Origin of the sequence: Streptomyces sp. NPDC021115, from assembly GCF_044333065.1 — a bacterium.
In the GTDB taxonomy this organism is placed as follows: domain Bacteria; phylum Actinomycetota; class Actinomycetes; order Streptomycetales; family Streptomycetaceae; genus Streptomyces.
The window spans coordinates 968,931-1,147,638 of sequence record NZ_JBIRQF010000001.1 but is presented as its reverse complement, the minus strand read 5'-3'; the positions used below and the strand labels follow the sequence as shown (position 1 = coordinate 1,147,638).

At 71.6% G+C, this 178,708-nt stretch carries 170 protein-coding genes, 2 tRNA genes and 5 pseudogenes; 96 read left to right on the top strand and 81 right to left on the bottom strand.

What is annotated here, in order from left to right:
• From ACH4TL_RS05345 to ACH4TL_RS05335, 3 genes and pseudogenes are all read left to right on the top strand, one after another.
• Nucleotides 1-77: pseudogene (locus ACH4TL_RS05345) on the top strand (MerR family transcriptional regulator); the annotation flags it as partial.
• A gap of 35 nt (nucleotides 78-112) precedes the next feature.
• A pseudogene (locus tag ACH4TL_RS05340) lies at nucleotides 113-577 on the top strand (tetratricopeptide repeat protein); the annotation flags it as partial.
• 39 nt (nucleotides 578-616) lie between these two features.
• Complete coding sequence (locus tag ACH4TL_RS05335; protein WP_398425161.1) at nucleotides 617-985, top strand: hypothetical protein; 369 nt, start codon at nucleotides 617-619, stop codon at nucleotides 983-985.
• Here ACH4TL_RS05335 and ACH4TL_RS05330 read toward each other — a convergent pair.
• The gene (locus ACH4TL_RS05330; protein WP_398311836.1) at nucleotides 973-1,233 is read right to left on the bottom strand and encodes a hypothetical protein; all 261 of its coding nucleotides are present in this window, start codon (nucleotides 1,231-1,233) and stop codon (nucleotides 973-975) included. The two genes, ACH4TL_RS05335 and ACH4TL_RS05330, sit on opposite strands and share 13 nt — an antisense overlap.
• Nucleotides 1,234-1,334: 101 nt before the next feature.
• On the opposite strand from ACH4TL_RS05330, the gene ACH4TL_RS05325 reads away from it, so the two are divergent.
• Nucleotides 1,335-2,096 (top strand): class I SAM-dependent methyltransferase, encoded by a 762-nt coding sequence (locus tag ACH4TL_RS05325; protein ID WP_398311839.1) that lies wholly within the window; start codon nucleotides 1,335-1,337, stop codon nucleotides 2,094-2,096.
• 218 nt (nucleotides 2,097-2,314) lie between these two features.
• Here the strand turns inward: ACH4TL_RS05325 and ACH4TL_RS05320 are convergent, their stop codons facing one another.
• A complete protein-coding gene (locus ACH4TL_RS05320) occupies nucleotides 2,315-2,662 on the bottom strand; it encodes a MerR family transcriptional regulator (RefSeq protein ID WP_398311842.1) in 348 nt (115 codons plus the stop codon).
• Nucleotides 2,663-3,573: 911 nt separating this feature from the next.
• On the opposite strand from ACH4TL_RS05320, the gene ACH4TL_RS05315 reads away from it, so the two are divergent.
• The 5 genes from ACH4TL_RS05315 (at nucleotide 3,574) to ACH4TL_RS05295 (ending at nucleotide 7,751) form a co-directional block, all read left to right on the top strand.
• Entirely contained in the window at nucleotides 3,574-3,777 is a 204-nt protein-coding gene (locus ACH4TL_RS05315; RefSeq protein WP_055557837.1) for a cold-shock protein, read from the top strand.
• Nucleotides 3,778-4,020: 243 nt separating this feature from the next.
• Nucleotides 4,021-5,472: a DEAD/DEAH box helicase gene (locus ACH4TL_RS05310; RefSeq protein ID WP_398311846.1), complete on the top strand. Its 1,452-nt coding sequence runs from the start codon at nucleotides 4,021-4,023 to the stop codon at nucleotides 5,470-5,472.
• A 127-nt stretch (nucleotides 5,473-5,599) separates the two neighbouring features.
• Nucleotides 5,600-5,983: a CBS domain-containing protein gene (locus tag ACH4TL_RS05305; RefSeq protein WP_398311849.1), complete on the top strand. Its 384-nt coding sequence runs from the start codon at nucleotides 5,600-5,602 to the stop codon at nucleotides 5,981-5,983.
• 6 nt (nucleotides 5,984-5,989) lie between these two features.
• Nucleotides 5,990-6,298 (top strand): SCO5918 family protein, encoded by a 309-nt coding sequence (locus tag ACH4TL_RS05300; protein ID WP_361485296.1) that lies wholly within the window; start codon nucleotides 5,990-5,992, stop codon nucleotides 6,296-6,298.
• A 328-nt stretch (nucleotides 6,299-6,626) separates the two neighbouring features.
• Nucleotides 6,627-7,751, top strand: a complete 1,125-nt coding sequence (locus tag ACH4TL_RS05295; protein WP_398311858.1) for an ADP-ribosylglycohydrolase family protein — start codon at nucleotides 6,627-6,629, stop codon at nucleotides 7,749-7,751.
• On the opposite strand, the gene ACH4TL_RS05290 is transcribed toward ACH4TL_RS05295, so the two are convergent.
• From ACH4TL_RS05290 to ACH4TL_RS05280, 3 genes are all read right to left on the bottom strand, one after another.
• On the bottom strand, nucleotides 7,729-9,057 hold the full coding sequence (locus ACH4TL_RS05290; RefSeq protein WP_398311861.1) for a glycosyltransferase 87 family protein: 1,329 nt from the start codon (nucleotides 9,055-9,057) through the stop codon (nucleotides 7,729-7,731). The two genes, ACH4TL_RS05295 and ACH4TL_RS05290, sit on opposite strands and share 23 nt — an antisense overlap.
• Before the next feature lie 188 nt (nucleotides 9,058-9,245).
• Entirely contained in the window at nucleotides 9,246-10,817 is a 1,572-nt protein-coding gene (locus tag ACH4TL_RS05285) for a sodium:solute symporter family protein (protein WP_398311864.1), read from the bottom strand.
• A gap of 315 nt (nucleotides 10,818-11,132) precedes the next feature.
• Nucleotides 11,133-11,912 (bottom strand): SDR family oxidoreductase, encoded by a 780-nt coding sequence (locus ACH4TL_RS05280; RefSeq protein WP_398311867.1) that lies wholly within the window; start codon nucleotides 11,910-11,912, stop codon nucleotides 11,133-11,135.
• A 136-nt stretch (nucleotides 11,913-12,048) separates the two neighbouring features.
• On the opposite strand from ACH4TL_RS05280, the gene ACH4TL_RS05275 reads away from it, so the two are divergent.
• Nucleotides 12,049-12,927 (top strand): hypothetical protein, encoded by an 879-nt coding sequence (locus tag ACH4TL_RS05275; protein ID WP_398311870.1) that lies wholly within the window; start codon nucleotides 12,049-12,051, stop codon nucleotides 12,925-12,927.
• 146 nt (nucleotides 12,928-13,073) lie between these two features.
• Here the strand turns inward: ACH4TL_RS05275 and ACH4TL_RS05270 are convergent, their stop codons facing one another.
• The 3 genes from ACH4TL_RS05270 to ACH4TL_RS05260 all read right to left on the bottom strand — a co-directional run bounded on the left by ACH4TL_RS05270 (nucleotide 13,074) and on the right by ACH4TL_RS05260 (nucleotide 15,557).
• A complete protein-coding gene (locus ACH4TL_RS05270; protein ID WP_009715701.1) occupies nucleotides 13,074-13,283 on the bottom strand; it encodes a DUF397 domain-containing protein in 210 nt (69 codons plus the stop codon).
• A gap of 178 nt (nucleotides 13,284-13,461) precedes the next feature.
• On the bottom strand, nucleotides 13,462-14,334 hold the full coding sequence (locus tag ACH4TL_RS05265) for a helix-turn-helix domain-containing protein (protein WP_398311873.1): 873 nt from the start codon (nucleotides 14,332-14,334) through the stop codon (nucleotides 13,462-13,464).
• Between the two features lie 476 nt (nucleotides 14,335-14,810).
• Nucleotides 14,811-15,557: a GPP34 family phosphoprotein gene (locus ACH4TL_RS05260; protein ID WP_398311875.1), complete on the bottom strand. Its 747-nt coding sequence runs from the start codon at nucleotides 15,555-15,557 to the stop codon at nucleotides 14,811-14,813.
• Nucleotides 15,558-15,813: 256 nt separating this feature from the next.
• Here ACH4TL_RS05260 and ACH4TL_RS05255 point away from each other — a divergent pair, with 256 nt between their 5' ends.
• Nucleotides 15,814-18,666 (top strand): D-alanyl-D-alanine carboxypeptidase, encoded by a 2,853-nt coding sequence (locus ACH4TL_RS05255; RefSeq protein WP_398311878.1) that lies wholly within the window; start codon nucleotides 15,814-15,816, stop codon nucleotides 18,664-18,666.
• Between the two features lie 206 nt (nucleotides 18,667-18,872).
• Complete coding sequence (locus ACH4TL_RS05250) at nucleotides 18,873-20,789, top strand: MFS transporter (RefSeq protein ID WP_398311881.1); 1,917 nt, start codon at nucleotides 18,873-18,875, stop codon at nucleotides 20,787-20,789.
• A gap of 11 nt (nucleotides 20,790-20,800) precedes the next feature.
• Here the strand turns inward: ACH4TL_RS05250 and ACH4TL_RS05245 are convergent, their stop codons facing one another.
• Genes ACH4TL_RS05245 through ACH4TL_RS05225 form a run of 5 tightly spaced genes read right to left on the bottom strand, consistent with a single transcriptional unit; the run spans nucleotide 20,801 to nucleotide 28,585 of the window.
• Nucleotides 20,801-22,066 carry an ABC transporter substrate-binding protein gene (locus tag ACH4TL_RS05245; protein WP_398311884.1) on the bottom strand — a complete coding sequence of 422 codons (1,266 nt, stop codon included), beginning with the start codon at nucleotides 22,064-22,066 and terminating at the stop codon, nucleotides 20,801-20,803.
• A gap of 35 nt (nucleotides 22,067-22,101) precedes the next feature.
• The gene (locus ACH4TL_RS05240) at nucleotides 22,102-23,034 is read right to left on the bottom strand and encodes a hypothetical protein (RefSeq protein ID WP_398311887.1); all 933 of its coding nucleotides are present in this window, start codon (nucleotides 23,032-23,034) and stop codon (nucleotides 22,102-22,104) included.
• Nucleotides 23,031-24,533 (bottom strand): VWA domain-containing protein, encoded by a 1,503-nt coding sequence (locus tag ACH4TL_RS05235; protein WP_398311890.1) that lies wholly within the window; start codon nucleotides 24,531-24,533, stop codon nucleotides 23,031-23,033. Before ACH4TL_RS05235 ends, ACH4TL_RS05240 begins: the two co-directional genes overlap by 4 nt.
• A 39-nt stretch (nucleotides 24,534-24,572) precedes the next feature.
• Nucleotides 24,573-26,939, bottom strand: a complete 2,367-nt coding sequence (locus ACH4TL_RS05230) for a tetratricopeptide repeat protein (protein WP_398311893.1) — start codon at nucleotides 26,937-26,939, stop codon at nucleotides 24,573-24,575.
• Nucleotides 26,936-28,585, bottom strand: a complete 1,650-nt coding sequence (locus ACH4TL_RS05225; RefSeq protein WP_398311897.1) for a trypsin-like peptidase domain-containing protein — start codon at nucleotides 28,583-28,585, stop codon at nucleotides 26,936-26,938. The genes ACH4TL_RS05230 and ACH4TL_RS05225 overlap by 4 nt, the downstream gene beginning before the upstream one ends.
• A 607-nt stretch (nucleotides 28,586-29,192) precedes the next feature.
• Here ACH4TL_RS05225 and ACH4TL_RS05220 point away from each other — a divergent pair.
• Together ACH4TL_RS05220 and ACH4TL_RS05215 are read left to right on the top strand one after the other, a co-directional pair.
• Nucleotides 29,193-29,945: an IPT/TIG domain-containing protein gene (locus ACH4TL_RS05220; protein ID WP_398311899.1), complete on the top strand. Its 753-nt coding sequence runs from the start codon at nucleotides 29,193-29,195 to the stop codon at nucleotides 29,943-29,945.
• Nucleotides 29,946-30,020: 75 nt separating this feature from the next.
• Nucleotides 30,021-31,322: an IPT/TIG domain-containing protein gene (locus tag ACH4TL_RS05215; RefSeq protein WP_398425148.1), complete on the top strand. Its 1,302-nt coding sequence runs from the start codon at nucleotides 30,021-30,023 to the stop codon at nucleotides 31,320-31,322.
• Between the two features lie 11 nt (nucleotides 31,323-31,333).
• On the opposite strand, the pseudogene ACH4TL_RS05210 reads toward ACH4TL_RS05215, so the two are convergent.
• A pseudogene (locus ACH4TL_RS05210) lies at nucleotides 31,334-33,157 on the bottom strand (GTP-binding protein); the annotation flags it as partial.
• A gap of 124 nt (nucleotides 33,158-33,281) precedes the next feature.
• Here ACH4TL_RS05210 and ACH4TL_RS05205 point away from each other — a divergent pair.
• The gene (locus ACH4TL_RS05205) at nucleotides 33,282-33,425 is read left to right on the top strand and encodes a hypothetical protein (RefSeq protein ID WP_398311902.1); all 144 of its coding nucleotides are present in this window, start codon (nucleotides 33,282-33,284) and stop codon (nucleotides 33,423-33,425) included.
• Between the two features lie 27 nt (nucleotides 33,426-33,452).
• On the opposite strand, the gene ACH4TL_RS05200 is transcribed toward ACH4TL_RS05205, so the two are convergent.
• On the bottom strand, nucleotides 33,453-34,052 hold the full coding sequence (locus ACH4TL_RS05200; protein WP_398311905.1) for a TetR family transcriptional regulator: 600 nt from the start codon (nucleotides 34,050-34,052) through the stop codon (nucleotides 33,453-33,455).
• Between the two features lie 123 nt (nucleotides 34,053-34,175).
• Here ACH4TL_RS05200 and ACH4TL_RS05195 point away from each other — a divergent pair, with 123 nt between their 5' ends.
• The 3 genes from ACH4TL_RS05195 (at nucleotide 34,176) to ACH4TL_RS05185 (ending at nucleotide 36,635) form a co-directional block, all read left to right on the top strand.
• Nucleotides 34,176-35,006, top strand: coding sequence for an SDR family oxidoreductase (locus tag ACH4TL_RS05195; RefSeq protein WP_398311908.1), 831 nt, complete (start codon nucleotides 34,176-34,178; stop codon nucleotides 35,004-35,006).
• Between the two features lie 218 nt (nucleotides 35,007-35,224).
• Nucleotides 35,225-35,491: a hypothetical protein gene (locus ACH4TL_RS05190; protein ID WP_398311911.1), complete on the top strand. Its 267-nt coding sequence runs from the start codon at nucleotides 35,225-35,227 to the stop codon at nucleotides 35,489-35,491.
• 100 nt (nucleotides 35,492-35,591) lie between these two features.
• Entirely contained in the window at nucleotides 35,592-36,635 is a 1,044-nt protein-coding gene (locus ACH4TL_RS05185; RefSeq protein WP_398311914.1) for a Ku protein, read from the top strand.
• A gap of 46 nt (nucleotides 36,636-36,681) precedes the next feature.
• Here the strand turns inward: ACH4TL_RS05185 and ACH4TL_RS05180 are convergent, their stop codons facing one another.
• Both ACH4TL_RS05180 and ACH4TL_RS05175 read right to left on the bottom strand, forming a co-directional pair.
• Nucleotides 36,682-37,305 carry a TetR/AcrR family transcriptional regulator gene (locus ACH4TL_RS05180; RefSeq protein ID WP_398311917.1) on the bottom strand — a complete coding sequence of 208 codons (624 nt, stop codon included), beginning with the start codon at nucleotides 37,303-37,305 and terminating at the stop codon, nucleotides 36,682-36,684.
• Nucleotides 37,306-37,414: 109 nt separating this feature from the next.
• Nucleotides 37,415-38,293 (bottom strand): helix-turn-helix transcriptional regulator, encoded by an 879-nt coding sequence (locus tag ACH4TL_RS05175; RefSeq protein WP_398311920.1) that lies wholly within the window; start codon nucleotides 38,291-38,293, stop codon nucleotides 37,415-37,417.
• 88 nt (nucleotides 38,294-38,381) lie between these two features.
• Here ACH4TL_RS05175 and ACH4TL_RS05170 point away from each other — a divergent pair, with 88 nt between their 5' ends.
• Entirely contained in the window at nucleotides 38,382-39,833 is a 1,452-nt protein-coding gene (locus ACH4TL_RS05170) for an MFS transporter (protein WP_398311923.1), read from the top strand.
• 373 nt (nucleotides 39,834-40,206) lie between these two features.
• On the opposite strand, the pseudogene ACH4TL_RS05165 reads toward ACH4TL_RS05170, so the two are convergent.
• Nucleotides 40,207-40,308 (bottom strand): annotated as a pseudogene (locus ACH4TL_RS05165) (Ku protein); the annotation flags it as partial.
• A gap of 54 nt (nucleotides 40,309-40,362) precedes the next feature.
• Here ACH4TL_RS05165 and ligD point away from each other — a divergent pair.
• On the top strand, nucleotides 40,363-41,259 hold the full coding sequence (gene ligD / locus ACH4TL_RS05160) for a non-homologous end-joining DNA ligase (RefSeq protein ID WP_398311926.1): 897 nt from the start codon (nucleotides 40,363-40,365) through the stop codon (nucleotides 41,257-41,259).
• Complete coding sequence (locus ACH4TL_RS05155; RefSeq protein WP_398311929.1) at nucleotides 41,256-42,179, top strand: ATP-dependent DNA ligase; 924 nt, start codon at nucleotides 41,256-41,258, stop codon at nucleotides 42,177-42,179. The genes ligD and ACH4TL_RS05155 overlap by 4 nt, the downstream gene beginning before the upstream one ends.
• A 228-nt stretch (nucleotides 42,180-42,407) precedes the next feature.
• Here ACH4TL_RS05155 and ACH4TL_RS05150 read toward each other — a convergent pair whose 3' ends face one another.
• Nucleotides 42,408-43,316, bottom strand: coding sequence for a 1-aminocyclopropane-1-carboxylate deaminase/D-cysteine desulfhydrase (locus ACH4TL_RS05150; protein ID WP_398313660.1), 909 nt, complete (start codon nucleotides 43,314-43,316; stop codon nucleotides 42,408-42,410).
• 72 nt (nucleotides 43,317-43,388) lie between these two features.
• Nucleotides 43,389-44,129: an SDR family oxidoreductase gene (locus ACH4TL_RS05145; RefSeq protein WP_398311932.1), complete on the bottom strand. Its 741-nt coding sequence runs from the start codon at nucleotides 44,127-44,129 to the stop codon at nucleotides 43,389-43,391.
• Between the two features lie 96 nt (nucleotides 44,130-44,225).
• On the opposite strand from ACH4TL_RS05145, the gene ACH4TL_RS05140 reads away from it, so the two are divergent.
• Complete coding sequence (locus tag ACH4TL_RS05140; RefSeq protein ID WP_398311935.1) at nucleotides 44,226-44,792, top strand: TetR/AcrR family transcriptional regulator; 567 nt, start codon at nucleotides 44,226-44,228, stop codon at nucleotides 44,790-44,792.
• Nucleotides 44,793-44,866: 74 nt separating this feature from the next.
• On the opposite strand, the gene ACH4TL_RS05135 is transcribed toward ACH4TL_RS05140, so the two are convergent.
• The 6 genes from ACH4TL_RS05135 to ACH4TL_RS05110 all read right to left on the bottom strand — a co-directional run bounded on the left by ACH4TL_RS05135 (nucleotide 44,867) and on the right by ACH4TL_RS05110 (nucleotide 49,790).
• Nucleotides 44,867-45,340: a thioesterase family protein gene (locus ACH4TL_RS05135; protein WP_398311938.1), complete on the bottom strand. Its 474-nt coding sequence runs from the start codon at nucleotides 45,338-45,340 to the stop codon at nucleotides 44,867-44,869.
• Nucleotides 45,337-46,314, bottom strand: coding sequence for a 3-hydroxyacyl-CoA dehydrogenase NAD-binding domain-containing protein (locus ACH4TL_RS05130; protein WP_398311941.1), 978 nt, complete (start codon nucleotides 46,312-46,314; stop codon nucleotides 45,337-45,339). The genes ACH4TL_RS05135 and ACH4TL_RS05130 overlap by 4 nt, the downstream gene beginning before the upstream one ends.
• Nucleotides 46,315-46,364: 50 nt before the next feature.
• Nucleotides 46,365-47,258, bottom strand: a complete 894-nt coding sequence (locus ACH4TL_RS05125; protein WP_398311944.1) for a 3-keto-5-aminohexanoate cleavage protein — start codon at nucleotides 47,256-47,258, stop codon at nucleotides 46,365-46,367.
• Between the two features lie 33 nt (nucleotides 47,259-47,291).
• Complete coding sequence (locus tag ACH4TL_RS05120; RefSeq protein ID WP_398311947.1) at nucleotides 47,292-48,185, bottom strand: TetR family transcriptional regulator C-terminal domain-containing protein; 894 nt, start codon at nucleotides 48,183-48,185, stop codon at nucleotides 47,292-47,294.
• Between the two features lie 129 nt (nucleotides 48,186-48,314).
• Nucleotides 48,315-49,160 carry a class I SAM-dependent methyltransferase gene (locus ACH4TL_RS05115; protein ID WP_398311950.1) on the bottom strand — a complete coding sequence of 282 codons (846 nt, stop codon included), beginning with the start codon at nucleotides 49,158-49,160 and terminating at the stop codon, nucleotides 48,315-48,317.
• Nucleotides 49,161-49,190: 30 nt separating this feature from the next.
• Nucleotides 49,191-49,790 (bottom strand): SUKH-4 family immunity protein, encoded by a 600-nt coding sequence (locus ACH4TL_RS05110; protein ID WP_398311953.1) that lies wholly within the window; start codon nucleotides 49,788-49,790, stop codon nucleotides 49,191-49,193.
• A 169-nt stretch (nucleotides 49,791-49,959) separates the two neighbouring features.
• Between ACH4TL_RS05110 and ACH4TL_RS05105 the strand changes: the two genes are divergently transcribed.
• Nucleotides 49,960-51,495 (top strand): protein kinase, encoded by a 1,536-nt coding sequence (locus tag ACH4TL_RS05105; protein ID WP_398311956.1) that lies wholly within the window; start codon nucleotides 49,960-49,962, stop codon nucleotides 51,493-51,495.
• 5 nt (nucleotides 51,496-51,500) lie between these two features.
• On the opposite strand, the gene ACH4TL_RS05100 is transcribed toward ACH4TL_RS05105, so the two are convergent.
• The gene (locus tag ACH4TL_RS05100) at nucleotides 51,501-53,666 is read right to left on the bottom strand and encodes an ATP-binding protein (RefSeq protein ID WP_398311959.1); all 2,166 of its coding nucleotides are present in this window, start codon (nucleotides 53,664-53,666) and stop codon (nucleotides 51,501-51,503) included.
• A gap of 287 nt (nucleotides 53,667-53,953) precedes the next feature.
• Between ACH4TL_RS05100 and ACH4TL_RS05095 the strand changes: the two genes are divergently transcribed.
• From ACH4TL_RS05095 to ACH4TL_RS05085, 3 genes are read left to right on the top strand one after another with little or no spacing between them, the layout of a single operon-like run.
• Nucleotides 53,954-54,616 (top strand): response regulator transcription factor, encoded by a 663-nt coding sequence (locus ACH4TL_RS05095; RefSeq protein ID WP_398311962.1) that lies wholly within the window; start codon nucleotides 53,954-53,956, stop codon nucleotides 54,614-54,616.
• Nucleotides 54,613-55,266 (top strand): DUF4255 domain-containing protein, encoded by a 654-nt coding sequence (locus tag ACH4TL_RS05090; protein WP_398311965.1) that lies wholly within the window; start codon nucleotides 54,613-54,615, stop codon nucleotides 55,264-55,266. Before ACH4TL_RS05095 ends, ACH4TL_RS05090 begins: the two co-directional genes overlap by 4 nt.
• A complete protein-coding gene (locus ACH4TL_RS05085) occupies nucleotides 55,263-57,290 on the top strand; it encodes an ATP-binding protein (RefSeq protein WP_398311969.1) in 2,028 nt (675 codons plus the stop codon). Before ACH4TL_RS05090 ends, ACH4TL_RS05085 begins: the two co-directional genes overlap by 4 nt.
• A 12-nt stretch (nucleotides 57,291-57,302) precedes the next feature.
• Here ACH4TL_RS05085 and ACH4TL_RS05080 read toward each other — a convergent pair whose 3' ends face one another.
• Entirely contained in the window at nucleotides 57,303-58,730 is a 1,428-nt protein-coding gene (locus ACH4TL_RS05080) for an RICIN domain-containing protein (protein ID WP_398311972.1), read from the bottom strand.
• Between the two features lie 222 nt (nucleotides 58,731-58,952).
• Here ACH4TL_RS05080 and ACH4TL_RS05075 point away from each other — a divergent pair, with 222 nt between their 5' ends.
• The 6 genes from ACH4TL_RS05075 (at nucleotide 58,953) to ACH4TL_RS05050 (ending at nucleotide 65,904) form a co-directional block, all read left to right on the top strand.
• A complete protein-coding gene (locus ACH4TL_RS05075) occupies nucleotides 58,953-61,118 on the top strand; it encodes a DUF4157 domain-containing protein (protein WP_398311975.1) in 2,166 nt (721 codons plus the stop codon).
• Between the two features lie 186 nt (nucleotides 61,119-61,304).
• On the top strand, nucleotides 61,305-62,912 hold the full coding sequence (locus ACH4TL_RS05070; protein ID WP_398311978.1) for a phage tail sheath family protein: 1,608 nt from the start codon (nucleotides 61,305-61,307) through the stop codon (nucleotides 62,910-62,912).
• Nucleotides 62,913-62,979: 67 nt separating this feature from the next.
• Nucleotides 62,980-63,423: a phage tail protein gene (locus ACH4TL_RS05065; protein WP_398311981.1), complete on the top strand. Its 444-nt coding sequence runs from the start codon at nucleotides 62,980-62,982 to the stop codon at nucleotides 63,421-63,423.
• Nucleotides 63,423-63,890: a hypothetical protein gene (locus ACH4TL_RS05060; RefSeq protein ID WP_398311984.1), complete on the top strand. Its 468-nt coding sequence runs from the start codon at nucleotides 63,423-63,425 to the stop codon at nucleotides 63,888-63,890. The genes ACH4TL_RS05065 and ACH4TL_RS05060 overlap by 1 nt, the downstream gene beginning before the upstream one ends.
• Complete coding sequence (locus ACH4TL_RS05055; protein ID WP_398311987.1) at nucleotides 63,887-64,060, top strand: DUF6760 family protein; 174 nt, start codon at nucleotides 63,887-63,889, stop codon at nucleotides 64,058-64,060. Before ACH4TL_RS05060 ends, ACH4TL_RS05055 begins: the two co-directional genes overlap by 4 nt.
• Before the next feature lie 173 nt (nucleotides 64,061-64,233).
• Nucleotides 64,234-65,904 (top strand): IS200/IS605 family accessory protein TnpB-related protein, encoded by a 1,671-nt coding sequence (locus ACH4TL_RS05050; RefSeq protein WP_398311990.1) that lies wholly within the window; start codon nucleotides 64,234-64,236, stop codon nucleotides 65,902-65,904.
• A gap of 2,189 nt (nucleotides 65,905-68,093) precedes the next feature.
• On the opposite strand, the gene ACH4TL_RS05045 is transcribed toward ACH4TL_RS05050, so the two are convergent.
• Nucleotides 68,094-68,477: a hypothetical protein gene (locus ACH4TL_RS05045; RefSeq protein ID WP_398311993.1), complete on the bottom strand. Its 384-nt coding sequence runs from the start codon at nucleotides 68,475-68,477 to the stop codon at nucleotides 68,094-68,096.
• On the opposite strand from ACH4TL_RS05045, the gene ACH4TL_RS05040 reads away from it, so the two are divergent.
• The 8 genes from ACH4TL_RS05040 to ACH4TL_RS05005 are packed head-to-tail and all read left to right on the top strand — an operon-like array spanning nucleotide 68,470 to nucleotide 77,121.
• Nucleotides 68,470-69,345: a hypothetical protein gene (locus ACH4TL_RS05040; RefSeq protein ID WP_398311996.1), complete on the top strand. Its 876-nt coding sequence runs from the start codon at nucleotides 68,470-68,472 to the stop codon at nucleotides 69,343-69,345. The two genes, ACH4TL_RS05045 and ACH4TL_RS05040, sit on opposite strands and share 8 nt — an antisense overlap.
• Before the next feature lie 48 nt (nucleotides 69,346-69,393).
• Nucleotides 69,394-69,831, top strand: coding sequence for a phage tail protein (locus ACH4TL_RS05035; RefSeq protein ID WP_398311999.1), 438 nt, complete (start codon nucleotides 69,394-69,396; stop codon nucleotides 69,829-69,831).
• Nucleotides 69,832-70,596 (top strand): peptidase M23, encoded by a 765-nt coding sequence (locus ACH4TL_RS05030; protein ID WP_398312002.1) that lies wholly within the window; start codon nucleotides 69,832-69,834, stop codon nucleotides 70,594-70,596.
• Nucleotides 70,596-72,503, top strand: a complete 1,908-nt coding sequence (locus ACH4TL_RS05025; RefSeq protein WP_398312005.1) for a VgrG-related protein — start codon at nucleotides 70,596-70,598, stop codon at nucleotides 72,501-72,503. Before ACH4TL_RS05030 ends, ACH4TL_RS05025 begins: the two co-directional genes overlap by 1 nt.
• Entirely contained in the window at nucleotides 72,503-72,970 is a 468-nt protein-coding gene (locus ACH4TL_RS05020) for a GPW/gp25 family protein (protein ID WP_398312007.1), read from the top strand. The genes ACH4TL_RS05025 and ACH4TL_RS05020 overlap by 1 nt, the downstream gene beginning before the upstream one ends.
• Entirely contained in the window at nucleotides 72,970-74,937 is a 1,968-nt protein-coding gene (locus ACH4TL_RS05015; RefSeq protein ID WP_398312010.1) for a putative baseplate assembly protein, read from the top strand. The genes ACH4TL_RS05020 and ACH4TL_RS05015 overlap by 1 nt, the downstream gene beginning before the upstream one ends.
• A gap of 22 nt (nucleotides 74,938-74,959) precedes the next feature.
• Nucleotides 74,960-75,532: a phage tail protein gene (locus ACH4TL_RS05010; RefSeq protein WP_398312013.1), complete on the top strand. Its 573-nt coding sequence runs from the start codon at nucleotides 74,960-74,962 to the stop codon at nucleotides 75,530-75,532.
• Nucleotides 75,529-77,121, top strand: a complete 1,593-nt coding sequence (locus ACH4TL_RS05005; RefSeq protein ID WP_398312016.1) for an NADase-type glycan-binding domain-containing protein — start codon at nucleotides 75,529-75,531, stop codon at nucleotides 77,119-77,121. The genes ACH4TL_RS05010 and ACH4TL_RS05005 overlap by 4 nt, the downstream gene beginning before the upstream one ends.
• Here the strand turns inward: ACH4TL_RS05005 and ACH4TL_RS05000 are convergent.
• The 3 genes from ACH4TL_RS05000 to ACH4TL_RS04990 are packed head-to-tail and all read right to left on the bottom strand — an operon-like array spanning nucleotide 77,116 to nucleotide 79,153.
• A complete protein-coding gene (locus ACH4TL_RS05000) occupies nucleotides 77,116-77,805 on the bottom strand; it encodes a histone-like nucleoid-structuring protein Lsr2 (protein ID WP_398312019.1) in 690 nt (229 codons plus the stop codon). The genes ACH4TL_RS05005 and ACH4TL_RS05000 overlap by 6 nt on opposite strands.
• Nucleotides 77,806-77,812: 7 nt before the next feature.
• Nucleotides 77,813-78,577 (bottom strand): hypothetical protein, encoded by a 765-nt coding sequence (locus ACH4TL_RS04995; RefSeq protein WP_398312022.1) that lies wholly within the window; start codon nucleotides 78,575-78,577, stop codon nucleotides 77,813-77,815.
• A 57-nt stretch (nucleotides 78,578-78,634) separates the two neighbouring features.
• Nucleotides 78,635-79,153 (bottom strand): proline dehydrogenase, encoded by a 519-nt coding sequence (locus ACH4TL_RS04990; protein WP_398312025.1) that lies wholly within the window; start codon nucleotides 79,151-79,153, stop codon nucleotides 78,635-78,637.
• Nucleotides 79,154-79,231: 78 nt separating this feature from the next.
• On the opposite strand from ACH4TL_RS04990, the pseudogene ACH4TL_RS04985 reads away from it, so the two are divergent.
• Nucleotides 79,232-79,522 (top strand): annotated as a pseudogene (locus ACH4TL_RS04985) (SDR family oxidoreductase); the annotation flags it as partial.
• Between the two features lie 5 nt (nucleotides 79,523-79,527).
• Here ACH4TL_RS04985 and ACH4TL_RS04980 read toward each other — a convergent pair.
• Nucleotides 79,528-80,700: an epoxide hydrolase gene (locus ACH4TL_RS04980; RefSeq protein ID WP_398312028.1), complete on the bottom strand. Its 1,173-nt coding sequence runs from the start codon at nucleotides 80,698-80,700 to the stop codon at nucleotides 79,528-79,530.
• A gap of 82 nt (nucleotides 80,701-80,782) precedes the next feature.
• On the opposite strand from ACH4TL_RS04980, the gene ACH4TL_RS04975 reads away from it, so the two are divergent.
• The gene (locus ACH4TL_RS04975) at nucleotides 80,783-81,358 is read left to right on the top strand and encodes a CGNR zinc finger domain-containing protein (RefSeq protein WP_398312031.1); all 576 of its coding nucleotides are present in this window, start codon (nucleotides 80,783-80,785) and stop codon (nucleotides 81,356-81,358) included.
• A 15-nt stretch (nucleotides 81,359-81,373) separates the two neighbouring features.
• Here ACH4TL_RS04975 and ACH4TL_RS04970 read toward each other — a convergent pair whose 3' ends face one another.
• Nucleotides 81,374-81,949, bottom strand: a complete 576-nt coding sequence (locus ACH4TL_RS04970) for a TetR/AcrR family transcriptional regulator (protein WP_398312034.1) — start codon at nucleotides 81,947-81,949, stop codon at nucleotides 81,374-81,376.
• A gap of 70 nt (nucleotides 81,950-82,019) precedes the next feature.
• On the opposite strand from ACH4TL_RS04970, the gene ACH4TL_RS04965 reads away from it, so the two are divergent.
• On the top strand, nucleotides 82,020-82,913 hold the full coding sequence (locus ACH4TL_RS04965; RefSeq protein ID WP_398312037.1) for an NADP-dependent oxidoreductase: 894 nt from the start codon (nucleotides 82,020-82,022) through the stop codon (nucleotides 82,911-82,913).
• A 35-nt stretch (nucleotides 82,914-82,948) separates the two neighbouring features.
• Here the strand turns inward: ACH4TL_RS04965 and ACH4TL_RS04960 are convergent, their stop codons facing one another.
• The 5 genes from ACH4TL_RS04960 to ACH4TL_RS04940 all read right to left on the bottom strand — a co-directional run bounded on the left by ACH4TL_RS04960 (nucleotide 82,949) and on the right by ACH4TL_RS04940 (nucleotide 85,684).
• Nucleotides 82,949-83,134: a hypothetical protein gene (locus ACH4TL_RS04960; protein ID WP_398312040.1), complete on the bottom strand. Its 186-nt coding sequence runs from the start codon at nucleotides 83,132-83,134 to the stop codon at nucleotides 82,949-82,951.
• 93 nt (nucleotides 83,135-83,227) lie between these two features.
• Complete coding sequence (locus ACH4TL_RS04955; protein ID WP_398312043.1) at nucleotides 83,228-83,503, bottom strand: CopG family transcriptional regulator; 276 nt, start codon at nucleotides 83,501-83,503, stop codon at nucleotides 83,228-83,230.
• A 58-nt stretch (nucleotides 83,504-83,561) separates the two neighbouring features.
• A complete protein-coding gene (locus ACH4TL_RS04950; protein ID WP_398312046.1) occupies nucleotides 83,562-84,410 on the bottom strand; it encodes a hypothetical protein in 849 nt (282 codons plus the stop codon).
• A 268-nt stretch (nucleotides 84,411-84,678) separates the two neighbouring features.
• The gene (locus ACH4TL_RS04945) at nucleotides 84,679-84,807 is read right to left on the bottom strand and encodes a DUF397 domain-containing protein (protein WP_398425159.1); all 129 of its coding nucleotides are present in this window, start codon (nucleotides 84,805-84,807) and stop codon (nucleotides 84,679-84,681) included.
• Entirely contained in the window at nucleotides 84,770-85,684 is a 915-nt protein-coding gene (locus tag ACH4TL_RS04940) for a helix-turn-helix domain-containing protein (RefSeq protein WP_398313662.1), read from the bottom strand. The genes ACH4TL_RS04945 and ACH4TL_RS04940 overlap by 38 nt, the downstream gene beginning before the upstream one ends.
• Before the next feature lie 167 nt (nucleotides 85,685-85,851).
• On the opposite strand from ACH4TL_RS04940, the gene ACH4TL_RS04935 reads away from it, so the two are divergent.
• The gene (locus tag ACH4TL_RS04935; protein WP_398312052.1) at nucleotides 85,852-86,370 is read left to right on the top strand and encodes an ATP-binding protein; all 519 of its coding nucleotides are present in this window, start codon (nucleotides 85,852-85,854) and stop codon (nucleotides 86,368-86,370) included.
• Nucleotides 86,371-86,404: 34 nt separating this feature from the next.
• Complete coding sequence (locus ACH4TL_RS04930; RefSeq protein ID WP_398313664.1) at nucleotides 86,405-86,701, top strand: GYD domain-containing protein; 297 nt, start codon at nucleotides 86,405-86,407, stop codon at nucleotides 86,699-86,701.
• A 58-nt stretch (nucleotides 86,702-86,759) separates the two neighbouring features.
• Here the strand turns inward: ACH4TL_RS04930 and ACH4TL_RS04925 are convergent, their stop codons facing one another.
• Nucleotides 86,760-87,134, bottom strand: coding sequence for a hypothetical protein (locus ACH4TL_RS04925; RefSeq protein WP_398312055.1), 375 nt, complete (start codon nucleotides 87,132-87,134; stop codon nucleotides 86,760-86,762).
• Between the two features lie 285 nt (nucleotides 87,135-87,419).
• Here ACH4TL_RS04925 and ACH4TL_RS04920 point away from each other — a divergent pair, with 285 nt between their 5' ends.
• The 5 genes from ACH4TL_RS04920 to ACH4TL_RS04900 all read left to right on the top strand — a co-directional run bounded on the left by ACH4TL_RS04920 (nucleotide 87,420) and on the right by ACH4TL_RS04900 (nucleotide 91,892).
• Nucleotides 87,420-87,764, top strand: coding sequence for a hypothetical protein (locus ACH4TL_RS04920; RefSeq protein WP_398312058.1), 345 nt, complete (start codon nucleotides 87,420-87,422; stop codon nucleotides 87,762-87,764).
• A 58-nt stretch (nucleotides 87,765-87,822) separates the two neighbouring features.
• Nucleotides 87,823-88,161, top strand: coding sequence for a hypothetical protein (locus tag ACH4TL_RS04915; protein ID WP_398312061.1), 339 nt, complete (start codon nucleotides 87,823-87,825; stop codon nucleotides 88,159-88,161).
• 204 nt (nucleotides 88,162-88,365) lie between these two features.
• Entirely contained in the window at nucleotides 88,366-89,736 is a 1,371-nt protein-coding gene (gene dctA / locus ACH4TL_RS04910) for a C4-dicarboxylate transporter DctA (RefSeq protein WP_398312064.1), read from the top strand.
• Between the two features lie 37 nt (nucleotides 89,737-89,773).
• Entirely contained in the window at nucleotides 89,774-90,685 is a 912-nt protein-coding gene (locus tag ACH4TL_RS04905; protein ID WP_398312067.1) for a LysR family transcriptional regulator, read from the top strand.
• A gap of 112 nt (nucleotides 90,686-90,797) precedes the next feature.
• The gene (locus ACH4TL_RS04900; protein ID WP_398312070.1) at nucleotides 90,798-91,892 is read left to right on the top strand and encodes a tartrate dehydrogenase; all 1,095 of its coding nucleotides are present in this window, start codon (nucleotides 90,798-90,800) and stop codon (nucleotides 91,890-91,892) included.
• An 8-nt stretch (nucleotides 91,893-91,900) separates the two neighbouring features.
• Here the strand turns inward: ACH4TL_RS04900 and ACH4TL_RS04895 are convergent, their stop codons facing one another.
• The 3 genes from ACH4TL_RS04895 to ACH4TL_RS04885 form a co-directional block, all read right to left on the bottom strand.
• Nucleotides 91,901-92,560, bottom strand: a complete 660-nt coding sequence (locus ACH4TL_RS04895; protein WP_398312073.1) for a polysaccharide deacetylase family protein — start codon at nucleotides 92,558-92,560, stop codon at nucleotides 91,901-91,903.
• Nucleotides 92,561-92,585: 25 nt separating this feature from the next.
• Complete coding sequence (locus tag ACH4TL_RS04890) at nucleotides 92,586-93,203, bottom strand: glycoside hydrolase family 11 protein (RefSeq protein WP_398313666.1); 618 nt, start codon at nucleotides 93,201-93,203, stop codon at nucleotides 92,586-92,588.
• Nucleotides 93,204-93,390: 187 nt separating this feature from the next.
• Nucleotides 93,391-94,245, bottom strand: coding sequence for an oxidoreductase (locus ACH4TL_RS04885; RefSeq protein WP_398312076.1), 855 nt, complete (start codon nucleotides 94,243-94,245; stop codon nucleotides 93,391-93,393).
• A 75-nt stretch (nucleotides 94,246-94,320) separates the two neighbouring features.
• Here ACH4TL_RS04885 and ACH4TL_RS04880 point away from each other — a divergent pair, with 75 nt between their 5' ends.
• Together ACH4TL_RS04880 and ACH4TL_RS04875 are read left to right on the top strand one after the other, a co-directional pair.
• A complete protein-coding gene (locus tag ACH4TL_RS04880) occupies nucleotides 94,321-94,977 on the top strand; it encodes a DNA-binding response regulator (protein WP_398312079.1) in 657 nt (218 codons plus the stop codon).
• Nucleotides 94,978-95,021: 44 nt separating this feature from the next.
• Nucleotides 95,022-95,798, top strand: a complete 777-nt coding sequence (locus ACH4TL_RS04875) for an aminotransferase class IV family protein (RefSeq protein ID WP_398312082.1) — start codon at nucleotides 95,022-95,024, stop codon at nucleotides 95,796-95,798.
• Here ACH4TL_RS04875 and ACH4TL_RS04870 read toward each other — a convergent pair.
• The gene (locus ACH4TL_RS04870) at nucleotides 95,768-96,439 is read right to left on the bottom strand and encodes a TIGR03086 family metal-binding protein (protein ID WP_398312085.1); all 672 of its coding nucleotides are present in this window, start codon (nucleotides 96,437-96,439) and stop codon (nucleotides 95,768-95,770) included. The genes ACH4TL_RS04875 and ACH4TL_RS04870 overlap by 31 nt on opposite strands.
• 144 nt (nucleotides 96,440-96,583) lie before the next feature.
• Here ACH4TL_RS04870 and ACH4TL_RS04865 point away from each other — a divergent pair, with 144 nt between their 5' ends.
• On the top strand, nucleotides 96,584-97,165 hold the full coding sequence (locus tag ACH4TL_RS04865) for a DJ-1/PfpI family protein (protein WP_398312088.1): 582 nt from the start codon (nucleotides 96,584-96,586) through the stop codon (nucleotides 97,163-97,165).
• Here ACH4TL_RS04865 and ACH4TL_RS04860 read toward each other — a convergent pair whose 3' ends face one another.
• Genes ACH4TL_RS04860 through ACH4TL_RS04850 form a run of 3 tightly spaced genes read right to left on the bottom strand, consistent with a single transcriptional unit; the run spans nucleotide 97,166 to nucleotide 100,006 of the window.
• Entirely contained in the window at nucleotides 97,166-97,942 is a 777-nt protein-coding gene (locus ACH4TL_RS04860; protein WP_398312091.1) for an ABC transporter ATP-binding protein, read from the bottom strand.
• A 4-nt stretch (nucleotides 97,943-97,946) separates the two neighbouring features.
• Nucleotides 97,947-98,912, bottom strand: coding sequence for a FecCD family ABC transporter permease (locus tag ACH4TL_RS04855; protein WP_398312094.1), 966 nt, complete (start codon nucleotides 98,910-98,912; stop codon nucleotides 97,947-97,949).
• 56 nt (nucleotides 98,913-98,968) lie between these two features.
• On the bottom strand, nucleotides 98,969-100,006 hold the full coding sequence (locus tag ACH4TL_RS04850; RefSeq protein ID WP_398312097.1) for an ABC transporter substrate-binding protein: 1,038 nt from the start codon (nucleotides 100,004-100,006) through the stop codon (nucleotides 98,969-98,971).
• Between the two features lie 572 nt (nucleotides 100,007-100,578).
• Between ACH4TL_RS04850 and ACH4TL_RS04845 the strand changes: the two genes are divergently transcribed.
• Together ACH4TL_RS04845 and ACH4TL_RS04840 are read left to right on the top strand one after the other, a co-directional pair.
• Nucleotides 100,579-103,164, top strand: coding sequence for an SdrD B-like domain-containing protein (locus tag ACH4TL_RS04845; protein ID WP_398312100.1), 2,586 nt, complete (start codon nucleotides 100,579-100,581; stop codon nucleotides 103,162-103,164).
• A 184-nt stretch (nucleotides 103,165-103,348) separates the two neighbouring features.
• Nucleotides 103,349-104,029: a hypothetical protein gene (locus ACH4TL_RS04840; protein WP_398313668.1), complete on the top strand. Its 681-nt coding sequence runs from the start codon at nucleotides 103,349-103,351 to the stop codon at nucleotides 104,027-104,029.
• 7 nt (nucleotides 104,030-104,036) lie between these two features.
• Here the strand turns inward: ACH4TL_RS04840 and ACH4TL_RS04835 are convergent, their stop codons facing one another.
• The gene (locus ACH4TL_RS04835) at nucleotides 104,037-105,380 is read right to left on the bottom strand and encodes a nitrous oxide reductase family maturation protein NosD (RefSeq protein ID WP_398312103.1); all 1,344 of its coding nucleotides are present in this window, start codon (nucleotides 105,378-105,380) and stop codon (nucleotides 104,037-104,039) included.
• A gap of 89 nt (nucleotides 105,381-105,469) precedes the next feature.
• Here ACH4TL_RS04835 and ACH4TL_RS04830 point away from each other — a divergent pair, with 89 nt between their 5' ends.
• The 3 genes from ACH4TL_RS04830 to ACH4TL_RS04820 all read left to right on the top strand — a co-directional run bounded on the left by ACH4TL_RS04830 (nucleotide 105,470) and on the right by ACH4TL_RS04820 (nucleotide 108,160).
• The gene (locus ACH4TL_RS04830) at nucleotides 105,470-106,648 is read left to right on the top strand and encodes a Dyp-type peroxidase (protein ID WP_398312105.1); all 1,179 of its coding nucleotides are present in this window, start codon (nucleotides 105,470-105,472) and stop codon (nucleotides 106,646-106,648) included.
• Between the two features lie 268 nt (nucleotides 106,649-106,916).
• On the top strand, nucleotides 106,917-107,771 hold the full coding sequence (locus ACH4TL_RS04825) for a right-handed parallel beta-helix repeat-containing protein (protein ID WP_398312108.1): 855 nt from the start codon (nucleotides 106,917-106,919) through the stop codon (nucleotides 107,769-107,771).
• Entirely contained in the window at nucleotides 107,768-108,160 is a 393-nt protein-coding gene (locus ACH4TL_RS04820; protein WP_398312111.1) for a hypothetical protein, read from the top strand. Before ACH4TL_RS04825 ends, ACH4TL_RS04820 begins: the two co-directional genes overlap by 4 nt.
• Before the next feature lie 39 nt (nucleotides 108,161-108,199).
• Here ACH4TL_RS04820 and ACH4TL_RS04815 read toward each other — a convergent pair whose 3' ends face one another.
• Nucleotides 108,200-108,958 (bottom strand): S1 family peptidase, encoded by a 759-nt coding sequence (locus ACH4TL_RS04815; protein ID WP_398312114.1) that lies wholly within the window; start codon nucleotides 108,956-108,958, stop codon nucleotides 108,200-108,202.
• Nucleotides 108,959-109,182: 224 nt separating this feature from the next.
• Between ACH4TL_RS04815 and ACH4TL_RS04810 the strand changes: the two genes are divergently transcribed.
• Nucleotides 109,183-109,827, top strand: a complete 645-nt coding sequence (locus ACH4TL_RS04810) for a response regulator (protein WP_398312117.1) — start codon at nucleotides 109,183-109,185, stop codon at nucleotides 109,825-109,827.
• Here the strand turns inward: ACH4TL_RS04810 and ACH4TL_RS04805 are convergent.
• Both ACH4TL_RS04805 and ACH4TL_RS04800 read right to left on the bottom strand, forming a co-directional pair.
• On the bottom strand, nucleotides 109,820-111,142 hold the full coding sequence (locus ACH4TL_RS04805) for a sensor histidine kinase (RefSeq protein WP_398312120.1): 1,323 nt from the start codon (nucleotides 111,140-111,142) through the stop codon (nucleotides 109,820-109,822). The two genes, ACH4TL_RS04810 and ACH4TL_RS04805, sit on opposite strands and share 8 nt — an antisense overlap.
• 105 nt (nucleotides 111,143-111,247) lie before the next feature.
• Nucleotides 111,248-112,042, bottom strand: a complete 795-nt coding sequence (locus tag ACH4TL_RS04800) for a hypothetical protein (RefSeq protein ID WP_398312123.1) — start codon at nucleotides 112,040-112,042, stop codon at nucleotides 111,248-111,250.
• 45 nt (nucleotides 112,043-112,087) lie between these two features.
• Between ACH4TL_RS04800 and ACH4TL_RS04795 the strand changes: the two genes are divergently transcribed.
• Entirely contained in the window at nucleotides 112,088-112,255 is a 168-nt protein-coding gene (locus tag ACH4TL_RS04795; protein ID WP_398312126.1) for a hypothetical protein, read from the top strand.
• An 844-nt stretch (nucleotides 112,256-113,099) separates the two neighbouring features.
• Here ACH4TL_RS04795 and ACH4TL_RS04790 read toward each other — a convergent pair.
• Together ACH4TL_RS04790 and ACH4TL_RS04785 are read right to left on the bottom strand one after the other, a co-directional pair.
• Nucleotides 113,100-113,435, bottom strand: coding sequence for a deoxyxylulose-5-phosphate synthase (locus ACH4TL_RS04790; RefSeq protein WP_398312129.1), 336 nt, complete (start codon nucleotides 113,433-113,435; stop codon nucleotides 113,100-113,102).
• A gap of 510 nt (nucleotides 113,436-113,945) precedes the next feature.
• Nucleotides 113,946-114,018: transfer RNA gene (locus ACH4TL_RS04785), tRNA-Arg, on the bottom strand.
• A gap of 398 nt (nucleotides 114,019-114,416) precedes the next feature.
• Here ACH4TL_RS04785 and ACH4TL_RS04780 point away from each other — a divergent pair.
• A complete protein-coding gene (locus ACH4TL_RS04780) occupies nucleotides 114,417-115,619 on the top strand; it encodes an exo-alpha-sialidase (RefSeq protein ID WP_398312132.1) in 1,203 nt (400 codons plus the stop codon).
• A 57-nt stretch (nucleotides 115,620-115,676) separates the two neighbouring features.
• Here the strand turns inward: ACH4TL_RS04780 and ACH4TL_RS04775 are convergent, their stop codons facing one another.
• The 11 genes from ACH4TL_RS04775 to ACH4TL_RS04725 form a co-directional block, all read right to left on the bottom strand.
• Nucleotides 115,677-117,467, bottom strand: coding sequence for an IucA/IucC family protein (locus ACH4TL_RS04775; protein ID WP_398312135.1), 1,791 nt, complete (start codon nucleotides 117,465-117,467; stop codon nucleotides 115,677-115,679).
• Nucleotides 117,464-118,036 (bottom strand): GNAT family N-acetyltransferase, encoded by a 573-nt coding sequence (locus ACH4TL_RS04770; protein ID WP_398312138.1) that lies wholly within the window; start codon nucleotides 118,034-118,036, stop codon nucleotides 117,464-117,466. Before ACH4TL_RS04770 ends, ACH4TL_RS04775 begins: the two co-directional genes overlap by 4 nt.
• The gene (locus ACH4TL_RS04765; protein WP_398312141.1) at nucleotides 118,033-119,337 is read right to left on the bottom strand and encodes a lysine N(6)-hydroxylase/L-ornithine N(5)-oxygenase family protein; all 1,305 of its coding nucleotides are present in this window, start codon (nucleotides 119,335-119,337) and stop codon (nucleotides 118,033-118,035) included. The genes ACH4TL_RS04770 and ACH4TL_RS04765 overlap by 4 nt, the downstream gene beginning before the upstream one ends.
• A gap of 82 nt (nucleotides 119,338-119,419) precedes the next feature.
• On the bottom strand, nucleotides 119,420-120,991 hold the full coding sequence (locus ACH4TL_RS04760; protein WP_398312144.1) for a pyridoxal phosphate-dependent decarboxylase family protein: 1,572 nt from the start codon (nucleotides 120,989-120,991) through the stop codon (nucleotides 119,420-119,422).
• Between the two features lie 197 nt (nucleotides 120,992-121,188).
• A complete protein-coding gene (locus tag ACH4TL_RS04755; RefSeq protein ID WP_398312147.1) occupies nucleotides 121,189-122,076 on the bottom strand; it encodes a siderophore-interacting protein in 888 nt (295 codons plus the stop codon).
• Nucleotides 122,077-122,168: 92 nt separating this feature from the next.
• Nucleotides 122,169-123,194, bottom strand: coding sequence for an ABC transporter substrate-binding protein (locus ACH4TL_RS04750; protein WP_398312150.1), 1,026 nt, complete (start codon nucleotides 123,192-123,194; stop codon nucleotides 122,169-122,171).
• Between the two features lie 174 nt (nucleotides 123,195-123,368).
• Nucleotides 123,369-124,388, bottom strand: a complete 1,020-nt coding sequence (locus ACH4TL_RS04745; RefSeq protein WP_398312153.1) for a PDR/VanB family oxidoreductase — start codon at nucleotides 124,386-124,388, stop codon at nucleotides 123,369-123,371.
• A complete protein-coding gene (locus tag ACH4TL_RS04740) occupies nucleotides 124,385-124,576 on the bottom strand; it encodes a hypothetical protein (protein WP_398312156.1) in 192 nt (63 codons plus the stop codon). The genes ACH4TL_RS04745 and ACH4TL_RS04740 overlap by 4 nt, the downstream gene beginning before the upstream one ends.
• Nucleotides 124,573-125,652 (bottom strand): Rieske 2Fe-2S domain-containing protein, encoded by a 1,080-nt coding sequence (locus ACH4TL_RS04735; protein ID WP_398312158.1) that lies wholly within the window; start codon nucleotides 125,650-125,652, stop codon nucleotides 124,573-124,575. The genes ACH4TL_RS04740 and ACH4TL_RS04735 overlap by 4 nt, the downstream gene beginning before the upstream one ends.
• 80 nt (nucleotides 125,653-125,732) lie before the next feature.
• Nucleotides 125,733-126,011 (bottom strand): DUF4190 domain-containing protein, encoded by a 279-nt coding sequence (locus ACH4TL_RS04730; RefSeq protein ID WP_398312161.1) that lies wholly within the window; start codon nucleotides 126,009-126,011, stop codon nucleotides 125,733-125,735.
• Between the two features lie 3 nt (nucleotides 126,012-126,014).
• Nucleotides 126,015-126,185 carry a hypothetical protein gene (locus ACH4TL_RS04725; RefSeq protein WP_398313739.1) on the bottom strand — a complete coding sequence of 57 codons (171 nt, stop codon included), beginning with the start codon at nucleotides 126,183-126,185 and terminating at the stop codon, nucleotides 126,015-126,017.
• 125 nt (nucleotides 126,186-126,310) lie between these two features.
• Between ACH4TL_RS04725 and ACH4TL_RS04720 the strand changes: the two genes are divergently transcribed.
• A complete protein-coding gene (locus tag ACH4TL_RS04720; protein ID WP_398312164.1) occupies nucleotides 126,311-126,937 on the top strand; it encodes a TetR family transcriptional regulator in 627 nt (208 codons plus the stop codon).
• On the opposite strand, the gene ACH4TL_RS04715 is transcribed toward ACH4TL_RS04720, so the two are convergent.
• Nucleotides 126,903-128,228, bottom strand: coding sequence for a M6 family metalloprotease domain-containing protein (locus ACH4TL_RS04715; protein WP_398312167.1), 1,326 nt, complete (start codon nucleotides 128,226-128,228; stop codon nucleotides 126,903-126,905). The genes ACH4TL_RS04720 and ACH4TL_RS04715 overlap by 35 nt on opposite strands.
• A 249-nt stretch (nucleotides 128,229-128,477) precedes the next feature.
• Here ACH4TL_RS04715 and ACH4TL_RS04710 point away from each other — a divergent pair, with 249 nt between their 5' ends.
• Together ACH4TL_RS04710 and ACH4TL_RS04705 are read left to right on the top strand one after the other, a co-directional pair.
• Nucleotides 128,478-129,143, top strand: coding sequence for a TetR/AcrR family transcriptional regulator (locus tag ACH4TL_RS04710; protein WP_398312170.1), 666 nt, complete (start codon nucleotides 128,478-128,480; stop codon nucleotides 129,141-129,143).
• A gap of 195 nt (nucleotides 129,144-129,338) precedes the next feature.
• Nucleotides 129,339-130,865, top strand: a complete 1,527-nt coding sequence (locus tag ACH4TL_RS04705; RefSeq protein WP_398312173.1) for an MFS transporter — start codon at nucleotides 129,339-129,341, stop codon at nucleotides 130,863-130,865.
• A gap of 91 nt (nucleotides 130,866-130,956) precedes the next feature.
• On the opposite strand, the gene ACH4TL_RS04700 is transcribed toward ACH4TL_RS04705, so the two are convergent.
• Nucleotides 130,957-131,460 (bottom strand): MarR family winged helix-turn-helix transcriptional regulator, encoded by a 504-nt coding sequence (locus ACH4TL_RS04700; RefSeq protein WP_398312176.1) that lies wholly within the window; start codon nucleotides 131,458-131,460, stop codon nucleotides 130,957-130,959.
• A gap of 132 nt (nucleotides 131,461-131,592) precedes the next feature.
• Here ACH4TL_RS04700 and ACH4TL_RS04695 point away from each other — a divergent pair, with 132 nt between their 5' ends.
• The gene (locus tag ACH4TL_RS04695; RefSeq protein WP_398313670.1) at nucleotides 131,593-132,354 is read left to right on the top strand and encodes a dioxygenase; all 762 of its coding nucleotides are present in this window, start codon (nucleotides 131,593-131,595) and stop codon (nucleotides 132,352-132,354) included.
• Nucleotides 132,355-132,388: 34 nt separating this feature from the next.
• Here the strand turns inward: ACH4TL_RS04695 and ACH4TL_RS04690 are convergent, their stop codons facing one another.
• Nucleotides 132,389-132,799 (bottom strand): hypothetical protein, encoded by a 411-nt coding sequence (locus ACH4TL_RS04690; RefSeq protein ID WP_398312179.1) that lies wholly within the window; start codon nucleotides 132,797-132,799, stop codon nucleotides 132,389-132,391.
• Between the two features lie 356 nt (nucleotides 132,800-133,155).
• Here ACH4TL_RS04690 and ACH4TL_RS04685 point away from each other — a divergent pair, with 356 nt between their 5' ends.
• On the top strand, nucleotides 133,156-134,157 hold the full coding sequence (locus tag ACH4TL_RS04685) for an RNA polymerase sigma factor RpoD/SigA (RefSeq protein ID WP_398312182.1): 1,002 nt from the start codon (nucleotides 133,156-133,158) through the stop codon (nucleotides 134,155-134,157).
• A gap of 130 nt (nucleotides 134,158-134,287) precedes the next feature.
• Here the strand turns inward: ACH4TL_RS04685 and ACH4TL_RS04680 are convergent, their stop codons facing one another.
• Nucleotides 134,288-135,025: an SDR family NAD(P)-dependent oxidoreductase gene (locus ACH4TL_RS04680; RefSeq protein WP_398312185.1), complete on the bottom strand. Its 738-nt coding sequence runs from the start codon at nucleotides 135,023-135,025 to the stop codon at nucleotides 134,288-134,290.
• Between the two features lie 238 nt (nucleotides 135,026-135,263).
• On the opposite strand from ACH4TL_RS04680, the gene ACH4TL_RS04675 reads away from it, so the two are divergent.
• The 3 genes from ACH4TL_RS04675 to ACH4TL_RS04665 all read left to right on the top strand — a co-directional run bounded on the left by ACH4TL_RS04675 (nucleotide 135,264) and on the right by ACH4TL_RS04665 (nucleotide 139,157).
• Nucleotides 135,264-136,025: a DeoR/GlpR family DNA-binding transcription regulator gene (locus ACH4TL_RS04675; RefSeq protein ID WP_398312189.1), complete on the top strand. Its 762-nt coding sequence runs from the start codon at nucleotides 135,264-135,266 to the stop codon at nucleotides 136,023-136,025.
• A complete protein-coding gene (gene pfkB / locus ACH4TL_RS04670) occupies nucleotides 136,022-136,966 on the top strand; it encodes a 1-phosphofructokinase (protein ID WP_398312192.1) in 945 nt (314 codons plus the stop codon). Before ACH4TL_RS04675 ends, pfkB begins: the two co-directional genes overlap by 4 nt.
• A gap of 85 nt (nucleotides 136,967-137,051) precedes the next feature.
• The gene (locus ACH4TL_RS04665; protein WP_398312195.1) at nucleotides 137,052-139,157 is read left to right on the top strand and encodes a fructose-specific PTS transporter subunit EIIC; all 2,106 of its coding nucleotides are present in this window, start codon (nucleotides 137,052-137,054) and stop codon (nucleotides 139,155-139,157) included.
• 7 nt (nucleotides 139,158-139,164) lie between these two features.
• On the opposite strand, the gene ACH4TL_RS04660 is transcribed toward ACH4TL_RS04665, so the two are convergent.
• On the bottom strand, nucleotides 139,165-140,085 hold the full coding sequence (locus ACH4TL_RS04660; RefSeq protein WP_398312198.1) for an FAD-dependent oxidoreductase: 921 nt from the start codon (nucleotides 140,083-140,085) through the stop codon (nucleotides 139,165-139,167).
• Nucleotides 140,086-140,162: 77 nt separating this feature from the next.
• Entirely contained in the window at nucleotides 140,163-141,317 is a 1,155-nt protein-coding gene (locus tag ACH4TL_RS04655) for a P1 family peptidase (RefSeq protein ID WP_398312201.1), read from the bottom strand.
• Nucleotides 141,318-141,519: 202 nt separating this feature from the next.
• Between ACH4TL_RS04655 and ACH4TL_RS04650 the strand changes: the two genes are divergently transcribed.
• Both ACH4TL_RS04650 and ACH4TL_RS04645 read left to right on the top strand, forming a co-directional pair.
• Nucleotides 141,520-142,062 (top strand): AMP-binding protein, encoded by a 543-nt coding sequence (locus ACH4TL_RS04650; protein ID WP_398312204.1) that lies wholly within the window; start codon nucleotides 141,520-141,522, stop codon nucleotides 142,060-142,062.
• A gap of 3 nt (nucleotides 142,063-142,065) precedes the next feature.
• Nucleotides 142,066-142,254 (top strand): hypothetical protein, encoded by a 189-nt coding sequence (locus ACH4TL_RS04645; protein WP_398312207.1) that lies wholly within the window; start codon nucleotides 142,066-142,068, stop codon nucleotides 142,252-142,254.
• Nucleotides 142,255-142,312: 58 nt separating this feature from the next.
• Here the strand turns inward: ACH4TL_RS04645 and mscL are convergent, their stop codons facing one another.
• The 5 genes from mscL to ACH4TL_RS04620 form a co-directional block, all read right to left on the bottom strand.
• Nucleotides 142,313-142,759: a large conductance mechanosensitive channel protein MscL gene (gene mscL / locus ACH4TL_RS04640; protein ID WP_398313672.1), complete on the bottom strand. Its 447-nt coding sequence runs from the start codon at nucleotides 142,757-142,759 to the stop codon at nucleotides 142,313-142,315.
• A gap of 132 nt (nucleotides 142,760-142,891) precedes the next feature.
• A complete protein-coding gene (locus ACH4TL_RS04635) occupies nucleotides 142,892-143,608 on the bottom strand; it encodes an RcpC/CpaB family pilus assembly protein (RefSeq protein WP_398312210.1) in 717 nt (238 codons plus the stop codon).
• A 151-nt stretch (nucleotides 143,609-143,759) separates the two neighbouring features.
• Entirely contained in the window at nucleotides 143,760-144,608 is an 849-nt protein-coding gene (locus tag ACH4TL_RS04630) for an S-methyl-5'-thioadenosine phosphorylase (RefSeq protein WP_398312213.1), read from the bottom strand.
• 97 nt (nucleotides 144,609-144,705) lie between these two features.
• Nucleotides 144,706-145,086, bottom strand: coding sequence for an FmdB family zinc ribbon protein (locus ACH4TL_RS04625; protein ID WP_398312216.1), 381 nt, complete (start codon nucleotides 145,084-145,086; stop codon nucleotides 144,706-144,708).
• Between the two features lie 110 nt (nucleotides 145,087-145,196).
• On the bottom strand, nucleotides 145,197-146,705 hold the full coding sequence (locus ACH4TL_RS04620) for a potassium/proton antiporter (protein WP_398312219.1): 1,509 nt from the start codon (nucleotides 146,703-146,705) through the stop codon (nucleotides 145,197-145,199).
• A 268-nt stretch (nucleotides 146,706-146,973) separates the two neighbouring features.
• Here ACH4TL_RS04620 and ACH4TL_RS04615 point away from each other — a divergent pair, with 268 nt between their 5' ends.
• The gene (locus ACH4TL_RS04615; RefSeq protein WP_398312222.1) at nucleotides 146,974-149,748 is read left to right on the top strand and encodes a penicillin acylase family protein; all 2,775 of its coding nucleotides are present in this window, start codon (nucleotides 146,974-146,976) and stop codon (nucleotides 149,746-149,748) included.
• A gap of 204 nt (nucleotides 149,749-149,952) precedes the next feature.
• Here ACH4TL_RS04615 and ACH4TL_RS04610 read toward each other — a convergent pair whose 3' ends face one another.
• Nucleotides 149,953-150,552 carry a 5-formyltetrahydrofolate cyclo-ligase gene (locus ACH4TL_RS04610; RefSeq protein WP_398312225.1) on the bottom strand — a complete coding sequence of 200 codons (600 nt, stop codon included), beginning with the start codon at nucleotides 150,550-150,552 and terminating at the stop codon, nucleotides 149,953-149,955.
• Between the two features lie 73 nt (nucleotides 150,553-150,625).
• Between ACH4TL_RS04610 and galU the strand changes: the two genes are divergently transcribed.
• From galU to ACH4TL_RS04560, 10 genes are all read left to right on the top strand, one after another.
• Nucleotides 150,626-151,528, top strand: a complete 903-nt coding sequence (gene galU / locus ACH4TL_RS04605) for a UTP--glucose-1-phosphate uridylyltransferase GalU (RefSeq protein ID WP_361487364.1) — start codon at nucleotides 150,626-150,628, stop codon at nucleotides 151,526-151,528.
• Between the two features lie 4 nt (nucleotides 151,529-151,532).
• Nucleotides 151,533-152,867: a gephyrin-like molybdotransferase Glp gene (glp, locus tag ACH4TL_RS04600; RefSeq protein WP_398312229.1), complete on the top strand. Its 1,335-nt coding sequence runs from the start codon at nucleotides 151,533-151,535 to the stop codon at nucleotides 152,865-152,867.
• A 62-nt stretch (nucleotides 152,868-152,929) separates the two neighbouring features.
• Nucleotides 152,930-153,412 (top strand): cyclic pyranopterin monophosphate synthase MoaC, encoded by a 483-nt coding sequence (moaC, locus tag ACH4TL_RS04595; protein ID WP_398312232.1) that lies wholly within the window; start codon nucleotides 152,930-152,932, stop codon nucleotides 153,410-153,412.
• Nucleotides 153,409-153,981, top strand: coding sequence for a molybdenum cofactor biosynthesis protein B (locus tag ACH4TL_RS04590; RefSeq protein ID WP_398312235.1), 573 nt, complete (start codon nucleotides 153,409-153,411; stop codon nucleotides 153,979-153,981). The genes moaC and ACH4TL_RS04590 overlap by 4 nt, the downstream gene beginning before the upstream one ends.
• Nucleotides 153,978-154,601 (top strand): GNAT family N-acetyltransferase, encoded by a 624-nt coding sequence (locus tag ACH4TL_RS04585; protein WP_398313674.1) that lies wholly within the window; start codon nucleotides 153,978-153,980, stop codon nucleotides 154,599-154,601. The genes ACH4TL_RS04590 and ACH4TL_RS04585 overlap by 4 nt, the downstream gene beginning before the upstream one ends.
• A 109-nt stretch (nucleotides 154,602-154,710) precedes the next feature.
• Nucleotides 154,711-155,919 carry a gephyrin-like molybdotransferase receptor GlpR gene (glpR, locus tag ACH4TL_RS04580; protein ID WP_398312238.1) on the top strand — a complete coding sequence of 403 codons (1,209 nt, stop codon included), beginning with the start codon at nucleotides 154,711-154,713 and terminating at the stop codon, nucleotides 155,917-155,919.
• Between the two features lie 75 nt (nucleotides 155,920-155,994).
• Nucleotides 155,995-156,068, top strand: a tRNA-Ala gene (locus tag ACH4TL_RS04575).
• 67 nt (nucleotides 156,069-156,135) lie between these two features.
• Entirely contained in the window at nucleotides 156,136-156,795 is a 660-nt protein-coding gene (locus tag ACH4TL_RS04570) for a LysE family translocator (RefSeq protein ID WP_398312241.1), read from the top strand.
• A 209-nt stretch (nucleotides 156,796-157,004) separates the two neighbouring features.
• Entirely contained in the window at nucleotides 157,005-158,168 is a 1,164-nt protein-coding gene (locus tag ACH4TL_RS04565; protein ID WP_398312244.1) for a trypsin-like serine peptidase, read from the top strand.
• Nucleotides 158,169-158,227: 59 nt separating this feature from the next.
• Nucleotides 158,228-158,608, top strand: a complete 381-nt coding sequence (locus ACH4TL_RS04560) for a hypothetical protein (RefSeq protein WP_398312247.1) — start codon at nucleotides 158,228-158,230, stop codon at nucleotides 158,606-158,608.
• Here the strand turns inward: ACH4TL_RS04560 and ACH4TL_RS04555 are convergent.
• Entirely contained in the window at nucleotides 158,575-159,102 is a 528-nt protein-coding gene (locus tag ACH4TL_RS04555) for a GNAT family N-acetyltransferase (protein WP_398312250.1), read from the bottom strand. The two genes, ACH4TL_RS04560 and ACH4TL_RS04555, sit on opposite strands and share 34 nt — an antisense overlap.
• 64 nt (nucleotides 159,103-159,166) lie before the next feature.
• Between ACH4TL_RS04555 and ACH4TL_RS04550 the strand changes: the two genes are divergently transcribed.
• Nucleotides 159,167-159,970 (top strand): exodeoxyribonuclease III, encoded by an 804-nt coding sequence (locus tag ACH4TL_RS04550; RefSeq protein ID WP_398312253.1) that lies wholly within the window; start codon nucleotides 159,167-159,169, stop codon nucleotides 159,968-159,970.
• Here the strand turns inward: ACH4TL_RS04550 and ACH4TL_RS04545 are convergent.
• Nucleotides 159,964-160,749, bottom strand: a complete 786-nt coding sequence (locus tag ACH4TL_RS04545; RefSeq protein ID WP_398312256.1) for a MerR family transcriptional regulator — start codon at nucleotides 160,747-160,749, stop codon at nucleotides 159,964-159,966. The two genes, ACH4TL_RS04550 and ACH4TL_RS04545, sit on opposite strands and share 7 nt — an antisense overlap.
• Before the next feature lie 153 nt (nucleotides 160,750-160,902).
• On the opposite strand from ACH4TL_RS04545, the gene ACH4TL_RS04540 reads away from it, so the two are divergent.
• The 4 genes from ACH4TL_RS04540 to ACH4TL_RS04525 all read left to right on the top strand — a co-directional run bounded on the left by ACH4TL_RS04540 (nucleotide 160,903) and on the right by ACH4TL_RS04525 (nucleotide 164,666).
• Nucleotides 160,903-162,426: a flavin-containing monooxygenase gene (locus ACH4TL_RS04540; protein ID WP_398312259.1), complete on the top strand. Its 1,524-nt coding sequence runs from the start codon at nucleotides 160,903-160,905 to the stop codon at nucleotides 162,424-162,426.
• On the top strand, nucleotides 162,423-163,388 hold the full coding sequence (locus ACH4TL_RS04535) for an alpha/beta fold hydrolase (RefSeq protein ID WP_398312262.1): 966 nt from the start codon (nucleotides 162,423-162,425) through the stop codon (nucleotides 163,386-163,388). The genes ACH4TL_RS04540 and ACH4TL_RS04535 overlap by 4 nt, the downstream gene beginning before the upstream one ends.
• Nucleotides 163,385-164,290 carry an SDR family oxidoreductase gene (locus ACH4TL_RS04530; RefSeq protein ID WP_398312265.1) on the top strand — a complete coding sequence of 302 codons (906 nt, stop codon included), beginning with the start codon at nucleotides 163,385-163,387 and terminating at the stop codon, nucleotides 164,288-164,290. Before ACH4TL_RS04535 ends, ACH4TL_RS04530 begins: the two co-directional genes overlap by 4 nt.
• A 121-nt stretch (nucleotides 164,291-164,411) precedes the next feature.
• Entirely contained in the window at nucleotides 164,412-164,666 is a 255-nt protein-coding gene (locus ACH4TL_RS04525) for a hypothetical protein (RefSeq protein WP_398312268.1), read from the top strand.
• Nucleotides 164,667-164,782: 116 nt separating this feature from the next.
• On the opposite strand, the gene ACH4TL_RS04520 is transcribed toward ACH4TL_RS04525, so the two are convergent.
• Nucleotides 164,783-168,163, bottom strand: coding sequence for a S41 family peptidase (locus tag ACH4TL_RS04520; protein ID WP_398312271.1), 3,381 nt, complete (start codon nucleotides 168,161-168,163; stop codon nucleotides 164,783-164,785).
• 196 nt (nucleotides 168,164-168,359) lie between these two features.
• Between ACH4TL_RS04520 and ACH4TL_RS04515 the strand changes: the two genes are divergently transcribed.
• The 8 genes from ACH4TL_RS04515 to ACH4TL_RS04480 all read left to right on the top strand — a co-directional run bounded on the left by ACH4TL_RS04515 (nucleotide 168,360) and on the right by ACH4TL_RS04480 (nucleotide 176,766).
• Nucleotides 168,360-168,929, top strand: coding sequence for a TetR/AcrR family transcriptional regulator (locus ACH4TL_RS04515; protein WP_398313676.1), 570 nt, complete (start codon nucleotides 168,360-168,362; stop codon nucleotides 168,927-168,929).
• Between the two features lie 132 nt (nucleotides 168,930-169,061).
• The gene (locus ACH4TL_RS04510; protein ID WP_398312274.1) at nucleotides 169,062-171,320 is read left to right on the top strand and encodes an MMPL family transporter; all 2,259 of its coding nucleotides are present in this window, start codon (nucleotides 169,062-169,064) and stop codon (nucleotides 171,318-171,320) included.
• A 168-nt stretch (nucleotides 171,321-171,488) separates the two neighbouring features.
• Nucleotides 171,489-172,604: an energy-coupling factor ABC transporter permease gene (locus tag ACH4TL_RS04505; RefSeq protein ID WP_398312278.1), complete on the top strand. Its 1,116-nt coding sequence runs from the start codon at nucleotides 171,489-171,491 to the stop codon at nucleotides 172,602-172,604.
• A 4-nt stretch (nucleotides 172,605-172,608) separates the two neighbouring features.
• On the top strand, nucleotides 172,609-173,373 hold the full coding sequence (gene cbiQ, locus ACH4TL_RS04500; RefSeq protein ID WP_398312281.1) for a cobalt ECF transporter T component CbiQ: 765 nt from the start codon (nucleotides 172,609-172,611) through the stop codon (nucleotides 173,371-173,373).
• On the top strand, nucleotides 173,370-174,128 hold the full coding sequence (locus ACH4TL_RS04495) for an energy-coupling factor ABC transporter ATP-binding protein (protein WP_398312284.1): 759 nt from the start codon (nucleotides 173,370-173,372) through the stop codon (nucleotides 174,126-174,128). The genes cbiQ and ACH4TL_RS04495 overlap by 4 nt, the downstream gene beginning before the upstream one ends.
• A gap of 84 nt (nucleotides 174,129-174,212) precedes the next feature.
• Entirely contained in the window at nucleotides 174,213-175,421 is a 1,209-nt protein-coding gene (locus ACH4TL_RS04490; protein WP_398313678.1) for a serine hydrolase domain-containing protein, read from the top strand.
• 235 nt (nucleotides 175,422-175,656) lie between these two features.
• Nucleotides 175,657-175,914 carry a hypothetical protein gene (locus tag ACH4TL_RS04485; protein ID WP_398312286.1) on the top strand — a complete coding sequence of 86 codons (258 nt, stop codon included), beginning with the start codon at nucleotides 175,657-175,659 and terminating at the stop codon, nucleotides 175,912-175,914.
• Nucleotides 175,915-175,983: 69 nt separating this feature from the next.
• Nucleotides 175,984-176,766 (top strand): SDR family NAD(P)-dependent oxidoreductase, encoded by a 783-nt coding sequence (locus ACH4TL_RS04480; protein WP_398312289.1) that lies wholly within the window; start codon nucleotides 175,984-175,986, stop codon nucleotides 176,764-176,766.
• A gap of 4 nt (nucleotides 176,767-176,770) precedes the next feature.
• On the opposite strand, the gene ACH4TL_RS04475 is transcribed toward ACH4TL_RS04480, so the two are convergent.
• Both ACH4TL_RS04475 and ACH4TL_RS04470 read right to left on the bottom strand, forming a co-directional pair.
• The gene (locus ACH4TL_RS04475) at nucleotides 176,771-177,634 is read right to left on the bottom strand and encodes an EamA family transporter (protein ID WP_398312292.1); all 864 of its coding nucleotides are present in this window, start codon (nucleotides 177,632-177,634) and stop codon (nucleotides 176,771-176,773) included.
• Nucleotides 177,631-178,140: a YbaK/EbsC family protein gene (locus ACH4TL_RS04470; protein WP_398312295.1), complete on the bottom strand. Its 510-nt coding sequence runs from the start codon at nucleotides 178,138-178,140 to the stop codon at nucleotides 177,631-177,633. The genes ACH4TL_RS04475 and ACH4TL_RS04470 overlap by 4 nt, the downstream gene beginning before the upstream one ends.
• Nucleotides 178,141-178,241: 101 nt before the next feature.
• Here ACH4TL_RS04470 and ACH4TL_RS04465 point away from each other — a divergent pair, with 101 nt between their 5' ends.
• On the top strand, nucleotides 178,242-178,613 hold the full coding sequence (locus ACH4TL_RS04465; protein WP_398312298.1) for a hypothetical protein: 372 nt from the start codon (nucleotides 178,242-178,244) through the stop codon (nucleotides 178,611-178,613).
• The last annotated feature ends 95 nt before the right edge of the window (nucleotides 178,614-178,708 follow it).

The window sequence follows — 178,708 nt, the reverse complement described above, 5'->3', positions numbered from 1 at the left end:
TGCTGACCAGCCGGATCGAGCAGCTCCAGAAGATGGCCGCCGCCGTCGAACACGCCATGGAGGCACGGAAGATGGGGGGGACGAGGAGGCGCTCGCCGACTTCGAACGGGCCATCGAACTCGTTGCCCATTACGCATGGTTCGGTCTGGTTCAGGCCCTCCGCAGCCTGAAGCGCAGGGAGGAGGCGATTACTGCGATCGACCGTCACCTTGCGACTCAGCTGGACGATCAGGAAGCGCTCGCCGAGCGTGGTGAGGTATACCGGATGATGGGCTGTTTCGAGGAAGCGCTGGAAGACTTCGGCCGTGCCATCGGGATCAATCCTTCGTATGTGTTCGCGCTGGTCCAGCGGGGGCGGACCTATGAGCACATCGGCCGACACGCTGAAGCGCTGGCGGATTTCGACGTTGCTGTCGCCGCCGCTCCCGACGATGCCTGGGTTCTGGCGCACCGAGGCGACCTGCGTCTGCGCCTGGATGTTGACGCGGCTGCTCTCGACGACTTGGACCAGGCTGTCCGGCTCGACCCCGACGATCTGTTCACGTTGGAGGTCAGGGCCAGGTGCCACCGGCGGGCGGGCCGGTACGCCACGGCAGCCGAGGACATCGAACGGGCGATGGCTGCCGACCCCGACGACCTCGACATCGCCTTCGAACACGCCATGCTGGTGAGCCGAACCACCGGTCTCCCCGAGGCGCGGGAGCGGTGGACCACCTTCGAAGAGCTGCTGGCCGAGCATGGCGATGAGCGGGACCCGCAGACCCGGGCGGCCGGATCGATCATCAGCCGAGCCGCCCTCGGTGACTGGGCCGGGGCCGGGCGGTTTCTCGCGGAGTTACCCGCGGCCCGGCCGTACTGGGAGGTCGTGGACCACGTCGTACGTGCTCTGGACGACCTCGCTGAAGCCCCGGGCGCCGACCGCGACCGGGTCGCGGCCCTTCGCACGCCCCTCGCCGACCTGCGGGCGGCGCTTCACATGTCGTAGCCGGACATCTTGTCCGCGTCCTCATTGAGCTGCTTGAGGTCCACGTTGCTGAGGAACGGCAGCACGGCGCCGCAGTCCAGGCAGGCGCGGGCGAAGTCGACGTCGAACGCCGGGCGGAGCTTGTAGAGGCGCGGGCGGGGGAACTTGAGGCGCAGGCGGTCGTTCTGGCCCTCGAGCGTCCGGAGTTGTCCGACCGGGCTCAGCCGGTTCGATCCGCATACGCCGCAGCGCAATTCCCCGATTCCCATGAGGGGACGCTACCCCGGCCGGGCCCCCTGCCGCGAGCGTCCGCGGGCTGTGAGACTGGGCGGTCCATCGAGGCTCCCCGGGGGCGGAGAGGCGGCGCGCCGTGTTCGATCGCAGGGTTCTGACCGAGCGGGAGTACCGGGACGACCGCCACCTCGCCGCGCGGCAGGCGCTGTACGCGCATCAGGAGCCGCGGCACGATCTGCCGGGCATCGCGGTGGCCCAACTGGGCGGTGTACGCGGGCCGGTGGTGGACGTGGGGTGCGGGAACGGGGTGTACGGGGCGCGGGTGCGGGCGGAACGGCCGGAGTTGGGGGTGCTGTCGCTGGATCTGTCGCCGGGGATGCTGGCCGGGGCCGTGGGGCGGGCGGCGGTGGCGGACGCGCAGGCGCTGCCGCTGGCGGACGGGAGCTGTGGGGCGGTGCTGGCGATGCACATGCTGTACCACGTGCCGGACATCCCGCGGGCGATCCGGGAGCTGCGGCGGGTGCTGGCGCCCGGCGGTGTGGCGCTGGTGTCGACGAACGGCGGCCGGGACAAGGCGGAGATCGCGGAGGTGTGGCGGCGCGCGGCGGGGGAGGAGCGGCCGTCGTTCAGCGGGCGGTTCACGCTGGAGGAGGCGCCCGCGCTGCTGGGGGCGGCCTTCACCGAGGTGCGGGTCATCGAGCTGACGGGGACGATCACGGTCCGGGAGCCGGGGCCCGTCATGGCGCACATGGGGTCGTATGAGACCTGGGCGGGCGGCAGGGGCGGTGACGCGGGGGAGGTGTTGCGGCGCGCGGAGCGGCTGGTGCGGGACGAGATCGACACCAAGGGCGCGTTCGCGGTGACGAGTCGTTGCGGGATCTTCGTCTGCTCGGGGTGATGCGCCGCCCGCCGAGCCGCGCAGCACCCGCACCGCGCCGTCCTCCTCGACGCCGGGGGTGACCTCCTCGCCCTTGGCACCGATGGCCGCGTCCGACCTGCCGCCGCCGTTGAAGTCGTCGTGCGGGGAGGCGCTGGCTACGGCCGAGAGACGGGGCCAGGGACGGGCCGCCCGCGCCCGGCTCGCGGCCCCGCGTGCGCCCCTCGCCGAACTGGGCGTCAGGAAGCGTCGGGCTGGTTCGCATCGGCTGCGGGCTCCCGCAGCTCTGCGTTGAGCCGCTGGGCCTCTTCCAGCTGGTCTTCGAGGATGACGATGCGGCAGGCGGCGTCGATCGGAGTGCCCTGGTCGACGAGTTCGCGAACGCGTGCCGCGATGCGCAGCTGGTAGCGGGAGTAGCGGCGATGGCCCCCCTCGGAGCGCAGGGGGACGATGAGGCGGGCCTCGCCGACGGCCCGCAGGAAGGCGGGTGTGGCGCCGATCATCTCCGCTGCGCGGCCCATGGTGTACGCGGGGTAATCGTCGTCATCGAATTTGTCGGTGGCTCGCTCTCGGGGCTTCGAATTCATTGCACCTCTCTGTGGGACGCGTCGAGGGGCCCTGGTGCCATTTGGCACCAGGGCCCCGAGGGTTCAACACCATCTACCGGCGCTGTGCACCGGCCTTCTGTTTCCGCTGCCTGCCCTGGGGGCGAGGCGCGGGGATCGCGGCTGCGTGACCGGGGACCACCTTCCAATCCGGGGCCTGCGGTACCCGAGCGGACCAGGTCCGTGCCCGGGCGATCCTGATGGCGTCTCCTCCTCTCCTTTTCTCTCGCTGCTCTTGCTGGAACTGCTGTCGTGCGTCATGCGTGGTGGCCCTGGGGCCACCCGGCCCGGCAGCCAGTGGCGGGACCTTCCTGCACTTCCCGGCCGCGCCACTCCGCTGTCGTGCGGTGTTCTGCTCGCGGCAGTTCGTCTCTGCCGCGCCTGACTGACGTCGTTGGCTACGCGAGAAACACTAGCTACAAGAGCGCCGCATGTCTACTGCGGCCGGTGCAGATTTACCTCTACTGCCGCAACAGGCCCAGGGGCCCGACCCCATGGGCCGGGGCGGTGGAGGTGAGGGTGCGGTGGCGGGGCCTCGGTCGTCACCGCCGCTGTCCACCGTGCGGCCGTCTTCCCGGCGGCCCGTCGGCCCTCGGCGGCGTTCTCCCCGCCGATGCCCAATATGTAATGCCGCGACTGCAGAAACAGCCTCTGAATTGGTGGGGAGTTTTTGCCTTGCCGAGCTTGACTGTCAATTATCGTGCAGGACCCGGCGTGCCGTGCTACCGTCGTTGTCAGTTGCAGTTGTGGTTCCCAGACTTCAAGTGTCCTCGCCGTCGTACACGGCGGGAATGCTTTTGTATTTCCGGTGCATTTCCGGAGGGGTGATCATCGCGGCGACGCGGGGTCCGCAAAGTGTGGGCTCCGGGCACTGCGCCCGAAGGAGATATAGCATGACTACTGGCACCGTGAAGTGGTTCAACTCGGAAAAGGGCTTCGGCTTCATCGAGCAGGACGGCGGCGGCCCCGACGTCTTCGCCCACTACTCGAACATCGCCGCCCAGGGCTTCCGTGAGCTGCAGGAGGGCCAGAAGGTGAACTTCGACCTCACGCAGGGCCAGAAGGGCCCGCAGGCCGAGAACATCGTTCCCGCCTGACGCTGACGCGTACAGCGACGCTGGGGCCCGCACCTTGGGTGCGGGCCCCACTCGTTTTCCCCGACGATCCGGCATCTCGAGCGTCCGACTTGCCGGTGTATGTCGATCATCTTTCGAAGCGATGGGCGCACCTCTTCCGCCCCGCTTCGTTTCGTTTACCTATTCGGTTCGTTCTTGCGATTCTTTTCTGCGCGGCTCACTGCTGCCGAGAATTCCTCGACGTGCCGCATCGAGGAAGGCCGCATGAAACGCACTGCCCGAACGAACAATCGTTCCGTCCGCCCCCGCTCCGGTGGGAACGGCCGTCGTCCCGCCGCGCCGCAGGGAGAGTTCGCCCTGCCCGTCACGCGCACCCCCGCTCTGCCTCCGGCCGAGACCTTCGCCGAACTGGACATGCCGCCCGCGCTGCTGGCGGCCCTGACCGCGGAAGGCATGGCCGTGCCGTTCCCGATCCAGGGCGCCACGCTGCCGAACTCCCTCGCGGGCCGCGACGTCCTGGGCCGTGGACGTACCGGCTCGGGCAAGACCCTCGCCTTCGGCCTGGCCCTGCTGGCCCGTACCGCCGGACGGCGCGCCGAGCCCCGCCGGCCCCTGGGGCTGGTCCTGGTTCCCACCCGGGAGCTGGCCCAGCAGGTCACTGACGCGCTCGCCCCCTACGCCCGGTCGCTGAAGCTGCGGCTGGCCACCGTCGTCGGCGGTATGGCGATCGGCCGGCAGATCAGCGCTCTGCGCGGCGGAGCCGAAGTCGTCGTCGCGACCCCCGGGCGGCTGAAGGACCTCATCGACCGTGGTGACTGCCATCTGGACCAGGTCGGCGTCACCGTGCTGGACGAGGCGGACCAGATGGCCGACATGGGCTTCATGCCTCAGGTCACCGCGCTGCTGAACCAGGTCCGGCCCGAAGGGCAGCGGATGCTCTTCTCGGCCACTCTGGACCGCAACGTCGACCTTCTGGTCCGGCGCTACCTGGCCGACCCGGTGGTCCACTCCGTCGATCCCTCGGCGGGCGCCGTCACCACGATGGAACACCACCTGCTGCACGTCGACAGCGCCGACAAGCACGCCACCACCACGGAGATCGCCGCCCGCGACGGCCGGGTGATCATGTTCCTCGACACCAAGCACGCGGTGGACAGGCTCACCCAGCACCTGCTGAACAGCGGCGTCCGCGCCGCCGCCCTGCACGGCGGCAAGTCCCAGCCCCAGCGCACCCGCACGCTCGCCCAGTTCAAGACCGGCGACGTGACGGTACTGGTGGCCACCAACGTCGCGGCCCGCGGCATTCACGTGGACAACCTCGACCTCGTCGTCAACGTGGACCCGCCCAGCGACCACAAGGACTACCTGCACCGCGGTGGCCGCACCGCCCGGGCCGGCGAGTCCGGCAGGGTCGTCACCCTCGTCCTGCCGGGCCAGCGCCGCGACATGGCCCGGCTCATGAGCACGGCCGGCATCACCCCGCACAGCACCAAGGTCCGCTCCGGCGAAGCGGAACTGAGCCGCATCACCGGCGCCCAGGCCCCCTCCGGCATCCCCGTCACCATCGCCACGCCGGTCGTCGAACGCGCCAAGCGCGGCGGCTCGTCCTCGCGGGGACGGCGTAGCCGACCGGCCCGGGCCCGCCGCGCCGCCGGATCGACCCGGACGGGGTCGGGGGCCTCGCCGCGGCGGTCCACCCTCGGCTCGGCCGCGTAAGCCCCGGACCGGACGCTGACGCTCGGTTACGGCTCGTCGGACCACCACAGCACGGAGGCTCTCCTTGACGATGGTTCACCCGCACCCCCGCCCGACGAGCTGTTCCCCCAGGACAGCCGATGACGCCATGAGCCCGCCCGGGCCGCAGGCCGGAGACGACATGTTCGTCGACGTGGCCCTGTCGGTCCTGGCGGGCGCCCGCGCCGACCATCTCCTCGTCCGTGACGAGGACGGCCGGTGTGCCGGACTGGTGGCCCGTGCCCAGCTGAGCGCCCACCGCGGCGCCTCCTGGTACACCGAGGAAACCCGGTTGCGGGACATCCCGCACGACCGGGGGCCCTTCACCTCGCCCGTGACGGCTGTGGGTGAAGCGGAACGCAGGATGCGCGAGCGCGCGCTGCGGGCTTCACCGGTGGTCGACGAGGACGGTTACGCCCTGGGAGTCCTCGCCCTCGCCCCGCTGATCTCTCCGGCCGGTCATCCGATTTCGGCCTCTCTTCGACCCTGTTGAGGCATTATGCGCTGTGTTATCGCCCGCTTCCCCTTCGATCTGATCAAGAGTGAGGTCGAGCAAGCGATGGCAGGTATCAAACCCGAAACCGTCACGGGAGACTCCGTGCTCATCGGCCGCCGTCAATACCCCGTCAAGCAAGTGGGCGCGGTCATCACCCGTCAGGACCGCCGTGACTTCACCGCCGACGAGGTCACCCGAGCACTGACCCGTCTCGGTTTCACCTGCCGTTCCCTTCCCGTATCCACACCCGACGCGGGCCATACGCCACTTGAGGCCGCGTCCGCGCTGCTCGGCTCCCCGGAACCTGCCTGACCGGGATCGACGCGCCCGCACGGATGAGGGCCCCGACCGCACGGCGGTCGGGGCCCTCATCCGTGCGGGCGGCGCGTCCCATTCCGCCGTCTCGGGAATGCCGGGCTTCCCCGTAAGATCTGCCGCGCGATGGGAACGCCGCTGCGCGTTGTGCGCTGTCCGTTATCCGGTGCGTCATTTCGGAATGAGGAGGTCCGTCGCACTATCCGTGATGACGCCTTCACCATTCGCTGCCCCATTGACGGCACCCGGATTCGATCAAAGAGTGTCCATTACAGTTCAAAGACACTCCAGGGCCATACACATATCGAAGAAGAGGGGAAAGGTCGTGACCGCAACCGTCAGCGCAGCGACCGGCGTATGGGGCCGCGCCGAACAGCAGGACTTCCGCAGCCGGGTACGGGGCTGTCTGCTCGGCGGGGCGATCGGGGACGCCCTGGGGGCGGCCGTGGAGTTCTCCTCGCTGGCCGACATCCGGGCGGACCACGGCACGCAGGGCGTGACGGACTTCGTGCCCGCGTACGGGCGGCGCGGCGCGGTCACCGACGACACCCAGATGACGCTGTTCACCGTGGACGGCCTGATACGTGCCCAGGTGCGCCGCGACACCGGCGCCTGGCATCCGCCCACCGACATCCACGCCGCGCACCGCCGCTGGTACGCCACCCAGCGCGACTGGGGCCCCGACGAGCGCCGCGAGAGCGACGGGTGGCTGGCCAGGGAGGAGTGGCTGTACGCGCAGCGCGCGCCCGGGCGGGCGTGCCTGACGGGGCTCGGGGACGCGACCATGGGCACCCTGGAGGCGCCCAAGAACCCGGACTCCAAGGGCTGCGGTGCCGTGATGCGCTCCGCGCCGTTCGGGCTGCTGGTGGGCTGGGAGCCGCAGCTGGTGTTCCAGCTGGCCATCGAGTGCGCGGCGCAGACCCACGGCCACCCCACGGGCTATCTGGCGGCCGGCGCGTTCGCCCTCATCGTGCACGGGCTGGCGCGCGGGGAGGCGCTGGACGGCGCCGTCCAGCGCACCCTGGCCCATCTGGCGGGCCGCCCCGGCCACGAGGAGACCACGGACGCGCTGCGGCGGGCGCTGGGCGCCGTACGCCAGGGGCTGCCGACGCCCGAGCGCGTCGAATCCCTCGGCGAGGGCTGGACCGGCGAGGAGGCGCTGGCCATGGGGCTGTACTGCGCCCTGGTCGCCGAGGACGTGCGGCACGGTCTGCTGCTGGCCGTCAACCACGGCGGGGACAGCGACTCCACGGCGGCGATCTGCGGCAATCTGCTGGGCGTGCTGCACGGCGAGACGGCACTGCCGCCCGCGTGGCTCGCCGAGGTGGAGGGGCGCGGCACGATCCTGGAACTGGCGGACGACTTCGCGATGGAGATGACCCAGGGCCCCGCCCTGCACGGCCCCGAGAACTCGGCCCCCGCCTGGCTCAGCCGCTACCCGCGCGCGTGAGCGTCCGCGATACGGTCCGCGATTCGGGACGATCCGGCGCCGCGGGCCGAGCCGGGGCATCGCGCAGGGCGCGCCAGGTGACATAGGCCGCCGTCGCCAGGAAGGCGGTGCCGATGATCGGGTAGACGGCCGTCATCAGCATCTGGGGCGGGGTCTGGTGCAGCTCGACGCGCTGTTTCACGCTGTGCGGGGCGTACCAGATCATGAAGGAGCAGAAGAGCAGCCAGGTGAGCGCCGTCCATCCCGCCCAGGCCCGGGAGGCGCGGCGGACCGTCTCGACGGCGAGCAGCAGCACCATCGGGACCGCCCACACCCAGTGGTGGGACCAGGAGACCGGGCTGATCATGAGGGCGGTGACGGCGCAGCTGAGGGTGGCCCACGCGCGGGCGTGCGGCAGGGCGCGTTCGTCGGCGAGCTGGGCGGCGACGGCGGTGGCCAGGCCGACGCAGCCGATCAGCGCGGCGGCGGCTAGCCACCACGGGCCGGGGTCGGGGGTGTGCAGGAGGCGGGCGAGGGCGCCGCGCAGATTCTGGTTGCCGGAGCCCTCGACGTCGCCGGGCCGGTCGGTGGCGAACAGCACCTGGGTCCAGAAGCGGTGCGAGTCGTACGGCAGGGCCAGCGCCGCCAGGCAGACCGTCCAGGCGAAGGCGGCCGTGGCGACGCCCGCCCGCCGCAGATGGTCGCTCCCGAAACCGTGACCGGACCGCAGGCGCCGGATGGCGCCGATCAGCCCGGCGGCCGCGAGGAAGGCGATGAAGAGCCCGGGGGTGAGCTTGATCCCGGTCGCGATGCCGGTGCCGACCCCGGCCCACTGGTGGCCGCCCCGGCGGGTCAGGTCCCACAGCACCAGCACCGCGACAGCCAGGTTGATCTGGCCGTAGCGCAGGGTCGTCCACACCGGTTCGCACCACACCGCGACCCCGGCCAGGGCCAGCACGGCGGCGGCGCGCGGCGCCCGGCGCGGGCGGCCGACGAGCCGCAGCGACAGATGGGCCAGGGCGACCATCAGGACCAGGTTGACGGCGGTGCCGAAGGTGCGCAGGACGCCCGTGCCCATGACGGTCAGCGGGGTGAACAGCATGGCCGCGAACGGCGGATAGGTATTGGGCAGATGGTGCGCGGTCGCCCGCATGTCGTACAGGTCAGCCGCGTTGCGTACGGTCCAGCCCTCGGCCTGGTAGACCAGCAGATCGGCCATGGACACCTGGGCGGCGCGCTGGGCGATCCAGAAGCCTGTGAAGGACACCAGGCAGAACACCGCCGCGCACAGCGTGGGACGCCGGGTGATCATCTGTGTCGCGGTCACGGGGGTCGCTCCAGAGGTGCATGAGGGCGGCAAACGGCACAGGCGGCCGACGATAGTACGTTCCGGATGATGGCCCGTGGAGGGGTGCGGGTTGCCTGTGCGTGCCGTAAAACCGCACGTCAGGGCCCCGGCCACCGAAGGAGCGAGGGTGACCGGGGCCCGTGAGCGCTGCGCGGGGGCGGCGGGCGTCAGTCGGACGCGCCCGCCACTGTCTTGCGCCCGGTCGCGTCCGACGCCGGAACCGACCGCGCGGCACCCGCCGAACCCGGCCCGTCGTCATCCGAGTTGAGCGAGGCGAGGATGGCGTCGCGCTCCGGGGTGTCCTCCGGCTTCACATAGCCGATGACGATGAAGAGCACGAGCGAGACCGCGAGCGGGACGGCGACCTGGTACTCCAGGTTGACGCCGCCCTCGACCGCGTCGTTGATCGGGTAGTTGACCAGGTAGAAGGCGATCAGGCCGAGCGCCCAGCTGGTGAGCGCCGCCGTGGGCCCGGACTTGCGGAAGGCCCGCAGCATGCCGAGCATCAGCGGGATCGCGATCGGACCCATCAGACCGGCGACCCATTTGATGACGACGGTGATGATGTCACCGAAGAAGTCCGAGTTCACCTGGGTGGCGATGCCCATGGACAGGGCGAGGAAGAGCAGTGTGGTGTAGCGGGCGGCGAGCAGCCCGGTGCGGGTGCTCCACTGCCGTACGGACTTGAAGATCGCGGGCATGATGTCGCGGGTCACCACGGCGGCGATCGCGTTGGCGTCCGAGGAGCACATCGCCATGGTGTGCGAGAAGAAGCCGACGATGACGAGGCCCAGCAGACCGTGCGGCAGCAGGTGTTCGGCCATCTCGGCGTACGAGTCGGCGGGCTTGTCCGTCTTGATGATCAGCGGCGCGACCCACATCGGGAAGAACAGCACCAGCGGCCAGACGAACCACAGAACGGCCGACAGCCGGGCCGAGCGCTTGGCGGAGTGGGCGCTGTCGGTGGCCATGTAGCGCTGCGCCTGGTTCCACATGCCGCCGTTGTACTCGAACGTCTTGATGAAGAGGTAGGAGAGCAGGAAGATCAGCGTGTACGGGCCGACGGTCGGCTCGGCGTGGCTGTCGGGCAGGTCGTCCCAGACGGTCCAGAAGGTGCTGAAGCCGTCCAGCTCGTTGAGCACGGCGATCAGCATCGCGATGCCCGCCACGAACTGGATGACGAACTGGCCGAGTTCGGTGAGCGCGTCGGCCCACAGCCCGCCGACGGTGCAGTAGACGGCGGTGACCGCGCCGGTGATCAGGATGCCCTGGTTGAGCGAGACGCCGGTGAAGATGGAGAGCAGGGTGGCGATGGCGGCCCACTTGGCGCCCACGTCGACGATCTTCAGTAACACCCCGGACCAGGCCAGCGCCTGCTGGGTGGGCAGGTTGTAACGGTTCTTCAGGTATTCGAGGGGTGAGGCGACCCCGAGCTTGCTGCGCACCCGGTTGAGCCGCGGCGCGAAGAGGCTCGCGCCGATCGCGATGCCGATGGCGATGGGGAAGGACCAGGTGACATAAGAGGTGATGCCGTATTGGTAGGCGATGGCCGCGTAACCCGTGAACATCACCGCGCTGTAGCCGGACATGTGGTGCGAGATGCCCGACAGCCACCAGGGCATCTTGCCGCCGGCGGTGAAGAAGTCGCTGACGTTGTCCACACGCTTGTGGGACCAGACGCCGATGCCGACCATGACGCCGAAATAGCCGATGAGCACAGCCCAGTCGAGACTGTTCATGTCCCCTCCCAGGGGTCCGCCTTGTGAACGGGAGCGCACTTCGCCGCGACGTTCCTCTTGGGCGGTTCCCCCGAGCGGGAGCGGGGTACTTCCGGGATTGAACCGCTTGTCCGGGTGGTCGGTCAAGGGTTCGACAGGTCACGAGTGTGAACACAAATCAGAGAGAAGAACGGTTTTACGATTTCTTGACCTGACGGGCCGTTGTCGTGCACGCGTCCCCGAATCCACGATGAGCGGGCACTTCGTCAGACGCACGCCCGCGCATCGATGGGTCGGTACGGGAGCGGGATCCCGAAAGGCCGGACAGGAGTCGCGCTACCGCATCAGTTCACCGGCGTTCACCAGCAGCGACTGCCCGGTGATCGCCCGGGCCCGGTCGGAGGCCAGGAACACCACGGCCTCCGCCACATCGCCGTCCGTCGCCAGGTCGGGCAGCGCCATCCGGTCCGCGAGCCGCTGCTCGATCTCGGTCTCGGGTACGCCTTCCGAATGCGCGGCGAACTGGACGTACGCCCGCACCGGCGGCCCCCACATCCAGCCGGGCTGCACGGTGTTGACCCGGATCCGGTGCGGGCCCAGCTCGCGCGCCAGCGAGTACATCGCCGAGGTGAGCGCCCCCTTGGATGCCGCGTACGCGGCCTGCCGCACCTCGCTGGGCGCGGCGACCGACGACTGCGTACCGATGAGCACCACCGCGCCGCCGTTCCGCTTGAGCGCGGGGAGGCAGGCCCGGGTCATCCGCAGCGTCCCGAACAGGTTGACGTCCACCACGCGCCCCCAGGACGCGAAGTCGGCGTCCTCCAGGCCGCCGAAGTGGCTGTCCAGGGCGGCCACGTTGACGACGGCGTCGATCCGGCCGAAGCGGTCCAGGGCGAGCGCGGCCAGCGCCTCGCACTGGACCGCTTCGGCGATGTCGGTGGCCCGGTGGGCGGTACGCGCCCCGTCCGGGTCGAGCTGCTTCGCGGTCTCGGCCAGCCGCTCCCCGGTGCGCGCCCCGAGGACCACCTGGGCGCCCTCGCGCAGGCAGGCGGCGGCGATGCGCTGGCCCAGGCCGGGGCCGACACCGGAGACGATGACCGTTCTGCCGCTCAGCATGGGGCCTCCTCGGGGCTGACGAGGCGTCAGGCTAGGCGTACGGCACGGATAAGGCCAGACCCGGTTCGCGCCGGATCCGAGGGGGCGCGATTGTGCCGCACCCCCTCCACAGCTGACGTTGCGTCAGCTACACCTGATGGGCATGACGAGCGACGCGAGCGAGGGCACACGCGGCGAGCGGGAGGACACACTCGCCGAGGCGTACGGGGAACTGGCCTCCGTCGGCCCCTGCGGAGTACGCCCGGGGCATGCCCTGATCACGATGGTCGAGCCGCATCCGGGCCATGAGTACGCGTACAACCGCTGGTACGAGGACGACCACTTCATCGCGGGCGCGATGGCCATGCCGTGGATCTACGCCGGGCGCCGCTGGGTCGCCACCCGCGACCTCCAGCGCCTGCGCTACCCGGAGAAGTCGGCGGTCGCCCAGCCGGTCACCGCGGGCTGCTACCTCACCGTCTACTGGCTCACCGAGGACCGCTACACCGAGCACATGCGGTGGACGGTCGGCATCAACAAGCGGCTCAACCGGGACGGCCGGGTGTTCCAGGAGCGTACCCACGTCCTGACGGCCTTCCACGACCACGAGGCGACCGTCTACCGGGACGGGGCGGCCGGGCCGCGCGACCACCACGCCCTCGACCACCCCTACGCCGGGCTGGTCCTGGAGGTCGTCGAGGCCGAAAGCCCCGAGCGCCGCGACGAGCTGCTCGACTGGCTGCGGACCCGCCATCTGCCGCGCTGCCTGGCCGGTTCGCCCGCCGCGATGGTGACCGTCTTCCGGCCGACTCCGCTGCCGTCGGACCGGATGGCGTACGTCAAGCAGGTGGAGGGCGTGGACACCAGGCTGACCCTGCTGTGGTTCCTCCAGCGCGATCCGCGCGAATGCTGGGAGGAATATCTGAGAGGGCTCGACGCGGATGTCGAGCGGTCCGGACTGGGCCGGGTGGAATTCGTCGCGCCGTTCATTCCGACGATTCCCGGTACGGACCAATATGTCGCGGAGCTTCGATGAGGGCTTTGCCGAGAGCCACGGAAGCGGGAATGCGACGAGCCCTCTCGGCAGGGACGGCGGCCGGTCGAGAGGGCTCGGTGGCGATGGTGCGAAACTGCGGTTCTTCGGGTCCGGACCGCGCTGCCGCGGCCGGTCGAACAGCAGGATCAGCCGAGGTCGAAGGCTCCGCCGTGGACGTCGGCGACGAAGGCCGACCAGGAGGCGGGGGCGAAGCTGAGCGTCGGTCCCTGCGGGTCCTTGGAGTCGCGCACGGCGATCTCATCGACGACCGGGGAGGCGACCTCAACGCAAGCGCCGTTTCCTGCGGAGTACGAGGATTTCACCCACGTGCTCGTCTTTCCCTGCTGAATGGACACAATTGCTCCGATGCGTTTTGTTGACGAGATGCGCCCCCGTTTGGAGGCGAAGCCGACGTTACTCGTCAACATCGTCATGAAAGGTGGCCATTCACTCGACCGGGTGGCATATTCCATCGGCCTCTTCCGCGGCGGGGTGCGGAGGTGTACGCTCCGCGCTCGCTCCCGGCCCGCGTCGTCAGCCCTCCCCGTGCCGACGCGCGTGCTCCTGTGCCACCTCGGTGATGAACTGGCGGCTCTGGTCCACGTTCAGCGCCTGGGCCCGCAGATGCTCGTACATCATGCTGTAGCTCTGCACGTCGGTGAGCTTCTCCAGATAGAGGTCGCTCGTCACGCCCTCCAGGTAGACGACGCTCGTATCCGACTCGTCGGAGAACTCCAGGATGGTGAACTGCCCGCTCATCCCCGGGTGCGAGCCCATGCCGAACGGCAGCGCCTGCACCGTCACATGCGGCTCGTGGCTCATGCGGACCAGATACTCCAGCTGATCGCTCATGATCTTGTGGTCGCCGACCACACGCCGCATCGCGGCCTCGTCCACCACGGCCCACAGCCGCAGTGGGGACAGCGGATCGGTGATCCGCTCCTGCCGCCGCAGCCGCACCTGCACCCGCTGGGCGATCTGGTCCGCGGCGACCTCGGGCAGCGCACCGGTGATGACGGCCTGGGCGTACTCCGGGGTCTGCAACAGCCCCGGCATCACCTGGGGTTCGTAGACCCGCAGGGACGCGGCGTCCGTCTCGAAGCCGATGTAGACGCTGTACGGGACGTCGCCGAAGGCGTTCCACCAGCCCTGCTGGCGCGACTCCTTCGCCATTTGCATCAGGGAATCGACCAGGGCCTTGTCCTCGACCTTGTACGTACGGCAGAGGTCGCGCACATCGCGCTGGCTGATGCTGCGACGCCCGTTCTCCAGTCGGCTGATCTTCGACTGGGAGACCATCAGCTCCTCCGCCACCTCCTCCGCCGTCATGCCCTTCTCCTGGCGGAGCCTGCGCAGTTCCTGGCCCAACCGGCGTCGCCGGACAGTGGGGCCGACGTTCGATGTCACGGGACGTGCACCTCCGGCTTCGTACTGCTGATACATGCTGTTCAGCAGCCTGCCACTACCGGACCCGGCCGCGCTGGGAAATGGCCCGACAAAGACCGTACAAAGGGCGACCGAACGCGTGCGCGGTGCGGAGCGCGTGCGGCATGCGCGGGGCCGCACGCGGGCGCGGGGCGGCGGGACGGCCGGTCGTCCGGAACGGCCGTCCCACCACCCCGCGCTTCAGCGGCTCCCGGACCGGGTCGGTGGGGACTGCGGTGCGGTCGGTGGTGCTGTATCGGTTCTGCGGACTCTGGTGAGCCCGGTTGGTGCCCTGGAGAAGTGCCCTGCGGTGCTCTGTGGCGCCCTGCCGCGCGCCCTTGGTGCCCTGTGGCGCGCTGGTGGTGCGCTGTGGTGCTTCGGGGGCTCTCCGGGTGCCGGAGCCGCTCACGGATGCTGTGCGGCGTCCTGAGGCGCCCTGGGGGCCTCCTGGTGATGGGTCAGTGCGCTCCGACGCGGGTCATGCTCCCGCGGCGGGACGGCTGCGCCGGAACCCCGGCCGCGGGCTCCGCGGCGCGCGCTCCCGGCTGTCGGCCCGGGGCCGGTGCGCGCCGTGGCTGCGCCGCGACACCGTTCTGCACGTCCATCACGGCGTGCGCCACCAGACCGCCCATCGGGTCGTGCCTGATCAGATCCCGGAGCCTGGAGCGCGAGGAGCGCCCCTCGTTCCCGGGATACAAGTGCTTGCCGAGCCCGACCGCATGGGCCAGGGCGGCGAGCGCGGCGGTCCGCGGGTCCGGCGGTACGCCGGTACGGATCGCACTGTCCAGCCGGGCCCTGATCTCCCGGCTGATCGCCGTGTCCGTCGCCTGGTAGCGAGTCGTCGGCAGTACCCCGCACATCTGGCCCGCCACGGCATGCACCATGCCGCACCGCTCCAGGTGCGTGAGATACGTCTGGCGCAGCCCCAGTCGGGGCCCGCCGATCCAGTGGACGGCCCGAACCGGGCTGCCGCGTCGGCGCAGCAGCTCCAGTGCGGAGTCCAGGGTTGGATCTCCGGTCGGCCGTGGCAGCACCACGGCGATACGATCCCCGTCAGGGGCTATCCGTCCGGCCAGGGCCAGCTCTACTAGCTGTGCCCCGGCAAGACCGAGGTCGAGCGACTGCGGCTGCGCCGTGGTACCCGTGGTCGGGTCCAGGGCCAGCAGCAGAAGCTCCTCCGGAATTGTTCTGCGGCTCCTGCCCATCCATGCCTCCCCGCGTGGATGAATGACAGGGTGACCCCTGCCACATTGGTCTGTCGAGAGTGCCTGGTGGATTTGGGCGGGAACCGGTAGGTATGTCTTTCTCGTCTAGCGGGTGAGCGATCACCCTGAGGCGCTCTCCGGTGGTGGCGTTGCGCGACTCCACGCCGGGCACACAGGACACTGGTTGATGGTTGGAATGCGGGACGCGGCGCCAGGAGGCGCCCGGCGTCCCGTGTGACGTATCGAGGAGGCATCGGTGGCGGGCGAGTCCCCCGGCAAGTCGGATCAGCAGAAGTCGTCGGGGGAGACGGCTAGGGGAGCGCGCGATCCGCGGCTCACGGCCTTCCGTGAGGGGGAGGCCGAGGTCGACGGCGGGCGCTCGGCGGTCGCCGTCGCGGAGGACGCGGCGGACGGTACGGCGTCGGCGGAAGCGGAAGCGGAGCGTCCGGAAGCTGCTGGCGACGGCGATGCGCTTGATGTTCGCGAAAGCGAAGGCAGTGAATCGGCCGAAGCGGAAGCGGAGTCGGAGGACGCGGAGGGCGCGGAGGCCACGTCCTCCGGGCTCCCGGTCCGCCCGGGCGCGGCGTCCTCGTCGAACGCGGAGGACAAGTCCGGCGAATCCGGCGAATCCGGCAAGACGGAGAAGCCGGAGGGAAGCGACGCCCGCCTGCGGGAGGCCGTCGCGGCCTGGGTCTCGTCCGACGATTCGGACGCCGACGGTGCGGCGGGTGACGCGAAGTCCGCGTCCGGCGGCGAGGGTTCGGGGGCGGATCGCCCGGCGGAGGCCGCGGCTGACGCCGAGGGCGATGAGGGCGATGAGGACGAGGGCGCCTCGTCGGATTCGCCGGTCGACCAGAAGACCGCGGTGTTCCGCACGGCGAAGGCGGAGCCCGACGCCGAGGGTGATGAGGACGCCAAGGGCGGCGCCGAGCGGACGGCTGAGGCCACGTCGGACGCCGACGGTGACGGACAGGCGGCTTCGGGTGCCCAGGGTGACGACGACGCCGCGAAGGCCGAGTCCGGCCTGAAGGAGGACGCGGGCACGTCCGGTGCCAAGGGGACGGCCGAGGCCGCGTCGGACGCTGACGGTGACGCGGGTGACGCGAAGGCTGCGTCCGGCGACCGGCAGGCGGCTTCGGACGCTCAGGGTGACGACGACGCCGACTCCGGCGCGAAGGGTGACTCCGGCGCGTCCGGCGGCGGTGCGGCGACGTCTCGTTCGGCCAAGGCGGCGGCTGACGCCGAGGGCGATGAGGACCGTAAGGGCGCCGATGCCGACGCCGACTCCGGTGCCAAGGGCGAGGACGGCGAGGGCGCCTCGTCGAAGGCGCCGATCGACCGGAAGACCGCGGAGTTCCGTACGGCGAAGGCGGCCGACGACGACGCCGACGGGGGCGACAAGCGCGCGTCCGGTGAGCGGCGGCCGACGTGGGCCGGGGGCGATGACGACGACAAGTCGTCCGGCTCGGGCGTCGACCAGAAGACGGCCGTCTTCCGCGCGCCCAAGGTCGAGGACAAGGCCGAGGACAAGAAGGACGACGAGGGCGGCAAGGCCCTCGACCGGCCCACCGCCGCGTTCGGCGTGCTTCCCGAGAAGAAGAAGCGCTCCGAGGGCGAGAACGAGCGCACCAGCAAGTTCGTACCGCTGCGCTCCACCGACGACCCCGCCCCCGCCCCCGCCAAGGCGAAGCCGGAAGCGAAGGCCAAGGCGGAGGCGAAGGCACCGGCGAAGCCGGACACCGCACCGGCGAAGCCGGCCGACGTGCCGGAGACCGAGCGGACCAAGCAGCAGCCGCTGCCGCCGCAGACGCCGGACGGCAAGCAGCCCGCGCCGCTCGATCTGCTGGCGCAGCTGACGAACAAGCCGCCCAAGCCGGAGACGCCGGTACGGACGGCGGTGCGGCGGGTCAAGATCTGGACGCCGCTGGTGCTGCTGCTCGTCGTGATCCTGGGCGTCGCCCAGGCGGTGCGGCCGCTGCCGGACCCGGAGCTGAAGCTGACGGCCGACGCGTCGTACGCGTTCAAGGGCGACAAGCTGGCCATGCCGTGGTCCGGCGAGGGCCAGTCCGCGGCGGAGGTCGAGGGCGTGGGCAGCCTGGGCACGTCGGGTGAGCAGAAGCCGGTGCCGATCGCGAGTGTCACCAAGGTGATGACGGCCTACGTGGTGCTCAAGGAGCATCCGTTGAAGGCCGGTGCGGAGGGCCCGCGCATCAAGATCGACCCGACGGCCGCCAAGGAGTCGGAGTCCGCCGACGAGTCGCGGGCGTCGGTCAAGGCGGGGCAGAGCTTCACCCAGCACCAGCTGCTCCAGCTGCTGCTGATCAACTCCAGCAACAACATCGCCCGGCTGCTGGCCCGCTGGGACGCGGGGTCGCTGGACGCGTTCATCAAGAAGATGAACGACGCGGCCAAGAGCCTCGGGATGAAGAACACGACCTACACCGACCCCAGTGGACTCAAGGAGTCCACCAAGTCGACCGCGGCCGACCAGCTCAAGCTGGCGAAGGCGGCGATGCAGTCGGACGCGTTCCGGGAGGTCGTGGCGACGCCCAACACCGACATCCCCGGCCTCGACGGCAAGATCTACAACAACAACAATCTGCTGGTGAAGCCCGGTGTGATCGGCATCAAGACCGGTTCGTCGACTCCGGCGGGCGGTGCGCTGATGTGGGCCGCGGTGCGGACGATCGAGGGCAAGAAGCAGCGGATCCTCGGGGTCGTGCTCGAACAGCGCGCGCCCACCACGCTGGACGCCAGCCTCCAGCTGGCCCAGACGGAGAGCTACAAGCTGATCTCCACCGTGCAGGACGCGCTGACCTCGGCGACCGTCGTCAAGAAGGGCGATGTCGTGGGCCAGGTGGACGACGGCCTCGGCGGGACGACGCCGGTCGTCGCGACCAAGGACCTGAAGGCGGTCGGCTGGGCGGGGCTGAACGTCGACATCAAGATCGGTGACGGCGGCAAAACCATTCCGCACACGGCGAAGGCGGGCACCGTCGTCGGCGAGGTGACCGTGGGCAGCGGGCCCGGTCAGGTCAAGGCGCCGGTGGCGCTGGAAAACGACTTGTCCGAGCCGTCCTTCGGGGCGAAGCTGACCCGTATCTCCTGACCGGGCGGGACCGGACGAGACCGGACGGGGACACCGGCGCGCCGAGCCGCGCCGGTGTCCGCGACCGCTGACGAAACGCCTCGCGTGCTAGCGTCGAACGATGTCCCCGACCCTGACTCGCCCAGACCAAGGTGAACCGTGGGGAACCGGTACAGGGTTGACGCGATGAACAGGGGCAGACCTCGGGGGAGACGGGGAGAGCCACAGTGACCACCGTGGATCCGACACGGGCCGGTAAGAACGGCAACTCGGAGGACAGCACCGCGGCGAGCACCGCGGCGCGAATACGACTGCCCGCGCAGCGCCCGCCCACCGAGCCGGACGACTTGGCGGCGGAGGCGACTCCCGGGGGTGAAGCCCGGACGGGGGTGGTCCACCGCGCTGTGGCCGCGCTGCGCCGTCCGGTGCCCGCCGCGCTGGCCTCGGCCGCGGTGCTGCACCTGCTGTGGGTGGCGCTGCTCGCGAACAGCGGCGGCGATCTGGCCGCGCAGGACGCCTGGGCGGAGTTCGCGCTCCAGCACCCGGACTCGGCGTACAACCTGGCCTGGTACGGCGGGATGCACCCGGTGTCGTACAGCGTCATCTCGCCGTATCTGATGGCGGTCCTCGGCGTGCGGTCGACCATGGTGGTCGCCGGGACGCTGTCCGCGGGGCTGCTCGCCCTGCTGCTGGTCCGCAGCCGTTCGGTGGCGCGGCCGATGTGGCCCACCCTGTACGGCGCGTTCGCGCTGGTGTGCAACGCGATCTCGGGCCGGGTGACCTTCGGGCTCGGCGCGATGTTCGGCCTGGCCGCGGTCGCGGTGATCTTCGCGTGGCCGGTGCGCTGGCGGTCCCGGCACTGGCACCACAGGACCGGGCGGTTCCTGCTGGCCGCCCTGCTGTCCGGGGTGTCGACCATGGCCAGCCCGGTGGCGGGCCTGTTCGTGGGGATAGTGGCCGCCGCGCTGTGGCTGACCAAGCGGCGCCCGGCCGCGTACGCGCTCGGCGTCACCCCGACGCTGGTGGTCGCGCTGTCCGCGTGGCTGTTCCCGTTCTCCGGTGAGCAGCCGATGTCCTTCGGCTCGGCGGTGCTGCCGCTCATCGCCGGGCTCACGGCCTGGCTGCTGTCCCCGGCCGACTGGCGCACGGTGCGGGTCGGCGCGGCGCTGTACTCGCTCGGCGTGGTGCTCACCTGGCTGATCCCGTCCCAGATCGGCACCAACATCGCCCGGCTCGGCATGATCTTCGGCGGTGTGGTGGTGATCGCCGCGCTGACCCAGCCCCGTATCCGGCCCGCCCGCACCGAGTGGCGGACCACGCGGACCGGACAGCGGTGGACCGCGCTGGTGCTGTCGCTCGCGACGATCACGATCTGGCAGCTGGTCAAGACCGCCGACGACGTCATCCACACCACCCCCTCCGCGTCCTGGGCCCGGGAGCTGGCGCCGCTGGTCGACCGGCTGAAGCGGGTGGACGCCGACCGGGGACGGGTCGAGGTGGTGCCGGTGCGCAGCCACCGCGAGTCCTCCGCGCTCGCCCCGTACGTCAACCTGGCGCGCGGCTGGAACCGGCAGCGGGACCTGGACCGGAACCCGATCTTCTACGGCGAGAACACCCTCACCCCCACGACCTACCACGAGTGGCTCAAGCGCTGGGCGGTGCACTTCGTGGTGCTGCCCGCCGACAACCCGGACAAGGGGGCCGAGAAGGAGTCCCGGCTGTTGACGGGCACCAAGCTGCCGTATCTGCGGCAGGTGTGGTCGGACGACAACTGGAAGCTGTACGAGGTCAAGGACCCGACGCAGCTCGCCGACCCGCCGGCCACCGTGGAGCGGGCGGGTGCCGACCAGCTGGTGCTGAAGGTACGCAAGCGCGGACCGGTCCTGATCCGCATCCCGTACTCGCCGTGGCTGGGCCTGGTCGACTCCAAGGGGCGCAGCGTCCACGCGCCGAAGGCCGACCGGCAGGACGAGCTGCCGGTCAACCGGCAGGGCTGTCTGACCAACGAGGTCGAGGCCGCCGTGGAGGGGCAGCCGGAGGACGAGTGGACCGTGCTGCACGCCCCGCGGCCCGGCATCTACCGGATAGCGGGCAAGTACCAGCTGCCGCGCGGCACGCCCTGCCCGGAGGAGATGGCGCCGTAGGGCGCCGGGGATCAGCCGCAGACGGTCGACAGCCAGGGCTGTCCGCTCTCCCGGTGCAGATCGGTGCGGACTTTCTCCAGGCTGGCCAGCAGCGTGTCCGGGTCCTTGCGGACCTGGCTGAGGTAGGCGAGGGCGGCGCGCTGGAAGGCCAGTCGCATCCGGGTCGGCATGGCGTCGGATCCGTCCAGGCACAGTGATCCCGAGTCCTTCAGCGCGCCGGCGATCCGCCGGGCCACGCCGTCGTACTTCCCCAAGGCCGAGGGGACCTGGCTGTTCGCGAAGAACGGCGGGGTGCCGCCGCGCGGGGTGTTCCGCACCCAGGCCGTCTGGTTCTTCGCCGAGGTGAGGTACGCCAGGAGCTGCCGCGACTGCGGGGTCTCGCGGAACATCGCGGCGAAGTCCGCCGACACCTCCCGGGCGGTGGTGCGCCGCTCGGCGCCGGGGATCAGCCCGGTGGAGAACGCGAAGGCGGCGCGGGTGCGGTCCTTCGCCGCGTAGCCGCCGCGGATGAACGAACCCTGGTGCTCCAGCGCGCACGGCGGGCGCGCGGCGAACAGCTTCCGGCCCGCGTCCCGGAAGTCGGTGAGCAGCGCGGTGCGCGCCGCGCCCTTCCCGAACAGCGCGCCCCAGGTCCGCCACGCCCGCTCGATCCGGGGGTCCGTCCAGGCCAGGCCGCCGGTCGCCCACGCCTCGTAGACGGCCTTGCCCTGCTGCTGGAGGAGGATGTCCTCGATCCAGTCGGTGCCCGGCCAGCCGGAGGTCGCGTCGCCGCCCATTCCGGCGCACCACTGGCCGCCCCGGGCCGCGAGGGCGCGCAGTTCGCGCGGGGCGTGGCGGTCCGCGTCGTACCAGACGATGCTCTTCAGGTCGGCCTTGACCGCGATGCCGTAGACCGCGCCGTCCCCTCGCGGCGCGGGCTTCCACAGCGTGCCGTCGTAGGCGGCGAGGGTGCTCTTGGGGAGCACCTTCTCCAGCGGTACCAGGGTGTCCGCGTAGGTGGCCAGTTCGCCGGGGCTGGGCAGGACGGCGATGTCGGGCCGGGTGCCCGCCTTCACCTCCGAGGACAGCACCTCGCGCAGCGCCGTGGTGCCCTGGTAGTCGACGCGGATGCGGGTCTTGGCTGTGAACGACCGGAGCAGCTTGCGGAAGGCCGTGCCCTCGTGTCCTGTCCAGGTGGCCAGCACGCTGACGCTGCCGTGCGAACGCTGCCCGCCGGTGTCGCCCGTGCCGACCGCTGACAGCGCCACCAGCCACAGCCCGAGGACCGCCGCGGTCACGTTGAAGGAGCCTCTGCGGGTGCTCCTGCGGGCGCTCATCGCGGCTGGAACCGGTACTCGTCGATGCGCGGCTGGAGCCCGATGAGGACGAGCGCCGCGAGGGCCGCGCCGCCCAGCGGGATCCAGCCGACGGCCCCGGCCCGCCAGTGGGTGCCTCCCATGGTCGTCGCCACGTCCTCGGCGGTCGCGCCGCCGCGGGAGCCGATGTCCGTCCGGTGCAGTGCGCGCCCCGCCGAGGCCAGCCGCTCCTGGGTCTGGTACGCGAAGGCGGCCAGCGGCACCACCGCGATCAGCAGCGCGGTCGCCGCGATCAGCCAGGGGTTGACCAGCCGGCGGAAACGGTGCCGCAGATACCGCTGGGTGAGGACGAGCAGCACCGCGAGGGTGAGGAACAGCGCGGGCACCAGCACCCACCAGGCGAATGTCAGCAGCCAGCCGAACGAGGTCTGCGCCCGCAGCACCTTCTGTTGCCCCTGCTGCACGATGCCCAGCCGGGCCAGGATGCCGTCGTCGTCCCGGGTGAGCATGGCCGTGGCGTAGCTCAGATAGGCGTCGCGCAGATCGTCGTTGTCGCGGTTCACATACGCCTGCTCGACGAGGTCGCTGTACGAGGAGACCAGCCCGGTGATGGTGAGCAGCGACTGACGGGCCTCCTTGCCGCCGGTGGTGCTCTTGACGGCCTGGGCGAGGTTCTGGCTGGCCGTGGAGAGTTCGTTGCGGTAGTCCTCGCCGAGCCCCTCGACGTCGGTGGTGGGGCCGGTGAGACTGGGCTTCGCCCGGGCGTCGGCGGCGTGGAGGGCGTCGATCGCGGCGGCCACCTGGAGGATCGCGGGGGTCGAGCGCTCGCTGACCGCCGTGGTGTTGCGGCTGACGCCGTAGTACGCGGCGAACAGCGCGGTCACCGCCACCGCCGTGACGAGGAGCAGCGCGGTCAGCCGCCGGACGAGGAAGGCCCGGGTGCCGCTCATGACGCCGCCTCCGGGCGCAGCGGGGTGTCGCACTTCTGGCAGTACGCGGCGGTGGCGGGCGCGGTGCGACGGCAGGACGGGTTCGGGCAGATCCGGTCCGGGCCGGCGGGGGCGGTGCCGGGGACGCCGGTGAAGCGGACGCTCTCCTCGGTCACGATCATCGCCGAGTTGAGGTCCAGCGGCCGGATGGGCTCCCGGACGCGCACGTCGCCGGTGGCGGCGTCGACGATGCGGACCAGCCCGCGCAGCCGTTCCAGCATCTTGGCGCTGCCCAGCCCGTGCGCGAGCCGGACGGCCTGCCCCCACTGCCGCCTGGCCTCCTCGCGGTCGCCCGCCTCGTACGCGTCGCAGCCCGCGGTGATGGCGTGGCCGAGGTCGGAGTCGGCCCCGTAGTGCGCCAGCCGGGGATCGACGCGGGAGGACAGCAGCACGTCGTCGGTCCACTGGACGAGCACGGATTCGGCGGGCGGCGGGGTGGGCAGCGGAAGGCCGGTGGCACCGTGCGGTGCGGGGTCGCCGTCCATCGTGAGGTCGACGGCGGCCAGTTCGACGTCCTCGCCGGTCGGATCGCCGTCCGGGTCGGCGAGGACGCACACGTGGAACTCGCGGGACTCGTCGCCCCAGGCGCCGGTGCGGCACTCCCAGGTGCGGGCGTCGGGCCGGGTGCCCTCGTCGGTGAGGTCGGCCCGGGTGGGGTGCACCTGCTTGACGAAGCCGATCCGGCCGCCCGCCCGGGTACGGACCCGGATGCGCACCCCGGCCAGCGCCTTCGCCATGGAGGCGCGCGTCATCTCCGCGAACTCGGCCGCCAGCGCCGAGTCGTCCAGCACCGCGTCCGCGCGGCCGTGCAGCCTGCGCACGATCCGCTTCAGCTCGGTGGCGTCCCAGCCGTCGCCGATGCCGCGCGCGTCGCAGGTGAAGTGCGGGGCGCAGGCGTCCAGCACCTTGTCCAGATATCCGGCCGCGTCGTGCTCGTTGCGGCCGTCGGTGAGCAGCAGGGTGTGCCGGATCGCGGCAGGGCGGCTGAGGTGGAGCCGCCGGGCCAGATCCAGCCAGGCGCCGATGGCCGTGCCGCCGATGGCGGGCAGCCGGGCCGCGACGCGGGCGGCGGCGGCCCGGGTGTCGGGGCCCGCGACGGCCATGCCGCCCGCGAAGGGGTAGACGACCTGGGCCTGTTCGGTGCCCTCGATGATCGCGAAGTGGGTGCCGTCGCGCAGGACCTCCACGGCGGTCGCGGTCGCCCGCCGGGCCGCCGCGATCTTCGTCGGGGGCCAGCTCATCGACCCGGAGCAGTCGATGACGATGACCTCGGAGGCGGCGGTACGGGCCGCGGCCGGGCCCAGCCCCTTCGCCTCGACGCTGACGATGGCGTGCATCTCGGCGCGGCCCGCGGCGGCCGGGAGGTACTTGTTCTGGTGCACGCGCAGGGTGAGCGCGGGGCCGTCGCCCCCTTCCCCGTAGCTGTCCCGTCCTGGATCGTCCTGGCTGTCCTGGCTCATGTGATCCCTCTGCCTCCCCCTGTCCCGCTGTCGGATCTGTCAGACGCCCGTCATCGGCCGGATCGCGTTGGCGCGGTCGACCAGCACCCCCAGCGCCTCCGGGCTGTCCGCCTGCCGGGCCAGCCGTCGCAGCACCGCTTCGAGCCGCGACCGCACCGACAGCTCGTCGTCCTCCTCGCCGAACAGCAGCCCGGGGTCCGCCGGATCGCCCGCCGCCTTCCGGCGCAGCGTCCAGTCCAGCGCGGCCTCCAGCACCTCCGCGGTGAGCCGGTCCCTGGCCTGCCCCTGGCCGCGCCCGTCGTCCAGATACAGCCGCGGCAGCCGGGTCAGCACCTCCACCAGGTCCTCACCTGTGGGCAGGGCCCGCTCGCCCAGCCGTCCGGCCAGCACACGTACGGTCGCGATCCGGGCGGCGTCGTAGTGGCGCGAGACCTTCGGCACCCGGTCCAGGACGGCGATCGCCCCGCCCCGGTCCCCGGCGGCCAGCCGCAGCCGGGCCAGGCCGAAGGCGGCGCTGCCCTGGGAGCGGTTGCGCTCCCAGACCGCCTCGTAGAACCGCTTGGCGGCCTCGTGGTCGCCCAGGTGCTCGGCGCAGTAGCCGAGCGCCAGCTTGGGCGCGTACTCGCCGGGCAGCGCGCCGTACACCTCGTCGAACGCGCGCCGCGCCTCGGCCACCGCGCCGCCCGCGAGCCGCAGCAGGGCGCGGTGCCAGGCGGCCCGCCAGTCGTACGGGGCATCGGCGCCGATGATCTCCTCGGCGGCCGTCAGCTCGGCGTCCGCCCGGTCCAGCGCCCCCAGGTCCAGATAGGCGCGGCAAGTACGGAAGCGGATCTCGGCCGACGGATACGGGAACGCGCCCAGCTGCTCGATCAGCCGCCGCGGGCTGCTGTCGGTCGGGGTGTTGAGCAGGGCGGCGCCCGGGTCCGCCGCGTCCGGGAACGGCACCGGCAGCCCCGGCGGCACCTGCTCCGGGGACGGCAGCCCGTGCGCGAGGGCCCGGCGCGGATCGCCCTCCAGCCAGTGTTCGAGCCCCGGGATCCGGCCGAGCCCCGCGTCCAGCAGCGCGGCGGTGGGGGCGAACAGGGTGGACGGCTCGGGCTGCTCCTCGCGCAGCCGCAGCGCGTGGATCTCCCGCAGCACGCCCCACAGCTGCTCCGACATCTCGCCCGCCGACCCGAACCGGCGCCGCGGATCGCGGGCGGTGGCGCGGGCCAGCACCCGCCGGTACGACTCGGCGCCGAGGCCGGGTGGCGCCTGGTCGGGCCGGGTGGCCTTGTCGGACAGCGACCGCAGGGTCGCGCCCACGCCGTACAGGTCGTGGCGCTCGGTGAGCGGGCCGCCGCGCAGCGACTCGGGGGAGGCGAACCCCTCGGTGATGACGGGCGGATCGCCGCCCTGCCGCCCGAGGCGGCGGACCGCGCCCAGGTCGATCACCTTGACCCGGCTCTCGTAGTGCATCACGTTGCTCGGCTTGAGGTCGCAGTACAGCAGCCGCTCGCTGTGCAGATAGCCGACCGCGCGCAGCACCAGGCAGCCGTAGGCCAGGATGTGCTCGTACAGCCGGGGCCCGTCGTACGGCGGTGTCGCGTCCGCGACGCGGTCCCGTATCTGGGCGAGCGTCATGCCACCGACGAACTCCATCACGATGTACCCGGTGAGCCGGTCGCTTCCGGGCTCCGTCTGGGTGACGTAGTTGATGATGCGGACGATGCCGGGGTGGTCGAGCATCGTCAGATAGCGGCGCTCCTCGACCGCCGCCCGCAGCGCCGCCTCGTCCTCGTTGTTGATCAGACCCTTGATGGCGACGGGCTGCCGGTCGAGCTGGGTGTCCTCGGCGAGATAGACCCAGCCGAGGCCGCCGTACGCGACACAGCCGATCACCCGGTACTGATCGCCCAGCAGATCCCCGGGGCGCAGCCGCGGGGTGAAGTCGAACGGATGGCGGCAGCGGGGGCAGAACCCCGCCGACAGCGCGGGCTCCCCGTTGTAGGGCGCGCCCACGGTCTCCTCGCACCCCGGCCGCCCGCAGATCTGGCCGCGGGACGGGGGACGCGGGTCGTCGAGCACGAGGTCGGTGAGGGAGGGCAGTTCGACCCACGGCAGATCCAGCAGTCCACCCCCGGCGGGCCCCAGGCTGAACTTCCGCGCCGCGTCCCGCCGCCGCGCCCGATCAGTGGCCGTGGTCCCCCCGGACCGCAGACTCCCGTCCCCGGGGCGCGATCCCGCGCGGCTGCCGCTGCCGGTGCGGGGTTCCGTGCCGGTGGCGGGCCCCGTGTCCGGCGCCGCCGGGGCGGGCGTGGGGTGGGGGCGGCGGCCGCATTCCGGGCAGAAGCCCCGGGAGTTGATCCGGGCGCCGCCCCCGCCGGGGCAGTCCGGGCGGGCGCACACCGCCCCCGGTGTCGTCATGGCGTGTCCCCCTCCGGCGGTGCGTGCACGGCCTGGACGAAGCGGTCGACGGCCAGCCGCGCGGCCGCCACGTCGCACGGCACGGCGGACAGCTCGCGGTGGGCGGCGCGCTGGAGCGGGAACAGCTCCCGGCGCTCCGACGCGGCCTTCGCCCCGAGCAGCGCCGCGTACGCGTTCAGCAGCCCCTTCAGCTCCTCGACCTCGTCGCGCTGGGCGTCGGCCGTGCGCAGCGCCGCCTCGGCCCGCTCCCGTACCGCCCGTACCGCCTGCTCGAACGCGGCCAGCTTGGCGACGATGTGGTGGGTGCGCAGCTCGGGGTCGCCGCGCAGCCGGGTCAGGTTGATGCGCAGCGCCGGGGCCTCCGCCGGGTCCGACGCGGCGCGTGCCCCCGACGCGGCCGCCTCCCGCTCCAGCCCGGTGGCCTCAGCGACCCGGTCGGCCAGCTCGTCGAGCCAGGCGTCGATCCGCTCAGGGGCGGGGCGGAACAGCCGCTCGGCCAGCCGGAGTCCGGGGGCGTGCGGGTCGCGGAAGACCAGCATCAGCCGGGCGCCCCGGTCGGCGAGGAGCGCCATGAAGCGGATCAGCGCCTCCGGTTCGCTCGCCCGGTCGAGACCGACGGCCACGACGGTCAGCGGCACGGCGTCGGCCCGGATGCGGCTGAGCGGGGAGGCGTCACCTGGCGGGCGCGGATCGAGCCGGTCGGCGACCCGGCGGGCGACCTCCGTGTCGGTGCGGCCGGTGACGTCGATGGCCAGGTCCACGCTGCCCAGCGGCGGCACGGTGCCGCGCGGCGCGGAGGACACCGCCTCGTCGTCGCCGCCTCCGGACAGCTCGCGGTCGGCGAGGGTCACGGCGCGGCTGAGCGCCTCGTAGCGGCCGCTGTCGTCGTGCGCGATGACGACCGTCTCCACGTCAGCGACGCCCGGGCGCCGCCCGGCCAGGGACTCGCGGCGCAGCCATAACGCGAGCCGCTGCGCGAACGGGATGTCCAGCACGTCCCGGCCGCCGCCGGTCAGCCGGGAGACGAGCCGTGCGTCGACCACGCGGTCGCCGCCCACGAAGCGGTGGACGAGCGGGAGATGGCGCAGGATCGTCTCGACGTGGATCATGTGCGACCGCAGCCGCCGCTGGTCGCGGGGGATGTCGGCGGCGTCGTCGTAGCGGTTGACGATCATGCCGATGACCTGGCCGGTCTTCACGTCCTCCACCCCGGCGCCGCTGCATCCGCGGCGCACCACGTCGCCGGGGGAGTCCGGGATCAGCTCCAGCCACTCGGCGCGCGGGCCGACGGCGCCCGCGATCTTCGCGTAGAACCAGGTGCCGTGGTCGTTGTGGCGCGGGAAGCCCAGGTTCCGCACCTGCCCCAGCGGCTCGGGCGACAGCCGGTACAGGGGCGCGGCGTGCTCGGCGGGCTGCGGGCGGTCCAGCGTCAGCAGCGCGATGTCGCCGCATCCGTCGGCGCGCCGGGGCACCCAGCAGCCCGCGGCGACCCGCGCGGTCACTGGCGCGGCGTCGGGCAGCTGCACCAGGTCGACGAGGACCCGCGAGGCGGGGACCGGGCGCCCGTCGTCCGGGATGACATGGGCGCACGTCAGCACCGTGTCACCGCCCAGCAGGATTCCGGCGCCCAGGACCTCACCGGTCATGCCGCGAACGCGTACCCGCCAACACCCCCCGGCGGGCGACCCCTTGACGGGAATGCCCATGTCCGCCCCCATGCGGCAAGAGGATACGCCCGCGGGGTGCGGAAGTGACCCCTTCGTCCGATGGGTCACGGGAAAGGGTGAGTGGGTCCCGAAAGCCCCGCCCATGCGCTCCCGTGCGGGTATCGGAGGCCAGGCCGCGCGCTCCCGCGCGGGTATTTCGGGACCACGTCGCGCGCTCCCGCGCGGCGACCGTGGGCCCGGCGCGAGGCCCGCGACGACCTGCGGAGGCCGCACGCCCGCCATACGAGTGATGCGGCGTCACACTTCTTGTGGACGGAACTCTTCCGATGGATTACTGAAAATGTGCGGTATGGCCTCCGCCGGTGTCCCCGGCGAAACGGCCCCCGCATCCTCGCCGGTCCCGGGCGCCAGGCGTACCGCGCGAGGGGGCCGGGCGGGCGTCCCCAAAGACCCGTCCGACGCACACCGCATTCTCCTGCGGGCGCGGCGGGTCCGACCCGCCCGGCCCGTCCTTCCTTCCATTCCCTGAGCCTTCCCGGGCCTCGTGCTTCCCGACCGGGCTCACCTCCAGCAGGGAGACAACGCCATGCCCATCTCTCCGAACCAGGGGTCGACCGGCGGCGGCACCGTGGTCACCATCACCGGTACGAACCTCGCCAACGCCTCCGCCGTGCACTTCGGCAGCAAGCTGGCCACCATCACCGCCAACACGCCCACGTCGGTCACTGTGACCTCGCCCTCCGGCAGTGGCACGGTGCCCGTGACCGTGACCACGCCGGGCGGGACCAGCAACCCGCTGAGCTTCTATTACGTTGGCGCGCCCTTCAAGTCGGCCCTGAGCGCCACCTCCGGGCCGCTCGCGGGCGGCAACACGATCACCATCAGCGGCACCGGGCTGTCGACGGCGAGCGCCGTGAACTTCGGCGCCAACGCCGCGACCCCCACGGTCACCTCGGACAGCAGCATCAGCGTCACCGTGCCCGCGGGCGCCGCGGCCGGGTCCGTCGGGGTCACCGTCACCACCGCGGGCGGCAGCAACAACGGCCTGTCCTACACCTATGTGGACGTGCCCACCGTCACCGGCTTCGCCCCCGCCTCCGGCCCGGCCTCCGGCGGCACCGCGGTGACCATCACCGGCACCAACCTCGACACCACCCAGTCGGTCACCTTCGGCGGTATCGCGGCGCCGTTCAGCGTCATCAGCTCCACCAGCGTGTCCGCGGTCACGCCGCCCACGGCGGACGGACAGCCCGGCCCCGCCAACGTCACCGTCACCAACAGCGCGGGCAGCGCGACCGCCGCTACCCCGTTCCAGTACCTCGCGTCACCCGGAATCTGATCACTCCTGGGACGTTCCGCCGGAAGGAGCAGCACGTTGAGCACCCCTCATGCCGCAGGTCCCCAAACGGGTTCCGTGGCAACCGCCGCGTCCGCGGTCACGGCGGCGTCCCCTCCGGTGATCAGCTCCGTCAGTCCCGCCTCCGGAGCACCCGGAGGCGGGACCGTCGTGACCATCACCGGCAGCAACTTCAACCAGGCGACGGCGGTCCGCTTCGGCACCACCCTCGCCCCGGGCTTCACCGTCGTCTCCGCCAACCAGATCACCGCCACCTCCCCGGCGGGATCCGGCACCGTGCTGGTGACGGTGACCACCCCAGGCGGCACCAGCAACGGGGTGTCCTTCGGCTACGCGGCCGCCCCCGCCCCGGTGCTGACCGCGCTCTCCCCGACCCAGGGCCCGGCCGCCGGTGGCACTGCGGTCACGCTCACCGGCACCGGCTTCACCGGCGCCACCTCGGTGCGCTTCGGTTCGGTGAACGCCACGTCGTTCACGGTCGTGTCGGCGACGCAGATCACGGCGGTGGCGCCGCCGGGGAGCGCGGGTTCGGCGCAGGTGACGGTGACCGGCCCGGGGGGTACGAGCAACGGCATCACCTATACGTACGTGGCCACCCCCGCGCCGGTGCTGACCGGGGTCTCACCCGGCCAGGGCCCGGTGAGCGGCGGCAACACGGTGACGCTGACCGGCAGCGGCCTCACGGGCGTCACCTCGGTGCTCTTCGGCTCGGTGCCCGCGGTGTCGTTCACGGTGGTGTCGGCGACCCAGATCACGGCCGTCGCACCTCCCGAGGGTGCAGGGCCGGTGCAGATCACGGTGATCGGCCCGGGCGGCACCAGCAACGGTGTCACGTACTTCTACGTCGGCATCCCCACCCTCACCTCGATCGTCCCCGGCCAGGGCCCGCTCTCCGGCGGTACGGCCGTCACCCTCACGGGGACCAACCTGCTCGGCGCGACGGTGGTCAGGTTCGGCGGCGTCAACGCCACGTCCTTCACGGTGGTGTCGGCGACGCAGATCAACGCCGTGGCCCCGGCGGGCAGCGCGGGGACGGTCCAGGTCACGGTGGACACGCCGGGCGGCACCAGCAACGGCGTCCCGTACACCTACGTCGTCGTCCCCGTCCTCACCAGCGCGGCCCCCGCCCAGGGCCCGCTGGCGGGCGGCACCACGGTCACCCTGTTCGGCACCGGCCTGACCACGACGAACGCGGTCCATTTCGGCTCCGTGCTCGCCGCGTTCACGGTCGTGTCGGACACCTGGGTGACGGCGACCGCCCCGGCTGGGTCGGCCGGGGCGGTCAACGTCACCGTCACGACGGACGGCGGTACGAGCAACGCCGTGACGTACACCCGCGTGGGCGGGCCCGGCATTTAGGCGCCGGGTCGTCAGCCGGTGGCGCCGCCGGGGAGCGGCCGGTCGCCCGACGGGTGGCACAGCCACACCCCCTCGCCGTGCGACAGCCCCCGCAGCTCCTGCTCGAATCCGTGCACCGACCGCACCGGAATCTCCCCCGTGAGCAGCCATCCCGACGCACCGCCCGCGCTCTCCGCGAGGTCCGCCCCGACCGCGGCGAGCCGGGCGGTGACGGCTGTCAGCACATCGGGCGGGATCTCCAGCTCGAAGGCGTGGTACGGCTCGTACACCCGCCACCCCGCCCGCTCCAGAGCCTGCCCCAGCACCTCCGGGGTGACGGTACGGAAGTCGGCGGCGGTGCTGATCGGGGCGGCGAACCCCGAACGGATCAGGGTGACCCGGCAGTCCGTGACCGCCCGCCCGCGCGGGCCCCGGCACAGCGTGTCGTGCACGGTTTGCTCGATCGCGGTGTGGAACGCCCGTGGCAGGGCGCCCAGTTCGGTCTCGTAGCCGAAGCCCACCCCGGACCCGGTCGCGGCGGGCTCGACGCGCAGCCCGACCGTCGCCCACGGGCCCGTATGGCCGCGCCGGGCCATCTCGTAGCACGCCTCGCCGACCCCCACCGGCCGCTCCACCAGGACCGGGCGGCTCGGCTCGAAGGCGGCCTCGACGCCGTAGTCCCGGGCGAGCGTCGCCGCGATGATCTGCTTCTGGACCTCGCCGTACAGCAGCACCGAGGTGGCGCCGCCGGGCATGGCCCGGGCGTGGATCAGCGGATCCTGGTCGGCAAGCGCGAGCAGCGCGGTGTGCAGCCGGGCGGCGGCCGCGGGGCCGGGTTCGCGGGCGCGGACGAGGGTGTGGAGGGTGGGCGCGGCGAAGTGCGGCTCGCCGTCGCCGCCGTCGTACGCACCGAGCCGGTCGCCGACGCGGACCTCGGGGAGCCCCTTGATCCGCGCGATGTTCCCCGCGGTCAGCACCCGCGCCCCGGACCGGCCCACGACCTCCAGCGCGGTGATCTGCCCGCTGTGCGGGGCGCCCGGCCGGTGCAGGGTGAGCTGCTGCCGTACGGTCAGCTCGCCGGAGAACAGGCGCAGATACGCGGTCTTCGCGGCCGAGCCCGCCGTCCGCTCGATGGCGAAGACGGTGCCCCGGAGTTCACCGTCGCCGTGCGGGGTCGGCGGGACGAGCCGTTCGACGCCGTCGACCAGGGCCGCGACCCCCTCCCCGCTCAGCGCGGAACCGAAGTACACCGGGTGCGCCCGCCCGTCCGCCGTCGCCGCGGCCAGCGCCGCGCGCACCTCGGCGGCGGAGGGGAGCGGGCCGTCCACGAGACGGGCGAGCAGCGCGTCGTCGGTCTCCGCCAGCGCCTCGGCGGCCTCGGTGCGCACGCCGGTGTCGTCCAGCGACCGCGGCCGGGCGCGCGCGGCCCGCGTGCCCAGGTCCGTCACGTCCGTCAGGCACACCAGGTGCGGGGCCAGCAGCCGGCGGATGTCCGCGAGCAACTCCGGGTGCCGGGCGCCCGCCCGGTCGATCTTGTTGACGAAGAGCAGCACGGGCAGCCGCAGCCGCCGCAGCGTCTTCATCAGCACCCGGGTCGCCGCCTGGACGCCCTCGACGGCGGACAGCACGAGTACGGCCCCGTCCAGCACGCCGAGCGCCCGCTCGACCTCGGCGATGAAGTCGGAGTGGCCGGGGGTGTCGATCAGGTTGACCTGGGTGTCCCCGACGGCGAAGGAGGCGACGGCCGACCGCACGGTGATGCCGCGCTCCCGCTCGATGGCGCCCGTGTCGGTCTGGGTGTCCCCGGAGTCGACGCTGCCGAGGCGGTCGATGACGCCCGCGTCGAACAGCAGCCGCCCAACTCATGGCGAGCAGTGACCAAGGGCGCCAGGGAGAATCGCCTGTGCTCGCACGGGTGAGGAGGCCAATGGCAGGTGATGGACCCTATTCGGCCAGGTCAGCGGCAGTACGGGCGGCCTCGTGCCGCGTTGGTCGCCCCAGACGGCGGGCGGCGGCGACCTGTACACCGCGCGCCGGGACACGGCGCTGGACGGCAAGCGGCTGAGCGTTCCGTTCGCGGCGCAGTCGGTGCAGACGTTCCAGATCGACGGGGTCGCGGAGTAGCTACGTCGCTTTGTGGCTACGTCGCTTTCAGGTCGCCAGGTGGCGGACGATCCTGCGCAGCTGCTCCGCGTAGTGCTCGCGGAACTCCGGTGACTCCGGGTCGGCGTCGAAGAACCGGCGCACGGCGTGCGGCAGCGCGATCGGCGCCGTGACCAGGCTGACGTACAGCAGCATCGCCATCGCGGGGTCGATGTCCTCCGCGATCTCGCCCGCCGCCTGGCGGCGCCGCAGATCGGACAGGTCCTCCGGCTCCTCCTCCGGCGCGGCGTCGTCAAGGCCGCACCAGGCGTTGAACCGGGTCGCCCGAGGATCGGCGAACGCCTCCCGCAGATAGCGCCCGACCAGCTCGTCCAGGGGGATCGCGGGGTCGTTGAAGGTCTCCTCGCGCTTCAGCCACTCGCGGCCCAGCTCCCGGTACAGGCCCTCCTTGCCGCCGAAGTGGTACGCGATCAGCTGCTTGTTGACGCCCGCCCGGTCCGCGATGTCCTGCACCCGGGCGCCCGCGAACCCCTTCTCCGCGAACACGTCCCGGGCGGCCTCCAGCAGCAGCCGCCGGGAGCGCTCCGGGCACAGCTTGCGCTCCTCGGGCGCGGGGGCGCGGCGGGGCCTCTTCGGCGTCCCCTCCATGTCCTTCAACTCCTTGTGCTCGACCGGACAACATTAGCTCCATCTATATGTTTGACAAGTTCATCCGATTGGATGAACGCTGTCTCCGAAGAGCTTTGGACAGTCGGACAGACAGGGAGTTGCATGATGTTCGTGGTAACCGGAGCCACCGGAAACGTCGGCGCGCACGTGGTGAAGGAGCTGGCCGCCGCGGGTGCGGAGGTCCGCGCGCTCACCCGCGACCCCGGGACCGCCCGCTTCCCCGAAGGCGTCCACGCCGCCCGCACCGAGGATCTGCCGATGGAGGGCGCCACCGGGCTCTTCCTCCACGCCGCGGTGGCGTGGCAGCTGGGCACCGACAAGCTGCTGGAGCGGGCCAAGGAGGCCGGGGTGCGGCGCATCGTGACGCTGTCGTCGTCCTCCGTCCTTGAGGCCACCGACCCGCAGGCCAACCCGATCGGTGCCATGCACCGCGACCTGGAGGCCCAGGTCGAGCGCACCGGCCTGGAGTGGACCCATGTGCGGCCGGGTGCCTTCGCCGCGAACGCCTTCCAGTGGGCGGACCAGATCAAGACCGGGGACGTGGTGTACGGCCCGTACGCCGCGGCCCACATGGCGCCCGTCCACGAGGCCGACATGGGCGCCGTCGCCGCCCGCGCCCTCCTCGTCGACGACCTGGTCGGCCAGACCCCCGAACTGACCGGCCCGGAGTCGCTGACCTTCGCCGACCAGGTGCGGATCATCGGCGAGGTCATCGGCCGGCCCGTGCGGTACGAGGAGATCCCGGTGGAGGTGGCGCGCGAGAAGATGATCGGCGGCTTCGTGACGCCGGAGATCGCGGACTCGCTGCTGCGGGTCTTCGAGGGCTGCGTGGACCGGCCGCAGGCCATTTCCCCGGAGGTCGAACGCATCACGGGCCGCCCGGCCCGGCCGTTCGCGACCTGGGTCGCGGACCACGCGCCTGCCTTCAGCTGACCGGTGGGGCGCGGTCGCCGGGGTGGTGGGTGCCGGGTGCGGGGCCTCCGGGGCAGGGTCCTGGACTCGTATATTTTTGGCGCCGGTGCTCGGAGACGTGGGGTGGGCCGGAAGCAGGCGCTACAAATACACGTAACGTCCAGGACCCCACCCCTGCGGCCCCGCCCCCTCCTGTGGCGTCGGCGGCCATCCGGCGGTGGCCCGGGGGCGGGTACCTGGTGAACGCCCTGGAGCGCAACGCCCGGCTCACCGCCCGCGTCCGGCAACTGGAGAACCGGCTTTCCCAACAGCTCGGTGAACAAGCCTGGCGCGACTCCGGTCTGGGAGCCTCCGCCGACATTGACCAGCTTCAGCGGCAGATCACAGCCCTCGAACAGCACGTCGTGGACCTCAAAGGCCAGCTTGAGGACCGCACCGAAGAGCTCCAGGCCGCACGGGCCGCGAACCGGGAGCTGACCCGGTCGCTGAATCAGATCCGCCACTGATGCCGGCCGCCCCACCCTATTGGCGTCAGCCGCGGGACCTCGGGATGCGATCACCGGCCTGTGGGGGTGCGATGGGGATGAACAGGGAGGTGAAGGGGCCATGGCGAGGGCGATCTGGAGCGGTGCTCTGTCATTCGGGCTGGTCGCCATGCCGGTGCAGCTGTTCACCGCCACGGAGAGCCACACCATCCGCTTCAACCAGATCCAGCGCGGAACATCCGACCGTGTGCGCAACAAGCGGGTCAACGAACGCACCGGCGAAGAAGTCCCCATGGACGAGATCGTCAAGGGCTTCGACATGGGGGACGAGTACGTGGTGGTCGAGCCCGGCGAGCTGGACGAGATCGCACCTGGTCGGTCCAAGGGGCTGGAAATCACGGGATTCGTCGACGCGGAAAAGGTGAAGCCGATCTTCTTCGACAAGGCCTACTACGTGGCACCGAAGGGCAAGGAGTACGCGAAGGTCTATTCCCTGCTGCGCGAGGCCCTGGCCCGATCCAACAAGGCAGGGATCGCCACCGTTGTCATGCGTAACCGCGAGTATTTGGTCGCTGTGAAACCAGAAGGAGACGTCCTGGCGCTTCACACTCTGCACTGGGCTGACGAGGTGCGCGATCCCCGCCGCGAAATCGGGAATCTCCCGGAAGGCGCGCAGGTCGCCGATAAGGAGCTGCAGACAGCGGTTCAGCTGGTTGAGGCCTTGAGCACCGAATGGGAGCCCGAGGAGTATCACGACACCTATCAGGAGCGCGTGATGCAACTCGTCGAGGCGAAACGCGCTGGTGAGACGATCGAGAAGAGCGAGCCTCCGCCACGCTCCACCAACGTCATCGACCTCATGGACGTCCTGCAAGCCAGCGTCGACAAAGCCAAAGGCAAGAGAGAGGCCGGCACAGAAGAGGCCCAGGCCGCTCGGAAGCCGACGCAGCTGAAAGAAGCGGCCGAAAAGAGCCGGGCCAGCCGCAAGGCGAAGAAGGTCACGAAGAAGCCTTCGAAGGCATCCGACCTCGAGGGGCTGAGCAAGGCGGAGCTCTACCACCGCGCATCCGATGCCGGCATCCCCGGCCGATCCTCGATGAGCCGCGAAGAGCTGATTAATGCCCTCACCGGCAAGACTGGTCGCCGCAAAGCAACGGCATCCTGACGCCGCAGAGGGGCCGCAGCCTGAATGTCACATCGCTATCCGGATCCTAGGCTTCTTCCTTGGCGGCGGAGCCGGGCGCACGCTGTGCGGGCTCGGTGTGCGATTGCGCGGCGGCCTCGAGAATGGCACCGATCTCTTCAGGTCTCATTGCCGACAGGCGCTCGAAGCTGGGGCTCGTGCGCAGGGCGATGACGCCGATCAAGCAGGAGATCAGGACCTCGGCCCGGCCGACGGGATCGTCGGCACCCTCGGCCGCGAGTCGGTTGGCGAGCGGAGATATCAGGCGGGTGCGTGCTTCGTCTGCCGCGGTGGTACGCGCTTCGGCGACGTCGCTCCGGGAGAGGAGAGCCTGGACGACAGGGCCCGGCGCGCCTCTACGGTCGGCTCGGTGCAGCGCCTCCACGGTGAAGGCCCCCAGGTCGAGCGTCTCGGGCGACACGTTCACGTTCCGGCTGTCCTCGTCCACCGCCGCCCGGTACAAGGCAGCCTTGCTGCCGAAATACCGCGCGATCAGGGAGGCGTCGACGCCGGCATGCTCTCCTATGTCCCGAACGGTCACAGCGTCATATCCGTGGCGGGCGAACAGGTCGCGGGCAGCGCCGAGCAGCGCGGCCCGCGTGGCATCCGAATCACGTTGCCTGCCGCGCGTACGTTCCGTCTTCGAGCCCATGAGTCGTCCTCTCCGGCTCAGGTCCGTCATCGGCCGGAGCCGCGGCGGACGATACCCCACCCGGATGCGGCGGCCATCCACCGAACCGAAAACCTCAGTAGCACCGCCGCTATCCCGCCATGGGGTACATCGCCCCGCGCCGCCCCTCCGGCGACGCCAGCCATTCCAGCTTGCCCGCGGTATCCGCCTCGTTCAGCGGCGTGTGCAGCACGATCGACAGATCCGGTCGCGCCGGCAGCCTCATCACGCTGGACTCGAAGCACAGCAGCCCCAGCACCGGGTGGTCCATCTCTTTGCGGATTTGCCCGGCCTCCTCGATGTCCCGCCGCTCCCACAGCTCGGTGAACTCCGCGCTCGCCGCCTTCAGTTCGGCCGCCACCGCCTGGAACCCCTCGTCGTCCGGGCTGGCCAAACAGGCGGCCCGGAACTGCGCGACGACCGTGCGCGCGTTCTGCTCCCAACTCCGCGCACGGGAGCGGTACATCGGATCGGTGAAGAAGTCGACGAGGCAGTTCTGCGTGATGCCGGGCCGCATCCCGAGGACCGTCGCTGCCGCCTCGTTGAACAGCACGGTGTTGTAGTACAGGTCCATGATGTGCGCCGGATACGGCATCCACGTGTCGATCAGCCGCTGCAGCCCCTCGCAGATGTCTCGCTGCCTGTCCGGCTCGATCTCGGGCACGGGCGGGTTCATCCCGGCGAGGACGTAGAGATGGCGGCGCTCGGCGTTGCTCAGCCGCAGGACGCGGGCGACGGAGTCGAGGACCTGCGGGGAGACCGAAATGTTCCGGCCCTGTTCCAGCCACTGGTACCAGGAGGCGCCGACACCCGCGAGCACGGCGACCTCCTCGCGGCGCAGCCCCGGGGTGCGGCGGCGGGCGCCACCTTCCGGGAGTCCGGCGTCGGCCGGGGTGACCCGGGCCCTCCGGCTCATCAGGAACTCGCGCAGCTCGCTACGCCGCCGGGTCTTGGGCGCGTCCCCGGGCATGATCCGGTCCTCCTCGTGTCTGGTGGTGCCACCACCAGGAGAACCTGCCGCTCCCCACGGCTATTCCACCGGCCGCAGGCTCTTGCCCATGGCGATCGATACCAATCCCGCACCCTCACCGCTCGACACCCCACGGCTGTCGACGCGCGACAGACTCGTGCTGTTCGTCCTGTGCGCCGCTCAGTTCATGGTGGCCCTCGACTTCTCCGTGCTGAACGTGGCGCTGCCCGTCCTCGGCGCCGACCTCGGCATGAGCCAGTGGGCGTTGCAGTGGGCGGTCACCGCGTTCGCACTGCCGTCCGGCGGCTTCCTGCTCCTCTTCGGCCGCATCGGCGACCTGTACGGCCGCCGACGGCTGTTCCTGACCGGACTCGCCCTGTTCGGGGCGGCCTCGCTGCTGGCGACCTTCGCCTGGGACCCGGCGTCGTTCCTCACCGGGCGGGCCCTGCAGGGGATCGGCGCGGCGGCCATCGTCCCGACCGGGATGTCCCTGCTCACCACGACGTTCGCGGAGGGACCGGCCCGCGACCGCGCCCTCGGTATCTCGGGCACGCTGCTCTCGCTCGGCTTCACCGTCGGCATGGTGGCCGGCGGTGTCATGACCGACGTGCTGGGCTGGCGCTCCACCATGGGCGTGCTCGCCCTCTTCGCGCTGATCGTCCTGCCCCTCGCCCCGGGGCTGCTGCCCGAGTCCCGCACCCCTGAGCGCCCGCGCCTGGACGTGCCCGGCGCGGTCACCGTCACCGGCGGTCTGCTGTCGGTGATCTACGCCCTGTCGACGGCCGCCGACCGCGGTTTCGGGCACGTCGACGTCATCGCGACCTTGGTCGCGGGCCTGGCGCTGCTCATCGCGTTCGTGCTCATCGAGTCCCGCACCGAGGCGCCGCTGGTCTCCCTGCCGATGCTGCGCCGCCGCACCGTGGCATGGGGCAACGTGGGCGGTCTGGTCACCTTCTCGATGATGTCGACGCTGGTGTTCGTGCTGACCCTGTACTTCGAGGAGACCCTGGGCCTGTCCGCCTTCCGGACGGGGCTGGTCTTCGGCGTGGCGGGCGTGCTGTCGGCCGTCGCCGGGGCCTACGCCCCCAAGGTCATCGGCCGCTTCGGAGCCCGTCGCACACTCGTCGGCTCGCTCGCCGGGCAGGGTGTGCTGACCGGGGCGCTGCTGGGTCTGGGCACCCACGTCTGGTCGGTGTGGCTCGCCACGGCCGCCATCTCCCTGGCGTGCGTGTGCCACCTCGGTGTGATCGTCTCCTACGGCCTGACGGTCACGTCCGGAGTACCGGACGCGGAGCAGGGCCTGGCGACCGGTCTGGTCACCTCCACCCAGCAGGTCGGCATCACCATCGGCATCCCGCTCCTGGGCGTCCTCGCCACCACCACGTCGGACCTGCTGACGGGCCTCCACACGGTCCTCGCGGTGGAAACAACGATCGTACTGGCGGCGGCCGCACTCGTCGCCCTCGGCCTCCGGGGCCGCAGGACGAACGCGAAGGCGGTCCCAGAAGCGGCCGAGGTGGAGGCACTCGACGCACGGTAGGCCGGCCGCGACCAGGTCGTATGAGTCCTCGATCAGCTCGAGCTGTGAGGGCTTCAACGCCCTCGCGGTGCTGTCTGCCCTCGCGATCCCGAACTGCTGCTGCCATGTCCTCGGGTGACCACTCCCGGCGTATGAACGTCCCCGCCCCTCCGTCGAGTACTCGTTCGGCCTAGCGAAGAGGCCGGGCAGGAAGCAACGGGGGGAGGGGCAGAGGGCCGACGGGTACTTGGCACCGTGGGTCAGATATAGGAGACCAGGGCCGGTTCATCTGATCCGCTGATCCCGCAACGGATGTTGCACTGGACGTCTTTCACGCAACCGGCTGTGAGCTGCATCGATGCGGAGAATGGCGCCAGGGAACACCTCATACCCCCAGAGAACCGCCGTCAGCGGTGTGGATCTGCCGGAAGGACACCGAGTGATCCTCGGTCGCCGGATACATCTTGATCGGGATGCTCACCAGACCGAACGAAATGTTCCCATTTCAGATAGATCGCATGCTTGATCCCTTTCGTGAGATTCTTATCGTATGTCCCCGATCACGGAGGTGGAGGGGCGACGGATCGCGCTCAGGAACCTCGACAAGGTCATCCACCCGGCCACCGGCACCACCAAGGGCGAGCTGCTGCACTACCTGGCGTCCGCCGCGGACCCGCTGCTCGGCCATCTGCGGGGGCGCCCGCTCGCGTTCCTGCGCTATCCCGACGGCCCGGACGGGCAGCTGTTCTTCACCAAGAACCCGCCGCCCGGCACGCCATCCTGGGTGACGACCGCCGAGGTCAGCCGCCATGAGGGGGAGACCGCGCGCCAAGTGCTGGTGCAGGACCTGGCCTCGCTGATGTGGGCGGCGAACCTGGTGGTCGAGTTCCATGCGCCCATGTGGCGGATCGACGTGGGGGCGGGCCTCGCCGACCGGCTGGTGTTCGACCTCGACCCCGGACCGCCCGCCACGGTCGTGGACTGCTGCGCCGTCGCCGTATGGCTGCGGGAGCGGCTGCGCGCGGATGGTCTTGCCGCGTACGCCAAGACCAGCGGCTCCAAGGGGCTGCATCTGCTGACCCCGCTGGAACCGGCGCCGTCCCGGCAGGTCACCCACTACGCCCGGCGGCTCGCGGCGGAGGCCGCCGCCGCGCTGCCCGGGCTCGCCATCCAGAAGATGACGCGCTCCCTGCGGCCCGGCAAGGTGTTCGTCGACTTCAGCCAGAACGCCGCCGCCAAGACCACCGCCGCGCCCTACACGCCCCGGGCCCGCCGGGAGCCGACCGTCTCCACGCCCGTGACCTGGGACGAGGTGGAGTCGTGCGACGACCCGGGGCGGCTGGTGTTCCGGGTCGACGACCTCCCCGCCCGCCTCGAACGCCACGGCGATCTGCTCGCCCCGCTCCTCGACCCGGCACGGGCCCATCCGCTGCCCGGCACCGCATGACCGCCCTGCTGCCGCCCGTGCCGGTTGCGCTCGCCCGGCCGATCCCGACCCTGCCGGTCGCGGGGCCGGGGCGGCGGCTGGCGTACGAGCCGAAGTTCGACGGCCATCGGCTGCTGATCTTCCGGCTGGCGGAGGAGGTGCGGATGCAGGCCCGTTCCGGCCGCATCGTCACCCGCGCCTTCCCCGACCTGGCGGCCGCCGCGCAACGGCTCCCGGTGGGCACGGTGCTCGACGGCGAGGTGGTGGTGTGGGTCGGGCGCCACACCGACTTCGCCGCCGTCCAGAAGCGCGCCACCGCAGCGAGCGAGGCCCGCGCCGCGCGGCTCGCCCGCGAACTCCCCGCCTCCTACGCGGCGTTCGACCTCCTCGCGAGCGGCACGGACGACCTGCGCCCCCTGCCGTACGAACGCCGCCGGGCCCTCCTCCTCGCGCTCCTCGAACCGCTCGGCCCGCCGCTTCAGGCCGTCCCGATGACGATGGACCCGGAGGTGGCCGCCACCTGGTACGAGGCGTTCCCGGCGATCGGGGTGGAGGGGCTGGTCATCAAGCACCCCGACCAGCCGTACCGGGCGGGGAGGCATTGGCGGAAACTGCGGCACGCGGAGACCCGGGACGCGATGGTCGTCGGCGTCGTAGGCCCCCGCCTCCGCCCCCGGGCCCTCGCGCTGGTGCTCCCGGGCGACGACACCCCCGTGGTCTCCGGCCCCCTCTCCCCGGCGGTCCGCGCCCAGCTCACCCCGGCCCTGCGGGACCTGCCCCCTACGGAGCCCCCGCCTCCGGAACCGCCCACGGCGATCGACACGGTCGGCGCGTGGATCGCGTACCAGCCGATCGCGCCGGAGCTGACGGTGGAGGTACGCCAGGAGAGCACGGTCCGCCACGCGGCGGTGGCGGTCATCCGCCTACGAACCCCCGAGTGACCCCTCACCGCCACTCCGGGTCAGCCCGCGGTGTCAGGCACCTCCCGGAGGGAGTCCGGGGGCGGTCCTCCTCGGACGCGCCGACAACGCAGCGAGCGTGCGGGACGTCGTGAGCCCGGCGGGACTACGCGGACGCGCCCGAGAGGCGGGGTCCAGGGGCGCAGCCCCGGTGGGGCCCAGGGCGGAGCCCCGGTTTCGGGAAGGGGCGGGGTGGGGGAAGACCACCCGCTACCGCGGATCCGGCGGGCCGGTCACGACCGCCGTCACCCGCCCTCCCCTCGGCAGCGCCCCCGCCTCGGCCAGCCCGAACACACCCCACAGCATCTTCGCCACGTACCGCCGCTCCACCCGCACCCCGTGCCGCTCCTCGAACCCCGCCGCGAACGCCTCCAGCTCGGCCGGGACCCGCCCGTACCGGCCGCCGTGCCAGCCGTGCTCGATGCGCCAGTTGGAGAAGCCCCGCCCCCACCCCCGCCGGTGCAGCTCCGCGACCTCGCCCTCCAGATACCCGTCCGCCCCCTTCAGGACGGCGAACCCCAGCGCCCGCGCGCCCTCCGGCAGGGCGGCGGCGATCCCGGCCAGCGTGCCGCCCGTGCCGACCGCGCAGCACACGAGGTCGCGCGCGCCCAGGTCGGGCATCTCCGCGACGAGTTCGGCGGTCCCCTGCGCGGCGAGCGCGTTCGTACCGCCCTCCGGCAGGACATAAGCCCGCCCCCACCGCGCCTCCAGCTCCCGCCGCGTCCCCGGGTCGTCCAGGGAGCGCAGGATCTGCCGGTAGCCGGACCGGTCGAGGAAGGACAGCCGCATGCCGTACGACTCGGCGAGGGCGAGGGACCAGTTGCGCGGGCGTTCGGCGAGTTCGTCACCCCGGATGATGCCGACGGTGTCCAGCCCCCACGCGGCCCCGGCCGCCGCGACGGCGCGGATGTGGTGGGAGTACGCCCCGCCGAAGGTGAGCAACCGCGTGTGCCCCTGCTCGGCGGCGGCGCGCAGATTGGGCGTGAGCTTGCGCCACTTGTTGCCGGGGACGGTGGGATGGATGAGGTCGTCCCGCTTCAACCGCAGCTCCAGCCCCGCGCGCTCCATGACCGGATCGACGAGCGGGGTGAGCGGCGAGGGGAGGGCGGCGGGAGGCATCACGACCGAAGTCTAGGAAGCCGGCCCGGACGCGGCGGTGGCCGCCCGGCCGGGCGCGGTGAACGGCCCGGGTCATGCCTGGACGGTGGGGCGGACGTTGATCTCGCCGATCTCGACGTCATGGGGCTGCTCGACGGCGAAGGCAACCGCGCGGGCGACCGCCGCCGGGGGGATGCCGACCGCGTCCATGGCCGTGCGCGTCTGCTCGCGGAGGTGCGGGTCCGCCATGGAGTCGGCGAGGTCGGTGCGGACGTAGCCGGGGGAGATGGCCGTCGTGCGCACCACCCCGTCGGTGGACTCCCTGCGCAGCCCCTCGTGGATGGTGCGCACCGCGTTCTTGGTCGCGGCGTAGACGGCCATCGAGGGGGATACGGACAGGCCCGCCACGGAGACGATGCTCACCAGGTGGCCCGCCCCCTGCTCGCGGAAGACGGGCAGCGCGGCGGCGACGCCGTGGAGCATGCCGCGGAGGTTGACGTCGATCATGGCCGACCAGCCGGCGGTGTCGAGGTCGGCCAGCGGGCCGATGGGGGCGATGCCCGCGTTGTTCACCAGGACGTCGATACGGCCGTACTCGCTGACGGTGGTGGACACCAGGCGCTCCAGGTCCTCGGCCCGGGTGACGTCGACGACGCAGGTGGTGGCGCGGCCCCCGGCGTCCCGGATGTCCCGGGCTATGGCGTCGACGCGCTCGCCGCGGCGCGCAGCGAGGACGACCGCCGCGCCGCGCTCGGCGAGCAGCCGGGCCGTGGCCTCGCCGATGCCGCCGCTCGCGCCGGTGATGGCGACGGTCTTGCCGTGAAGAGAGGGCACCCTTGCCTCCAAGGTAAAGTGGACACGTGTCCGCAGTAGGGATCAACCTACCGGACACGTGTCCACTTGTCAGCGGCGGAACTTCAGGAGGGGCTCATGGGCGCGTCAGCACGCCGTCCGGATGCGGAGCGGAACCGGACCCGCATCGTGGAGGCCGCCCGCGCAGCCCTCGCCGGGTCCAGCCATGTGCACCTGAACGAGATCGCCAAGCGGGCGGGGGTGGGGCAGGGGACGCTGTACCGGAACTTCCCCAACCGCGAAGCGCTGCTCGCCGAGGTCTACCGGCGCGACGTCGAGGAACTCGTGACCGCCGCCTCCGCCCTGCTGGCGGCCCACGAGCCCGTGGAGGCCCTGCGGCACTGGCTCGACCGGGTGATCGACTACGCCGGGATCAAGCGCGGTGTCCTGGCGGCGCTCGAACCGGCGGCGTGGCAGGACCTCGTGGCCCACAGCCACAACCCCATCGAAGGCGCGCTCGCCCTCCTGCTGGACGCCGGGAAGGCGGCCGGTTCCCTCCGTACGGACGTGGACGCCCACGGAGTCCTCCAGCTCATCGCCTACCTCGGCCGACTGGACCGGGAGGAGTGGGACTCCGCGGCACGGCCGCTGATGAGCGTCATCCTCGACGGCCTGCGCCGACGAGAGGCGGACACGAGGGTCTGAGCCGGACGCGTCGAGGGGGTCACCGGGCCGCGGAACGGCCGGTGACCCCCTCGTCTCTGCGTGTGCCGCCGCGCCTAGGCGGCCGCGGGAACCGGGCCGATGGAACGGCCCGCCCAGTCGGGTGCCTTCTCCACCAGGGAGGTGAGCCGCTCGCGGACCTCCTCGGGGAACGGCGCCGAGCGGCCCTCCTTCTGGTCGATGTGGAGGGCGAGCAGTTCGGTGGTGGCCACGGGATCGCCACCCTCCGGCTCGCCCACGTACATCTCGTGGGAGAACCGCACCTTCTTCTCGTCCACACCCAGCACCCGGGTGCGGATGGTCAGCTCGGCGCCCTCCTCGACTTCGTGGAGATAGCGAATGTGCGTCTCGACGGTGTAGAGGGAGCAGCCGGTCTTCACCCGGTATCCGGAATCGAGACCGGTCTCGACCATCATCTCGTCCGTGCTGTGTCCGAAAACGAGGACGTAGAACGCCTCGCTCATATGACCGTTGTAGTCGATCCATTCCGGTCGGACGGTCTGGTGGTAATGCGGGAGCTGGTCGCTCACGTGTCGCCTCCCTCGTTGCGCTGCTCGGGCAACCGGCCGGTCGCCCGCAGGACGTTGATCACGCCCTGGTCCCTTTCCGCGACGAGCTGGGCGATACTCCGCCCGGCCGCCGCCTCGTCACATCCGTCGACCATGGCCGTACGCAACGAGTCGTCCAGCTCAGGGGCTTCGAGACGCGTCCATGGCGATTTCAGTGACGGTCCGAAGTGATCGAGCATATGCCCCATGCCTCCCTCGCCTCCCGCGAGGGCGAACGTCAGGCACGGACCCATGAAGGCCCACCGCAGGCCGGGTCCTTCGGTGATCGAGTCGTCGATGTCCTTCACGGTGGCCTCGCCGTTCGCGACCATGTGCAACGCCTCGCGCCACAGGGCCTCTTGGAGGCGGTTGGCGATGAAGCCGGGCAGTTCGCGGTCCATGGTGATGACGGACTTGGCGGCCGCCTTGTAGAAGGCGGAGGCCCATTCCACGGCGGCCGGGTCGGTCTTCTCGCCGCCGGCGACCTCGACCAGCGGGATCAGATACGGCGGGTTGAACGGATGGCCGACGAGGAGGCGGCCGGGGTCGGTGGCCTCGGTCTGCATGTCGGTCATCGGATAGCCGGAGGTGGAGGACGCGATGACGACGCCGGGCGGGGCCGCCGCGTCCAGCTGGGCCAGCAGGCTCCGCTTCAGCTCCAGCTTCTCGGGGGCGCTCTCCTGGACGAACTCCGCCTCCGCGACGGCCTCTTCGAGGCTCGGCGCGAGGGTCAGCCGGTCCGGTGAGGCGCCCTCGGCCAGGCCGATCTGCTCCAGCGCGGGCCAGGCGGCGTCGACCAGGCGGCGCAGCTTGGTCTCCGCGTCCGGCGCCGGGTCCCAGGCGGTGACGTCGTAGCCGCGGGCGAGGAAGTGGGCGACCCAGCCGCCGCCGATGACGCCCGCGCCGATACAGGCGACGCGGCGGACACGGTCGGGGGCGCAAGGGGGTGAGGGCATGGGGGTCCTAAGGGGAAGAGGAGGGGAGGGGCCTTACGCGGACGGGGGCCTTACGCGCGGGGCTTGAGGCCGAGCCGCTGGCGGGCCTCGTCCGGAGTGGCGACCGTGGCGCCCAGCAGCTCGGTGATCTGGACGGCGCGCTCGACGAGCTGGCCGTTGGTGGCCTTGACGCCCCGGCTGAGGTAGAGGTTGTCCTCCAGGCCCACCCGTACGTTGCCGCCGAGCAGGATGGACTGGGCGACCCACGGCATCTGCATGCGGCCCAGCGCGAAGCTGGCCCACTGCGCGCCCTCGGGCAGCAGGTCGACCATGGCCTTGAGCACGCCGGGCTCGGCGGGCGCGCCCCACGGGATGCCCATGCACAGCTGGAAGACGGTCGGGTCGTCCAGCAGCCCCTCGGCCAGCAGCTGCTTGGCGAACCACAGCTGTCCGGTGTCGAAGATCTCCAGCTCGGGGCGGACGCCCAGCTCCTGGATGCGCTTGGCGCCGGTGCGCAGCATGTCGGGGGTGGAGACGTAGAGGTTGCTGCCGTCGCCGAAGTTGAGCGAGCCGCAGTCCAGGGTGCAGATGTCGGGCAGCAGGTCCTCGACGTGCGGGAGCCGGTCCAGGCCGCTGACCAGGTCGGTGCCGGGGAGGTGGGTGAGCGGTGCCTCGGGGTCGATGACGAGGTCGCCGCCCATGCCCGCGGTGAGGTTGATGACGACGTCGGTGCCGGTCTCCTTCACCCGCTCCACGACCTCGCGGTACAGCCGCGGATCGCGGGCGGGGGCGCCGGTCTCGGGGTCGCGTACGTGGATGTGGACCACGGCCGCCCCGGTCTCCGCGGCCTCGACCGCGGAGCGGGCTATCTGCTCGGGGGTGACGGGGACGTGGGGGCTGCGGCCCACGGTGTCACCGGCCCCGGTGAGGGCGCAGGTGATGATGACGCTGTCGTTCATGGGCATGGCGCTTCTCCGTCTTCTGCGACTGCTCCGTAGCTACGGGAACGGGGATGAACGGGTTTCGTCCGGATGGTGAGGGGGCTGTGCGGACAGTTCGGTGTCGACGTAGGCGAGGCAGGCGGTGCGCATGCGCTCCGCGCTCGTACCGCCCTCACCGGGCGCGGTGGCGACCACCTGGGTGGCGAACCCGTCGATCAGCGCGGTGAGCCGCAGCGCGCTGAACTCGGGGTCGACGTCGCGGAACACGCCCTGGGCGATGCCGCGCCGGATCACCTCGGCGATCGTCCGCCGCCACTCCCGGTAGAACGCGGCGTGCAGCTGCCCGATGGAGGTCGAGCGCGCCGCCTCGGCCCACAGGTCCATCCACACCAGCCACTGATGGCGCTGCTGGGTGCTCTCCGGGACCTGGAGGTCGATGAGCTGACGCAGTTCCTCGAGGGCGTCGTCGGCCTCGGCGAGGCGGCCGGCGCGGCGCATGGTGTCCTCGTCCATGCACCAGCGCACGGCGGCTTCCAGTAATTCGGCGCGGCCGGGGAAGTGGTAGTGGATGGCGGCGGTGCTGGTGTCGCAGGCGGCGGCGATGTCGGCGACGCGTACGGAGTGGAAGCCGTGCTCGGCGATCAGCCTGACCGTCTCCCGCACGATCTGGAGGGGCCGCCCGCCCTCGGGGGGTGAGGGGCGGACGGCCGGTTCCGGGGTGTCGGCGGCGGGTTCGCCGGGACCGGTGGTGCCGAGCAGCCACCCGGCGTCGACCCGGCCCGCGTCGGCGATGCGGGCCAGTTCGGCGACGGTGAAACGGCGGGTGCCGCCGAGCGAGCGGGACAGCTTGGAGGGGTCCATCACCACCCGCCGAGCGAACTCCCGCTGGCTGCATCCCGCTTCGTCGATCACCTGACGGACGCGCGCCGCGACGTCGAACTCTTGCCGCATGGCCGACACGGTACGGAGGCGTTGAGATAAGCGCAATGGATGGTGGCGAGGAATGCCCCCTATGAGTCCGTGTGCACCGGATTTTCATCCAGGCGATGAGACGTCGACTGACTCGGCGATCAGTGAGGCTCAGCCGAAGCGGGCGATCGCGGTCATCGTGGGCCGCACGTTCCGTACGCCGGGCAGCCGCCGCAGCACCGGCGCCAGCGCCCCGTGGTACGGCCCGCGCCCGCGCGGCGGCGGCAGCTCCCGCACCTCGCTGATGCGCGGATGGGCGCCCCGGACCTTGCCCAGCTCACCCGCGTCCATGCCCCACGGCATGGGCGGCGCCTGATACCCCCGCGCCGTGCGCAGCCCGCCGCGCAGCGTGCGCGCGCTGAACCACCGCGGCACCGCGTCGAAGACCAGCGCCCCGCCCGGAAAGCCCTCCGCGCACCCGGCGATCAGGTCCCGTACCTCGGTGGGCCGCAGATACATCAGCAGCCCCTGCGCGGTGATCAGCACCCCGCGCGAGGCGTCGACCTCGTCGCGCCAGGACAGGTCGAGCGCCGACCGGGCGAGGGTGCGCCGCCGCTCGTCGTCCGGCAGCAGCGCGCGCCGCACCGCGGCCGTCTCGGGCAACTCGACGCACAGCCAGCGGGCCCGTCCGTTGTCCACCCGCCAGTACTGGGTCTCAAGCCCCTCGGCGAGCGCGACGACGGTGCCGTCCGGGTGGGTGGCGAGGAAGCCCCGTACGGCGTCGTCGAAGGTCCGCACGCGCAGCGCCTGCCCCTGCGCGAGCAGCGGGCTGGGCGGGCCGAAGGTCTCCTCGAAGGGGTAGTCGATGCGGTCGACCAGCTCCACGGCCTTGGGGTCGTCCAGCACCGGCCGCGCCTGACGCGCCTCGTACGCGCGCATGTACAGGTTCCACAGCAGGGTCTCGGGGACCCCGCTCAGCTCGACGCTCCAGCCGTTGTCGTCCGCCATGTGGTCCATTGAACACCCGTCGCTCGCGATGAGCGCCGGTCAAGTAGCCATGTACTCGAACATCTCATCCCAGAACGGGGCGTCCTCCACGTACGCGTCGAAGTCGGCCATTTTGGCGCGCAGCTCCTCGACGGCCCTGGCCCGGGCTTCCTCGTCGTCCTCCAGGGCCTCAATGGCCTCCGCCCGCTCGGCGAGCAGCCCGAGCAGGACGGCGAGCGAGGGCAGCGAATCGGCCACCGTGCCCTTGTAGCCCTCGCCGTGGTCCCAGCCGTTCGGGTCGTAGTGATCGATGTCGCCGGCCGCCGCGTCGAGCATCAGCATGTCCTCGTAGTGGAGGCCGAAGCAGAAGCAGAAGTTCTCGGGCGGGGAGTGGTCGTCGGGGCGACGCCTCCCGTACACCTCGTCGGCGTCGAAGGTGTGACGTCGCCCGGGGTCCCGCAGATGGGTCGAGTCGAAGCCGATGAGGCCGATCTCGACGGCGGGGAACCCGATCGTGGTCAGGAACTCCCGCGACGCCCGGTCGGTCAGCTCCTCCGGAAGCTCGGACTCCGCCGGTCGCCACAGCGATCCCGCGCCGAACCGGGCCTCCAGCCAGGCGGCGTCCGGAACCGTAGGCGGAGTCTGCTCGGCTGTGGTCATCGCTGTGCCCCCTGAAATGCCGTGTGCCGGTGGGCCGTCGTCCCCCCGGCCCGGTCGATCGCTTACCCCCTCAGTCAACATCAGGGGTACGACAACGGTCCGGCTATGCTCGCCGCGTCGTTCCCCGCGCATCGGCGGGGGCCGGGGGGAGAGAACAGGGGAGTTCCGAGTGAGATCCGCCGAGGACGGACGGCTGATCGCCGAACGCTATCTGCTCCTGGACCGGCTCGGCCGGGGCGGTATGGGCACGGTCTGGCGTGCCCGGGACCGGGTGCTGGAGCGCGAGGTCGCCGTCAAGGAGCTGCATGTCCACAGCGACGGCGACGAGCACCACAGGCGGCTGCGCCGCGCGGTGCGGGAGGCGCGCACCGTCGCCCGGGTGCACCACCCCCATGTGGTCGGCGTCCACGATCTGGTCGAGTACGACGGCCGGTTGTGGATCACGATGGAGCTGATCGACGGCCCGTCGCTGGACCGCCACCTCGCGGCCGCCGGTCCGCTGTCGCCGCAACACACCGCCGCCCTCGGCCTCCAGCTGCTGAGCGCGCTGGAGGCCGTGCACGCCGTCGGGGCGCTGCACCGCGACATCAAGCCCGCCAACGTCCTGCTGCGCCCGGACGGCAACGCCGTCCTCACCGACTTCGGCATCGCCGCCCTCGAAGGCGACGACTCGCTGACCACCGCCGGTGAACTCCTCGGCTCCCTCGGCTACATGGCCCCCGAGCGGCTGACCGCCGACGAGATCGGCCCGCCGTCCGACCTGTGGGCGCTGGGCGCGACCCTGTCCGCCGTCGCCTCCGGGGTGGCGCCCTTCCACCGCACCACCCAGGCCGCCGCGCTGCACGCGGTCACCTTCGCGGAGCCGAACATCCCGGACCGGGTCGGCCCGCTGCGGCCCGTCGTCGAGGCGCTGCTGCACAAGTCGCCCGACCAGCGCCCCTCCCCGGCGGCGCTGCGCGAGGCGCTGCGGAGCGTCGCGGACGGCGCCGAGCCGGAACCCCTGGCGGCCGCCGGCGGCACGGGGAGCTACGCCGCGACGGCACGGGTGCCCGAGCCCCAGCCTCAGCCGGACGTAGCGACCATGACCGGCATGCGCACCTTCGGCGCGGCGCCGACCGTGGTGGACCGCACGGCCACGGCGGCGCCGCCCCGCCGCGGCAGGGTGCGGTGGTGGTGGCCGGTGGCGGCGGGGGCCGTGTCCGCCGTGGTCACCGGGGTCTTCCTGCTCCTGACGGGCGCGCCCCCGTTCGACGGGGACGACGCGGCCCCGGCCGGCCCGTCCCCGTCGGCCACCTCGGCCGCGCCGGTCACCACGACCTTCGACGTCCGGTCGGACCAGGGCTGGCAGCGCGCCACGCGGACCAAGCTGCGCCGGGGCGACTCGGTGACGGTGCGCTACTCCACCGGCACCTGGACGGTGGACTCCGGCCTGCTGCCCACGGTCGGTCCTGAGGGGCACAGCGCCGCCGACGACGAGTCCCTGCGGGGCGCCTGGAGCTGCAAGGTCGACTCCGAGGCCCCCTTCGGCACCCTGCTGGGCCGCTTCTCCGGGAACCCCAAGAGCCTGCCGAGCCATCGCGTCACGCGCGAGTGGCGGTTCCGGGCCAACCGCGCGGGGACGCTGGAGCTGCGGATCAACGACGGCGACACCTGCCTGGACGACAACCAGGGAGCCCTCACGGTGAGCGTGCGGGTCACTCGCTGAGCGGGTCACTCGCCGGGCAGGTCCGGCCGCCTTTGGTGCCACAGCAGTTCGCAGACCCGGGCCAGGCCGCGGGCGAGGTGACGGCGGTACGTACTGAACGGCAGGCCGAGCAGTTCGGCCGCGGCCTCCTGGGTCGGGGCGCCCTCGAAGTACGTCACCGCGAGCGCCCGGTGCAGCTTCTCGCCCAGCCGGTCAGCGCGCAGCTTCCCGGCCGCCTCGGCGAGGACGTCCCGCAGCGCCTCCACGGGGTCGGCCGCGTCGGCGGCCACCAGCCCGGTGTGCAGGAGCGGGCTGGCCGACAGCGCGTCGGGCCGGTGCCAGGAGCGCAGGGCGCGCCGTACGGCCGCGTCGAACTCGGCCCGGGACAGGGCGCCGTGGCGGTCGTGCCCGCGGGCCGTCGACGGCGCGGCCGCGGCGGCGGGCGGGGCGGAGGAGGCGGCGGGCGCGGCCGCCCGCGCGTCCCCCTGGCCGGGGTCCAGCTGCATCGTCTGCCGGAGGAAGGTATCGGGTGACATCCTCCGCCGGTCGTGGCCGAAGAGCCCGTAGAGCCGGTCGCCGACCTGGACCAGCGGCGGTTTGTCCAGCTCCGCGACGAACGAGGAGCGCTGGTACGTCTCGAAGTCGTCCATCACCACGAGCGCCCAGGTCAGGCCGTCACCGGTGAGCACTTCGGCCATGATCCGCGCGCTCATGAGGTCCCCGGCGGGGGAGGGGTTGGGGTCGGCGCGCACCGTGAACCGGGCGATGCCCAGGTGCTCCCCGGGCGCCGGCGGGGCCGTGCGGTCCACATGCGCCCAGGCCGCGGCGATGACGGGGTCGGCGCCCCGGTCCGCCGCCCGGGCCTCGGTGAGCCGCAGCCAGGACATGAAGCCGACCGTCTCGCCGGAGACCGAGCGCCGGTAGACGTGGAAGGACTCGGGCTGCCGGTCGAGCCAGTGGCGGACGATGGCCACGTTCTCCTCGGGGCCCTCCCTGGCGGCCAGTTCCAGCACCGCGTCGCGGTCGCCGGGCCGCAGCTGGTCCTCGTACACCTCCTGCGGCCGGGGGCTGCCGAACCAGTTGCGGCCGAAGCCGTCGCGCTGGAGGTAGAGCACGGCGGCCGACAGGCCGCGCAGGGCAGGGCCCGCAGCGGAGCTCGAGCCGGGGCCGCCGGAACCGCCGGGGAGGCCGCGGGCCTGCTGCACCTGCTCGACGAGATGGCTGAGGATGCGGCCGTGCATGACCCGGTAGCGCTGGGGATCACGCCAGCGCAGATCGGCGTCCAGGATCTCGCGCACCACATCGTGCGGGAAGATCCCGCACGGGCCCGACTCGATGAACGGCAGCCCGCGCAGCCAGGCGAACAGGGCGCCCGCATCGACCCCGGGCGCGGTCGCCGCGTCGGCCTCGGGCAGGGCGGCCCGCAGCAACTCCTCGGTGGTCACATGGGCGTGGGCGCATATCTCCAGCGCCTGCCGGTGGACCGCCGACGGCACCTCGCCCACCAGCTGGGACACCAGCGTGCCGATCACGTCCTGGGCCGGGGTCCAGGCGCCGTTCCCGTCGTCGGGGCCGCGCGCCACCTCGGCGGCCAGCGACAGGGCCAGGGGGTTGCCGCCCGCGAAGGCGAGGACCCCGTCCTGCCGCTCCGGCGGCACCCCGCGCGCCGTGAGCAGGGCGACCGCCTCGCCGTGCGGCAGCTCCGGCAGGCCGACGACGCGCAGGATCCCGTCCCAGCCGGGGTCGGTCCGCCAGCGCTCCGACGGCGGCTGCCGCCCGGCGAGTACTACCACCGCCCCCAGCGGTAGCCGGGGGAGGAAACGGTCCCGCAGCCAGGACTCCAGCGACCGGTACTCCTCGAAGGTGTCGACCAGCAGCACCGGCCGGTCGGCGGCGAACACCTCGGCCGCGTCCGCCTCGAACGCCGCCGGGCTGCACTCACCGCTGTGCCCGTCCAGCTCGACCACGGTCAGCCCGGCCGCGTGCGCCTCGTCGGCGAAGCGCCGCAGCAGCGCCGATTTGCCGATGCCGCCGGGCCCGGTGAGGAAGAGCACAGTGAATCTGTGCTCCGCGCCGTCCAGCGCCGAGCGGAACTGGGCCAGTTCGCGGTCACGTCCGACGAACGCGCGCTGCCGCGCCGCGCGCAACTGCTCACCCAGACTTCCGGGTAAGTGGCTGTCACGGTGAGTCATGGCACTCCTTGCTGACGTGCTGATGAGCCGTCAAATACTCGTTGAGGGAGGAGAGTAGCGGCGGTCCCTGAGTGGCCGCCCCCTGGTGCTCCTCCGGTGGTGAGCCTCAAGTGGGCAGAAAACCGGCCACTTTTCGAGCATTTCCCCGAGCACTTTCCTGGGCACTTCTGAACACTTTCCGGGCGCGTCGAGAGCGGGTTCTGCGGATATCGGAGTGGTAGAAAGGATTCCGCCCGTGTGGTTGTTATCGGGAGCTGTCGCCCCATCGCGACGGCAGGGGAGGAACAGTGCGCGGAACTTTCCATTCGGCGATCGTGGAACCCGAGAAAAAAATTCCGGTCGTGGTCCATGCGCCGGATCCGATCTCACGAGAAGGAACGATCAGCCAGCTGCGGCAGCATCCGGAAGTGCACCTCGTCGACGAGGCCGCGGCGGGTGGCGAGGGCGTGGCCGTGCTGCTCGCCGAATCCCCCGACCAGGCCCTGCTCTCCCAGCTGCGCAGGCTCGTCCGCAGCGAGGGGCTGCACCCCGTCCTCGTGGTGAGCCTGATCCGCGAGGCAGAGTTGCTGGACGTCATCGAGGCGGGCGTCGGCGCCATCGTCTGGCGCCACGAGGCCACCGGCGGACGGCTGCTGAGGGCCGTGACCGCGGCCTTCCACGGCGACGGCGACCTGCCGTCCGATCTGCTCGGGCGGCTGATCACCCAGGTCGGCAGCTTACGGCCGGGCGCCTCTGGCCACCCCGCCACCCACCCCTCGGGGCTCACCCCGCGCGAGATCGACGTGCTGCGGCTGGTCGCGGACGGAATGGGAACTGGGGAAATTGCTAGTAAGTTGTCGTATTCGGAGCGGACGGTCAAGAACATCATGCAAGGTCTGACCACGCGGCTGGATCTGCGCAATCGCGCCCACGCCGTGGCCTACGCGCTGCGCGAGGGGTACATCTCGTGATTCACGAAGTCGACGCACTGCTGCGGACGCTGCTCCAGAGCGGCGCACTCGCCGGAAGCGATATCGAGATCGCCTTCGACGCCCCGACCAAGGAATGGTCCGCGCGCCGCAACGCCCCCGTCCTGGACTGCTATCTGTACGACATCCGGGAGGACATCAAACGGCGCGAACGCGGCGCGGCCGCCGTCCGCGACGAACAGGGCATCGTGGTCCGCAGGCGCCGCCCGCCGCGCTGGTTCCGGCTGTCGTACCTGCTCACCGCGTGGACCAAGCGGCCCGAGGACGAACACCGCCTGCTCTCCGCCGCGCTGGCCACCCTGCTGCCCCATGAACTGCTGCCGCCGGACACCCTTCCGGAGGCGATGGCCGAACTGGGCCTCAGCGTGCCGCTCACCGTCGCCGGGATTCAGACCGAATCGCGCTCCCTGGCCGAGATCTGGTCCGCGCTCGGCGGCATGCTCAAACCGTCGCTCGACCTCGTGGTCACCGTGCCGTTCCCGGCCCACCCCGACTACGACGCCGGGCCACCCGTCACCGAGGGCACGCTGGTGCGCGCCCGCGAGATCGACGGTGCCGAGGACGGCCAGCGCATGCACCAGCCGCGCCACCTCGCCCCCGCCCCGACGACCACGGGAGCACGCACCCGGTGACCGACAGCGCCACCCCCGCGCACGACACCCCGTCCGGCGATCCGGCGGCCGCGCTGCTCGCCCGGCTCGCCCGGCTGCGGGAGCGGATCGCCGCCCTGGTGGAGCGGCGCAGCGCGGACGACCCCACCGCTGCCGACCCGCTGCGCGGGCTGCATCTGCCGGAGGAGGCCGTACGCCACCATCTGCTGCGGTCCGCCGAAGCGCCGCCCCCGGACGCCCCGGACGCCACGGAGGAGGCCGAACCGCCGCCGCGGGAGGGTGACCGGCTGGCCCGGCTCGCGCTGCGCCTCGGGCTGACCGGGCTGGACACCGCCGTCCTGCTCATCGCGCTCGCCCCCGACCTCGACCGCGCCGTCGAGCCGCTGTACGGCTACCTCAACGACGACGTCACCCGCCGCAGGGCCACCACCGGGCTGGTGCTCGACCTGTGCGGCCTGCCCGCGACCCGCGCCGACGCCCGGGCCCGCCTCCACCCGACGGCGCCGCTGACCGCGTACGGGCTGCTGCTGGTCGAAGAGGGCGAACGGCCCTTCCTCAGCCGCTCGTTGCGGGTGCCGGACCGGGTGGCCGCCCATCTGCTCGGCGACGACACCCAGGACGCCGCGCTCGACGGCCACGCCCGCGACCTCGACGCCCCGGCCCACGACGAGCCCGTGGCGCACCGGCTCGCCCGGCACCTCGCCACCGCCCCGGGCACGGTCTATCTGCGCGAACAGCGGGAGGGCGACGGCCTGTCGTGCGCCGCCACCGCCCTGGGCGCCGCCGGGTACGACGCGCTGCACTTCACCCCGGGAGCGGCCGACCAGGAAGAGCACGTGCCGGAGCTGCTGCGCGAGGCGCGGCTGCGCGGCTGCGGGATCGTGGTGTCCGAGCTGCCCGAGCGGCCGGGGCCGCTCATCCGGGCCCTGGCGGTGCCCGGCGTACCGGTGCTGCTGACCGGCCGATCCGCGTACGACCCGCAGTGGTGCGACCACGACCCCCTGGTGCTGGACGTGCCCCGGCTGCCGTCGGGCGGGGTGGACGCCTGGGCGGCCGCGCTCGGCGTCGACGCGATGGACGGGCCCGGCTTCGACCTTGCGGGCACGGTCGCCCCGTACCGGCTCGGCGGTGAGCGCATCCGCCGGGCGGCGCGGTCCGCGCTGCGGCTGGCCGCCTTCGACGGCACCCCGCTGGGCCCTGACCAGCTGCGCCGCGCGGCCCGCCAGCACTCCGCGTCCGGGCTGGAGAACCACGCCCGCCGCATCCGGCCCGAGGTCGGCTGGGCCGATCTGGTGCTGCCCGCCGAACCGCTCGGCCAGCTGCGCGAGCTGTCGCTGCGCGCCCGCCACCGCGACCGGGTGCTCGGCGACTGGCGGCTGAGCGCGGGCGGCGGGCGGGGCCGTGGCGTCCTGGCGCTGTTCGCGGGGGAGTCCGGTACCGGCAAGACGATGTCCGCCGAGGTGGTCGCCGCCGATCTGGGCCTGGACCTGTATGTGGTCCAGCTGTCCTCGGTGGTCGACAAGTACGTCGGCGAGACCGAGAAGAACCTGGAGCGCATCTTCACCGAGGCCGACCGCACCGACGCGGTGCTGCTCTTCGACGAGGCGGACGCGGTGTTCGGCAAGCGCTCCGAGGTCAACGACTCCCACGACCGCTACGCCAACCTGGAGAGCGCGTATCTCCTCCAGCGCCTCGAGGCGTTCGACGGCATCGCCCTGCTCACCACCAATCTGCGGGCGAACATCGACGACGCGTTCACCCGGCGGCTGGACACGGTGGTCGACTTCCCGTTCCCCGACGCCGGGCAGCGGCTCGCCCTGTGGCGGCACAGCCTGGCCCATGTGCCGTGCGAGGACGGCATCGACCCGGGCCCGTGCGCCCGCGACTTCGAGCTGGCGGGCGGCTCCATCCGCAGCGCGGTGGTGACCGCGGCGTACGCGGCGGCCGGTCGCGGCGAGCCGGTGACCGGCGCCGATCTGCTGGCCGGGGCACGGCGCGAGTACCGGAAGGCGGGCCGCCTGGTGCTGGACGAGGTCAGCTGGTGAGCGGCCCATGCCCTAGGGCTGTTGGGCGTCCGGCTTGACGATGAACCACGTCTGGTCGTCGTCGTCCGAGCAGTCGAAGAGCGTGAGGTTGGTGCCGTCCGCCTTGTCCTCGTTCTTGGCGGCGTAACCGGCGACGTCCAGGCAGAGGTTGTCGCTGCTGTAGTTGTGGAGCCAGTGGAGCCCGTTGGTGTTCGGCCGCTTCTCCACCCACCACAGCTGGTTGTCGTCCATCTTGCGGGTACAGGGGCCGACCGACACCGGCGAGGTGGCGGGGACCGGGCCCGTCTCGGGCAGGTCCACGCAGAGCCCGTCCTGGAGGTTGCGGATCTGGACGAGGTCGGCGCCGTTCGGTCCGTTGCCCTTGAAGACCGTTTCGAGGTTCCACAACTGCGCGTTGTTCGCGCCGTCGCAGGGGAACTGGGCGGCTCGCTCGCCCGCCTTGCCCGGCTCCTTCGGGGCGGCGCACTTCTGCGTGGTCCCGTTCCGCAGCAGGACGCGGGCGAACGGGTCGACCGGCTTCGGCTTGGGCTTGTCTGCCCCGCCGCCACCACCAGCGCCGCCGCCCTCGCCGTCACCGTCGCCCGGCTTCTGCGTCGGCTCGGCCTCCGGGCTCGACGGGGGCGGGGAACTCGGGGCCACGGGCTTCTCGGTGGGCACCGAACTGGCGGCGGCCTCCGCGGTCCGGTCCTGGGCGAGGGTGCCCACCGGCGGCTTGTACGAGAACCAGATCATGACGAACGCGATGGTCAGCGCGACCAGCAGGCTGAAGAGCACGCCCAGCCAGCGCGGCATGAGCCCCGGCTGCTCGTAGGTGCCCCGCACCGGAAGCGGTTCGGCGCCGGAGCGCTGCACCGAGAGCGTGAAGGGCCGGGACTCCTTCGCCCCGGCCCAGATGGTCTGCCGCGGCTTCAGGGTGGTCTTGACGAACGCGGCCCGGCCGGGCTCGATCTGCACATTGGCCGGGTGGATGTCGTACGAGAGCTGGTCGCCGTTGTCGCTGCCGCTGATGGACGCGGTGAGCTTGACGTTGCCCAGGTTGTCCACGGCGAGCTTGGGGCGCCCCCGGAACCGGCCCTTCACCGTCTGCGGCACGAGTTCGGCCCGTACCTCGCTGAACGGCGTGACCGTGACGTTGCCCTCGGGGACGGTGGTGGCCTCCGGGTGCTCGGTCGGGATGATCTGCACCCCGTACGCGTTCGGCCCGGCGGCCGCGTCCGGCGTACGCGGTGGCGAGAAGGTCAGCTCCACCGTGCCGGTCGTCCCCGGGTACAGCCGGAGCGTCTGCGGCTCCACGGTCGTCCACGGGGACAGGGCGCCGACCGGTACGAAGCGGTACTCGTCGACGACGTCGCCGGTGTTGCGCAGCCGCAGCCGCACGGTGGCCGAGCCGCCGGGGTCCACGGTGGTCGAGGCGGGTTCCAGAGAGGTCCAAAGGCTCACCGAACGACGCTATGGCGGGCGCCCGTGCGCTGTCGCAGGCGTCGGGGCACGTTCCGTTGCCTGAAGGATCCGGCGCGTTGCCCTGCCGGGCGGCCGTCGGCCACCCGGGCCCCGGCGGTTGCCCCGAGGCCCGTCAGGGCTGCCCCGGAGCCTCTACCCGCGTGCCCGCGCCTCGTGTAGCCAGAGGGAGCGGACGTACCGGATCAAGGAGGCGGCGAAGCCATGCATGCACCACGAAAGCCTGACCACGACCGGTCCGCCGACCGGTCCAGGTCCTTGGTCCGACCCGCACCGGCCCTCGTCACGGCGAAGCCGGACACCCCCGCCGGGCCCGGCGGCGCGATGACGCCGGGCCAGGTCCTCGCCCTCCAGCGCTCGGTGGGCAACGCCGCGGTGAGCAGGATGGTCGAGGAGGAACGGCATGTCCACGGCGCGGGCTGCGGCCATGAGACGCCGGAAACGCCGGTCCAGCGCACGGCCGTGCACGACGTCCTGGACACCCCCGGCCAGCCCTTCACCGGACCGCTGCGCACGGAGATGGAGGACCGCTTCGGGGGCGCGGACTTCTCCGGCGTACGGCTGCACACCGACAGCGCCGCTCAGAAGTCGGCCACCGAGATCGGCGCCCGCGCGTACACCTCGGGCAATCACGTGGTCTTCGGCCCCGGCCCCATCGAGCCGAAGGTCATGGCCCACGAGCTGCGCCACACCCAGCAGCAGGCGGCCGGTCAGGTCGCCGGGACCGACCACGGCGACGGGCTGAGCATGTCGGACAAGGGCGATGACTTCGAAAAGGAAGCCGAGGCCGTCGCCGAGCAGGTGATGTCCTCGGACCCGGTGACGGCGTCGGCCCCGGCCCCCGGGCCGTCGGCCGGGCCCGCCGCGGAGGCGCCCGTGCAGCGCGTGGCCGACGGCCGGGCGGCACCCGTGGCCGTCCAGCGGGTGGGGGAGTCGAGCGAGAGCGCGGCAGAGCAGCCCGCCCAGGACGTCAAGGGCAAGGAGTTGATCCACCGGCTGAGCCAGTCGATCGAGGATCACACCATCGAGACGAAGCCGGTCGTGAGCCCTTGGGCACCGGGCACCTGGTGGCCGGAGGACTGGATGCCGGCGGGGAAGGCGCGGCTGAGGCGCACCCTGGACCGGCGGGTGCTCGCCGGTGAGGTGTTCGGCGCGCAGGACTTGGCGGACATCGAGGCGCTGACGACGGTCAACCCCGACTGGCTGAAGGACGTGGGCATCGGCACCATCTCCGAAGCCCAGGAGTACACCAGGAAGGGCAACTACAAGGACTGGCTGAATCTCCCCGCGGGCAAGCGCGTCCTCACCGCGACCCTGGCCTACAACAACCATCTGAAGGGCGCGCCCATCCCGGACAACCCGGCCTACACGCTCGCCCGCTTCTTCAACACCAAGGGCCGCAATCTCACGGAGGAGCAGAAGCAGCCCCTGAGGGACGAGCGCGACCAGCAGATACGCGAGACCGCCGTCCGCACGCTGCACCCGGCCGCGATTCCGCCCCAGGACATGCACGCCGACGCGAACAAGGCGCACGTCACCCAGCACCAGGCGAAGGCCGACAAGGCCCGTGATGTCTTCACCAACGTCCTTCTCGTCCTCCAGCACGGGCTGAAGATCTACGACAAGAAGCAGGAGAAGCACCTCGACTACCGCGACGGCGACGTCATCCGGGCCCTCGCGCACGGCGGCCGGGTGAACATCCGCATCCCGGCCCTGAACGAAGGGGAGGCGGCCGCGTCCCTGACGGATTTCCTGGGCGTCACCGAGGGGGGCGGGCTCGCGGAGCACGTCGAACCGCGGGACTACGCCACGCACGGGAATGACATCGGGAAGAACAAGGGCGACAAGCGGGGCAAGTTCAAGGAGACGGGCGGGGCCCTCGTCGCCCTCAAGAACAAGGTCCTGCCGGGCGGTCCGGACCTGTCGGGTCTGGACATCCCCGGTGGCGGCTTCGGTTCGAAGGACTGGAACGGCGATGTGGTGCTGCCGACCGGATCGCACGGCCACATGCTGCTGGTCTTCACCGCGCCGACCAAGACGACGGACGGCGCCCTCCAGGTCGGCATCGAAACGACCGGCCCCGACAAGCCCAGCACGGTCGGCTACAAGCACGACTTCCGGTCCACCGAGGCGACGGCCAACCCCGAGTCGGTCATGCACGGCCACAAGCGGGACAAGTTGAACGAACGCTATGTGGATCTGAAGGAGCTGGGGAAGGCGCAGGGAGGCGGGGACTGGCGCGCGTTCCTGGACGACATCAAGCAGGGCTGGTACGCCGAGCTGAACAAGACCAAGGACGGCTCCGACGAGCGGCAGGCACTGTACCGACAGCTCGTCGGCAGGCGGCAGCACTTCTACGACGAGACCTGAGCGGGCGGACCGTAGGGACACGGCGATGCCAGGGCAGGGGGCTGTCCGCCTGGTGCCGCCCATACCTTCGGGCACCGGCTCTGCCCCCTGCCAGGGCCCGGGGGACCTATCCGATCCGGCGTCCCCCGGTCAAGGGTGTGAAGGTCCCACGTTCTTCCTCACCCCTACCCCTGAGGAGCACAGCGCATGCCGTCGTATCTGTCGCCGGGCGTCTACGTCGAGGAGGTCGCCAGCGGCTCCCGCCCGATCGAAGGCGTGGGCACCTCCGTGGCCGCCTTCGTCGGGCTCGCGCCCACCGGCCCGCTGAACACCCCGACCCTGGTGACCAACTGGTCCCAGTACGTCGCCGCCTTCGGCGAGTTCACCGACGGGTACTACCTCGCGCACTCCGTCTACGGGTTCTTCAACAACGGGGGCTCCGCCGCGTACGTCGTACGGGTCGGCGGCACGTCCGGAAGCGGGGAGTCCGCGGGCGGCGCCGGGACCGCCGCCCCCGCCGCCGTGGCGGGATCGGCGGCCGCCCCGGCCGCGCTGCCCCCGGGCGCCCCGGCCGCGCTGGGCACGTTCTCCGTCCAGGCCCTGACCCCCGGCGGCGCGCTCAGCGTCGAGGTGGCGGACCCGGAGGGCGAGGGCCCGGCCGAGCGGTTCAAGCTGATCGTCAAGGACGACGGCAAGGTCGCCGAGACGTTCGACGTGTCCGCGAAGAAGGGCAACCGCTCCTACGTCGTCACGCAGGTCAAGGAGCGCTCCAGGCTGATCACCGTCCAGGAGGCGGCCCCCGCAGGGCAGTTGGCCCGGCCGGAGAACCAGAGCGTCGCCCTGGTCCGCCCCGCCCCTGCCCCGGCGGCCCCCGCGGACGCCCCGGCCGAGACCTCCGTCGCCCATCCCGGCCCCGCCGAGTACCTCGGCGACTCCGCCGACCGCACCGGCTTCGGCGGCCTGGAGGCGGTCGACGAGGTGTCCATGGTCGCCGTGCCCGACCTGATGGCCGCCTACCAGCGCGGCGCGATCGACCTGGAGGCCGTCAAGGCCGTCCAGCTCGGGCTGATCGCACACTGCGAGCTGATGGGCGACCGCGTCGCCGTCATCGACCCGCCGCCCGGCCTCAACGCCCGGGACATCCGGGTCTGGCGCCAGGAGACCGCGGGCTACGACTCCAAGTACGCGGCCGTCTACTACCCCTGGATCAAGATCTTCGACCCGGCCACAGGGCAGGGCCGCATGGTCCCGCCGAGCGGTCACGTCGCCGGCATCTGGGCCCGTAACGACTTCGAGCGCGGGGTGCACAAGGCCCCGGCCAACGAGGTCGTCCGCGGCGTCGTCGACCTGGAGAACCAGGTCACCCGCGGCGAGCAGGACCTGCTCAACCCGATCGGCGTCAACTGCATCCGCGCCTTCCCCGGCCGCGGCATCCGCATCTGGGGCGCCCGCACCCTCTCCTCCGACCCGGCCTGGCGCTACATCAACATCCGCCGGTACTTCAACTACCTGGAGGAGTCGATCCTGATCGGCACCCAGTGGGTGGTCTTCGAGCCCAACGACCACCAGCTGTGGGCCCGCATCCGGCGCAACGTGTCCGCGTTCCTGGTCAACGAGTGGCGGGCCGGCGCCCTGTTCGGCTCCAGCCCGGAGCAGGCCTTCTACGTCAAGTGCGACGAGGAGACCAACCCGGCGGAGTCGGTGGACCTGGGCCGGGTCGTGTGCGAGATCGGCATCGCGCCCGTCAAGCCCGCCGAGTTCGTGATCTTCCGGCTGGCCCAGTTCTCCAGCGGAAGCGGCGAGCTGGAGGAGTGACGGTGCGCGCGGAGGCGTGTCCCATCCCCTTTCGGTGCATCAGTAGCAGAAGGACAGACAGCGGTTCATGAGTATCCAGCCCGGTGATTCCTTCACCTCACACAACTTCGGCATCCAGATCGACGGCGTCATGGTCGAGTACCTCCAGGAGGTCAGCGGCCTCAGCTTCGAACAGGACGTCATCGAGTACCAGCAGGTCTCCGCGCAGGGCAAGCCCAAGGTCAGCAAGATGCCGGGCGTGCAGAAGGCGGGCCAGTGCACGGTCGTGCGCGGCATGACCCCGTCACCGGCGTTCACCCAGTGGATCCAGCAGTCCATCAAGGGCCAGATGTCCACGGCCCGCAAGAACGCCACGATCATGGTGATGGATTACGAGCTGAACCCGGTCAAGCGGTACAACCTGCGCAACGCCTGGTGCAGCAAGATCGACGCCAGCACCGTCAAGGCCGGTGAGGCGTCGGCGCTGACCGAGACCGTCACCATCACCTTCGAAGAACTGGACATCGAGTAATGCGCCGCACGGCCGTCCGCGCACCGGCCGCGGAAGCGGCCCCGGTGCCGGACCCGGCCCCAGCTCCTTCCGCGGTTCCAGAGCCCGAACCGCAGCGGCTGCGCACCGAGTTCGACTTCGAGCTGCCGCGCGGCTACGTCGACGACTCCGGCACCGTGCACCGCACCGGGACCATGCGGCTGGCGACCGCCCGGGACGAACTGATCCCGCTGCGGGACGTCCGCGTCCAGGAGAACCCGGCGTATCTGTCGGTCGTGCTGCTCGGCCGGGTCATCACCCGGCTCGGTGCGCTGACCTCGGTGCACGACGGCGTGGTGGAGAACATGTTCGCCTCCGACCTCGCCTTCCTCCAGGACTTCTACCGGCAGGTCAACGCGGAGGGCCACACCCGGGCCGGGGTCACCTGCCCGCACTGCGAGCAGCCCTTCGAGGTGGAGCTCGGCGGGAGCCGCCTGGGGGAATCGTGACGTACGCGACCGACCGTATCCACGAGGAGATCGCGTACATCGCCTACCACTTCCACTGGAGCCTGGAGGACATCCTGGACCTCGAACACGGCGACCGGCGGCGCTACGCACAGCAGATCGCCTCTCTCGTCACCCGCGCCACGGAGGGGCTCGGAACTGCTGGCGCCTGACCGTGCATGAGTGCGCTTCCGCAAGAACAGGTGAGCCTGGCGCCAGCGGCCGAGATGTGCTGCGGGCCTTGGATCGATAGGAACGGAAGTTTGTTCATCGAATGCGTGACCTTTGTGAGCGGGGGCCGTTGGTTGGGGCGGCAGGATTTCCGATTCCGAGTGGAGTGAAGGGCATGGGCGGGGTGCGGGAGGTAGCGGCGCCGTTCGTGGTGTCCGGCCCAACGGGGACGGCCATCCGCGCCCGGTTACGCGTGTCGGAGACCGATGCGGCGGTACTGGCCGAGGTCGGCGTGTTCCTCGGCGCCCTGGCTGCGGGTGATCCCGCGGTGCGTTCCCGGCAGGGCCTGGAGCACGGCGACAAGACCTGGGCGGTGCGCAAACGGGAGCTGACCGGGGTCTCATCGGCCAGGTGGGCGGGCAGCATCACCAAGGCCACCCACGATCAGTGGGCCTTGGCCCGGCGCGGACAGGCCGCCGAGATGGCGTGGCTGCGCAAGCAGATCGCGTCGATCGAGGCGAGGCTGGCGCGTCCGCTGGGAGCGAAGGCCGACAAGCGGGAAGGTGTGCCGCGCGGGTACGGTTCGCGACCCGAGTGGCATGCCAAGTCCCGGCGCCTGCACGCGCTGCGGGCCCGGCTGGCCGGGGTGGAGACGGACTGGGCGGCGGGCCGGGTGCGGGTGGTGCGCGGCGGGAAGAGACTCGCGCGCCTGCGCCACCACCTGGACCAGGCCGGACTGAGTGAGCGGGCGTGGCAGGAGCGGTGGAAGGCGGCGCGGATGTTCCTTGCCGCTGACGGGGAGTCCGGCAAGCTGCTGGGCAACGAGACGATCCGCATCACCGCCACCGGACAGCTCTCGGTCAAACTCCCGGCCACGCTGGCCCGTCTGGCCAACGCTCCGCACGGCCGGTATGTGCTGGACGCGACCGTGGCGTTCCGCCACCGGGGTGAGGAGTGGCGGGACCGGATCACGAACAACCGGACGGTGGCCTACCGCATCCACCACGATGTGGCACGGGACCGCTGGTATGTGACCGCCTCCTGGCAGCGCACCCCCGCCCCGGTCCTGCCCTGGGAAGCCGCGCTCGCCCGGGGTGTGGTCGCCGTCGACATGAACGACGACCACCTGGCCGCCTGGCGCCTGGACGTGCACGGCAACCCGGTCGGTGAACCCCACCGCTTCTTCTACGACCTGTCGGGTAGCGCCCAGCACCGGGATGCGCAGATCCGGCACGCCCTGACCCGGCTGCTGCACCACACCCGCGCCACCGGGGCGGGGGCGATCGCCATCGAGAACCTGGACTTCACCGATGGCCGGTGCCGGGAGAAGCACGGTCGAAACAAGCGCTTCCGCCGTCTGATCTCCCGCTTTCCCACCGCAAAGCTGAAGGCGCGGCTGGTGGCGATGGCCGCCGAGCAGGACATCGTGATCATCGCGGTCGATCCGGCCTGTACCTCCCGGTGGGGCGCCCAGCACTGGCAGCAGCCCCTCACCACCAGCAACCGCAAGGTTTCCCGGCACGATGCGGCAAGCATCGCGATCGGGCGACGCGCCCTCGGACACCCGATCCGGCGACGGACGGCACCGCCCCACGACGACCAGAGCGATCGCCGTGGGCATCGGACCGCCCAGGCCCGACCGGAGACCCGACGGCGTGAGGAACCCCGCCCCCGCGTCCAGGGACTACGGACAAGATCCGTGCCGCCCGGCAGCGGAGCGAACGCGGGCGACCGGGGGGCACCTCCCAGCGGTAGCTGGGGGAGTGCCCAACACCGTTCGGAGCACGCGGCTGAGCAACAGTCCTGGACACAGGATTCACTCCTGCTCAGTCCTGAGGAACGGTAGATGGGACTGTTCGACAGACTCCGGGGCCAGTCGCGGGCGCCGCGCGGCGGGGTTGCCCCCGACGCGCCCGGGGAGATGTCCGGGCGGGCGCCTGGGGAGGTCGCCCGTCCGGCATCCGCGGAGGGGATGCCGGACGGCCGCCCGTCGGGGGCGGACGGCCGTACAGAGCGCCGGGCGGTGGCCGCGTGGGCTGGACTTCCCCCGATCCAGTCCACGGCTGCCGCCCGGCTTCCGCGCGGCGTCGCCGACCCCGGGTTCGGCGGCTCGCTGACCACCTGGCAGAACCCGTCCTTCGCCGGGACGCTGTCGCACGCCGTGCTCGACGACGCGCCACGCGGCCTGATCCGGGGCGCCCTGAGGGAGCCGGGCCGCCCGTCACCGGACCTGGGCGCTCCGCCGCTGCCCCTGCCCCTGCCGATGGCCCAGCCGGAGCCGCCGACGGAGGGCGCCCCGCCGTTCGGCCGGTCGGCGGGCCCGGAGGTACGCCCGGTACCACCGAGCCCGCCCCGCCCCACGCCGTCGTTGACCACGGCCCCGGCCGTACAGCGCCGCACCCTGCCAACGGCGCGCCCGGCGGCGCCGGTCGCGCCGATGCAGGCGGACGCGGCCCCTGTTGCGGCGCGGCACGTGGCGGGCCCGGGTCCTGCCCCGGGCCCCGCTCCGGCTCCGGCTTCCGTCCCGGGGATGGCTGCTCCGATGCCGCCTGCTCCGGGGCCCGCTCCAGCGTCCGTTCCGGGGGCGACCGCTTCGGCGCCACCTGCTTTGGGGGACGCTCCGGTTGCGGCCGCGTCCGCACCTGGTCGAGCCCCGACCGCCTGGGCTCCGCCTGCCTCGGAGGTCGCCCCGGGCGCGGCAGCTTCGGCTCCGGTCACGCCTGCCCAGGCGACGTCTGAGTCGGCGCCAGCGGCGCCCGCCTCGGCGGCGTCTGCCCCGGCGCGGGGCAGTGGGCCGGGTGGGAGCATTCAGGCGCCTGCCGCGCCTGCCGCGCCTGCCGCGCCTGCGGTGCAGCGGCGCGTGTCCGACGGCCCCGGCCGGGGAGGTACGGCGGGACTGGGCGCACCGACGACCGGTACGCCACCGGCGACGCCGCCCGCCGCGCGTCCCGTTCAGTGGCGCACCGCCACCCCCTCCACCTCGGCAGCGTCTGCCGCGCCTGCGGGCCCTGTGCCACCACGGCCACCTGCCGCCAGCACCGCGCCCGGGGCGCAGCGCCGCGTTGCCCACGGCCCCGGTCCGGGGGGTACGGGTCTGGGCGCGCCCATCACCGGCGCCCCTGCGGCGACGCCGCCCGCCACGGGGCCCGTTCAGCGGCGCGCCGCTGTCCCGTCGGCTCCGGCGCCCGCCGCGTCCACGCCTGCCGAGTCGCCTGCGGTGCAGCGGCGGGTGCCCGACAGCCCCAGCTCGGGAGGGACGGGCCCGGCCGCACCGATGCCGGGCGCGCCTCCGGGGACGCCCGCCGCCACGGGGCCCGTTCAGCGGCGCGCCGCTGTCCCGTCGGCTCCGGCGCCCGCCGCGTCCACGCCTGCCGAGTCGCCTGCGGTGCAGCGGTGGGTGCCCGACAGCCCCAGCTCGGGAGGGACGGGCCCGGCCGCACCGATGCCGGGCGCGCCTCCGGGGACGCCCGCCGCCACGGGGCCCGTTCAGCGGCGCACCGCTACCCCCTCGGCTTCCGCTTCGGCGCCCGACGGCACCGGGGCGACACCGTCTGCCGCACATCCCGCGCAGCCTGCGCCTGCGGTGCAGCGGCGGAGTACGGGTCTGGGGGCGCCCATACCCGGTATGCCCGGGGCGACGCCGCCCGCCGCGCGTCCCGTGCAGCGGCGCACCGCTGCGCCTTCGGCTTCGGCTGCGGACGCTGCGCCAGGCCGGGGTGCTCAGGCGCCTGCCGCGCCTGCGGTGCAGCGGCGGGGTACGGGGTTGGGGGCGCCCATGACCGGTATGCCCGGGGCGACAGCGCCTGCCGGGCAGCGGCGCGCCGCTGCCCGTTCGGCTCCGGCGCCGGGCGGGTCCGTAACGTCCATGCCGCCTGAGCCGCCTGCGGTTCAGCGGCGCGTGCCCGATGACCTCGGCCCCGGGGGTACGGATCTGGGCGCGCCTCCGGGAACTTCGCGGCGTGCCGCCCACGGTCCTGGCCCCGGAGGTACGGGGGTTGGCGCGCCGACGACCGGTGCGCCTGCCGCGAGCCCTGCTCAGCCGCGCACCGCCGCTCCGTCGGCGCCGGAGGCGGCATCCGCCGCGCCCGTGGTGCAGCGGCGGGCCGCCGCTCCGGCGCCGGAAGCGGCGCGGGGCGGGGGAGCGGTGCAGCGGCGCGAGCCGCGTACGGGGCTGGGCGCGCCCTTGACCTCGGGCAGCAGCCCGACGCCATCGGCGGCGCCGGTACGGCAGACGCCCGTGCAGCGGGGTGCACTTGCCCACCGCCCGGCCCCTGCCTCGCTTCCGCTGGCGTCGGCGCGCGCCCTGACCTCGGCGATGCCGACGACGCCTCCGCCCGGTGCCGCCGCCGTACAGCGCGGCAGCACGCCGACGGCCGTGCCGTTGCGCCGCATCGGCACGAACCCCGAGCCGGTGGCCACCGATCACGCCCTACCCGTACAGCGGGCAGCCGATGCCCCCGCCCCGGCGGCGCCTTCCACCGGCCTGATCGGCCGTGCGATGCGGCGCATCTCCGGCCGCACGGCGGCGCCGGAGCGGTCGGATGCCGATGCGCCCATCGCGCCGCATGGCGCCGCGTTAGCGCAGCCCGCTGCCCCGCCGGTGCAGCGTGCGGCGGCCGCCTCGCCCGGCGGTACATCGCGGGCGTCCGCCTCGGTCGTGCCGTTGGGGCGGCCGACCGAGGCGGCCGGGGCGCCCTCCGTCCCGCAGGCGGGGGCGCGTTCCGGTGGCGGCGGGGCGGCCGGGCGGGGGCAGCCCGTCGCCCGGCCCGTGCAGCGCGGGGTGGCCGCCTCGCCCGGCGGCGTGCGGGCGCCCGCGTCGGTCGTGCCGTTGGGGCGGCCGACCGACGCGGGCGGAACGCCCTCCGCCCCGCCCGTGCAGCGCAGGGCCGTACCGCAGGGTGGGCCCGCGCACGTCGCGGCGCCTCGTGGCGCGTGGCCGCCCGCACCGCACGTCAGCCCGCCGTCGCCGTCGCCGTCGCCGTCGCCGACCGGGGTGCCCGCCCCCACACCGGTGCAGCGGGACGCAGCCCTGACACCGGCCCCAACACCGCCCCCGCCCCCGCCACAGATCCGCACCACCCGGACGGCGTCCACCCAGACCAAGGAGACAGGCGGCGGCAGCGGCAAGCGAGCCGCCGAACGCGTCGCGTTCGACGCCCGCGCGCTCACGGACGGGCAGTTCGACGAGCTGGTGCACCGGCTCATCGGCCCGCTGACCCGGCTGCTGAGAACGGAGTTCCGCCTCGACCGCGAGCGCATCGGCAAGCTGCGTGACCCACGACGTTGACCCAGACCAGCAACCGCATGACGTACGTAAGAAAGAAGGCCGCCCGCGATGCCCAGTGATCTCGACCCGGGGTCCACGATCTTCTTCACCCTCACCATCGACGGCGAGAGCCTGGGGTACTTCAACGGCTGCGAGGGTCTGTCGTCCGAGGTGGAGATCGAGCACCACCAGGAGGGCGGCAACAACGGCTTCGTCTGGCAGCTGCCGTCCCGCGTCACCTACTCCAGCATCCGGCTGACCCGCCCCCTCACGCCCGACACGTCGAAGGTGGCGGCCTGGGTGTCGTCCGTCACGACGGGCGTCACCCGCCCCACCGGGCAGATCGCCGCGCTGCGCGCGGACGGTTCGGTGGTGGCGCAGTGGGGGCTGCTCGATGTGCTGCCGGTGCGGTGGCAGGGGCCGTCGCTCGATCCGGCGAGCCCGGCGGTGGCCACGGAGGTCCTGGAGATCACCCACCACGGGTTCACGGATGCGGGGGCGGCGTAGGTGGCCACCAAGGGCGGAAACCCCGGAGGCAAAGGCGGCGGCAAGGGCGGAGCCAAGGGCGGCGCGGGCAAGAGCCTCGTCCGCGCGTCCCTCGCCATCCACGAGCCCCCGGTCGGCCACAGCACCACCCCCGGCGGGCTGATCAAGAACTTCGCGTTCGACTTCAACCCCGCCCAGCTGACGATGAGCCGCCGCACGGACTGGAAGTACTCCCCGAGCCCGGCCGTCCGCGACGGTTCGCAGCCGGAGTTCATGGGGCCCGAGCCGCGTCAGCTGAGCCTGGACATCTTCCTCGACTCGTCCGACCAGCCGGACAGCAACGAGGTGCTGAAGAAGGTCGAGGCGCTGTTCTTCTGCTGCGAGGTGACGGCGGCCAGCCTGGCCGCGAAGCAGCCGTCCACGCCGTGGGTGGTGTTCCAGTGGGGGTCGTTCTCCACGGCCCGCTTCACCGCGTACGTGGAGTCCGTGGACGTCACGTACTCCCTCTTCGGCACGACCGGCGTGCCGATCCGGGCCACCTGCCAGGTGAGCCTGCACGAGATACCGAGCAAGACGAAGGGGCAGAACCCGACGTCCGGCGCGCTCACCGCGCGCCGCGTCCACCGCCTCGTGGCGGGCGATTCGCTCCAGTCGCTGGCGTGGCGCGAGTACGGGGACGCCACCGTCTGGCGGGTGATCGCCGAGACGAACGGCATCGACGACCCGGCCCGCCTCGCCCCCGGCACCGAACTCATCCTGCCCGCCGTCGAGGAGGTGACCGCCTGATGCCGCCGATCTCGTACTCCAGCATCATCCACATCGAGCTGGACGGCACCCCGCTGCACCCCATCAAGGTCGCGCCGCATCTGGCGGAGGCATGGGTGGACTTCGGGGCGGGGGTGCCCGCCGCGTTCCAGCTCACCTTCCGCGACGAGAAGCGGACGATGCTGGGACTGGCGGGCGTCGACATCGGCACCAAGGCCGTGCTGGCGCCCGTCGCCAACGGCAAGGGGGTGCAGGATCCGCTGTTCACCGGCGAGGTCACCGGGCTGGAGACGGACTACGACGCCACCGGCGCGTTCACCGTCGTCCGCGGCTACGACCTCGGCCACCGCATGCTGCGCCAGCGCCGGGTGGCCGGATACACCGGCATGAGGGCCTCCGACATCGCCAAGCGGCTGATCGGGAAGAGCGGAATCACCCCGGGCAAGATCGAACCGACGAAGACCACCTACGAGTTCATCACCCAGGACAACGTCACCGACTGGGACTTCCTCGTCCGGCTCGCCGAGGAGAACAAGAAGGTGATGTTCCTGGACGCGAAGGGGAAGTTCCAGTTCGTCAGCCGCAAGAGCGCTTCCGGGGCACCCCCGCTGACCACGGACGGCGACAAGAGCCCGTTCGTCCTCCACGGCAGCCGTGACGTCCTGCGCTGCCGGGCCTCCGTCACCTCGGCCGACCAGGTGCCCCAGGTGCAGGCGCGCGGCTGGAACGTGCAGGCCAAGAAGCCCATCACCGCCCAGGCACCCACCACGGGCAACCCGGCCCTGGCCAACGGCACCAAGCCGGGCGCCGGGACGGCGAAGTTCAAGGCGATCAAGCTGGTCGACGCCTCGTTCCCGTACGACCAGCAGGGCGAGGTCGGCCGGGCCGCCCAAGCCCTGGCGGACGACGTCACGTCGGCCTTCGCCGAGCTGGAGGTGACCGTCCACGGCAACCCCAAGCTGCGCGCCGACATCCCGGTGACGCTGCGGGACGTCGGCAAGCCCTTCGACGGCAAGTACACGATGACCGGCGTCCGCCACGTCTTCGACAGGCACAAGCCGTACACGACTCTGGTGACGGTCAGCGGCCGCCAGTGGCGCTCCCTGTACGGGCTCGCCTCCGGCGGCACCCAGGCCGGGGCCTCCCGCATGCCGTCCGTAGCGAACGCGATCGTCACCAACGTGAAGGACCCGCTGAAGCAGGGCCGGGTGAAGCTGAAGTTCCCCTGGCTGGACCCGGATTACGTGAGCGACTGGACCCGTACCGTGCAGTGGGCCGGGGTGGGCGGCGGCAGCGTCTTCCCGCTGGACGTCAACGACGAGGTGCTGGTGGCGTTCGACCGCGGCGCCCTGGACCATCCGTTCGTCATCGGCGGCCTCTACAACGGCAAGGACAAGCCGAAGCCGGGCGACGTACCGCTGCACGACGCCCTCAAGGGCAAGGCGACCCGGCACACGATCGCCGACCGCGAGAACAACCGGCTGGACCTGCTCAGCCAGAAGATCGGCAAGCGCGGGGTGCGGCTGAGCACCGGAAACGACCGGCTCACCATCAACCTGGACCGCACCAGGACCGAGATCACCGTGGACAGCAAGGGCACGGTCGTCATCAAGGGCACCGGGGCGGTGTCCGTCCAGGCGGGCGGCAATCTGAGCCTGCGGGCGGGCGGCACCATGAACCTGAACGCCGGGGGAGCGCTGAACATCACGGCGGGCGGCGCCCTGTCCGCCACCGCGGGCGCCGCCTTCAACATCAAGGGCGGCACCGGCTCGATCCAGACCGGCGCCCTGAGCGTGACGGCCGGGGCGGTCAACGTCCTGCCCGCGACGTTCACGATGATGACCCCCGGTGTCGTCACCATCGGGGGCACCTCGGTCGCGCTGACCGGCCTCGCCACGATCAACGGTCACATCCCGGTGGTGGTCTGATGGCCGGGCAGTTCGTCGGCTCCGGGTGGTCCTTCCCCCTCCGTATCAGCCCGACCGGAGGCATCGCCCTGGTCAGCGGCGAGCGGGAGATCGAGGAGGCCATCCGGCTCGTGCTCGCGACCGCCCCCGGCGAGCGGCCCATGCGCCCGGAGTTCGGCTGCGCCATCCACGACCTGGTCTTCGCACCGGTCAACGAGGCCACCGCGGGCCGCATCCAGCACGAGGTGTTCACCACCCTCGACCGCTGGGAGCCGCGTATCGAGGTGCGCGAGGTGGAGGTGACCGCGGGCGACGACCAGGGCGTGCTCTACATCGACGTCCGCTACGTCATCCGCGGCACCAACAACCCGCGCAACCTGGTCTTCCCGTTCTACGTCATCCCCTCCCACGACGACTCCGATCCGTCCTCGTCCGCCGATGACAGCGCCGGTGACGGCGGCGGACCGGCCACCGAAAGCGATCGCTGATGGCACTGCCCTCCCCGAACCTCGACGACCGGCGCTTCCAGCACTTCGTCGACGACGCCAAGCGCTACATCCAGCGGCGCGCCCCGGAGTGGACCGACCACAACGTGTCCGACCCGGGTGTCACCCTGGTGGAGACCGTCGCGCACATGGCCGACCAGATCGTGTACCGGCTCAACCGGATCCCCGAGAAGAACCACCTGGCCTTCCTCGACCTCGTCGGCATCACCCTCTTCCCGCCGTCCGCCGCGCGCACCGACGTCACGTTCTGGCTGTCCGCCCCGCAGGAGGAGCCGGTCCGGGTCCCCGTGGGCACCGAGACCGCCACCGTGCGCGCCGACAGCGAGGACTCCGTCGTCTTCTCGACCGAGCGCGAACTCACCGTCGTGCCATGCGAGTTGCGCCACCTCGCCGTACAGCACGGCGGGCAGCAGGTCACCGACCGCACCACGGACCTCGTCGAGGGCACCGACGTGCTGTGCTTCGCCGAGGCCCCGGCGCCCGGCGACTGCATGCTGCTCGGGCTCACCGCCGCCGTCCCGCACTGCGCCGTCGCGCTGCGGCTCGACAGCCGCGTCGACGGCGTCGGCGTCGACCCGCGGCAGCCGCCGCTGGTCTGGGAGGCGTGGACCGCCGAGGGCTGGACGGAGTGCGAGGTCGACCAGGACACCACCGGCGGCCTCAACCGCCCAGGCGACGTCGTCCTGCACGTCCCCGCCGGGCACATCCTCTCCCGAACCGGCCGCAAGGAGGCGGGCTGGCTGCGCTGCCGGGTCACCGAGCCCGAGAGCGGCCAGCCCTTCTACTCCACTTCGCCCACCGTGCGCTCCGCCGAGGCGTTCACCATGGGCGGCACCGTGCCCGCCGTCCACGCCGAGACGGTGTACGACGAGGCCCTGGGCGAGTCCACCGGGCTGCCAGGCCAGCGGCTGCGGCTCGCCCACGCCCCCGTCGTCGGTGACCTGCCCCCGCTCCACCTCCAGGTGGCCGACTACGCGGAGGACAACGGCTGGACCGACTGGGACGTCGTCCCGCACTTCGCCGCCTCCGGCCCGTACGACCGCCACCTCACCCTCGACGCGGCCACCGGCGAGATCGCCTTCGGGCCCGCCGTCCGCGAACCCGACGGCACCCTGCGCCAGTACGGTGCCGTCCCGCCCAAGGGCGCCGTGATCCGCGCCCGCCGCTACCGCACCGGCGGCGGGCGCACCGGCAATGTCGCGCGGGGTGCCATCCGCACCCTGCGCGACTCCGTCCCGTACGTCGCCGAGGTCGTCAACCGCGAGGCCGCCCAGGGCGGCGTCGACGGCGAGACCGTCGAGGAGGCCAAGGCCCGCGCCCCCATCACCCTGCGCGCCCAGGACCGCGCCGTCACCCTGCGCGACTACGAGGAACTCGCCCGCCGCGCCGCCCCCGAGACCGCCCGCATCACCTGCCTGGAGGGCGAGGTCGAGGAGTACGGCTCGTACGCGGTACGCGTCCTCGTCGTCCCCCACGCCGTCCCCGACCCCGGCGGCCGGCTCCGCTTCGAACAGCTCGTCCCCGCCGACGCGCTCCTCCAGCGGATCACCCGCTACCTCGACGAACGGCGGCTCATCGGCACCCGGCTGGCCGTCGGCCCGCCGTACTACCAGGGCGTCACCGTCGTCTCCACCGTCCACGCCTTCCGCGGCGCCGACGCCGACCGCGTACGGCGCGACGCCCACGACGCCCTCTACCGCCACCTCGACCCCCTCACCGGCGGCGCCGACGGCACCGGCTGGCCCTTCGGCCGCCCCGTCCAGGCGGGCGAGATCTTCGCGGTGCTCCAGCGCGTGCCCGGCGTCGAACTCGTCGACGAGGTACGGCTGCACGCCGCCGACCCCCTGACCGGCAAACGTGGCGACCGCACCGACCGCATCGACCTCGACCCGCCGTCCCTGGTCTTCTCCTACGACCACCGCGTCCGGGTGATCGGGGACACGGCATGAGCAACGCGAACGGAGCCACGCCATGAGGGGATCCATCGACGGCCTCGAATCCTCGTCCCCGCTCGGCATGATGCTGCCCGCCGTCTTCGCCGACGACGACCTCGCGCAGCGCTTCATCGCCGGTCTGGACGAGGTCCTGGCGCCCATCCTCAACGTCCTGGACTGCCAGGAGAGTTACTTCAGCCCCGCCCTCGCCCCCGCCGACTTCACCCGCTGGCTCGGCTGGTGGATCGGCGCCGAGACCGACGGCATCGAGGACGACCAGCCGGAGGGCGAGGCCCGGCTGCGCGCCGCGGTCGCCGCCGCCGCGTACCTGCACCGCGTCCGCGGCACCCGCTACGGCCTGGCCGAGACGGTACGGCTCGCCTTCGGCGTCGAACCCGAGATCACCGAGAGCGGGGGCGCGACGTGGAGTGCCCGCCCCCGCGGCTCGTTCCCGGGCCAGCCCCGCCCCCGGCTGCACGTCACCCTGCGCCTGCCGTCCCCGACCCCGGCCGACGAACACCGCCTCGCCGAACTCGTGGCCGCCGCCCGCCCCGCCCATGTGCCCTACACGGTCCAGGTGACCGCTGCGGAAAGGACCACCCAGTCATGACCTCCAGGCAGTCCTCGGGCGGCGACGGCGGCACCGACCAGCCGACCACCCTGACCTGCGACGAGTGCGGCACGCGGTACGAGCCGGGCCAGTCCTTCTGCGAAGGCTGCAACGCGGTCCTCCGCTGGACCCCCGACCGCCCCCCGACCCACCCCGAACGCAGACCCGCGCCCAGCACCGACCCGGGCCCACCGCCGCCCGGCGCCGGGGACACCACGCCGCACCCCGCGGGCGGGCCCACGCCCCACACCGCCCAGGCTGCGGGCCAGCCCGGAGATCGCGCCCCGGCCTGGCACCCCGCCGCCTCGGCGACGGGCGCGCGCCCGGACCAGGACCCTGCGTCCCGCCCCGGTGGCGCCCCCGCCCCCTGGCCGCAGAGCACACCGAGCGGTGGCGCACCAGGCCCCCACCACCCGGCAACCGGCGGCACCCAGGCCCCGCGGGGCTCGGCCCAGCCGGGGTCCACGGCCCAGACCACCCCGGCAGGCGCCACGGGAGGCGCCCACCCCGCCACGCCCGGCCGCCCCGACACGGCCAACGCCGACGACTGGCCCCGCACCGGCGAGCCCGCCGGCGCCACCGACCCGACCCGCCCCGTACCCCGGGCCACCCCCCAAGGCACTCCCACCCCAAGCAGCGCCCCGCCCCAGGGCCCCTCGCCCCACGGCGCCCAAGGGCCCCCCGCCCCCGAATCCAACACGGACCGGGTCCGCGCCCTCCTCATCCCCGTGGCCGAGCCGCAGGGCGAACCCGAACGCCCCCCGTCCGTGGTCCCGGTCCTGCCGGGCCGCCCGGCGCCCGCCCGCCCCGAGGTACGCGCCCCGGTCACGCCGGAGAACCACGGCGGCATCGCATGCCCCTGGTGCCACACCGCGAACCGCCCCGACCGCCACTTCTGCGCCCGCTGCGCCATGCCGATGGCCGAGGGCCCGGAGAACCCGACCCGCCTCCCCTGGTGGCGGCGGATGTTCGACTACCGCAACCGGGAACAGCCCTGGGCGGGCGACCGCCCGCGCCTGCGCTACCAGATCGGCCGCATCCTGCGCTGGGTGGTCCTCGCGACCGTGGTGGCCCTGGTGGGCTGGGCCCTGTTCCAGACCCCGACGGCCGTGAGCGCCGTACGCGACCACTTCGCCAAGCGCGCCCCGCTCGCGCCGGACTCCTACAAGGCGTCCCGCTCGTTCCCGGAGCACGGCCCGGACAAGGCGTTCGACGTGGTCAGCAACTCCTGGTGGGGCCCGGGCGTTACCCAGTCCGCCCAGGGGGAGTGGCTGGAGGCCCGCTTCCGGGACCCGGTACGCCTGCTGGACATCGGCATCACGCCGGGGATGTCCGGCCACGGTGACACCCTCACCAAGTCGGCCCTCCCGCACCGCATCGAGGCCCGCATCACCACCGACGACGGCAAGACCACGACCCGCGAGATCAACCTCGACCAGGGCGCGGGCTTCCAGCGCCGCCCCTTCCGCGCCCAGAACGTCACCGCGGTCCGCTTCACCATCCAGTCGGCCTACGGAGCCGACAACAAGAAGCAGATGGCCATAGCCGAGATCGAGTTCTTCGGCCCCTCCAAGGCCAGCCGGTCATGACCCCGGCGGATAGGGATGCGCCTCTTCCCAGGCAGCAAGAACCTCGCGCGGAACACGTCCCCGGCTAGGCACCTCGTAGCCACGCGCCCGCCCCCACTCCCGGATGCTCGCCGTATCGACAGGCGGCCTGGCCCTCACATCTACGGCCACCCAGGGCGTGGGGGCGCTGCGCTTGAACGCCACCTGTCCCTCCAGGAGTCCATCGGGAAACTGGGGGACCACGGTCTCGCCGCTCAGAACCGAGAAGAGGAACTCGGTCAGCGTCCCGTCAAAGGTGAACCAGCCGAACCCGCGGTCCACGCTCACGGTGATGCGCCAGGTGTCGGGGGCATCCTGAGGGTCAGTGATCCAGAAAAGGTCGTCGCCGTTGTCGGTACCGCCCATGGTGAACAGATGCCGCGGGTGACAGGGGACAGGGGCCTTGCCCTGGTCGTAGTCCCGTTGGACGTACTCGCGGATGATGCCGGGCATGCGGCCGGTGAGATTGCTGTACTCGGTGTATCCATGCGGATGGCAGATGCTGACGAAGTCGGCGAAATCTCCGGGACCGTAGACGGAGGCGAGCCGCTTGTAGTCCGCGGGCAACCGCATGCCGAGGGTGTCCTCGACCGCGCCCCAGTCGATCGGACGCGGCGGATCGGCAGGAGGCGGACACAGCTGGACGAGCGCGTCGATAGCGTTCACGGATTCCTCAAGTTGATGTCGTACGAGACCTCTTGCGCCTCTGCGGCCAGGGATAACCGAGCCGCTCCGCGCTCTCGCGCGAGCCGCCGCAGACGGTCGCCGTGTCACGTGGGTCCTCCCCGGCAACGCGTTCCATGAAGGCCCTCACCTGCTCTTCCGGCGCATCGCCCGTGACGGGCTCGACCACCATGAACTGCAGCCACGGCGCCCCGTCTTCCGCCGGAGGGAACTCGGGGTGAAAGAAGCTGAACCTGATCCGCTCCCGATCCCAGGGCCACGAGCACACCGCGTCGAACTGGCACTGCCAACGCGCGAGCCACTCCGGATGCCGGCGAAACTCGGAGTCCAGCAACCGGGCGACGGCATGCCCTGGCCACTCCCAGCCGTCGCCCGTCGCGACGCGCTCGACCTCGGCGTCGTACGCGTGGGCGTCGAAGCGGAATTCGCCGAGCGCGACATCGCCCCCGTAGGAATCGCGCCAGCCGCCCCACACCACATGATCGCCGTCCCGCCGTACGGTCACGTAGAGCGCACCGCAGCACCCTTCGGTGCAGCGCGCTTCCGCCCACCGCATCTCCCGCGTGCCCGCCACCGCCCGCAGCGGGCTGCCCACCCGCAACGCCCGCAGCGGATCCGCCGAAGGCCCCCGGCCGAACGCCTCGGCCACGACGTCACGCCCGTCGACGACGGGGCGAAGCTGCGCCACGGCCCCTTCCTCGTCGGGTTCGGGCACGAGGACGTACAGGGCAAGGGAGTTCAGGTTCTCGGTCATCCCCACGATTCTGACCCCGCCCGGAGCCCCCGCCCAACGCATTCCCCCCGCGCCGCGTCAGTCCCCGTTCCCCAGTACACCCCCTGCCACCGCCCGAAACTCCTTCACCGCCTCCCACAACGCGTCCGACCTCTCCGCCGCGAGCGCCAAATCCTCAGCTCTGCGCGAGGCGTCACCGTGGCGCGCGTCGTCCACCATCCGCCGCATCACGCCGGAGAGCGCACTCGATGCCTCCGCCACCCCGTTCACGGCCTCGCCCACGCCCGGCGGCCCTTCCAACAGCACGACTTCGGCAGCCCGGTGCACCTCGCGCGCCAGCGCGACGAACGTCTCCACCCGCCCCTCGACGACCGCCTGGTCATGAGCCTCCGCACCGAGCGCGCGCAGCACGTCGTCCACCGCCACGTCGCGATCGTGGAGGGCGACCAGGTACTGCGTGTACGCCTCGCGCCGCACCTGCCGACGCCACTGGTCATGCTGGGAACGCGCCTGGGCACGCCCGCTGACCGCCGCCGCCCCCAACGAAGCAACTGCCCCGAGAGCCGCCCCCACCAGCGCCGCGAGTCCCGCATCCATGTCCGCAATTCTGCCGCTCCAACACGCGGGCGGGGCAGTGGAATCACTCACCGGCAACCATGGCGGCTGGCCGTCCACGCCGAGGAGTTCGGCCCCCGGGGCGTCCGCGTGAACACGATCTCCCCCGGTCTGGGCCGCACCTCCGTCTACGAGGACCCCGACGGCCAGGTCGCCCAGTGGGCCGCCGCGTCCGGCATGAGCCTCGCCGAATTCGTCCAGCAGATGGTGAAGGCCCAGAACGTCACGACCGGCCGCATGGCCGAGGCCGAGGAAGTGGCGGCCCTGATCGCGTTCCTGCTGTCCGACGTGGCCGGAAACATCACCGGTGCCGACTACGTCATCGACGGCAGCACGATCAAGACGGTCTGACCTGGTCACCGACCGGCGGCCAGCACCGCCGCGAGTCCTTCTCGCAGATCCTTGACGAAATACTCGGGAACCTCCAGCGACGGGAAATGTCCCCCGTTCTCGGGAGACCTCCAGCGGACGATCTGCCGGTACCGCTCCTGCGCCCAGGGGCGCGGGCACTTCTCGACGTCGGCGGGATACATGGTGATTGCTGACGGGACGTCGACCCGGAGTTCGGGATCGATCGAGTTGTGGCTCTCGTAGTAGATGCGGGCCGCCGACGCACCGCTCCGCGTCAGCCAGTAGAGGGTGACGTCGTCAAGGATCCTGTCCCTGGAAATCGTCTCGAACGGGCTGTCCTCGGTGTCCGACCACTCGGCGAACTTGTCGAGGATCCAGGCGAGAAGCCCGACCGGTGAGTCGACGAGCGAGTAGCCGATGGTCTGCGGCCGGGTGGCCTGCTGCTTCGCGTACGCCGCGCGGTGGCGCCAGAAATGGCGGGTGCCCTCGGCCCACTCGCGCTCGACCGCTGTCAGCCCGTCCGTTGACAGCCCGGGCGGTCCCTCCGCGAACGTCGTGTGGATGCCGAGAACGTGCGCCGGGAACCTGCCGCCGAGAACCGTGGTGATGTTGCCGCCCCAGTCGCCGCCCTGGGCTACGAACGTGCCGTAGCCGAGCCGTCCCATCAGCTCCACCCACGCGGCCGCGATCTTCTCGGTTCCCCACCCGGTGGTGGCCGGCTTGTCGCTGTAACCAAAGCCCGGCAGCGACGGGGCCACGACATGGAACGCCGGGGCGTCCGCGTCTTCCGGATCTGCCAGCTCGTCCACTACGTCGATGAACTCGGCAATGCTGCCCGGCCAGCCGTGCGTCAAGATCAGCGGAGTGGCGTCCGCGCGCGCGGAACGGCGGTGCAGGAAGTGAATCCCCAGACCATCGATGGTCGTGCGGAACTGGCCGATCTGGTCAAGGCGCTCTTCGAACGACCGCCACTTGTACCCGGTGCGCCAGTAGTCCACGACATCGACGAGGTCGGCGAGCGGAACGCCCTGTTCCCATCGGCGCGGGCCGGACGCGGCGCGATGGACCGTCTCCGCCTCCGGTAGCCGCGCCGCGGCCAGTCGTGCGCGCAGATCGTCGAGGTCGGCGTCAGTCGCGTGGGCTTCAAACGCTTGCACATCGCTGGTTGGACGGGGCATGAGACCTCCTGGCCATAGTGGAACCGTCTAAGCCGGTTCTAGCATGGCGCCATGCCGACCGGCAACCAGCTAAGGTGGTTCCATGCGTGCTGGCTTCCCTGAATTCCGCCTCGGCAGCGTGCTGGCGACCAGCTTCACGGCGACGCTGACGGAGCGGTGCGGCGACGCTGTGGAGCGCATTCCCGTGCCGCACCGACTCGTCGACTGGCTGGCGGTGAACGGCCTTGCCGTGGACTCCTGCACCCCTGCCCAGCTCGACCTCGCGCGGGAACTGAGGGAGTCGATTCACCTCGCCGCGACAGCGGCCGCGCTCCGGGACCCTCTCCCGGCATCCGCTGTCCAGGTCATCAATGACCGCAGCGCCGAGGGCCGGGCCGCCGCGATCCTGACGCCCGAGGGCAAGCGGCAATGGCGGCTCAGCTCGGCTTCCTGCGTGGAAGATGCCCTCAGCGTGATCGCCGCCGATGCGATCAGCATCCTCGCGGGCGAACGAGACGGAAAGTTGGCCTTGTGCGCATCACCGACCTGCCAGGCCGCCTTCTTCGATGCCAGTCAGAGCCGCACCCGCAAATGGTGTGAGATGAACACGTGCGGGAATCGCCAGAAGAAGGCGCGCTTCATCGCGAACCAGCGCAAACAGCCCAAATCGGCGGAGTGATCGCACCCCTCGCGCTCAGCGGCGGGTGACCTCCCAGGCGGCCTCGATCATCTGGAAGATCTCGTCCACCGCGGCCTCAGGATCGGCCGCCTCCCGGGCCAGCGCATAGGCGTCGAGCACGAACCGCGCGATCGTCCGGCTCGCCGTCGCGGTCTGTGACAGTTCGGGGTCGGCGGCGATGGCCGTTGCCAGCGTCTCCGCGTGGCGCAGCCGCATCGACTCCTCGTACCTCCGCAGGGCGGGCGATTCGTCGATCATGCTCCAGATTGGGGCGGCGCTGTCCGCCGTGCAATGCCGCACCAGGGCGTGGATCTCTCGGCGCAGCGGAGGGATGAGCGGCTCGTGAGGTGCCCGGTCGCTGACCGCCCGCGTGAGGCGTTGCTCGAAGTCGTCGTCCCGCTCGAAGACCAGGGCCTCCTTCGAGGCGAAGTGGGAGAAGAGCGTGGTGACGGCCACGTCGGCCTCGGCGGCCACGTCACGGATGCCCACCGCGTCGTACCCGCGCTCCAGGAAGAGCCGCAGGGCGGTGTCGGCGATCTTCTGGCGGGTCGCTGTCTTCTTGCGCTCACGGCGTCCGGTCGGCACGGTCATGCGCTCACACTATCAGCAACAAAAATGGAGCAGTTCCAAAAGACTAGTCGTTAGTGTTATGTTCGGCCGCATGAAGAAGGTGAGCTTCGCCGAGTTCGGCGGTCCGGACGTTCTGCACCTCATAGACGCCGAGGAGCCCCACGCGGGCCCCGGCCGGATACGCATCGCCGTGCGGGCGGCGGGTGTGAACCCCGTCGACTGGAGGATCCGTGAAGGCCAGATCCTGGGGGCCCATCCGACGGAGCTGCCCGCCGGAGTCGGGCTGGACGCCGCCGGGGTGGTGGACGAGGTCGGCGAGGGCGTCGAAGGGGTCGAGGTCGGCGACCACGTGTTCGGTGAAGGCTCCAGCACCTATGCCGAGTTCGCCGTGCTGTCGGCCTGGGCCCGTATGCCCGAGGGGCTGACGTTCGAAGAGGCGGCCGGGTACCCCTCAGTGGTGGAGACCGCACTGCGCATCATCCGCGAGGCCGGCGTGCGGCCCGGGCAGACGCTGCTGGTCAGCGGTGCGTCCGGGGGAGTCGGCTCGGCGGTACTGCAGATCGCCCGTGACCGCGGCATCACGGTGGTCGGCACGGCCGGAGCCGCGAACCAGGACTATCTGCGCGGCCTGGGCGCCGCCGCCACGACGTACGGCGAGGGCTGGGTCGAACGGGTGCGACGACTCGGCCATGTCGACGCGGCTCTCGATCTGGCCGGCTCGGGCGTGATCCGCGAGCTCGTCGAGCTGACCGGGGATCCGCGGAAGGTGATCTCCATCGCCGATCTCGCCGCGCCGGAGCTCGGGGTCCGGTTCTCCGGCGTGGCCGGGAGCGTGCCGGAAGCCCTCGCCGAGGCCGCCGACCTCATCTCGCGGGGAAGGCTCCACATCCCGATCGAGAAGTCGTACCCGCTCACCGAGGCCGCGGCGGCACACATCGACAGCCAGGCCGGCCACACGCGCGGACGCCGAGTCGTGGTCGTCTGAGCCGATTCCCGCGCAACGGGATGCCTTGCGGGCGGTCAGACCTTTCTGACGACGATTCTGTCGGGGACCAGCTTCTCCAGATCGTCCACGTCCGAGGTGAAGACGGTTACCTGGCCCTTCTGCTGGCTCGCGACGACGGCGAGCACGGCGTCGATCGCATGCTTGTGGCCGTGCAACCCGGCGGCGGCCAGAAGCTGGCGCGCCTGACGGGCCTCTTCCACGTTCGGTGGTTCTCGCGTCGTACGCCTCGATGAGCGTCATCGGGGACGTCGCGACCTCAGCCTCGCCTTGAGCCGCGAGAGTGCGTCGCTCCTTCACGCAGCTTCCCCTGTGGAACCCTTCGTGGCAGAGCGGCGCTCGTGTTCGGCATCTAGTTCGTCCAGCTCCTCCAGCGCGGCGGCCTGCTCGCTCTCGGTGACTGGCCCGTGTTCTTGCTGCAGCCATTCGGCCAGCTCAAGGAGGCGGTCGCGGTCTCGTTTGAGGCGTACCGCGTCCGCGACGTAAGCCGAGATGCCTCGCTCAGATGCCTCCGAACGAATCTCCTCAAGGAGATCCTCGGGGATGGTGACAGTCACCTTCTTGGTTGCCATACGAGTCACCATCCTCAAGGTGTCAATCGCCTTACTCTCCTTGTGTCGGGTCCCGGACTCAGCAAGCCGCCCGCATCTCCTCGCCGGAATCGGCGGTCCGGCAGTCACGGCAGTGGCGGCCGGGACTGGCCGCGCGGAAGGCGCGTTCGCAGCCGTCGCAGGTGCGCCAGGGGAGGGCGGGCGGTGCCTTGGGCGCGACGGCGGGTCGCGTGGGCGCGGGCAGGGGCGGTTCGCTGAGGCGGAAGGCGAGGATGCGGGCGGGGCGGGTCAGCAGGCGGTCGGGGAGCCGGGCGGTGAGGGCGGCGGTGATCTGTGCGGGGCCCACCCCGGCCGTGAGCCATTGCTCGACGGCGGGGGCGAGTTCGGCGACCTCGCGGCGGGACAGGACGAGGCGGGGGTCGGCGAGGCGCAGCGAGGCCAGGATGGCGACGGCCCGTTCGTCGGCCTCGGACAAGGGCGGGCTGGCAGCCGGGCTGGCTTCCGGCGCGGGTGCGGGCGCCGGGGGTGCGGGCTTCGGCGCTGCGGTTGTCCTTGCGGCCGGGCGCGGCATCCGGCCCTGACCCGGTACGTCGTAGAAGTAGGTACGGGTACGGATCACCCCGCCGGGCCCGCGCTCGCGCCGCCGCTCCAGGTAACCGGCGGACTCCAACTCCCTTAAGGCCCGCGAGATCAGGATCTCGCCCTCGGTGAAGTGCGCACAGAGTGCGGCGATGCTGACGGGCGCGCCGTCGGGCAGTGAAAGGATGTGGGCCGCGACACCGATGGTGACCGCGCTACCGCGTCGCTGCGCGAGGTCGTTGGCGATGACGGTGAAGTCGGCGGTGAGGCGGGTGCGGATGTGGATCACGCCGGAGGTCGGTGCTCCGGCGTCGGCGCGCGCGTGCGCGTTAGACTGCGGCTCAGCCATCGGGAAGGTTCTGCTTCCTGATCGGTCAGGCCCTCGATCGGGATTGCCGTCCCGGCGGGGGCCGTCGTTTTGCGGTTGTTGCGGCGAACGTAACGACCGTCATGCCGCCCCCGCAAGCCGGTCACCCGTACGAGTGATCGCCGCCGAAAGGGTGGGTGGGCGGGAGTTCTTTACCCCGGTTCTTTGGGGGAGTTCGCGGCTCACCGGACCCCCGCGTACGAGGATCCGGTGCCCCCGGAAGACCGACGCCCACCGGTACCCGGCAGGCTCAGACCCGGTCGCCGGTCTTCAACTCGCCGATGAAGGAAGCCCAGGAGCCCGCCGGGAAGACCAGCACTGGACCGTCAGGGTTCTTGCTGTCACGGACGGGAACGACGGCGGTGACGCCGTCGGCCACCTCCACGCAGTCGCCACCCTCCTGGTTGCTGTAGCTGCTCTTGCGCCAAGCGACGCCGTTCAGATCGGGACGGGACACTCGCTCCACGGTGATAGCCCTCCATCACGGATCGGATCATGTCGAGCGACATGAGCGGAGGCAGGGATGCTGCCCGCAGCCGATCGTAGGACAGCGCGAAGCGCTTGACGTCGTCCGGTTCCTCGATGAGTTGGCCGTAATGGGCGCCCTCGGTGTAGACCACCTCTGAGTCGTCCGGTGACGTGAGTACCGTCATAGAGCCGCCCATGACATTGTGCTCGCCCTGGTCGAACGGCAGTACCTGCACGGTGATGTGGGGTTCCAGGGCTGCCTCCATCAGCCGGACCAACTGCTCCCGCATGACGGCCCGGCCACCGATCGGACGTCTCAACACCGCCTCATCCAAGACGATCCACAGCTCCGGACGGTCAGGAGAAGTGAGCCGTTCCTGTCGCTTGAGCCGGGCGGCCAGCCGGTCTTCCAACTGCTCGTCACTGGTGAGAGACAGGCCGACGCTCAAGACGGCCCGAGCGTAGTCCGGGGTCTGTAAGAGACCAGGTACCACGTGCGACGCGTACTGCCTGATGGAGACGGCCCGCGCCGAACGCTCCATGAACGCCTGCGACCAGTCCGGGAACGCCTCCCGGTACACGTACGGCCACAGGTCGACCAGCAACTCGTCCGCCCCGAGCGCCACATCGAGTGCCTCGCTCAGTGCTTTCGTCGGTTTCGCCCCGGAGGCCCGCTCGATCTGGGTGATCCGGGTGCTCACCACGTGCGTCTTCTTGCCCAGCTCGGCCTGGGTCAGACCGGCGGCCAGGCGGAGTCTGCGGACACGCGACCCGAACAGTCCCGCGATCGACCCGCGCGGATCAATTTCTTTGGCCAAAACATCACTTCCGTTCCTTACAGCCTGGAAGGTAAGGCTTCGTGGCCTTTCGAGCGTAGGCCCGCAAAACGATCCTTGGGTGCGGAACGTCACGACTCGTGCACGCTGCGAGTCAAGCGAAAGGCCGAAGGACGGAAATGGACAACACCGTGCTGAAGACGACAACCACGCCGGACGAGGAGCCGAAGCCGCAGGAACTCGCCGCGCAGTTCCCCTCGACGCCCCGGGGAGTGCGGCTCGCCCGGCGGGGCGCCGTACGGCACGTGGCGGAGTGGGGCTATCCGCCCGCGTCGGACACGTCCTGCACGGTGGCGCTGCTGGTGGCGGAGCTGGCGTCCAACGCCGTACGCCACGGCCGCGTGCCCGGCCGGGACTTCCGCCTCCGCCTGACGCTCCAAACCCCGGCGCAGACGATCCGCATCGAGGTCTCGGACTCCCGGGAGGAACGGCTTCCGCTCAGACTCCCGACCACCTCGCCCGATGACGAAGCGGGTCGCGGACTGCTCCTGGTCGACCTGCTGGCCACGCGCTGGGGCACGACTCCTCGCGTACCGGTCGGCAAGACCGTCTGGGCGGAGGTGGCGGCGGACTCCCCGGCGGGTCACCCGAACGGGTGCACACCACGGGCGGGACGCACGCCCGGTGCCCACGATTGACCTCGCGATGTGCCCCTTCGTGGAGGTGAAGGCCATGCCGAAATTCGTCGTGCTGCTGAACTGGACCGATCAGGGTGTCCGCGCCTACCGGGACACCGCGAAGCGCTACGAGGCGTTCAAGGCGGCACTGGACAAGCTGGGGGTGAAGCTCCTGGACTTCCACTGGACCGTCGGCGGGTACGACGTCATCTACACCATCGAGGCGCCCGACGACGAAACCGCCACCGCGGCGTCGCTCCAGCTCAGCGGCCTGGGCAACGTGCGCAGCACGACCCTGCGGGCCTTCGGGCGCGACGAGATGGACGGGATCATCGCCAAGGCCGCGGGCTGACCCGCTGTCGGCGGAAGTAAGGCGGTGGGCCCCTGATCACGGGGCCCGCCGACCGCTGCTACTTGCAGTAAATGGCGGCGTTCGACTTACGAACCGAAGTCCCGCCGTTCCGCTTGACGCTGGCGTAACTCGAGTACTTACCGCAGGTGCCGACCTTGGCGGTGACGCTCACGGACCCGGCCTGGGTCGTCTTGCACTTGTTGGCGACCTCGATGTCGGGGTAGTAGGGGTGCGCCACGAGGAGGGATACGCACAGTTTCGTGCCCGCGGGCTGCGGGCCGAGCATGGTCGCGCTCGCGGTGACCTTTCCGGACTTGTAGGTGGGCGCCTTTGCGGTGAGCCAGTCGGCGGCGGATGCCGATTGCGTTCCGCCGAGTACCGCGAGTGACGCGAGGGAGGCGACAACGGTCGCCCCGATGGTCTTGAACTTCAAAATTGCTCCCCGTTTGAGCCTGATCAAAGTGATCGTGCTTGGCGGGAAAGCTAGCAGACGCCATTGGTGAAGTCAGGGCGTCGGCAAAGCGTTTCCGCTTGGTCCTCGATGGCAGTGCAAAGGCGGGATTTTGCCCGATATGGCGGGAGTCCGGTGCCCCCTGGAATTGGGTGGCGCAAACCCCTTGCGCCCGGCGAACAGGCGCATGTACAAAGTTCCGCGACCGCAACAAGCCGAGCCTGAAATCAGGTTCAGGCCGGAAAACTTGAAAACGGGGGATTCTGGATGAGGAGCAAAGTCGGCTCCATCGCGGCCCTCGCGGCTGCCGTCATGGCCGCAGGCACCGCGCTCGCGCCCGCCGCTGCCGCCGCGGGCGACGACGTGAACGTCAAGTACGTCTGCACGTCGAAGAACACGCAGACCACCGGGTATGCCAAGTGCGCCGATCTGGCGAGGTTCGACCGGTATCGGGTCAAGGTCACCTGCATCGATTCCCGGGGCGTGAAGGCCGTCTTCTACGGCCCGTGGAAGCCGGGCAGGAGCGGTGAGTGGTCCAAGCGCAAGTGCCCCGGTACGGAGGGCGGCCGGGTGGGCGTCTACAAGGCGGGCTACCAGGTCGAGCTGTTCTGAACCCACGGCCATCGCACAGCCCGCATCACCGCGACCATCAACTCACGGGGACACCTGCATGAATCGAAAGAAGTCTTTCCTCGCCATCGCCGGACTGGCCATGAGTGCCAGTCTCATCGCGCCGAATGCCATGGCGAATGACAGCGGCGGTGTATCGACTCGCTCCGCCGACTGCAATGCGTGGGCGAGGGGCGGCACCACTGGCTATTCCTACTGCTCGGGTCTGGGCCAGGTCGGCGCGCACCGGGTGAAAATCGTCTGCGTGGACTCCCGGGGCGTGCAGGTCACCTTCTACGGCCCTTGGGTCGGGAACGCTGAGACCTCGAAGCGTAAGTGCCCCGGTACCCAGGGCGGCCGGGTCGGGATTCTCCGCGTCGGTTCCGAGATCAAGGACTGACCACCGAGTACCCACGGAGAAGGCGGCGTCATCGGTTCTGCCCGGTGGCGCCGCCCTCGCTTGCCGCTGGCCGAACAGATAGGCCCCGCCTATACGGGGCATCGATTTTTGGTCGTGGACCCCCTGAGCTGTGGCCCGGTTCACTGTGGCGCAAGCTGGCGCGGGATCGATCGGGCTCGGTCTCGCGCGATCAGGGAGGCTGCAATGACGCATGTCCCGGACCGAGAGCGAGCCGCGGCGAAACGGTGGTACCGGCAGCTGTACGTCCAGGTGTTGGCGGCGATCGTGATCGGCGTCGTCCTCGGGTGGCGGTGGCCCGATCTGGCCACCGACATGGAGCCGATCGGAACGACCTTCATCACCGCGATGAAGATGCTGATCGGGCCGATCGTGTTCCTGACCATCATCGGCGGCATCGCCGGGGTCGCCGATCTGAGGAAGGTCGGTCTCACCGGAATCAAGGCGCTGACGTACTTCCAGGTGGGCACGATCGTCGCCCTGCTCACGGGGCTGGTCGCGATCAACGTCTTCCGGCTCGGCGACGGCGTCCACGCCGATCCGTCGACGCTGGACACCTCGGGCGACGCGGGCCAGTACATCGAGACGGGCGCGCACCAGCACTGGTGGGAGTTCCTGACGAACATCGTGCCGGACAGCTTCTTCGGGCCGTTCGTCGAGGGCGACATCCTCCAGGTGATCTTCCTGGCGGTGATCTTCGGGATCGCGCTGAAGTCGGTGGGGCAGATCGGCGAGCCGGTCATCGCGGGCGCGGGCAGGCTGACCGAGGTCGTGTTCAAGGTGCTGTCGTACGTCATGAAGGCCGCGCCGCTCGGCGCGTTCGGCGCGATGTCGTACGCCATCGGGAAGTTCGGCCTGTCCACGCTGACCAGCCTCGGCTCGCTGATCCTGCTCTTCTACGTCACCTCCGCGCTGTTCGTCGTGGTGGTGCTGGGCGGGGTGCTCGCCGCGTACGTACGGCTGAACATCTTCCAGCTGGTCCGCTACTTCAGGGAGGAGTTCTTCCTGATCCTGGGCACGTCCACCGCCGAGCCCGCCCTGCCGGGGCTGATGCGCAAGCTCCAGTTCATGGGCGTCGAACGGTCCACGGTCGGCCTGGTCGTCCCGACCGGCTACAGCTTCAACCTCGACGGCGCGGCCATCTATCTCTCGCTCGCCACCCTCTACATCGCGCAGGCCACCGACACGCCCCTGTCCCTCACCCAGCAACTCGGGCTGCTGGCCGTGATGCTGCTGACGTCCAAGGGCGCGGCGGGCGTCGCGGGCGGCGGCTTCATCGCGCTCACCGCGACGCTGTCGACGACGGGACACGTCCCCGCGGCGGGCATCATGCTGATCTTCGGCATCGACAAGTTCATGTCGGAGTGCCGGGCGCTGGTGAACTTCTTCGGCAACGCCGTCGCGACGCTGTTCGTCGCGCGCTGGGAGAACGACCTGGACGTGGCGCGGGCGCGCAGGGTTCTGGCGGGGGAGGAGGACGGCCCCGCCGTCGCGCCCCCTGCTGCGGCTCCGGCCTCGGCCTCGGCCGGGGGACAGGTCCCGGCGGCGATAGATTGACCCGGCAGCGGATCGGAACCGACGACCGGGGAGGCCCATGGACGCCCGGCAGCTCGAGTACTTCCTCGCCATCGTCGACCACGGCGGCTTCAGCAAGGCCGCCGCCGCCCTGCACGTCGCCCAGCCCTCGCTGTCGCAGGCCATGGCGACCCTGGAGGCCGATCTCGGGGTGGCCCTCTTCCACCGGGTCGGCCGGGGCGTCGTCCTCAGCGAGGCGGGCGCGGAGCTGCTGGAGCCCAGCCGGCGCGTGCTGCGGGACCTGGCCGCCGTACGGGACAGGGCCGCCGGGCTCGCCGGGCTGCACGGCGGGACGGTCGAGGTCGCCACCATGCCCTCGCCCGGCATCGAACCGCTCACCACGCTCATCCACCGCTTCGCCGAGCTGCATCCGTCCGTGACGGTGAGCACCCAGGCCGCCTTCACCCCGGACGAGGTCCTGTCCCTCGTGCGCAGCGGCGCCTGCGAACTGGGCCTGCTGGGCTCGGCGAGCCCCGTGAACCCGTCCGGGCTGGACGTCCTGCCCGTGGAGGACCAGCCGTTCGTGGTCGTCGCCGCGCCCGGCGGGGCGATCGAGGACGGGGTCACGCTGCGGCCCGGCGACCTGGCCGGGCAGAAGCTCATCGCCTCCCGCACCGGCAGCCTGATGCGCAGCATCGTGGACGACATCACCGCGGGCGGCACGGGGACGCAGATCGTGACGGTCGTGGACCACCGGACGTCGATCCTGCCGCTGGTGCTCACCGGCGTCGGAGCCGCCGTGCTGCCCTCCTCCTGGACCCGGCTCGCCCGGCGCTGCGGCGCGGCGGTGGCGCCGCTCGAACCGACCGCCCAGCTGCACGTGGCGATGGTCAGCCTGCCCGCGCACCTCACCCCTGCGGCCCGCGCCTTCCTCTCCCTCACCGGTGCGCTGGCGGCGCGGCGGGCCCGCGACACGGCCTCCCAGGGCTGACGCCCGACCCATTGGCCGCGCCTATACGTCGCATCGAAACCAGGTCTTGGACGCGCCGCGACCGCCCTGTGTTGACTCGTAGCGACCCCACCACAGCGAGCCGGAGGCACCCATGAGCGCCGCTCCCCGTACGTTCCGTATCGCCGCGATCCCCGCCGACGGCGTGGGCAAGGAGGTCGTCGCCGCGGGGCGCGCCGTCCTGGACGCGCTGGCCGAGGACTCCCGTGACACCGCGGACGCCTTCGCCCTCACCTGGGAGGAGTTCCCCTGGGGCTGCGGCTACTACGAGCGCACCGGCACGATGATCGACGACGACGGCCTGGACCGCCTCAAGGAATTCGACGCCCTCTACTTCGGCGCGGTCGGCTGGCCCACCGTGCCCGACCACATCAGCCTGTGGGGCCTGCGGCTGAAGATCTGCCAGAGCTTCGACCAGTGGGCCAACGTCCGCCCCGTACGGTTCCTGCCCGGTGTCACCAGCCCCCTGCGCAAGGCCGACACCACCGAGCTGGACTGGGTCGTCGTCCGCGAGAACAGCGAGGGCGAGTACGCGGGGCTCGGCGGCCGCAACCTCTCCGCCCGCGGCCCGGGCGGTGAAGTCGCCGTCCAGTCCGCCCTGTTCACCGAGGTCGGCTGCGAACGCATCATCCGCTTCGCCTTCGACCTGGCCCGCACCCGCACCCGCCGCAAGGTCTCGTCCGTCACCAAGAGCAACGCCCAGCAGTACGGCATGGTCCTCTGGGACGACGTCTTCAGGCGCGTCGCCGCCGACTACCCGGACGTGGAGACGGAGAGCGTGCTGGTGGACGCGATGTCCGCGAAGTTCGTCCTCCACCCCGAGGACCTGTCCGTCGTCGTCGCCTCCAACCTCAACGCCGACATCCTCTCCGACCTCGGCAGCGCCCTCGCGGGCAGCCTGGGCCTGGCCGCCAGCGCCAACCTCAACCCCGAGCGCCGCTTCCCCAGCATGTTCGAGCCGGTCCACGGCTCCGCCCCCGACATCGCGGGCCAGGGCCTGGCCAATCCCATCGGCGCGGTCGGCAGCGCGGCCCTCATGCTGGACCACCTGGGCCTGCCCGCCCAGGCGGCCCGCGTGCACCAGGCCATCGAGGCCACGACCGCGGCCGGGCTCCTGCCCCGCGACCTGGGCGGTACGGCGACGACGGAGGACGTGACGAAGGCGCTGATCGACGCGCTCAACGCCTAGCGTCGTTGTCAGGACGGGGCCACGGCGCGGCCGGTCTGCGGCGAGATCATCCCGGCGCACAGGCCGCGACCGGCCAGCCCCTGCGCGATGCGGGGGATCGCGGCGCGGGTGTTGGCGGGCCAGTCGTGCATGAGGATGATCTGGCCGTTGGTGAGGCGGCCCGCGGCCTGCACGATGGCGTCGGTGCTGGCGTTGTTCCAGTCCTGCGAGTCGACGTCCCAGATGATCTGGGTCAGCCCGTACTTGGCGGCGACCGCCTTCACTGTCGCGTTGGTCTCGCCGTACGGCGGCCGGAACAGCTTCGGGGTGCCGCCGCCCGCGGCGGCGATGGCCGTTTGCGTACGGGAGATCTCGGAGTCGATCTGCGCCTGGCCGAGCTGGGTCAGATGCGGATGGGTGTAGCTGTGGTTGGCGACCCACATGCCCGCGCCGACCTGGGCCCGCACCTGGGCCGGGTTGGCGGCGGCGTACTGGCCCTCGTTGAACATCGTGGCCCGCAGCCCGCTCTGCTTGAGCGCGCTGAGCAGGGCGGAGGTGCTGCCGGACGGGCCGTCGTCGAAGGTGAGCCCGACGTACCCGTTGCAGGTGGCAGCAGCGTGGGTGGTGGTGGCCGTGAGGGTGCCCGCGGCGGCCATCGCGACGACGGCCAGCAACGATCTGATTCTCATGGGGAGTCGTCCTCGTCAGCTCGTGCTACTTCACCGTGATGTTGGAGCTACCGCTGCTCTGATAGCCCTCGGTCGCGAGGATCATGTAGTACTTGAAGCTGCCCAGCGGCATTCCGGCGCGGGCCCAGGCGTCGAAGTGGTTGCCGGTGGTGATCGTCCCGCCCGTGCGCTTCGACTGCCGGACGCTCCAGTACTGGTCGAAGGTGCGCGTGCCCTCCACGGACGGGGCGTTGTACCGCGTTGTCTTGTAGATGTCGTACGTACCGCCGTCGCTGGTGACGGTGCCCTTGTACGTGCCCGTGGGCCGGTACGTGCCCCAGTTGTCGACGACGTAGTACTCCACGAGCGGGTTCGACGTCCATCCGTAGAGCGCCAGGTAGGCGTTGCCCGACGGGTTGAACGAGCCCGAGTACGTCACGCTCCGGCGCCCGCCGTTGCTCCAGCCCTTCCCCGCGACGAAGTTGCCGGTGTTGCGCCACGAGGTGCTGTAGCTGCCGCCGGAGGACAGGTTCATGGAGACGGTCCCGGGGGCGTCGGTCCAGAACGAGTAGTAGTAGCCGTTGTTCGTGCCGGTCTGGTTCGTGGTGATGACCGTGTCGGCGTGCGCGGTGCCGGGCATCGCCAACGCCGACACGGCGCCCATCACCGTCGTACAGGCAGCGCCGATGAGCAGTTGGCGTCGCCCGAGCGCGCCTAATCGACCGTGACCGTCGTCGGCCTTCGGGTGTGTGTGAGTGGATGCGTCAGTCATATCCGTACTTTTGAGCTGCCCACATCAACAGTCAACAGCTTTCCGGAAAGAATCACGAAAATTTCCGAAGCCCTACCGGTCAGACAAGGTCGGAAAGGTCCTCCGGAGTGAGGGTGATCGATCCCGCGCCCATGTTCTCCTCCAGATGGGCGAGGGAGCCGGTGCCGGGGATGGCCAGCGTGACGGGGGAGGAGGCGAGCAGCCAGGCCAGCGCGATCTGCGGAACCGTGGCCCCGTGCCGCTCAGCGACCTTGGCCATGCGGTCGCCGGTCAGGTCGCTCAGGCCACCGCCCAGCGGGAAGAACGGCACGTAGGCGATGCCCGCCTCCTCGCAGACGGCCAGCAGCTCGGCGTCGTCGCGGTTCCCGGCGTGGAAGTGGTTCTGCACGGACGCGACGGGCGCGATCGTACGGGCCTCCGCGAGGTGACCGGCGTCGACGTTGCTCAGCCCGAGGTGGCGGATCAGGCCCTCCTCGCGCATCGCGGCCAGCGCCTCGAAGCGTTCGGCGACGGACTCGCCGTGCGGCACGTCCATGAGGCCGATGCGCAGATTGACCAGGTCGAGCCGGTCCACGCCGAGCGCTTCGAGGTTGTTCTCGACCATCGGCCGCAGCACCGCCGGATCGGTGGTCGGGGCCACGCCGCCGTCGGAGGTGCGGACCGGGCCGACCTTGGTGGCGATGACCAGGCCGTCCGGGTAGGGGTGCAGGGCCTCCCGTATCAGGTCGTTGGCCCGCACGGTGCCGTCGTCGCTGGTGTAGAACGAGGCGGTGTCGATGTGGTTGACGCCGAGCTCCACGGCACGGCGCAGCACCGCGCGCCCCGTCCCGGGATCCCGCGCCGGGCCGAGGAAGCTGTTCGTGGGCAGCCGCATGGCCCCGAAGCCCATGCGATTGATCGGAAGGTCGCCGCCGAGGCGGAAGTCATCGCTCATGGCCACAGCTTCGGCGGCGGCCCCTCCGGGCCGCGAACCCGTGGCAGCTTGCTGCCAGCGAGGCACAATGGACGCGTGGCAGAGATCCTCACGATCCGCGGTGACCTGGAGCTCCTCGCTCGCACCGAACACGTCTTCTCCTCGATCCGCGAGGAGTTCCTCTGCGCCGTCCGGGATCTCAGCACCTACGCCCACCTGAGCGGCGCCCGCCAGGCCGCCCGCCACCGGGTCCGGCACGGCGGCCCCCAGCAGGTCCGCAAGCTGTGCAGCCCGGCCGCGCTGGCCGACGAACACAGCCGCAAGCACCTGAGCGACCTCGTCGCCCAGGGCGCCGAGGTGCGCATCGCCGCCACCGCCCTCCCTCACGAGACGATCATCATCGACCGCCGCTTCGCGATCCTCGCGGGCCTGGACGCCCCCGGCGGCCGCGAATACACCGTGACCACCGGCCCCACCCTGGTCGGCGCGGTGTACGCCCTGTTCGACGCCGCCTGGACGACCGCCACCGACCTCAAGTCCTTCCTCCGCGGCGAGCAACCCCACCTCGACGCCGAAAGCCGCACGATCCTGCGCGCCCTGGGCTCGGGCGCCACCGACGAGGTGGCCGCGCGAGAACTCGGCACCTCCCTCCGCACCTACCGCCGCCGCGTCGCCGTCCTGCTCGAAACCCTCGACGCGGACTCCCGCTTCCAGGCCGGAATGCGCGCGGGCGAGCTGGGCCTGAGCGGCTGAGGGATACTCCTCCCCAGGTCAGGAGCTCCTGCCATCCTGAGGCCATGGCGGAACTGAACGGACGGCCCGCGGACCCCGACGCGCTGCTGGCGTTGGCGCTCACCAATTACGGGCACTTCACGAGCATGCGCGTCGATGACCAGCGCGTACGTGGCCTTACGCACCACCTCGACCGGCTGGTGCGGGACTGCGAGGCGGTCTTCGGCGCCGACCTCGACCCCGAACGGGTCCGGCGCTGCGTACGGCAGGCCGCGGGCGGGCGCGGTGGCTCGTTCGTCGTCCGGGTCACCGTCTTCGACCCCGGCCTCGACATCGGCCACCCGGCGAACGCGGCGACGCCGAACATCCTCGTCACCGTGCGCCCCGCGGCGTCGCTGCCCCTGCCGCCGCTGCGGGTGAAGGCCGTCGGCCACGAACGCGACGTGCCGCGGGTCAAGCACGTGGGCCTCTTCGGCCCGCTCCACGCGCGCCGTACGGCGCAGCTCGACGGGTACGACGACGCCCTGTTCACCGGCCCCGGCGACCGGGTCTCCGAGGGCGGGACGTGGAACGTCGGCTTCATCGGGGACGAGGGCGTCGTCTGGCCCGAGGCGGACGTCCTGCCGGGAGTCACCATGGCCCTGCTCCAGCAGCACACCGACTCCACCACGGCCCCCGTCACGCTCGCGGACGCACAGCACATGCACGCCGCCTTCGCGACGAACACGAGCATCGGCGTACGCGCCATCTCCCGCATCGACGCGACCCCGATGGCCACCGACCACCCCCTGCTCGCCCGCCTGCGCGAGACCTACTTGGCCATCCCCGGCGAACCGCTGTGACCGGCCCGGGGAACGGTGCGCACCGCGCCGTCCGCGTCCGGGTCCCTGCCCAGCAGGCGCAGTAGCCGATCCTGGCGAGCCGCGTCCTCGGTGAGGGGGACCACGGGCGGTGCGAAGAACCGGTGGGTCGTCTCGGCCGCGGTGGGGGTCTCGGGCAGTCCGGCGTAGATCTCCTCCAGACTGCCGTCGATCCACTCCACCAGATCCGGGTGCAGACGGTCGTCGACGCCCAGGGCACGCGCGAGATCCCAGGTGTGGATCACGCTGTCGGCGGTCCTCACGGCGAGGGCCTGACGGCCGGTGATCCGGCCCAGGGGGTAGTCGAGAACGCGTTCCAACGCACCCGGCCCGGCGAAGGCGTTGGCGCAGTCCCGTACGGACCGGACGTACGCCCCGACCGGGTCGGCGCCCAGCGCGTCGGCGTCCCGCTGGCGCAGGAAATCCTCGCTGGTCTCGCCGTTCAGCAGGCCCAAGTAGCTGAGGTTGCCGCGGGCCATGTGATTGACCAGGGCGCGTACGTTCCACTCCGCGCAGGGAGTCGGCGAGGCCCACTGCTCGGCCCCCACGGCCCGCAACCGGTTCTCGAACTCGGCGCCGGCCAGCAGGTACCGCTCGATGAGCGCTTCGGCAGATTCGGTCACGTCCAACAGGCTGACCGCCCGCCCCCGCCAAGTCTGGCGGCTATCGGACGTCGCGCTGCCCGCACCCCGGTCGAGCGGGAACTTTTCGACCGGGGCGGCGGACTACTAGGGCGAGCCAGCACTACTGCCATGGAGGCACAGCTGATGTCGCCACGTGTTCAGATCCTCATGTACGACGGGGTCGAGGAGCAGGATGCCATCGGGCCGCGCGATGTGTTCGGGCACGCCGTGCAGGCGGGCGGTCAGGTGGAGACGGCACTGGTGCGACCGTCGGCTCCCGGCGAGGTGACCTGCTTCTTCGGCACCAAGATCATGGTGCCGTCCGCCTGGGAGCCCACCGATGCCGATCTGCTGATCGTGCCGGGCGGTGGCGATCAGCTGATCAACGATCCGGACGTCCACCGGGACCTCGTACGGGCACAGCAGGCGGGGGTCACCGTCGCCGGTGTCTGCACCGGGGTCCTGGTGCTGTCCGCGGCGGGACTGACCAGCGGCCGTCCGTGCACGACGCACCACCTCGCCAAGGCCGAACTGGCCGCTCAGGGAGGCAAGGTGGTGGACGCGCGAGTCGTCGACGACGGGAATCTGGTGACCGCGGGCGGTGTCACCAGCGGAATCGACCTGGCGCTCTGGCTGCTCACCCGCGAGTGCGGAGCAGCCGTCGCCCTCGGTGTCGAGTCGATCATGGAATACGAGCAGCGCGGCGCCGTCTGGCGAAGCGCCTGATCACTTCCGTACGGGGCTGGCTGCGTACGTGATGCGGATGACGCCGTCGTCGTGCCGGTCGGTGCGGGCGTGGACGCCGAAGACGTCGGCGAGGAGGTCCGGAGTGAGCACCTCCAGGACCGGCCCCGCGGCCGCCACCGAGCCATCGCGCAGGACGACGAGGTGGTCGCAGAGGCGGGCGGCCAGATCGAGGTCGTGCAGGACGGTGAGCGTGGTGATGCCGGTGGCGCGGATGAGGTCCAGGAGTTCGAACCGGGCCCGGATGTCGAGGTGGTTGGTGAGTTCGTCCAGGACGAGCAGCCGCGGGTCCTGAGCCAGGGCGCGCGCCAGCAGGACGCGTTGGCGTTCGCCGCCGGACAGGGAGGCGTACGCGCGGTGGGCGAAGGGCCGTACCCCGCAGCGGTCGATGGCGTCGAGGACGGCCTCGTGGTCCCGGGGCCCGTCGCGGCCGAGGAGACCGTGGTGGGGCGCGCGGCCGAGGGCGACGACCTCGGCGACGGTCAGGCCGGTGGTGTTGCCGCCGCCGTCCTGGAGGACGGCGGCGGTACGGCGGGCCGCATCCCGGGGAGACAGCTTCCACACGTCGTCCTCGCCCACCGTGATCACCCCCTCCAGCGGGCGCAGTGAGCGGTAGACGGCGCGCAGCAGGGTGGACTTGCCACTCCCATTGGGGCCGACGAGGCCGACGATGCCGCCCTTGCGGGCCTGAAGGCTGACGTCGCGCAGGATCGCGTTGCCCTCAAGAGTGATGTGGAGCTGTTCGACGGTGAGTTTCATGCAGTCAGTCCAAGCCCTTGTCGCGGCGCAGTAGCCACAGGAAGAAGGGGGCGCCGAGCAGGGCGGTGAGGATGCCCAGCGGCAGTTCGTCGGGGCGGTTGAGGGTGCGCGAGAGCAGGTCGACCAGCACCAGGTAGAGCGCCCCGAGCAGGGCGGTCAGGGGCAGGAGCCGACGGTGGTCGGCGCCGATGGTCAGGCGCACCAGGTGCGGGATCATCAGGCCGACGAAGCCGATGCTGCCGGCGACCGCGACGACGGTGCCGGTCAGCAGCGCGCTGAGGACCAGCAGGACGGCGCGCAGCCGGTTGACGTCGACACCGAGGGCGGTGGCCGTCTCGTCGCCGGCCAGCAGCACGTTGAGGCGGCGGCCGAACAGGGACAACAGCGCGGTGGTGAGGAGCACGACGGCCGTGACGGCCGGGAGTTGGCCCCACTGGGCCCCCGCGACGCTGCCCAGCATCCAGAACATCACCGTGCGCAGCTCGGCAGGGGTCGCCTGGAGCTGGACATAGCTCGTCGCGGAGAGGAAGACGTAGCCGACGGCGACGCCCGCCAGCACCAGCCGGGTCGGAGCCATCCGCCCCCGCCGCTGCCCGAGCAGGAAGACCAGCGCCCCGGCCACGACCGCACCGAGGAAGGCCGCCGCCGACACCCCGAGCCCGGCGAGCGCCACGCCGCCACCGAGGGTGATGACGAGGACCGCGCCGAGGGTGGCGCCGTAGGAGAAGCCCAGCACGATGGGATCGGCGAGCGGGTTGGACACCACGGTCTGGAGCACCGCGCCGGAGACGGCGAGACCCGCACCGGCCAGGGCCGCCAGGACCACCCGCGGAGTGCGGAAGTTCCACACGATCTGGTCGAGCGCCGGATCGGACGGCGCCGACCCCACGCCGGTGACGTGGTGAAGGACGATGCCCCACACATCGCCGAACGGAACGCCGACCGCGCCGACGCTGATCGCCACGATCATGCAGGCGGCGAGCGCAAGCGTGAGAAGCAGGCAGGCCAGCGGGACCTTGAGACGGCTCAGAAGGCGTCGGGGTGCAGCATCTTCGCTATCTTCGCCACGGCCACGTCGTTGCTGGGGCCGAGGTACATCGAGTCGGACAGCGTCACGTACGTCTTGTTCTTGGCCGCCGGCCACTGGGGGAACTCCTTGAGCAGTTTCTGGGCGTAGGCCGCCGGGTCGGGGTCGTTGTAGCTGATGACGACGAGGGCGTCGATGTCGGTGGCGGCCACTTTCTCCTTGCTCAGATCGGCGAAAGTGGCCTGGGTGGCGCCCTCGAAGGCGTTGGAGCCGCCGGACTTGGCGAGGATGTCGTTGACGATGCCTTTGGCGAAGATGGAGCTGAAGTCGTTGCTGCCCATGGGCATGTGGGAGAACACCACCATGACCTTCGGCTTCTTCTTCCCCTCGACCTTGCTTGAGACCGCCGCGATGCGTTTCTCGTTGGCGGCGATCAGCTTTTCGGCCTTGCCGCCGACGTTGAAGATCTTTCCCATGTCGCGCAGCAATGTGTAGCTGTCGGCGATGGTCATCTTGGCGGGATCGTCGTCGCAACCCTGAGGCGAGACATAGCTGTTGGCGCCGATCCCCTTGAGCTGATCGCGGGTGGCGAATCCATTCTTCTGGTCGAAGCCGTACGTGGTGACGGACAGGACGAGATCGGGGCGCAGGCCGAACATTGCCTCGCGCGGGATGTCGCGGGCGTCGCCGGGTTTGCCAGTCCCGGTGGGCAGCTTCCTGATGGCATCGGCCCGGCCGGGTACCTCGGACATGCCGTAGCCCTGCTGGTTGGCCACGATCCTCTCGCCGAGCCCGAGGGCGAGCAGCGTGGATACCTCGGCGACGGAGGCACCGTTCATGACGACGACCCGGCCGGGCGCCTTCGTGAAGGTCTGCGTGCGGCCGCAGTTGTCGAGGGTCACCGGGTAACCGCCCTTCGCATCGGCCGCGCCGGGCGCCGCGTCACCCGGCCCTTTCGCGGACGACGATCCGCACGCTGCCGCGAGGAGACACAGGGCTGCGGCCACCGAAGTGGTGAGTGGCCGGTTCATCGACATGCGGGCCTCCGAGGGGGCGTACGGGCGGGGTAGAGGACGTCCGCAGTAGTAGTCGGGGTGAAAGGACAGCGAGTTCCCGGCAATTGAAGACCTGGATGGGCGCCCGCCCTCGGCCCGCCCCGGCAGCACCGACCGTCAACTCCGCGAGCGCGCCCCTGTCGCACATTCTTGCGGGCGTAATTCTCCGGGTGTTCGGGACTGTCGCCAATTCCCGTGAAAGCCAAGGGGCCTGCTGGTGACGACGGGACTCCAGCGGATACGATATCGCGCGCTGCTCGCGGTGGCGGTCGGTGAGGTCGACGGTGGGGGCGAGGGTGCCGTGATTGAGCTGCGAGAACTTACAATTCAGGGCGGTTCTGGCCAAAGCTCTGAACACGCGTTCGCTTTTCCCGGCCCACGGCACTTACGCCCCACCAACAACATCAGTAAACGTTTATCGCAATGCGGTCCACGCAACGGCAGTGGGCCCTTTTTCTTTTCCGTGCAAGAGGAGTGTGGAGTGTGGTGCCATGAACCGAGTAGACAGAGACGCTCGCCGGTCGCCCCGGAGGCTGGTGGAGCCCCTGGGGCGCATGGGGTTATCCGTTCTCCTGCTGGCAGGCGGCACGGTGGGAGCGGCGGCCGGACCGGCCTCCGCTTCGGACGCCGACGGCACGCTGACGGTCGAGGTCCTGCGTGACTTCTTCGGCACCGGCGTGGTCAACACGACGATGGACGTGCCGCAGCGGGGCATGAAGGTGGAGGTCTCCGACCCCGCCGGGCACCATGTCACCGGCGTCACGGATGCCACCGGAAAGGTCGTGGTGTCGCAGTCGGCGGTGCTGAGCGGCGGCCGGTACCGCGTCGACGTCAGCGTCCCGGCGCCGTACAGCGACTATCTGCGGGCGGCGCCCGCGTCGACGGCGGAGAACCACTTCGACAGCTTCACGTCGTTCGTGGACGTGTCGGACGGACAGGACGCCTCGGTGGTGACGGGGGTCTGGGATCCGGCCGACTACGCGCTGCCGGACTCGCGGTACTTCGTACCGGTCCACAACGGCGCCAACGGAACCGACACCCGGGCGTTGGTGGCCTTCGGGACGAAGACCCGGGGCACGTGTCCCACCAATGCGGCGTGCCCGGACACGCTGGCCACGCAGGCCCAGGTGGGCACGACGTACGGGCTGGCGTACGACAAGAACAAGAGCCGGGTGTTCCAGAGCGCGTTCGCCCGCCGGTACGCCCCCTACGGGCCGAAGGGCGCCGGCGCGATCTACACGGTGCCCGTCGACGGCTCGGGCGCGCCGGAGCTGTTCGCCCAGGTGCCGGGCGTCGGGACGACGCAGCACGACACCGCCAACATCATCAAGGATGCCGGGTTCACCGACGTCCCGGGCAAGGAGAGCATCGGTGGCCTGACCCTGTCGGAGGACGGCTCCACGCTGTACGCGGTGAACCTGCTGACCCGCAGCCTGGTGAGCTTCGACGCGACAGGGGCCACCGCCTCGGAGCCCGAGGCGACGGTGCCGATCCCGGACCCGGGGTGCGCGAGCCCCGGCGACTGGCGGCCGTTCGGTCTCTCCGTCCACAACAACACGCTGTACGTGGGCGGCGTGTGCAGCGCGGAGAGCACGCAGCAGCGCGCGGACCTGAAGGCCGTCGTCTACACCTACGACGGCAGGCGGTTCAGCACGGTGCTGACCCACGCGCTCACCGACAAGCGCGGCAGCGTCTTCGGGTCCGGCGACAAGGCCACCCACTGGAACCCGTGGAACACCGGCCTGGACACGTGGGACGACCGGAAGTCGGGCGGCGTCTTCATCGATCCGCAGCCGGAGCTGTCCTCCCTCGCCTTCGCCCGCGACGGCTCGATGATCCTGGGTTTCCGCGACCGGTTCATGGACGTGCTCAGCTGGGGAGGTCTGGACCCCCGCGCCGGGAACGACACGGCGGAGAACGGCATGTCCGGTGGCGACATCACCATGGTCTGCGCCACTCCCACCGGTGAGTACCAGTGGGAAGGCACCGGGAGCTGCCCCAACCACGCCACCCCCGCCAACAGCGGCGGTCAGCCCGCCGATGTCGTCGAATACTTCCCGGGCGACACTTACGCCAACGCGCACCAGGAGACCGCGTTGGGGGCGGTGGCCTACATCCCGCAGCAGGAGTGGGTCGTCAGCACGGAGTTCGACCCGGTCGTCGACGTCGCGACCTCGGGTACCGGGTACCACAACATCACGACCGGTGAGGGCCCGGGCAACAACCCGGCTGCCAACGGGTTCCAGTTCGTCAGCCGGACACAAGGCGGCTTCGGCAAGGCCGGTGGGCTCGGTGACATCGCGTACGCGGCGGCGAACGCGCCGGTCCAGATCGGCAACGTCGTGTGGTTCGACGGCGACCACAACGGGATCCAGGACCCGGGGCACGTGCTGCTGCCGGGGGCGACGATCAACCTGCTGGACGCGGACGGCAAGCAGGTCGCCACGACCAGGACCGATGCCGCCGGTGAGTACTACTTCGGTGGGGTCGGCGCCGAGTACGAGCTGACTCCGGGGGCGAAGTACACGGTGCAGTTCGACGTGTGCACCGCGGACACCAGCAAGGTGCCCGAGCAGCCCCCGGCAGACGACCTGCGGTTCACGCTCCCGCGAGCCGGTGCGAACCGTGCGCACGACTCCAATGTGACCCCGCCGACCAGCGGGCGGTTGTGCAACGGCTCCGCGCCTGTCACGGCGCCGGACAAGCCGGGCGGGGTGGATCACACGATCGACGCCGGGGTGTACATCCCGAAGGCAACCCCGACCCCGAGCCCGACGCCGACGCCGACCTCGACCGCGTCACCCGACCCGACCCCGACGCACACTTCGCCATCGAAGCCGACCCCGGGCCCGGCCTCGCCATCAGCCGGTACGCCGCCAGGCAACCCGGCCCCGCCCGCCAACCCGGGCCCGGCCGCCAACCCGGGCCCGGCCGCCAACCCGGGCCCGGCCGCCAACCCGGGCCCGGCCGCCAACCCGGGCCCGGCCGCCAACGTGGCTCCGGCCGGCAGGAGTACGGGTTCGCTGGCGCACACCGGGCTGTCCCGGCTGCCAGAGGCGGTCGCCCTCGTCGGGCTGCTGGTGGGCACGGGCCTGGTGCTCGCGTACGTGAGCCGGAGGCGTCGCGCCCAGAAGCACTGAACGAACCGAACCGGACAACAGTGATCTGCCTGCCCGCGGCCTGGATGGCGCGGGCAGGCAGATCACGTCTCCAGAGAGGGCGAGCGTGAGAAGCAAGCAAGCCCGACCGGGCCGTGCGGCTGACCGGCGCCGATGGCTGCGGCCACGCTGGGTGGCAGCCGTCCTCGGCACGGCGGCCGTCGCTGTGACCGCGTTCCTGGTCATCGGCGGCGGCTCCGACCCCAGCGGTCCGCGCGCACTGACGACGGACGAGGCGGACCGGCTGGCGATGACGCGGTTCCGCAACTACGAGGCGCGCGGCCGCGCGGTGACGATCACCGTGCCGGGCACCGCCGGTGGGCTGACCGTCACCGGGTCCGTGGACTACCGGGGCAAGGTCGGTTACGGCGTGGTGCACGGCACCGGGCGCGAGACGTCGAGCGACGGGCTGATCCAGTGGACGGCCGCCTCGGTGTTCGTCCGCCCGATGGCGAACGCCCCGGCGCACGCACCCGCGTCGCCGCCCCGCTCGGGCTGGTACGGCCGCCCGTTGCAGTCGTCCGGCAGCTCGCTGGACAGTTCGCTGGCCATCGCGCTCAGCCTCGGCAGCGACCGGCCGGACAACGCCCAACTCATGCCGCAGAACGGCGCCGCCTGGTGGGGGCGCGACCAGGTGGACGGCCACCGGGTGGACGTCATGACCGGTCCTTCCTCCCGCGACCGCTCCGGTACGGCGAACAGGGTGCGCTACTGGGTCGGCTCGGACAGCACCATGTACCGGGTCCGCGTGAGCGTGGGTTCCGCGTCGCGGCCCGCGGTCATCGCCTTCGACACCCAGAAGTACGTACCGGTCAAGCCGGTCCCTGGAGTCACCCCGGCGCGGTAGCCGCCGTTCAGGGCGTCCGTACCCGTGCGTGCGCGGCGAGCAGGGACGACGGCGGCAGCGGGACGCCCGCCATGTCCGGCCGGGCCGGAACGGCCGGGACGGCGGTGGCGCCCGTGGTGGTGGCCTGGGGGAACTGAGGCTGTCGGCCGGGCGCCGCGACCTCGGTGAACGGGATGCCACCGGGCGCCTTCGGCATCGCCCATCTGCCGTCTGGCGAGGCCGACTTGGCGGGCCGCGGACAGGAGGCGGTTTTCGCGAGCCGGTCGGGCACCGTGCTGCGCAGCTCGTTGCCGCGCAGGCAGTTGCCCCGTCCCCGGGTGGCGGTGGGGAACGTCCAGCCGACGTCGACGCCGTTGCCGGTGAACGTGTTGTCCACGATCTGGTTGCCGACCGCAGGCAGGTCGGCGGTCGCGGTGATCACCAGCCCGGCGTTGCTGTTGTCGGCGACGCGGTTGCGGACGAACCTGTTGTCGCTGCCGCCGTCGACGCCGATGCCGGTGCCCCATCCGCCGTCGGCCTGCTCCGGGGTGGCGGGCTGCTGGTTGGCGGCGATCAGGTTGCCCGCGATGACGGCGTCCCGCTGCGGGAGCAGCTTCTCCTGGTGGTCGGAGTTGGTGGTCAGGCCGACCCGGTTGCCGACGAGACGATTGCGGACCACGTACATCTCGCCGCTGGCGTTGGTGCCCTCGTAACCGACCGCGTTGAGTTCGGCGACGTTGTCCCGCACCACGATGTGACACGGCTTGCACTGTCCGACGTAGATCCCCGAGTCGGCCCCACCCGAGGCGTACGAATGCTCGATGACACCGTTCTGCGCGGAGAACGCGTAGATCCCGTACAGCCCGTTGCGGGTCGCGGTCACGTACGAGACCAGGAACGACTTCAGGAAGGTGACGGGCTCGTCGCCGGTGTCGTAGCCGCCGCTCCGCCCCGGCAGCCCGGCGGAGGCCGCCGCCGCGGAACCGGTGACCAGGACCCCGTTCTGCGTGTTGTTCCGCACGGTCAGGTTCTGCACGGCCACTCCGGGCGCCGCGACGACGACACCGTTCGGCTGCCGCAGCCGTCCGTCGATGACGACCTTGTCCCGGGACGTGCCGCGAAGGGTGATGCGGGCCGTGTCGATCTTCACCGACTCGTGGTACGTGCCCGGGGCGATCAGCACCAGGTCACCGGGGTGGGCCAGGGACACCGCGGCCGAGATCGTCGGGGCATCGGCAGGCACGCGGAGCGTCACGTGCGCACCGGACGGCCGCCGGCCCTTGTCCGATCCGTCATCGCCACCGCTACAGCCGGACACAACTGCCAGCGTGCCCAGTACCGCCGCCACCACGCGAAGAGCTAATCGAGGCATGATCCCAGTCTGGCACCAATGCCCAATTGCGCGCCGTAATTGGCGAGATCGGCCCGCGCGCACGATTCGGGTGTGGCACCCTGCACACCATGCGCCGAGCCGATCACCCCCCGTCGCGCCGCACGTTCCTCGATGTCACCGGCGCCGCGGTGGCCGCCGGTCTGACCGCCGGGTGCACATCGGACTCCGCCCGGCCGGCCCCTGCTACAGGGGCCACTGCTACAGGGGCCACGCCGATGCCGGTCCGGGCGACGGGCCGTCATCAGGCGGGCATCACCCTTCCCCACCAGGCCCAGCGCAACCTGCTGGCCGTGGTGGCCGACCTCGGCGCCACCGTGGCCGTCGGCCCGTTGCTCGCCGACCTCGGCCGGGCCGTCCGCGCACTCACCGCGGGGACCGACCCGCGGCTGCTGGGTCTGCCGCCGGGCGACCTCACCGTGACCGTCGGCGTGGGCCCCCGGCTGGTGCGTAAGGCCGGTGCTTCGCTGCCCGGCGCGACGCTGCCCGGCGCGACCGACCTCCCGCGCTTCTCCCGCGAGCGGATCGCCCCGCGGGCACGCGGCGGCGACCTGCTGCTACAGATCTGCGCCAGCGACCCGGTCCTCCTCCCGGTCGTCGCCGCCGCGCTCCTGGACCACGCGGGTGACCGCATCGAGGAACGCTGGCGGCAGTCCGCGCGCCGCGGTACGGACGTGCCGGTCGGCAAGGGCCTCACCGCGCCACGAAACCCGCTCGGTTTCATCGACGGCATCGTGGGCCCGCACACGGCCGCCGAACAACGCCGCGACCTGTGGCTGGCCGGACCCCGTGCGGTCGCGGGCGGCACCCTTGCCGTACTGCGGCGCATGGAGCTCGACCTGTCCCGGTTCGCCGCCCTGTCCGTGGCCGAGCAGGAAGCGGTTTTCGGGCGGCGCCGCGCCACCGGCGTCCCCCTCTCCGGCGGCCCCGTGGCCTCGGGCCCGGACCTCGGCGCCAAGACACCGGACGGACGCTATCTCGTCCCCGCGGACGCCCATGTGCGCAGGGCGAACCCCACCGTGGTCGGCGCGGGCCTCATGCTCCGCCGCTCCTACACCACCGACGAGCCCGCCCCCGGCCTGCTCTTCATCAGCTTCCAGAACGACCTGCGGACCTTCACCGCCACCCTCACCCACATGGACACCGCCGACGCGCTGCTGCCCTTCACCACCACGACGGCCAGCGCGACCTTCCTGATCCTCCCCGGCTTCGACCGCCAACACCCGCTCGGCTCCAAGCTGTTCGGCTGACCGGCAGCGACTCGGACCAGGAGGGAGCGGGCGGTCGCCTTCCGCCCATCTGTTCCCCGGCGACGCTGGGCGGCCTGCTGGCCGCAGCGCTCCTGTGCGGCGGCTGCTCGGGAACGTCCACCACCGACGACCACGCCCCTGACCGCTCGGCCCGGCCCGCCACCATCCGGGTGCCGGACCAGGCACCGACGATCAAGGCAGCCCTCTCCCGAGCCCGCCCCGGCGACCTGGTGCTCGTCTCGCCCGGCGTGTACACGAGAGCGTGCGGGTGCGCACCGACCGCGTCGTGCTGCGGGGCACCGACCGCAACCGCGTCGTCATCGACGGCCAGGGCCGACGCTCCAACGGCATCGTGGTCACCGCCGCGGGCGTCTCCGTGGAGAACCTGACCGTCCGCAACCACCTCCTCAACGGGGTCCTGATCACCGGAATGAGCGACGCCGACGGCGGCCTCGCCCGCGGCGGCGACGGCTACGAGCACCTGGACCCGGACCGCTACCCGTCCCTCGACGGCTTCCGCGTCCGCTACGTCACCGCTCATGCCAACGGCCTGTACGGCATCTACGCGTTCAACGCCCGGCACGGCATCATCGAGCGCAACTACGCCTCTGGAAGTGCCGACTCCGGCCTCTACGCGGGCCAGTGCAAGCCCTGCCACGTACTCGTCCAGGACAACATCGCGGACCACAACGCCATCGGCTACGAGGGCACCAACGCCAGCGGACCCATCTGGGTGCTGCGCAACCGGTTCACCCGCAACCGGGTCGGTCTGACCGCCAACAGCGACTACCAGGAAACCTACGTACCCCAGACCGGCGGCGTGGTCGCCGGAAACCTGGTCTCCGACAACAACGCCCGCGACACCCCGGAGCAGGCGGACGGCGGCTACGGGATCGGCATCGGCATCGGCATCGCCGGCGGGCAGCACAACCGGCTGCTGCGCAACCGCGTCAGCGGCAACTCACGCACCGGCATCGTCCTCGCCTCCCACGAGGACGTACTCCCCTTGAGCAACCGGCTGGAGCACAACACCCTGTCCCGCAACGCGGTCGACATCACGTACCAGGCTTCGGAGCGAGCCCCAGGGCCGTTGCCTTCGAGGAGGGCGAGTCCGGTCCCGTGACGCCAGTCGAGGCGGCCGGTGAGCCGGGCGGGGTGCTCCCCGCGCACCCACCCCGCCACGGCTGGGCCCGACGCGCGCTCACGACCCGGGCGTCCACCATCGACACCACGCTGCTCCTGCTGCTCAATCTGGCGGCCGACCGCCCCGACAACGCCCGACTGCTGCTCCGCAGCGGCGCCCGTCGCCTCGGTAGGGAGAAAGTGGCAGGAGTTCCCGTCACGGTGTTCGCCGGCCCGTCCGCCACCAAGCCCCAAGCCACCGCCCCCAAGGCCGCCCGCCTCGCCCCCGGCCGCACCCGCTACTGGATCGCCGCGGACGGCAGACTCCGCCGCTTCTCGGCCCGGCTGGCCGGCGGCACCGAATGGCTGGTCGCAACGTTCTCCACGTGACCTCCCATGCCGTCGTCCAGGCGTAGGAGCCGCCGCCGGTCATTCCGCGGTGGCCCGCTCGACCCAATCGCGGTGGGCGGTCAGGTCGGTGTAGATGCCGGGGCCGGTGGCACACTTCGGATCGGCGTCGCCGTCGCGGCTGGTCGCCCCGATCAGTTCCCACCGCCCGGGACGGCCCTTGATCTGCGGCCCGCCGGAGTCGAGCACGCACGCCTGCGCGTTCTTCGTGGGGCTGTCGGTACACAGCTCGTTGTCCGCGTGGTAGTTCTCGCTGCACCGGTCGCCAGGGACGATCTTGGTGTCCAGTTCCTGTAGCCGGATCGGGGGGTGCGGGCACTCGCTGCCGTCCTCGCAGGTCATTCCCCATCCCATGATCCGCGTGTCGGTGCCCGGACGCCCGGAGTCAGCGGCCAGCTTGATGGGCTTCGCGTCCACGGGGTGGTCCAGCTTCATCACGGCCACGTCGTTGCGGAACGGCTCGTAGGAGAAGTCCGGGTGTGCGGTGACCTTGGTGACCTTCGCCTCGGCACCCTTCGTACGATCGTGGTCGCCGACCCGGACGGAAAGCTGCTGCGGCCTCACGTTCACCGCGCAGTGCCCGGCGGTCACGATCCAGTCCGGTTTGATCAGTGAGGCCCCGCAGTAGTGGTGGCCGTCCTTCCGCACGCTCACCATGAACGAGTACGGGGACGTGGCGCCGTGCCCCCCGATGATCGCCGATGCCGACGGTGCCGTTGCCATGGTGAGCGTGATCGCCCCCGCCACCGCGCACAGTGCCGCTTTGCCGCGCCTGGCCATCTGCCCTCTGTCCTCTCGAACTTCTGGATTCTCTGGATCCGAACATCCACATCGGGCCCGGCCGGACCCGACACCGTCGATCCTGTCCCGGTCGGCAGCCTCGGCGCGTCACCCTTTGCGCTCGGGCGGACGTGCCCGAAAGTCGTACGCTGAGCTGCTGGCAGGCGTCGGCGGATACCGTGTACAGGCGATGTCGCAGGTGAGCGGACGAGGAGGTGGCGTGAGTGACCGTCAAGGTGGTCCTCCTCGATGATGAGAAGTTGGTGCGCAAGGGCATCCGGATGATCCTGCACGCCGAGCCGGACATCGAGGTGGTCGCCGAAGGCGATGACGGCTCGGTGGCGGTGGACCTGGTTGCCAAGCACCGCCCGGACGTGGTGCTCACCGACATCCAGATGCCCCGCGTCGGCGGCCTGGAGGTCGCCCGGCAGCTCGCCGCGCTGCCCGACCCTCCCGCCGTCGCGGTGCTCACCACGTTCGACGTCGACGAATACGTCTACGCCGCACTCCAGCACGGCGCGGCGGGGTTCCTGCTCAAGGACACCTCGCCGCGCGAGTTGGCCGAGGCGGTACGGGTCCTCGCGCGCGGCGAGGCGATGCTCTCCCCGCGCATCACCACCAAGCTGCTGGCCTTCTTCGCCACGGGCGCGGCCGCCCCGCGAGCGCATGCGCGGCTGGCGGAACTGACCGCCCGCGAGCGCGAGGTCGCCGTGGCAGTCGCCCAGGGCCACAGCAACTCCCAGATCGCCAACGACCTGTACGTGAGCGAGTCCACCGTCAAGGTCCATGTCAGCCGGATCATGACCAAGCTCGACGCCGCCAACCGCACCCAGGTCGCGCTCATCACGCACGACGCGGGCCTCACGTGATCGTGGGCGCTCCAGGCACCGACACGGGCAGCGCGGCATCGATCCGGAAGCCGCCGTCACCGGTGGGCCCGGACTCGATGGTGCCTCCGGCCAGGCGGACCCGCTCCGTCAGCCCGATCAGCCCGTGTCCCCCGCTGGGCAGCAGTGGCCCACCGTCGGCAGTCTTCTCGGACGGTCCGTTGACGATCCGTACCCGCAAGTTCGCCGGACCGAAAGCGAGTTGAATCCGCGTCGTGGCGCCCGGGGCGTGCTTGTGCACGTTGGTCAGAGCCTCCTGTACGACCCGGTGAGCGGCCCGCTCGACCGGCTCCGCCAGCGGCTGCGGCGCGCCCTCGACGTGCACGGTGACCGGCAGCCCGGCGGTCCGGGAGCCGTCGGCCAGCTCGTCGATCCCGCCGACGACCGCGCCGGGGACGGGCCGCTGCCCGTCCGACGCCGCAGGCACCGCGGCCCCTGACCCCGCGGCGTCCGGGCCATCGCCCGGCCCGTTCCTGAGCAGCCCCAGCATCTCGCGGAGTTCGGTGAGCGCGCGCCGACCGGCCGTCTGGATGATCCGCGCGGTCTCGCCCGTCACCTCCGGGTCGTGAGCGACGGCGCTGAGCGCGTTGGCGTGTACGACGATCAGACTCACCTGGTGGGAGACCACGTCGTGCATCTCCCCGGCGATGCGCCGACGCTCCTCTTCCCGCGCGGCCTCGACGACGAGCCGCTGCTCCCGCTCGGCACGCTCCGCCCGTTCGACGAGACCGGCGACGACGGCCCGCCGTTGGCCCACATAGAGCCCCAGCAGCAGCGGCACCAGGCAGGAGAAGACGAAGTTCACCGAGAACCAGAGCGCCACGGTCCGGAAGTCGGACCATCCCGCCGCGTTCCAGGGCGCGAGCCCCACCAGCCCGACACCGGCCGAGACCCAGACGGCCCGGCGGCTGTGCGGGCCGCGATAGGCGCCCTCCGCGTAGTAGGCGAGGGGCGTCGCGAAGGCCGACACATGGAGGACCTTGGCGAGCAGCCCGACCCCGAGCACCAGCTCGGGCGCCCGGCGCCGCGCGAGCAGCGGCAGACCGCTCATGGCGGCGATCAGCAGGTTCGCCCAGGGAGCAGCCGGTCCCAGGTAGGGGTTCTTGAGACTGCTCCACACCGCGAGCACCAACGCGACGACCGTCAGCCCCAGATCCGCGACCCGCGCCGACAGCAGGTGCGAACGCGGCACGGGCCGCGCCACGAGGCTCTGCGCCACGCCCCCATCGCCGGACGGCAGGAGCGTCCTGCGGCGCAGCGTGTTCCCGAGCTGGCGGATGCGACTGGTGGTACTCACCAGGCGAGGATAAAAGGCGCCGCCGAACCGGATTCCGGCGGAGGTCCGTCGCGCGGTCGCAGAACAGGCCGGTCGCGTTCTCGGCCGAGGGGGATGCTCGACGCGTCAGCTTCCGAGTATGTCGATGAGATGGTCGTCCAGGTCGGCGACGAACCTCTCGTGTCGCCAGGGCCGCAGTGCTTTGCGCGCCTGGCACAGGCGAAGCGCAGGCACGCGCCCGCCGGTGTTGGCGGCGGTGTCGACGCAGTCGTGGAGGAGGTCGACTGCCCGCTCCGGGGCGTCGAGGCGGATGCAGGCCAGGGCCTGGTCGGTGGTGACGATGACCCGCTGCACCCGTTCACGTGGCGTTCTCAGGGCCTTCGCGCTGCTGGCGAAGACGTCGTGGGCGACTGCCGCGTCTCCTACGTACAGCTGGCACAAGCCCTCGAAGCCCCGCAGGTGATCAGCGCTGAAGCTCGCTGGCACCGGATCGCCGTCCGCGTCGCGTTCGACGTCGTACCAGGCAAGTGCCAGCGCGGTCTGTGCTTGCCGCTCGGCGTCCGACCGGGCGGCGATATCGGCCCGGAGCGCGTGGGCTCGGGCCCGTACGCGAATGCTGTCGCCGGTGCGGGCGTCGCGTACCGCGGCCTCGACCAGCCCACGGGCCGTGTCGATTCCGGGGGCGGAGTACAGCGTGACCAGGGCGTGGCTCATATGGACGATGGCCCGGCGCCACGTGGCATCGAGCAGCCCTGCCGTGTCCGTCGCGGCCGCGTACAGGGCGCGGGATGCCTGGTCGTCATGGGTCTCGAACGCCAGCCGCCCGGCGAGGGTGTACGCCTCAGCGGCGACCGTGCGTAACCCGGGCAGCAGCGGCTCGGGCGCACCGCCGGTCAGGAGGCGTCGGCAGGACTCGGTCACGGGGGCGAGCAGGAGTTGCAGTCGAGGGAAGGGGAGTGATCCTACTTGCGCGCTGACGTCTTCGACTGCCGTCCGCAGGCCGTCGAGGAGCACGTCATCGGCGAGCGCCGGATTCGCGAGCGCCGCCGCCACGGACCCTCGGGTGGTGGGGCCGAGCAGGGCGAGGAGACCGGTCCCGTCGTCGGTAGCCGTGCGGACCAGAAGGGTGCCTAGTGGGGCGCGGACCAGCTGTCCGGCGAGGCAACCGGTGACAGGAAGCTCAGCCCCGGTCGGTCCGCAAGGCGTATGTCGTCCTCAGCCGCGTTCTTGGCTACGCGGTCATCGCCCGTCGTCTGGCGGTCAACCGTAGCTGTCAGCGTGCCGAAGGCGGCACCGGCTGACCACGTGTACCTGGACGATATACAAGTAGACACGTTGGTCAACGCGTCGGGCGCCTACCGGGTGTTCATCCTGCCGTTGGCCTACACCCGCCTGCGCTGGGGCGAGGCTGAAGGTGGGCCGCGTCGATCTGGACTCCTGTCGGGCCCATGTCGTTGAGGCATACGTCGAGGACAACGGCAAGCTCTACCTCGACACTCCCAAGAGCCATGAGCGTCGGTCTGTACCGATCCCGCGGTTCGTGGCTGAGGAGTTGAAGCCCCACACAGGGGCGGGGAGATGAGGAACTGCTCTTCGCCGCCCCGCAGGGCGGTCCACTGCGGGCGCCCACAACTTTCGCCAGCGGTTCTTCGCACCGGCGGTCGGGAAGGCCGGGCTGGGGCACCTCAAGGTCGCCCCGCACAAGCTGCGGCATACGGCGGCTTCGCTGGCCATCGCCAGCGGCGCGGGCTCCCGGACCGGCTGGACGAGGTCTCGAAGAAAATGCACAAGCGCCGATCCAGGCAACTGGCCAAGGCGAAGGCCAAGCTGGAGAAGGCGGAGAAGGAGGCCCGCAAGGCTGCCGAGGCTGTGGCCGTCCTAGAGGATCCCGCGGCGTGATGTGTGCCTTGTGCGTGCTGGGTATGACAGGCAGGGGGCGCTTCGGCGGCGCGGCGGAACGCCGCCTGCTTTCGGGCTGCTAGGGCAGGTCGCGGCGGACCAACGCCTGAGCGAATGGTTCTCCGGTGGCCCGCGCGTGGGCCATCCGCTCGCGTACCTCGCCGAGGGTGCGTGGGCGGTAGCCGGGGCCGCCGCAGCAGCTCTTGCGGAAGCGCACACCGGCGTGCAGCAGCACGGAGAGGGTGCGCCAGGCGGCGGTGTCCCGCCTCTTGGGTGCAGCGAAGGCGGAGCCGACGTGGATCAGCGGTTCGGCGCAGCGTGGACAGACCCGGTCGTGGTCGTGGTAGCCGGGGTAGGGCTGCTTGTACGAGGCCCGGCAGGGCAGGCAAACGTACGAGGTCTTTCCGTGGGCCATGCGGGAAGGGTAGAGCCGCCACAGGGTCGGGCTCGACAGATTTCCGGCATGCTGCGCAGGCTCTTCAGCAAAGGTTGGGCGGCGACGGCTGACCGTGGCGTCAGCAGCATCCCCGGCGGCCAGCTCACTGATCTCCTTGGGGACCTCGCGGTCGTCATACACGAAGAGCCTTGCGTCGACGATGTGGGTCTCCGGTTGCCAGCCGAGACGACGGCCCGCTTCGCGTGCAGCACGACGGACGTCCTTCAGCCCGCCCATCTCCCCAAGATCCGCCACTGCTCAGGATCAGCTGCCCGTGGTAGCCCCGGGAGCGAGGCTCAACGAGGCCCGCGTTAGCCCCTCCACGCGGTCGACCAGCTTCTCGTACTGGCGCCGGGCCAGCTCCCTTCGCGGGCATATCGCACAGCTCCCCACCGCTACTCGCAGCAGCATGTGGGCCATGTGTGTGCTGCGAGTACGAAGGCCCTCCCGCCCGTTGGGCGGAAGGGCCTCTGACCAGGCACTTTGCTGTGCCCCCGGCAGGATTCGAACCTGCGACACCCGCTTTAGGAGAGCGGTGCTCTATCCCCTGAGCTACGGAGGCGGGGGGGCTGTCGGTGGTAGGGAACCGACTGACCACCCACAGCGTAGCGGATGCGGTCTTCGGGGTTCGCCCCCGTTGGGCGTACGACCGGCGGGGTGGTGTGTGTGCGGGGGAGGTATTGGGCGCGCAGCGATATAGGGCTTGTGCAACTATTGCGTACGCGCAGGGCGTCGTCTCGGCGGCCTGGAGCGGTGTGCGGGGCGGTGGTGTGTTCGGCCTGGTGGGGCTGACAGCCTGTTAGTGGTGCGTTAGTGGATCACTAATGGATCACCAGCGGCGACGAGCAGGCTTGTCGCAGGGTCCACAGGCGCTCGCCCCCCCCCACAACGTCAGGAAGGCTCATGTCAACAAGCACCAACCTCCGTTCACGTCCGGGCAGCAGGCCGGCGGCGTTCCTCATGACGCTCGTTGCCGCCCTCACCGCTCTCTCCCTCACGTCATGCCGCGGCGACCCTCCGCAGGACAGCGAGGACGGCGAGAGCGGAAAGGGCGCGGTGAGCAACAACGCGGCGCCCGGGGAGATGGCGGCCGCCAAGCCGCTGGGGGACGGCGGGTCGCTCTATCCGCGGGCGATTCGGCTGCGGCACAGCGGGGACGCGAACGGGCGCGTGCTCGCGTCGTCCGTCTCCCACAAGGGGGGCGATGGCGTGGGGGAGATTCAGGAGAGCACCGACGGTGGCGGGAGCTTCCGCCGCGTGGGGACCGTCTCCGACGACAAGGCCGCGGACGGCAAGGGGCTGTGCTGCGCGACGCTGTACGAGCTGCCGCAGCAGGTCGGGGACATGCCCGCCGGGACGCTGCTGTGGGCGGCCTCGTTCGGGCAGGACGAGAAGCCCGAGCCCCGGATGTCGATCCGGGTGTTCAAGAGCACCGATCACGGGCGGAACTGGAGCTATCTGTCCACGGTCGCCACCTCGCCGAACACCAGGGGGCTGTGGGAGCCGGAGTTCTCCATCGATGCCGAGGGGAACCTGGTCTGCCACTACTCCGACGAGACCGATCCGCGGCACAGCCAGAAGCTCGTCGCCGTGCGGTCGAAGGACGGCGTCTCGTGGAGCGGGCCTCGCGACACCGTGACCAGCAAGCTGGCGTCCGACCGGCCCGGGATGCCGGTGGTGCGGAAGCTGCCGAACGGCACGTACGTCATGTCGTACGAGATCTGCGCGGCCGGAGGCAAGTACTCCTGCGTGGCGCATCTGCGCACCTCGCGCGACGGATGGGACTGGGGCGACCCGGCCGACCTGGGCACCCGGGCGGAGACGGCGGACGGGAAGTACTTCCTGCACGCGCCGAATCTGGCCTGGGCGCCGGAGGAGGGGAATCCGCAGGGCAAGCTGCTGCTGGTCGGGCAGGCGATGTACAACAAGGACGGCAGCCGGGCCGAGGCCAGCGGGCGCACGATCTGGACGAACAGCAAGGGCGGGGAAGGGGCGTGGCGTGAGATCCCGGCGCCCGTCGCCGTGAAGTCCGACAAGCTCGACTCCTGCCCCAACTACAGCTCCAGCCTGCTGCCGTCGGAAGACGGCCGGAAGGTGCTGGAGGTCGCGACGGACTACGACGGTGGGGTGTGCCGTCCGTACGTCGCCACCGGGGGGTCGTGACGGAGGAGCAGCCGGGCACCGCTGCGGTGAGCGCAGCGGTGCCCGGCGCTCGAAGGCTCAGGCTCCCGCGGAGCGGAACGGCGCGATCGGGTTCTTCAGCGTGCCGATCAGCTGAAGCGCCCCCGCCGGGTCCTGGAGGTCGACCATCTCGCGGTTGTTGCGCAGCTGGAGCCGGTTGAGGCAGGACAGCGCGAAGTCCTCCGCGAACATGTCGTACTGCTTGAACTTGTCCGCGAGGTGCGGCATCGACTCCTGGTAGCCGCGCACGCTCGCGGCGACCGTCCGCCAGAAGGTGTCCTCCTCGACCAGGCCGTCGGAGACGAGGATGCCGTTGAGGAAGCGCAGGAAGCAGTCGAAGACGTCGGTGAAGACGGACAGCAGCTTCTTGTCCTCGGGGACCTCCGCGCGGATGCGCTCGACGGCCGGGGGCAGGACCGCGTCCGGGTCCATCACCGCGATCTCCTCGGCGATGTCCTTGAAGATCACGCGCTGGACCGCGCCGTCCTCGATGACCAGGATGACGTTCTCGCCGTGCGGCATGAACACCAGGTCGTACGCGTAGAAGCTGTGCAGCACCGGGGTGAGGTAGGCGTCCAGGTAGCGGCGGAGCCAGGCGGCCGGGGTGAGGCCGGATTCCTCGATGAGGGCGCTGACGAAGGAGCCGCCCTCGGCGTCGGTGTGGAGGAGGGAGGCCATGGTGGCGAGGCGCTGGCCGGGCTCCAGGGAGGCGACGGGGCTCTCGCGCCACAGCGCGGCGAGCATCTTGCGGTACGGGGAGTACCGGTTGGTGGCGGCCTCGTACTGGCGGTGGTGGTAGCCGATGGCGGCCCGCTCGCGGATGATCGAGAAGCGGGCGGCCTGGAAGACGTCGTCGGAGGCGATGACGCCCGCCAGCCAGTCGTTGATGGCCGGGGTGGCCTCCATGTAGGCGGCCGAGAGGCCCCGCATGAAGCCCATGTTGAGGACCGACAGGGCGGTCTTCACATAGTGCTTGGCCGGGTCGCTGGTGTTGAAGAAGGTACGGATCGACTGCTGCGCGAGGTATTCGTCCTCACCGGGGCCGAGCCAGACCAGCCGCTGCTGGGCGACCTCGGCGGCGAAGCTGACGGACAGCTTGTTCCACCACTGCCAGGGGTGCACCGGCAGCAGGTGGTAGTCGGCGATGTCGAGGCCGAGGCCGCTGAGGGTGTCCGCGAAGCGGGCCCGGGTCTCCTCGCTCAGCTCGGCGCGGACCAGCGCGTCGTAGTCGAGGTCGGCGGACGCGGTGAAGGTGGAGTGGTCGCGGTGCGCGGCCAGCCAGACCAGCTGGACGGGGCTCGCGGTCTCCGGGGCGTACGAGAGGTACTCGTGGATGCCGAAGCCGAGCCGTCCGTTGTTGGCGACGAAGCAGGGGTGGCCCTCGGTCATCCCCGTCTCGATCTCCTGGAAGCCGGACTTGGCGAGCTGCGCCGCGCCGACCGGCTCGGCGGCCAGCTTGTAGGCCGTACCGGAGAGGGTGGAGCTGATCTCCTCCAGGTACACGGGGAGGATGTCGTCGCTGAGGCCGAGGGCGCCGCGCAGCTCGATGAAGAAGTCGAGGGCGTCCAGCGGGCGCTGCGCGCCGTCCCGGCCGTGGCGGGTGATGCTGTCCGCGTCGACCAGCCAGTGGTCCAGGGTGAGGACGCGGGCGGCGAAGCGGTAGGTCACCGAGCCGTCGTCGCTTTCGACGGCGTACCGGCCGTCGCCGATGGGTTCGGGCTTCAGCAGGCGCTCGTGGGCGAATTCGGCGAGTGCCTTGCGTATGAGGAGGCGGCCCGCCCGCTCCCACAGGTCGGGCGTGAGGTGGGCGACGGCGTCGCGGGGGCTCATCGGGATACTCCTTGCGCGGCGCGCGCGGCGGCGAAGCGCTCGCGCGTGCAGGTACTGAGGTAGGCGTCCTTCTCCGGTTTGGCGATCTTCTCGACGACGTCGAAGCCGACCGCCGCGTTCAGCGCGTGCACCGCGTCGTTGCGGACGTCGGGCTCGACGACGACGCGCCGGACGGCGGGGTCGTCGAAGCAGAACTCCATGACGGTGGTGATCACGGCGAGGGTGAAGCCGTGTACCGGGGTGTCGGTCGGCGCGCACAGGAAGTGCATGCCGATGTCGCCCCTCTGGGGCTCGTACAGCCCCTTCAGCTCGACCTCGGCCGGGTCGTAGCGCTCGGCGAGGAAGGCGGGCTCGTTGTTGTGCAGGCCGATGAACGCCTCGTGGTGCGGATGGTCGGCGATCCTGCGGTATTCGGCCTCGGTGTCGGCGAGGGTCGCGTCCTGCATCATCCAGTAGGACGCCTTGGGGTGGGTCACCCAGCGATGCAGCAGCGCGGCGTCCGCCGCCGGGTCGAGGGTGCGCAGGGCGAAGCCGCCGAGGCGGTCGTCGTCACGCTTGAACACGGTCATGCCAGGGCTCCCTCCGGTGCGCCGAACTCCTGGAAGGCGATCGACTTCTCGACCGGGTACAGCTCGCGGCCCAGCAGCTCACGGATGATCCACGAGTTGCGGTACGGGCCCATGCCCAGGTCGGGGGAGGTGAGGCTGTGGGCCTGGGTGGCACCGTTCTGGAGGAAGATGCCGCGCCCGGTGGTGTCGATGCTGTAGTTGCGGGCGACGTCGAAGCGGCCGTGGCCGTCCCAGCGGATGCGGTCGCGCACCGGCTCCAGGAAGTCGGGAACCTGGTAGCGGTAGCCGGTGGCGAGGACGAGGCCCTGGGTGGTGAGGGAGAAGTCGCGCTCCTGCTCCTCGTGGCGCAGCCCGAGGGTGTACGTACCGGTGGACTCGTCGTACGAGGCGTCGGTGAGCGCGGTGTTGGTGAGCAGCCGGGTGGGCACCGGGCCGTCGACGGAGCGCTGGTAGAGCAGGTCGTAGATGGAGTTGATGAGGTCCGCGTCGATGCCCTTGAACAGGCCCTTCTGCTCGGACTCCAGCCGGTAGCGGGTGTCCTCGGGGAGGGCGTGGAAGTAGTCCACGTACTCCGGCGAGGTCATCTCCAGCGTCAGCTTGGTGTATTCGAGCGGGAAGAACCGCGGGGAACGGGTCACCCAGTTGAGGCGGTAGCCGTGGCTGCCGATGTCGGCCAGCAGGTCCTGGTAGATCTCGGCCGCGCTCTGCCCGCTGCCGACGATCGTGATGGACTCCTTGGCCTGGAGCGCCTCCTTGTGCTCCAGGTAGCGCCCGTTGTGCAGCAGGTCGCCGCCGAGCCCCCGGCAGGTCTCCGGGATGAAGGGCGGGGTGCCGGTGCCGAGCACCAGATGGCGGGCGCGGTGCTCGGTGGTCTCGCCGTTGGTGCGCCGGGAGCGCACGGTGTAGAGGCCGTCGGTGTCGTCGTAACGGACGCTCGTGACCTCGTGGCCGAAGCGCACGCCGGCGAGCTTGCCCGCCGCCCAGCGGCAGTACTTGTTGTACTCGGCCCGCAGCGGATAGAAGATCTCGCGGATGTAGAACGAGTACAGCCGCCCGGATTCCTTCAGGTAGTTGAGGAAGGAGTACGGGGAGGTGGGGTCGGCCAGGGTGACGAGGTCGGCCATGAACGGGGTCTGGAGGGTGACGCCGTCCAGCAGCATGCCCGGATGCCAGTCGAAGTCGGGCTTGCTCTCCAGGAACAGGCCGTCGAGCTCGTCGATCGGCTCGGTGAGGCAGGCGAGGCCCAGGTTGTAGGGGCCGAGGCCGACGGCGATGAAGTCGTATATGTGCGGGGATGACACGGTGGTTCTCCGAGGGGGACGTGCGGTCAGTGCTCAGCCGGGCCAGCGGCTCGGTCGGGCCTGCGGCTCACAGGCCCGCGGCTCAGCTGGCGCGGGAGTGGCTGAGCTCGGGCTCGATGTGCAGGGCCAGGTACTGACCGGCGTGCTCGGCGAGGAGGTCGAGGACGAACGCGATGTCGCTCAGCGACGTCTCCGGGTTGAGCAGGGTGAACTTCAGGTAGTGGCGGCCGTCCACGACGGTGCCCGCCACGACCGCCTCGCCCGAGGCGGCCAGGGCCTCACGGGCGTGCAGATTGGCGCGGTCGACCAGGTCCGGGTCGGAGCCGTCCCCGGGGACGTAGCGGAAGACGAGCGTCGACAGCTGCGGCTCGGTGACGACCTCGAACCGCGGGTCGGTGTCCAGCAGGTTCCAGCCCTCGGCGGCCCGGTCCACGACCTCGTCGAAGAGCGCCCCGACCGCGTCCGCGCCCATGATGCGCAGCGTCAGCCACAGTTTGAGCGCGTCGAAGCGGCGGGTGGTCTGGATGGACTTGTCGACCTGGTTGGGGATGAGCTTCTCGACGCTGCGCGCGGGGTTGAGGTAGTCCGCGTGGTACGTGGCGTGGCTGAGCGTGACGCGGTCGCGGACCAGGACGGCGCTGGAGCTGACCGGCTGGAAGAACGACTTGTGGTAGTCCACGGTGACCGAGTCGGCGCGCTCGATGCCGTCGAGCAGATGGCGGCGGGTGGGGGAGGCGAGCAGTCCGCAGCCGTACGCGGCGTCCACGTGCATCCAGGAGCCGTGCCGGTCGCACAGCTCGGCGATCTCGGGCAGCGGGTCGATGGAGCCGAAGTCGGTGGTTCCGGCGGTCGCGACGACGGCCATGACCACCAGGTTTTCCTGACGGCAGCGGTCGAGTTCGCGGGCCAGGGCGACGGTGCGCATGCGCCGGTCCTGGTCGCAGGGGACCGGGATGACGGCCTCGTAGCCGAGCCCCAGGATGGCGGCGGCCTTCTTCACGGAGAAGTGGCCGGCCTGGGAGGTGAGGATGCGCAGCCGCGGCAGGATCTCGGATTTGGCGACGGTCTCCCCGCTCGCTGCGGCCTCCTTCTCCACCAGCTTGCACGCCTCGTCGCGGGCCAGCAGCAGCGCGTGGAGGTTGGACTGGCTGCCGCCGCTGGTGAAGATGCCGTCGGCGGCCTCGCCGAGCCCGATGCGCTCCGCGGTCCAGTCGATCAGCCGCCGCTCGATGAGGGTGCCGCCGGCGCTCTGGTCCCAGGTGTCGAGGGAGGAGTTGACGGCCGACAGGACCGCCTCGCCCAGCAGCGCCGGGATGACGACGGGGCAGTTGAGGTGGGCGAGGTAGCGCGGGTGGTGGAAGTAGACGGCGTCCTTGAGGTAGACGCGCTCCAGCTCCTTCAGCGCGGCGCGCGGGTCGTCCAGCGGCTGTTCCAGGTCGATGCCGGAGATCTCGGGGGCCAGCTCACCGGGGGTGACGCCGGTGAACGGGCGGTCGGTGCGGGCGACGGTGGAGGCCACCAGGCCGACGCCGTCGGTCACGGAGCGCTGGTAGCTCTCCGCCGTACGGTCGTTGAAGAGGTGGGCCCTGCCATCCGCCGCCCCGGGTATCGACTCCGACGACGGGTCCTCAGCGGTCTGCGCGAGGAAACTCACGGTCTGTCCTTCCTGGAGCATGCGGGCGCGCGGGTGTGGGCGCGCACGCGGGCGTGCGTGTGGGGGTGCCGGTGTGCCGGTGGGGGGGGAAGTGCGGGCAGGCGGGTGCGCCGGCCGGGGGAGCCGGGCGCGCGGTGGCGCGCTCCGGCGATCGGAACCCGTCGGCCAGCTGAGGGACTATCAGTGGGGGGTACCGGTCAGTCGTCGGCTTTCGGGCCGTTGCCGCTCACGGCCTCCTCGACGAGCTGTTCCTCGCAGGCGCCGAGCCGCCAGTAGCCGGTGAAGGTGACGGCCTTGCGCTCGAAGCCGCGTTCGCGCACCAGATGGCGGCGCATCTCCTTGACGGTTCCGGCCTCGCCCGCGATCCACGCGTACGGGGAGCCGGAGGGCAGCTGGGTGGCGCGTACGGAGTCCAGCAGCAGGGCGGAGCGCGGGGAGCCGGGGGCGGCGCCGTCCCGGACCAGCCAGGTGATCTCGGCGTCGGCCGCGGTGCGCAGCCGCTGCATGTCCTCGGCGTGCTGGACCTCGATCCACACCTTCGCCGGGGTGCCCGCGGGCAGCCAGTCGAGGATGCCCGCGATGGCGGGCAGCGCGGTCTCGTCGCCGGAGACCAGCACCCAGTCGGTGCCGGGCGGTGGCCGGAAGTCGACGCCGCCGTTGTCCTCGACGACCGGGCCCAGCAGGGTGACGCGGTCGCCGCTCTCGGCGCGCGCGGCCCAGCGGGCGGCCGGTCCGGTGTCGTGGTGGAGCGCGAAGTCGACGTCGATCTCGTCGGGTTCGCGGCGCTGCTCGCGCACCGTGTACGAGCGCATGATGCCGCGTACGGCCGGGTCCATCGCGCGCCAGCTGGCGAACCAGCCGTCGCCGTCCTCGACCGGCACGACCGGCGCGGGCTGGCCGGGGTGCGGCAGGAACAGTTTGAAGCGCTGGTCGCGGCCGCCGGCGGTGAAGTTTCCGAGGCCGGTGCCGCCGAAGGTGATCCGGGACATGGAAGGGCCGAGTGCCCGGGTCCGTACGACGTGCGCGTCGAAGAAGCGGAACGGTACGGCGGTGGCGGGGCGGGTGGCGGTGGCTGCGGTGGTCATGGGATCGACGTCTTCCCTTCGCTTGCCGTGGTCGGGGCCGGTGGCCGGTCGGTCAGGCTGAACCGGACAGTCAGGCTGAACCGGTCAGCGCGTCAGCTGACCTTCTTCGCGTCCTGAATGGCCTTGGTGAGGGACTCGATGAGCGGGGCCGCACCGGCGTACGAGAAGCGCGGCTCGCTGCTCCAGGGCGTGATCTGGTCCGCCTTGACGGCGGGGAGTTTCGACCAGGTCGGCTTGGACGTCAGGGCGCTGGGCTGGAGGGTCGCGGTGCGGTTGTCCAGGAACAGCACATCCGCGTCGTACTTGTCGGCGTTCTCCCAGCTCAGGCTCTCGAAGTAGCCGCCCTTGTCGGGCTTTCGCGGCTGTACGAGGTCGACGCCCAGCTCCTTGAAGTACAGCAGGTCGGCGCTGATCTCCGGGTTGGAGACATAGAAGAGGTCGGCGCTGGCGGAGCAGGCCATGACCCGGATCTTGTGCGACTTGGCCGTCTTGCGCAGTTCCTCGGACGCCTTCTCGAAGCGGGCCTTGGCGTCGGTGACCTTCTTGGCCTTGAGGTCCGCGCCGAGCGCCTCGGCCAGCGCGGCGTAGCGCTTGATGGGCTCCAGCATGGAGACCCGGCCGGTGGTGATGGCGCAGCTGGGGGCCAGTTGGAGGATCTTCTTCTTGCTGTCGTCCGGGATGTAGAAGAGCGCGCCCGGGTCGAACATGTTGGTGATCAGCAGATCGGGGCTGAGCGAGGCGTACTTCTCGACGTTGAACTGGCCCCAGGTCTGGCCGAGGCTGGTCAGCCGGTCGACGTCGATGTCCCCGGCCTGCGGGTCCGGCTTGCCGTTCTTCAGCTTGGTGGGGCCGAAGACGCCGGTGATCTGCTTGTCGATGCCGAAGTCGTACAGCGCTGCCGCCGCGGCGACGTAGGCGACGATGTGCTCGGGCGTGCCATCGGTGCTGATCTTCTTCTTGCGGTCGTCCGTGAACGACCAGGAACCGCCGCCCTTTCCGTCGCCGGAGCCCGAACCGCCCTTGCCGCCACAGGCGGTGACGAGGGCTCCGAGTCCGGTGGCGCCGCCCGCGGCGAGGAGACCGCGACGGGAGAGCGGAAGTTCTCTGGCCTGGCGCATGGACCGCATGGTGGTGCCTTTTCTCAAGACGTACGGGGACGGTGCCCAGGGGACGGCACCCCGAAGGCGTACTTAGGTTAGCCTAACCAAGCTGATTGTCCAGTGGCCGGGCTCACCCGGCCCCATGCGTTTGAGAGGCGTGGGCGCTCGTTCAGCGCCGTTTCCCAGGGGCTTTCACAGGTCCAGCACCAGTTTCGGGCCCCGGCAGCGTGAGACGCAGATCATCATCGTTTCGCCCGACGCGCGCTCCTCGTCGGTGAGTACGGAGTCGCGGTGGTCCACCTCGCCCTCGATGACATCCGTCTCGCACGTACCACACGTGCCCTCCTCGCAGGAGTACAAAACCGGCACCCCTGCCTCCTCCAGGGTGCGCAGCACGCTCCGTCCGGGTTCGACGGTGAGGGAGCGTCCCGATCGGTCGAGGATCACTTCAAAACCGCCGGAATTCCCGTGCTGCGGCTCGCCGTTCGCATCGTTCTGCTCGCCCTCGTCCGCCGTACGGGGCTGGAACCGTTCGGTGCGCAGCGCACCGTCCGGCCAGGCGCGGCACCGCTCCTCCGCCACCCGCAGCAGCGGCTCCGGGCCGCAGCAGTAGACCAGGGTGCCGGGGGCGGGCTCGGCGAGATGCGCGGCGAGGTCGAGCAGCCCCGCCTCGTCCTGCGGCACCAGCCGCACCTTCTCGCCGTAGGCGGCGGCGAGTTGGTCCGCGAAGGCCATGGAGCCGCGGGTGCGCCCGCCGTACAGCAGCGTCCAGTCGGCGCCCGCGGCCTCGGCGGCGGCCGTCATGGGGAGGATCGGGGTGATGCCGATGCCGCCCGCGATGAACAGATAACGGGCGGCGGGGCGCAGCGCGAAGTGGTTGCGCGGCCCGCGCACCCGCACCCGCGTGCCTTCGGCGAGCGTGTCGTGGACCCGGGCGGAACCGCCGCGTCCGTCGGGCGCCCGCAGCACAGCGATCCGCCACGTCGTACGGTCCGCCGGGTCCCCGCACAGCGAGTACTGCCGGATCAGCCCGTCACCGAGGACGAGGTCGACATGGGCACCGGGCTCCCAGCCGGGCAGCTCGTGCCCCGCCGGATGGCGGAGTGCGAGCGTCACCACGTCCGCCGCCGCGTCGGTGCGCTCGGCGACCAGCAGGGTGTCGTCGTACGGATGGCCATCGGCGGCCGCGGGGCCTTCGGGGGCGCTGCTCACTCGGTGGTGCCTTTCTGGTTGTCGGCCGTCGGCGCGGTGTGTCCTTCGGGGTGCGCGAGCATCCACTGCCACAGCTCGACCGGGTCCTGCGCGGTGCGCTCCGCGCCGCAGTGGCAGACGCCGTGCAGCACGTCGGTGCCGGGCAGCCAGTCGATCCGGTAGACCTCGGCGCTGGGCGCGCCGCTCATGGCGCGGCCGTGGTCGCCGGGCCGGGCGTCGGGGCGGTGCGCTGCTCGCCCTCGGCGGCGAGGCGGGCGAGGATGCGGCGCGCGGCCAGACCGCCGGTGTCGATGTTGATGCTCAGCTCCTGATAGCCCTCGCGCTCGGTGTCCAGCGCCTTCTGGAGCAGGTTCAGCGCGTCCACGTCCTGCCGCACGACGGTGCGGTTGAAGTCGTGGAGGAAGGTGGTGACTTCGTCGTCGTCCTGGGCGAAGTCCCGGGAGACGGCCCAGAAGTCGTACACCGTGCGGTCGGTGGAGGGCGTGATGGCGTACGTGATCTCCACATGGAAGGCGTTCGGATCGGAACCGTCGGCCTCCGGCAGCACCCCGGTCGGGGCGATGCGGCTGTGCAGCAGATACAGACAGGGCGCGTGGTACTCGATGTCCTGCCAGCGGGTGATGCGGCCATCGATGCCAGTGGAGCGGGCGTAGAAGGGCGGGCATTCGGCGTCGTCCATGTGGCGGCTGACCCGCACGATGCCCGCGCCCTCGTCGACCTCGGTGGTGATGGGGGTCTCGGCGACCTCGGGGGTGCCGATGTAGCCGCCGTGCAGATACGTCTCGTGCGACAGGTCCATCAGGTTGTCCACGAGCAGCCCGTAGCCCGCGTCGATCGGCTCCATGCCGCCGACCGTCCGCCAGCGCGGATCGGCGAGCCAGGGGGCGCGCGGGATCGCGGCCGGATCGGCGAGCGCGGGATCGCCGATCCACACCCAGACCAGCGAGTCCTGCTCGACGACGGGGTACGAGGCGACCCGGGCGGTGCGCGGGACGCGCTTCTGGCCGGGCACGAACACACAGGTGCCGGAGGCGTCGTAGGTGAAGCCGTGGTAGCCGCAGACGACCTTGTCGCCGTCGAGGCGGCTGGCGGAGAGCGGATAGCGGCGGTGCACACAGCGGTCGGCGAGCGCGACGACGGCGTTGTCGGATTCGGTGCGGTAGAAGGCGATGGGCTCGTTCAGGATGGTGCGCCCCAGCAGCTCACGGCCGACCTCCCGGCCATAGGCGGCGACGTACCACTGGTTCCGTGCGAATGCGGTCATGCACAGCAGCGTGGTGACGGGGGTCATACACGGGCAACGGCCCTTCCACTCAGTGGAAGGGCCGCCGATGGCAAGGGGGGTCAGCTGCCGAACTGCCAGAAGACCGAGTGGTCCAGCGTCATCAGGACGGCCAGCAGGATCACGTCGGCGACGCCGAGCGCGATGCCGAGCAGCGCGCGGCCCCGGCGCTCGGTCTCCCGGGCGAGCGCGAGCGTGCCGAGGACGATGGCGCAGGGCCCGAAGACCGCGTTGAAGAGGAGGGTGCCGATGAGGCCGAGCACGAAGGAGGCGACGGCCATGCCGTCGGCGTCCCGGCGCGCGCGGACCGGCGAGGTGCGGGTGGGTGCGGTGAGTGCCATGGGTCAGCTCTCCTTGTGTCCGGTGCGTTCACGGATGAAGAAGACGAGCAGCCATGCGCCGATGACGCCGGAAGCGGCGAGGAAGACCGGGAGCGGGGTATGTGCCGCCGCGCCCAGCAGAACCCCCATCAGGGCGAGAGCCGCGACGATGAAGAGCATGTGAGCCTCTCTCATGGTGGTGGATCCGGGATGCGGATTGTCATTGAGTGAACAATTGGATTCACAACTGTTCACTGACATCTAGGCTACCCCCGCGTACGGCTGGCCAAGGTCGGCGAACACCTGTTTACTGGAATGATATGAGTCACACATGCGGGATCCGCGAGGCCCGTAAGCGCAAATCGCGCCGCGCGCTGCTCGACGCGGCGCTGGGGCTGCTGGCGGACCAGAGCCTCAGCAGCCTGGGACTGCGGGAGGTCACCCGGGTGGTGGGCATGGCCCCGGCCGCCTTCTACCGGCACTTCCGGGACATGGCCGATCTGGGCGTGGCGCTGGTCGAGGAGTCCCTGGGCAGCCTCCAGGGCATGATCCGCGCGATCCTCGCCGAACGGGACGGTGACGAGGAGCGGATCGATGCCGTGATGGAGGCCGTCGCCGAGCATGTGCGCCGCCACCCCACCCACATCCGCTTCATCGCGCGCGAACGCCACGGCGGAGTGCGGCCGGTGCGGGAGGCGATCGCCGCCGAACTGGGCCTGCTGGCCGACGAGGTCGCCGCGGCCTTCGCGCCCCGGCTCACCCCGGCGGGCTGGCCGCCGGAGGATGTCCGGATGCTGGCCGAGCTGTATGTCGACCGCATGGTGACGACGGCGACCGCGTTCATGGAGGCGCAGGACGACGTGGGGGAGCACGAGCGGATCGCCGAGACCGCCCGTAAGCAGCTGTTGCTGATCAGCCTCGGGCGCCGGCACTGGCGCGACGCGTGACCTCGACGCGGTAGGAGCCGTCCGCGTCCCGGCCGGTGACGCGGACGCGTACGCGCACGCCGCCCGCGCCCCCCTCGTACGTCTCGCCGGGGCCGAACGCCGCGTCGCTGAGCCCGGGATGGACGTTGCGCTCCTGGGTGCAGCCACGGCCGCCGGGGGAGCTGTCCAGGACGGTGACCGGGCCGCCGCCCGAGTCGACCCGGGTGTCCACCCAGGTCACCAGGACGCCGGGCTTGCACACCGCCTCGTCGTTGCCGCCGGTGTCGCGCGCCTCCAGGGCGTATCCGGTGGAGTCCGAGACCGGTACGAAGACCAGTTTGGTGCCCTCGGGCCGGTGCAGCGGCGACAGCGTGTGCACCGTGGTGCCGGGGTGGGCGGCGCAGTCGACCTGGCGGGCGCCGAGCCAGCCGAGCTTCCACTTGTGCCAGGCCAGCAGGTCGTTGCCGGCGCCCCAGTCCTCGGACATCACATCCCAGTGGCCGACGTTGTCGCCGCCGTCGCGGGTGTAGAGGTCGGGGAGGCCGAAGACATGGCCGTTCTCGTGCGGAAGGACTCGGAAGCCGGTCTTCCGGAGCGAACCGGAACCGTCGTCCTGACGGCTGTAGACAAAGGAGACATTGGCCAGCGGAACCCCGTCCGCGGTCGGGGCGCGCTGGTTGTCGGCGTACGTCACGGAGAGCACCGCATGCGCGGCGGGTGGCCCGGCGTTGGGGGTGACCAGGACGTTCACCAGGTCGTAGCGGCGGAAGTCCACCTTCGGGTCGGCCGTTCTCGCTATGTCGGCGACCAGCTTGCGGTAGCCGGGATCGAAGGGGCTGCCGCGCTTTATGCCGTACGAGCGGAACGAGTGCGGCATGCGCAGCCAGTGGTCGATCGGCATCGCGGGCCGGTAGTCGAGCCGTCCGTAGGAGCTGCGCGCGAACCACCGCGAGGTCTGCGGGAAGAACTCCTCGAAGCGCTCGCGGGCCGTGCCCTTGCCGCGCACATCCGGGAAGTCGATCATCAGGTTGAGGGCGTTGACCGTCCCCGTGCTGCGGCTGTAGCCGCGGTTGGTGGGGACGCCCTCGGACATCTGGAGCCCGCGCCCGGGGGCGAGGGAACACGGTTCGAGCGACCCGGGCTCCGCCGTGGTCACCGGCGCGGGGGCCCGCTTGGCGGCGGCCGGTTTCCCCGGACGCGGCATCGCCGCCGGGGCGACCACCGCGACCGTGAGCACGGTGGCGGTGAGGAACGCGCTGCCTCGGCGGAGCCTGCGTATTCGAGGGCGGGTGGCCTCGCGGGTCTGCTTCATTGCCGCCCACGGTGTGCCGGGGCGCGCCGTGGCGCCCCCGGGGTGCGTCCGGGCGGGGGAAGCCGCTGGGCCGGTCGGGCGAAATCCGCGCGTATCAGGTGTGAGGCAGGTCACCTACGGACCGAGAAATTCCGGGGACTGGTTCCCCGTTTAACCCGGTGACCGCATAAACGGGGACTGACTCCCCGGAAATCTTGAACCTCGCATCGCCCGATGCCGGGGACGAACGGACACGGAAGGGGAGCTGTCATGGCCGGAGCCACCGCCGCACGAGCCGCGGATCGCGCACGGCACGCACCGCCCCGACTGCGTGCCGACGCCCTGCGCAATCGGGAGCGGATCATCGGTGCCGCACGCGAAGTGCTCGTCGAGTACGGGGCCGAGGTCCCGCTCGACGAGATCGCCCGCCGGGCGGGAGTCGGCAACGCCACCCTCTACCGGCACTTCGCCGACCGCCGTGAACTGATCCACCACGTGACCCTGTCGGTGATGTCCCGCGTCGCCGAGCAAGCCGAATCGGCCCTGGTCGAGGAGCCCGACGCCTTCGTGGCGCTGGGGCGCTTCGTCCACGCGGCGGCGGACGAGCGGATCGGCGCGCTGTGCCCCCTGCTCTCCGACGGCATCGACAAGGAGCACCCCGACCACATCGCTGCCCGCGACCGCCTGGACGCCGGTATCGACGCCCTGATGGGGGCCGCCCGAGCCGCCGGCCGACTCCGCGCCGACATCGACGTCGGCGATCTGATGGTCGCCCTCACCCAGCTCACCCGGCCGCTGCCCGGCAGTGGCTGCGTGGACTTCGACGCCTTCGTGCACCGGCACCTACAGCTGTTCCTGGACGGCCTGTCGGCTCCGGCGCGCTCCGAACTTCCCGGCTCCGCCGTCACCTTGGAGGATCTTCAGCACCGGCCGTGACGCAGCTCGCACCCGGCCGTTCACCGAGCACCGCTTACTTTTCGCGCGTCCACCGGTCTTGAATGCGTACGACGTCGCGCTTCGATCGCCGCTACGGCTTCTTCTTCTCCTTCCACTGAACTGACTCCGCCCGGTCCTCGGTCGGGTGTCAAACGTCCCATTTCTCACTCTCCGCACCGCTAGGTAGGCCCACCCATGCCTGAAACGGCCCTGAACAAGGCTCCCTACGTCGATCCCCTGCGCTGGAAAGCGCTGATATTCATCGCCCTCGCGCAGCTGATGGTCGTCCTCGACGCGACCATCGTGAACATCGCGCTGCCCTCGGCCCAGGCCGACCTGAACATCTCCGACGGCAACAAGCAGTGGGTCATCACCGCCTACGCGCTCGCCTTCGGCGGCCTGCTGCTGTTCGGCGGCCGGATCGCGGACCTGTGGGGCCGTAAGCAGACCTTCATCGTCGGGCTGATCGGCTTCGCCGCGGCCTCGGCGCTCGGCGGCGCCGCGGTGGGCAGCGGCATGCTGCTCGGCGCCCGCGCCCTCCAGGGCCTCTTCGGCGCGCTGCTCGCGCCCTCCGCGCTCTCGCTGCTCGCCGTGATGTTCACCGACCCGAAGGAGCGGGCCAAGGCGTTCGGCGTCTTCGGCGCCATCGCGGGCGGCGGCGGTGCCGTGGGCCTGATCCTCGGCGGCGTGCTCACCGAGTACCTGGACTGGCGCTGGACGTTCTTCGTCAACATCCCGTTCGCCATCGTCGCCGCGGTCGGCGCGATCGCCGTGGTCCGCGAGCCCACCGAGAGCCGTAACCGCTCCAGGCTGGACGTCCCCGGAGTGCTGCTCGCCACCTCGGGCCTGGTCTCGCTGGTCTACGCCTTCACCCGCGCCGAGTCCGACGGCTGGACCGCGCGCCCGACCGTCGCCCTGTACATCGCGGCCGCCGTGCTGCTGACCGCCTTCGTGTTCGTCGAGTCCCGGGTGAAGGCGCCGCTGCTGCCGCTGCGCGTCATCACCGACCGCAACCGCGGCGGGGTCTACGCCTCGCTGGGCCTCGCCGTCATCGCCATGTTCGGTCTGTTCCTGTTCCTCACCTACTACATGCAGATCGTCAAGGGATACAGCCCGGTCGAAACCGGTCTGGCCTTCCTGCCGATGGTCGCGGGCATGATCACCGGCTCCACGCAGATCGGCGCCCGGCTGATGACCCGGGTCCCGCCGCGGCTGCTGATGGGCCCGGGCTTCCTGGTCGCCGCGTCCGGCATGCTGCTGCTGACCCAGATCGACCTCGACAGCTCGTACCCGGCGCTGATCCTGCCCGCGATCATGCTGCTCGGCCTCGGCATGGGTACGGCCTTCATGCCCGCGATGAGCCTGGCCACCCATGGGGTCGAGCCGCGTGACGCGGGCGTCGCCTCCGCGATGGTCAACACCTCGCAGCAGGTGGGCGGCGCGATCGGCACCGCGCTGCTCAACACCATCGCCGCCAGCGCCACCACGGCGTACGCCAAGGGCCACGCGGCCACGGGCTCGTCGCCCAAGCTGCTCCAGCTCCAGTCGATGGTGCACGGCTACACCGCGGCCATCGCCTGGGCGGTCGGCATCCTGCTGCTGTCCGCGGCGATCGCCACCACGCTGATCAGCGCCGGGAGGCAGGACGGCGCCGCGGGCGGCGCGGTCGCCGGTTCGGCCGACGGGGCGGTCGAGGACGCTGTTCCGGTCATGGCGCACTGACGGCGCGCACTGCCGGTGCGCAGGACTGCGTATGGGCCCCGCTCCCCGGTATTCGCCCGGGGGGGGCGGGGCCTTCACGTGCCGGGTGTGCTCAGCGCAGCCAGGGGAGGTCGGCGCCCTCGGGCTGGAGGCCGTCGGCGATGATCCGGCAGACGTCGCCGAACTGGGCGATCTGCTCCGAGGTGAGCCGGTCGAAGATCGCTGAGCGGACGGCCTCGACATGGCCGGGGGCGGTCTGCTTGAGGACGTCGAACCCCTTCTTGGTGAGGACCGCGTTCTGTCCGCGCTTGTCGGAGGGGCAGTCCTCGCGCCGCACCCAGCCGTCCTTCTCCATGCGGGTGATGGCGTGGGAGAGCCGGGACCGGGTGATCTTGGCGGCCTCGGCCAGCTCCGTCATCCGCATCTGGTGGCGGGGCGCCCAGGAGAGCTTCACCAGCAGGCTGTAGTAGACGTGCGGCATGCCCGCGTCGCGCTGGAGCTGACGGTCGAGATGGTCCTCCAGCAACATGCTGGCCTGGATGTACGCCAGCCAGGCGCGCTGCTCGTCATCGTCCAGCCAGCGGGGCTCGTCGGCGGCGTCTGCGGGGGATTTCATGGCGTCCACATCGTTCATTGTAAGTCTACTTCTTGAATTTTAAACAAGTGTGCGGTACCGTTATCGGGCTAGTGCTTGAGACTTCAAGCTTTATGGTCTTCGTCTGGCCGAGGAGTCGCCGCCGTGTCGCGCATGCCCGCCCTCTATCTCAGTCATGGTGCTCCGCCGCTCGCCGATGATCCGGTCTGGCCCGGGCAGCTCGCCGCCTGGTCGGCGGAGCTGCCGCGGCCCACCGCCATTCTGATGATCTCCGCGCACTGGGAGGAGGCCCCGCTCGCCATCGGGGCCACCGAGACGGTGCCGCTGGTCTACGACTTCTGGGGATTTCCCCAGCACTACTACCGGGTCCGCTACGCCGCGCCCGGCGCTCCCGAGCTGGCCGAACGGGTCCGTAAGACGCTGCGCGCGGCGGGTACGCCCGTCCAGGACATCCCCGACCGCGGGCTCGACCACGGTGCGTACGTACCGCTGGTCGAGATGTACCCGGACGCCGACATTCCCGTCCTCCAGGTCTCGATGCCGACGTTGGACCCGCGGAAGCTGATGGACATAGGCCGCAAGCTCGCCCCGCTGCGCGACGAGGGAGTGCTGATCGTTGGCAGCGGCTTCTTCACCCACAACCTGGCCGCGCTGCGGCACTCAGGCCCGACGCCGCCCGGCTGGTCGACCGAGTTCGACGACTGGGGGCAGAGCGCGCTCGCCGGGCAGGACATCGACGCGCTGCTCGACTTCGAGCACGCTTCCCCGAGCGGCTCCCTCGCCCACCCGCGCACCGAGCACTTCGCCCCGCTGTTCGTCACGCTGGGCGCGGCGGAGTCGGAGCTGGGCAGTCAGCGGAGTGTGATCGACGGCTTCTGGATGGGGCTGGCGAAGCGGTCGGTGCAGTTCGGCTGAGGGCTGCTCGATTCGCTTGGTCCGGGCGGGCGAGTCAGTCCGAGTGGGCATGGAAGACGTAGAACGACACCGCCGCCGTCGACAGCGCCACCCCCAGGCCGACGCCGGTCGCCCGTCCGACCGCCGCCCCGCTCAGGCAGTACAGGAAGCCGATCACGCAGCCGAGGAGCGTTCCGTACAGCCCAGCCCTGACCTCCGGCAGCAGCCGTCCCTGGAACCGCCCGACCAGATAGCAGGCCGCGCCGACGACGATCGCCGCCGCCACACCGAGGAGCGTGGCGGAGGGCAGGGTCATGCCCTGGTTGCGGCCGATGAAGATCGCGTAGCCGCCGCTGAGGACGCCCAGTACGACGGGGACCGCCCAGGAGGCGGAGGCGTGGAGCGGTACGGCGGGGAGATGCGGCCGGTGGCGCCGGTGCGCCGGGGCCGAAGCGGAACCGTTCATGGCGGGACCTCCTCCCCTCCAGCGCACACCCGCCCGGGGCCTCCGGCAAGCCCGGGCCCGGTGGCGTGCTCGGGCAACCAGATGGCCATGGGATCCGTCTTGTGAAGTGAGAGCCGAGGTGAAAGGCGGGGGGAAGGTGGCCGTTCCGATGCGATGCGCGCCCCTGACCAGTGCTTTCTTCGAGCTGCTGCGTCGCGCTGAACCCCCTGCGGGGGCACAGGGTACTGCATGATCGTAAAAAGCTGGGCGCGGCTTGGGAATTCTGTCCGGATTCCAGTCGTTGTTTCCATCGGACGGGGCACCCGCCCAGGGAACCGTTCATAGTCCGCGCCCGATCCATCTGTAAGGGAGCACGCATGGCAACCCGTGCCGTCGCCCGCAATCAGTCCACCACCGGTGGCGCTGATGGGGCCAACAGTGTTCGCGCCACAGGCGGGGAGATCGCCGATCGCGACCTGGTCGGCATGTATCTCGACGAGATCGCTCGCACCCCGTTGCTGGACGCGGCGAAGGAGGTCGAGCTGTCCCAGGCTGTCGAGGCGGGTGTATATGCCCAGCAGATCTTGGACGGAGAGGCCGAGGACACCGGAGCCGCGGGTGCGAGCCGAGAGGAGCTCGAGGCCATAGCGGCCGAGGGCGCCCGCGCCAAGGATGTCTTCATCCGCTCCAATCTGCGCCTGGTCGTGGCCGTGGCGCGCCGTTATCCGCGCAGTGGTCTGCCCCTGCTGGACCTGATCCAGGAGGGCAACGCGGGCCTGGTGCGCGCCGTGGAGAAGTTCGACTACACCAAGGGTTTCAAGTTTTCGACCTATGCCACGTGGTGGATCCGCCAGGCCATCACGCGCTCGATCGCTGACCAGTCCCGTACGATCCGGCTGCCCGTCCACCTGGTCGAGGAGCTGGGCCGGATCCGCCGGGTGCAGCGTGAGTTCAACCGTGAGCACGGCCGCGAGCCGGAGCACACGGAGATCGCCGAGGAGCTGGGCTCCACCCCGGAGCGGGTCTCGGACGTGCTCGACTGGGCGCGCGACCCGGTCAGCCTCAACATGTCGGTGGACGACGAGGGCGAGACCCAGTTCGGCGACCTGTTGGAGGACACCTCGGCCGTCTCGCCCGAGCAGTCGGTGATGACGCTGCTGCGCAGCGAGGAGCTGGAAGACCTCATCGGCCGCCTCGACGACCGGACCGCCTCCATCATCAAGGCGCGGTACGGCATCGACGACGGGCGGGAGCGCACGCTCACCGAGGTCGGAAAGCAGCACGGGCTCACGCGTGAGCGCATCCGCCAGATCGAGAAGCACGCCTTGCTGGAACTGAAGAAGATGGCCCGTCAGACCGGCTTCGACGCCGCGGCTTGAGCCGCCGCGCCCGTATGGACCGACTGCACGCCACAGACCCCATAGACCGAGCCCCGGCGCACTCCCCCGAGCGCCGGGGCTCTTCCTTGCCCTTCCCTGCCTTCCTCGCCCGATCGGGCTGCTGGGCTGCTCAGGCAGCGAAGCCGCCGTCCACGGAGATCGAGGCCCCGCTGATGTAGCGGCCGCTCTCGCCCGCGAGGTGGGCGACGGTCGCGGCCACCTCCGACGGCAGCCCGTAGCGGCCGAGCGCGGTGAGGCCGCTCAGCATCGCGGCGCTCTCGCCGTCGGCGGGGTTCATGTCGGTGTCGATCGGGCCGGGGTGGATGAGGTTGACGGTGATGCCGCGCGGGCCCAGCTCACGGGCGAGCGCCTTGGTCAGGCCGGTCAGCGCCGTCTTGCCGGTCGCGTAGAGGCTGCTGCCGGGGAAGGCGGCGCGCTCGGCCAGGCAGCTGCCGATGTTGATGATCCGCCCGCCGTCGGCCAGCCGCCCGACGGCTGCCTGGGCGGTCAGGAACGGCGCCCGGACGTTGATGTCCAGGGCGCGGTCGATGTCCTCCAATGACAGCTCGGTGACCGGGCCGAGGGCTCCCACGCCCGCGTTGTTGACCAGGATGTCCAGGCGCCCGAACTCGTCGGCGGCCCCCGCGACGGCCGCCCGCACCGCCTCCGGGTCCGCGCCGTCGGCCCGTACGGCCAGGGCACGGCGGCCCAGCGTCTTGATCCGTTCGACGACGGACGCCGCACGATCGGCCCGGTCGCGGTAGGTCAGGGCGACATCGGCGCCGTCCTCGGCGAGCCGGAGGGCGATGGCCTCGCCGATGCCGCGGCTGCCGCCGGTGATCAGGGCCGCCTTGCCGTCGAGTGTCATGTCCGCTCCCGGATGCGATGAATGCGATGTATGCGGTGAACGCCGTGCATGCGACGAAGGGCATTGAAGGTACTGCTCGGCGGCGGACATCGGGGGTGAACAGGCCCGGACTTTCGGAGTTGGCCCGAGTCTGCCCGGTCGAGTTTGTTTCGTGCCCGAGTCTGTTTACTTTCCGGAAGCGGCGACGTAATCTGGCCGCGAAATCACAGGTTCGGGCATGGAAGGGACGTAAACCCACATGTACGCACCGGAGCGTCAGCAGGAGATCCTCCGGCTCGCCCGCGACAGCGGACGGGTGGATGTCCTGTCCCTCGCCGAGGAGTTCCAGGTCACCGCCGAGACCGTACGGCGCGATCTGCGGGCCCTCGACCGGGCCGGGTTGGTGCGCCGCGTGCACGGGGGCGCGATCCCGGCCGGACGCCTCGACTTCGAGCCCGACCTCGCCGAGCGAGAGGGCACCGCCGCCGACGAGAAGGACCGCATCGCGCGCGCCGCCCTCGCCGAGCTGCCCGCCGACGGCAGCGTGATCATCGACGCCGGTTCGACGGCGGCCCGGTTCGCTGCCGCCATCCCTCTGGAAGCCGGGCTCACCGTGGTCACCCACGCGCTGCCGATCGCCGCGCGCCTCGCCGACCACCCCGGCATCGCCCTGCACCTGGTCGGCGGCCGGGTCCGGCACCGCACCCGGGCCGCCGTCGACGCCTGGGCGCTGCGCGGCTACGGCGAGATCAGGGCCGACGTCGTCTTCCTCGCCACCAACGGCTTCTCCCCGGACAGCGGGCTGACCACCCCCGACCTCGCGGAGGCCGCCGTCAAGCAGGCCATGATCAGCGCCGCCCGCCGGGTCGTCCTGCTCGCCGACTCCGGCAAGTTCGGCCAGGAGCACTTCGCCCGCTTCGGCGGCCTCGACGATGTCGACCTGCTGATCACGGACACCGGTCTCGACCCACAGGACGCCCTCGCCATCGAAAAGCAGGGCACGGAAGTAGTACGCGCATGATCCTCACCGTCACCCCCAATCCCAGCCTGGACCGTACGTACGAGATCCCGGCGCTGGAGCGCGGCGCCGTGCTGCGGGCCACCACCGACCGGGTCGACCCCGGCGGCAAGGGCGTCAACGTCTCGCGCGCCGTGGCCGCCGCCGGGCACCGCACCGTGGCCGCTCTGCCGCTCGGCGGACCCGAGGGCGCGCTGCTGGCGCGGCTGCTCGAAGAGCTGGGCATCGAGGCGGCGGGCGTGCCGGTGCGCGGCTCGACCCGGGTCAACATCTCCGTCGCCGAGCCGGACGGCACCCTGACCAAGCTCAACGCGAGCGGACCCGAGCTGAGCGACGCCGAGGCCGAGGCCCTGCTGGAGGCGGTGCGGAGCCGGGTCGCCGGCGCCGACTGGATCGCCTGCTGCGGCAGCCTCCCGCGCGGGCTCGCCCCCGAGTGGTACGCCGAGCTGGTCGCCCGGGCCCACCGCGCGGGGGCCAGGATCGCCCTGGACACCTCAGGCCCCTCCCTGACCGCCGCGCTGCGCGAGCGCCCCGATGTGGTGAAGCCCAACGCCGAGGAACTCGCCCAGGCCGTCGGCCGCCCGATCGCCACCGTGGGCGAGGCGGTCAAGGCCGCCGAGGAGCTGCGCGAGCTGGGTGCCCGCGCCGTCCTGGCCAGCCTCGGCGCCGACGGTCAGCTGCTGGTCGACGGGACCGGCACGTACTTCGGCACGGCCAAGGTCACGGCCGTCCGCAGTAATGTCGGTGCGGGTGATGCGTCCCTCGCCGGATTCCTCGCCGTGGGCGGCACCGGAGCCGCCGCGCTCGCCTCGGCCGTCGCCCATGGCGCGGCCGCTGTACAGCTGCCGGGCAGTGCCATGCCGACCCCGGCCGACCTGGACCCGTCCGCGGTCACGACGACCTCGGACGTCCCGCTGGACCGCGCACTCAAGGAGCCCGCGTGACCGGCCCGACCCACTCCCACCCCCCAGTCCCCACCCCCTCCGCCCGCCTGCCACAGGGCGGTATCGCACCCAAGGGAGCCGCGAGATGAGTGATTTGATCACCGCGGATCTGGTCGACCTTGACCTGTCCGCCGACACCAAGGAAGCCGCCGCCCGGTCGCTCGCCGAGCGCATGGTCGCGGCCGGCCGGGTCACCGACCTCGACGGCTTCCTCGCCGACGTGGCGGCCCGCGAGGAGCAGATGCCGACCGGCCTGGACGGCGGCATCGGCATACCTCACTGCCGCAGCGAGCATGTCACCGAGCCGACGCTGGCCTTCGGGCGCAGCACGGCCCGGATCGACTTCGGCGCGCCGGACGGACCGGCCGACCTGATCTTCCTGATCGCGGCCCCCGCGGGGGCGGACAGCGATCATCTGACGATCCTGTCCAGCCTTGCCCGGCATCTGATGAACGCCGAGTTCACCGGCGCCCTGCGGGCCGCCGACGACCCGGCCCGGGCGGCCGCGCTGATCCGCGGTGACGAGGAACCGTCCGCCGCCTCGGACAGCGCCTCGGACGGCGCTTCGGAGGCGCCCGCGGCCGAGGAGCCGCAGGACGCGGCGAGCGGCCCGGCGGAATCGGCCGCAGCCCCCGAGCCCGCCGGGACCGTGTCCGCACCGGCGGCCGCGGCGGCGCCTTTCCGGATCGTCGCCGTCACCTCCTGTCCCACCGGCATCGCGCACACCTACATGGCCGCCGAGTCGCTGGAGAACGCGGCCCGCGAGGCCGGTGTCGAGCTGGTGGTGGAGACCCAGGGCTCGGCCGGGTTCGAGAAGCTGCCCGCCGCCACCATCACCGCCGCCGACGCCGTGATCTTCGCGCATGACGTGGAGGTCCGGGACAAGGAGCGGTTCGCCGGGAAGCCGACGGTGGACGTCGGGGTCAAGGCGGGCATCAACCGCCCGGCCGAGCTGGTGGCCGAGGCACGCGACAAGGCGGCGCGCGGCGAGACCAGCGCACCGGCGAACGCGGCCGACGACGCCTCGGACGGCGCCCCGATGGACGCGGGCGGCGACCGCTTCGGCACCCGGCTGCGCAAGTGGCTGATGACGGGCGTCAGCTACATGGTCCCGTTCGTCGCCGCGGGCGGTCTGCTCATCGCGCTCGCCTTCGCGATCGGCGGCTACGAGATCGCCAACGCCAAGTCCGTCGCGGACCACTTCGTGTGGACCGAGACCGCCAGCTGGGCGGCGCTGCTCTTCCAGATCGGCAGTGCGGCCTTCACCTTCCTGGTGCCGGTCCTGGCCGGGTACATCGCCTACGGCATGGCCGACCGGCCAGGGCTCGTGCCCGGATTCGTCGGCGGCTTCATCGCCACCACGATCAAGGCGGGCTTCCTCGGCGGTCTGGTCGCGGGCCTGATCGCGGGCGCGGTCGTCATGGGAATCCAGCGGTTCAAGGTCCCGGCGGCGCTGCGCGGCATCATGCCGGTCGTGGTGATCCCGCTGATCTCCTCGGCGGTCGTCGGCTTCCTGATGTTCGTGGTGATCGGCAAGCCCATCGCCTCCGCCCAGACGGCGATGACCGACTGGCTCAACGGGCTCTCCGGCGCCAACGCCATCGGCCTGGGCGTGATCCTCGGCCTGATGATGTGCTTCGACCTCGGCGGCCCGGTCAACAAGGTCGCGTACGCCTTCGCGACCGGTGGCATCGCGGTGTCCAACCCGAGCGACGGCAGCCTCAAGATCATGGCCGCGGTGATGGCGGCCGGCATGGTGCCGCCGCTGGCGATGGCGCTGGCCACCACCGTGCGCGGGAAGCTGTTCACCAAGACCGAGCGGGAGAACGGCAAGGCCGCCTGGGTGCTGGGCGCCTCCTTCATCAGCGAGGGCGCCATTCCGTTCGCGGCGGCGGACCCGCTGCGGGTGATCCCCTCCTCGATGGCGGGCGGCGCGATCACCGGTGCGCTGTCGATGGCCTTCGGCTGCACACTGCGCGCCCCGCACGGCGGCATCTTCGTGGTCCCGCTGATCGGCCAGCCGTTCCTCTACCTGCTGGCCATCCTGGCGGGCACGGTGGTGACGGCCGGACTGGTGATCTTCCTCAAGGGGCTGCGGAAGAAGGCGGAGGCCGGTGCCACGGCCCCGGTCGGTGACGCCTCCGCGAAGGGCGCCACCGGGGACGAGGAGAAGGTGGCGGTCGCGGTCTGACCCCATCTCAGCCACCCCCCATCCCGTCCGTGGCGAGGCCGCGCGCAGCGTAGTAGGCGCTGAGCGCGGCCTCGCTGCCTGAGCCCATCGCGGTCGCGATCCGCTGGAAGCGGGCGGAGCGCAGATCACCGGCGGTACGGATCCTCGGGTGCTGACGCCCGGGCGGACAGTAACCGGACCCACCGGTGACGACGGACCCGCCGGGCGGCGCCGGGGCGCTGCCCAGATTCAGGAACGCCAGGTCGGCCGTGAGGACACGCCGCTCGCCCGCGGTCGTCAGCGCCTCGGCCCGCAGCGGCGCCGACGGTGGCCCCAACTCCAGCCGCCGCACGGCGATCAGCTCCACCCGGGCGTCCTGCCCGATCTCCTCGGTCTTGTATGCGTCCTCGGGCGGATGGGCGACCAGGAAGCGGGCCCGCAGCCCCGGATGAGCGCGGGTGAGGGTGCCCAGGGGGCGGTCCGCGCCGAGCACCAGGACCGTGCGGCCGGTGAGCGCCGCGGCATCCGCCTCCCACAACTGCGGCAGCTCCCGGCCCTCCGCTCCCGCGAGCCACCCGGCGGCCGCGGGCGCCAGCGGCCCGACTCCGGTGGCGACGACGGCATACGGCGCGGTCAGCCGCGCACCGGCGGACCCCCTCCCCTCGACCGTCACCTCGACCCGGTCCTCGAAGGCGTCGATCCGCGTGGCACGCCGCCCGAGCGCGACCCGGCAGAGGTCGCAGCCCTCCACGTCGGCCTCGATCGCCGCCGCCAGCCCGGGGCCGGTGGTGAAGCCCAGGACGTTGCTCACCACCGGGATGCGCCGCAGCGCACCGCACAGCGCGCCGCCCGACTCGACGAGGACGGACCGCATCCCGAGGCTCGCCGCCATCACGGCCGCCGCACAGCCCGCCGGGCCGCCGCCGACCACCAGCAGATCGGCATCCATGGTGGTATCCCTCCCTTCCTTCTCGACGCGGTCCGCTCAGAGCGGCCGCCCAGAACCCGCTGCTCAGAACTCGCTGCTCAGAACGGCCCGTTGTACAGGTCCCGGTACGCGGGGAAGACCCCGCCCGGGCCGTCCACGCCCTCCGCCGCTAGCACCGCCTTGACCACGGCCCGGGTCAGCGCGTCCGCCCCGGCCGCCAGCACCTCGTTCAGCGCCCCGGCCTCCCGGTGCACCCCGAACGCCGGATCCGCCGCATCGCCCCCGCTCTCCTCCGGCACCAGCGGGCGGTCACCCGTGGCCAGGGCGAAGACCGTGTCACCGTCGGACATCAGATGCACCGGCCTGATCGCCCGGGCCAGACCGTCGTGCGCCGTGCCCGCGAGCTTGTGCGCCTGGGCCCGGGTGAGCGCGGCGTCGGTGGCGACCACGGCCAGGGTGGTGTTCAGCGGAGGCCGCACCGACGCGGCCTGGCGCCGCTCCGACTCGGCCCGCGCGGCGGCCAGTCGGCGCACCGCCTCCGCATGCTCCTCCCCGCCGGGGCGGTAGGGCCCGCCGTCCCCGGACGGCTCGTACGCCTGCCCGTACAGCACGCCGGTCCGCGGGTCGACCACCGACCCTGCCGCGTTGAGCGCCACCAGCGCGGCCACCGTGATGCCGGACGGCAGCACCAGCGACGCCGACCCCATACCGCCCTTGAGCCCGCCGGCCACCGCGCCCGTGCCCGCACCCGCATTGCCCTGCCCGACCGGCGCGCCTGGCTCCGTACCGGCCGCGGCCTCTGCGGCCTCCCGGCCCAGGGCCGCGCCCGGCCGGGCCCGCCAGTCGCCGCCCCGGCCGAGGTCGAAGAGGGCGGCCGTGGGGACGACCGGGACGACCTGCGCCGGATCGGGGCCGACCCGGAAGCCGCGGCCGTGCTCCTCCAGCCATCCGGCCACCCCCGAGGCGCTGTCCAGGCCGAAAGCGCTGCCGCCGGTCAGCACGACGGCTTCCACACGCTGGACCAGATTGCGCGGATCGAGGGCGTCGGTCTCCCGGGTGCCCGGGCCACCGCCGCGCACATCGACGGCGGCGACCGCGCCGCCCTCGGGAGCCAGCACGACGGTGGTTCCGGTCAGCCATCCGTCTCCGGTGCGCTGCGCATGCCCGACGCGCAGCCCGGGTACGTCTGTCAGCGCGTCGGCCCGGCCGGGGTACGGGGAGTCATGGTCATGGGTGGTTCGTTCGGCATCCATGACCGCTATGCGTAGCACGGCGACTCGTGTCATGGTCGTACAGCGAGGCGTGCCCGGCTCCGGACCGAGGGCCCCGGGGGACACCTCCGGACGGCGCGCGCCGGGCCATCGTCGCCTCATATAGCGGGCGTTCATCAGACGTTGATGACGTGACAGCAGGCTGTGCGGTATGCCGTTCGTCCCTGTCGCAAGGAAGACCGCCGTGCCCCATACCTCCCGGACGGAGGAGCTCCCGACCCTGGCCGCTGCCACGCGGCAGACCTCCCGGGTGGCCCTCCGGTGGATCAGCGAGCCCGACTGCACCGAGGAGCTGACCCACGCCGAACTGCTCGACCAGGCTGCCAGGGCCGCCGCTGCCCTCACCCGGCTCGGGGTCCGGGCCGGAGACCGGGTGGCGGTCCATCTGCCGCTGGTGCCGGAATCCGTGATCGCCACCCTCGCCTGCGGCCGCCTCGACGTCGTGCGCGGCAGCCTGCCTGTGGGGCTGCGCCCGCATGAACTGCGCGACCGGATCAGGGAGATGGACGCCAAGATCGTCATCACCGCGGACGGGGAGCAGCGCTGCGGGGAGCAGCACCCGCTCAAGCAGCTCGTCGACCGGGCGCTCACCGGCTGCCCCGGCGTACGGAACGTGCTGGTCGTGCACCGGCTCTCCCGCCCGGTGTCCTGGAAGCCCGGCCGGGACCTGTGGTGGCACGACGAGCTCGGCCGGTACACCGAACCGCTGCCGCGGTCGTACTCTTGAGCCATGAGCACTGCCCCTGCCCCCGGACCGCGCGATCCGGCCGCCGCGCTGATCTTCGACGATCCTCTGGCGCAGCCGTCCTCGGACGACACGGACCGCGGGTGGGGCGAGCGGGCTCCCGGCGGCCACGGCGCCGACAGCGCCGCGGATCTGGCCCGGTTCCTCGACGAGAAGCCGCCCCACCACCTCTGACGGCGTGGGGCCCCATGCCGGAAGCCACGACGGCGCACGGCGCCCAGCAGGCGCTCGGCTAGGGAGTGGGCCCGCCCTCGCGCCGGGCCACCAGCTCGTCCCGGATCTCGCGGAGCAGCATGATCTCCTCGGCCTCCGTCTCGGCCTGCTCCTCCTCGGCCTGCTGCTCCCGGGCGGCCTTGCGCGCCAGATAGCGCGACATCGGCAGCACCATCAGGAAGTACACCACCGCGGCGGTGATGAGGAAGGTCAGCACGGCGGACAGCACGGTGCCCCAGAGGATCGGGATGCCCTTCACCACCTCGCCCGCCGCGTTCGTCTCGCAGGGCGCCTCGAGGCAGGAGCGGTACTTCTCCAGGTCCTTCGTGCCGAAGGCGCCGACTATGGGATTGATCAAGCCCTTCACTATGGAGTTCACGACGGCGGTGAAGGCGGCCCCGATGACCACCGCGACCGCGAGGTCGATCACATTGCCGCGCATCAGGAAGGCTTTGAAGCCCTCCATGACGCTCTGCTTCTCCTCGGGCACCTTTTCTGTGCTCAACCCACTGCCTTTCTCTCGCCGCCACGGTGCAGGAGCGGACGGTTCCGCAACTTACACCGGCGCCGAGCAGGCCCAGCAGGTGAGGCGTATGTGTCAGGAGCGGCACAGGGCCACCGCCAGGTGTGAGGCGGCCCCGGCCCCGGCGAGCGCGGCGGCGGCCGCGCGCTCCACCCTGAGCACCACCAGCGCCCCGCCGTCCGCCGGGCCGCCGCCGTCGAGCGCCCCGGCATCCGGCTCGCCCGCTTCCGGGGAGCCTGCGGCTCCCGAGCCCCCGGCCCGGGGCACCGCGCCGTCCCGGAGGCCGGGGACGGAGGCCACCCGGACCCCGCGCGCGACCATCCGCGCCGGGGCATCGGAGCCATGGCGCCGGGCGGCGTCGGGCGCGGGTGTGGCCAGCACGTCCACCCGGTCGCCGGGGTGCAGCAGCCGCACCGCCGCCGCGTCGGCGATCCGGACCGGCGCGGACACCAGCGCGGTCCGGGACGGCTCGTACCGGCCCCCGGCCGCGGTGGCGGGGGAGGGCTCCGGGCGCGCGGACCCCTGACCGGACGGTGCCGCGGCCGCGAGCGCGGCGGCGGTCAGCGCCAGCCCGGCCGCCATCGAGCGCCGCCGTCGCCGCAGGGACCGCCGCAGCCGGTATCTGCCGTCGCGCGCCACCCGCACCGGACCGAAGCGCGGCACCGCGCGGGCCGGCGGAGTGGCGCGGGCCGGTGGAGAAGACACCGAGGACGGGGGTGGGGACAGGGAAGCGGACGGGGACGTGATCGAGGGTGACGCGGGGGAGGGGGACGAGGGGAACGGACGGGACATGGCACAACACCGCCTGCCGGGAGGAGCCGGGAGCTTCTTGGCCCCATCACCATGCCCGGCCTCGCCCGATCCCGCTGGGGCCTGTGGACGGCCGCCGCCTTGTGGACAACTCGGTCCCCCACACCAGGCAACACCCGCCCCGGCCCGCCCGCTACGGCAGCTCTATCCCCAGGTCCCAGCCGTCGTGCCCGTGGGCGCACAGGCAGTCCCGGTCGGCGTTGTCCGGAAGGCCGCTGACCGCGTCGAAGAGCACCTCGCGCAGCCGCCCGACGTTCTCGCCGAACACCTTCAGCACCTCGGCGTGCGAGACGCCCTCACCCGTCTCCACCCCCGCGTCCAGGTCGGTGACCAGCGTCAACGACGTGTAGCACAGCTCCAGTTCACGGGCGAGCACCGCTTCCGGATGTCCCGTCATCCCGACCACCGACCAGCCCTGCGCGGCATGCCAGCGCGATTCCGCCCGGGTGGAGAAGCGGGGTCCTTCGATCACGCACATCGTCCCGCCGTCCACCGGCTCCCAGCCGCGGCCGCGCGCCGCCGTCACCGCCGCCTGCCGCCCCACCGGGCAGTACGGGTCGGCGAAGGTCGTGTGCACCACGTTCGGCACCCGCCCGTCCGGGAGCGGCTCGCCGTCGAAGTAGGACTGGTCGCGTCCCTTGGTGCGGTCCACCAGCTGATCCGGCACCAGCAGCGTCCCCGGCCCGTACTCCGGCCGCAGACCGCCCACCGCGCACGGTCCGAACACCTGCCGCACTCCGGCCGCGCGCAGGGCCCACAGATTGGCGCGGTAGTTGATCCGGTTCGGCGGCAGACGGTGGGTGCGGCCGTGCCGGGGCAGGAAGGCGACCCGCCGTCCCGCGATGTCGCCGAGGAAGAGCGAATCGCTCGGCTCGCCATAGGGAGTCTTCACGGTGATCTCGGTCACATCGTCGAGGAACGCGTAGAACCCCGAACCCCCGATGACCCCTATGTCTGCTTGTGTGCTGCTCGTCTCGGCCATGCGATCACCCTAGCCAGCGGCGGTCGACGGCGCCCCGGATGCACCGCACCCCCGCGGCTTTCCGGGAGGAAGCGGCAGGGGTGCGGGAGGCGCGAGATCAGGCGGCCGAGCTGGTGCTGCTCGACGACGTGCTCGACGAGGAGGAGCTCGACGAAGACGACGAAGACGTCGACGAGGACGACCCCGAGGAGGTGTCCGACGAGGAGGAGGACGAAGACGACGAGGTCTTGTCCGACGACGACGAACCGCTATCGCTCTTCGCCGCGGACTTCGCCGAGCCGCCGCTCGAGCTGCTGGACGACGAGCGGCTGTCGTTCCGGTAGAAGCCGGAGCCCTTGAAGACGATGCCGACCGCGGAGAACACCTTCTTCAGGCGTCCCTGGCACTGGGGGCATTCGGTGAGCGCGTCGTCGGTGAACTTCTGCACCGCCTCGAGGCCCTCGCCGCACTCGGTGCACTGGTACTGGTAGGTCGGCACGTACTTCCTCCTGGCACTCTCACTCATTGAGTGCTAACGACGCTCCATAGTGCAGTATTCCGGCCCGCCAGTCCACCGCACTACGGCACACGGTGACCTACGCCACGCCCTCAGCCGCCGCCGGTGCCCAGCCAGCCCGCCAGCTTGCCGCCCCGGCCGACCGCTCGCAGCCGCTGTTCGGCCGCGTCCCGCACCGGGTCGGTGGCCACCACCAGGAGTTCGTCGCCGCGCCGCAGCACGGTCGACGGCAGGGGGACGAAGCTGGAGCCGTCCCGGACGACGAGGGTGACCGCGGCCCCGGGCGGCAGCCGCAGCTCGGCGACCTCCACCCCGTGCATCCGGGAGCCGTTGGGGATCGACACCGACAGCAGGTGGCCGCGCAGCCGCTCCAGCGGCGCCGACTCGATGCCCAGGTCCGCGGTGCCCTCCGACTCCTCCAGCTGGAGCCGGGTGGCGAGCCAGGGCAGCGTCGGCCCCTGGATCAGGGTGTAGATGATCACCAGCACGAAGACGATGTTGAAGATCCGGCGGCTGTCGGGCACCTCGTTGACCATGGGGATGGTCGCGAGCACGATCGGCACCGCGCCGCGCAGCCCGGCCCAGGACAGCAGGACCTTCTCCCGCCATGCCACCCGGAACGGCGTCGTGCTCACCAGCACCGACACGGGCCTGGCGACCATGGTCAGCACCAGGCCGACGACGACGCCCGGCCAGATGTCGTCGGCCAGTTCGTGCGGCGTCACCAGCAGTCCGAGCAGGATGAACATGCCGATCTGGGCGAGCCAGCCCAGCCCCTCGGCGAAACCGCGGGTGGCCGGCCAGTGAGGCAGCTTCGCGTTCCCCATGACGAGCGCGGCGAGGTAGACGGCGAGGAAGCCGGAGCCGTGCGCCAGGCTTCCGCCCGCGTACGCGACGACCGCGATGGCCATCACCGCGATCGGGTACAGACCCGAGGCGGGCAGGGCGACCCGGCGCAGCCCGTACGAGCCGAGCCAGCCGATCGCGAGACCGACGACGGCGCCGATCGCCAGCTCCAGCATGATCTCGCCGATCATGAGGTACCAGGGGTCTATGGGCCCCTGGCTGGAGAAGGCGACGACCAGGATGACCACAGGGGCGTCGTTGAAGCCGGATTCGGCCTCCAGGGTGCCGGTGAGCCGCTTGGGCAGCGGCACCTTGCGCAGTACGGAGAAGACGGCCGCCGCGTCCGTGGAGGACACCACCGCGCCGATGATCAGCGCCTGCCGCCAGTCCAGCCCCACCACATAGTGCGCCGCCGCCGCGGTGACTCCCACGCTCACCGCGACGCCCGCGGTCGACAGCACGGCGGCCGTGGGCAGCGCGGGTTTGATTTCCTGCCACTTGGTGCCCAGACCGCCCTCGGCCAGGATCACCACCAGCGCGGTGTAGCCGATGACCTGTGTCAGCTCGGCGTTGTTGAAGGTGACGCCGAGCCCGTCCGTGCCCAGGGCGACGCCCATCCCCAGGTAGAGCAGCAGGGTGGGCAGGCCGCTGCGGGACGAGATCCTTACGGCCGCCACCGCGACGAGCAGGACGAGAGAGCAGACCAGCAGCAGTTCATTGAGGTGGTGGACAGTCAGGGGCCGAACCTTTCTCACGTGAGCGGCGGGACCTTCGGGGACGAGGTGAACGGTTCCCGGCCGACCGGAACTTCATTGCCTTACCTAACATTTTACGGGTTCTTGACGCGGGCCTTCCACATGGGCCGCTCGCGCCACATGCGGCCGAGGTGCGGTGGAGGTGCCGGAGACCCGGTCCGGTGGCCGGTGGACGGCGTCAGCCATGACTCCGCGTAGGGGCGACGACAGCGCTGCGCCTATGGTTGCTCCAGCACTCCAGGATCACCCTGCCCCTCGAAGGACAGCGATGCCCGCCAACAAAACCGGCTCTTCTCCCAAGAAGAAGAGCCGACGTCTCCGCCTGATCGTGATCGCAGTCGTGCTGCTGCTCGTGGGGGGTATCGGTTTCGGCACGTACTGGAGCATCAGTACCGTGCGGGCCTCTTTCCCGGAGACCACGGGCTCGCTCCAGCTCAAGGGGCTTTCCGATCCCGTCCAGGTCAAGCGCGACGGTTATGGCATACCCCAGATCTACGGAAACTCCCCCGAGGATCTGTTCCGCGCCCAGGGCTTCGTCCAGGCCCAGGACCGCTTCTGGGAGATGGACGTACGCCGCCATATGACGGCTGGTCGGCTCTCGGAGATGTTCGGTTCCGGCCAGGTGGAGACCGACGCGTTCCTGCGCACCATGGGCTGGCGCCGGGTGGCGCAGCAGGAGTACGACACCAAGCTGTCGCCGACGACGAAGAAGTATCTGCGGGCCTATTCCGCCGGGGTCAACGCCTACCTCAAGGACCACGAGGGCAAGGCGCTGTCGGTCGAATACGCGGCGCTGGGCTTCAAGAACGACGGCTACAAGCCCGAGAAGTGGACCCCGGTCGACTCGGTCGCCTGGCTCAAGGCCATGGCCTGGGACCTGCGCGGCAACATGCAGGACGAGGTGGACCGCGCCCTGGCGTCGAGCCGGTTGAGCGCCAAGCAGATAGAAGACCTGTACCCGTCGTATCCGTACGGCCGGAACAAGCCGATCGTCCAGGGCGGCGCGCTCGACGAGGCCACCGACGAGTTCGACCCCAAGGCCACGTCGACGGGCACCACGGGCAACGCGGGGACCGCGGGGGCCGGTGGTGCCGCGAGCGGGGTGGGCGGAGCCACGCAGGGGCTCCAGAGCCAGCTGACCTCCATGTCGAAGACCCTGGAGAAGGTTCCAGCGCTGCTCGGCCCCAACGGAAGCGGCATCGGCTCCAACTCGTGGGTGGTCTCCGGCGAGTACACGACCACCGGCAAGCCGCTGCTCGCCAACGATCCGCATCTGGCACCCCAGCTGCCGTCCGTCTGGTACCAGATGGGCCTGCACTGCAACCAGGTCAGCAGCAAGTGTCCGTTCGACACGGCGGGCTACACCTTCTCCGGGATGCCCGGTGTGGTCATAGGCCACAACCAGAACATCAGCTGGGGCATGACCAACCTGGGTGCCGACGTCAGCGACCTCTACCTGGAGAAGGTCACCGCGACGCACTACCTCTACGACGGCAAGCAGGTCCCGTTCCGCAGCCGTGAGGAGACCATCAAGGTCGCGGGCGGCAAGAACCGCACGATCACGGTACGCAGCACCAACAACGGGCCGATCGTCTCCGACCGGGACGACGAGCTGACGAACGTCGGCAAGAGCGCACCGGTCGGCAGCGGGGCCGACGACGTGGCCCCCGACCGCGGCGACGGTTACGCGGTCTCCCTGAAGTGGACCGCGCTGTCCCCGTCGAACAGCATGGACGCGGTCTTCGGGCTGAACTCCGCCCGGAACTTCGAGGACTTCCGCAAGGCGGCCCAGGACTTCGCGGTCCCCGCCCAGAACCTCATCTACGCCGACACCAAGGGCAACATCGGCTACCAGGCGCCGGGCCGGATCCCGGTGCGCAACGAGGGCGACGGCCGCTACCCGGCGCCCGGCTGGGACTCGCGCTACCGGTGGTCCTCGAAGTTCATTCCGCAGTCGGCGCTGCCCTGGGAGTACAACCCCCAGCGCGGCTACATCGTCACCGCGAACCAGGCCGTCATAGACAAGAAGAAGTACCCGTACCTGCTGACCGACGACTGGGGCTACGGCGCGCGCAGCCAGCGCATCACCGACCTGATCGAATCCAAGATCAAGGACGGCGGGAAGATCTCCACGGACGACATGCAGTCCCTCCAGACGGACAACAGCAGTGAGATCGCCAAGCTGCTGACGCCCTATCTGCTGAAGATCAACGTCAAGGACCCGTTCGTCCGCGACGCCCAGAAGCTCCTGGAGGGCTGGGACTACACCCAGGACGCCGACTCGTCGGCCGCCGCGTACTTCAACGCCGTCTGGCGCAACACCCTGATGCTCGCCTTTGGCGACAAGATGCCCAAGGAGCTGCGCGTCAAGGGGCAGTGCCTGCGGGTGCGCCCGGCGGGGGACTCCGGTCCGATCGAGGACCTGGACGGCAACACCCGGCTGGTGCGCGAATGCGGTACGCGCGACGCCGACCAGGCGCAGCCCGACGGCGGCGACCGCTGGTACGAGGTCGTACGGAAGATCATCAAGGATCCGGGCAACGACTGGTGGAAGACCGCGGGCACCCGCAACAAGCCGGGCGCGACCAATCGTGACGAGCTTCTCGCCGAGGCCATGAAGGACGCGCGCTCCGAGCTGACCGCCAAGCTGGGCAAGAACATCAACAGCTGGAGCTGGGGCCGGCTGCACCAGCTGACGCTGAAGAACCAGACGCTGGGCACCGAAGGCCCGGGGGTCGTCCAGTGGATGCTGAACCGCGGCCCGTGGGACCTCGCGGGCGGCGAGGCGGCGGTCAACGCGACCGGCTGGAACGCGGCGGGCGGCTACGACGTCACCTGGGTGCCGTCGATGCGGATGGTCGTCAACCTCGACAACTTCGACAAGTCGCGGTGGATCAACCTCACCGGCGCCTCCGGCCACGCCTACAACGCGCACTACACGGACCAGACCGAGAAGTGGGCTAAGGGCGAGCTGCTGCCCTGGGCGTTCAGCAAGACCGCGGTGGAGAAGTCCACGGACGATCAGCTGGCCCTCACTCCCTGAGGCGGCCCCTGAGGCCACAGACGGCCCTCTGCGGGCCGTTCCCGCCCCCGGACCGGGGCGGGGGCCCGTGAACCTCCTGGCCCCGCCGGAGACGCCTTCGGGCGCTTCCGGCGGGGCCGTCGCTCTGTCCGGGCGGGCGTGGAGGTGGAGGTGGAGGTGGAGGTGAGTGTTCAGGTGAAGGCGCGTGTCAGGCAGCGGCAGGCGTCAGGTGAAGCGGTGCGCCCCCGAGGGCGTCACCGCCGCGTGCACCGGGCGGTCATGGGGCTCCTCCGGGACGGCGTCCAGCAGCTCGCCGTCGTGGAGCAGCACCACCAGCGCGGGATCGGCCCCGGCCCGCGCCAGCCGGGCCAGCACCCGGTCGTACGAACCGCCGCCGCGTCCCAGCCGCATGCCGCGCCGGTCCACCGCGAGCCCGGGCAGCAGGACCGCGTCCGCCCGGGTGACCGCGTCCGGGCCCAGCCGCGGCCCGCCGGGCTCCAGCAGGCCCCGGCCGGCGCGGACCAGCCTGTCCGGGCCCTCGTCCACGCCCCAGTCGAGGTCGTTGTCCGGCAGCAGGACGGGGAGCAGCACGCGTACGCCCCGGGCGCGCAGCGCGTCCCGCAGCGCGCGCGTACCGGGCTCGCGCCCCACCGAGACATAGGCCGCCACGGTGCCCGCGCGAGCCAGCTCCGGCAGCTCCAGCGCGCGACACGCCAGTGAGGCTCCGGATGCCTCGATGTCATCCGCCGTCAACCCGGACCTCATCGCCAGGAGGCGTCTCCGCAACGCGGGCTTACTAACGTCGGTGGTGCTCACTGAGTGCACATACTTCCTGTCTCATGTCATATTCACCGTATCCTCATCAATCGCCCGAAAGGCACCGGATAAGGTTCGGGACATGACTCAATCGCGTACTCGGATCAGCAAGGCTGTCATCCCTGCCGCGGGCCTCGGAACCCGCTTCCTCCCGGCCACCAAGGCCACCCCGAAGGAGATGCTGCCGGTCGTCGACAAGCCGGCGATCCAGTACGTCGTCGAGGAAGCCGTCACCGCCGGCCTGTCCGACGTTCTTATGATCACCGGTCGCAACAAGCGGCCCCTGGAAGACCACTTCGACCGCAACTACGAGCTCGAAGAGGCACTGACGCGCAAGGGCGACGAGACCCGTCTCGCCCGCGTCCAGGAGTCCAGCGACCTGGCGACCATGCACTACGTCCGGCAGGGCGACCCCAGGGGCCTCGGCCACGCCGTGCTGTGTGCCGCCCCGCACGTAGGTGACCAGCCCTTTGCCGTCCTCCTCGGCGACGACCTCATCGATGCCCGCGACCCGCTTCTGGCCCGGATGGTCGAGGTACAGGAGCAGCATGGCGGCAGCGTCATCGCCCTGATGGAGGTGGATCCCGCGCAGATCCACCTCTATGGCTGCGCCGCTGTGAAGCCCACCCTGGACGAGGGCGTCGTCCAGGTCACCGGACTGGTCGAGAAGCCCGACCGGGCCGACGCGCCCAGCTCGTACGCGGTTATCGGCCGCTATGTGCTGGATCCGGCCGTCTTTGACGTGCTGCGCCGCACCGAGCCCGGCCGTGGCGGCGAGATCCAGCTGACCGACGCGCTCCAGGCGCTCGCCGCTGATCCGGACCTCGGAGGCCCGGTGCACGGCGTCGTCTTCAAGGGGCGGCGGTACGACACAGGCGACCGTGGCGACTATCTGCGTGCCATTGTCAGACTCGCGTGCGAACGTGAGGACCTGGGCCCGGACTTCCGGGAATGGCTTCGCAGTTACGTCACCGAGGAGATGTAGCACTTTGAGCAGCACCGCGGCACGGGCCGCCGATCAGGGCACGGGCGAGGGCCGGGAGCGTCACCGGGTCTGGTCGGTGGCCGAGCACCTCGACGACATCCTCGGGCACATCCACCCGCTGGATCCCATCGAGTTGCAGCTGCTGGACGCCCAGGGCTGCGTCCTGGTCGAGGACGTCACCGTGCCCGCCGCCCTCCCGCCCTTCGACAACAGCGCGATGGACGGCTATGCCGTCCGCACGGCCGATGTCGGGGCGGCTACGGAGGAGCATCCCGCGGTGCTGACGGTCGTCGGGGACATCGCGGCGGGCAGCGGCGAGCTGCCCGCCGTCGGCCCCGGCGAGGCCGCCCGGATCATGACCGGCGCCCCGCTGCCGCCCGGCGGCCAGGCCGTCGTCCCGGTCGAGTGGACCGACGGCGGCCTGGACAACGGGCCGGTCAGCGGCATGCCCGCCCGCAGTTCGGATCCGCACGGCGGCAGCGGCCTGGTGCGGGTCTTCCGGCCCGTCCGGGACGGGCAGCATGTGCGCACCCGGGGCAGCGACGCGGGGGCGGGGGAGCTGGCGCTGAGCGCCGGTACGGTCCTCGGGGCGGCGCAGATCGGGCTGCTGGCCGCCATCGGCCGCGCCACGGTCAAGGTCCGCCCGCGGCCCCGCGTCGTGGTGCTGTCCACCGGCAGCGAGCTGGTCCAGCCCGGCGAGGCGACGGGGCCCGGCCGCATCTACGACTCCAACAGCTACCAGCTCACCGCCGCCGCCCAGGAGGCCGGGGCGATCGCCTACCGGGTGGGCTCGGTCGCCGACGACGCGCAGACGCTGCGCGCCACCGTCGAGGACCAGCTGAGCCGCGCCGACATCGTCGTCACCAGCGGCGGAGTCAGCGTCGGCGCGTACGACGTGGTCAAGGAGGCGATGCACGAGGTCGATTTCCGGACGGTGGCCATGCAGCCCGGCAAGCCCCAGGGCTTCGGGCGGATCGGCTCCGACCGGACCCCGCTGCTCGCCCTTCCCGGCAACCCGGTCAGCTCGTACGTCTCGTTCGAGCTGTTCGTCCGGCCGGTGATCCGCACCATGCTGGGCGCGGGCATGGTCCACCGCGGCACCGTGCGGGCGGTCTGCCCGGACGGGATCGCGTCCTCGCCGAGCGGCCGCCGTCAGTTCCTGCGGGGCTGGTACGAGCCGTCGGCGGTCGCGGGCGAGCCGGGCGGTGTCGCCCCGGTGGGTGGTGCCGGGTCGCATCTCATCAAGGCCCTCGCCCGGGCCAACGCGCTGATCGTGGTCCCCGAGGATGTGACCGAGGTCGCCCCCGGGGCCGAGGTGGACGTCGTCCTTCTCGCCTAGCGGGAGCCTACGGCGGGTACGGTGTCGTCGCAGAGAGCCACCTGGCCCGGACCGGGAGAACGATGAGCAGCGCCCAGGACCACCTCACCCATCTCGACCCGGCGGGCGCGGCGCGCATGGTCGACGTCTCGGCCAAGGACGTCACCGCGCGCACCGCCCGCGCGAGCGGCCGTGTGCTGGTCGCGCCACGCGTCGTCGAACTGCTCCGGGGCGAGGGCGTCCCCAAGGGCGACGCCCTCGCGACCGCCCGGATCGCGGGAATCATGGGCGCCAAACGCACCCCGGACCTGATCCCGCTGTGTCATCCGCTCGCCGTTTCGGGTGTGAAGGTCGACCTCACGGTCGCCGACGACGCGGTCGAGATCATCGCCACCGTGAAGACCACCGACCGTACGGGCGTCGAGATGGAGGCCCTGACGGCGGTGTCGGTCGCCGCCCTGACGGTGATCGACATGGTCAAGGCCGTCGACAAGGGCGCGGTCATCACCGACGTGCGGGTGGAGGAGAAGACCGGCGGGAAGTCCGGCGACTGGAGCCGGGAATGACCGCCTCCACGGCCCCGGAGGACGCGCCGCGGTACCGCGCCCTGGTCGTCACGGCCTCCAACCGCGCCGCCGCCGGGATCTACCCGGACAAGGGCGGCCCGCTGATCGCCGAGGGGCTGGCCGCGCTCGGCTTCGCGGTCGACGGCCCGCGCGTGGTGCGCGACGGCGACCCCGTGGAGGCCGCGCTGCGGGAGGCGGTGGCCGCCTCGTACGACGTCGTGGTGTCCACCGGAGGCACCGGCCTCACCCCGATGGACCGCACCCCCGAGGCCACCCGCCGGGTCCTGGACTACGAGATCCCCGGCATCGCGGAGGCCATCCGCGCCGAAGGGCTCCCGAAGGTGCCCACCGCGGCGCTCTCCCGGGGCCTCGCCGGGGTCGCCGGGACGACCCTGATCGTCAACCTGCCCGGCTCGACCGGAGGCGTCCGCGACGGCCTCGCGGTGCTCGGGCGGATCCTGGTGCACGCGGTCGACCAGATCCACGGCGGCGACCACCCCCGACCCACCGGTCGTGGCGACACCGCCGGTGCAGCCGATGCCGCCGGTCCCGCAGGGAGCGCGAGCTGAACGCGCCCTGGCCGGTCGTGCTGGCCGACGGCGACACGATCCTGCGCCCCATAAAGCTGCGCGACCAGCGTGTCTGGCGCGAGGTCAACCAGCGCAACCGGGAGTGGCTGCGGCCCTGGGAGGCGACCATTCCGCCCCCCGCGCCGGGTGGCCCCGTCACCCAGCGGCCCACCTACCGGCAGATGGTGCGCCATCTGCGCGCCGAGGCGCACGGCGGGCGGATGCTGCCGTTCGTCATCGAGTACCAGGGGCGGCTGGCCGGGCAGTTGACGGTTGCCGGGATCACCTGGGGTTCGATGTGCTCGGGCCATATCGGCTACTGGGTCGATCAGGCGGTGGCCGGCCGCGGCGTCATGCCGACCGCGGTCGCCCTCGCCGCCGATCACTGCTTCCGTACCGTCGGGCTGCACCGCATCGAGGTGTGCATCCGGCCGGAGAACCTGCCGAGCCGCCGGGTGGTGGAGAAACTCGGATTCCGCGAGGAGGGGCTGCGGCCGCGTTATCTGCACATCGACGGGGCCTGGCGCGACCATCTGGTCTTCGCGCTCACCGTGGAGGAGATGTCGGAGGGGCTGCTCGCCCGGTGGCACCGGACCCGACCAGGGGCATCGCAGAAATAAAAACTCTGTTCGATTACATTCGGCACATTACCGGCCTGGCCATCGCAACAATCACAAAAAACTTTCGAGATATCAGCCAGATCGTGCGACACACCGCGCCAATTGGCAGATGGCCTCATGCGGACCCCTCTACCGTGTGAGCGTGAGCAGCAGTGGCCTCATCTACGCAGTCATCGTCGGGGCCTGGGCCGCCTATTTGGTGCCGATGTGGCTCCGTAGGCAGGACGAGCTCAATGAGGCCCGTCCGACGGAACGCTTCAGCACCGCCATCCGGCTGCTGTCCGGACGGGCGGGCATGGAGCGCCGTTACGCCAAGGGGCTGGAGGACCGAGAGCGCCCGGGGACACCGGACGACCTGGCGGTACGTACCGCGCAGGACGCGGACGCCCCCGACGCCGGGGGGCGCTCCGGCGACCCTGAGCGGTTCTCCGCCGACCCGGAAGCCGTCACCGACGCGGTCGACGTCCGGGCCTTCGCCGACCCCGTGACCTTGCTCGCGCCCGCCCCCGGTGATCCGGACGGGCCGCCCGCGGACGAGGGGGCCGCGACCCCGGCCGCGGCCGTCCCGGCCGACAGCAGCGCGCTGGAGCGCGGGAGGCGCGCGCGGGTGCTTGCGCGCCGCCGCCGCACCACTGTGATCCTCTTCGTCGCCTTCACCCTCGGCGCGATCGTCGCGGCGGTCGGCGGTCTCGCCTTCCTGTGGGCCCCGGCCCTTCCGGCCATACTGCTCAGCGCGTACATCGCCTATCTGCGCGCCCAGGAGCGCCGCCGCTTCGCCTTCACCATGGACCAGCGCCGCGCCGAGCAGGCCGCGCAGCGGCTGCGGGAGCGCCGCCCGCGCAGCCATCCGCCCGCCGACGGTCCCTCCGCCGACGACGGCCCGGCCGACCCGCCGGCCTCCGCAGGTGCCGAGCCCGCCGCCCCGGCCACCTCGGCGCACGCGGCCGGGCGCCGCGCCCTGGTCGAACAGACCGACCACGCGGAGTGGGTGGACCAGGAGCGCGAGCGGGAGCGCGGCCCCGTCGCCGGGGAGGGCTGGGAGCCTGTGCCGGTCCCGCTGCCGACGTACGTCACGGCGCCCGTCGCCCCCCGCGCGACCGGCAGGGTCGACCTGGCCGCCCCCGACGCCTGGAGCTCCGCCCGCTCCAGCACCGTCGACCCCGTCCCGGCCCAGGACCCGGCGCCGCCCGCTGAGCCCGAGGCCCGCCACGGCGCCACGGCGGGAACGGCCCCGTCCCGCACCCCCCGGGAGCGCGGCCGCACCCCCCTCTTCGACCAGTACGCGGACGAGGACCGGCCCCGTGCTGCCAACGAGTGACGCGCACTCCATTGACCAGCGGGGAACGGATTTCCAAGCACCCCGCAGGGGATGCTAGAGTTTCACTCGTTGCAAGGGCCTGTGGCGCAGACTGGTAGCGCACCTCGTTCGCATCGAGGGGGTCAGGGGTTCAAATCCCCTCAGGTCCACCGCAGCTCGAAGCCCCCGCCGGGAAATCCGGCGGGGGTTTTGCTTGTGGGGGATTAGCCTGCGGGCATGTTCACTTCAGCTCTTGCGTTCGCGGGTGTTGCCGCGCTGATCAATGTCACTCCGGGGCTGGACACCCTGCTCGTGCTGCGCACGTCGGTGTCGCAGGGGCGGAACGCGGGGCTGGCCGCCTCGCTCGGGATTCTGGCCGGGTGTCTGGTGTGGGGGTTCGCGACGGCGGTCGGGCTTACGGCGCTGCTCACGGCCTCGCGTGTGGCGTACGACACGCTGCGGGTCGCGGGGGCGGCGTATCTGGTGTGGCTGGGGGCGTCGGCGCTGTGGCGGTCGCGGCGGTCGGTGGCGGAGACGGAACCGGAGGCGGTTGATCCGGAGCCGGTGGGTGGATCGGCGCCGCGTGGGCGGTGGGCGGCGTTCCGCGCGGGGACGGCGACCAATCTGCTCAACCCCAAGGCGGGGGTCTTCTATATGAGCCTGATTCCCCAGTTCACCCCGCACGGCGCCTCGGTGTTCACCTCGACCCTGGTGTTCACGGCGATCGACATCGTCGAGCTGGCGCTCTGGTACTGGGTGGTCTCCGGGGCCGCGTCCGCGCTGAGCGAGCGGATCCGGCGGCCTGCGTTCCGGCGCCGGATGGAGCAGGTGAGCGGGGTGGCGTTCTTCGGCTTCGCGGCGAACCTCCTCGCCGAGGGCGGGCGCAAGGCGGCCTGACGCGGGGGCGCGGCGCTGTCCTGACGGGACGTCCGATGTCAGGGAATCGTGCTGACACGGTTCTTGTTGTGTGCGGGCCGTGAGACGGGTGATGGCCCTGGCCAGAGGCACGGGCATAGTGGGTGCGTCCTGTACGGGACGTGGCGCGAAAGCGCCGCCGCATGAACTTCGCACAGCACAACAACAGCACCACAGGGGGATAGGGCGCCATGCCACTCATACGCCGTTCCACCGCGGCGGCCGCCGCGGTGACCGCGCTGCTCGTGGTCACTGCCTCGGCCTGCGGGTCGAGTGAGGACAAGGCCAGTTCCGAGTCGACGTCGCCAGCGGCGTCCGGTCAGCAGGGAGACAACGGGCTCAAGCTGCCGGAGGGCGTTCCGACGAGTCTGGACGACCTGAAGAAGTGGAAGGAGGGCGGGTGGAAGAACTGGGACAAGTGGGCTCGTGACGCGTCCGATTTCGCCAATCCCGTCATCAAGAACTTCTGGCAGCCGTCCCGGATGTCCAAGGCGAAGGACTCGCCCAACACGCTCTCCACGCAGAGCGCGGGCGAGGGCCAGGCCGCGACCGACCCGGAACCGCCCGCCGTACCGGCCAAGCAGGTCTCGCGGCCGTACCACCAGAACATGGCGCCGATCGGGAAGGTGTTCTTCGACAGTCCCGAGGGGCCGATGGTCTGCTCGGGCACGGTCGTCGAGGACCCGGCGCACCCGGGGAAGTCGAACCTGGTGTGGACCGCGGGTCACTGTGTGCACGCGGGGAAGAAGGGCGGCTGGATGCGCAACATCGTGTTCGTGCCGTCCTACAACGACGACGGGCTGCCCGCCGCGAAGACGCAGACCGCGGCCCAGCGCGAGATCACCCCGTACGGCGTGTGGTGGGCGGACTGGTCGCAGACCTCGTCGCAGTGGATCGACACGGGCGGCAAGACCGGCAATGTGGGCTCCACGTACGACTTCGCGGTGCTGCATGTGAAGCCGGAGAACAGCGGCGGCAAGTCGCTCGAGGAGACGGTCGGGGCCGCCGTGCCGGTGTGGTTCGGGGCGCCGTCGGCGGACAAGGTCAGCTCGATCGGGGCGTACGGCTACCCGGCGGCGCCGCCGTACGACGGCGCGAAGATGTTCAACTGCACCAGCAGGCCGGGCCGCTTGTCGATGGCGCCCACCACGCCGACCATGTACCGCATCGGCTGCTCGATGACGGGCGGCACCTCAGGGGGCGGCTGGTTCGTCAACCGCGGGGGCAAGCCGGCGCTGGTGTCGAACAGCTCGATCAGCTCCAACGAGCACACCTGGCTCGCCGGTCCGCATCTGGGCGCCGAGGCGAAGGGCGTGTTCGAGGCGATGAGCAAGAAGTTCGCCAACAAGGGATGAGACGGCAGACAGATGAGGGAACCCGCTCCGGGAACGGGGCGGGTTCCGCCATACGGGCCGTGCAGCCGCATCACCTCGCCGCGTTCGGCTTCGCACTGAGCGGCGCGGGCCTCTACGAGCGGCTGGGCGGCGGGCGCGTCTACGCCCTGTGCGACGAGTCGCCCCTCCTCGACCGTCTCACCACGGTGGCCCTGTGCCTGGTGCTCGCGGCCGCGGTGACGACCGTGGTGGGTGCCTGGGTGACGCAGGAGAAGGCGCCGGGCCACCGCGCGGTCCCCTGGGTCTTCGTCGCCGTGATCGCAGCCCTGATCGTGGCGGCGGACGGGGTCGACACCTACGGGGAGCGCGAAGCGGCCGCGATCGCGGCCCATGACGATGTCGCGCGGTGCGGCGAGGCGGTGCGGATCTACGAGGCGACGCCCGGCTGGTTCTTCTGGTGAACGGCGTCCTCCGGGAGCGCCAGCGGCTTGCCGAAGCAGCGGCTCAGCTCGTCGAAGCGGTACAGCCCGAACTTCTTCACCGGCACGTAGCCCGCTGAGGTGTACAGCGCGATCGCCTCGGGCTGCTTGACGCCGGTCTCCAGCACCATGCGGGTGCGGCCCGCCGCCCGGGCGCTGTCCTCCAGCGCGGCGAGGATCATGCGGGCCAGTCCGCGTCCGCGGGCCTCGTGAATGACGTACATGCGCTTCAGCTCGGCGTCCCCGTCCTCGTACCCCTCGTCGTTCCGCTCCTGGCTGCGCCAGCCGCCGGTGGCCACCGGGCGGCCGTCCGTGTCGTACGCGATGAGGTAGAGGCCGCGGGGCGGATCGAAGTGCGTCGCGTCCAGGGGTGTCATGTCCCCCTCGTCGTCGTACCGCTCGGCGTACTCCGCCTGCACCTCGTCGTTGAGCCGCACCGCGTCGGGGTGGTCAAAGCGAACCGTTCGGATATTCACGCGCCGGATCGTACTTCCATGCGACTGGGGCGGCATCGGAATTTCCATGTCGTATCGTGCCGTAGTGCTTTCCGTGACGACCGTGAATGTGAACGGGCTGCGTGCCGCCGCCAAGAAGGGCTTCGTGCCCTGGCTGGACGGTACCGCGGCCGATGTGGTGTGCCTCCAGGAGGTGCGCGCCGAGCCGCGTGAGCTGCCCGAGGCCGTGCGCGAGCCGGACGGCTGGCATGTGGTGCACGCCCCGGCGGCGGCCAAGGGCCGGGCGGGTGTGTCGGTGTACGCGCGGCGCGAGCTGGAGGGCGTACGGGTCGGCTTCGGCTCCTCCGAGTTCGACGGCAGCGGCCGCTATGTGGAGGTCGATCTGCCGGGCGTGACGGTCGGCAGCCTGTATCTGCCCTCCGGTGAGGTCGGCACCGAGCGGCAGGACGAGAAGGAGCGCTTCATGGCGGAGTTCCTTCCGTACCTCAAGGAGCTGCGCGAGCGGGCGGCGGCCGACGGGCGCGAGGCGCTGGTGTGCGGCGACTGGAACATCGCCCACCGGGAGGCCGACCTGAAGAACTGGAAGGCCAACCGGAAGAACTCCGGGTTCCTGCCGGAGGAGCGCGCATGGCTGTCGCGCGTCTTCGAGGAGGCGGCGTACGTGGACGTGGTGCGCGCGCTGCACCCGGACGTCGACGGCCCGTACTCCTGGTGGTCGTACCGGGGCAGGGCCTTCGACAACGACGCGGGGTGGCGGATCGACTACCAGGTCGCCACTCCCGGGCTGGCCGGGCGGGCGCTGAAGGCGGTCGTGGAGCGGGCCCCGGCGTACGACCAGCGGTGGAGCGACCACGCCCCGGTGACGGTCACCTACGGCGCCGCTCACTGATCCGGCGGCGGGTGCCCGGTGTCCTCCGCGCGCCCGCCCGTCCGTCGTTCTTCCGGACCGGTTCCCGTCCGGTCCTCAAGACCGGCCCGTAGCCGCCGGTCCATGGCCATCGACAGCTCGGCTTCCACGACGCTCTTGGCGAGCGGACGCAGCCGCTCCACGGTCTCGCCGATCTGCTCACCGCGCCGGCGGGCGTCCGTCAGCACATGGTTGATCAGCAGCGTGGCGAAGGTCTCGGCGATGGCGTCCACATGCTCCCGGACCTCGCGCCCGGCCGCGAGGACGGCCGACAGCGGGATGCCCTGGCCCACCAGGGCGTGCGAGGCGTCCAGCAACCGGCGGCTGATGTGGACGATGTCGTCGCCGTCGACGGCGAGATAGCCGATGTCGAGCGAGACGGTGAGATTTTCCGCGGTGGCCTCGCCGTCGAAGTAGTCGGCGAGAGCCTGCGGGGTGAGCCGGATCGGGGTCTCCTCGGACCAGGACGGGAGGCCGCCGTCCAGCCCCAGCAGTTCGCCGACGTCCCGCCGCCCGCTCTCGAACGCGGCCATCAACTCGGCTATCCCGCCCAGCGTGTGGCCGCGCTCCAGCAGGGCGCTGATGGTCCGCAGCCGGGCCAGGTGATGGTCGTTGTACCAGGCGATACGGCCCTCCCGGCGGGGCGGCGGGATCAGCTTGCGCTCGCGGTAGAAACGCAGGGTGCGCACGGTGATCCCGGCCTTCTCGGCCAGTTCCGTCACCCGGTACTCGCGTACCTCGTCCGCTTCGCTCGTCGCCACAACAGCAGCCTATGACGACGGCGGTGGGGTGTGACCGCCGGTAACTGAGTTATCCACAGCCCCTACCGCTCGCCGGATCCCTGTCCTACGCTCCCATCGTGCCAGTGAACGCTGGCACGGTTCGGAGTCGTTCGAGTGGCGGGAGGCGGCGGCATGACGGCTGGGCTGGCGCGTGAGCACGTGCGGGTGGCGGTGATCGGGTCCGGGTTCGGAGGTCTGGGCGCGGCGGTGAAAATGCGCCGCGCGGGCATCACCGACTTCGTGGTCCTGGAGCGGGCCGGCGCGGTGGGCGGCACCTGGCGGGACAACAGCTACCCGGGCTGTGCGTGCGATGTCCCGTCCCATCTCTACTCCTTCTCCTTCGCCCCCAACCCCGACTGGCCGCGCACCTTCTCCGGGCGGCAGCACATCCGCGCCTATCTGGAGCGGGTCGCCGACACCTTCGGGCTGCGGCCGCATCTGCGCTTCGACGCCGAGGTGCTCGCCCTGCGCTGGGACGGCGCGGCGCTGCACTGGGAGATCGAGACCGCGCGCGGGCCGCTGACCGCCGATGTCGTGGTGAGCGCGACCGGCCCGCTCTCCGATCCGAAGATCCCGGACATCCCCGGGCTCGACGGCTTCCCCGGCAAGGTCTTCCACTCCGCGCGCTGGGACCACGCGTACGACCTGCGCGGCAAGCGGGTCGCGATGGTCGGCACCGGCGCCTCGGCCATCCAGATCGTGCCCGAGATCCAGAAGCAGGTGCGTGGCCTCACCCTCTTCCAGCGCACCCCGCCCTGGGTGCTGCCGCGCATGGACCGCCGGATCACCGGCGCCGAGCGCTGGCTGCACGCCAAGCTCCCGGCGTCCGGGGCGCTGCGCCGCGGGCTGCTCTGGGGAATCCGGGAGTTGCAGGTCGGGGCGTTCACCAAGCGCCCGGCCGAGCTGAAATTCGTGGAGCGGCTGGCCGGGGCGCATATGCGGCGGGCCATCGACGACCCGGTGCTCCGGGCCAGGCTGACCCCGAGCTACCGCATCGGCTGCAAGCGCATCCTGCTGTCCAACGACTACTATCCGGCGCTCGCCCGGCCGCATGTGGAGGTGGTCGGCGGGCTGAAGGAGATCCGCGGCACCACGCTGATCGGCTCCGACGGCACCGAGACCGAGGCCGACGCGATCATCTTCGGGACCGGCTTCCAGGTCACCGACATGCCGATCGCCCACCGGGTGACCGGGGCGAGGGGCACCACGCTCGCCGAGGAGTGGAAGGGCGGCATGGAGGCGCTGCGCGGGGCCAGCGTGGCGGGCTTCCCCAACTTCCTGACGGTCATCGGGCCCAACACCGGGCTCGGCAACAGCTCGATGATCCTCATCATCGAGGCCCAGCTCACCTATCTGACCGGCTATCTGCGGCAGTTGGACGCGCTCGGCGGCAAGGTCGCCCTGGACGCCCGGCCGTCGGCGGTCCGCGTCTACAACGACATGATCCAGGAGAGGATGAAGCGCACGGTGTGGAATTCGGGCGGGTGCGACAGCTGGTATCTGGAGAACGGCCGCAATACGACCCTGTGGCCGGGCTCGACCAGCGAGTTCAAGCGGGTCACCGCGCGGGTGAGGCTCGCGGAGTACGAGGTGCTGCGGCAGCGGGCCGGAGCCGTCCCGGGCGCGGAGTCCGCCGCGGGGAGGGGATCGCGGTGAGGCGCACCCCCTACGTCACCTCCGGTCCTTACGCCCCACCGACCGCCCCGCACGAGCTGACCGTCACCTCGGCGGACGGCGCCCGGCTGTACGCGGAGCTGCACGGGCCCGCCGATCCCGCCGCGCCCGCCGTCGTCCTGGTACACGGCTGGACGTGTTCGACCGCCTTCTGGGCGCCAGTCCTGCGTGAACTGGCCACCGACCACCGGGTGATCGTGTACGACCAGCGCGGCCATGGCCGCAGCGCCGCCCCAGGCCCCGGCGGCTACAGCACCGAGGTGCTCGCCGACGACCTGGAGGCGGTGCTGGAGCAGACCCTGGAGCCGGGCCGCCGGGCCGTGGTCGCCGGCCACTCCATGGGCGGGATGACGGTGATGGCCGCCGCCGGGCGCCCGGCGCTGCGCGCCCGCGCCGCCGCCGTGGTGCTGTGCAGCACCGGAGCCTCCCGGCTGGTCGAGCGGGCGCGTGTGGTGCCACTGCGCTCCGAGCGGCTGCGGGCGCGCATACACCGCGCGATCCTCGGCGCGCGCCTCTCCATGGGGCCGGTCACTCCCGTCAGCAAGCGGCTGCTGCGGTACGGGACGATGGGCCCGGGCGCCGCGCCCGCCGTGGTGGAGGCATGCGCGCGGATCGTGCACGCCTGTCCCCGTGATGTGCGCGCCGGTTGGGCGCATGTCATGAGCGATCTCGATCTGGACCCCGGTATCGGCCTGCTCACCATGCCCGCCGCCGTCGTCGTCGGCACCGCCGACCGGCTGACCCCGCCCGAGCACGCCCACGCCATTGCGGCCGCGCTGCCCCGGTGCACCGGCGTCACCGAGCTTTCCGGCGTCGGGCACATGACCCCCATGGAGGATCCCGGGGCGGTGAGCGGGGTGATACGCCGCCTCGCCGCGGAGCACGGCGTGACCGGTGCCGGCACCGATGACGATCACCACACGGTCGAGGAGCGGACGACATGAGCGCGCGCGGGAGTCTGGAGGGCCGGGTCGCGGTGGTGACCGGCGCGGCGCGGGGCGTCGGCGAGCTCCTGGCCCGCAAACTGTCCGCGCGCGGCGCCAGGGTGGCGCTGGTGGGCCTGGAACCGGAGGAGCTGAAGCGGGTGTCGGGGCGGCTGCCCACCGACTCCGAGCACTGGCACGCCGATGTCACCGACCCGGAGGCGATGGCCCGGGTGGCGGAGGAGGTGGTGGCGCGCTTCGGCGGGGTGGACATCGTCTGTGCCAACGCCGGGGTGGCCACCGGCGGTCCGTTCCTCGACACCGACGAGACGTCCTGGCGGCGGGTGGTCGAGGTCAATCTGCTGGGGAGCGTCACCACGGCCCGCGCCTTTCTGCCCGCGCTCATCGCCAGCCGCGGCTATCTGTTGCAGATCGCCTCGCTCGCCGCGATCGCGCCCGCGCCGATGATGACGGCGTACTGCGCGTCGAAGGCGGGGGTGGAGGCGTTCGCGCATTGTCTGCGCGCCGAGGTGGGCCACCGGGGCGTACGGGTCGGGGTCGGCTATCTCAGCTGGACCGACACGGACATGGTGCGCGGCGCCGACCGGGACGAGGTGATGCGGGACTTGCGGACGCGGCTGCCGTGGCCCGCGGGGCGTACGTATCCGCTGGGACCTGCCGTGGACCGGCTCGTCGGCGGGATAGAGCGCCGCTCGCCCCATGTGTACGCGCAGTGGTGGCTGCGCGGGATGCAGCCGGTGCGCGGCCTTCTGCCCGCGCTGATCGGGACGGTGGGGCGGCGCGAGATGCGCCGGGCCGAACCCCGGCTGGCGGCGACGAGAGGGCAGCGCGGCCATCTCGTGGGCGAGGGCGGCGCGGCGGACGAGCGGATGCGCACCGCCCGTACGCAGCGTGACCGGTAACCCTGCGTCAACCGTGCTGACCTGGGAATTTAACAGGGAGATACGATCGAAATGCGGAGTATGTCCCTGCGTGTAACTCTGGTCGGGCCCGATCCCTTTCACCCGATGAGGAGTGACACAGATGGGGAAGGACGAGTTCAGCGAGAAGGCCCAGCAGGCCAAGCGCAAGGCGCAGGGCCAGCAGAGCCAGCAGGCCCAGCGGGGCCAGCAGGGGCAACGGGGCCAGCAGGCGCAGCAGGCCCAGCGGGGCCAGGAGCCGCGCCGCGAACAGGACCGGCCCGAAAGCCGCGAACAGGCCGAGCGCATGGGCCGGGAGCGCCGTCAGCAGGGCATGGGCGACGAGGCGCGGGACCAGGAGCCGTTCGAGGAGATGTAAGTCGACTCGTCGAACGGGGTTGTGAAGAGTGTGCGCGAGGGGGCGCATCCGTCAGGGGATGCGCCCCCGGCACGCACGGGTCCGTACGCAAGACCCGGCAGGGTTCTTGGCTCAGCTCAACCATCGCCCCGTGGGGGGAGTTTCGGGCGACGGCGGTCCGGCACCTGGCCATAGCCCGGCGGGGCCGCGGCGGGATGCCGCTCCAGCAGCTCCAGTGCCGTCCGCACCGCGACGCCCAGCTGCGGATAGCGGCCCTCCGCCCAGTCCAGCGGGGAACGGGGCGCCGGGATGTCCGGCTCCACGCCATGGTTCTCGACCCCCCAGCCGTAGGCGTCGAACCAGGCTGCGTTCATCGGCACCGTGATCGCCGAACCGTCGCCGAGCGGATGGCGGCCGGTCATGCCGACCACACCGCCCCAGGTCCGCAGCCCCACCACCGGGCCGATGCCCTGGATCTTGAAGGCCGCGGTGATCATGTCGCCGTCGGAGGAGGTCGCCTCGTCCGCGACCGCGACGATCGGCCCGCGCGGCGCGTTGCTGGTGTACGACACCGGCTGGGCGTTGCGCGTGAGGTCCCAGCCCATCACGGTGCGGGTCAGCTTCTCGACCACCAGCTCGCTGATGTTGCCGCCCGCGTTGCCGCGGACGTCCACGATCAGTGCGGGGAAGGACACCTCCCGGCGCAGATCCCGGTTGAACTGCGCCCAGCCGGAGCCGCCCATGTCCGGGATGTGCAGATAGCCGCACCGCCCGTCGCTCAACTCCCGTACCACCGCACGCCGTCTGGCCACCCAGTCCTGGTAGCGCAGCGGCCGCTCGTCGATCAGCGGAACGACCGCGACCCGGCGCGGCGGGCCCTCGCCGTCCGGGGAGGCGAAGGTCAGCTCGACCGTGGTGCCGCCCGCGGCGGTCAGCAGCGGAGAGGGTCCGGCCACCGGATCCACCGGGCGGCCGTCGACATGGGTGAGCCGGGCGCCTTCGCGGATGCCGGACCCCGCGAGCGGCGAGCGCGCCCGGGAGTCGGAGGACTCGCCGGGCAGGATGCGGACGACCTGCCACGCCCCGTCCTCGGCGCGGGTGAAGTCGGCGCCGAGCAGCCCGATGGGGCGCTGGTAGTGGGCCGGGCCCTCGTTGCGGCGCGCGGCCTGGACGTACGCGTGCGAGGTGCCCAGCTCGCCCAGCACCTCGCGCAGCAGATCGGCGAACTCGTCGGGGGAGGCGACCCGTTCGACCAGCGGGCGGTACTGGTCGAGCACCCCGTCCCAGTCGACGCCGCACATGTCCGGCTCCCAGAAGTAGGCGCGGGTGATGCGGCCCGCCTCCTCGTACGCCTGCCGCCACTCGGCCGCCGGGTCCACGGTGTGCTGGATGCGCCGCATGTCGATCTGGACCGTGGAGTCGCCGTCGCCCGACTCGGTGGCGGGCACCGCCCGCAGCTCGTCGTCGTCGACGACGACGAGCCGGGAGCCGTCGCCGCTGATCCGGAACCAGTCCAGCTCGCTGGTGAGTTCGGTCCGCTTGGCCTTGGCCAGGTCGAAGTGTTCGAGGGTGGGCCGGTCGGAGGTGTCGCCCGGGTTGGCGAACGTCTCGCCGAGCGCGCCCGAGATCGGCCAGCGCAGCCACACCAGACCGCCACCGCTGACCGGCCACAGCGAGGAGTACTTGGAGGCGGACACCGGGAAGGCGGTGACCCGGCTGGGCAGCCCCTCCACCTCGACGGTCACCGTGCCGTCGCCCTCCCCGCTCCCGGCGCCGTCGTCCGGGTCGAGTCCGCCCGCCGCCGGGCGGCCCTCGGGGGAGAGGGCGAAGGGCGAGGGCGTGGCGGAGGACAGCGGTACGAGGTAGGGGCGGCAGCCGAGCGGGAAGGAGAGATCGCCGGTGTGCACGTCGTAGACGGGGTCGAAGCCGCGCCAGGACAGAAAGGCGAGGTAGCGGCCGTCGCTGGTGAAGACCGGCTCTTCGTCCTCGAACCGCCCGCTGGTCACGTCCACTATGGTCCGGTCGGCCAGCCGCGCGATCTTCACGGAGCGCAGGGTGCGCCCGATGCCCGGATGGGACCAGGCCAGCCAGGCCGAGTCGGGCGAGAAGGCGAGGTCGGCGACGGGGCCGTTGAGCGACCGGACCAGCTCGGTGACCTCGCCGCCCCCCTCAGTGGAGGTGTCCACGAGCAGCAGCCGGCCGTCATTGGCGGCGACGGCGAGCCGGTCGCCGTCGGGCGAGGGCTCCATCTCGTGCACCCGCCCCAGCCGCCCCGCGGCCAGCCGCCGCGGCTCGCCCTCCTCGCTGGCCCGCGGCAGAGTGGCGATCTCGATCGCGTCCTCGCCCTCCGCGTCCGTCACATAGGCGACCCGACCGCTGGAGCCGAGGATCTCGGGCATCCGCACCCGCACGCCCGGGGTGTCGGTGAGGGTGCGGGCGGGGCCGTCGCGGTGGGTGAGCCAGTACAGGCTGCCGCGTACGCACACCGCGCTGGCCCGGCCGGTGGCGTCCACGGACAGCGAGTCGACATGGGAGGCGGCCGGGATCTGGTAAGGCCGCCGCCCGGTGCGCGCCCCGCCGAGCCGCACCCGCAGCCGCCGGGGTTCGGCGTCCGGGCCGAGGTCGTCCACCAGCCACAGCTCCCCGGCGCACTGGTAGACGACGCGGCTGCCGTCGGTCGAGGCGTGGCGGGCGTAGAAGCCGTCGTGGTCGGTGTGGCGGCGCAGGTCCGAGCCGTCGGGCCGACAGGAGTAGAGGTTGCCGACGCCCTCGTGGTCGGAGAGGAAGGCGACGCGCCCGCCGACCACCATGACCGAGTCCAGATGGCCGCCGAGTCCGGGCAGCAGCCGGGTGCCGCCCAGCCACAGCCGCCCGGTCGCGCCGCCCCGGTAGCGCTTCCAGGTGGCGGGCTCGTGCGGGGGCTTGCCGGTGAGCAGCAGCGTGCGCGGCCCGTCGCCCTGGTCCCGCACCTGGTCCACGGCAGTGTCGGTGGAAGTGTCGGTGGAAGCGTCGGCGGCGGGGAGGTCGGCGGCGGCGATGTCCGCCACGGCGATGTCGGCCACCGGCCCCCAGGGCAGCTTGCTGCCGGGGCTGCCGTCGACGGGCAGGCTGTAGGCCCAGGAGAAGTGGGAGAACGGCTGGCCGTGCGAGGACACGGCGAGGATCTGGGAGGCGCCGTCCCGGTCGGGCGGCGTCCAGCCGCAGACCCGGGCGTCCTCGCTGCCCCAGTAGGTCAGCCGCCGGACGGGGCCGCCGTCCACGGGGGCGAGGTGGATCTCGGGGTCGAGGCTGCGCCAGTTCGTGTACGCGATATGGGAGCCGTCGGGGGAGAAGCGGGGGTGGCCCACCCGGGTCCGGTCGACGGTCAGCCGCCACGCCCGCCCGGGGGGCTCGCCGCGGGCGGTCAGCGGGGCGACCCAGAGATCGTCCTCGGCGGCGAAGCACAGCAAGTCGCCGTGCAGATGCGGAAATCGCAGATACGCATGGTCGGTGTCGCTGGTTTCCCTCACCTCATCCATGGTTTCGGGCCCGGTCCGGCAAAGCAACTCGGTTCTGTGATGCATACCACGAGCGAAACGACGTGGTTTCGCTACGAGGGTGCCCGGTGCGGTCGTATGCTTGAACGAGTACGAAACCGTTTCGTTCGGAAAGGGGGATGTCATGCCGACGGCTCAGCCCGCCGACCAGTCGGTCGAGGACCGGCCCACGACCAGGGTGCGCCGCAGCAGGCTGTCCCCCGAGCGGGAGGGTGAGCTGTACGAGGCCGTGGTCGAGCTGCTCGGGGAGGTCGGTTACGACGCGTTGACCATGGACGCCGTCGCCGCGCGCACGCACTCCAGCAAGGCCACGCTCTACCGCCAGTGGAAGAGTAAACCGCAGCTGGTGGCCTCCGCGCTGCGGCACACCAAGCCCGTCTCGCTCCAGGACATCGACACCGGATCGCTGCGCGGCGACCTGCACGAGATCGTGCGGTGCACCGACAGCGCCCGGGAGCGGGACGCGGCCCTGATGAGGGGGCTCGCCCAGGCCGTCCACACCAATCCGGACCTTCACCAGGCCCTCCGGGAGCTGCTGATCGATCCCGAGGTGGCCGCCCTCGAGGCACTGCTGCGGCGTGCCGTCGACCGGGGGGAAGTGGCTCCGGACAGACCCGCCCTGGGTTACGTCGTGCACATGATGCTCGGTGCCCTCGTCGCCCGGTCGCTGATCGACGGCGAAGAGCCGGACGTCGCCTACCTCAGCGAATACATCGACGCCGTGGTCCTCCCCGCCCTCGGCCTCTGACCTTCCCCATCTCCGCACCACCCCATCCCCGCACAACCCCATACGGACCCAGCCGGCGCGCCGCTCTCGTCGCCGGTCAGGTCACGCACATCTGCCAGCAGTGACACCGACTCGACGGGAGCACCTCTCCTCGTGGCCACGTTCCTCTACAAACTCGGTCGATTCGCCTTCCGGCGACGCCGGTTCGTCGCCCTGATATGGGTGGCGCTCCTGGCCGTCGCCGGTGTCGGCGCCGCGACCGCCTCGCCCCCCGCCAACGACAGCTTCTCCATCCCGGGCACCGAGGCCCAGAAGGCGTTCGACCTCCTGGAGAAGCGTTTCCCCGGTGGCAGCGCCGACGGCGCCACCGCCCGGGTCGTCTTCCGCGCGCCCCAGGGCGAGAAGATGACCGACCCGGACAACAAGGCCGTGGTCACGAAGACCGTCGCCGACCTCAAGGCCAGCTCTCCGCAGGTCGCCTCGGTCGCCGACCCCTTCCAGGCGCGGGCCGTCTCCAAGGACGGCACCACGGCGTACATCCTGACCAGCTACAAGGTCAACGCCATGGAGCTGGAGGACACCGCCAAGGACGGCCTGAAGGAGGCCGGGGAGAAGGCGCAGGCGTCCGATCTCAAGGTGGCGATCGGCGGTGACGCGCTCCAGGAGATGCCCGAGACCGGTTCCACCGAGGTCATCGGCATCGTCATCTCCGCGATCGTCCTCGCCATCACCTTCGGCTCGCTGGTGGCCGCCGGGCTGCCGCTGCTGACCGCGCTCATCGGCGTCGGCATCGGTATCTCCGGGATCACCGCGCTCGCCACCACCCTCGGGCTGTCCACGACGACCTCGACGCTGGCGATGATGATCGGCCTCGCGGTCGGCATCGACTACGCGCTCTTCATCGTCTCCCGCTACCGCGCCGAACTGGCCGAGGGCCGGGAGCGCGAGGAGGCCGCCGGGCGGGCGGTGGGCACCGCGGGTTCCGCGGTCGTCTTCGCCGGTCTCACCGTCGTCATCGCGCTGGTCGGGCTCGCGGTCGTCAACATCCCGATGCTGTCCAAGATGGGCTTCGCCGCGGCCGGGACGGTGGTCATCGCCGTCCTCATCGCGATCAGTCTCATCCCCGCGCTGCTGGGCTTCGCGGGCAAGCGGGTGTACGGGCGCAAGGCGCGCAAGCGGATGGAGGAGGCGGCCTCGGCTGCCGCGGAGGGCGCGCGGGCGGAGGAGAAGCCCAACATGGGCACCCGCTGGGCCCGGTTCGTGCTGCGCCGCCCGGTGGCGGTGCTGCTGCTCGGCGTGCTCGGCCTGGGTGCCGCAGCGGTGCCCGCGCTGAGCCTGGAGCTGGGGCTGCCGGACGACGGTTCGCAGCCGGTCAGCAGCCAGAAGCGGCAGGCGTACGACATGATCTCCGACGGCTTCGGCCCGGGCTTCAACGGTCCGCTGATGGTGGTCGCCGACACCAAGGGCAGCGACGACCCCAAGGCCGCGGTCAAGGAGGTCAGCAAGACCATCGCCGGTCTCAAGGGCGTCGCGGCCGTCACCCCGGCGACGTTCAACAAGTCCGGTGACACCGCGATGCTCACCGTCGTGCCGAAGTACAAGCCGAGCAGCGTCGACACCGAGAAGGTCGTCGCCGACATCCGCGACGAGGCGGGCTCGTTCAAGTCCGACACCGGTGCCGAGGTGCTGGTGACCGGTCAGACGGCGATGAACATCGACATCTCGCAGAAGCTGAACGACGCGCTGGTGCCGTATCTGGCGCTGGTCGTCGGGCTGGCCTTCCTGCTGCTGATGATCGTCTTCCGGTCGATTCTGGTCCCGCTCAAGGCGGCGCTCGGCTTCCTGCTGTCCGTCGTCGCGGCGCTCGGCGCGGTGGTCGCGGTCTTCCAGTGGGGCTGGGCCGCGGATCTGTTCGGCGTCGAGGAGACCGGCCCGATCATGAGCATGATGCCGATCTTCATGATCGGCGTGGTGTTCGGTCTTGCCATGGACTACGAGGTCTTCCTCGTGACCCGGATGCGCGAGGCGTACATCCACGGCGAGCGCCCCGGCCAGGCCGTCGTCACCGGCTTCCGGCACGGTGCCCGGGTGGTCACCGCGGCCGCCGTCATCATGATCAGCGTCTTCGCCGGCTTCATCGGCTCGTCCGAGGCGATGGTGAAGATGATCGGCTTCGGTCTGGCCACGGCGGTCCTCTTCGACGCCTTCGTGGTCCGCATGGCCATCGTCCCGGCGGTGCTGGCGCTGCTCGGCAAGGCCGCCTGGTGGCTGCCGCGCTGGCTCGACAAGGCGCTGCCGAACGTGGACGTCGAGGGCGAGGGGCTGCGCGAGCAGCTCGCGGACACCCCGGCGGGGCAGGGCGCGGAGGCCAAGAACGCCAAGGACAAGGACCCGGAGCTGAGCCGGGTGTAATCGGCGGCGCACGAGGCCGAAGCACGAGGTCAACGCACGCTCCGGCGGCGGCTCTTCCCAGGCGGAAGGGCCGCCGTCGGCGCTTTCGCGGACCAGGCGTTCTTGCGAACGATGTGCAGGTAGGTCACCATCGAGCGGATACCCGCAGCTCAGGAGCGGAGCCCCGCCATGCATGTCCCCGATGGATTCATCGACGCCCCGGTGTCGGTGGCGACCGGTGCCGTCGCCGCCGCCGCGGTCGCGGTCAGCCTGCGCGGTGCGCGGCGCGAACTCGACGAGCAGGCCGCGCCGCTCGCCGGGCTGGTCGCGGCGTTCATCTTCGCCGTCCAGATGCTGAACTTCCCCGTCGCCGCTGGCACCAGCGGGCATCTGCTCGGCGGGGCGCTGGCCGCGATCCTCGTCGGCCCCTATACGGGCGTGCTGTGCGTCTCCGTGGTGCTGCTCATGCAGGGCGTCCTCTTCGCGGACGGCGGCCTCACCGCGCTCGGCGTCAACATCACGGACATGGCGGTCGTCACCACGGTCGTGGCCTACGGGATCTTCCGCACCGTCCTCAAACTCGCCCCGAACCGCCCCCGCACGGTCACCGTCGCGTCCTTCCTGGCCGCCCTGGTCTCCGTTCCGGCCGCCGCCGTCGCCTTCACCGCCATCTTCGCGCTGGGCGGCACGACGGACGTGGCGATCGGAAAGGTCTTCACGGCGATGGTCGGCGTGCATGTGCTGATCGGCATCGGCGAGGCGGCGATCACGGCCCTGACGGTCGGCGCCGTGATGGCCGTACGGCCGGATCTCGTCCACGGCGCGCGGGGCGTGACCGCGCGCCGCCTGGAGATCCGCACCGGTGCCCCGGTGCGCACCCCGGCCCCGGCATCGCCCGCCGAAGCCGGGGCCGCCGTGCCCGCAGCCGCCCGTACGGTCACGGCGGCGCCAGCGAGCGAGGCCGCCACCGCACCCGCCCCCACCCCGCGGCGATCCGCGCGCCGGGTGTGGGCGGTGGGCCTCGGGGCCGCGCTGCTGTGCGCGGGCGTCGTCAGCTTCTACGCCTCCGCCAGCCCCGACGGGCTGGAGAAGGTCGCCCACGACCAGGGCATCGACCAGAAGACCGAGGACCACGCCGCCAAGGACTCCCCGCTGGCCGACTACGGCATCAAGGACATCTCCGACGCCCGGCTCTCCGGCGGCCTCGCCGGGGTGATCGGGGTCGGCGCGACGCTCGCCGTGGGCACCGGGGTCTTCGTCGTCGTACGGCGCCGCCGGGCCGGCGCCGAGACCGAGGCGGGCTGAGGAGATGGGCGCGGGACACGCGCATACGCTCTACCGGGCGGGCCGCTCACCGGTCCACACCCTTCCCCCGCACTGCAAGATCGCCGCCGTCTTCTGCTTCGTCCTGATCGTCGTCGCGACACCCCGCGAGGCGGTCTGGGCGTTCGGCCTGTACGCCGTGCTGCTGGCCGCGGTGGCGGCGACGGCCCGCATCCCGGCCGGGTTTCTGCTGAAGCGGCTGCTCATCGAGATCCCGTTCGTGGCGTTCGCCGTGCTGATGCCGTTCGTCGCCGAGGGCGCGCGGGTGGACGTACTCGGGCTGTCGCTCAGCCAGTCCGGGCTGTGGGGCGCGTGGAACATCCTGGCCAAGGGCACACTCGGGGTCGCCGCGTCCGTCGTCCTGGCGTCCACGACCGAGCTGCGGGCCCTGCTGCTGGGGCTCCAGCGGCTGCGGATGCCGCCGCTGCTGGTACAGATCGCGTCGTTCATGATCCGCTACGGGGACGTCATCACCGACGAGATGCGCCGGATGCGGATCGCCCGCCGCTCGCGCGGCTTCGAGGCGCGCGGGGTGCGGCAGTGGGGCGTGCTCGCGAAGTCGGCCGGAGCGCTGTTCATCCGGTCCTACGAGCGGGGCGAACGGGTCCATCTGGCGATGCTGAGCCGTGGCTACACGGGCACGATGCCGGTGATCGACGAGGTGACCGCGTCCCGTGCACAGTGGCGTTACGCCGCCGCACTTCCGCTGACCGCGCTCGCGGTCTGCCTGACCGGATGGATGCTCACATGACCACCGCCCCGCCGTCCCTCCAGGTGTCCGGCCTCGCCTACGCCTACCCCGACGGCCACCAGGCGCTCTTCGGCGTCGAGCTGACCGTGGCCCGCGGCGAGCGGGTCGCGCTGCTCGGCCCCAACGGGGCGGGCAAGACCACCCTCGTGCTGCATCTGAACGGCATCCTGGAGGCGGGCGCCGGATCGGTCACGGTCGCCGGGCTGCCCGTGACCAAGCCGAACCTGGCCGAGATCCGCCGCCGGGTGGGCATCGTCTTCCAGGACCCGGACGACCAGCTGTTCATGCCGACCGTGCGGGAGGACGTGGCGTTCGGCCCGGCCGCGGCCGGGATGCGCGGCGCGGAGCTGGCGGAGCGCGTCCACCGGGCCCTGGACCGGGTGGGGATGGCGGAGTTCGCCGACCGGCCGCCGCACCACCTGTCCTTCGGGCAGCGCCGGCGGGTGGCGGTGGCGACCGTGCTGGCCATGGAACCGGAGATCCTCGTCCTGGACGAGCCCTCCTCCAACCTCGACCCGGCCTCGCGCCGCGAACTGGCCGACATCCTGCGCTCCCTGGACGTCACCGTGCTGATGGTCACCCACGATCTGCCGTACGCGCTGGAGCTGTGCCCGCGGTCCGTGGTGCTCAGCGGGGGAGTGATCGCGGCCGACGGGGGTACGCAGGAATTGTTGTGCGACGAGGAACTGATGCGGGAGCACCGGCTGGAGCTTCCCTTCGGCTTCGACCCCCGCTCGGTGACGGCCCCGGTCTGAGGCCCCGGTCTGACGTCCCGGCCGGGCTCGTTGCACCATAAGGACGTACAGCACGGTCGGATCGGCAGGGTGGGAGTCGGATCAGTGGTGGACGTCCAGGGCACGGTGGCCGACGGATTCGAACCGGTCCGGGACGCCTTCGCGGAGAACTTCGCGAAGCGCGGGGAGCGCGGCGCGGCCATGGTCCTCTACCGGGACGGCGAGAAGGCGGTCGACCTGTGGGGCGGTACGAAGGAACCGGCCCCGGAGGGCGACGGCGAGCCGTGGGCCCAGGACACCGCGCAGGTCGTCCGCTCCGTCACCAAGGGCGTCGCCTCCGCCGTACCGCTGCTGCTCCACCAGCGCGGCCAGCTCGACCTGGACGGCCGGGTCGGCACGTACTGGCCCGAGTTCAAGGAGAGCGGCAAGGAACGGGTGCTGGTGCGGCATCTGCTCGCCCACCGCGCCGGGGTGCCCACGCTGGACACCCCGCTGACCCCGGCCGAGGCCATCGACGGCATATCCGGGCCGCGGGCCGTCGCCGCCCAGCGCCCCGACTGGGAGCCCGGCACGGCCCACGGCTACCACGCACAGACCTACAGCTGGCTGCTGAGCGAGCTGGTGCGGCGCGTCACCGGGCGCACCATCGGCCGCTGGATCGCGGAGGAGATCGCCCGGCCGCTCGCCCTTGACCTGTGGCTCGGACTGCCCGAGCAGGACCTGGACCGGGTCGGCCGGATCGAGTCGGTGGAGGCACCGGCCGCGCCCGCCGCGCAGGGGCTGCGGCTGCGGCCCAAGCGGTCGGTGGCCGAGGCGTACGCCGACCCCGAGTCGCTGACCCGGCGCGCGTTCGGCGCGATCAGCCCGGTGCCCGACGAGAACGACCCCGCCTATCTCGCCGCCGGACTGCCCGCCTCCGGCGGCGTCGCCACCGCCGACGCGCTGGCCCGCTTCTACGCGGCGCTGATCGGCCCGCTGCCGTCGGCGCGTACGGCCCGTTCGGGCGGCCGCCTCTTCGCCCCGGCGACGCTGACCCTGGCCCGTACGGAGGAGTCCGCGGGGCCGGACCGGGTGCTGGTGGTCGGGACCCGCTTCGGGCTCGGCTACATGCTGCACGGCCCGGCCTGCCCGCTGCTGGGCCCCGGCTCCTTCGGCCACCCGGGGCGGGGCGGCTCGCTCGCCTTCGCCGACCCCGAGACGCGGATCGGCTTCGCGTACGTCACCAACGGCATGCGGCGCGGCGTCACGGCTGACCCGCGGGCGCAGGCCCTGGTGCGTGCCGTACGGACGGCCCTGGCGGCCCAGGAGGCGTAGCCCTCCGGTAGCTCCCGGGGAGGGCGTAGTGCGCTCGCCCGCGCGCCCTCTCGCGCACGCACACGCCGGGTCAGTGGGGCCAAGGGGCCCTGTCGGGCCGTTCCGGCCGTGTCCACACTGGGGATCCTTCCGGAGGTGGGAGCCGTAGGGGGCGGCTCTTCCGGGGGGAACACGGGGGAGAGCGTGGCACCGACACGGGGGTTACGACACCGCGTTCGACAGCCGTGTCTGGCACGTGCGCTTCCCCAGCCCCGACCGCGCGGCCCGCACCGAGATCTGGCGCCGCCACCTCCCCGACGCCCTGCCGCTGGACGGCGACGTCCGCCCGGAGCAGCTGGCGGAGGTCGACGACGTCACCGGCCGCGACATCTGCCGCGCCGTGATCGACGCGGTCGCCGAGGTGCTGCGCCCCGGCCGCCCGGCCGGACTGACCGGCGGCGGACGGGGATCGGCCGGAACCCGGCGACTGCGCTCCTCCCGGCCCGGGCAGTGACTCCGGCGGGCCCGCCACCCGGCGGGCCCGGTCCGGAACGCGGCACATCGCGTCAGGAAGGAGCACCAAGTGCGCAGATTCGAGGGGTACGCGGTCGTCGTCACCGGCGCGGGACGTGGCATCGGCGAGGCGACCGCGCGCCGCTTCGCCGCCGAGGGCGCCCGCGTCCTCGTCACCGACCTCGACGGGGAACGGGCCGCCCGCGCCGCCGAGTCGATACGCGCCGACGGCGGCGAGGCCGACGGGCTGGCCTGCGACGTCGCCGAGCGGGCCGACGCCGAGGCGGCCGTCGCCCACGCCGTGGCCCGTTTCGGCAGGCTCGACGTCCTCGTCAACAACGCCCACTCCTGCCACGACGACACCCCGCTGTTCGAGGACCAGCCGGACGACGAGTGGCAGCGGGACCTCGACATCACCCTCGGCGGCGCCTTCCGCTGCGCCCGCGCCGCGCTGCCCCAACTTGCCGCCGCCGACGGCCGTGGCGCGATCGTCAACGTCGGCTCCGTCAACGGCTTGCAGGACTTCGGCAACCACGCCTACAGCGCCGCCAAGGCGGGCCTGGGAAGCCTCACCCGTACCCTCGCGGGCCACGCCGCCGCCCGTGGCGTCCGCGTCAACCTCGTCGCTCCCGGCACCATCCGCACCCCCGGCTGGGACGGGCGGGAGGAGGCGCTGCGCCGGGCCGCCGGTGTCTATCCCCTCCGCCGGGTCGGGGAGCCGTCCGACATCGCCGCCGCCATCACCTTCCTGGCCTCCCCCGACGCCGCCTGGATCACTGGTGTCATCCTCCCCGTGGACGGCGGCATCACGATGACCGACGCGGCACTGCGCCGGGCCATCCTCGACGGGTGACCGCTCAGCCCGGATGCCACATCAGGCCGATGCCCGCCACCATCAGACCGGCAGCGGCGATGCGCGGGGCGCCGAAGCGCTCCTTGAAGAAGAGCGTGCCGATGGCCGCGCCCACGATGATGGACGACTCGCGGAGGGCGGCGACCGGGGCGAGGGCGGCGCGGGTCTGGGCCCAGAGGACGAGGCCGTACGCGCCGACCGAGAGGATCCCGCCGAGCAGACCGCGCGCGGCGAACGGGCGGAGCTGCGCGGCGAGGGCGCGGCGGCGGGTGGCGAGGGCGTAGGCGGGGATGGCGAACCCCTCCAGGATCATCAGCCAGGCGATGTAGCCGAGCGGGGTGCCGGAGGCGCGCACGCCGAGGCCGTCGATCACGGTGTACGAGGCGATGGACAGCCCGGTGGCCACGGCGGCGGCCAGCGCGAGACCGTGGGCGCCGCCACCGGTCGTACTACGTGCGCCCCGGGCGCCCCACAGGGCCACGCCCAGCAGCCCCGCCGAGGACACCGCGATGCCCGCCGCCTGCCAGGCGTCCGGGGTCTCGGCGGCGAAGACCGCGGCGAGCACGGTCACCACCAGCGGCGCGGTACCCCGGGCGATGGGGTACATCTGGCCGAAGTCGCCCAGGTGGAAGGAGCGCATGAGCAGGATGTAGTACACGATGTGGACGGCCGCCGAGGCGATCAGATACGGCCAGGCGCCCGCCGCGGGCAGCGGGCTGAAGGCGGCCAGCACCGCCCCGCACAGCGCTCCGCCACCGCTCACCAGGGTGAAGGAGAGCAGCTGGTCGCGGATGGTGTGGGCGATCGCGTTCCAGGAGGCGTGGGTGATGGCCGCGAGGAGGACCGCGGCCGCGACGAGCGGGGTCACGCGGCGGTGTCGCGCACGTCCGCCACGGTCCCCTCGGCGTGGGCGATCAGCGTCTTGGGGTCGAGCGCGAAGACGGTGTGCGGGGTGCCCGCCGCCGCCCATACGACTCCGTGGTCCAGCAGCCGTCGGTCGGCCAGGACCCGGGTGCGGGTGCGGTGCCCGAAGGGCGGTACGCCGCCGATGGCGTAGCCCGTGGTCACCCGGACGAGCGCGGCGTCGGCCCGCCGTACCGCGTCGGCGCCCAATTCGCCGCGTACCCGCTCGACATCGACCCTTGACGCGCCGTCGACCAGCACCACCACCGGCGCTCCGTCCGCCTCGAAGACCAGGGACTTGACGATCTGGCTCAGCTCGCAGCCGACCGCCCCGGCCGCCTCGACGGCGGTGCGGGTGGCATCGGGGAAGCGGCGGATCTCCACGTCCAGGCCGAGATCGCGCAGGGCGTCGGCGAACCGGGGGTGGGCGGCGGAGTCGGGGGCGGCGGTGTCAGGAGTGTCGGAGGCCATGGTGCCGACGCTATCCGCGGACGTCGGGACGGCGCGAGGGGGGCCGCCACGGGGAGCACGACCGGCGGCACCGACAACACGACGAACAAGGGAGTGGACCCATGCGTGTACGTGGACGCCCGACGGGGGCCGGTCTCGGAATCGCCGCCGTGGCGATCATGGGACTGAGCGCGACCGCGGCCAGCGCCCAGCCCGCCGACTCCATCGGCACCGAGGCCGAGGCGGCGAACGTCCCGGTCCATGTGATCAACGACGCCAACATCCGGGCGACGCCTTCCACCGCCAGCGCGGTCTGGGACGACGTCCAGTTCGGCGACGACATGGAAGCCCTCTGCTTCACCGACGGCGGGCCGGCCCAGGTCGGCGACCGGACCAGCAACATCTGGGTCCAGCTCGACCAGTGGGGCCCGGACAACGGCTATGTGACGGAGCTGGCGCTCCAGAACGGGCACGCGGGCATCCCGCACTGCTGACCTGACAGCCGAACGCGAAAGAGCCGGGCGGGCGCGGAAATCACCCCCCCCCCCGCGCCCCCGCTCCGTTCGGCCCGACCGGGGGCCTCCGCCCG

Excerpts from the sequence above, each read along its gene's own strand:
- ACH4TL_RS05335 (WP_398425161.1), top strand. The coding sequence starts at position 617 with ATGGCTGCCGACCCCGACGACCTCGACATCGCCTTCGAACACGCCATG.
- ACH4TL_RS05330 (WP_398311836.1), bottom strand. The coding sequence starts at position 1,233 with ATGGGAATCGGGGAATTGCGCTGCGGCGTATGCGGATCGAACCGGCTG.
- ACH4TL_RS05320 (WP_398311842.1), bottom strand. The coding sequence starts at position 2,662 with ATGAATTCGAAGCCCCGAGAGCGAGCCACCGACAAATTCGATGACGAC.
- ACH4TL_RS05315 (WP_055557837.1), top strand. The coding sequence starts at position 3,574 with ATGACTACTGGCACCGTGAAGTGGTTCAACTCGGAAAAGGGCTTCGGC.
- ACH4TL_RS05310 (WP_398311846.1), top strand. The coding sequence starts at position 4,021 with ATGAAACGCACTGCCCGAACGAACAATCGTTCCGTCCGCCCCCGCTCC.
- ACH4TL_RS05305 (WP_398311849.1), top strand. The coding sequence starts at position 5,600 with ATGAGCCCGCCCGGGCCGCAGGCCGGAGACGACATGTTCGTCGACGTG.
- ACH4TL_RS05300 (WP_361485296.1), top strand. The coding sequence starts at position 5,990 with ATGCGCTGTGTTATCGCCCGCTTCCCCTTCGATCTGATCAAGAGTGAG.
- ACH4TL_RS05285 (WP_398311864.1), bottom strand. The coding sequence starts at position 10,817 with ATGAACAGTCTCGACTGGGCTGTGCTCATCGGCTATTTCGGCGTCATG.
- ACH4TL_RS05280 (WP_398311867.1), bottom strand. The coding sequence starts at position 11,912 with ATGCTGAGCGGCAGAACGGTCATCGTCTCCGGTGTCGGCCCCGGCCTG.
- ACH4TL_RS05275 (WP_398311870.1), top strand. The coding sequence starts at position 12,049 with ATGGGCATGACGAGCGACGCGAGCGAGGGCACACGCGGCGAGCGGGAG.
- ACH4TL_RS05260 (WP_398311875.1), bottom strand. The coding sequence starts at position 15,557 with ATGGGCAGGAGCCGCAGAACAATTCCGGAGGAGCTTCTGCTGCTGGCC.
- ACH4TL_RS05240 (WP_398311887.1), bottom strand. The coding sequence starts at position 23,034 with ATGAGCGGCACCCGGGCCTTCCTCGTCCGGCGGCTGACCGCGCTGCTC.
- ACH4TL_RS05235 (WP_398311890.1), bottom strand. The coding sequence starts at position 24,533 with ATGAGCCAGGACAGCCAGGACGATCCAGGACGGGACAGCTACGGGGAA.
- ACH4TL_RS05230 (WP_398311893.1), bottom strand. The coding sequence starts at position 26,939 with ATGACGACACCGGGGGCGGTGTGCGCCCGCCCGGACTGCCCCGGCGGG.
- ACH4TL_RS05225 (WP_398311897.1), bottom strand. The coding sequence starts at position 28,585 with ATGACCGGTGAGGTCCTGGGCGCCGGAATCCTGCTGGGCGGTGACACG.
- ACH4TL_RS05220 (WP_398311899.1), top strand. The coding sequence starts at position 29,193 with ATGCCCATCTCTCCGAACCAGGGGTCGACCGGCGGCGGCACCGTGGTC.
- ACH4TL_RS05200 (WP_398311905.1), bottom strand. The coding sequence starts at position 34,052 with ATGGAGGGGACGCCGAAGAGGCCCCGCCGCGCCCCCGCGCCCGAGGAG.
- ACH4TL_RS05195 (WP_398311908.1), top strand. The coding sequence starts at position 34,176 with ATGATGTTCGTGGTAACCGGAGCCACCGGAAACGTCGGCGCGCACGTG.
- ACH4TL_RS05185 (WP_398311914.1), top strand. The coding sequence starts at position 35,592 with ATGGCGAGGGCGATCTGGAGCGGTGCTCTGTCATTCGGGCTGGTCGCC.
- ACH4TL_RS05180 (WP_398311917.1), bottom strand. The coding sequence starts at position 37,305 with ATGGGCTCGAAGACGGAACGTACGCGCGGCAGGCAACGTGATTCGGAT.
- ACH4TL_RS05175 (WP_398311920.1), bottom strand. The coding sequence starts at position 38,293 with ATGCCCGGGGACGCGCCCAAGACCCGGCGGCGTAGCGAGCTGCGCGAG.
- ACH4TL_RS05170 (WP_398311923.1), top strand. The coding sequence starts at position 38,382 with ATGGCGATCGATACCAATCCCGCACCCTCACCGCTCGACACCCCACGG.
- ligD (WP_398311926.1), top strand. The coding sequence starts at position 40,363 with ATGTCCCCGATCACGGAGGTGGAGGGGCGACGGATCGCGCTCAGGAAC.
- ACH4TL_RS05155 (WP_398311929.1), top strand. The coding sequence starts at position 41,256 with ATGACCGCCCTGCTGCCGCCCGTGCCGGTTGCGCTCGCCCGGCCGATC.
- ACH4TL_RS05150 (WP_398313660.1), bottom strand. The coding sequence starts at position 43,316 with ATGCCTCCCGCCGCCCTCCCCTCGCCGCTCACCCCGCTCGTCGATCCG.
- ACH4TL_RS05140 (WP_398311935.1), top strand. The coding sequence starts at position 44,226 with ATGGGCGCGTCAGCACGCCGTCCGGATGCGGAGCGGAACCGGACCCGC.
- ACH4TL_RS05130 (WP_398311941.1), bottom strand. The coding sequence starts at position 46,314 with ATGCCCTCACCCCCTTGCGCCCCCGACCGTGTCCGCCGCGTCGCCTGT.
- ACH4TL_RS05125 (WP_398311944.1), bottom strand. The coding sequence starts at position 47,258 with ATGCCCATGAACGACAGCGTCATCATCACCTGCGCCCTCACCGGGGCC.
- ACH4TL_RS05120 (WP_398311947.1), bottom strand. The coding sequence starts at position 48,185 with ATGCGGCAAGAGTTCGACGTCGCGGCGCGCGTCCGTCAGGTGATCGAC.
- ACH4TL_RS05115 (WP_398311950.1), bottom strand. The coding sequence starts at position 49,160 with ATGGACCACATGGCGGACGACAACGGCTGGAGCGTCGAGCTGAGCGGG.
- ACH4TL_RS05110 (WP_398311953.1), bottom strand. The coding sequence starts at position 49,790 with ATGACCACAGCCGAGCAGACTCCGCCTACGGTTCCGGACGCCGCCTGG.
- ACH4TL_RS05100 (WP_398311959.1), bottom strand. The coding sequence starts at position 53,666 with ATGACTCACCGTGACAGCCACTTACCCGGAAGTCTGGGTGAGCAGTTG.
- ACH4TL_RS05075 (WP_398311975.1), top strand. The coding sequence starts at position 58,953 with ATGCATGCACCACGAAAGCCTGACCACGACCGGTCCGCCGACCGGTCC.
- ACH4TL_RS05070 (WP_398311978.1), top strand. The coding sequence starts at position 61,305 with ATGCCGTCGTATCTGTCGCCGGGCGTCTACGTCGAGGAGGTCGCCAGC.
- ACH4TL_RS05065 (WP_398311981.1), top strand. The coding sequence starts at position 62,980 with ATGAGTATCCAGCCCGGTGATTCCTTCACCTCACACAACTTCGGCATC.
- ACH4TL_RS05060 (WP_398311984.1), top strand. The coding sequence starts at position 63,423 with ATGCGCCGCACGGCCGTCCGCGCACCGGCCGCGGAAGCGGCCCCGGTG.
- ACH4TL_RS05050 (WP_398311990.1), top strand. The coding sequence starts at position 64,234 with ATGGGCGGGGTGCGGGAGGTAGCGGCGCCGTTCGTGGTGTCCGGCCCA.
- ACH4TL_RS05035 (WP_398311999.1), top strand. The coding sequence starts at position 69,394 with ATGCCCAGTGATCTCGACCCGGGGTCCACGATCTTCTTCACCCTCACC.
- ACH4TL_RS05025 (WP_398312005.1), top strand. The coding sequence starts at position 70,596 with ATGCCGCCGATCTCGTACTCCAGCATCATCCACATCGAGCTGGACGGC.
- ACH4TL_RS05020 (WP_398312007.1), top strand. The coding sequence starts at position 72,503 with ATGGCCGGGCAGTTCGTCGGCTCCGGGTGGTCCTTCCCCCTCCGTATC.
- ACH4TL_RS05015 (WP_398312010.1), top strand. The coding sequence starts at position 72,970 with ATGGCACTGCCCTCCCCGAACCTCGACGACCGGCGCTTCCAGCACTTC.
- ACH4TL_RS05010 (WP_398312013.1), top strand. The coding sequence starts at position 74,960 with ATGAGGGGATCCATCGACGGCCTCGAATCCTCGTCCCCGCTCGGCATG.
- ACH4TL_RS05005 (WP_398312016.1), top strand. The coding sequence starts at position 75,529 with ATGACCTCCAGGCAGTCCTCGGGCGGCGACGGCGGCACCGACCAGCCG.
- ACH4TL_RS04995 (WP_398312022.1), bottom strand. The coding sequence starts at position 78,577 with ATGACCGAGAACCTGAACTCCCTTGCCCTGTACGTCCTCGTGCCCGAA.
- ACH4TL_RS04990 (WP_398312025.1), bottom strand. The coding sequence starts at position 79,153 with ATGGATGCGGGACTCGCGGCGCTGGTGGGGGCGGCTCTCGGGGCAGTT.
- ACH4TL_RS04980 (WP_398312028.1), bottom strand. The coding sequence starts at position 80,700 with ATGCCCCGTCCAACCAGCGATGTGCAAGCGTTTGAAGCCCACGCGACT.
- ACH4TL_RS04975 (WP_398312031.1), top strand. The coding sequence starts at position 80,783 with ATGCGTGCTGGCTTCCCTGAATTCCGCCTCGGCAGCGTGCTGGCGACC.
- ACH4TL_RS04970 (WP_398312034.1), bottom strand. The coding sequence starts at position 81,949 with ATGACCGTGCCGACCGGACGCCGTGAGCGCAAGAAGACAGCGACCCGC.
- ACH4TL_RS04965 (WP_398312037.1), top strand. The coding sequence starts at position 82,020 with ATGAAGAAGGTGAGCTTCGCCGAGTTCGGCGGTCCGGACGTTCTGCAC.
- ACH4TL_RS04955 (WP_398312043.1), bottom strand. The coding sequence starts at position 83,503 with ATGGCAACCAAGAAGGTGACTGTCACCATCCCCGAGGATCTCCTTGAG.
- ACH4TL_RS04950 (WP_398312046.1), bottom strand. The coding sequence starts at position 84,410 with ATGGCTGAGCCGCAGTCTAACGCGCACGCGCGCGCCGACGCCGGAGCA.
- ACH4TL_RS04935 (WP_398312052.1), top strand. The coding sequence starts at position 85,852 with ATGGACAACACCGTGCTGAAGACGACAACCACGCCGGACGAGGAGCCG.
- ACH4TL_RS04930 (WP_398313664.1), top strand. The coding sequence starts at position 86,405 with ATGCCGAAATTCGTCGTGCTGCTGAACTGGACCGATCAGGGTGTCCGC.
- ACH4TL_RS04920 (WP_398312058.1), top strand. The coding sequence starts at position 87,420 with ATGAGGAGCAAAGTCGGCTCCATCGCGGCCCTCGCGGCTGCCGTCATG.
- ACH4TL_RS04915 (WP_398312061.1), top strand. The coding sequence starts at position 87,823 with ATGAATCGAAAGAAGTCTTTCCTCGCCATCGCCGGACTGGCCATGAGT.
- dctA (WP_398312064.1), top strand. The coding sequence starts at position 88,366 with ATGACGCATGTCCCGGACCGAGAGCGAGCCGCGGCGAAACGGTGGTAC.
- ACH4TL_RS04905 (WP_398312067.1), top strand. The coding sequence starts at position 89,774 with ATGGACGCCCGGCAGCTCGAGTACTTCCTCGCCATCGTCGACCACGGC.
- ACH4TL_RS04900 (WP_398312070.1), top strand. The coding sequence starts at position 90,798 with ATGAGCGCCGCTCCCCGTACGTTCCGTATCGCCGCGATCCCCGCCGAC.
- ACH4TL_RS04895 (WP_398312073.1), bottom strand. The coding sequence starts at position 92,560 with ATGAGAATCAGATCGTTGCTGGCCGTCGTCGCGATGGCCGCCGCGGGC.
- ACH4TL_RS04890 (WP_398313666.1), bottom strand. The coding sequence starts at position 93,203 with ATGGGCGCCGTGTCGGCGTTGGCGATGCCCGGCACCGCGCACGCCGAC.
- ACH4TL_RS04885 (WP_398312076.1), bottom strand. The coding sequence starts at position 94,245 with ATGAGCGATGACTTCCGCCTCGGCGGCGACCTTCCGATCAATCGCATG.
- ACH4TL_RS04875 (WP_398312082.1), top strand. The coding sequence starts at position 95,022 with ATGGCGGAACTGAACGGACGGCCCGCGGACCCCGACGCGCTGCTGGCG.
- ACH4TL_RS04865 (WP_398312088.1), top strand. The coding sequence starts at position 96,584 with ATGTCGCCACGTGTTCAGATCCTCATGTACGACGGGGTCGAGGAGCAG.
- ACH4TL_RS04860 (WP_398312091.1), bottom strand. The coding sequence starts at position 97,942 with ATGAAACTCACCGTCGAACAGCTCCACATCACTCTTGAGGGCAACGCG.
- ACH4TL_RS04855 (WP_398312094.1), bottom strand. The coding sequence starts at position 98,912 with ATGATCGTGGCGATCAGCGTCGGCGCGGTCGGCGTTCCGTTCGGCGAT.
- ACH4TL_RS04850 (WP_398312097.1), bottom strand. The coding sequence starts at position 100,006 with ATGTCGATGAACCGGCCACTCACCACTTCGGTGGCCGCAGCCCTGTGT.
- ACH4TL_RS04845 (WP_398312100.1), top strand. The coding sequence starts at position 100,579 with ATGGGGTTATCCGTTCTCCTGCTGGCAGGCGGCACGGTGGGAGCGGCG.
- ACH4TL_RS04835 (WP_398312103.1), bottom strand. The coding sequence starts at position 105,380 with ATGCCTCGATTAGCTCTTCGCGTGGTGGCGGCGGTACTGGGCACGCTG.
- ACH4TL_RS04830 (WP_398312105.1), top strand. The coding sequence starts at position 105,470 with ATGCGCCGAGCCGATCACCCCCCGTCGCGCCGCACGTTCCTCGATGTC.
- ACH4TL_RS04815 (WP_398312114.1), bottom strand. The coding sequence starts at position 108,958 with ATGGCCAGGCGCGGCAAAGCGGCACTGTGCGCGGTGGCGGGGGCGATC.
- ACH4TL_RS04790 (WP_398312129.1), bottom strand. The coding sequence starts at position 113,435 with ATGGCCCACGGAAAGACCTCGTACGTTTGCCTGCCCTGCCGGGCCTCG.
- ACH4TL_RS04780 (WP_398312132.1), top strand. The coding sequence starts at position 114,417 with ATGACGCTCGTTGCCGCCCTCACCGCTCTCTCCCTCACGTCATGCCGC.
- ACH4TL_RS04775 (WP_398312135.1), bottom strand. The coding sequence starts at position 117,467 with ATGAGCCCCCGCGACGCCGTCGCCCACCTCACGCCCGACCTGTGGGAG.
- ACH4TL_RS04770 (WP_398312138.1), bottom strand. The coding sequence starts at position 118,036 with ATGACCGTGTTCAAGCGTGACGACGACCGCCTCGGCGGCTTCGCCCTG.
- ACH4TL_RS04755 (WP_398312147.1), bottom strand. The coding sequence starts at position 122,076 with ATGACCACCGCAGCCACCGCCACCCGCCCCGCCACCGCCGTACCGTTC.
- ACH4TL_RS04750 (WP_398312150.1), bottom strand. The coding sequence starts at position 123,194 with ATGCGCCAGGCCAGAGAACTTCCGCTCTCCCGTCGCGGTCTCCTCGCC.
- ACH4TL_RS04740 (WP_398312156.1), bottom strand. The coding sequence starts at position 124,576 with ATGAGCGGCGCGCCCAGCGCCGAGGTCTACCGGATCGACTGGCTGCCC.
- ACH4TL_RS04735 (WP_398312158.1), bottom strand. The coding sequence starts at position 125,652 with ATGACCGCATTCGCACGGAACCAGTGGTACGTCGCCGCCTATGGCCGG.
- ACH4TL_RS04730 (WP_398312161.1), bottom strand. The coding sequence starts at position 126,011 with ATGGCACTCACCGCACCCACCCGCACCTCGCCGGTCCGCGCGCGCCGG.
- ACH4TL_RS04725 (WP_398313739.1), bottom strand. The coding sequence starts at position 126,185 with ATGAGAGAGGCTCACATGCTCTTCATCGTCGCGGCTCTCGCCCTGATG.
- ACH4TL_RS04720 (WP_398312164.1), top strand. The coding sequence starts at position 126,311 with ATGAGTCACACATGCGGGATCCGCGAGGCCCGTAAGCGCAAATCGCGC.
- ACH4TL_RS04715 (WP_398312167.1), bottom strand. The coding sequence starts at position 128,228 with ATGAAGCAGACCCGCGAGGCCACCCGCCCTCGAATACGCAGGCTCCGC.
- ACH4TL_RS04710 (WP_398312170.1), top strand. The coding sequence starts at position 128,478 with ATGGCCGGAGCCACCGCCGCACGAGCCGCGGATCGCGCACGGCACGCA.
- ACH4TL_RS04705 (WP_398312173.1), top strand. The coding sequence starts at position 129,339 with ATGCCTGAAACGGCCCTGAACAAGGCTCCCTACGTCGATCCCCTGCGC.
- ACH4TL_RS04700 (WP_398312176.1), bottom strand. The coding sequence starts at position 131,460 with ATGAAATCCCCCGCAGACGCCGCCGACGAGCCCCGCTGGCTGGACGAT.
- ACH4TL_RS04695 (WP_398313670.1), top strand. The coding sequence starts at position 131,593 with ATGCCCGCCCTCTATCTCAGTCATGGTGCTCCGCCGCTCGCCGATGAT.
- ACH4TL_RS04690 (WP_398312179.1), bottom strand. The coding sequence starts at position 132,799 with ATGAACGGTTCCGCTTCGGCCCCGGCGCACCGGCGCCACCGGCCGCAT.
- ACH4TL_RS04685 (WP_398312182.1), top strand. The coding sequence starts at position 133,156 with ATGGCAACCCGTGCCGTCGCCCGCAATCAGTCCACCACCGGTGGCGCT.
- ACH4TL_RS04680 (WP_398312185.1), bottom strand. The coding sequence starts at position 135,025 with ATGACACTCGACGGCAAGGCGGCCCTGATCACCGGCGGCAGCCGCGGC.
- ACH4TL_RS04675 (WP_398312189.1), top strand. The coding sequence starts at position 135,264 with ATGTACGCACCGGAGCGTCAGCAGGAGATCCTCCGGCTCGCCCGCGAC.
- pfkB (WP_398312192.1), top strand. The coding sequence starts at position 136,022 with ATGATCCTCACCGTCACCCCCAATCCCAGCCTGGACCGTACGTACGAG.
- ACH4TL_RS04665 (WP_398312195.1), top strand. The coding sequence starts at position 137,052 with ATGAGTGATTTGATCACCGCGGATCTGGTCGACCTTGACCTGTCCGCC.
- ACH4TL_RS04660 (WP_398312198.1), bottom strand. The coding sequence starts at position 140,085 with ATGGATGCCGATCTGCTGGTGGTCGGCGGCGGCCCGGCGGGCTGTGCG.
- ACH4TL_RS04655 (WP_398312201.1), bottom strand. The coding sequence starts at position 141,317 with ATGGATGCCGAACGAACCACCCATGACCATGACTCCCCGTACCCCGGC.
- ACH4TL_RS04645 (WP_398312207.1), top strand. The coding sequence starts at position 142,066 with ATGAGCACTGCCCCTGCCCCCGGACCGCGCGATCCGGCCGCCGCGCTG.
- mscL (WP_398313672.1), bottom strand. The coding sequence starts at position 142,759 with ATGGAGGGCTTCAAAGCCTTCCTGATGCGCGGCAATGTGATCGACCTC.
- ACH4TL_RS04635 (WP_398312210.1), bottom strand. The coding sequence starts at position 143,608 with ATGTCCCGTCCGTTCCCCTCGTCCCCCTCCCCCGCGTCACCCTCGATC.
- ACH4TL_RS04630 (WP_398312213.1), bottom strand. The coding sequence starts at position 144,608 with ATGGCCGAGACGAGCAGCACACAAGCAGACATAGGGGTCATCGGGGGT.
- ACH4TL_RS04615 (WP_398312222.1), top strand. The coding sequence starts at position 146,974 with ATGCCCGCCAACAAAACCGGCTCTTCTCCCAAGAAGAAGAGCCGACGT.
- galU (WP_361487364.1), top strand. The coding sequence starts at position 150,626 with ATGACTCAATCGCGTACTCGGATCAGCAAGGCTGTCATCCCTGCCGCG.
- moaC (WP_398312232.1), top strand. The coding sequence starts at position 152,930 with ATGAGCAGCGCCCAGGACCACCTCACCCATCTCGACCCGGCGGGCGCG.
- ACH4TL_RS04590 (WP_398312235.1), top strand. The coding sequence starts at position 153,409 with ATGACCGCCTCCACGGCCCCGGAGGACGCGCCGCGGTACCGCGCCCTG.
- glpR (WP_398312238.1), top strand. The coding sequence starts at position 154,711 with ATGGCCTCATGCGGACCCCTCTACCGTGTGAGCGTGAGCAGCAGTGGC.
- ACH4TL_RS04570 (WP_398312241.1), top strand. The coding sequence starts at position 156,136 with ATGTTCACTTCAGCTCTTGCGTTCGCGGGTGTTGCCGCGCTGATCAAT.
- ACH4TL_RS04565 (WP_398312244.1), top strand. The coding sequence starts at position 157,005 with ATGCCACTCATACGCCGTTCCACCGCGGCGGCCGCCGCGGTGACCGCG.
- ACH4TL_RS04540 (WP_398312259.1), top strand. The coding sequence starts at position 160,903 with ATGACGGCTGGGCTGGCGCGTGAGCACGTGCGGGTGGCGGTGATCGGG.
- ACH4TL_RS04530 (WP_398312265.1), top strand. The coding sequence starts at position 163,385 with ATGAGCGCGCGCGGGAGTCTGGAGGGCCGGGTCGCGGTGGTGACCGGC.
- ACH4TL_RS04525 (WP_398312268.1), top strand. The coding sequence starts at position 164,412 with ATGGGGAAGGACGAGTTCAGCGAGAAGGCCCAGCAGGCCAAGCGCAAG.
- ACH4TL_RS04520 (WP_398312271.1), bottom strand. The coding sequence starts at position 168,163 with ATGGATGAGGTGAGGGAAACCAGCGACACCGACCATGCGTATCTGCGA.
- ACH4TL_RS04505 (WP_398312278.1), top strand. The coding sequence starts at position 171,489 with ATGCATGTCCCCGATGGATTCATCGACGCCCCGGTGTCGGTGGCGACC.
- cbiQ (WP_398312281.1), top strand. The coding sequence starts at position 172,609 with ATGGGCGCGGGACACGCGCATACGCTCTACCGGGCGGGCCGCTCACCG.
- ACH4TL_RS04495 (WP_398312284.1), top strand. The coding sequence starts at position 173,370 with ATGACCACCGCCCCGCCGTCCCTCCAGGTGTCCGGCCTCGCCTACGCC.
- ACH4TL_RS04470 (WP_398312295.1), bottom strand. The coding sequence starts at position 178,140 with ATGGCCTCCGACACTCCTGACACCGCCGCCCCCGACTCCGCCGCCCAC.
- ACH4TL_RS04465 (WP_398312298.1), top strand. The coding sequence starts at position 178,242 with ATGCGTGTACGTGGACGCCCGACGGGGGCCGGTCTCGGAATCGCCGCC.